The sequence below is a fragment of the Paenibacillus sp. P2(2022) genome (assembly GCF_029522175.1).
Classification (GTDB): Bacteria; Bacillota; Bacilli; order Paenibacillales; family Paenibacillaceae; genus Paenibacillus; species Paenibacillus polymyxa.
This window is the reverse complement of the sequence record NZ_JAKWFI010000001.1, coordinates 980414-1211099: the sequence shown is the minus strand read 5'-3', so window position 1 is coordinate 1211099 and position 230686 is coordinate 980414. Positions and strand designations below refer to the sequence as shown.

The window sequence follows — 230686 nt, the reverse complement described above, 5'->3', positions numbered from 1 at the left end:
CAACAAAAATTCGGGCGCTGAATGTCTCTTAATATTCGACATTATAAGACACTTATTTTCGACAAAAAAAGAGTCGCTATTTTGTAGCAACTCCAGTGAAGATTATTTTCGAATTAATAAAACCCATTTCTTCAACAACCTCGTCAAATCGATGGTAAGCAATTGGACACCTTTTTGATGTTTTTGTTACTTCATCTTCAAAGTAAGCATCTTTGAAGATACCATTAACAATCTTTACTTTTTCTACATTAAGAGTGTTACTTCTATCCACATTCAAAAAACGATATCCGTTACTATTCAAAAAATTCTCCCAATGTCTCAAGGTTCCTACCATATAGTATGTTCTATCAAATGTATGAACCAGTATCTGGTCTCGCTTTCTCCCCTTAGAGATGAAAAGGACTTTGTCTACTAAAACATTTTCTCCTCTTTCTATACCTCCAGGATCTGCCGATACGGTTAAACTTAGCATTTAACATTCCCCGCTTACTTTAACAATTCTTTCGGTGGTTCGGGACTGTGAATCCATGACAGACTTGCCGTGCTCACTGATGCAACTGCAAGTGTTGTCAACATTGCAGCAATATTGTAATACATACTAGCCTTCACTTTACTCGGTTTGGTTTTCTTCATTTCTCACACCTCCTTCTATTAGTGTTAAACTCTGAACAAGAAAACTGGCAGCTACTACCGGAAAAGCCAACCACAGATTTAGAATAACAATTGCAACACCGATAAACTTTAACAACGGATAATGCTGCTTTGATATACGCGTCTTCCCCTCTACCCTTGATGGCGCGTAAACCAAGATAAGCACAATACTTATTATCGACGTAATAACGATCCAATTGTAATTAAAACTCGCGAAAGATAAAGCAGTAAGTAGAACTGTAGATACAACAATACACATTATATTGCTCTTTAAATGTAGCCCTCCTACAATTTGGCGCAACATTGAAAAAGATATCATCACTAGCAAAGCTTCCTGCATCCTATCCGTAAAAAATGAGATACCGATAGTCAGTAAAATAATTGAAAATGTATTGATCGCAACGGCTATCCCATGTTTTAGAACATCTATAGATGAAGGATGATCAGGTACAACTGTTTTGATGTGAGTCGCAATATTAAGAGCGATGGAGTCAAGATTTTTTATAGTAATCACGCTCCGTTTTTAATGAATAATACAAAAACATGGCAGATGCTAAGGCAATAAATAGAATACTCAAAAAGAAATTATTGACGTAAAACATAAATGCACAAGCTGCCAATACTCCTACTATTAAGATAATAACGAGTATATACTCCCACTTAAAACGTAGATTTTCATAATCTGCTGTAAAGCCTATTTTGAATTTATACAGGAACCACGAAATAGCTAACACCCATGCACTGGTTACCGCTTGCGCTAACGATCCTTCTGCTGAGGTCTGCATCTCTGTTGTCAAGGTACCAAAAAGGATTAATATAATCGCCGCTTGGAATAACGTATACAAAAATGTACCTGTAATGGATATGATGGCTGCCCAAATAATCGGCATCCTAACAACAGTGGTTATCAATAACGTGAACAATATGATGTTTATGGTTGGAGCAAAGAAAGCCAAAGAAGTTTCTTCCCTTAAAATGAAACTTTGCAAATTCATTATCAATCCAATAAATAATGCAGGCCATACATAGTCTAAAGCCCTGACTCTAAAAATAGTTAACATTAAAACGAACGCTGCAAATGTTTCTACAGTCGAGAAAAGCAAGAACCTAATAGGCTCCCACATAACACATAACCCCTTCACATAATTGGTAACAAATATGCTTTAATTCTATATTTGTTACTTGTTAGAGGCAATCCAATTACCATGTTAAATGGAAGTATTTATGTATTATGTGAGGTAATTATTTTCAGCGTGCTGATATAATATCCTCAAGCTTAATCCAGCTAAAATCATCCTCACCGCGAAACAGTTTTACTTCTCTACGCGCTGTGTTAATTGACGTAACTACACCAGTCATTACCTCATCATCAAACGGGCTAAATACGGTCACAGTGACGGCATTGCGTGAGTTGTAAGAGTCTATTAGCGCCTGTTCGATCAATTGTACCTCTTGATCGTCTAGCTCTGGCTTTCCTCTCCGTTGTCGGTCCTTCATGAGCTTCAGATAAGCCTCTTTATGTTCTGGTATGATAATCCGGCTGCTTTCCCACAACCCGTTACCTTCTAATTTTTTAGACATGTTTGTAGCCTCCTGATGTATTATGTAGAAATTATATTACGAACATACGTTCTAGACAAGACTTTTTGCCTTCTGAATCTAGAACTTTTCTACTAGAAAAATATTCCTAGGTCTGATAGACTATACGAAAATACAAAATCAGGGGGATAATATGAAATTTGTAACAGGTATATTGGTGGCTGCCGCATTTATAACGCTTGCAGCTTGCTCACCTAAGCAATCTGCCACAACAAATGACACCAAACAAGCTGCTACTACGGCAACGACTTCTACTATACCAGCAGAACCAGTGGAACAAAAGCAAGAAGATACGGTTACACCTATTAAAAAGGGCGAGACAGTTACAATACAAGATTTCGCTGATATAACAGTAACGGGAAATAAGATTTCGAAAAAAATCGAACCCTCTAAACCGGGAGACTTCCACACACTATACGAATCCAAAGAAACAGACTCCACCTTCTTTGCTCTAATCATTAAAGCCAAAAATCTTGGGGCAGAAGGAATTAAGGCGGATAAAATAGCGGAAGTAAACCTAAAATTCGATAACAAATATGATTATGATACATTCAGCACTATTGAGGAACGTGGCGGTGAAGACTTTACTTACACCAACATAACCAGCGTTGACCCACTTAAAACGGGAACACTGTACTATCTTTCAGAGATACCCAATGAGGTGGCTAAAAGTGAGAAGCCATTAAAAGCAGAGATAAAGATTCAGGATAAAGTTTACGAATATACGATCAGATAAAAAAAAACAGCCCCGGGGCAATCCGGGGTTTTAATATTTCTATAACCATTATGACTTTTGTCAACAAAGGTAATTCCATTGCCTGTATAAAATGAATATGATAACATAAGAATAGAAAAAGGGAACGGCTACCACCGCTCCCCTGTACGACTTACCGCTATAAGAGCGGTCAGCAATTGAGGTTTGATCCAGAAATAGACCGTATCCTCGCCAGGGCGGTCTATTTCCATTTATGGAAAGAAAGTATCAGAATCACCAACGTTGCGAATTGAATCATCAACATCAGTGTGTCTTTAACTTCCATGGCGTCACCTCCCTTCCGGGAGATTAGCCGACCGTCCTTTATAGCCGTTTTGTCGCACAATCCAGATTATACCACAAAAAAGTCCTAGGTAGGTTCGGAGACTTGCTTTTATTTTTCCATTAATCTATTAAATATCTCTCTATCTTTGGAAGTGAAGTCGGTAATCCGTTTCTTTTGCTCGTACGTGTTGGTACTTGAATCCAATTTAATGAAGCCATTTTCACCAACCAAATATACGATATTTTTTTTTATCTTATAGGACACAATATTATCAACAGCTTTTTCCAGTGGATCAGCAAGATGATTATAAAGTATTAAAGGGTCATGCGGCCCTCCTCTAAAAATTTGAAAAGTCCCGTCACCAAAATATTCCACGGTATCTTTGCCTGATGGGTATTTATACTTCGTATTATCTCCAAAACTCACCAGGAAAATTAGAGTAGTAATTGTAACTAGTATAGCAATCAAGATAATGATGTATCTACGCTTCATCTGCAATACATACCTCACTTCCAAGCTTTTCTTATATCAGTTACTGTAACATAAGATGTATACTCATTGAGCGTTCCCCATGATTCCATTAAATTTGTTAGATTGGCCGCAGCCCAACCAAGTTTGTTATCCCCAGTAAACATTTGTTTAAAATTATATTCGAAATTATATACATCATAATATATTGCAGTAATTTTCCATTGCCCGTCAACGTAATCTCCATTTATTTTATAATACATGTTGTGAAAAGCATTATATAAATCTCTATCACTTTCTAGCCCCTCAGATCCATTATATGAAAAACTTTTAACTTTATTAGCGTTAGCTTTTTTGACTGCGGCATCAACTATTGCAATGTGCTCTTTAGATTTTTTAACTTGCTGCGCCTCATATGACCATTCGTTAAAGTTTAAATTTACTGGTTTGTAATCAAGTGAATGTTTAAGTAAATTTGCTGTGATGTCTCCGTACTTCTTTCGAGCTATAGGAACAGCTACTAATATAAATGCTTTACGATCAGGATAATGTATTACAGCATCTGTTGAATTCTTTACCTTCTCTACGCCTCGCACCCAAGTTTTTTCTAGTTCTACCATCGGATTTTCAAACGGAAAAGTATTATTTCCTGCATACACTAACATATTCTTACTATATGCACCTTCCAGTACTTTTTGCGAGACATCAGACTGATCATTTTCTCTTGTTTCCTTAGGTTCTAACTGAGGACTGTATTGAATTTTTCCCAATTTATCTTCTTTTTGTTTTAAAACAAGTTCAAACTCAAGGATCTCTTTGCTGGTATCAATCTGTTCTTGATACTTATCTACATAAGCGTGTGTTAACGTAATATCTCGGATAGTGTTTTCATTTCTAACGATTTGGATATTACATTTGCGATAGTAATCCTCACTATCAGGTTTATATTCTGTCTTTGCCCATGTATACAGCATGTTGGATTTATCCGCATTGTCTATAACTGAAGGAAGCGAATGAAGCGGAATTTTGCTTCGGATATGTAGCGAATGAGTTAAGTTTGGAGACTTAGCTGAAAGGTTTATGGAACTATTATTCTTATAAGTAAAGCCAATGACCTCACCTTTTACAAACTCGATTGGTTCACCACCGGATTTGCGTTCTATTCTTAATAAAATGCTCATTGTAATAATCTCCTCTGTTAATTCAATCTAGTTTTGCAGGAAATATTTGTGAAAAACTAATTTCCAAATATTAATATATACGAAAAATATTAAATAGTAAACATATTTTCAACATGGTAAAGGACGACAATAGAGTTTCGTAACCTCGGCAAATTATATGAAGAAGCTAAAACGAAATATAAACCAGCTAACACAGACCTGTTAAAAATGATAAAAGCTCTGCCGACCAATTAAGGTTAGCAGAGCTTTTCAATTTATTTAGAATATTCATTTACTTCAAACGTTAGGATACGATCATACAGCATGTAGTCCTTACGGCTGCTGAACGGCCCTTTATTGTTATCATGTTTATTGATTGCATATGAAGCCGATCCAGAACCAGCCTGCTTGCTTTCATACCAAGAGATGAAATCATTGACCTCTTTCATGCTTAGGTCGAATTCCTTTTCCAAACCAGTTGTCATGGTGACTACCAGAATAGCACGGTTACCTGAAGGTGATTGAGGATTAGTAGGCTCACCAGTCGATGGTTCATCAGGATTTGTTGTACCAGGTTCGCTTGGATTAGTCGGTTCTTCTGGAGATGGATTGTCAGGAGTTGTCGGCTCAGTCGTTGAAGGCCCCGTTGGTGTAACTGAAGCTTCATTGGAAATCGATGTCTCAACACCATTGAAAATAGCAACTATTTGAAAATAATAAGTTGTTCCATTTATCAAATTAGGAATCACATAGTTACCAGCCGCGTCTTTTTCTACAGAAATTGAATCTGTATATTTATTAGGTTGTGTACCGTAATTAATTTTATAATTAGTAGCATCCTTGATTGTATTCCAACTTAATTTAGCAGATGAGTTCTGTGGTTGCCCCTTAAGATCAATTGCTTCCACCATGCCAATGGTTATCTCGTTAAATGCTAACCATGACGAACCTCCGTTAGCATCAATTTTTATACCATCATAGGTTCCAAGCTTCACCTTATCGGGTTGTGACGTTGTATATTTAGCAGTTAAAGAATGAGTTATTTGCTCACTTATTGGTGCCCACTTTCCACCTTCTAATCCATAAATGGTGTATGAAATCTCTCTCGGTGGCGTAGCAGCAGTGGTAATATGAACGAAATTCATTTCGATTGGGCTAGGAAAAATTAATTCAATATCCCCTTTGAATGTACTGGCATTCCAATACGTTCCGATGTCTCCGTCTATTGAATTTCCCGCCACATAGTTGCTATAAATACTGCTGGCTTTTGCAGTAGTTCCTTCTGGAGGTGAGAATCCAAGCATTCCTTTTACTGTTTTATTTAGTGCAGCTGCATGTGTTACAGACGGTAGTAACATAATGCTTACTAGTAAAAAAGTTAAAATCGTAGCCATAAATTTCTTCGACATGATTATTAGCCCCCTATGAATATCTTCTATATCCATAAAGATAGGTTAACACTCTCATATTGTCTAAACATAAACTTGCTGATCTATAAATATAATCTAAATATTTGCATATTTATTTTTTATTGGGTATGAAAAAGGACTCTATCAGCCAATACCCTGTAGAGTCCCTCACACTTATTTCACTATAAATTTTACCTTTGTTCCATCAGCATACTTATCTAGCTGATGACTTACCCATGATCCTGCTCCCCTGTTATCACTAGGGGTTATGTATCGAATATCAGCACCTGCGCCACCTTCAGCACACATTGCCATTGGCCACTCGTCACGGTCATATCCTTTTTTAGTCGGATAACCCTTGAGTGACTCCTTCCTGTTTTCCTCGGCTCCATCTCTGTCAATCGTGCAAACGGAGGAATGTCCGGCTGCTATTGCATCTCTAATGTGCGCCCCGGTTTCAGGGTAACGTGAACTAGGGAACTCCAACGTATACCCAGCTGCTGCTTGTTGGTTGGTTGCTGCCAGTTCTGCATAGACACCTTGAACGGAAAAAATAGCAGCTAATAAAAATACGATTAATCCTCTTGCGATCCCTTTTATCATATGACACCTCCATAGTATTTAAATCTTCTCTATACTAATTGGAGAGCCATATCGAAGTATCGCATAACTTGTCGCAAAACAAAAAAAAGACATTTCAGTTATAGTGAACTAGAGAGAGTAAAAATTAAAACCTACCATTAAACTTTATTTTGAATATTTAGACATAATTGTTTAGACATTCCTTTTTGTTATTTGTATGCTTACTAAGCAAATAAACAAAAAGGGGATTTATACATGAAAAGAAAGCTCAATTTAATTTTATGCTTCACTTTACTTATTACCATTTTCCTCCCATTGTCATCAGTGAGTGCCTACACTGGTGGTTATGCCAACGGAAAAAGTGTTGATGCAATGATTCCTGATATATATTTTATAGGGAGATCCCATGCAAGCACAACGAGTACAACGCTTATTACAGATAACAATGAAGAAACAAGTTACTTACTTCCTAAAGATAAGATGATTATGATTGATTTAGGTACAGATAGAACTATTGATTCATATAAGCTTAAAGGCGATTTAAAGCCTATGAGAATAAACTTTTATAATCGAAGTACAGGTTATGAAGATGCATTTGAAGCCAATGTAGGTGATGGAAATCTCAAAACGCTTCCTAAGGAAAAAATAGTACGTAATGTAAGATTCATCACTTTATACACTATGAGTGGTGAAGACATAAATATAAGCGAACTCGACTTTTTTAACAGTAACGACATAGTACCAGCGCCCGAACCTTCTCCAACACCAGATCCTAAACCGACACCTGAACCAACGCCGACACCAAATCCAACACCAAGTCCTGAGCCTAATCCTTCTGACCCTACGGAGCCAACTGAACCATACGAACCATCACAACCTACTGGTGACCGTGCTATTCTGACAGTAACGATGGACAATGGATTTGATAAAGAATTCGATCTAAGTAAAAAAGAACTCAATGCATTCATCGCTTGGTATGACGCTAAAGATGCTGGCAGAGGCCCATCATTCTTTGCCATTGATAAGCACAATAATAACAAAGGTCCATTCAGTACCCGTAAGGACTATGTAATATTCAATAAAATCCTTACGTTTGAAGTAAGCGAGTATTCAACTAAATAAACTACAAAGGACTCCATACTGGTTACATACCAGCGGAGTCTTTTTTCACATCTACTCTAAATTCAAACTGATTACGAAAGAAATAAGTTCCGTTAATTTTAATCGACTCCGGTGTGTATTTTTCGACCGGTCCGCCGTAGTCCACGATATCTATCAAATCCTCATCCAACGACTGAACAACGTACACTCTTGCTAGACTTAATGCAGCTGCAAATAGTTCTATATCCGACTTTAACACTTTATATGTATAGTTCATGCTGATCACCTCAGATAGTTATTCTGTTGTATGTGTGGTAATTCCTGCACTAAAGAAAGCCCTACCAACTATAAGGTTGGCAGAGCTTAAGCTTTAAAATCCTCCAATGGTAACGTTAGGCTGAATACTATGGTGGTGGTTAAAGGCTTGATCCGCCCCAGTAAAAATAAACAAAAAGCTAACCGCGATGGTCAGAAGTACAATTTTTCTCAACATTGGTCATCCACTCCTCAAACAGGGTTCAGGCCCCACCAATTGGATCATAGTATGGAGTAACCTGATGGCTATTCGACTGAACAGGTACAGTAACAATAAACAAAAAACTAGCTGCAATGATTAGCAGTACCATTTTTTTTAACATTGTCTAACCACACCTTCTCAATGAATTTTGAGTATTTTTCCTTTGTTTCGGGAATTGCATGAGTGCGGAAATGCTCAAACATTCCTACACAGTTTAAATAATAAGTCTCATTATTCAATGTATGAAAATTTTCCAAAGAATACATCAAATATTTAAAACCATCTTCGTAAGAACCTTGATGTAAATAATAGTAAGCCAGCTCATAACCCAAACGCGCATACTGCTCTGGTATAACTTGTTTCGTATACATATCCGTTGATGGCTGTTGCACAAAAGAAGCAATAACCGTTTCAAACCGTTTAATTATATCATTAACGTCTAACTTATATTGGTTAGCTGCAAACATTACGTTCAAAAGCTTTACAATCATTTCCTTATCGACTTTATCACTTGATGCAATAATATATTGAACATAATCGTTTAGCACGCTTATATCTCCAGATAAAAGCTTATATACGTACGTGTTACCTTCTGCCCAGTTTTGGAACAAACCTATCCAGTGTTGGGTGTACTCGTCCTTCTCCAAAACCCAATCTAAACTAGCGTAGGCGTATGTATACTGGAGAGCTTGGTGGTAATCGCCTTTAGCTTCGCAAGAACCTGAACACAACAAATCAGCATAAGCAATGTACACAAACAGTGGACGACTTAGTTTCTTGGAAGACTCATCACACATTCGACTCTGGTGTTGATGTTTCATCGAATATTGGATTTCCGCCTTAGCTCTCATTTTTCGAGCTACTTCCTCAACCTTGTCCCATTTACGCAATGACCTGTACACGTTAGCTAAATCCTTCAGCGCGTCAAGCTGTTCCATTTCATCCAGACGTTCCACAAAGGGTTCAAGTAGCGTTGCTGCCTCGAGATTACGGCTTTGATCCTCTCCAACTTGAATTGTGAATATACGATATTGGCAGATTGCCAAACGTTCAGAATGTTGATATCTCTCTGTTTCAGCCACCCCCTCATAGAGCACCAATGCTGCCGCATTTTTTCCCTGCGCCAACAATCCTTCTGCAATTTCAAATAGCTTGGGTGAATACAGTAGATTGTCCATGATGGCTCCCACCACTCGACGGATTGCATCCAACCTGTCTAACTCCGCACAGCGAAACAAAAACGGCTCGATTCGCCTCATATTTGGAGGATGATCGATGATGTAGTTTTCTATAAACAGATCGTAAAACTCCCCTTCTGGTAAACCCATAGCCTCAGTGATTAAGTCAAGTTGGTTAACAGACATAGACTTATTCCCTGACACAATAGCACTTATTATTCCCCTATTCATGCCTGCAAGTTGTCCAAATTGCGCTAAGCTCAAACCCTTTTGTTCTAAATATCTGTCTAATTCTGCTCTAATCGTAGGTGTATGCTTCATATCATATCCACCTTCCACACAGAAATTCCAAAACTTTTTATTATTGCATTCTATTGTTGTCCATAATTTAACAGTTGTCAATAAGTTTTGAAATTTTTGTCATTCGATATTTGACTAAATTATATTTTTTGAATATTGTCGACTACTGTAAGACAAATAGTTCTATAGTGTCATTTTCCATTTAATTATTTAAAACACACAAATTATTCCTTATTTTGTGGTACACTGGATTGGTAGTTCAAAATAATACTATTTCGAGAGGACGGTTTTGGATGAAGTTAAAGAACACAGCAATCATTCTTTCAGGTGTATTGGCTCTTACAGCAGTTGCTCCAATTGCAGCATCTGCTGAATCATCCACAGAACAAATCACACAAAATTCAAGTTCAAGTGTAACTCAAAAGAGTGCAGTTGAGGCAGTAAAACCCTATGTACAAGTTAAGGATGGGGTATTATCCCTAAAAGACGTTCCTGAAAGTATTTATAACCAGTATAATTTATCGGATTTGCAAAAGCATTTTGATGAATTAAATGAGTTATCAAAATCAGGTAAAATTACTGTTAATAGCGATTTAAGCATAAAGGACAATACCATCTCGCTTAATGCAGAATACGGATCCTGGACCTACCATTGGTGGGGATATGATCGGAAATTCACTGACTCTCAAACTAAACAAGCGATAGATTACTATAATAGTGTGGCAGGTGGCGGCGCACTCGTTTCAGGGGCAACTGCTTGGTATCCTCCTGTTTCAGGTATTTCAGGATCAGTCGCAGGATACTTTGCATTGTTTGCAGCACGTATGAGCGCTAATAACAATGGTAACGGAGTTTATGTTTCTGTTTCATGGGCGGCAGTGTTTGATGTTGAACCTTTGTAATACGACACAGTAAGGAGACTCTATGACCAGTATTTTAGCTGTTTTAGTGATTATTTGGGGAATAAGTTATATGGCTGTCTACTACATTAAGAAGAAAAAAAATACACACGGACAACCTGGTTATAAAATATTCTTTATGGTTATTCTTGTTATTTTAGCAATCGCTTTGGTTAGTTCATATTTATAATCAAACAATTTTATGATTTTTATAGCCTTCCTTTAATGGAGGGCTTTTATATTACATACCAAATCTTTTGGTGTAAATCCCATATTAGTAATGACAAAAAGACTCCCCGCCGACCGATTAAGGTTAGCGGAGAGTTTCTATTTCACGATAAATTCAACTTTTGTCCCATCTGCGTAGTCATCCAGCTTGTGACCTACCCACGATCCAGCTCCACGATTATCCTTTGGACTTATGTACTTAATGTCTGCACCGTCTCCACCTTCGGAGCACATCGCCATAGGCCACTCGTCACGGTCTTTGCCTTTTTTAGTGGGTACACCTTTCAGAGATAGTTCACGGTTATGGTCTGCCCCTTCACGGTCAATGGTGCATACTGATGACTTTCCGGCTGCAATGGCCTCCTTGATGTGTTGTGCTGTTTCGGTGTAACGGTCTGACGGGAATTCCAGCTTGACCGTATCGGCAGATACCTGTGTTACAGCTACGGGTACCGATTCGTGTTTTGTTGTCTTCGTCTTAGCTGTCTCTTGTACACTGCATCCAGCTAATAGGATTGTTATTAACACGGTAAAAATCCATTTAAACATATGTATTCCCCCCCTATAAAACAGAAAAACACCCCACCGGCTTGAGCCAGCGGAGTGCTACCGATGCTTTCGGATTTATATAGAAAGTATATACCGCTTGGTTGATTCTGTAAATATCCTGATGACCTTACGCTACTACGCGTTCTACCCAGTCCCAAGTACCTTGGCTTGTTACTTTGATTTTATCCCCTACGACAAAAAGGCCGTATTTATCGTCCCTAACTATAATTTCTTTGCGCTCATTATTTTCGAACTCGCAGGTTATATAGAATGTTTTTGAAGACGATCCTTCGGTCCAATTAACTCGTTTATCAACCACTTCACCTATCCGTTCTATTTTCGGTTGTTTACGATTTTTTCTGGCTGTAATATCTGCACCTATGACCACTGAAAGAATAAGTCCCACTACCAAAGCTGAAAGAATCCAAAAGACCATCTATAATCCTCCTAAATATTCATTCGTTGGTAATTATGATATCGGCTTTTCAACTGTTTATTTTGATAGCCAATGAAAATCAATAAAAAAATACCCCACCAGCTATGCCAGCAGGGTATCACCGATGCTTTCGGATTGCACAACGGTGCTTCCGTATGTGTTGTTAACAGTATTGACAAAATTATTCAAACACTACATTGCTTTAATACATCATCACTAATTAAGCAGTGTTCTAAACATTTTTTTTCTAGTTCTTCTAAATCACTATCCCAGATTCCCTTATAGATCATATGTTTCTTGATATCGTAGTAATTTTCATCACTAAACAGGGCATAAGAGCATGTAGCACTATACTCTGATTCTGATTGGCAAGAATTTAATAGGTTATGCACCTTACATATCAATTCATTCTGATCTTCAATTGCCTGAGTTCCATTTGTCTTCTCAATCCATTTCACCAGTATATCCAAGGTTTCGGACACTTGATTACCTATTTTGAATCTAGGCAACATAAGACGTTCAGAATCATTTAACTGTAAAATCCGAACAGTTCTCTTTCCAATTTCGTCCTTGCTAAAAAAACGATAATTTTTGATAAATAAGTGCTGGCTTGGTTCATCGATTGTAGGATTTATGATTGGTTCGTGTTTCGTATCGTGATCTCTCTTTAAACCGTTACATCGTTTACATATTGGTAGAAGATTGAGCCAATCTACAACTTCATATGGGTATAAGGACTTGGGATGAAAATGTTCTACCTCAATATATTTACTTTCTTCGCCCAGTTTGCATTCACAAAAAATACACTTATCATGGCTCATTGCTAATAATGCTTTTTTAATATAATCTTGATTCCAAACATTTCTTTTAGTTTTCAAATATTCTTCGGTTAGTTCTTTTACTTTTTCATTAGTCATTTGATGTGGAGGAAAAGTTCTTGTAATTTTTATCATAATTCACCCTAAGGAACCCAATTGGAGTTCATATACCTTCCTCATTGGACTTCGTGGATGTAGCATTTTATTTAAAACATCGAATAACTCCCTTGCTTGTTCAATATCTTCATTATCTAGAGCATGTTCAAATTTATTTTTAATTTCCAAATATTTATTTGACCTTGTTTCCTTCAAACCCATAACATCTTCCAATATTTCTTCGACTGTCCAGCCTTTAAATCCATACTCAGATTTAAATAGATCCAGTTTAAATACCTCACCTTCTTCATCAATGCCAAGAGCAATAAGTTCTTCAGTATTTGCCTCCTGAATCATATGTGGACTATGAGTAGTAATAATAATTTGTGCATTTGTGAACGTATTTCTAAGTGCATCAACAAATGGTCCTTGCCAGTAAGGATGCAAATGGGCATCTGCTTCATCGATTAGAATGATACCATCGAAATCCGAAACTCTAACTTTGGGCGTCATATTGAATTCGATTTCTTTAATTAGACCCAATAAAATAAATAAGGTTGACTTAAAGCCAGAGGATAAATATTCAAAATAAACTTTACCTCTCGGTGTGTTTACTATGGTGTCTAGTGTTGAATGATCTATATGAGAGTATGTAACATTTTGATCAAGTAATGAAAAACATTTCTTAGCAGAAGATAAGTTAAATAATTCCGCTTCAGAAAGATGTCCTTGTGGCTCGAACAAAATTCTGTTACTTAACCAAGTCTTTATCGTCTCTCCCCGCATCCCATTTATGAAATTACGTTGGTAAATTCTTGAATCTCTTTCCTCATCTGAACGTATTCCATCCACTTTTTGATATTCGAGTTGTCTTTGGTCTTTTATATAGATCACTTTCAAAGCCTCTTCAAAAATTAAACTATAGACTATTTGCGACTCATTAGGCATAAATGACTCAGTATTGAAAACATTTTCTTCCCCATCAATTTTCACTTTCCATACACCTTTATCAACCCTAGAATTACGTTTCAATTTTCCAGAATTCCCAAAACTAAATGCATGGACAATACATTCCAAAATAGTACTCTTTCCTACCCCATTCATTCCACAAATAATATTTAATCTATCATTAAAAGAGACATCAAGTTCTTTTATACCACCTATATTTTTAATAGATACTGAATCAACCTTCATAATAGTTCCTCCCTTGTTTAAAAGGATTATACCACAAAATCCCACTCTGCTATCCCAAAACATAAGTTTCAAGCAGTTCATTCTTAGACATAATCTTACAGCGATTTATCCATCCTTCATCAGTATCTTTTTCCATTGGACCAATAAGTATTGTATCTCCGTTTGAACTAACTGCATACAAAATTTTTCTCTTTCCAGTTCTTTTATGCACCACAATGACATTTGGAACTGAGTAGGATACAATTAATTTTTCTAATTCATTCAAATTCATCGCCTCCATTAATAAAGTGTATTTTTTGGAGCATAAAAAATGACAAGCCCAAATACGAGTGGACTTGCCATTCTATAATTATAATTGGGATAAGCATATTTATTGTGGGTTTTCGGGATGATTTTAGAACGGACTCGGGATAGTTTAAGAAATCCCCTAACAATTCTAGTACCATTTAAACTTTAATCCCTTGGCCTATACCTAGCTTCAAAAACAGCATGCGTACCTTGCTAACAGCGCGGGCAGCCATCTATATCTCATATATAGCATCTCTATTAAGTGAGTACAGGCGTTTGAGCCACTATGTTTGGAACTTTTACTGGTTCAGTTGCCCCACTTGCCACGGTATCTCCTTCAGTAGCTTGAGAAAGAATAGCCGTAACTTGTGCAGCTAAAGAAGAGACAGCTTCCTTAGCTGCGGCCTGTGTCGCCTCTTCACTTGGCTGAGCTTCGGTAGTCAGCACTGTCTTTGTCTTAGCCTTATACTCCAGATATGCCTTCTCAATTGCAGACCTTAACTCTACTTGGGAAACTGTAATGCCCTGACTGGTAAGAGTAAGTGAAGCATACTGCAAAGCCTCCTGAAGCTTACGCTCTCCCCCTGCCTGCTTAAAAGCTGTCTGAGCAAAAGCAAATCCTTCCCCAGCGATCTTATGAATTACTTCCCTCTGTGCTGCCGTTGTACGCGCTTCTAGCCACACGTTAACTTTAGTCTTGAGTTTGTTCAGACCTCCTAAAACAAACGCTGTAAGCACACCCGCAGCGGCTGTGACAATGGTATTTACATAAGGCTGTACAGTTTCGATAATGGTTTGCATGATTATTTATCCCCTTTCGTTTTCAACGATGCGATTTTATTTTTTGAATCCCAGGACACTACAGCGCCGTATGCCTCCGCAACGGGTCTTAGCTGCACATATGCCACTCCTTCGACCAGTTGGATAAATTGCAGCTTGGCTCCATTTAAAAAAGCGACCTTGAGACTGGTGTCCCAATGACACGATAAGCCCAACACAGTAGCAAGCACACGCAGCGGAACATACGTCCTGCCACTAAAGAGCAACGTCTTCCCTACCTGTTTGCCATTTGCGATGAACGTACCGGACGTGACTGTCTCCGGCTGCTCAGGGCGCTTTGTGAAACGTTCACGCAGCTCGTCCGCCGTACCATCATACTCATTCATATCCACGTTCCCTTTTATCCCTGCTACCTTGCCGCTATCGCTATATTGCCAAATATCCCAACGTTTCCACGTCACTGTATCGCTTGGGACGCGAGTATCACTATACCGGGCTATCCATAGTGGGTAACCGCCCAATGAGGCGTTAAAATTAGCTGCGAATGCATTGCCTGTATAGATAATGGGCTTGCGTCCTGTAAGTCTCTCCAGCTCAAGCAGGAAGGCCAAAGCTACAGCACTAATAAGTGTTTTGGACAAGTTGCCGGGATTGTTTTCATAGTCCATCACCGGAGGAAGGTCCAACGCTTTAGCGCCTCCAACCTGGTCCAACACATCAGCAAAATGCTTTGCTTCTACTTTTGCTGCGTCAACGTTGGTTGCATCTAGGAAATGGTATGCTCCCAGCAATACACCTGCTTCCTTGGCCCTTTTGGCATTTGTAATGAATGTCGGATCAACATAACGTTGCCCCTGGCTGGCCTTGATGAAGGCAAATGAAACACCATCTGCCTTAACCGCCTTCCAATCAATCTTACCTTGATATCTGGATACGTCGATCCCTCTTGCATTACGGCTGTTTCGTCGTTGCATCTTCTTTCTCTCCTTCCTTACCACTCTTACTTTTCAAAACTTCTACGGCCTGTCGGATCACTGGCGGGATAGGTGCGCCGAGTCTGCCGCCATTCTCCAAAATGGACAAAAGCTCATTTGCCATATAAAAATAGGCGACCGCATCCCGGAATAGGTGCGAATCGCCTAAGACTCCATCAATTAGATGGGATACTGCTACCATCGTAAAAATAAATACCTTTCGAGCGATACCAATAAGACCGATCTTACTTTTTAAACCAGGTCCGGTACCCTTCTTACCTTCTGCGCCAGCCGCAAATAATCCGGTCACATAATCAATAACGACTAGAGCAAGTAACACCCCCAATACTCCCGACCACCCACCGTAAAAATACGTCACAGCGCTACTTCCTAAAGCAGTGCTGAACTTAAAAACCTCCCACTTATCCACCTTGCTTCCCCCGTCTCTTCGTTCAGGAAACTTTTCCTGAGCTATCATCGTCTGTTTTCTGTTCATTTTCTTCCTGGGCCTGCATCTCTGCTAATGCATTTCCTACTGCCATATCCAAACCTATAAGTATTTCTTTCCGTCGTGCTGGCTGTGAAGCAATTACAGCAGAAATGACCTCAGTCAAATCCTCAACAGGTCTGGTTAGATCCAGTTGTATATCCAATGTGGATTTTATCTTTGCCATGGGTTTTATCACCTCCCTCAGACACAAAAAAAGACACCTTTAGTTTGCAGATGCCTGTAATTGTTCCTTATTATAAATTCTCACAAGCCATTCACGGCCTAATTGAGTAAATCTACGGTGATAGATCACTTTTCCGTTATCAAGAACTTCTTGTTTGATTTCAACATATCCGCAATCCGCATATCGGCTATAAAGCAGCCAAGTGTCATTTTGTCTGAATTGAATCTTACGACTCCCTAAATCATTATTCAGAGCAATTGCCGACTTGAATCCAAGTTCCTTTGCAATCTCCGTAGCAGTATAGGTCTTGTTAACGTGCATCAGAATTGCATTTGTTCTTTCAGCCTCTACTCTGGCAGCGCGCTCCTCTTTGAGTTTAGTCAAGAGTTCAATTCCGAAGTCAGGATTGTTTAGTATTTTATCCATTACGTCATCCGTTGCATAAACACCATGTTTTTGGATCGAAGGAAGGATATCTTCATATAACCAATCTTGGAACGTCTCAGCCTTGGATTGACCAGATTGTCCAAGTACACGATTCAAAGCAAAACTTGTAATAAAAGCCTCTCCTGCATTATTCATTTTTCGGACATTCCGATTCAGAATGTCCGAATTCTTCACTCGATATATATGAGATTCTTTACAGAATTTCAATACATTATTAGTCGCTTTTTCTCCTCGGTACTCTAGGATTGTAGCAACGTCTTTTGCACTTATTAAAAAATCACCTTTGAATTCAATTCCTACATCCTCCCTTGTCAGTATTGTCACTTCATGCTGATTTTCAAAAACAGCTAAACCATTATTCATGCTTTATCACTCCTATAATTTATTTGAGACGCAAAATAAGCCCCTGAGTTATCAGAGGCTTTCATACTTATATCTTAAATTGGTTCTGCTGCTATAACGCTGCGGATTTTAGAAGGAATTATTGATCGGTAAATATAAAGTTGTAGACAGACAATGCGATTAGTTAATGGGCAGGATAGTTGAGTAATGAGTTAGTTAAATGATTTGAGTATACGAATGGTACAACTGTAAATGTGACCTTACTTTGGTAACCAACATTAAAAGGCTCTTGAAAGCCTTTTAATGTACAAAGGATTTTATTCTTTTCATAATATTATCACCATTAGTAGTAAACAAAATGTAAGTTTGAGAACTGGTTTTTATAACAACACGATCGGTGGTTCCGTAAGGAGTGCCTATTCTTATGGCGTTTCTTACCTCTCCCCCGTAAGTATTATCATTAGAAACGTCTTTAATATCAGATAGCGGAATTACCGTTTTAGATAACTGCCAAGTTATTACTAATTTTTCTTCTATTTCTTTTACATCAATTCCTAACATCGTTCAACCTCCCGATTTGAGATGATGTGCAAGTATGATTATATAATATATGGTTAATCCGTACAATATTACAAGTTAGTATTTACAGAACTAACGGGACACGATTATTAAATATCACACTCGTTGAGCAGGCACATAAGTCTGCTCTTTGAGGTAGTAGACGCTAATTTGATTATTTTTAAAATTGAGTTGTTTATCATTTTAAAGCATTATAAGATGATTTCAGACATCGATGTACTTTAAAAAGAAAGAGAAGAGAATATGAAGGCTGAAATTGAAAAAATACCGTCTTGTAAAATTTCATACATGAGACAGATTGGTCCTTATGGAATTGCCAATTCACAACTAATGGAGAAATTTAAATATTGGGTTAAATCGAATAATTTATTTAATAATACATCTATTATCCTTGGTATTGCCCAAGATAATCCTGCATTTGTGAAGCCGGAAAATTGTCGCTACGATGCATGTTTGGTTCTTCCTGATGGTTACTGTGTTAATACTGATGAAGTAAACTTGAGCAACATTAGTGGAGGAAGATACGCTGTTTTTAAAATAAATCATACAGCAGAAGCTATTCAGAAGGCTTGGACTGAAATATTCCTGGAGTTGGAAAATCAAAGGTTTAGCTTAGATGAAACCCGACCTATCTTGGAACGATATACAGTTGAACTTATTAATAATCATTATTGCGAAATTTGCGTTCCGATTTAATAAACGTATTAAGGCATAGGAGTGTTTCTATTATTAAAGGCAGTCTAATATCATTCTCTTATATAAGAGTAAAAGCCCTCTGTTTAAGAGGGCTTTTGTGTATACAGTATATAATTTGTTTGTTGCAGGATAACTACGGATATAATTTAAGGGAAGCTATAGCTTTATTTATTTCTTCTAGTTCAGTCTTATATTTAGCTATAGCGCTCTCAGTACTGTCTAATTCCTTCTTTGTTTTAGCCACATTCGATTCTCTAATGGCTAATGTTGAAGAACTTACTGATGTTTTCGACAATTTATCAGCAATCTCTAGTTCATGATTTAGTTTATCTTTACTGCTTTCAGATTCTGAAATGTATTTTTCTAAATCAGATTTCCTTTGTTCCAATTTCACTTTGCTCCAACCCGCATACTGTTCTTCTTTTTTTATCAACCCATCAGTTTCTGACAAGGAAGTTGCTTTTGTATCAGCAGAAGAATCTGTACTTATTTGAATTGTTTTTCCGTCCAATTTTAGATTCGCCCCTAATGAGTCGGTTACAGCTCGTAAAGGTACATGTGCTTTTCCGTCTACCACAATGGCACTTTCGGAAAGAGAATTTCCATTTACCTTGACTGAATATTCCCCCGCTACCTTTTCACCGACTAAAGATTTGATTTGATCTGCAAATGCACTACCAGCCGTAGCAACAACTGCTCCGATCAACACACCACTAAGTAAATAAGACCATTTTTTCATTATCCGTGCCTCCTACATAGTATATATGTCCTAATATTACCATCGGTAGGAGGTGCAGTAAACATTATGTTGTCGAACTAGTACCAGCAGGAATTTTAACAGTCGCAACTGTCCTTGTTCGACTAAACAGCTTCAAATTTCTTGATGATGGATCAAATGTAGCGTTCACGATCACATCATCGTACATATCACCTCTCAATGAAGCAGTATCGTTCCTCAATTCTCTAATTGTATCCCCAAGATTTTCAATATTTTCAACTCCAAGCTTAAGCCCGCTAACAGTAGCGTCAGTAAAATTAATCTCATTCTGAAAATAAACCATATCATCAGTAGACTTAATATATACCCCACCCATATTGCCTACATGAAATCCGTTCGAGTCTCCAAAAATACTTCCTCTTGGACTTCCATTATCCATAAACAGCAGCCCGCCACCATCATTATACTGTCCCAAAGAAATAGACTCCCCACCCCTTGAGTTATAAGCAGTCAAGCCATTGGAGTTTATCTCTATTCGTCTGCCTTCCTTGGCTGTACGAAACAAAGCCCCTGTAATAATACCGCCTTCTATTTCATTGCCGATCAGTTTACTACCACGTATTGTACTTGCATTAACTGTACTTGCCCTAATATCTGAAGCATTCATTTCTGAGTTATCAATTTGGCCCGTAAGCTTGATTGACCTGGCAACAACATTCCCCTGCATGTCTACCCGGAATGGCGCAATGGTATAGTCGTCATTCCCTGCACTAATTCCGTCGGTATTGATTTTAGTTACGTTATTGCCACTACCAATAACCAAGGATACAAAGTTTCCGAGCTGCCCGACAATCTGTTCAGCAACAACGCCACGTGCTGTAATTGCTGTTCTTGCTGTTTTACCTCCGTCCGTTGTTAAAACAACCCCGTTTGAAGTCATAATAACTTGGTTCTGAGCATTGGCCTTGTCCTGTAGGATTATGCCACGTTGATCGTACTTGATTTCCGTTTTGGAATTATCAATGTCGATCACGGCTTGCTTGGCAAAAGACTCAAATACTTCCGTTCGGATCTTCCCGTTACTGAACAGATTATTGATAATATTCTTGTTCCGCTCCAGGTCAGAAATGATATCTGCATAGTCCCGTAAATTGACATTTGATATGGTAGGCTCACTGTGTTTGTCACGGCTATATGGATACTCTGTAAGCTCTGTTATTCGGGCTTTGAGTTGGTTCATATCCATAGCCGGATCAATACACATTACCGTGTCACCTAAATGCGGTTCTGGTTCTGTATTGTCAATTTTAAATAGGTCAGCCGTTGATACGGTAACTTCTATTGTTACGTTCTCTTGCTCCCTGAGAGCCTTTCGAGTAGCCTTAAGCAAATCTTCAGGTTCTTCAATATCCTGCTCTATGATTTCACCATCATAAAATGGTACAGAAGCACTGGACCAATATTGAGCATAAGGAGAAATTAAGTAGTTAACTGCCAGCTTCCCGTTTACGATCGTTCCCGGCACACCGGAAAGTAAACTCTGCTCCTCGTCCGTCAGTTTAGATGCATCCATTCCAATAAAGGTTCGTCCATCCTTCATTTGCGAAAACATGCGGGTTACAAGGGATTCCCCTTTATCTTTGAAGGAGCTAGAAACGATATTCTTTTTGAGTCTGTATTGTAGCCCATTATCAGCCCCGATCTTTTTTCTCAAATTGATCACAAAATTATCTGGCTCCACTTCACATTCATACATTTGAACGATCTTGTTGAGAGCTTCCAAGCAGGTCCCACGCCCGAAGTCTTTGACATCATGCAAATCAAATGTGTCGTGAATAACGAACTTAAATCGCCCGCCTGTAGCAACTGTAATCAGGTCTGTGAGTTGATTGATATGAATACCGTAGGCTTCTGCAATGTATGAAGCATATGGAAACTTGTAATCATTAAGTTTGAACATGATGTGATTACAGTAGATATTTGCAGTCAGCTTTTTTCCCTCTCGTGATCGGCTACGAGACTGAATAACATAAAATTGGCCACGCTCATCCAGAACGTGGCCCTTGATTGCTATCTTCTCCCTATAGTCTTCGCTGGTCATTGGGACCATAAAGGTTAATTCGTAGTCACTGTTAATCCTGCGCCGCCGTTGAATGTCATAAGAGTCCACCAGCGTCCCAACGCGCCTCATGTTTTTATCAAACACTTGCATAGTTGGAGTAGGCATAGTCCACCTCTCTTAATATAAGAATTTATCTCGGTGTGTAATACGGAACAAAACTGTCCGGCCTGTCTCTGGATCTGTCCAGGTAAGATTGTTATTGCCGAGATTTAAGTCAAAGAAATCACCATTATACAAGTGAGAAACGTTCTGCCCATTGCGAGTGATCTTGAACTTACCTGAGTCAATCACAATAACTTCTCCCGGCCTGAACACATCTGTAAACTCAATGTAGTCGGTATGGAATTTTGACAGCTCCGCTGATATCCTTCCTTCCCCAGACATGGGTACTGCTTGCATCAGAATTTCTCGAACGTATTCTGCGTTAGTTATGCGTCCCTCGCCAGACATAGGAACGGCTTCCAAGGCATACTCACGGACAAAATCAGCCTGCGCCTGACCTTCACCGGACAACTCCGCAGCGGCAGTCATATCCAAAACAAATTCCAAAATGTATTCCGTTACGGTACCAGGTTCGTCCACATTAAAAGCCATAAGATTGAACGCATTATCGCTTTCGGTTCCAGCTGTCTCCACCTTCCGTGAGTACATTTGCCCGGAACCAGAAAGAGATGCAGAAAGGTCAATAATATTCCCTTCTACATCTCCTGTATTAAAACCAAGGCTATTAAATCCACCATTAAACATAGCTTCCTCCTATCAGGCAAGGAAAATTTTCCTTACTGGAAGTCCACGCCTGTAATGGTCTTGTATTCTTCCGGTGTGATTTCTCCGAAACGGTTTGTCTCCGTGATTACTGCGCCCTTCAATTGCTCTGCCGTTACCCAGTTCCACTTAAAAGCAAGAGTCCAAAATGTCATGATTGATTAGCCCCTTTCAGATTGATTAGTTCCAATTTTGTAGTTGCTAGTTCAGCGCCCATGCTGGCTAACAGTTGAGTTTGCTGCATGGTTTGAATCTTCATTTCTGCGAGTTGCTGTCCAAGAAGTTCATGTCTGGTCGGCTGTGCAGAACCCTTTACAACCAGACCGCCATCCGGTGCAACTTCAATTTCCTGTTCTTCGATAGTTGCCCCTTCAGGTAAAGGATTCATGGTCTGTTCTTCGTACACGGCTTCCTTCGTGATCATTCCCTCGTCGTTATACTCTGCTGGTGACTTCAGGACTTGCTGGCGCTTATAATCCCACGGTCCGATGTTTATTACCTCGTCATTTAACACTACACATTCTTTTATCATTTAACAGCCCTCCATCCCGTGTTTCCTGTTCCAGATTCTTTGATATACAGAGTCTCCCCTGCATATCCATCCAGCCTTCGATATAGCGATCCTACTGGAGCAGACACGGCTCCTTCAGGACTTCCGTTCCCACTGAAAAGATTTGCAGAGGAAGCTTTTAGACTGTTCAGGTCCCCGCCTTGCCAGCCTATATTACCCTCTTCTATCCATAACCCATTACCAAAATTCCAGTCAGTACCATCTATCGTGTTAGATGGAGATATATATACTCGGCCATTATCCGATTTGTGTAATGCCCATGATTTATACCCTGGACGATAGATAGCTAACGGAATGGCGTTCTTGCTATCTATCGTTCCCCACACAGAACCGCCGCGAGTCATGAAAATTTCCGTCCACTCTCTCCAGTCAGCACCAGCAAAAGCAATTCGTGTATAGACACGGCCTGGATTATCATGTGAAAAGTACATTTGAACAATAGCACCGCTGTCGTAATTCACCACAAGTTTGCCATAGGTATAGGCTCCAGGTGGATAGTTCGAAAAACCTGTCCATGCAGAAAGAGCCACATTGTAGTTACCTGATAAGGTTGCATCATTCCAGTTTGTTGGTACATTACCTCGATAGCGATATGCGCTATTTGCCAAGTCATACGCAGCCTTTACAGCAGACGCTGCAGCAACTTGGGTTGAGCTTGTGTTGTTTGTGGCTGTGCTGATAGGTAGTTGAGCGGCAGGCACCTTTGAATCCTTGTCCAGCGTAGCCACCCCGCTGGCCGCCCCTTTTTGTACTGCGGGGATGGCCGCAGCAGCCACAGCAGCAGCATCTGCAACTCCCTCGCCTAGCTCCTCAATGTTTCCTTTAAAAGCAACATGATCATAGGCTGTAAAGTTCCGGGCAACCCGTGTACCAACAGGCCAAGCACGTGCCACTCCTTCAAAACCGCGTATGCAGCCTTTAAGTACGTTTTCCTCCACAGATGTATATGTGATCGTTTCTGCAACATCTCCATTACCCAAAACGGCAATTCCTTCGCCTTGTAGTAGCACGGACGCATTAGCAACCGTAATTTCTGTTTGCGTGTCCGTGATCAGTTCCGCAAGCTCGGTTTTAGGACTGTTTACAACTGGTGGATACATTTTTTCCACACTTCACACCTACCCTTCGTCTACTTTTATTTGCCCGGCAAGAAACCGAAGTGTGTCATTCGTCTGGACCGTGCGCGGTGTTTTGACTGCACCGTGATAGACAAGATTGCCCCCGGTTGCTGCTGTCCGAATGCCTATGTGTGTTATCAATCCCCAATCTGCTCCAGCGATAGGAAAAGAGACATCCCCCACGCTGGACGTAACAGCTCTACGATCCGCTATAACTGGTTCTGAGAACGCCACAGCACGGCGCGTATAGCCTCCACCGCTTACTTCCTGCCCTGTATCCGCATCTGTAGGGCTGCTGGTGTATAGGGCAATGTAAAGCGCTTGAGGAGAAGCAAAGTTAATCCCCCGCAAGGCCGCATTAATACAGGCTGTTTTCCACCAGTTCGATTTACTAAGCAATATATCTGCCAATATAAAGACCTCCTATTCTACTTGATACTCATTTGCGATACGGAAATTCCGTATGTCGTTATTACCGATGTTAGTCAAGACGATAATAGGACTGGCTCTTTCATCTCCTGTAGAAATGACCGACACTGTTTGTGGCGATTGAGTAATGATAACTTCTTTGATATTCTCATCGCTTTCCGGGAACGGATGCTCCCCCATTTTGATTGGTATGGTAAGCTCCCCATCCCAAAGTATCTTTTCAATATCCAAAGTTCCTGCGTACCGTCCTATATACCTTCTTCCCGGCAAATCAGAAAATGTAAATACGATATCCCCTTTCTTGGCATTAAAAAGAGCCGCCACTTGGGCGACTCTCCTATGGTAATCAAGGGTTGTATCATCAGCCATTAGGACGCATTCGAGATTGATTGTTCGCGCTCCATAGGTGCTGCCAAAATCCAGTTCTCCATCCCTCTCAGCTATCTCAAGGCTGTGGTCTTTTGTCGGCGGTAACACAGGTATGTTGTGCTTTTTAAGCCCTAATCCAATGGATTTAAAAGACTTTCCATCTGCCGTTGCGTCGATCATTAAGACTTACCTCCCCTCGCTTGCAACCTCCGCACTAGGTTATCTCGTTCGCTCCAGAAAACCTTTGCTGCGGATTCATCTTCAATATAAGTATCGCCTGATTTTATTACGAACTGGTTGCTGATTTGCTGCGGATTTGAACCGCCCGAAGCCATTGGCATAGAGAAGTCTGGCATGGAGAAATTAAGTTTCGGCATCTTAAAATTGATAATTTTCCACAAGTTACTCTGTTGTTGACCATTCAAATACATTTCCCCTTCTCGGGCAATGACGGGTACCTCTGCTCCCTTCTGGCCTTGAACTATCCCACCAGAATGGAATTTTTGAAGTTTCCCTGTATCCTTCTTAATGCCATACTTATTCCGCAGAGCAGCATTTTCCTCGTGCAGTTTAGCCTTCTCGGCAGCGCCTGCTGAATACCATTTGTCAATATTAGAATTGTATCTCGCCAAATCGCTGTCCTTTTCTGATATTGAGGAACCTGTATCAAAGGATGCAGACAATGAGGTAGCATTGATTTCAGCCATTTTCATTTGATAGTCTAAGATGAATTGATCCAACTGACGCAAGATTTCTGCGTTTTTCTCAGATTCCTTTGAAATCTGAGTATTTTTCAAATCTTCAGCTTTAGATTCAACTCCGTCTGAGTACTCATCATATTTCTCGGCTAGCTGATCATAATGCTGTTTGGCAGCTTCAATCTGGTCATTGTAGTCCTTTTCCCGTTCAGTCTTCTCGTCTTGGAGTTTCTTCTTCTGATCCTCCAATCCACGCTTAGCAAGCGTCCGGTTATGTTCACGTTGCATATCTTCAATATCTTTTTCTGTCTGTTTCCGTTCGGCAATACCTTCGGGACCGACAGCAGATTGTAGTAGAGCAAGGCGCGCTTGTTTCTCCGCCATTGCACGTTCATAATCCTCGTCTTCGTTAGCTGTCTGCATTTTGGCAAGCAAGTCGTCTATGGCCTTAATTTTAGAGTCCTGAGCCTCGATAAAAGCATCCCGTTCCGCCTCAATCCGCTTTACTTCCTCATCCCGAGTCTTTTCAAGTGCTTCCTTTTCCTTCTTGGCAGCTTCGGTAGCAGCCTTCTTCTGATCCTCCAAAAGTTGCTTCTTCAAATCATGGACCTGTACATCAATTTCCATCCGTTGTTCTGATCCTTCTTTATAAAGAGCCTGCATTTTTGTCCATAAATTGAGCTGATCGGAAACAGATACGGCTTCCATACTCTTTTGGTAATTGATTCGTTTTTGGAAATCGGACAGGAACTCATCTTCCAGCGCTTTACGTTTCTCATAAATCTTCTGTTGCAACTCAAAACTTTGTTCGGCAGTACGATCCTTTGCCTTACTCATACGCATATAAGCGTCATATTCCATTTTGAGGATAGCAATTTGGGTTTGCCCTGCCATCTCCATTTTGGAAGTCTCTTTATCAATCCACTTCTCACTGTTTTGATAGCGAAGCTCATTGTATTTGACGGTTAAATCATAGATTTGTTTGGCAATCTCTCTACGGTTAGCAGGAAGCAGATAATTTTTACTTTGCTCCTTCTTATAGAAATCCAGACTGGTTTTTACCATCTCAATTTCTTGTTTGTTGGCCTGCCGCATACGCTCGGTTCTTCGCTCAAGATTCAACACGTCTTCCTGAAATCTTGAATCATTCAGTTTCTGAACATCGCGGCTCCATTGCTTCATTGCATCCTTATCTTCCGATAGGTACTGCTTATGTCGTTGAGCCAGTCGTTTGTATCCTGCAATCTGCTGGTTTATAGACCATTCATTTCGTTCAGCGATATACTTAAAGTTATCAAGATCGTCATCATAACTATCTTTTCGTGCCGCAGATGCGTCCTTGACTGCTTTTTCAGCTGCACGTTCCGCATCGCTCTTGCCTTTTTTGCCCCCGCTTCCCTTCGATTTTTTCGAACCAGAAGAACTCACACCAAATTTAGGATCGTTATATAGCTTGGTTAAAGCATTAATCTGAGTGTCATACTGCTTCATATCTTTCTCGTATCCGCTATATATTTCGCCTATATCTTTTTTGCTTTGCTCCATGTTTTTCTTGTCTTGGTTTAACTGGTTCTGAAAAGGAGCATTTAGGAAAGATTTCACTCCGGTCATGTTGTTTAGTTCTTTTTGTTTATTAAAAACTTCTAATGAACTTTGAGCCATAACTCCATTCAATCTAGCTTTTAACTCAGCAAGACTCTTAATCGCTCCAGCCTCTTTAATGTAGACTGCGATACGATCATCAGACTCAAGTTTTGTACTTAAACTGGACGCTTTTTCTGACTTTAGATCATCTATAGCCTTTTGTATTTTAGCTTTACGAACAACTTCGAGAGCATTCTTTTCGAAAGCCCATCCCTCAGATGTTTTGTAAATCTCCGAAGCTAATTGAGGGTATTTGAGAATTAATTCTGCCGCAGCTTCTGCGTTCATGGACTGTTTATTGGCAAGATCATTTAAAACAGTATTCATCTCAGAAATAGCCTTGCCGTTACCCTGAATCTGCTCTCTTAAATCGGCAAGAGCTTCCTCCTGTGATTTAACACTTTCGGTTGCTGTTCCAGCCGTCCCAGAAAATTGGTCAGCTTCTACAGTTGCTTGACCTAAAGCTACTCCTACTTCTGTTACAGATAAAGTGAGCTTGTTATTTTCTTGTTCTAACGTTTTGATTTTTTCTTCTAACTTCGCAGCATCTTCCTTAAATTCGCCTGTTCCTAAAAAATTTCCAATTGGATTAGCAATGATCTTTTTTACTCGTTCCAGTTCTTTTGTAGCTTCTGTGATTTCATTTATTTTTTGTTTTTGTTGTTCGATTAATTGCGCTTGCTGATCTTTCAATACATTTTTCCGGGCTTCATTCTGCTTCTCGATGAGTTTGTTCAACGCAGCAACTTGCACCTGCACAGCTTCATCGGTATAACCAGCAGCTTCAAGTTGCTTGGCCCCTTCTTTTCCAAGAGTGATGACCAGCGCTTTAGAAACCTCTTCGAGTTGTTTTTTTACTTTTGTTTCCTTTTCTACTGAACCACTGCTTTGTTTTAATGACTGTTCAAGAGAACGATGTGCATTAACCAATTTTGGCAACAATTCTATCTGTCGTTGGTACTGACTAACCATTTGTTGTGATGCTGAGTCTTGATCCTTTAAGTTTTGAATCCGATCCCTCGCAGCTTTTTCTTCCTTACCACTATTCATCGCTACAAGTGCTATTGCGCCAACAAGTAAGCTCAATCCTGCTGTAGCGGCTGCTGTTGTGACGGTTGCCGTTGCTTGGGCAACAGACAATGATTTCGTAGCAACTGTAGCCCCCTCGGTTGCTACGGTTAAAGCTCCTTGTGCTACTGTAGCTCCTTCGGTAGCGGCAACTCTCTGAACTGTTGAAAGAGTTGCCCCTTGTGAAGAAACGATATTAACATTATTAGCTACCGTATTAGCGCCAATAGCGGCAGTTTCCGCAGCCTTTGCAGTCGTCAATACTTTTACAGCAGCAATTACATTCATGATTGGACCGCTTAGAGCTTTATAGGCAAAAAGTAGCCCGCCGATAGCCGCCGTTCCTTCAAACACACCAGAAGGTACTTTTGTAAGCCCAATTAGCAATTGGTCAATAGCGTCCAGAACATCCTTGATCGTACGCCGCAGCCCATCATCTCCAGCATTATTGAATATTTCCAATAACGAAGCCTTCGTTTGAGCTGCCTTACGCTGAATCGTATCCATCTGGACTTTAAGATACTCCATTGTCGATCCGGTTGAACCGATAGAGGCCGCAGTACCCAACAAAATGCCCCCAGCATTCAGTGAAGCAGCTAATTTTGCGTATTGATATACGCCACGCGATATATCAGCGTAGGATTTCGTAAGGTCATAGTTTTTGTCGATTACTTTGGTCGATAATTCTAACAGGATGTCTTCTGCCTTTTTCCACTGCTCTGTACCATTTACAACTTCTTTTGTATGAACTCCTAATCTCTCAATCTCTGCAACAGCTTTATCTGTACGGATCGTACCCAAGACTGTTTTCCACATGTTACCCAGGTTTTCCCCACTCAGCGCCGTGTTACGTATACCGGCTGAAATCAAGCCATTCATAAAGTCAAATGAAACACCAGTTTCCGCCGCTATCTTACCTGTCCGTTCAAAGGCAGCTCCCAAGTCTCTAGCCGGGGCCATCGTATCATGGGCAACCTTGGACCAAGAATCCAGAACGCGTCCACCAAGCACCATAGCGTCATTACTGTCCTTGATTTGTACACCGTATTGAGCAAAGGTAGACTCCATAGACTTGGTCGCATCTTCCAAGGATACAAGGTCAACGGTACTGAGCATTGTTGACTTGCGTACCATCTCCTGAACAACGCCTGCATCCTTATACATCCGGCCCCATAAACGTGCTGATTCGGTAACGTCCATGATTTCAGAACCAAGATCATGAGCCGTCCTGATAAAATTGGTTGTCTCGTCGTGCAACTTCTCAGTGTTCATCACCATTTCCTTAGTACCCTCGTTGTACTCAAGGAAATAATGCTCATTCGTCTGGACATAGCCAGCCATATTAGATTCAATGCCGACTATGCCCTCTCTTAAGGCTTCCTGTACCTTGTGCATAGCGGCATATGCCGTGTGGAATACAGCGGCATGGGTAGCCATATCCCCAAGCTTGCCTATCCAACTTGGCGTAATGTTAAAGGTTTGCTTCATCTGCGTTTCGGTTTGACTTAATGAACGCCTGATTTTCTGTTCTTCCTGAAGGACCTTCTCTCGGACTTGTGCCTCCTTCTGCTCCCTGGTCCGTAAAGCATTAATCCAGAACTTCTCATAATCTTGAGCGTTTTTCCTTGCTTGCTGTGCTTCCTTATCAGCCATTTGCTGTAACTTCATACGGATAGCCTGTTCTTGCATGAGGACACGTTCTCGCGTCTTATCATCCGTTCCTGCCCCTGAAATTTTAGCAGCTCTCTGCCCGGTTGATGTCGCCTTATTTTGAAGGGCTTCCATCCGTTTTAGATGCTCTCGTTCCTGCTGTTCAATTGCATCCTCACGCTTTTTTACAATGGCCTGCTGTGCTTTTAGTTTCTCATCTGTAATTTTGTTAGCTTGGTCTAGTTGGTTCTTTCGTGCAGTATTTAATTCAGCCTGTGCAGTGCGTTGCTTAACAAGAGCTTCGGATTCAGCAAGGATCTTCTTTCTTCTATCCTCTGCTGAAAGAGCAAACTTGTCTGCACTGCTGGCAAGAGACTTGAAATTCTTCTCACTTAGCCCGAGTTCAGAATTTAGAACCTTAAAGGATTCAGCATTCGTCCTTGCTCCGTTGTCTATCAATTTGAAAGCGGGTAGTATCTTAGTTGTATCCAAGCTTATACGCGCACCTACTACATCTTTACTTAAATCCGCCACTTTGCTCACCTCTTCATAAGGTTCAGGAAACTTTTCCTGCCCTGAATACAGAAAAAGAGGCATCCTGCATGATTGCGGATGCCTCTTAATTTACTTGGCGAAGAAACCAAGATCAGATAGTGACTTGACCTTCTTCGGTTTTTTATTCTCTACATTGCCACCGTGAAGAATGATTTCAAATTCCCGGTTTCTGTTCTTGGCCTTCATGAGCGCTCTAATTTTTGGAATAGTCATATTAGGCCACTCCGAATCAGAAATACCATTGCTCACACATAAAGCCCAAAGTTCTAACCAGTCCGTTTCATGCTCATCCTCGACAGGGTTAGACTCCTCCTGTTCATCTTCCTCATCTGACTCTTCATCTAGAGGAAACGACTCAGAATAGAAATCGGTCTAACAAATCATCCAGTACTGCAATACCGTCCTGGTCAATCAGTTCGTACTCTTTTTCCGTTATTTCCTCAACCAGCACGAGATTAAACACCTTTTTGTACATTTCCTCCACTTTAGGCCAGTCAACTGCTTCCCGGTCTTCGGTAGCCTCCCATTTTTTCCGGCCTATCGAAAAGGAAAACTTGTGTACTACACCATCCATTTCTTCACGAACCTGACGGATCAATGCAATAGTCCCGATCTTCACATGCTTTTTGATGCCCTCTGCCAACCGAATTTCTGAACCTATATTAAGAGTTTTATCCAACTGTTTGTCTGTACTCATTAAATTTCCTCCTCAATGTATGTAACCCCCTATCGCTCAGGTAGGGGGTTGGGTTAGTAATTGATTAGATACCGAAAATGATTTCTACTGCATATCCATTAGGATTCTCTGGCGTGATATCCGGCTCCATAATCTCCAGCGCCAATGTATTGGTGGTTGGCTTTTTGCGCTCTTGGGACACGTCCAAAGTCCCGCCCCCGAGAGCCTTCCAAATAGTGAGCTGGCAAGGGACTTCTTTACCGTTCCGATCATCAGTTAATGAAAAGCGATGTACCAGTTTAAATGGCTTCGGACGGCGTTTACCACTTAAGCTACTTCTTGTAGCATTCTCTTTTGACCATTTGAACGTAACCGTGATTAATTTCCCTTCGTTTGCAACATCAGATGTGATTTTCCCATCAGCAGTAATTACGTACTGCTCTGCTGTTGGGGCAGATGCAACACGAGTCAACTCAGCTAGTTCACCTGTGTCAGTATCTTTTAAATAAACCCGGTCACTCTTATTTACAAAGGTTCCGTTATACTTCGTTGGAGCCTTTAACTTGTAGCCATCAGTTGCATTTAAAAACCCTTGTTCTACTTCATCGAATTGAACTGTTCCTTTTTCCGATTCAGCCCCTTGAGACAATTCGGCTAAAATATCAGAGTAGCGCGGAACCTCCATTGAAGCTTTATCCCCTAAGTCCTTAGCAGTGTAGTGGAATGCGTAGCCGCTATCGCCGCCCATTACTTTGTCCCAATCAAATTGCAATTGCAAAGTTACTTTAGTGATTTTATCATCAAGAAACTTGAGCCTTCCGCCTTCTTCATAGACTTGCGCTGACCCTACGCCATCAAATACTAAAGGTTGCATATAGTTTCATCCTCCTTATATGTGAACACAAAAAACTGGTCAGCTTATTTGACCAGTTCCCATAGACGCTTATCAATTTCTGCAATGCGACTGTAATCTTTTGTTAGCTTGTAACCCTGTTTTGGATTCCAGATCCCCATGATACCCAATCCTTTAGCAAGCGCGATTTTTTCAGCAATCAGCGTTTCCCACTCGGTAGGTTCTGGTTTAGGAGGATTAGGTTGAGTCCAATTCAATTCGGCTTCATAAGTTGTACCAGCAAGAGTAACAACATTAAATTTGTACTTCTTGGTTGCATTTGCTTCACTAAACCATAGAGTTTCCTGATCATCCGGTTCAATTTTAACCCCATCTTTTTCAATACTGGATACGTTGGTTTTAGCCAAAGAAACTCGCTTTTGTGCTGAATCCAGCAGCTCATATTCAACGTGGTTAACACCATTGTGATCACCGGATCTCCCGGTTGCTTTCCATACAGCTGCTTCTGCCATTCTGCTCACCTCAATTCATTCTCAAGTAATCAACATCGAAAATTGCTTTGTACCCCTTAACCCCTTGGATGCCAGTAGCAAAATCTGAGTCATAGGACAGCACACAAAGATAGGACATAAACCCCTGTGCAAACAACCTTTTTTCGTGCAAGGTTTTGAATGCTCTTTCAAATAGAAGCTTTGCTTCATATGCTGTCTTACCGTAAAAGTCGATACAGAACTTGCCTTCGAACACCAGTGGATTAGTGGCATATCGTCCCGGCATGACATATTGGCAGATATGTGGAACTGTATCCTTAGAAACCGTTATCTCAGGTTCCATACCTTTCGTAAATCGCTTTACCACATCAGCAGAGGATGATGAAGGAGTAAGCTTCAGCATGTTCATAAGTTCCGAATCTGCTTTTAAAACGCTCTGAACAGCATCAATAAGTTGTAGGCTCACTCCCGCACCTCCTTGAAGTATCTGTGATATGGAAACTCAGTTATTACACGGCTAATGCCATCCAGAATACGTTTCCGGTTAGACTGAATTGCAATACGCAAAAAGTAGGTTGGTGGTGTGGCCCTGAATGAAGGATCAATGTCACCGCGCTCCGCAAGCTCCTCCAAGTCCACCCCAGCATAGCCCCCACCTGATTCCTTCATGGTCCCGTCAATCGCCCGGTACTTTCCACGAGAACGACCTACAATAATACGATCACCTTTGGACCTCAGTCGGTTCCATGCTTCACTGTTCATATAAGTTATCAGTCCGGAGTTTTGGCTGCTGTCTGCCATCTTGGAGCCTTTACCGAATTGCTCAAGCCATGCTTGCCAGTAATCTGCTGTGATGTCGCCTGAAATCATCTGATTAGCAAGTACAAACATGTGCATTTCCAAGTGGTCCCGAACAGCCGGATAGTACCGTATTCCGCTTTTAGCTGTAAGCATAATCAGTTTTGTTAGTCCTGTAATTTCGACAGCCAATTTATTCTCCAGATCCTTTGCGGCCCGCGCTGCATCATAGCCAGTAATCATATCCGATCCTCAGAAATTTGAACATGCAGCAAATTAGGATACTTCACCCTATCAACTACATCTACCCGATATGTTTTTCCACTCATCACAATCCGGTCAGGAATAGCTGTATTCGTCTCCTCCGGCCGTTTAATATCAACATTAGTCTGTAACTGCAAAACAAAGACGGTACTTGGCAACAAGCCCGGCTCTTGCTGTCTCAATTGAGCGGTTACATACTGAGTGAAACAAACTACATCGACAGCTATTGGAACAAACTCAGGATCACCTATCGGGTTGTCGTTTGAGTCATAGGACTGCCGATAGCGCTGAACTTCAATTGAAGCATTGGTTTTAATCAGAGAGCAGTATTTGTCCTTTTCAGTTGTTGTACGTAGAGTCTGTACCAAGAACGATGATTCGTTCTGAACTATATCTCCTGGCTTTACAGGTGATTTCGAAGAAAACAAACCATTGTACATATATTCTTTGCCGATAATCGTTGTAGCTTTCGTTTCCCGAGACAGTATAACAACGTCTGGCTCACCGTTGACAGTACAAGGTGAGTGCCTATGAGCAAAGTCTTTAAACATCAGTAACGCCGCCTCTCTTTTGCACGGGTTGGCCCCGCTACACCGAACACCGGAACGGTTGTTTCTTGCTCCGCCGTCGATATCAAGTCAATGTACTGGTACGCCTCATCAACGAGCTGAACAGCGTATTTCTTCCAATCAACAACCTGATTTTCAAAGGAGAAGTCGAAGTCCTTTTTGGACTTCTTGATTCTTGCTGTCATGGACGGAGCTAGTATAGCAGCGACCATACAAACGGCTGCTGCATACACATAGGTCTGATCGTCACCAGTCAACACAGCATAATCAGGAACAGCCTTTACTATCCTTGATTCACCAATGGACAAAACAGAAAGAGCGTCTATGTCAGCATCGGATATTACATCCTCACCAACGCCTAGACGCCCTCTAATTTCCTCGTGATATGTTACTGTAGTAAGTATCTTATTAGTCGCCATCTGCTGCACTGATAGCCTGTTTCAATTCTTCAATACTCATTTTGGTGTATCCGGGTATTTTCAATTCCTTAGCTGAAGCTTTCAATTCTTTCAACTCACCATCGGACTGAAGAATATCAATTTGCTCAAGCAATTCTGTTTCTCGCGCTTTGGACTGTTCTAATTCGGCCTGAAGCTGCAACTCCCGTTCTGAAGGAGAACCATCCACAATTCCGTTACCATCCACAATCTCCGCAAGTAATTGTCCGGTTGCGGCATTACGAATTTCTTTCTTTGCGATATCTACAAGGCCATCTGGGGCATCTGTTACGATGTCCCCGGCATTGTATTGTCCAACAGCATCAACCAATACTTTTACAGTTGTCATAAATTCGGTCTCCTCCCTTACGCCACTGTTGCGAAGATATGCCAGTTAACGTATTTCAGACGCGGTAACACTGTTGCACCATTGATGGCTTGCCATTGATCGGGGTCTCCTTGGATCAACTTAGTCAGTGCAAACTTTCCTGTATGACCGGTGAAAATGTCTTCATAGTTATTCGGGCCGGTCACAAGATCCATAATTGAGCCTGTCATACCTTGGCCGATTATGATTACTGCATTATCTGGAATGAACGGATAGAATACGCCAGAGTCATCAATGTAACCACCATCGTAAACTTCATACTTAAGACCATTCAAATTTTGGCTGACAATTTCAGCAAGCGAACCGTCAGTGACAACATCTTTACCAAAAGTATACTTGATCAATTCACGGATTTTAGCATTCTGCTTCAAATAGATATCGACTTTCTTATTAACAATAATTTTAACAGGCCGAGCCCCACTTCCTCGGAATCGAAGTGACCAGCCATCCAAGTCAGCCAATGGATCTGCTGTTTCGGTATTACTCCACAATACGGATGCTGTTGGCTTGTTATTAGCTGGAACACCATAGTCAATCGTTCTGGCTGGTTTGGTGGATGTGGCTGGTACAATAAGTTTTCCTGTTAATGACTGCCATCTCATCCACTCAAACCGAGTTTCGAGGCGAAGGTTCAGACCAACCATTTTCTCAATCATGTATTCTTCGCCCCACTTTTGCTCAAGACTGTTGCCGGGCTTTCTCAAAGTAGCAATCTTTTCACGGTCGATAACAACCTTTTCTCTCCATTCTTGGTTCGTAAAGTTCATGTGTTTCACCACAGGTGGAGTATGAATAGGTGAAGGATCATTCAATCCTGTAGGTGGCGTCATACCCGTGTCGTCATAGGTGATATCGTATTCAATAGTGAGTCCAAGTTCCGGTTTGAAGTCAACTCCATTGGTTAGCAGTTGAGCCCCTCGAAAGCTGTTAATATCTGTTCGGATGTTCTGAACGACTTCCGTAAGGAAATATGGATCAAGTACGTTTGCCATGTGTGTTTATCCCCCTTATACAAAGTAGCAAAGCTTCAGCGCTGTTTTAGCTGCTGTATCTAAGCCAGTCAATTTGGATGAATCAAAAATACCTGCAATCCACGCAGATGCCCCAATATCAGAAAGTGTTGTGTCATGATCATTATCAAGGATACACAGTGCCACTTCGGAGCCGTTGGTTGCTGCGGAACTATAAGCTACCGCTTTATCCTTATCCGCTCCTGCTGCTGTGATCTTACCTATAATCGTCCCTTTTTTCAGGATTCCTTGCCCTTGTTTCAGCAAGACTCCTCCCGGTAGTTTAGCCTGAAGGTCAGTAGACGCTAGAACCTCCGTAAACTCTTGAGTAATAACCTGACCGGGACCAGGAGCGCCATTATACTGAGATTGCATCATAATTATTTATCCTCCTTCAGCAGATTACCTCTGCCTGTGTTCTTAAGTGCCGCCCGAGCTTCTTCACGAGCTAATGCTTTAAGTTGTTCTGGCGTTTTCTCGCCACCATCATTTTGTGAGTTAGTTGGCGGCGCTCCATTCAGAGCTCCTTCAGGAAGGTTTACATCTTCTCCTTGTGTATGGCGACCACCTCCGCCTAAGGCGGCTTGTGCCTGCGCCTCATACGTTGCACCGATCTTTTCAATTTCAGATACTGGCAAATGAGATAATGCCGTTTTCATAGCTTCTACATTAAAGGCCTCACCAAGAGCACGGACGCCAGCTCCGCATGCTTGTTCAGTGACCTTCACCTTGTACATTGCTCCATCAGTAGCTTGAACACTCAGCGCCGTAAGCTTCGCCGGGATTTCTGCGTCACTCTCAACGCCCAATGCAGCCCGTACTTGTCCAAGCACGCCATTAGCCGCTGCCAGTGCAGTTGCTTGGGTTTGCGCTGCTGCCAAAGCAGCTTTTTGTTCTTCATTCATAGTGTCATCTCCTTGGGCCAGTGTCTCAGCCTGTTCTTTTGTTTGATGCTGTTTAGGTACAAAAGCAGACATGCCGCCTTTGTTACTGAAAAAATAAAAGACGCGTCCATCGCCATCAAGCGACTTCGCATCTAATGGTAACGGTTCGTATTCAGTTTGTTTCGGCTGTTCATATTCACCATGTTGTTTCATTGAGAGAGATTCACGTGTAATTCCGGCGCCTTCGTAACCGCCATCAAACACGATAGAATTTTCCATGATGTATCCATCATCCGCGAGAACAAGACATTCTTTGTCATCGTACGTTTGTCCACGAATGTGCGAACATGCCGAGGAACCATAATAATCGCCGCCACAAATGCTACATGTATGCTTGGTAGTGACAAACCCTGCCGAGGTATCAAAGATAGTTCCTGAATCAATACCAGTAGCCAGTTGATCTGTTGAGATTCCATCAGCCTCTAGCCCTTTTGCCATGTAATGATCACCGTAGAGTTCCAGTTCCCCTCCCTCTTCGATAATTCGACTGTCAAAAGTTCTGCCATACGGGAAAGATAAGGCTTCCCACTTCTGCCACGGATGGTCAACCAGCAAGGCGACTCCCTCTTTAACCTGATCTGCCATTTTGCGTAGGAAGTTTGGGGTAATCTTCATTTTGTACTTATCAATACGCTTGGTTCCAATGATTCTCGCTTGAAACACATGAGTTTGTTCATCGGTTAAAGGGACCAATGCTTTTTGATTGATCTTCGCCAATTGTTCGGATGTAGGTTTAGCCATATTGTTTATTCACCTCCCTCCGGTGGAGTATTTTCTTCATTTAAATTAGATTCATGCTTTTGTACAAGCAAAGGAAGTAATTCAGCAGGAATTTTGGCATTAATACCAAGTGTCCAACGTATTTCCTCAGCAGCTTCCAACGGTGTGATGTAGAAATTCTTCTCCGCTGTGATATAGTTGTCGATCTTTGAACGTCGGTCACGTTCAATCTCATTTTCAGAACGTAAATCAATGGGGAGGTAGTCAGCTTCAACTTTTGTTTGAGTCCCCTTTACTCTTGCAGACAACGAAAAAGCCCGCTGCCAGAAACGTTTGGTTACGCTCCGCGCGGACTCTACATTTTTGATATATATTTGAGTGTCAATTGAACTGTACGTTTCTGTTGACCCTTGATGTCTAGAAAGGATAGTAAGCAGTGTCTTGAGTGAAGTAGCCATTTGGGTATCAATGATATCAATCAGCTTCTTAATATCAATCATCGGTCCAGAATTGCCGCCTTTGAGATATTCCACCTTTACACTATCCCAGTGGACAAGAGCATCATCTGGATTGAGTGAGTTGAAATGGTTTAGCATCTCATCCATTCGCTCTTTGAGCCATTTTTGTTGACCATCGGGATTACTCTTTAAGTTGTTTGGCATATTCTTCAGCATGATTTCTTCCAGCATCGAAATATCGAGCCTTGGATACCCCTGGTTATGAACTACTGCTTTTAGATCTGCCAACACCTGAAGATGAAAGAATACTACTTGCAGTACCGGAAGCATAGGCGTTCGTCCATAAGGATCATCAACCATAGGATCAAACTCTTCATAGATGAATGTTGGTGTGTCAATCTTTTTGTAATTGCCAAACCATTCTTCATTTGCGCCCCTTCTTGGGTTCTTTACATACTGCCACGGTGTAAGTCGATTAGTATCTGGCTCCCTACGGAACCAAATTAAAGCCGGATCAACTGGAACAATATCAATGACATCATTACACTGCTCATTCAGGACGATTTCCCCGGCACAAGCCCCACGGACCATAATCATCATCCGCTGAATTGTGTCTAGTTTATCTAATGAGCGTCCGTGCTGGTATCCCGGCGAAGGTAGCGGTGTATTAAGCATAGCTTTGAGTTCATCCAGTACCCGTTGTCCGCTCTTATCTGCATTCCCATTCGGCTTCTTAGCTGTAAACGTTAAATCGGTATCTCCCATACGCAAGTATGTGTATAAGGCATAGGATACGTCGGGATGAACGGATATCAGAAGTTCCAGTAATTCCTCAGCTGTATAGCTCTGTAACTTGGTAAGGTCAATATTGTGAGCCTGCTGATGTTTCTTGGGTAGCCAATTAAATATGCCCCACGGGTTAGCATTATTAGGTACTGTTGCTCTGCCTATACCCATCATCTGACGCTTTACCGCTGTTGGAAGAACAGCATTAGCAAATGAATATACAGCTCTATGATACCATTTCAAGATTTCACCGCCTTTCTTTGCAAACTTCTATAAATAAAGGATAACATCTTTTTTATTCGAATTTACTGCTGATTTTTGCCCAAAAAAAGTACTTCTTCCTCCATAAGATTCGATTTTTGAAGGCCTTCTGGAATCTGTAATAAAAAAAGAAGACAGGAAAACTTTCCTGACCTTCTGTATTTGTTCATACTTCTATGTTTAATTAATATCTTGGGTTATGTATACAATCCCTATCCCAAGTTTAATAAATCCAGTTATCAAATTTAATTTGTTTTTATGGAACGGTTGCGATACCTCGACACATACAATATGCTCAGAACACCAACTACATCTGTCAACTAAGATGGTCATCCAAAGACCATTATTACAATTTAATTACAAAGGTGGTTCAATATCATTAGTATTGTTTTGAGAATTCACAAGTTTCTCAATAAACGGCGGTATAGGCAATCCTGTCACCTTCATATTATCAACGGTTCCTTTAAGCTCGCCCCATACTAGCCATACCAATAGCAGAGAATAAAATGTGTTGTCTGGCAAGCCATCAAATGAAACGAATTTACTCAATACGTTACCTATAAATAACCAAAAGTATGGGAGAATGAATATTTGAACTGTCCGATTGAATTTTATATAGTCATTTGGCGTATGATATCTATTTGCCCATACACGAGAAATAAAATGGGCTACTGTTAAAGAAACAAAAACCCAGTTCAGAGTAGTAAACTGTCCAAATAGCAGCGTTATAACTGCACCGAGTAAAACAAAGAATAACTTAATGCTTGGGACAGCAACAAAGTCGGAGAAATATCTGCTTAATTCACTCATACCTACAAAAGGAAAGAAAGAGGCTATATTTCTCATTAATTTCTCACCCCTTACCATGGGATGCTTATAAATATGCTTTTCCTTTGTTTTTATTACTTTCTGTTCTTCAATAAGTTTATTTGTACTCTCAATAAAATTTGATGCAATCTTTAGCATTTCCTCATGCTCATACTTTATCTTGCTTTGATCACTAGCATTTAGTACTTGCCAATAGACAGAGCGTGTTTCATTCAATACATATTCTATCTTTTTTTCAATTCTTTTAAGTTCCTCGTTTGACTTATCATTTTCTCTGAAAGATTGTATTTCTAAGAAAATATTGCTTCTTTCTTGGTACAAATCATTCTTCATACGTATCGCCAGCCTTATGCGCCAAAAAGGACAAATTCCCCTTCGTTTGCAAAGATAAATACTTATTCATTTCAGATAATGATTGTATACATAGAGAATCAAGGTTACTGTATAAATCTTGAGAGTTTATCAATTTCTTATCTGTTTCAATTTCTGAAAAAACAATATTAGGCTGTTCATCTCTATTACTTTCATCGAATATTCTTATTCTTGTTGTAGTATCATTAGCATTTTTTACTGTAAATTGAACATCTACAGATAAAATATCCTCTTCTTCTAAACTTAAACCAAGCAGTTTTTTATTATCTTTTATCATAAACCCACCTATATGAACAACTTTTTTTATGACAAGTTTGTCAAAATCAATTTCTTTAACAAGCACATCTATAAATTCTTTAAATTTTTTTGTCCAATCCTTAACAATAGCAATTGTAATATCAATACTCTTTGATCTAAACTCACATTTCATTATAGGAAAACATTCGATAAGTTGTACATGATCCGGTGAAATCTCTACTTTTTTGAATTTGAAATTTTTTTTAATTATCTCCAACCATTTTAATTCAACCTCTTGAATATTTAGGTCCAAATAACTAAGTTCAAGTTCAACTACCATAGGTTTAAAAGTATCAGCTTCCTGTAAGTTAGATGAAAACACAAATTGTTCCTCCTACTATAAATAAAAAATCATTCTCTTATAGATTTAATATCTCATTATCACCAGAAAGTGTCAATATCGAATGGACAAATATAAACATTTTATGTATTAAACTTCAATCCATATAGGTCTTAATACCTGTTTTAATGAACTGAGCGCTTATTTAAAACCCGAAAAAAGAAACAGCGATAGGGTCTACTCCCGCAAGCGGGATGCAAAACGCTACGCTGTTGCATAAAAGCATTGTACTTAGTAACTAGAGAGGAAGAATAACACCATTTTACATATTGCTAAAAATGTCCGTCAAAGAACAAAAACCGGACAATACCGGAAAATGGGTAATTAAACCATTATAAGCTGGCTTTTGCTCACTTTCTCGATATTACTCGTCCTAAACGATTCTCTCACCCAGTTTATCCTCATCACCGGAAGCCATTACATTACATCCCAACTTGAATCACAAAAGAATGCGCCCATTGTTGTATGTTCGAGCTCGGGTTGGTCGACCTCTTCAATGCATACTTTATGATAAGATTATTGCAATTCTCCTTTAGCATTGGCTATGCGAACTGAAAGGCCGCCCTTCATAACACCGCCGGGTGAAGTAAGGTTTACATAGAAACTACCAACAGGCCAAGTACTTTCGTTGATTTCATCAAATACTTTACCTGGGGTTTATTTTTCCTTTCATCTTAACTGGACCACTAGCAGACTCCTGAGTTACTGTTATATTAATCGGGGCTTTCCCATCATTATACACATACACTCTAGCATATCCGTATCCCGGATCAATGTAGAAACGCTCTGACATGTCAGTATTCCCAAGAGACTTGTTGAGTACCTTTTTCGTGTCTTGAGGAGTAATAACATGATCCCCCAGTTTTGATGTATTCACCTCAATAGATTCATTTGCAGCTTGAACTACTGGCGCTGAGTCCACAGTAGCTGAATTTATACCACTGATAACTGAAGAAGTACAACTAGTTAACGATAATACAGCAGCTAAAGACAATACAGCAAAGAAAGGAGTCATTCCACTATTTTTCATATTATAAACCCACTTTTTTCAATTTAAAAGATTAATTTCTTATAATAATATTATAAGGTTTATTTTGTAATTCTCAAAGAAGGATTGGCGATCCCCTTAAATTCAATCTTCTTTTAGATGCCGTGGCCTCTCACCGGAAAGGCTTCCCCTCTAGAAGAGCACGCAGCGGAATTGAACCGCGCAAGGGTTCTGACCAGGCTGTTTCATGTTTCCGCTGGTTAACTGGTTCCTTGCCGCCTGCGCGTGCCATGAATAATGTAGGCGGGGGCCACTCTTCCCCCGTATGAAATGACTTACCGTTTAACCGCAATCTGCAAACTGTGTCGATCTACCGCTGTGCGTTACGGGTGCCAAGGATCTACCCTTGTTCGCGGCCACATAATCGGGCCTTCCCTTGCGCGCACTGGTCTATGCCGCTGAGCAGTATGTCCCTCTATCCCCTTGCAGGAGTCACTGAGGCTATTTAACTGTCATCTGCAGGTGTCATCCTACGTTGTAGCGTCTCTCTTCCGCCACCACATTCAAAAACTACAGGAGCTCTGCTGCGAGTTGCTTGAGCACCAACGGTGTTGGGATGAGTTGGCCATCTTTCTTGTTACCCTTAACATAAGCCTTGTCCTCACGAGCATAATAGACAACGCCTTGGCCCTCGACGATCGGAAATGCCGCTTTCATCATCCGTCAGGGATGTTTGTCGTGCTTACCATGTTGAGCAGCATGTTCTTCATCGTGTAAGTGTAAAATACCGTCAGAGCTGAGAAATGCAAAGCGTGGTTGTGTAGTAGACATGATCAAATGTCCTCCTAATATGTTTTGTAGAAAAACCAAAAAGGCTGGCACGTTGTCCGACCTGAGTCACCGAAGCTTGAAAGCTGCAGTTTCGTTCCTTATTTGATTTTCCATGATACAAATTTACGTCATTAAAAGTCCAACCGTGAAACATAAGAGGCCATTTCCCCAAAAAAAATACTATTCCCATTGGCCAATCGTGAAATTACTTCTCCAAGTCCACAAATCTCCTAATCCAGTACCAGTAATACTCACAGAGCCTAAAGATAAAGCAAAGGGCACCTCAGTGTATGAATGAGCATAACTATTAGCAAAGCTTCCTGTACCACCACCATGCGCTGCTGGTATTCTTACTTCAGTATATAAAGTTCCGTATTGTTCTTTGATAGGTATTAAACGGACCGAACCAATAGTTCCCGAAACTTGTGATTGGTCAATATTACTGAATTCACCATCATGCCAGTTTCCATTTGCTGTACGATAAAAGAAATCCGCTTTTGACCCAACGGCTGAAGTATGGGATTGGAAAGCATGCGCTACCCTATCAGATAAGGTAATCCAAGGGATGTTGCTCCAGTTAAAATGTGTTCGGTATGAGTACTTGTACTCTCTACCATTAGCCGTTTTCCCCATATAATGAATTGAAGAAGTGCCTGAAAAAGTACCGTCGTTAACAGATCCCATTGCAGATGTGCTAATTTTATCACCTTTTATTTTCTTTAAATCAGCTTCTTTGATTTTGTTAATTTCAGCTTCATTTTCTGGTGTAATTATATGCTCCTTACCACTAAGATCAAAGTATTTGTGGACCATTTCACTTTGGGTTACATTAACTTTTACTCCACCCTCAGTAATGAGGTAAACTTTTTCCGACTCAGAGAGTTCTTCACTTTCTTTTTCAGTATAGCCCATTTCGCTTAAGATCTCATTTTGTTGTTTCTCCGTCAAAGCCTTTGCATTCTCAATCGGCTCAATACGGCCATCAGAAAATTTTTTAACCGTTAGATTGTTGTCAATTTTCAGGGGAGTATAGTCCATTACTTTCATTTCTGCCGAACTAGACGCGCTAACTGAGCCTTGAGAAAACGCAAGGAGTCCAACTACCACAAGCGAGAGTAACCCTGTCTTCTTTTTCATTCTCTACCTCCAAAGTGGAATAATATTGTAATTCTATTACCAATATTATCATAGATATAGTATAATGATCAAATATTGGAGGTGTATTCAAATGTTAGTGACAAAAAACAAAAATGCAATATTTATTTTAAAAATTGCATTTTTGTTACTAATCATTGGCTGTATTTATTATTTTTCTGGATCTCATTCTAGTGAAAACGCTAAATTAATTGAAGTTAAAGATGATTACTTAGTCATCCAGAGCAATGCGTCTAACGGAGGCAAGATTAAAAAATTATATATTTCTTCAAAGTCCGTTATCCCTCCTCTTGTTGTGGGGAAGGAATATTACTTCGTGTCTGACCAAAGATATTTCCAACGTCCATATATCCGTTTTGTAGAAGACTAAAGTAGCAAAAGTCGAAGAAAATGAACTTCGACTTTTGTTTTATATACAATTTGGATGTTTATATATATATTTTTTAACATTAAGATTCAATATAATCCCCACTATGTTTATAGCTGCAATTTTTATCACAAAATGTGCTGTCACTAGTCCCTAGCTCACCACACCTGATATAATCGTGACTTCTCAGAACTCCCCCACGTTGCACATACTGGAAAACTTACTCATCGTCAGTTCCAACAAACTATCCTTTGCCTCAAGCTCTATCTCCTTATCAATATTATATTATGGAGCAATTTCCTCCCTCACTTTGCTGGCCTCATTAGTAGATTGATGCTCTCTAAATAAACAGTTCTGAGAAATCTCCACCTCATGCAATATATTATCTATTCTCACCGTAATTTATCTTTTTACAGTTACACTACCTATTGAAGGAAGCATAATATGTGTATCTGGTTCCATTAAATATTCCCCAAATGTCAAAACAAAAGCGTCAGCTCGGTCTGGCGACTTGAGCCCACGCTTTTTCATATCCTTCTTACTTTCAAGTAGCATTTTACCCTTACTGGTCATGTTCCATTTACGTGCTGTAAGTTGGGTTATAAGAACATCGTCATCGGGCAATTGCAGAACGCTCACATCTCCATTTATAAAATTGCTCATATTCTGTTCTAATTGTTTCTTAATGGATGCCCACATTTCAGTAACTAGATTTCCATAGTGTTCATCTAATGAAGAGGAGCCGTTGTTAATTGGAATGATTTCATATGGTAGCCCTTCTTCAGCTACGATTTCATTTAGTCGATCGGTTACTCCTCCACCTACACCACTATCATCAACTCTTATTCTGATTCGGTTTAAATATGGATGCTCTTCATTTAGTTCTTTAGCCAGGCTGATCACCCAACCAGCAGTAGCCATTGTGTCTTTCTTGAAATGATGGTGTTCCCCTACAATTCTTGGTCCTATACCAGCAAACATTGAGGTTTCATCATCACCAAATCGTGCAACGTCAACGCCTATGGTTAGCATATCTCCAGTAGGTTCCAGTTTCACTTCTTTAGCTGCAAATTCTGCTACTTCCAACGAGATAAAGGTATCCGATTCTCCACGGGGGAATTCACCTTCAACCCGGACTCTCCATACATCGCTACCTTCACCATACTTACGCTTGAGCATAGCGATATTATCCTTACTGGTTCTTGGGCTGTCTAAGCATGACACCTTGCGTGTTTTATAATCCGCTCTGTCCTTATTGTGTGAATCATAAAAAACACCCGACGTTTTTGTCGGGTTGCCGCACATCAATATTTTATTGAACTCACCCGACAACGTACCTAAAATGGCTTCCATGATTGGATCAGCAACACCTGAAGCTTCATCCACAATGAAAAGCATGTAGTCCTCATGGAAGCCCTGCATATTCTCAGGCTTGGTTGCTGTCCGAGCTGTAGCGAACCAGCGTTCCTCATAGTTCTTCATGTAGATTTTGGTTTTAGTCCATTTAAGGATTCTTTTCAGCACTGGGCTTTTGGACTGCCATTTATTTATCTCAGCCCATAACACGTCATGTAACTGCTGTCTTGTAGGAGCTGTACAAATCACTTTTGGATAAGGGAAACAGGATAGAAACCAAAGGGCTGTTGCAGCTTCTAGTCCGGTTTTTCCTACACCCTGACCTGAACGGACTGAAACACGAGGATCATTTGCTAAATCCATAAGAGTGCTTGCCTGCCAATCATCAGGATAGAATTTAAGCATCTCTTGGCAGAATAATGTAGGATTCTTACGATATTCAGGAATCCGTTTCTTGAATGCTTGAAGCCTCCGTTTCGTCTCCGGTGAGTCTTTCGTCTTCATTACCTACCACCGCCTCTACCCAATCATCAATTAGATCGTCTTCTGTATTGCCTTCACCCGTGACTTTTGCCCTTTCGAGCTCAAGTTTCTCACGCTGCATCTTAAGTTTCTCGTCTTCAACCATCCGTTTATGTTTGTCTGGAAGCAGATCCATGTATTTAGTTAGCACGTCTAATGCCTTGGTTTTGTCGTGTAGCTTTACACTCACTCCGTCCTTACCCTGCTTGACTTCTGAAACCAGAGTTCCATCAATTTCATCACTGTTTTTAAAAGAGACATAATTATATCTGTACTTCTTCGTTTCTCCAGTCTCAGAATCAAAGACAGGGTCTCCATCTAAACCAAGAACGTCCTCTTCCTTTTGACCAAATTCCACGTAATCCGTAATGTCTGCAAAAGCTATCTTCATGTACTCCATCAGTACGCGCTGAGCGTTCAATCCTATCTCATCAATCATAGATTCTTTGTGCTGCCGAATAATGTTTTGAATTTCAACTTTCTTCAACAGAGCGAATCCAATCTGATAGGCAGTTTTCTTACTGTATCCCGCCGCAATGGCTGACCTGGTAGCGTTGAAGTCTCGAAGGTATTCATAAGTGAATATCCTTTGCTTAGGCGTTAATCCATCCTCATCAGGAATTTCAGGTTCAGGTTCTTCAACAACCACTGGAGCGCTCTGTACTTTTTTAGAACGTTCCATATTACTGGAGCGTTCCGATACCTTTTTCGGAGCGCTCCGTATTTCTGGTATAGCAACTTTTAGCTCTTTAGCAAGTGCGTCAACTGTAAGCGGGGTAGCATATACCTCTCTTGGCTTATCATCTCTATATGTACCAATGAGTCTGCGCCGCTCCAGTTCATCAATCAGTCTGGCTGCTCTGCTATAGCCTATCCTCATCCTTCTCTGTAATAAAGAAACCGAGGCTTGTTTGGCCTCGGCTACAATTTGGACAGCTTTTAGAAAAAGCTCATCAGGATATGATGTTGGGTCTTCATCTTCATCTGGAGCTTCTTTATTATAAGGCGCTCCATTTTCATCAGAACGTTCCGTATCCTTCACTTCTCCAGCAATTAAACTCTCCCACTTATCTTTAGCCTTCCATCCTCTTACCGTACCTTCAGATACACTAAGTTGAGAGGCTATATCTGTGAGACGTATGTTGCCGGAACTGGTTTTGTATAAATCGAATGCTTCATCCCGTTTTGGATCTCTTTTTCGTCCCATAATCTTATTATTCCCCCTTTTCGATAATGTATCTGAAGCTAAGGGAAAGTTTCCTGTACAAAAATAAAAAGCTTCTAATTCAGTGACTCTTCATTCTAATACACGTTGTACTTTTTGCCTTATCAAATAGTACAATCAAATCTACACAATCTTAATAATATAGTAATTATAAAGGAGGTGTAAAATCAATGAATGCAAAATCGCCAGTTAACCAAAAGAAAATATTAAAGCCAAAAAAGAAACAAGTTGCTCGCAAATTTAAGCGTGTTGCCCTAAGACACAAAGATGCAAATGCCACTATTTTCCTGGCAAACAATTTTTATAGAGATGATTTCATAAGATTTATTCCGGCAAATACAAGATATACTTTCACCTTTATAGCTAATAACGTCAAAACAATAAGCGCTGGTTGGGATAATGATAGACACCTACCAGGTGTTGTTTTGAGCTATCCACAAGGTAACAACTGGGTAGTTGTTATTCAAACCCCTACCAACCAATCTTTCACTGCAACATTCTCTTTCGTATATACATCTTAATGTCTTAGTTGTTCAGCTGAGTAGCTTGTTGTCTACTCAGCTTTTTTTGAGATAATACGTACTAGTTCAGTAAACATATGATACTCAATATATAAGCTGTTCTATTATTAATACAAGCACGCTTGATACCACTTTTTTGGCAAGCTTTGCATAAATCAAATACTTCGTCCCGTTTCGGGTCTCTCTTTCGTCCCATGCCTTGTTATTCACCCCTTTTGATAATGTATCTGAAGCTAAGGAAAAGTTTCCTGACATACAAAAGAAGCCGCCTATTGGCGACCACGAAATTTTTCATTTTCAGGCGGCTTGGGCTTGAGCCATTCACCTTGTTCATTGATGAACGCATCTTTGTAGCGGCCTGATTCCAACTGTCTTATTATATCCTCTTCTTTAGCCACCAGTATTTTAGCAAGCTGAGCAACAGTATAGTAATCACTGCTTTTGTAGTCTAACTGTATTGGAACCGCCATGTCGTACAGCACGTCCAGAAATTCAGCAAACGTCAACTTGCCCATGTTACTTATCCCCGAATAATAAGACGGTTTATAGTTAGCAAACTCTAGAAATGATTTTCCTTGAAACTCTTTTGCTAGGGCGTTACTAAGCCGTACGCTCATTAGATTATCGAACCGTGTCTTGAAGTCCATTTCTTCTATTTTTGCGTATTTTGCTTTGAATGCGATTATTTTTACAAGAGGCAAGTCTTTGCGATTCCCTTCTTTCAAACGCATTCTAAATTGTTCACGATCCATTATCATCGGCTGTACCATCCTCTAAGGTGTGTTTAACGGACATTTTACAGCACGTTTCTTATAATCGTAAACATCTATTAAGACACACAGCGGAATCGAACCGCTGTTTTCCTGTATGTGTCTTATATCCCAGACTAAGCGGGGAAAAGTTTGCTACTGACGTGGCGGCCAGTTCCATTGTTCTGACCCATTTCCTTGACGAACGTTCAATGCGTTGAACTGCTTACCAAATTCATTCCACACGGCCAAGTTCACCATTCCGGTTGTATCAGGATTTACGTGAACCACTACCGCAGCAAGTGTCTTACCCTCCGTGTCCTTGTAGTGAACATTGCGTCCTACTGTTGGTTTCATTCGACAACCTCCCAATCCTCGGCCAGCATATCAGCTTGTGAAGCAAGCCAACCCGGTTGCCATTGTTTTGCAGCAGTCCACATGGCAATGTACGGTTGGGAATCCAGTGGTGTGTCTACGCCAATATGCTTCGCTGTGCGGTCGTTTACTTTCGGTCCAGGTTTCTGTGTGGAGTGTGGCGGTAACTGCAAGGATGGCAATAGCACAACCCACATACCTTTACCATTCCATCCAGCACGTGCTACCTTCTTCCCTTCCTTCAACGCTTCAATCGCTTGCCCGAAATTCAGCATTTATCTTCCTCCTCATCTCTATAAAACAAAAAGAGCAACGGTTACCCATTACCCTATCTGTACAGATATCATTTTTGATGTGGACAGGATTCGAACCTGCATTACGCCAGTCCTCCGCTTTGTGCCATTTGCGTCTGGCTTTGCCCTTTGACTTTCAGCGTCTCCCGCCATTATTGGCACTTTTCCGCCACCACATCATTATTGTTTGCGCCCTAACCCTCCGTCATGCGCTTGCCACTGCCGCTCCCCTTATACATGCGGTATGGTTCCCAACGGGAATTATTTCACAGCGATTACCGTCAATCGCTATAGTCCGCATTACGTGCGGAACAATCTGCCGCCCTTATTGATGGGGTATTATGACCCTCTTTACGGCTGTCTCGAATTAGTTGTAGTTAGTTTCGATGTGGGCGAGGCGTGTATCGGGCCTTGCGTCTATTCCGCCACCACATTTAAATCTTAATGATTACTGAAGTTGACTAGCTAGTGATTTAAGGCCACTTGGTACAGCAATTTGTTTTCCATCATGTTCATTTCCGTTTACATAAGCTGTGTCTTTGTCTACATAGTAGACTACACCTTCGCCGCCGATAACCGGAAAGCCGCTTTCGTCGTAATCCAGATTTGTACCTACATACTTGCCATGCTTGGCTGCTTCACTTTCCAAGGAATGAAGGTGTAAAATCCCCGTGTTGTCTAAAAATGCATAACTTTGTGCCATGTTTGTTGCCTCCTAGAATAGATTTAATTTGTTCCTGAATAAAGTGTAAATCCTTTCTACTACGCGCCTACTACGGATTTGTCTTACCCCACATAACAAATAAAGACCGCAAAGGCTTAAGCCCTTACGGTCTAATTTACTTCTGGCATCCTCAGTCCAATTTCTCCTTCTTGGTTTCGTCCCCGACCATAGTCGATGGTGACAAAATCCAATGTACGGTTTGTTTTTAGGCTGTTTGCTATGTTGACAATAACCCTACGCCGTTTATCTGCAAATGTAGTCGCTGAGATAGGAGGTATGTCCTTGCGATAACCTTTTTCCAAATATTGTTGAGCTTTGAGATATTTCATACCATCCAAAAATAACAGCTTTGCTATCAATCCCTCGTGCTTATCACGCATATTATTTATTGCAAACTTAATGTTATTCGTGAGAAATTGATAAAATTTATAATTTACATGTCGCTGGTCTTTGAGTAGCACGGCATTTGCTGTCACATCTGCTGTCAGTTCTTGCCCCGAGACTCGCTTAGCAACCGATCCCTCTGCCGAAAGCAAATCATATGCAGCCATGCCGTTTTCCAATTGTTGAAGTGAGTATTCATAGTTTTTGATTACATCAATTAAGTCAGTATATTTGTTTAGCAGCCATTTTGTTTTTCTTATATCTACTACATCTACATCGTCAAAGAAGTTTACTTGGATTATCTTCTGTGTATCAGTAGCATCCTCTTCTTTGTTACGTATAACTACAGAATGTCCGTTTACCATAAATGTTCACTCCTTGTATAGCTGAGTGTATCAGGCGTAATATGTCCAATAAGCATGAATCTATCTACTTGCACAATCCCCACATATAACAGTAATGCGCATAATATAGAGGTATAGGCTCTTATCATGGGGTGTCTCCTTTATCTTGCAGGAGAGCTTGAAAGTCAAATTCGTTCAGGATTTTTACCAAGCGCTCTACCTTTGGCGCTCTCCATGCTGTCATAGCATAGGTGTGAGCTTCATCCGTATAGTGGTAATGATTCATTTCAATGTGCTGTTTAGCTTCTGCCTTTGTTAAAAACATGGTATTTTCCCTTATAAAATGTTCTTTTTTCGTAGGTATAAGGTATGCCTCCTCATCCCGATATTTCTGTATCCACTCTATTGCAGAAATTTCGCAATCTATTTCATTGAACTCTGTTTGCTCATCGGCTTCGAATTCTTCATCCTCTTTGATATCCAGTAAATAACTATCAATTTCATAAGATTCGCCTGCACTTGGTAAATAAACATAATAACGCTCTGCATTGTCTTCAAGGCATTCGACCCATTTATAGTCACCAACTGTCCAAAAGCGCGGGGAAGCTTGGCAATCGTTCGCTTGACTGTTAAGTTCTTTCTGTAGTTCAATCAGGAATTTAATATCCTCTTGCCAGTTACGTTCCCCTACCTGTATATCTGGCTGCTGTGGTGGGTCTGGATCAAATAATCCTGATGATATTGCATCAGTTAAACTATTGAATGAGTTTACGCACGTTGATCCTTCCAAAAAACCGTCTGAGTCTGGAGAATGCGCAAACCACTTGATTAGCTTATCTGCATCTATTAAGCGTGGTTTATCTGTCATTTTTGTTCCTCCCCGATAACCTCAAATTCTTCATTGCGAATAAGGAAAAGTCCTGTTTCTCCGAATGCTACCATTACTCCTTGTTTATTTTTCTCTTTCACATCGAAGACTTCCCCAATCAGACGATTTATGTCACTTTCGTTTTTTCTTGGCTTGCTATCGACAACTCGTATTTTCACGACTATATATCCTCCCTTAGTGGGTGTAGGTCCTACACCCTGTAGCGTATTTTTAACTCTCCAAGCAAGTCCCACGACATTTACTCTTAGAAAGAGAGCATTTATAATGGGTTCACACCGCTTTCCTATGGAGTGGTGGTTCATATCTCTCCCTCCATATTTAACGTTCCTAGCGACAATATGGGGGGCCTCTATCTACACCCTGTATTGGTTTAACACTGACTGGATAATGTCATATAAGCAGCCTCTGCCCTCTGTCTCGGTGTGGCTGTTAACACTAATGTAGCTATCCAATATGGATCGTTTTCTGGCACTTCTATTTCAAAAGAGTCAGTCAAAATCTTTGTAAGACACATGGTGTATTCCTTGCCTGCCGTCATCAAAGCCTTTGCCTGTACCTCCAGAGAGGCGGCAGCATCATTGCAGTAGTTTGGTGTTAATTTATCAGCAGGAAAGCCTGTAAGCTCCGCTAAAGCTACGTTTATCTGCTGGTCTGTCATATCCAACATATCTATCATCCTTCCTTGTGTGGTTTAATCCTCAAGTGCATTTTGTTGAGCCTTAAAATAAGCTCTGTCTTTTCCTGTATCTCTTTCTAAATCCCGAATACAAGCAATAATGTGGCTTCTTTCGTGAGGTTGTTCAGTCATTTCGTCCAGAATCCTATATAAGTTTTCTAACGTTATTTCAGCTTCAACCATTCGACCTTGGTCATAGGCTTTTTTCTCTTTTGCATTCACATCTATCATCCTTCCAACGCTCCTACACTCTGACGGAGCGTATTGTATTGGTTTAATCCTCTGATTTCTCCGCCTTAATCGCCAACACTCTAAAATAATGAGCTAGATTTTTGAATTTTGCTCCATCAATCAATTTGTCTATTCTGTCCCACTCTTCTTGTGGCAGAGTTATGGACACCTTTCGAACAACTGGTTTTTCGCCTATAGGCTTCCTTCCTGCACCCTTGCGTTTACCGCCGCGACGACTTATCTCTTCTTTGATTTCTGGTTCATTTATCAAATGATTTTCTTTGGCTTTAGGTGATGGAAATAGTGTGTATAACTCTCTGTCGGGCCAAGTAGATATTTCAACTTCAAATGCATTTACAATTGTTTCGCCATCTGCAATAGCTTTTTCGCATCTCTTGATATAGTTTATATATTTCATACGCCCTTGCCCTTTTCGAAGGCGTACAATTTCATCCATTAGCTTATCCACTCGTTGTTTTTGGAAAAATTGTTTTGTCGCATTGGAAATCCTTGACATATACGAGTATGTCTTTAGTAATTTGGTGTTAAGTTCTTCCACAATCAATCGCCCCTTTGAATTATGCTCTATAATTCAATTATAACATTGGCAAATTGATTTATGCACCATTTTTCTATTGGCGTATTGTATTGGTGGTTACTCCCTACCTAATGCCTCTCGTGCTGCAACCCGGCAAAACACGCCTGACATGTCTTTTTTGCTGTCGGCTATTTCTTCCAGTGCCTTACGCAGCTTGCTGTTTTCATTGACTACTCTATGGGCTTCCTTATTCCAATGTTCAAAGGAAGTTTTGAACATATCGCGCTCAGCAATTGCTTTAGCGGATATCCCAACCTCGTCGGTAATTTGCTTTGTGAGCAGGTCTATTGTCCGGTCCCTCTCTGCAACCTCCTTGCTCAACAACGAGCGGTTGTGTTCTACGTCTTTAAGAGTGTGATCTTTTAATTCTAGTCGCTGCTGGAGTGAGTCTGCCAGGGCAAGCAGGTCTTCTACCTCTCTAACTGGTAACAGGATATTTTTCTTTGCTTCATTCTTTGCTGACTGCAAATCTGTACGGATTAAATCTACTGTCCGTTCACTCATGACTGTTCTTCCTCCCCTAATCGTTTGCCGCATTTACCACAATACTCATAATCAAGAAGGGCTGATTCATTGATGTATAAGTATTTTTGTTCAGTCGTATCTTTTGGGTGCGGACACTGTTTTTGCAATTCATACAGGTTCTGTCGTTCACTCACCTTTACCGCCTCCATCCTCGTCCTCAAAATACCAGGTGAATTGTTCGCCTATCTCCTGCCATACCCAGTCTGTATAGGCTTCGGTTATGTCCGCCTCTGTTGCATCATCATCAAAGTTCACAACTTCCTTATACGGCTGACTGCCGGGGCCGGGGTTGCGGTAAAATACTACTCGTTTCATTTTTGACTACCTCCTTGGGGCTGTAGCAACTCCGGGTTATATAGCTCCGTCATCACATGCGGTATGCCTCGTGCCTTGTTTTTAACAAATCGGTCACCCGTATCTAAATTGATAATCCGGTACGGTCTGTGCATGTCTACGTACCACCACAGGACGTATGAGACGTGTTCCAACGTGCCCCATACCGTAGCTTTATCTGTGCTGTCTACGTCTTCATAAGGATGGTCTAAGTCGCTTCCATTGTGCTGTAGATATTTATTATTCTGAACGTCCTGAATAACGAATCTTCCTGGCGTTTCTTGTTTAGGTAACATATATATTCACTCTCCTTATAAGGAAACTCCCCGATTAATATGGCTCAATCCATCTGCGGCGACCTACTGGACATTCACGTACAAGTTTCTCAGCAGTCCGCTTGCTGACGTTTTTACGAATGGTCCAACGCCAGCGAAAAAATTCTTCCCATACGGTGTACATGCTTATCGCTCCTTATATATAGGGGTTCAAAAAAATCTAATATTATACTCAGACTCACGAATCCTCTTTATTTGCCGATTACCATTTCGATCAGCGGTCACCAAAGTAACAATTCCCTGTCCGTGTTGTAAAACTGTACCGGATACAACTTTGATTTTTCCGTTCTTGAGCTGTTTCGTGCATGCAGCATTCATCGTTCTTCGCTCCTTATATAGGGGTATAGGGTAAGAGGCTGTTATGCCTCTCCCGGTAGATTTATTAATACCCAATGAGTTATGCTCTCGTTATCCAATGGACTTAAGTCTGACGGATACCATTTGCACTCATAGTCTTCGATATCATCGTTATAGGTAAGCATGTAATCAGCCACATCTACGTTGTTGCCATCGGACACAAGGTACTTTCCTTCCTCTTCTGGTTTCTTTACGGTAAATTCGATCCATTCAATCATGTGTTATCTCTCCTTTGGTATAGGTAGTAGGGGGTGTATCCCCCTTAAAATAGGGTTAATTGACGGTTGTCAAAGTTCATAAGCAGCATTTCCTCAGTGTCGATATCCGCACCAGAGCCGCCTACCACCTGTTTATGTGCGTCAAATGGATCTCGAGTGAAGTCGGGGTAAAGCTCTTTTATAAGCGGATCGTCGTAGTAAGAAAGAACAACTTTCCCCTGTACTCTATGAAGCAAGTCCGCCAGGTCGCGATGGTCACGCTCTGTGAAACTGCCGGCATAATATTTCTCCCTGCCCACGTAAGGCGGATCCACGTAGAACAGGGTATGAGGATCATCGTATTTCTCAATAATCGTCCGAAAGTCTGTATGCTCGATCATTACGCCTTTCATCCGCTCTGCGAAGTCCGGCAGCAGCTTACAGGCGCTAAGGTATCCGTTCGCCGGGCTTTGGCCAGAAACTGTACTGTGCCGCCAGCCTGTTTGCGGAACCTCTTCCGCATTCCCCTTGCCTATGGCTGACCGATTTAGATAAAAGAAACGTACAGCTCTTTCAAATTCATCCTCCGGCATCGCTTCACGTTTCCACCGTTCATAGAGTTGCCGACTATACGGAAGTGACTCACAAGCTTGCCGAAGCCGTTCAGGATCCGTTCTGTTAACCAATAGAAAGTTAACAACCAGTCCGTCAATATCGTTGTATACCTCGTGCGTTATGCGCGGTTTCTGAGCAATTACATGAGCTGCGCCACCAAACGGCTCTACATACTTCCGATGAGCTGGGAAACGGCTTATGATATGCTGCGCGTATTTGCTCTTACCGCCGAACCAGATTAATGGGCTTCGTACTCCTTGCATGGTGTATCCCCCTTAAAGACTGTCATTTATGGCTTTTATAGCTGCCAACACCGGGTAAACCTGATGTGGATTAACTGCATTGCCCAGCGCCTTAAGCCGACCCACACGGTCTTTAATTCCAGTGGCTACCCGTGGCGGCTCCCAATTGTACTGCTCCTGCCCTAATGCTGCCGGCCATCTATGTTCGTCCAGTTTTCTGGAAAGCCCATTAAGCATTCCACCCAGTCCGGATTGAGCTGCCCACTCTGCTCCGATACGGTCATGGACAGGTTCACTTGTTTTCCCTGCTCCACTCTCCGTTTGATTGCTGGGTTCGATAAATTCCCTCGATCCCGATTGTCCGATGCTTGAGGGGTAGGCCACATTTTCACTGCGGCGTGCAAATCTGGTGTTCTCCGCTGCCGCTCCGATGGACAATCTCCTCGAAGACTCGCCTTTGGTGTAGGCCAAAGCCCTTTCTTCCAGTTGGATATATCCGTTCGTAGCGACTTGCTTTGACCTCCCCCGTGGCTGCCCACTGCATCCGCTGCGCTCGGTGTCCCCCACATCGTCTGTACAAGAGGCGATAAATACTCTGTCTCTCCTATGCGGGGCGCCGACGGCACAAGCCGGAATAACAAACGTTTGCGTGGTGTAGCCGAACCTTTCCAAGTCAGAAAGCACAGTGTCGAGCCCCATGCTGATGTGTCCAGCAACATTCTCGCCAAGGAACCAACGGGGTCGGACTTCCTGTAAAACTCTAGCAACTTCTGGCCAGAGCCAACGGTCATCTTCCGTGCCTCTTCGCTTCCCGGCAAGACTTTCAGGCTGGCATGGGTATCCAGCGGAAACAAGGTCAATTGCTCTACCTGGTCCAATTACTCCATCCTCCTTTAGCCGATCGGCTGTTAATGTACATACATCGTCATATATGGGCACGTCAGGCCAGTGCTTACGTAACACAGCCTGCGGAAACGGCTCACGTTCGCAAAATGCTACCGTCTCCATGCCTGCCCAATGAGCTGCTAAATCAATTCCGCCGATCCCAGAGAACAGGCTTAATTTACGCATATGTCTATCCCCCTTATGGAGGGCTGTTCCCTCCTTATTCACATAGTCCGTACTGGCTGGAGCAAACAGGTACATCATCGAATGCCAGAGTCTTGAACAAATCTATTTGCTTCCCCCCGTGAACCGTCTTCGACCATTCGACCTTATCCCAAATTTGTTCCCCATCCGAACTTGCGAAGAATGATGCACCATGTCGCTTGGAAGCCAGCTTTACGATTTCCTCCCACTGGGCGATCCGCTCCACTTCTTCCGGGAAGCGACGGGCTATTTCAAACAGCTCCATTTTGCCTGCGTTTATACATGGCATACACCCCACACGACCCATTCCCAGCTTGTACAACGGGTTTGGCTCAATGTTGTGTTTGGCGTGCATTGCAAATACGTCTTCGACTGTCCAATTTATAAGCGGACGGTATATCTCATATCCTTCCGGTGTTTCCTCCCGTTCTGGCATTTGGGATCGCGCAAGACTTTCCTGTGCTCGTATACCTTGCCAGCTCACAATGCGCTTTCCTTGCTCCAGGAGAGGCAAATATACTTGGTCGAAGAAAGGTCTTACCTTCAACTCCACAGTGCAGAAACGTGCTTTTGTGCTGGGGAACCTTCCTTTCCAAATGCACATATCCAAGAACGGATTGCCTGTTGGATGCAGTACAGACAAAGCCTGCTCAATGATTGTTTCGGATATCCCCTCTTCACGCCATTTCGTCTGCACCCATTCTCGCTTACGGGTTATTTGCGCGCTGAAATTTGCCTTGATGCGGCGGATCGGGCCAATCTCTCTTTCCAGATAATCAATATATTCATAGGTTTGTTGATGCTCATTGCCAGTATCTGCGAAGACTGCAATATGCGGTTCAAGTCTTTGGCAAGCAAGCAACCATAGCGCCGTGCTGTCTTTGCCTCCTGACAGAGAAATTATGTTAACTGGATCTTCCAATGTGCTGTTCCCTCCTTCTTATCCCCAAAGGTGTGTTATGTCCTCTCTGCCCTTGGGGGCTATACTTTCCATCGTTATTTTTTGGTATAATTTATTAAAGGAGTTGATAAAATGCTTGGTTTCGTACTTATACTTTTTGCAATTATTTTTTTCGCGCTTGGTATTTTAAGTAAACGAAATCCCACTTGGGGATGGCGTGCAAACGAAGCCTGGAAGATCAAAGGTGACTCAGAACCAAGTGATGCATACATTAATGACATGAAATTTAGAGGCTCTGTATCTATTCTCTTTGGTTCCTTCTTTTTAGTGTGTGGACTTTTGGTTATATTCCTGTAAGATCCAATACCCTTTATTAATCATCAAAATACCCATATCCAAATGGCACTTGCTGTTTAGCTGAAGCCCCTAAAATATCGTTTATCATGTTTTCGAAAACAGAAATCTGTTTTTCATCCATAGCTTCCAGCAAGTGTACTTCCTTAACCTTCAAAGATCGGCCTGCCGCTGTAGTAAGTAGTTCCATAACTGGTTTTATAGATTCCAGATGTTCCTTTTTCTCGGCTTCTACGCGCTTACTCGCCGCCTGTTTGCGGTTGCACTCTTCCCAATCCTGTTCATCGAACCAAAAGTAATCACCGTATTTATCACGGAATGCAGATATCCAAAATTGAAGAAGTTCTTCATTTATTTGTATTCGATCATGGCAAGGCCAGCAGAGCCGCAGACCGTTTGTCTTGACTCCTCGTCCTTTTCTCCCGCGCGGATAAACGTGATGAGTAGTCGTGGCTTCGGCGGCTTTGCAACATTCACAGATTCCGTTTGAATCAGCAATCAGTTCCGCAATTACATCTTTCGGGAATTCTCCACGCTCCTTGGTATTAGGCCGTGACCGGTGATGAGAGAGAATATCTTTCTTCCATTCAGGAACAGGTTTTTTATCCTTTTTCCGTTGTCCAAGGCTTCTATACGATTTCTTCTCTTTGACTTTTTTCTCCGGTTTCCAGAATGTTTGATGAGACATTCTCCCTCGCCACCTTTCCAACAGATTGATTCGTATTTCCTGTGCTTATGCTTATATTTTGAGCCTAAACCGCTATGGCTCCACTACGGATTTTAGGGGTTCAAGCAAGCCAGCTTCCTCTAAAATGGAATAATATTTATACCTTTCTTTCGTTGTTATGCGCACTTTATTTATTGTATGTGATGCGTAGAAGGCCACGGCCTGCTGTACTTCAATAGGTTCTTCATCAAGCTTGTTCAAGTCGAGCTTTTTCACGAACTACTCTCCCTTGCAAGGCGATTATATTTTTCTTCAAAATTATGTTTTATCTCAGGTGGTAAGGTATCAATAGCCTCATTCCATATGTTTAATAATTCACTGTTACACGAAGCGAACTTTTGTATATCCACGTAACGTTCTACCAATGCTGTAGTGAACTCATCCATTTCTTGTTCTGTCATACACCATGCCTCCATTACGTTTTTGGTTCCAGTACAATGTTGCTCTTTTGGGTACAGTGTTGCGTAATCGAATCATTCAGCGTAGGAAAAGTTTCCTGAACTGATCTTGGCTTGTGCCAACCTCACCGGATAATCCCGGCGAACGCTCTGAGCTTAATGACCTGTTTATACTCGCTCAGACGAGTTTTTAAGTCTTTGATCCAAATTGTAAGTAGGACGAAACTCCATTCGAATTCCCAAAAACCATCTTGCCAGAACACCCATTGCTTGTATGTCTTTCTCATAAAAATATACCTCCGTAAATTCGATATCGTATTTCGAATATTTATTGATTGTCCTAATAATATACGATATCGAATATTAAGTCAACATGCCTTGCTAAAAATTATTCGCTATCGTATAATTCGGCTGAGAGGTGAAGTACATTGTTTAAAGTGAAACCGAATCTGACACCCTTGTTAAAAAAGAAAGGTATCATTCAAACGGAATTGTCTGAAATGACTGGAATTCCACAAGGTTCAATTAGTAGATTTGATAAAAACAGCCGCCATGAAGCCTGGCATTTATTCGCTATCGCTAAAGCGCTAGATGTTGCGATTGAAGATTTGTTTATTACTGAGGAGCAAGAGGATTAATTAAGAACCCTCTATGCTCCTTTTGTTTTGCCTAGATCGGATTAAGAAGTCTTTCAAGCCGTATAACCTCTTTCTGGAGGTACTGAATTAAATCAGCTGCCTCCTCCAGCGCCATGAGCTTCCAGTCATAGGCCATATCTGATACCTGGTCTATTGTGGTTCCATACTTCTTTAGACCTTTCTCGTTCTGCTTATCCAACAGTTCTATAATTCGTCTGGTTACCTCTGGCCGATCCACGTTACCTCTGAGCCGAAAAATTTCGAGCGCCCTTTCCTCTGCTTCCGTCAAACCATCAAATTTCCGATCAGTCGCTCTAATATTGTTTGTTTGCTCCATCTTAAATGTCACCCTCCGTTTCTGGCAGCAGCAATGTATCTCCTTTAAACTGCATTTCAGCCTGATTAGGATCGCTGACTGATCCCCAATGGTTATTAGCTTGCATGATGCGCACAATATCAGCCGCATATGTTTCGTCGGTGTTAACTACCAGATAGGTATTTAAAGCTGGCTTCCCATTCAGATGCCTAAACTCTTGGATTTTCCATAGAATGCGGGATAACTCACTTTTATCCCGATCATCAAGATAATTCTCAGCATCCTCATTTTTGATTACGGTGAATTTGACTTTCATTCCGGCCAATTCTGACATTTTTAATCTCTCCTTCGGCTCGTTTTACTAATTTATTGATTGCTCGTTTTCGATCTGCCCGTTCTTTCTTGGCCTGCCGTGTAGGGATAAATTCGCCACGCCGTTTACGAGTATTTCAATTTGTAAAGTCGGGTATTTTCGTTGGAAAAGCTTCAGTTTAACTCTAAAGGTAGCAGTTTCAACTCCCTTTATGTCAATTACTCGCTGGCTCCCATCAAGATCAGTAACAAGGAAATCTGCAATGTAGGTCACCTTCGGGCTTTCCTGTAAGATGTATTTGGGCTGACAGACAAAATCCTTTATTTCCCCTAGCTGCTTTAGCAAGAGCAATTCCTGATAGTACTCTCCTTCCATTTTGCTATCGAAGCGAATACCAGTTACATCAAGGTTATATTTCTTTACCAACCATTCCTCGAATAATGTTCCATCGGCTGTAACAATCACTTTTTTGGCATTGTATTTACTCATTTCCGATTTCTCAACATATCAACTATTTTCTTATCTTCCTTTGATGTATCCCTGACCGGAAGAAGAATTAAATCTCCGTTAGCAAAATAAACGGGTACGGTAGCAATGTTTTTTTCAACCTTCGGGTTTTTATCCTTAGTCATTTTCATATATTTTTCATTAATATACGATTCATGACCAGGGAATTTAATCACCCTCAATAGAAGTTTTTCATCAAATTCCTTAAGGTACTTCGTAACTTCACCTTCGATTGATTGTTGTTCTGGTTTGTAGATTGAAGCCACATTAAGAGGCGTTCCTTTTTCATCTACCTCTCCATAAACCGACTGTAATGTCTGTCCTACCTCGGGTAACTTAAAGAATATAGAGAATAAGGATACTAAAACATCCTTAGGTAATTCATCAAAACGAATCAGGAAGTGCCTATTGGACACAAAGTGTTGATTAGTTTCGCGTGACCAGATAATGCATCCGTTATTTCCAGATGACTTAATTTGCTTGCAAATTTCTTTCGTATTGAGTTCCTTATTCAATGCTAACCCTCCGTCCTATATGGCAATACAATGAATACGCTGTTTGCATCGTCAATTCCAGTAATAAATATCGGCTGCGATTTCCCTGTGAAAATTAAAGTAACATGCTCTGAGTTCAGAGATTTTAGAGCGTCCAATGCATATCTAGCATTAAGAGAAATTTTAAATTCTTCTCCTTCAAAGCCAGTCGGTTCAATGCTCTCATTGGCCTTGCCCGTTTCCTTCCCTCTACCTCGTATATTGAGTTCTCGCTTGGTTGCCGTGAATTGGATCGCGTTATTCTTCTCCTCTTTAGCGAGAGTGTAGATCAGCTCAATGGATTCAATGAGTTCCTTTTTTGAAACTGTTATCCTTGTGACTTCATTAAAAATTTTCGTCATTCTCTCCGTATCTGGATAAATTCCTTCTAATACGCGAGAGTAAAATACGAATCTTTCGGTCCGCGCAAAAGCATAAATGACAGCTCCGTTATTGGATTTAGAAAAACCGAATTCAACTTCATCCTTATCCAAAATGATCTTCTGCAATTCGATAAGACCTCTAGCCTCGATTACAGCGCTCCCAATCTCTGATGCTTCTATTTCTTTTTCAATCTGCGAGAGCCTATGACGATTTGTTGCTACCATTTCAATTTTCTGATTTTTCAAAGACACGTTTACCCCCGTGATAATTGGCATCGACTTACCGTCAATATCTGCTGCAAAGACCACTTTTTTTATCAATTCTTTTAAATCTTTTCCAACGATTTGTATAAATTCATTTTGATTTATTTCTGGAGGAGAAGGGTACTCATCGGGGTCAATGCCGGACATTTCGATTTCTTTATTGCGCGATCTAATAACTGCCTGGCATCCATCTCTGACCTCAATGCGAATTTCTCCATTTATCTTTTTAATAATTTCCAATAGAACTTTCGGTAGTACAACACTGCCTTGCTCTTTTACCTGTATATTTTCCTCAATGAAGGATTGGATAGTGGCTCTGTCATCCGTACCAGTTACAATAAGCCTGTCCTCAGTTGCCTCGATAAAAAAGCAACTCATTATAGGTATTATCGCTTTTGCTGAAATCGCCTTACTTGCGTCCTCTAAAGCTTCAGCTAGTAATGCGCTGTCTACTACTATATTCATAAGGTTTGACCTCCATTTCGCTATCCTTTCTGGCATTTGGGTTGCATTCCGGGCATGGTCCCGTCATCAACATTGAGCCACGAAACTGGTACGCCACCTTGCCACCTCCGCATGTTCTGCACATATGCTTACCCCCTACGTCTATTCCGTCCGCCTACTGGCAGTATTTTTACAAAAGGCTCAATCCGTTCAATAATCCGCTCCGCCTTCTTCTCATGCTGCTTCCTGTCCATCTCCTTGGCATCCTTTACATTCGACAAGTGCTGTTTTAACTCAACCATGGTTAGGTTTGACGTATAAATCGTCGGCAACCTCTCCATGCGCCGCTGGAGTATAGGCCCCAACACCTCATCCCTCGTCCAGGTGGTAAGCGTTTCAGCTCCAATGTCGTCAAGTATGAGTACAGGCGCTGTTCTGAGAGCATCCAGTTTGCTCTCCACCGTTTCCGTCTTGGAACCGATAGCTTCCTTGACTTCCAACAAAAAGTCGGGCACGTAGACCATGAGTACATCTACATCACATTTTGCAAGCTCTTGAGCAATTGCTCCGGCAATCCTGCTCTTGCCCACACCCATTTGCCCATAAAGATATAATCCTTCAACCGTTTCATCTGGAACGAACGTACTACAGAATATTACTGCTGCCGTGATCGCAACCAGCCTCTGCGGATCTGGCTCTATGTCATCAAAGGTAGCTTCCAGAATGTGTGATGGTATATAGTGGCTCTTGATCCTCTGTCCAATGCCCTGCTGCTTCTCATACTGCTTCAGCAAATCACATTTCCGAAACCGAAATACCAACTCGTCCGATTGGGTTGGACTTGGTTCCTCAACGCTCATGTGCCCTTTTTGTTCGTTTTGGCATGCTTTTAAACCGGGGCAAGCGTCGCATGCATCGCAGTATGAAAGATGCTGTGATACATCCCTGTAGTGCCTTGGACTTGTTAAATCTGCTGTCCTATCAGGGTATTTCTGTTTTAGTCGTTGGATCTCAGGGTGGTTCTCTATGCGCTGAATGGCAGCAGCCTGGCGTTCGTAAAATTGTGAAGGCACTAAAGCCTTTAATTCTTCTTGGAAGCTCCCCACATTGTCAACCTCCCTGCTTTGCTCTTAACTCAGCCAGCATTTTTTGTAAATTATCCGTGTTGTATTGCTCGTCCGATTGAAGCACGGAATCACTTTCCTGTTCGCGCTCCACTGTAACAGCATTTTGATCAGCAGTTTGGCGAGATGCATGCAGTGAATAAATGACCGTTGCACAGTAGCTTACACTTCTAATCTCATCACGCTTGTGCCTCGGTTTGAAATTGTCAAAAGCCTGGTCAATGCCATCTAAAACAGTTTGAAGTGGTACACCTTCCTTGATTAGCTCGTCTATCGCTTGATCATCAGCAATCGTTATTTCTAGGCCCTTCCCACGACGACGAAGATATTTATCAGCTACAGCATGCCGATAATCAATATCTGAAGATGATATTTCATTCTGTTCAGAGTCAGTATCTGTTTCAGAAGTGGCAGGAACGGTACCTTGCCGGGAAGACGGTATCCCCTCATCTTTGGAATTGATTTCATTCTCAGCCGTTAAACAACAACTACTGTCTTTAATATTGTCTTTAAACATGTCTTTAGGAGTGCCTTCGTCCTTACTCCCACAAGGGTTTTCATCCTCTTTGACTTCCACTTTTCGTAAGTCGCCACTTACACTTTTCGTAACTCCTGACTTACACTTTTCGTAACTTTCCACTTTATCACCCGCCTGTTTACTTACACTTTTCGTAACTTTATATACGGCAAGATTTATTGAAATAAGTTCCTTGAATTTTTTCTCGTTCCATTCTTTAACGAGACTTACACGCCATTCATCATAATTCTTATTTAAGGAATAAATTTGCTTGCCGTCCCACTCTATTACTTTGCACTGCTTCAGATAGGTAATTTCCTTCTTAGCGTCCTGTATACGTACACCACACAGTTCAAAATTAGTCAGTAGAGGGATTGTTGCACTTTTCTTCTGGCATCCGTAGGAAAGCCGCAAAATGAGTTTTAATATCTTTTGCTGCCTCTCAGTAAACTTACGGCTTATGATCTCATCCCAAATGCTGTTGGCTATTCCTATGAACCCGTCTTTTAATTGGGGACTTACCACTCACCTCACCCCGGTACTTTCTGAATACTATCTAGTTCCGCTGGCGTTGTTTCCAAACTCCGCTAGCAGAACCTTGAGGCTATATTTTAAAGAGTTTATTACCTGGTCATTACTTTCTACAGCATTACTCCAGCGGACCTTATCAGCTTCAGCATCTGCTTCTTGGTTGCGAAGTTCAATTACCGCTAATTCCGCTCGCTGCTCCCTCAGGTTTTCTGCCGCTATATATGCTTCGGCATAAACGCGTTTCCTCTTGGCATAGATCCGCTTATATTCCCTTACGGCCTCAGCTGCCTTACGCCCCAGGAGAATCTGGACTTCGGTCAGCAATTCAATCTTACGTGCCAGTGTAGCAGGGTAATCATGGCTGCATTGATCCGCAAGACTATAAAGCTCTCCGAGCGTATATTGTTTTTGTAGAGACAATGCAGCCACTCCTTTTTTATACATGCGCTCCTATATGGAGTAATCGTTCTCGAACCTCAGGCCAAAGGTAGGCTTGTCCACCTTCTCCGTTTCCATCCCGGCAGAACCATTTTGAGATAGTTGGCTTACCACCTGTAACATAATCCCTTAAGCCTTTAACCCAGGACGATTCTGTACCAGACATAGCCAATGAACGAGTGTAGAGAGGCATAATTCGAGGCGGATCATACTTTTTCTCACCCAGTCTGTGGCCCAAGAAATATGGGTTCCCTTCGGTTTCCATCAGACCAAGTCGGCCATTATCTTTTTTTAAGAACTGGAATTTACGAGAGGTCCAGTTGATTTCATATAAGTAATCCAGCACACTATTCGCTAGCTTAATCCTTCCGTCTTTTCCGGCTTTTTTAGCCGCTGTACTCCACTCCTTTAAATTAGCCTCACTAGGAATGAATCTGGATTTTGGGTTGTGATGACCTGATCTCTTCGTCAGTTTTCTAAGTCTGTTTTCGGGTTTTGTAGCAAGGTCAAACAATTCGAAACTTGCCAAGTTGGTATAGTAATCTTTATTAACTATGACCCACCACATATTATTGATATTGTGGTAGACGGTCCCGCGCATCAACGTTCCCTTTCTACCTCTGAAATATTTCACTTCGCCGTTATTTATCCGTATCCCATCTTTATCGAGAGCGTTATAATCAGGAAGATTTTCTGAACTCCAGTGTCTGCTTGGCGAATTAAGCTTATGAAATACCTTATCGTATGACGTTTTTAGTACTGGTTCAGAGTCACAAGTAAATCCTTCCTTCAGTAAAAATTGTTCCATATACCTGACTTCAACTAGAAACCGCTTTTGGAGTAGATAAGGCATCTTTTCAAATTTGTTAAAGTCATATCTACCGCCGTTTGGGTTCTCTACATTAATTTCTTGATAGAATTCAAGTTTTGCACCACAATTATATTTTTCACCAACAAACAGAAGCTCTCCCTTGTTGCCAGCAAAACGGTCCTTCGAAAGGATAGGATAGTCACGGTCTATTCGTGGATCAGATCCAATGACAAAACCTCTATTCCTCATCATGTCTAACATCCGTAAAAAGGTAGGATGGGATATTTCTTTATCGCCTCTTACAGCTATGCTTGTATTCCAAATGCTAAAATCCTTGTCTCCTCTCACAAGACAGGCCTCCTGTTTTCATTTTCAAAATCTTGTGTTATACTTCCGTTGAATTGTTTCTTAAATGATCGTGTTGGTAGCACGATTGTTTTTCTGGACTTTTCTGTCTTTTCTTTTGCGGTATAACTTACGGCAATAGTAATTACAGAAAAGTCCTTCTTCTTTTGGATTGGGAATTTTTTGTCCTTCAAAGACTTCTTTTTCACAATGCTTGCAGCATCCTATTTTTTTACCAGATATCTTGTATCCTGATGACTTAGGAGCCTCTAGCCCTTCATATTCTTCATTTTTAAATTCCTCAAGTTCACTTAATTCAGCAGTAAGCAAATCTATTTGAGCATGAATTTCGTCAGTCGGTAATCCGAATTTGACAGCGTCAATGCTGTCCTCATATAATTCACGTAATTGCGCTCTAAGCACCCTAGATTGTTTATGATCGTCCAACTCTCTCAGCTCCATATCTCCGCCTCAAGTTCGGATATTTTAGCCTTCAATTGCCTTTCTTGTTCCTTCAAAGGTTTCATCTTCTGAATACATACGTGATTAGGCCATGGACTATCTGTAATAGCATATTGAGTTTTATAAATGGCCTGAAGCTTTTGTTCAGTAAGTTCTTTTTCCTTTTGAAGAGAAAGCTTTTTCTTATCCTGCTCTGTCAGCTGTAGCATCTCAATATCTACCGAATGTTGACAATTCAACCAACAATGCATGAGTAATACAGCGGCTATAAGCGAGTCTGCTGGTTGATCCAATGTAAATTTGAAGCCTTCATCATCCACAATAGGAATAGAGTAAATGGTTTGCATTTTGCTACTCATTTTGACTTGCTCTTGCGTTGTATATTACGAACGATAATGGCATGCTGTAATTCGTTTTCGAACCAGATACGAGCCAATTCCGGTAGAGTCATAATCATTCACCCCTTAGATATAGTCTTCTGGACGAAAGTCTTTAACGAAGTAAATGGAATCATCAAAATCAATGCGCCGGATGTGACTGTACTTCGCGACTGAGAACAAAACTTTCAACTTACTCCAAATTATGCGGCGATATTTTCCGACCGTTTCGTTAAATTTTCCATCTGTCTCCTTGTAACGATCTTTTGTGAGAGTAATGGACCTAATTCTTACTGCATCCTGTAACTGATAGCATTCAGCATCCGTCAGCGTTACACTGTCTCGAACCTCTTGAACCATCATCTGAACTTCTTCCACTTTTTCAGTTACATCCAAATGCATTTGCTTAATACCGTCTATAAGACCGCGAATCGCCATGCCTTGAGCCTCTGTTAGTTGCATTTGCTTTTCAACTACAGACAAGAAATCTGGCTGCTGATTAGGATTCATTAGTGTCATTTTTCTACCACCTTTCTGCTGTTTACAGCTGGACGAATCTGTTCAATAAAGGCTTCCAACATGTCCAAACTTTCAGACAACCGTTTCTTTTCAGAACTACTTGCACTGCCTATTGCCCCCAACATGAACGAAGTAATTCCAACCTTTTGCAGAAACTGTTTCACATGGATACTTACCTGGATCGTGTTGCTGTCCGCTTCAAAGCGAAGCTTCTTCATTTGAGCAGCGGCCTCATGTTCGTTGAAGTCATCTGGCTGCTGGAGTTTGATAGTCTCCAGTTCTTCTTTAGCTCTTTGGTAGCCACTCTTCAATTGTTCAACTTTTAAACGTTCTTTTTCCAAATCATCATTGAGTTTGTTTTTCCAATATTCATCGCGTTGTTTGAGCTGCGCTTCCGCCTCTTTTTCCTTTTGGCGAATGAAAATGCCTGTTTCTTCCTCATGACGCTCTACAGCCGCAGATACAGCATCCTCAAGTTGATCCGCAGGAATGGCATCTTTGTACTGTCTCTGTAACTCAAGCTTGTCCCGCTCTGCCTGCTCTGCTCTTTCCTCTGCCTCACGGACAGCCTCTTCGAGCCGAGCTTTGGTTTCTACAAATGCCTTGTGAGTGCTGATCAAGCCTTCATCAAGCTGCTGAATGATTTCGGGAGTAGCATTTTCCGCAATAAACTTCGCTTTGTCGTACTGCCTGCCAGAGCCAAAGCCTGCCTGATCCGCTACAATATCCCGAACTTGTCCGGTAGGTTGGTCAGGAAAATTTTCCGTACCTCCAGCCATGCGCTCTTTTGCCTTCAAGCGTTCGACCTCTTCAAGTCGCCGTGCCCATTCTACTCGCTCGGAAAAAGTGAACTCCTTACGATGTTCATTCTCGGAAATCTCAAGCTGAAGTTGATGCTCAAAATCCTTGATTTCCATAACTCTTACCGTCACTTCTGAGCGTCCAAGGAACTGGTGCGCTCTCAAGCGCCGCTCTCCAGCAATTAACTGATAATCTGGTGTTACTACAATAGGGTTAATAAGTCCGTTTTGTTCTATATCCTGTGCCAGTTCTTCGATGCCACCGAAGTCCTTACGGATACGATCACTGACTTTGATTTTGCTGATACCAATTTGCAAGTTGATTCTCCTTTCTTTACATCCCCTCTGTGATAAAATGTAAGTTGTTGTAGCTTTATCAATTCATCAAAGAAAAGAGATGCTATCTTGTAAAGATACTCTCGCTATTTTTTAATAGAGTAGAATGCTTACATTCTTTAAATCATGCAGTCAGTTATCCAGTTGTTCTATATTGGGTGTAGTCATTTAGTTTTGTTCTCCTTTCTTTAATAAGATTGTTCCAATAACCAATTTTCCAAGAACTCACGCGTTTCTCTCGCAGGAAAATACCATTTGCTCCCTACTTTCCGTTTCGGAAATCCTGGATGATAGAAAAATTGTTCTTGTATAAAGTTCCAACTCATACATGTACGACGCTTTAATTCAGCCGCATCCCAAAATACGTACTCCACATCAGCTTCTTTTAAAACCTCCGCTATCTTCGATTTGACCAGTTGAAAGGCTTCCTTTTCGTCAACGCTGACTGACAACATGTTTATCCCTCCTTAATTGTTGTTTTCTTTTAATTTCTTAGGAACCAGCTTGATCTCTAATCCCAAAGCATCGCAGGCTTTTCTAAGCGTGGTTTCGTTCCACCGACGACTTCCATTTAGCAAATTGTGCATGTACTGCGGGGAACACCCAACTAAATGAGCTAAATCAGAAGGATTTAATCCTTTTTCATTTATAAGTGGCCTCATTTGTTCAGAAACCTTCATTTCATCACCTCCGTTGAAATAATATTAATCTATTTGATTAATTAAATCAAACGTAAAATTAATCAAATAGATTCAAATAAAAGCATTTTAGATTATTATCCATATAGTTTAATATATATGCTCAATTTTTCGCCTATTTGCTTCTTTTTAATCTATTTGCTGTTTGTATTTTAATCTATTTGTTGATATCATTAATTCATCAATTAGTTTAAAAGGAGCGGTCACAGGACATGTCTAGTTATCCTAACCGGATAAGAGAGATTAGAAAATCACAAAAGAAATCAGGAGTACAAGTAGCTGAATTTTTAGGAATTACCCCTCAATTTCTATACAATATCGAAAAAGGAAGCCGAACTTTAAATACTGAGGTGGCTTCAAAATTAGCCGAGTATTTTGATGTAACCGTAGATTACCTTCTTGGCCGTACAGAAGCCGAAAAAGATGATCGCCAATATCCAGAGTGGGCCACGTCAAAGGACATTCGGGATTTTAAAACAATACTTGAAGAAGATGCGCCGGTAATGTTCGATGGCGTACCAATCTCAGAAGACGACAAAGAAAAAATTAAACGGGTCATGGAAGCTATGTTCTGGGATGCTAAAAAGAACAAAAAAGATTAATTGTTTTGAATGAAATAGCTTTCCTAAATATTCACTTTGCGCTTTCACCGCTGCGAGGCGGTTTCACATACACAAAAAACGGAACATTTGTTCTATTGGAGGAATAATCATGGCAAACTTTAAAAGATTAAAGAGTGGTTGGCGGTATCGGTTAAAGTACACCGATCCGTTTACACAGCAACAAAAGGAGAAGTCAGAACGGGGATTCCGTACAAAACCGGAAGCAGAGTTAGCTGCAGCAGAATTTTTAAAGAGAATAAAACAAGGTTACGAACAGATTGACATGCCTCTCGTCGATTATATAGAAAGTTGGATCATCAACTATAAAAAAGGAGATGTTAGAAAAAACACACTTAAACAACATATGAACAATCTAAAAACACACATTAAGCCTTATTTTAAACAATTAATGATAAAAGATTTAAAACCAGATATGTACCAAAAATTTTTAGATGCTTGTTTAGAAAAAGGCTTAAGCCGAAGAACAGTCGAAATAATTAACTCAACAGTTTACAGTGCTTTAGAACTCGCAGTAATTCAAGGAAAGTTAGAACGTAATCCTTGCATAGGATCAATTATTAAGGGAGAGAGGAAACAAAAAACTATTGATTTCATTGATTCTGAGGATATTCCTCGTTTTCTTTATACAGCAAGAGGATATGGTTATATATACTGGATATTTTTCAAGGTGCTGTTGGAGACTGGCATGCGTAAAGGTGAAGCCGCTGCTTTAAAGTGGTCTGATATTAATTTTAAGGAGAAAAAAATTCACATTAATGAAACTTTGGATTTCCAACCTGATAACGAGGACGAGCTATTCGGGGAAACAAAAACCTTCAAATCAAAACGAACAATCAGTGTAAGTACATCTCTAATCAACGATCTAAAGTATCATGCTAGTTGGCAGAACCAGAATAAAATTAATCTCGGAGAAACAATGTACCGACATGATTTAAATCTCGTTCTATGTAGAAATGACGGACGTCCTATGCCGAAGTCAACACTATTTAACGCATTTAAGCGTATCTTGAAGCGCGCTAGTCTCGATGGAGTTTTGCGTATCCATTCTCTTCGTCACACTTACGCAGTGCTCATGCTTGAAGCTGGAGCCGATATAAAGTTTGTCCAGGAGCAGCTTGGTCATGGTAGTGTGCAGATTACATCTGATGTATACGCACACATTTCTAAAAAGTTAGAGAAACGTAACATAGACAGATATGAGGAATACACAAGCAAAATTCTCGGCTCAAACAATTTTAAGTCGGGGGACGTTTGGGGGACACCCCAGAAGAATTAATAAACTCCTCTGAAACGTCCCCCATTACAACTCCCAAAAAAACCGCATACTCACAGGTTTTTATCTATTAATAAAGCGTCAGATATTGATCACGTTCCCATTGATGTACTTGGGTGCGATACATATCCCATTCAATTTCCTTAAGCTCATAGAAGTAAGCCAGAGCATGATCACCCAGTGCATCAGAGATAACTTCGCTCCGAATAAGCTCAGACAAAGCTTCTTTCAGGTCTGCAGGCAGACTTGGAATGCCTTCTTCAATTCGCTCTTCCTCGGACATCACGTAGATGTTGCGATCAATTGGGGCTGGCAGAGCCATCTGACGTTTAATACCATCCAAACCTGCTCTCAGCATTACGGCCAGGGCTAGATAAGGATTCGCTGCCGGGTCAGGGTTCCGAACTTCAACGCGAGTGCTCAGGCCACGAGATGCGGGGATCCGAATCATCGGACTCCGATTGCTTGCAGACCAAGCGACATAACAAGGCGCTTCATAACCTGGTACGAGACGTTTGTAGGAATTTACTGTTGGATTCGTGATCGCTGCCATTGCACGTGCATGTTTAAGAATACCTGCCATATAGTGGCGAGCTGTCTGGCTTAATCCGAGTTCATCCGTCTCATCATAAAATACGTTTTCATTGTCCTTAAACAACGATTGGTTGCAGTGCATACCGGAACCATTCACGCCGAACAAAGGTTTTGGCATAAAGGTTGCATGCAAACCATGCTGACGAGCAATTGTCTTAACAACAAGCTTGAATGTTTGAATTTGATCGGCAGCCTTAACTGCATCTGCATATTTAAAGTCAATCTCATGCTGACCAGGTGCAACTTCATGGTGGGATGCTTCAATTTCGAAGCCCATCTCTTCAAGCTTAAGAACAATTTCACGACGACAGTTCTCACCCAGATCCATTGGAGCCAAGTCAAAATATCCGCCTTGGTCATTCAGTTCTGTGGTTGGATCGCCTTTTTCATCGGTTTTGAACAAGAAAAATTCAGGCTCTGGTCCAACATTCATCGAAGTGTATCCCAGTTCTTCGGCTTCCTTAAGTACACGTTTCAAGATCCCCCGCGGGTCACCTGCAAATGGAGAGCCGTCTGGCTTGTAAATATCGCAGATCAAACGAGCTACACGATCCGAGGTTACCCAAGGAAATACAACCCAAGTGTCCAAATCTGGATATAAGTACATGTCAGATTCTTCGATACGTACATAGCCTTCTATGGAAGAACCGTCAAACATCATTTTGTTATCCAATGCTTTTTCCAACTGGCTAACCGGAATTTCAACGTTCTTAATGGTACCCAGCAAATCTGTGAACTGCAAACGAATAAAACGAACATTTTCTTCTTCCGCAATCCTAATGATATCTTCTCTGGTATAACTCACACTAACCTCTCCCTTTCTGTAACGACTATATGCAAATCGGCTGTATCATAAATGACATAAAAGACTTAAATGATGAGACCGTTTTTTAAGTAAAATAACCTTATGCCAAAAGGTAAGTCCAAGCATTATCTATTGTTGAAAAATCGTGATAATTCGCCTTGGATCAAAGATACCTGTCCTGGTCTTTTGCCTGCAACAAGTTGTTGTTTCAATAAACGATGAAGCTGAGTATCGGACATTTCACGGCGTTTGACTTCCGTATCTGCAGTAATAACTGTAGCTTCCTCCGATTCCTTGGTAACCGGATTCATGACTTGTTTAATTCCTGCAATGTTAACACCCTTTTCGATCAACGCCTTAATTTCAAGCAGACGCTCTACGTCATTGAATGAAAAAAGACGTTGGTTACCTGATGTACGGGCAGGAACTATCAAATTATGCTGCTCATAATAACGAATCTGACGTGCTGACAAGTCCGTTAGCTTCATGACAATACCTATTGGAAATAAGGCCATATTTCTGCGAATTTCGTCGCCCATTTGTCATCAACCTTCCAGTGATCTATTATTCACCTTATTGTACATTTAGCTGATGCAAAGTGTCAATGATATGTTAGAAAAACTCACAATAATTTACGTTCTTTCATCGTTTGCAGAGCCATAAGTACTCCATATTTGACATGAGAGTAGGTTAAGCCCCCTTGCATGTAACCAATATAAGGCTCCCGAATCGGAGCATCTGCGGATAGTTCCAAGCTTCCACCTTGTATAAACGTACCTGCGGCCATAATAACCGGATGCTCATAACCCGGCATATCCCACGGCTCTGGCACCACATGGCTATCCACGGCGGCTGCGCGCTGAATGCCCTGTACAAAAGCAATTAGATGTTCTGGTCCGCTAAAAGAAATGGCCTGAATCAAATCCGTACGCTCTTCATGCCAAGCAGGTTTGGTCTCAAACCCCATTTCTTCAAAGACTGCAGCAGCGAATATGCTTCCTTTAACCGCTTGCCCCACCAATGTAGGAGCAAGGAATAGCCCCTGGTATATGCCCCGTGTAGTGCCTAGCATGGCTCCTACTTCTCCACCAATACCAGGTGCTGTTAATCGGTAGGATGCCAGCTCTACATATTGATGTTTACCGCAGATATATCCACCCGTTTCTGCAATACCTCCACCAGGATTTTTAATCAACGAACCTGCCATCAAATCGACACCGACCTGGGTAGGTTCCAGCTTCTCAGTAAATTCCCCGTAGCAATTGTCCACAAAGACAATAACATCAGGCTTTATCTTCTTCACTCGTGCCGTCATTTCTTCAATATCTGCCACACTAAAGGAAGCTCTCCAATCATAGCCGCGTGAGCGCTGGATACCGATCACTTTGGTGTTCGCATGGATTGCGGACTCCACCGCTTTCCAGTCCACCTTACCTTCTGCTGTCAGCGCTGTCTCTCCATAAGTAACACCAAAGTCCTGCAATGATCCTGTTCCATCGCCAGGCTTACCAATCACTTTGTGTAAGGTATCATAAGGTCGCCCTGTAATGTATAACAACTCATCCCCTGGACGCAGCAGACCAAATAAAGCCGTAGCGATGGTATGCGTTCCCGAGGCAAAATGCGGACGCACCAACGCTGCCTCCGCACCGAACACATCTGCATAGACCTCTTCCAGCACTTCACGCCCCCGGTCATTGTAAGCATATCCCGTTGAACCTGCAAAATGAAAATCGCTCACTTGCTTGCGCTGGAAGGCCTGAATGACCTTCCACTGATTTGCATCCACAATATGATCTATGTGCTGGATACGTTCTTGTATTTTAAGTTCTACTAATTCCTGAATTTGCTGAATTTCCGGACTAAAAACTACCATTTACCTTCTTGACCCTCTCTCTTCCGCAGCCTTAGGCTAATCATGTTATATTGTTATTCAATTCGAACGATGAGCATTATCATCTTATGGACCCAAAAACATCATTAGATGTTAACTTTCTGTGAACTCACTAAGCGCATGACCATACTTTTCGTATTCTCCTCTTTGAATTTCTACCTCATAAATGACATCATTGCCATCATACTCTGTCAGCAGTACATCTCCAATTCGATAAAGCACCGATGTTAAATCCCCACGTTCCGCAGGAATACGAAATCTCAGTGTGTCACCGCTCAGATGCTCCTGAACCAGTTCGCGAATGCGTAGCAAATCTGCTTCATCAAAAGCACTGATTTTCAAATAGCCTTCCCCAGAAGGGAGCATTTCCAATTGCTCAGGGGTGCAAGCATCTTTTTTGTTAAACAATACGATCTGAGGCTTGTCCGCAGCCCCAAGCTGTTGCAGGATTGACTCTACAACTTTCATTTGTTCGTCACGCATGTCTGAGGAGGCGTCCACGACATGTAAAATGAGATGAGCCTCATTGGCCTCCTCCAAAGTGGCCCGGAAAGAGGCAACCAAATCATGAGGCAGATTTTGAATAAATCCTACTGTATCTGTGAGAATAACTTCTTTGCCACTCGGCAGTTCCATTGTTCTAGAGGTAGGATCAAGCGTCGCAAATAGTTGGTTCTCAATATATACATCGGCAGCTGTCAGTTGCTTCAACAGTGTTGATTTGCCGGCATTTGTATAGCCAACGAGTGCCACCTGGACGATGCCGGCCTTTTGTCTACGCTCCCTGTGTAAATACCGATGACGCGTCACTTCCTCAAGTTGGCGTTTCAGATCACTGATTCGGTCACGAATGTGACGACGGTCCGTCTCTAGCTTGCTTTCACCAGGACCACGTGTTCCGATTCCGCCACCGAGCCGCGAAAGATTTTTACCATGTCCAGACAGTCGAGGGAGTAAGTATGACAACTGCGCCAGTTCAACCTGGATAATACCTTCCCGTGTCTTTGCACGCTGAGCAAAAATATCCAGAATTAACTGTGTCCGGTCAATTATTTTGAGATCCAGGCTCTCTTCAAGATTTCGTACTTGAGCTCCCGAGAGCTCCTGGTCAAAAATAGCTGTATTCGCTCCCAATTCTTCAGCAACTGCACGCAATTCATCTACTTTTCCTTTGCCAATAAACCATTTTGAGTCCTTGGATTCCCTATTTTGTGTGAGGACGCTCAGCACTTCAACTCCCGCTGTTTCAGCCAGCTTCACCAGTTCTTCCAACGAATATTCCGTATTGATGCCAGATCGTTTGACTTCATCTGTAATTAGACTGACCAGTACCGCCTTATCCTGCATTTCGGTTTGTGTATCATGAGTGGAGTTCGCCATATTGTTTGCTCCTTTATTTTCATGTCAACTCTCGAACAGAAACCGACCTGATGTCAGGCCGGCCCTCGTTCGATGTCATACAATTCGATATGATTCAGATTCCTATTATCGCCTATCTTTTGTCCATTTTCAAATCCTCTGGTCGCAACGTCATCAATTCCTGCTTGCCGGGTTGCCCGCTCCTGTACTGATTAAGCAGCCTGACGGCTTGGTGCCGAATCGCTTTTTCGATCACATTACGAACATAACGTGCATTACTAAATGCATGGAGACTGTCATTCCGCTCATTTAGCAAATGCTCCTTCATTTTGAGTATAGACTGAGGCATGAGAATATAATCCCGTTCCTTAGCCATCATCTCCGAAATTTGAATGAGTTGATCCACAGTGTAGTCAGGAAAATCCAATTGAATTGGAAAACGAGAAGGAAGACCAGGATTTGTCCGTAAAAAAAAGTCCATTTCTCCCGAATACCCTGCGAGGATCAAAATAAATTGATTTTTTTGGTCTTCCATGGCCTTCACCAAGGTATCAATCGCTTCTTTTCCGAAATCCTTTTCCCCTCCACGTGCTAAACTGTAAGCCTCATCAATGAACAACACGCCGCCAAGAGACTTCTTTACCAGGTCCCGCGTTTTTTGTGCGGTGTGGCCGATATACTCACCTACCAGATCAGCTCTCTCCACCTCAATCAGATGGCCCTTGCTCAGTACCCCCATTTTTTGCAACATTTTAGCGATAATGCGGGCTACTGTCGTTTTCCCCGTACCTGGATTTCCTTTAAAAATCATGTGATATACGTGTGCGTTGCTCAACAGACCCGCATCAGTGCGCATATGAGCGATTTGCAAAAAGGCATATACCTCAAATACCAGTTCTTTGATGTTATCCAAGCCGACGAGATGATCGAGTTCTTTCTGAATTTCCTGATAAAGACTGAGATACTGCGGTAGCGCCTGCGACTTGGTCGAAGCCACTGCTTCCGTCTCGTCCACAGTCACCGAAGCGATCGGCTCCGGGCTACGCAGCACGACATTGATTTGTCTGGAAGGTCTCTCCTCCGACCGCTTGCCCGCGGCGATTCCCCGTCCGTTCATGCATCCATCACCTCAACATTTCTTCAGGCACAGCTTACCCTATTAATGTATTCGGTCCAGCATGTCCTTATTAGCATAAAAGCAACGAGAACGCGTACAAAGCCTTCCCTCAATTCAGGCAATCCAAATTTGAGCACTGATCCACCACCGTTGTAGCGTCCATTTTGCGTAAGCCAATACTTCTCTTGATTGATGAATTGGCATATTCAGCACTTTGGATTCGGTCAGAGCCAGCTGGGGATGATCGAAACTCAAAAATTGAGCAATCTCCAACGCGCGAGGACCGTGATAGCTATGTGTGATGATTACGGTGGAGTTCCAGCCATATTCCTTCATGATACGCTGGCTGTAGAGCAAATTTTCGTAAGTACTGGTTGCCTGGTTTTCTAACACAATATGCTGCACAGGGACTCCTTTATCTACCAAGTAGCGTTGCATCCCCTCGGCCTCCGTATACGGAAAATCAGGTTGATCCAGTCCTCCACTTACAATTAGTCGCTGCACCATCCCGTTACGATATAACCGCAAGGCTTCTTCTAATCTTTCTTTTAAACCAGGACTGGGCTCAGCTCCCCACATAGAGGCACCTAGTACGATACCAATTTGTGCATGCTGAAGCGGAGTGGTAGAGGCAGCTGTATTCATATTCCATACTCGGATACCTGCCCATACCAATCCGACCAAAATGAAAATCATCAAACCAATTATGAGACGCTTTGATACCATAAATATTTTCCCATTGCGACTTTGCCTGCTTTTTGGCTCATGGCGTTGGGGCCTAGTGCTTTTAATCCACTGCAAAAATTTCACCGTTCTCTCTTGAAATCACCGTTATGAAACCATTCTGCCCGGTGTTTCAGCGACATTTTAAAATAGGGGAACATGTGAGCATCGATCTGATGTAGCAGGTCAGCCGCTGTTCGGTTAGCCAATTCTGCTTCTTGCGTAGAAATATGCCCCCGTTGTAGCGCCTCCTCCAGTTCATCCTCATCCACCAGAAAGATTTCACCGTTTTTAAGCACGACCACATCCAAATACAAATCATCAAACCAAGGAACTCCTTGATCGGTTACTCCTTGATTTCGGCAGGTATCAATGTACCATTCGACGATTTGCTCTCGATTGTCAAACATAGCAGTCACCACATAATGCTTACCTTTGGGATAATATTGCAACCAGGAATAACCTTTATCGGCTATGCAAAACGTATGACCACCATAACTTTTCCATAATGGCTCCTTGAGACTCAAAATAGTATACAGGGTCACATATCCTGTAAACGCATCACTTTCTACATACCGGCAAGCAAACTTGCGATTGGTGATTCTTCGCCAGTTGGCCCGGTCTCCGAATTTGCGCTTCATAAATGATGTTCCTCTCCAACATTGGTAAAACCAGCTTACCATATTTAAACTATACACTCAAAAATAACCCTTGTATTACAGCAAAAAAGGTATTTTCAGACTGTCAAAACAGTCCGAAAATACCTTTGATTTAAAACCAATATCATCTTACATAAAACATATTTGCTAATCCCGGTTGTGACGTCCACGATTGGAGTTGGAATGACCGTTGGATTTGCCTTCCTGATTTCCATCCACTATAGCACCTGTGGTAGATGCATCTGTATTTTCTGGATTGGTCATAGTATTTTCATCAGTTATACCTGAATCCGGTGTAGTCGTCTGACCATTCCCCTGATTTGTATCGTTTCCGTTACCAAAATTGTCGTTACTGTTTCCTGTACCTCCAGTACCATTTCCATTGTTAACTCCAGGAGACGTTGGAACTTGTTCAGAACCAGTACCGTTATCGGTGCCTCCAGGAAGTGTATTCCCCTGGTCCGTGCCATTCTGACCGTCTATATTCTCGCCATTATCCGGTACGGTTCCATCCTGATTAGGATCGTTTCCTGGCTGCGGATCTATCGGAGTAGTTTCTGCTGGAATTTCTACGCTAATCGTGTTGGAAGCTGCGGATTCTTTACCATCCGCTCCATAAGCTACGACATAGTATTGATACGTCTTTCCAGCTACAGGAGACGTATCTTCACCACTCGTGCCTCTCATCGCCTCCATAATCGTCCGGAAGCTTCCTTCGGAAGACTCTTTACGATAAACACGGTATTGTACATTGTCTCCCTCTGCCGCATTCCAAGACAACGATACAATTTGGGTATCCTGACTATACGACCCGCTCAGTCCGCTTGGAGCGGTGGCCTGAACCGGCTCTTCTGGCTTCTCCTCAACCGGTGGTTCATATCCCTTCGGCTCGCTAAATTGCGTCACTGGGTGTCCCTTGAGTGCTTCACCCATAACCCTTCCGAAGAAGGCTGCCGACTGTCCGCTAGAGTTTCTCAACATATGCTTGCTATCTGGCTTGTCATACCCCATCCATACCGCTCCGGTATATTCCGGCGTATAACCGACAAACCAGATGTCCCGGTTACCACTGTTGCCGCTGATTCCACTTTGGGTCGTACCCGTTTTACCAGCTACAGGCCAGTCGATACGTGCTTTACGACCTGTACCGCTATTGACCACATTTTGCATCATTTTTGTCATTTCATAAGCCGTTTTCTCACTCATAACAGATTTGGATTCCTCATTATGAGTATAAACCACTTGATCATCGCTATTGTTAATTTGCTTAATGGAGTAAGCTTTTTGGAATTGTCCTTTATTGGCAAAAGCGCTATAAGCCTGCGCCATTTCAAGAGTATTTGTTCCTTTGCTTAATCCCCCCAATGCGATAGCAAGCGAGTGATCATTTTTGTCCATCGGTATGCCTACGCTCTCGGCGAATTGAACGCCTTTTTCCACACCGATTTGGTTCAACAACCATACAGGTGGTATATTTTCAGACTTCGTAATGGCATCCATCATGCTGATGGTGGAAGAGTAACCATGTAAGTTTTTCGGACTGTATCCGTTAAAACTCTGCCGTTCGTTACTCAAAGGAGTATCTATCGTAAATTTACCGGATTCAAGAGCTGGCGCATAGGCTACAATCGGCTTAAAGGCCGATCCTGGCTGTCTGCGGCTCTGCGTCGCACGATTAAAGGTTCCCTTTTTATAATCCCGTCCGGGTGCCATCGCGGCAATACCACCTGTCTGGTTATTGATAATAACCATTGAGGCTTGGACAGGCTGATCGTCGGGACTTTTTTCGAACATATCATCATCCGCCATCGCTTGATCCAACGCATTTTGAGCCTGAGCATCCATTGTCGTATGAATTTTATAACCGCCAATAATCAGATCATTGCCGCTGACTCCTGGCAAGGCATCCTCTGCCTCATCCATGACATATTCCATAAAATTTTGATATTTTTGTACTTTTTCCGGTTGTTTGTAATCGTAATTTATAGCTTTGGCTTCTTCCATTTCCTGCTTTCCAATCATTCCCTGCTCAAACATCAGCTGGAGAACCACAGCACGCCGGGCCTTTGAGTTTTCCGGGTTACTGATCGGGTTATACTTGGAGGGTCCTTTCGGAATAGCCGCCAGTGTAGCGACTTGCCACAACTTTAATTTATTTAAGTCTGACTCTCCAAAATAGCCTTCCGACGCTGCCTTTATTCCAGAATATGAGCGTCCAAACCATATCCGATTCAGATATAGCGTAATAATTTCATCTTTAGTCAAATTCCGCTCCAGCGCCATTGCGATGGATACCTCTGTTGCTTTACGGAAAAAGGTTTTGTCACGTGTCAAAAACAAGTTTTTGGCCAACTGCTGAGTCAGCGTACTGCCGCCCTCCACTGCAGAACGAGCAACGATATCCTTCACTGCCGCCCGACCGATAGACCAAATATCAACTCCTTGATGCTCCATAAAACGCTTATCCTCGGTTGCGATAAAAGCTTTTTTGAGCAACGGCGGAATTTCTTCACTTTTCACAGGATCACTTTTTTGCACAGACAGCTCACCCATGAGCACACCGTTGCGGTCATAAACCTTTGATGTCTCGTTCACAGTAATTTTGTCCTTGTTGGCTTTGTAGATTTTTTCGCCATTAACCATGACAAATAAATAACCACCAAGTGCGCAAAATATGGCTAATGCTGCTGTAATAAACAGCGTCCACCCAACTCGCTTACCTGTTATTTTCTTTTTCTTGCCCTTCGGCTTCTCTTTAGATGTGTTTCTATTGCGATTGCCGGATCTGGACAATGAATCGTTTGGCATTCCCCTGACTCCCTTTCGCGAATAATCATAATGTCGCCGAGCGTAAGCTTAAAGCTAGCTGTCGGCAGCATGAAAGTAAACGGAATGAAAAGAACAACCCTGATCAGGTTGCTCCCGGTCACATTCCTATACAGTTAGACGAGACGGACGCCTGAAAAGTTTCATTACCCGGGCGGCCGTCCAGCCGTAATCAGTTATCGCTAGCGTTATCTTGTTGTACAAGCGATACGTTGCGTTGCGGTGTGAAGGTGGAGATGGCATGCTTGTAGATCAGCTGTTGCTTCCCATCCGAATCAATAACGATTGTAAAATTGTCAAATGCTTTAATCGTTCCTCGCACCTGAAATCCATTGATGAGGTATACCGTCACAGGTATAGAATCCTTGCGCAATTGGTTCAGAAACGTATCTTGGATATTAATAGACTTGTTCATTTTAGCCGTACCCCCAATAATCATTTGGATTGTTTTGAAGTATATTCAAGGTCTGTCCGGAACTTTCCTGCTATAATTTCGTGTATTCGGGCTGCATGAGCAGAAAAATTTTCGAAATCAGTGACATCTACCCACTGGATATCCTTCATATGGCGAAACCACGAGAGCTGTCGCTTCGCAAAATGACGCGTATCCCGTTTTAGCCAAGTCACCGCCTCCTCCAAAGACACCTCTCCCCGCAGGTAGGAGGATATCTCTTTATAGCCTAGACCTTGCATGGAGATGGCATCGCTTCGCACTCCCCGTTCCATTAAGGAGGTTACCTCAGCAACAAGCCCTTGATCGAGCATCCCGTCAATTCGGTCTTCAATACGTTTATATAGCATTTGCCTATCCATTGTCAAACCTACGATGCAGAGTTGGTAGGGAGATTCCTTTTTTTGACTGGCAAGTTGAGAGCTAAGTGTTGTTCCGCTAACATGGTAAATTTCCAGCGCTCTCACGACTCGACGACGATCATTTGGGTGCAGACGAAGTGCACTTTCGGGATCAACTGCCTGTAGTCGCGCATGAAGCGCGTCGGCTCCATACTGATCGGCATAGTCAAGCTGTTCCTGACGAAAAGCTTCATCTGCCCCTACCTCAGAAAACTGGTATTCATAGCAAACCGATTCTACATACAAACCTGTCCCGCCTACGATGAAAGGTAGCTTTCCTCTAGATTGAATATCAGGTATGAGACGACGACAGTCTTCCTGAAATTGGGCTACTGAATATGGGTATTCAGGCTCATGAATATCGATTAAATGGTGCTTGATTCCTTTCATTTCCTGTTCGGAAATTTTGGCAGTTCCAATGTCCATATGACGGTATACCTGCATGGAATCCCCGGAAATAATTTCCGCGTCAAATTGTCGAGCCATTTCGATGCTTAGTTTCGTCTTGCCAACCGCAGTCGGGCCAACAAGAACAAGTAGTTTAGGCTTAGATGCCACTGTCAATATCAATCACTCCGTACACTGTTTTCGTTGTGCCCCGTTGCTCCACACGGAAGCCGAGGCGGGCAAACTCTCCGCTACCCCTTTTTTCTTTCAATACAATTGTTTTTCTTGCAACCCTTTTCGCATGAGCAATACTTTCTTCATTCAATGCATCTGGATTGGCCAATCCTCTCAATGGACCGATTGCACTGGAATCAAGCAACGGATCACGGAACATCGGGTCAAAATAAATAATATCTACACTGCGGTTCGGCAAGCTACGCAAATAGTCCAGATGATGACCAAAACGAACGTCAATGTCGGAAAAGGCTCTATCTACTGCAGCATTACCGGAACGGTAATGTCTCATCCCATCCTTGATTAATGCATAGACAGGGAAGGAACTCTCCACAGCTGTGACTTGTCCAGAACTTCCCGTTCCAATGGAAAATAAAAGTGAATCCGTACCTAGCCCGGCCGTGCAATCCAGCACGGTATCACCCGGGGTAAGTCGGGCAGCCGTCAACATCGGATCAGCCTCGCCCTTTAATACCCTTTTGGCTCGAATGAATCCCATACTTGGATGAAAAACCATCGGTGGTTGTTCCGGACTAATCAGCCTCACCCCGCCCTGCACCAGCACCAGAGCCTGACGGACTCTGTGAGCAGCGATTAGCTTAGCTACTGATATGCCACGACGTGGGGCGTACAGCACCCCAAGCTCGGCTGCAAGCAGCTTCGCACGCTCCACAACCTCGTCCGAGGGAGAATCTCCTGTCGTGACCAGTAATTCAGCTTGTTTCTCACGAAGCATCATCTGCTTTTCTTCTTCACGTTTTTCCCAATCCTGCAACATATTTATACTCCCTTACATTACTCTTTTAAACAGCTTCTCCAAATCATATGTGGAAAAGGAAACAACGATGGGGCGCCCATGGGGGCAGGTATAGGGTTGTTTGCAGGCTGCCAAACGTTCTAACAGCACGACGGCCTGTCGGTCAGTCAGCTTCTGATTTGCTTTAATCGAAGCCCGGCAGGAGCACATGATTGAGGCTGCCTCCCGCAGTTTAGCTAGATCAATGGCTTTTTCCTCCAGCACCCATCCAGCCATTTCCTCAATGACATCCGCTTCTTCTCCTTTGGGGAGCCAGTACGGATATGAGCTGACACGGAAGGTTTGCCCGCCAAAATGTTCCAAATACACCCCCGCCTGTTCAAACCAATGCAACCTTGTTTTCAATTTTTCCGTTTCGGAAGGCGTAAATTCCAATGTAATTGGCAGTAACAACTCCTGTGATACTGATTCAGGATTGCCAAATTTTTCGTAATAAAATTCGTAATTGACCCGTTCATGGGCGGCATGCTGATCAATTAAATACAAGCCCTGGTCGTTCTGTGCAATCAGATAGGTTCCATGGTGCTGACCGATTAAATTCAGCTCAGGAAAAGTAGGCACCTCAGGAGCTGCCCCCGACAACGCTGCCAATTGCTCTGTCTTCAGACGTTCCTGGTGCGTCTTCTGATCCGTGAATTTAGTAGTGTTGTCTGCAAGGGGGGAAACAGAAGAACGGTAAGCGGCAGAAGCAGCCGTTTCCTGTATCCCTTCGCTGTACGAGGAAGAGACATCTGTTTCGGCATGATCTCCTGTGGATATCCGTGTAGTCATCCCATCAGGAAGTGACACGCTCCCTCTATCATCACTCCCGTTGTTTTCTTCCACAAAATCTGCATCCAGTTCGTCATCACTGATACTTTGACGAGCGAGAGTGTTTGCCTGTCCATTGACTGAATGGCTCCTCTCCCTACTCGGATGTTGCTCACGCTCCTGGCTAATCTTCTTCTTCTCTTCATTACTGGTCAAGTGATTGGATTGTGTCGATTCCTGGACCTGCGGCGAAGCCATAGAAAGAGGTAGCGTTCGATTATGACCATTATCCGAAGAAGCATCTACTTCTGCACCATTTCCTTTCGAGAAATGAAACTGCTCCTGCACAAACGAGCCACTATCCTTACCGCCAATTTCGCGTTTAACTGCCTTCGGAATCAGCACTTGCTGCCCTAAAACAGCTTTTACCGAATCTTCAACCAACTGAAACAGTTCAGCTTCTTTACTGAACCTCACCTCCAGCTTGGCTGGATGGACGTTAACATCCACCAAAGAAGGATGCATGTCCAGTTGGATCACAGCCAGCGGATAACGATTGATCGGCAACAAAGTATGATACGCCTTGAGCAGTGCCTGATTGAGCCCATAGCTTCGCACAAATCGTCCATTCACTACTGTCGAAATTGCATTGCGATTCGATCGGGTCCACTCCGGGCGACTGACATAGCCGCTAATTCGGTAATCAAGGCTCTCTCCTTCCACCATCAACATTGATTTTGCCGCAGAAGTTCCGTAAATAGCAGCTATCACTTGGAGCAAATCGCCATTTCCCAGCGTTTGCAGCAATGTATTGCCGTTATGCCGCAATGTGAAGGCCACTTCCGGGTGCGAAAGCGCCATTCGGTACAATACATCCGAAATGTGCCCCAACTCCGTCTGGATTGTTTTCATATATTTTAGCCGTGCAGGTGTATTATAAAACAGATCGCGTACGGTAAAATCCGTCCCCTGCCTACCAGCAGCATCCTCGTGAAGTACCAGTTTACCGCCCTCAATCACCAGTTTACGGGCACGGCCGTCATCTCCTGCTGCTGTGAGCAGCTCTACTTTCGATACAGCCGCTATACTGGGCAATGCCTCTCCCCGGAAGCCGAGACTTGTGATTTGGAATAGGTCGCGGCCATGTCCGATTTTGCTTGTCGCGTGCCGATAAAATGCCGTTTCCACGTCTTCAGGCTCTATCCCACTGCCATTATCCGTCACCCGAATACTTTGCAGGCCGCCCTCTTCTACCCATACGTCTACTCGTGTACCGTCCGCATCAATCGCATTTTCCACCAGTTCCTTCACGACGGAGGCTGGACGTTCCACGACCTCACCGGCAGCAATCTGGTTCGCAATATGCTCATCTAGCACTCGAATTTTAGACATCCTTTTAACCTCCTCCTGACTTCAAAGTGTGATGAAAAATAAGCAAAATAATAATGCCTAATATTTTTAATTACAGACCATTGGCTTTATTTTTTAATTCATTTAACAATTGCATTGCCTGTAAGGGTGTCATGTTCATGACATCAGCATTTTTCACCTTCCGCAAAATTTGGCGCACGATCGGATTAGCTTCTACCGTCTCTGGGTGTGGCTTGGAGGGAGCAAGATCCTGCTCTCCGAAAATGGACAGCTGTACCACGTCAGAAGCTGATCGCTCCAACTCACCTGAATCTTCCACAATCTGTAAAGTATCTTCTTTTACCAGGGTGGCTTGCTGTGATCCAGACTGGACTTGTGGTGCTGTATCTCCGTTCGCTGACAATGTCTGGCCTACATATTTTGCGGACATTGGAGAAATCTCTTCTGTCCCTGACGCTGTACGAAGATCAGTCCCTTCCTTCGCTCCCCCTACTGCCTCCGTGCCCGCCGTTACTTGAGCTGCCGCCTGTTCAAAACCATATAGCAGACCATTCGCTCGCTCAATAATGTTATTAGGCAAACCTGCAAGCCGGGCACAATAAATACCATAGCTACTACTCGCCGCGCCTGGTATGAGCTTGCGCAGGAAATTCACCTTATCGCCGCTTTCCTGCACAGCCATGGAGTAATTTCGCAGCGAAGACAGACCTTGCTCCAAATGGGCCAGCTCATGGAAATGCGTAGATACCAGCGCCTTACAACCAATCGTATCATGCACAAATTCGATGACCGCTTGTGCAATTGCCATCCCTTCGCTGGTGGACGTCCCTCGTCCCAGTTCATCAATAATAATCAAGCTTCGCGGAGTTGCCTTGTCCGTCATGACTTGAATATCCGCCATTTCGACCATAAACGTACTCTGCCCGCCGATGAGATCATCCGCAGCACCGATCCGTGTGAAAATGCGATCCAGCATCGGCACTTTAGCACGTGCAGCCGGGACAAAGCAGCCAATTTGAGCCATAATCGCAATGAGGGCAACCTGACGCATATACGTACTTTTCCCAGCCATATTCGGACCGGTGATGAGTAGAATATGCGCATCGGCTTCTTCCAACACTGTGTTGTTGGCGATAAAGCCACCATCTTTCATTACGGCCTCCACTACGGGGTGCCGTCCCTGTTCCACTACAAAATCATATCCTGTTGTCAGCTCAGGTTTCACGAATCCACGTTCCGCGCTAACCGTTGCCAGCGACTGATACACGTCGATTTCAGCAACTTGCTCTGCCAGCTTTTGCAAACGGGGAATTTCAGCGTTCAGTTTACCGCGAAGCTCGGAGAAAAGCGTGTACTCCAGATCCACCATTTTATCCTCAGCTTCCAGAATCAGCGATTCCTTTTCCTTCAATTCCGGTGTGATATACCGTTCTGCATTCGCCAACGTCTGTTTGCGTTCATATCGACCTTCCGGTAATGAAGCCAAATTGGATTTGGTCACCTCGATGTAATAACCAAACACTTTGTTGTATCCGATTTTGAGCGACCGAATGCCGGTTGCTACACGTTCCTTGGCCTCCAGCTCAGCGATCCAACGCTTACCGTTCACACTCGCTTCACGCAGTTCGTCCAGACGCTGATGGTAACCTTCCTTTATAAGCCCTCCATCTCTTACGGAAATCGGGGGTTCATCGGCCACTGCTTCCTCAATCAGCGTACACAGGTCTGTACAGCTGTCCAATGTTTGTGCAATCCGTCTCAGCGTATTCGATGGAGATTCAGCGCACAGCTCGCGTAAAGACGGAATTTGAGCCAGAGACAGCTTGAGAGCGATCAAATCTCGTGCATTAGCACTACCAAAAGCGATCCGTCCTACCAAACGCTCCAGGTCGTAAATCTCTTTAAGCTGAGCACGTACATCCTCGCGGAAAATAAACTGGTGATATAGCTTGTCTACCGCTTCTAACCGTTCCTCAATTAAATTGCTGCTCAATAACGGCTTGTCGATCCAGCGACGCAACAAACGTGCGCCCATGGATGTCTCTGTCCGATCCAACAGCCACAGCAGCGAGCCTTTCTTGGAGCGTTCACGCACCGTCTCCACCAGTTCCAGATTCCGGCGGGTAAATGGATCGAGAATCATAAAATGATTGGGCTCATAGACCGAGATTTGAGTCAGTTGACCTAACGATCTTTTTTGCGTTTCATTTAAGTAGGCAATCAGGCGCGATACGCAACGTCTGCGTTCCTCCGTAAGCCTTGCCCATGTGGCTTCACCGAATTGATCCCGTACCAGATCATCTTTAGATTTGTCCCAGGCCGTATACACAACACGCCGTCCAACAGGGGACATACGAGAGGTCACGAAATCGAGCAAATGACCATCCCCCAACATTTCGGACGGCTCATAAATGTTAATTTCATCTAATAGCCATTCTTTCGAATCAGGTACGGAAGTCACATAGAGTTCACCTGTCGACAAGTCGCATGCCGCCAGCGCCAGCATCCCGTCCGTCTCTGTGACACATACCATGTAGTTGTTGGATTTATCACCCAGCACTTTGCCCTCCATGACCGTACCCGGGGTCACCACACGGACGATATCCCGCCGCACCATTCCCTTCGTAGCTGAGGCTTCCTCCATTTGCTCACAGATGGCCACCTTATAACCCTTCTCAATAAGGCGTTGTATGTAATTTTCTGCTGAATGATAAGGCACGCCGCACATTGGAATTTTCTCCGCGACGCCACCCTCACGACCAGTCAGTGTAATTTCCAGCTCCTTGGATGCAAGAATCGCATCATCAAAAAACATCTCGTAAAAATCCCCTAGGCGGAAAAACAAAAATGCATCTTTAGCCTGCTCTTTTATAGATAAATATTGCTCGATCATCGGTGTATATTTAGACATACCGTTACCTAACCCCCACACTTTGTTCCGTTAATCTTATAATTATCTTTCATTATATCAAAAATGACAGTCGATAACATGAAACCCTCTCGGGTGTTGACACCTGATTTTACGAAAGCTTCCAGTACGGGCGCAAATCCCGTGTTTCATCCCATTGTTTTCCTTGGCGAAGGCTATCCAGCAGCGGCGCTATATAAGCTTCATATTGAGAATAGATCTCTAGTGAAACCATATCTAAAATAACTGGCTCCATATACTCTCTAAGTACAACCTGGTTTCCTTCATAAAAAGCTCTGTGAGCCTCTTCTTCTCCCAGCGGCCTACGCTGCAAACGTGAATATTGGGAAGCGATCAGAAACGCCATCCCAATCACACCTTTCGCCAGCTGTGGCGAGATTAGAAAACTAGGCAGTGTACGATATTCAAAGCCTCCGTAAGACTGACGGCGAAAATCGCCCAAATTGCCATAATGCGGTCTGCGCCGAGCTGAGCGCTTATCTTCTAGCAGCGCCAGAGGCAACGCCAAATAGTTATCTAGTGCCCTAAGTAGGGCACCATTTAGCGGAACACCGCTGAAATGCAGGTGTCCGCCCAGGGGAAAACCTGGCTGCGGCATTCCGCCCGCCTGCCAGATAAGCGTGCGGTCGTCAATACGTCGAGCTGCTGTTGCAAAAGCTTGGCGCAGATGCCTCAGCAGACGAGCCGGATCTTCGCTCGGGGCAGGACGAAGCTCAGCGACCGGATACAGCGTTCGCCCTCGGCGGGTAACGGCATCGCAGCCAGCTATGCCTAGTCGACCCAAAAATCTAGAAGCCGGAACAACCCTCCCCTCTGGCATACGAACCAGCACAAATTCGGGGTCCATTCCGATTAATAGTCGCGCGCTCCCTCGTTCTGCTGAAAGTTCTTCTCCCGGAGCATCCTCTTCACGAGCAGCAACTTCGTATAGCGTGGCCAAACGTCTATCGTTCAGCCAGGGCTGTGCCAAGACTTGGCGAATCTGACAATTACGCTCTCCCAGCGGCGTCAGCACTACCTCACCACTGTCCAAACCGAGTGTATACAACGCACGTACAGCCAGCCGCTCCATCCGGACATAGAGCGGGGATTGAGAATCTAGTTCAGACAAATCATATGTGCTAACTTTGGTAGAACCTTCGAGGGCGCGTCTACGAATTTCCAGTCCCCGCAGTTGATGGATTTGCACCGCATAGCCGATCGCAAAATCTGCTGTACTCTCATCCAGCCAACGAACCGATATACCTGAACGCTCCAGTCTGCGCATTTTTTCATCATCCGTCATCTCTCTGAAGCGTTTGAGCGCCTGTCCCGGTTGCCGCATCATACTCCCCCTTACCGTTCTACGTACGGAATTTAACGATCCAAAACGACAAAAAAGGAGGGCCTTTGCCCCCTGCGCAATATCAGCCGGCGCAAAGAGTAAAGTGGCCCTCTTTTTGGTCACTCCTGTCAGAGCTCGTCGTCAATGAGGTCGGGGTCGAGCTCCTCATAGTCCCCCTCTTCCGCTCCAAAATCAAAGTCCTTGTCAAAATCGTCACTGCTGCCATACGGGAATACTTCTACAACAATCTTCGTTTCCGCCACCAGCTCCACCGCAAATTCCCGCTCGACCCGGATCATTACGCTGCCACCTCCAGAAGACACACTGGCCTCAACGCAACTTGGCTCCTGTGTAGCTTCGGCGGATACTTCCACTGTAGACGCCCGGTGCTTCGGATCAAGATACGAGAGCGGCACATTTTCTACGTACGACACCGTTTCCTTAGCCACATCGGTCTGCGAGTTTTTATCGTATGAGTACCAAATATTGATATCATACGTCCCGATGACCTCAATGCCGTCTCCAGCCGCCACAGCTTCATACTGGTGGTTGATAATCCATGCCCCCAAAATACTGGTCGGATTATTCGGCGGAGTTACGGTATGGGTTACGGTAGAGAATCTGCGACCTTTACCACAGATCGCTTTGGTAATAATCTCTCTACGATTTTTATGACTTAATGCCATTCTTGAACCTCCTCCATACAATCAATCATTCCATACATATGTATGCAGGTTGTGGGCGAATGTTGAGTGAATAGGCGAAAAGGAAAAAATATTATTTGTATAAGCATATGCCGCCATGGCTTGAACTCATGCACGCCAATGTGTTACATGCTGCTCAACGATCTGTAAAAATTCGCTGAGAGCTGGCGATTTCCACTTTTTCGTGTGATAAGCGACCTGAGTAGCCACCTGCTGTTCACTGTCATCCCAGGCTAGACGCGCCATTTTCCCTTCTCGCAACTCATTTTGTACCGTGACTAGCGGAAGCAGCGCAATACCCAGTCCAGCCATGACGCATTGCTTGATGGCTTCAATGCTCCAAAATTCTAGACTAGGGTCTGCAAAAATACCGTGTTTGTTCAAATACTGCTCAAAAAGGATTCGGTACGTACATCCAGCCTCCGTATGCAAAATAGTTTCGTCCTTCAAGTCGGCAGGCTCTACCTGTGCACAGGCAACCAGTGAATGCTTCAGTGGCGCAACCAGCGCCATCGGCTCATGAATAAGCGTGGTGATATTCAGTTCTCTATCCTCCGTCTCAGGTTGAAGCAAAAAAGCCAAATCCAGTTCACCGGAACGGATCAAATCACGTAATTCCCAGCATTCGCCGGGCTTAAGTACAATTTTGACCTTTGGGTACCGCTCTCTGTACTCACGGATCAAACTCGGCAAACGAAAAGCAGCCAGAGACTCTGGTGCTCCTATTTTTAGCGTCCCTGTTAATTCTGTTTCTGAACGAAGCGCATCCTTAGCCATAGCATGCATCTTGGAAATTTCCTGCGCATAGGGCAGCAGGCGTCGCCCGGCATCGGTCAGCATGATTTTCTTGCCAATGCGATCAAACAGCGGCGTACCCAATTCCGTCTCCAGTGTTTGAATTTGAGCAGTAATACTTGACTGCGCATAATCCAGTATACGCGCTGCTCGCGTAAAACTGCCTGCCTCCACCACATTTAAAAAAGTAAACAAATGCCGCGATTCCATAATTCGCTCCTTCAATCGATTTTTCCGATGCAAGCAATCGTAATATTCCGTTTTTCCGATAGATTGATTATCTGATAAGCTGGAGAAAATAACAAGAGAAAGAAGGCTTTTCTGCATGACGAATGAAAATAAACTTCAATCCACTATTGGTCTTCCACAGGCCATTGCGCTCTATATCGGAGCTGTGCTAGGTTCGGGGGTATTGATTGTGCCTGGCCTTGCCGCCCAAATGGCGGGCCCAGCATCGTTGCTGGCATGGGGATTCATGACCCTGCTTATTCTCCCAATGGCGCTTTCCATGGGGCTTCTATCTGCGAAATTTCCAAATGCCGGAGGGGTATCGCATTTTGTGACGTTGGCCTTTTCCCCACGTGCCGGTGCTTATATCGGGTGGTTTTTTCTCATGTCGGTTCCAATTGGGGCGCCTGTTGCCGCACTTACCGGAGCCGGCTATATGACCACAGCTATGGGCTGGGGAGAGGAAAGCCGCATACTGTTGGCCGCTGCTATGCTGGCGGTGGGCCTGACTATCAACTGGATCGGTATGAAGGTTGCCGGACGTATTCAGATTGCCGTCGTTATAGCCATCGTTGCCGTCCTGATATTCGCTATTGCCGCAGCACTCCCTCAGATGAAAACTGTTCACTTTACGCCGTTTGTTCCACATGGCTGGCTTTCTGTCGGCCAAGCAGCTGCGATTCTGTTCTGGTGCTTTATCGGCTGGGAGGCCGTGTCTCATATGTCAGAGGAATTTACCAATCCCGAGCGGTCTGCCGTTAAAGGTGTGACCATTGCAGCTGTCATTGTTGGTTTGCTTTATTTCCTTACTGCGCTTGCTACAGTGGGCACACAAAGTTACCTTGCAGGGGATTCGGATGCTTCGCTCGTATGGGTGATTAGTCGGGCTATCGGTCCATGGGGTGCGATCATTGCGGGCTTGACGGGTATCTTTATTTGTACCGCTACTATTATTGCTTACGTGGGTGCCGCTTCACGAGTCGCTTATGCTTTATCCCGGCAAGGACAGGCCTTTCGCTGGATGGGCATGTTATCCCAACGTTTTCATACCCCCATCGGAGGCATTGCTTTTCTTAGTGCCTGCTTCGTGATCATTATGGTGTTGTACGGTAGTGGTGCTGTTTCACTCACCAACCTGATCCAATTCCCGAACGCTACCTTCATTCTGACCTATCTAGGGGGTTGTGCAGCAGGAATAAAGCTTCTACGCGGAAGTCGTTGGGGAGTTTCCATTAGTTGGATTTCCTTCATCTCCACGGCAGTTGTTTTCCCCTTTGTTGGGTGGGCTATGCTTTACCCTTGCCTGATCACCGCTGTCTTATGGATCACAGATCGAATTCGGCATAAACGAACTTTCACTCACCCAGGTTCTGCCATTACCGATCAAGAAAAGGCTACTGTCCGTCATGGATAGTAGCCGCTCAGGTCCTTACTCTAATTTTTCACTGGAGTAGGGGCCTTGTCCTTTTTAGCGATTTTCAAATACTGATGAAGCTCATGTGTAAGCTGCAATAATGCCGAACGAATCTCAAATTCCTCCCGAGTTGCGGGAAGCTCCATGGCTTTAAATTCTTCACGAACCTGCTCCAACAGCTTCTCGGTCTGCCCCGTATAATGTCCAGCCAAAACGTCGTTGCTAAGCTGGTCGAACAGCTCGGCCAGAAGCTTGGCCTGCGGCATGTGCTGATACATTTGTGCGATCAACTGCATCATGTTTTGAATCGAATCCAGCTGTTCTTTGCGCATATAAAAATACACATTCCAGCCCTCTTGGGGACGAAGCATTTGATTCTCCAATGAACGCCCCGCCTCAGTGACCCCTTTGGTGATCACGCTGTCCGCTTCAATAACTTCCTTGCCATCCCATATGTATGCCGGACTACGCAGCGTGTTGGCCATATTTCTGAAAATAACAGAAAATGTCCGATCCACCTCCTGCCGGATTTGTTGCATTGTATTATCAGAACGCGGCATATAAGCTAAATTGACAACCATCGCAGAACCCAGTCCAATCACCAGCAGAGCCAGCTGGGTCAGCAGCACCTCCATATCAATCACACCGCCGCTGAATACTCGGAAAACTACGACTGAACCCGTGACAATGCCTTCCTTAAAGCCTACCCGTACAATGACCGGAAACGCCGTTAAAATATATAATGCAAGTACCCAATCATGGAATCCGAATACCACAAACAAAACACAAGCAAAAAGAAGTCCCACGACGGATGCAAAAAATCTAGCCGAAATGGTACGGAGACTTCTCTTGCGTGTGACATCCACCCCCAAAATTGCTAAAAGCCCTGCCGAGGTGGCTCCGTGAATGCCTACTCCCTCTGCAATAAGTACGGCCATTAATGCGGCAATAGCCGTTTTAATCGTACGAAAGCCCATGAAAAAATTCTGTCCTCTCTAGATGAAATCTGTTTTCTCATTTTCATAAATATTAAGTATTTCATTTTCATGGTACTTTATTTTCACGTTTTACACAAATATTCAGAAATTTAATAATTACCGATGAGGGCGACCCGAAAGCAGGCGGTGCTCCACATACACGACTGCCTGATACATCAGTGTAGCTACGACAGCAATGATCAACAAACTGGACATGACCAGCGTGAAATTGAATACCTGAAAACCATAAATAATCAAATAGCCTAAGCCATTTTTAGCCACCAAAAATTCACCCACAATCACGCCAACCCACGCCATGCCGACATTCACTTTTAGCGTAGAGACAATTGCGGGAAAGGATGCGGGCAAAATTACCTTTTGAAACGTATCACGACGTGATCCCCCAAACGTGCGAACCACTTTGATCAAATTCGAATCGACTTCCTGAAAGCTGTTGTACACCACAAGTGTCGTAATGATAACCGTAATGGAGAGGGTCGTCATCAGAATCGCGGTAAAACCTGCCCCAAACATGACGATAAAAATCGGGCCCAGCGCTACCTTGGGCATACTGTTAAACACGACCATATACGGGTCAAGCACCCTCGACAAAAACGGCGACCACCAAATAAGTACCGCCAGCAGTGTACCGAGCAGTGTGCCAAGCAAAAAACCTGCCATTGTTTCTCCAACAGTGACACCTACATGCCCCCATAATTCACCGCTGACCGCATCCTTGCCAATCTGTGTGAGAATTTTGCTAGGGTAGCTAAACAACAGTACATCAATCCACTTCAAACGACCTGCAATTTCCCACAATACAAATAAAAGCAGCAAAATAGCTGTCTGCACACCTGTTACTAACCACTTTTGCAAACGCCTGTTACGCAAATACGTCTGATGCAGTCCTTGAATCCATCGTTGCTCAAGCTGATCAGCTTCGTTCTTCATACGTTAACTCACTCCTTTGCTCCCGAAGCCTCCAGTTCCCCCCATATTTCATGAAAAAGCTCATTAAAGCCCGGCTGCTCGCGTGCATAAAAAGGCTGGGCTTCCCGGATGGAATCCGGAATTTCAAAGGTACGCCGAATATGACCAGGATTTCGCCCCATCACTATAACCCGGTCGCTGACTGCAATCGCCTCGGCCAAATCGTGCGTGACTAAAATCGCCGTTTTCTCTCGCTCCCGCAAGGTTTGCACAACAAGGTCCTCCAGCTGTAGCTTGGTTTGATAATCCAGCGCGGAGAACGGCTCATCCAGCAGCAGCAGTCCCGGATTAGTCGCCAGCGTCCGTACCAGCGCCACACGCTGGCGCATTCCTCCAGACAACTGGGATGGATGCAAATGCTCCTTTCCTCCCAGACCCATGCCTTCCAGCAATAACCGTGTCCGCTCACGCGCAGCTTCATCTACTCTGTTGCTTAGTTCCAGACCTAACAATGCGTTATCCATGATCGTCCGCCACGGGAAGAGATAATCCTGCTGCAACATGTAACCGACCTCAGGGCTCGGGCCACTTACCGGCTGACCTTGCAGCATAACTTGACCTGCCGCTGGACGCAGCAGCCCGGCGATCATAGACAGGATCGTCGTTTTGCCACAGCCGCTTGGACCGACTAAACTGACAAACTCCCCTGTATTTACGGAAAAATCGATATTCTCAACCGCAAGTGAAGCTTCCCGATCTGTTACATACACATGGGTCACTTGCTCCATTCTCACCATCGGGATCGTCACATCCGCAGTGAGACCACTCTGTTCTTCCATCATGGTGAACCTCCAGCATCGACAGCTGTATCCGTAGCTTCAGTTGCGCTCTTTTTCACATCTGTCTCAGTATTCCCGATAGAGTTGGAGGAGATCGCCTGTTTTGCAAAGCTTGAGTTGACCAGCTTATCTAGTGCAACAGGGCTTTTCAGCTCACCTGCCGAGGCCATGACATCCTGTAAATTCTTCCATTCCTTTTCCTCAATCATCGGGTTCATAGCATAGGTACTCTGTTCCTTGTAGCGCTTGATACTACTCGTCAAAACAGCTAATTCTGTATCTTTAAAATAAGGCGTAATTGCTTCGGCGATCTGTTCAGGTGAATGCGCAGCAATCCACTGTTGTGCCCGATATATGGCATTTGTAAATTTCTGAGCGGCCTCGCTATTGGTGCTTAGATAGCTTTGCTTCGCCATATATACCGTATATGGCAACTCGCCACTCTCTACGCCGATGGAGGCAACCACCCTCCCCCGACCTTCCTTTTCAAAAATAGATGCCTGTGGCTCAAACAGCTGTACGTAATCCCCTGTACCTGAGCCAAAAGCAGAGGCGACATTGGCAAAATCAATATTTTGAATCAGCTTCAGATCCTTATGAGGATCAATGCCGTGTTTGCGAAGCGTAAATTCAAGTGACATTTGTGGCATTCCGCCCTTGCGTTGTCCCAAAAAATTTTGTTGTTTCAGCTTTTCCCAGTCAAAGCTATCCTGCGTCTGCCGTGCAAACAAAAAGGTTCCGTCCTTCTGTGTCAGCTGGGCGAAATTAATGATAGGGTCCTCTGCTCCTTGCTGATACACATAAATAGATGTTTCTGCGCCGATCAGCGCGATATCTGCCTGATTGGACAACAACGCCGTCATCGCCTTGTCTCCCCCAGGGATCGTAGCCAGCTGAACATCCAGTCCCTCCTGAGCAAACATCCCCTGGCTCAAGGCTACATACTGCGGCGCATAAAAGACCGTACGGGCTACCTCGCCAAGTCTGATCTCAATCGTTTGTTCCCCTTTGGGGGCACACCCACTGAGCAACAGTAATCCGAGTAGTGCCGCAGCCACCACTGCTTTGAAACGAGTGCCGTTTTTCATCCTTGTTCCCTCCCCACCTTTTTGCATCGTTGACTTCATATATTGTTATGCGGCTGTCGATATAATGGTTAATCGCACACAAAAACCCCGCATTTGCCTAAGAACGCGGGGTTTTTGTGTGTGATTATATAACAACTTCTAAATCACAGCTTGTATATGGATGTATATTTCTCTTCCAGATAGTCGGCGAGATAATCGGGATTCAGATCCTCACCTGTAATGGCTACAATCAACTCAGACGGCGTCCGACTCTTGCCGTAACGGTAAATCCGTTCAGTCAGCCATTGCTTAATCGGCTCCAGCTCACCAGCAGCAATCAGCTCATCCAGGTTCGGCAGCTCTTTGCGCAGAGTCGCCAAAATTTGCGCTGCATACATATTGCCAAGCGAGTACGAAGCAAAATAGCCAAAGTCACCACCGGACCAGTGAACGTCTTGAAGTACGCCCAGCCCATCGCTCGGGGGAAGAAGTCCCAGGTATTCTTTATATTTTGCATTCCATACCTCAGGGAGACGCTTTACATCCAGCTTTTCATTAAACAGCATTTTCTCAATTTCATAGCGGACAATAATATGTAAATTATATGTCAGCTCATCTGCTTCAATACGAATCAATGAATTTTCCACGCGGTTGACTGCCCGGTAAAATTGCTCAGCCGTGACCTTCGCCAAACGATCAGGAAAATGCTTTTGCAGATCATCGTAATACCGATCCCAGAAAGCACGACTGCGTCCGATTTTATTTTCCCACAAGCGGGACTGGGATTCATGTATCCCCATAGAGGTTCCTCCGGACAGTAGTGATCCTGCTAGCTCAGGGGCAATATTTTGTTCGTACAGTGCATGCCCTCCTTCATGCAGGGAGCTGAAAATAGCACTGGTTACATCATCTTGCAAATAATGTGTTGTTATACGCACATCACCTGGATTTAACCCTGTCGCAAATGGATGCACACTCTCATCCAAACGACCTGCGTCAAAGTCATAACCCATCTGACCTAAAATGAACAGACTGAACTTTTCCTGCTGCTTTACATCAAATACACCGTCTAAAAAGCTTTTATCCGGCTGATTGGGTGAAGCCTGAATTTTAGACAATAGGGGTACAAGGCGCTTTTTGAGACGATCAAAGACCGCATCCAGCTTTTCAACCGTCATCCCTGGCTCATATTGATCCAAAAGTGTGTCGTACTCTGTATCCTTAACCCCCCAGTAACCGATAAACTCGCGCTTCATGTCTACGATTTTAGACAAGTACGGTTCGAATCCGGCAAAGTCGCTATGTTCCTTTGCTTCCTCCCACTTGCTTTCCGCCTGAGCCGCTAAAATGCTATACTCCCGGTAGCGGTCTGCCGGAACCGAACGATTTAGGTCATAATTTTTGCGACATTCCTCTACCAGTCTGCGATCATTGTCTTCCAGTTGCTCCAGCTTGTCTTTTGCGGCAAAAAATTGCAGCAACTGCCCCATTTCATCCGAGATCATCAGCTTGAACATTTCCGTGGACAGCATGCCCAACGTCTCCGACCGGATGTCAACGCCCTTACGTGGAGCGCCTGTCCGTAAATCCCAGTGCAGCAAGCCGACTGCTTCGCCGTAACCACTGATTTTGTGTGCAATTTCCTTTAAAGCCGTCCATTGATCCAATGTTTGTTGCTCCATAATTAGAGACACCTCTTTAACTTAAAATGGTTAAAATTTTTAGATACCTATACTTGATGATAATTATATTAAAAAGTATAATCAACACACAACATGTACGACCAGCTCCTAATACCTGGATCAAACGTTGGGCGGTACATATTAAACTTTATTAGAATCTGGAGGGAACAATCGTGGATCACATCCAAGAAATTTTAGAGTACAATCGTGTTTTCGTAGAAAACAAAGAATACGAGGCCTATAGAACAGGCAAGTTCCCTAATAAAAAAATGGTTATCATAACCTGTATGGATACGCGGCTAACGGAGTTGCTCCCCAAAGCCATGAACCTGCGTAACGGTGATGTCAAAATCATCAAAAATGCGGGTGCAATTATTTCACAGCCTTTTGGAAGCGTAATGCGCAGTGTGCTAGTCGCTCTATACGAGCTGGGAGCAGACGAAGTGCTCGTTGTAGGTCATTATGAATGCGGCATGGCTGCATTAAACGCTGATCACATGGTTAATGAAATGCTTGATCGCGGAATTTCGCAGGAAGTGCTGAGTACATTGGAGAATTCAGGTATTAAGCTGAATAAATGGTTAAAAGGTTTTGACAACATTGAAGAAGGGGTACAGACTACAGTGAAGCTTATTAAAAACCATCCCCTTCTCCCTCCGAATACGCCCGTTCATGGCATGGTAATACATCCAGATACAGGAGCGTTAACACTTGTTGTTGATGGGAATAACCAGTAAACACTATATCTAGTTACCGGGGTAGTTCAGGCGCGTACATACGTGCTTAAACTACCCTGTTTCTATGAAAAAAAGCACATATACATACAGAATGCCCCCAGCTAATTTTGGCTAACCTGTGAACGACCAGTGTGAAAGTTGTCAAACCATACAGTTTCAGTGTACACTTTTTATGAAGCCGCAGATGATCTGCCGCAGAGCTGTTACAACCGTCACTAAGATGGATGAAGGAGATAAGATATATGAATTTACTATCGTATGGTCTGTTGGGGCTACTCGCCAGAGAGGAATCCTCCGGCTATGATCTGATGCTGCGTATACAGCCTTTTTGGCAGGCCAAGCACAGTCAGATCTATCCGCTACTGGCCCGTATGGAGAGCAAGGAACTGCTAGCCTCCCGATGGATTCAGCAATCCGACAAGCCTGATAAAAAAATGTATACCATTACCGACAAGGGAATCCATATGCTTCAGCAATGGTCTCAGGAAACGTTAGCTGCTCCGGTTACACGGGACGAATTAAGCCTTCGATTATTCTGTCTCTGGTTGACGGACAAGACGAGTGCCAATCGTATGCTGGAAGAACGTAAACGTTATTTTATTCAGAAAATCCAGCATCTAGAGGATATACTGAACGACATTCCCGCAGAAAATTTACACTTTGGCAGTAAGAATTTCGGTGACTATATTTTAGTGCAAAAAGGGCTTTTAAATGCTAGAGCAGGCCTGGAATGGTGCCAAATGGTGCTGCGCATGCTGCTTGCCGGTGATGTCAGAGCAGACACGAATCCGTTTTTACTTAAACCCTAAAGCTGAACGTTTTTATCAATCCGTGTATGGGATTTATGTACGTTATCGTTTAATTTTTTAAAAATTAAAATTCTTTGAAACCCTTTTCCATGCTATATCGTATTACGGGTAAGCGGTTGTTTGACCTATAACACAAATTACTAAGGGGGATTATATTTACATGAAAAAGACATTCACTTTGAAAAATATGATGATGCTGATGATGGCTTTCACCCTACTCATTGCTATGATCGCACCATCTACAGCTGATGCAAGGCGTGGTGGCGGATTTAAATCCGGACCAAAATCATACCAATCTACACCAAGCAAAGCGAATGACAGCAGCGGCATCAATAAGTCTGATAGTGGAACTAAATCTAGTGCTACTACGGGCAACACAAGCAGAACCGGTGGGTTCCTTGGTGGCGGTGGTGGGTTCCTCAAAGGTATGATGCTGGGCGGCTTGGCAGGTATGCTCTTTGGCGGATTGTTCGGCAACATGGGTGCATTGGGTAGCTTGCTTGGTCTGGTCGTTAACGTTCTAGCTATTTATGTTCTGATTATGGTTGGTGTAGGTATCTACCGAGCTATCAAAAATCGCCGTAGACCAGATGATTCTCGTGGAGGACGTTACTAAGTTATGATTTTAAGCATGGATGAGATTGTCAATGCCATTTGCCTGCATATGGCTGAACGCAAGGGCGTACAACCAACCGATGTGGTTGTGGAGCTAAGCTGGGATGAAGATACAGGCTATACAGCCGAAGTTCATGTCCAGGGACGCAGTCAATATCTAGTGGAAGCTAATATGATAGAAGCGATTCTGAGATATCTTCATTCCGAATACAATATTCGTGCCTATCGCGAGCAGGTCAGATTGGATCTGGATGAAGAAATTACTGCTATTGTCCAAATTTAATTAAATTGCATAGGCAATCGTACAAACTTATTTCCAAACAGAAGAACCGCTCTTTGCCTGATGGCAAGGGCGGTTCTTTTTTTTCTCTTTTTTGTCTAATGGATCATCATGGTTGTATGCGGCACCCTTTCGAGCAAGCCGTTACCGTACATTTCCCGAAATGGCTGCTCTTCCATATGGATATAACCGATATAACAACCGCATTCTTTCATCCGGCACGGACGCTGGGCGCTCAGCCCCTCCAGACCGTCTCTGTACAGGTGTCCAATCACACGGCGATCCTGATAGCAGTGTTTTACTCGTCCGTCACCTTGGACGTAAAATACATCTTCTCCCGCGCGACATGCTCGCCCCTGGCTACTATAATCCTTTAAATTCCATTGGAAATAGGGATCTATCGCAGTTAATTCGGCAACCTCAGCATCCGTATAATAATGGGGGCGGTCCTTGTAGGCGTTGACCCACATATATACTTCTTTTGGAAGTTGCGCCCGCAAAGAACGAATAGCCGGGAACGCCTGTCTCAATCCAACTGTACCGACACTATAGGAAATGCCAAGTTCATATAGCTTCATAGCCTGCGATATAAAAGCTTGCTCTTTGGTTTCTCCAGGATGATATGTAGCCCACAGCGCAGCTGTCTCTGGATTTAGTTCTTTTGTCCAATCCAGCTTAGCCGAAAGGTTCGTCTGTACGGCCACTTTTTCCACATGCGCCATATGGGAGAACTCAATCATGGTCTTACGATACCAGTAATGAATCAAGGCTTCTCCATATGGATTAAAAAAAATGGAGAGCTGGTGCCCCAAAGCGCCCTGCTCTCGTACCCAATCAGCAAAACGTTCCAACTGCGCCCGATCCTTGTTCAACGTTTCCCGACTATCGACGTTTTTACTGAATGGGCAGTAAGGGCAAGCATAGTTGCATGAGGTCAGCGAACCACGATAATATAAGGTCGCTCTCATGCGCCTACATATCCTTCCATACGCTCACGTACTGATGTGGAAATCATCCAGTCCCCAATCGCATCGGAATAGGCCATTCCTTCCTCCGTAAGTCGAAGCGTGCCCTCCTCGACCACAGCCATACCCGATTCTAGCAGCAGTGACATTCCTGTAAAATCGTCTTCCAGGGATACACCGAAGCGCTCTGCATAGGCGCATAGTTCCAATCCTTCCCGATGAAGAAGTGCCTTCAGGATAAAGCGCCGCTTACGCTCATCCGCATTTAAAATAAAGCCGTAGTCAGCCAGATCATGACGCTCCGCCGCCACATAATCCGCGATAATACTACGTGTGGCTGCTGTACTGACACCATACCGGCTGGCATAGTGTACATCGCGTGTATAAGAGCGTGCTCCGCACCCCAATCCAGCCATGCCCTCCTCCTGGCAACTGTAGGGCAAAAGCTCTTTGCTGGATGTACCCTCATTTTTAGCAAAACGGCGCATGGAATATTGTACATATCCTGCCTGTTTGAGCCGTTCACGCGCTACTTCATACAAGCTAAGGCGAATATCGTGATCCAGTCCGGTATAGCCGGGCTTTAAAATCGTATTTTCACGAATATATAACGGGTAAAGAAAGATCTCTCCTGGCGAATAAGACAGAGCTTCCTCCAGAGAATACAGCCAGGTTTCCACCGTTTGACCAGGCAGACCATAGATCAGATCCACGTTGAGCAAAGGAAAATTGTATTCTACCAGCCGCTCAAGTGCTTCTCTAACAAGCTTTGGCTTCTGAGGTCGGTATATGGCGGCACTTTCTGATTCCACAAAGCTCTGGATTCCCATGCTGACACGATCTGTACCGCGGCGCTTGAGCACTTCCAGCCTATCCTCAGTTACAGTGTCTGGAGAGGTTTCAACTGAAATAGAAGCTCGCTTGGGGTCCAATCCCATAATATTTTCCGCAATGTCAAATAAACGCCCCACCAAAGGAGCCTCCAATAAGGTCGGTGTACCACCGCCAATCGCAAAACGCGAAAAAGGCCGACCCCCCATAATTGGAGCCCATTGCCGAGCTTGTCTTTCTAGCGCATCCACATACTCCTTATGCACATCCTGACGCTTGTCTGGCAAAGTGAACAGGTTACAAAATCCACAGCGAGCTGCGCAAAACGGTATATGCATATACAAAAAATAGCTTTCCAACTCTTCTTTCTCCCACAATTCCTGCAATGGGAGCGGTGTATCGAACGAACGATAGGCCGTTTTATGCGGGTAAGAATACAGATAGGAGCGATAGGGAGCTTCTCGGATCGTACGTGCCCATTCTACAGGAGTATCCGGCCACTGAAATCTAGACGTTACTAAATTAGTGTCCATTCCCGGAGAAGTCTGGGTTGCTGGGCCCATTGGATGCAGGTGATTCAGATTCATGGCTTTCATTTCTGCTCCTTCCTCGCGCTGGATTGGATTGTTGATCATTTACCAGTGCAAACTACGTTTCTTTTTGTCCTACAGTATAAATTCGCGGTAAGGCACATTCCACACTACCTCATGCGCCAGGCGATGCCCTTCGTAGCCGTCTTCCCCATAAGCTGTACCATGATCGGAAAAAGCCATGCAAAACGTCTTGCCACGCTTCCGCAAAGCATCAAACAAGCGTCCAAGTTCACCATCCACATACCGCAAAGCTGCTCGTTGAGACTCTACTGAATCTTTTGAAGAGCCCTTTACAAAATAATGATTAGGCCCATGGATGGCTGATACATTCATAAACAAAAACAAGCGCTGTGCAGGGTCTGCCTTTTCCAACAGCTTCAAGGCATGATTCACCTGATGCTCTGTTGAACGAGGGTTGGTAACGCCAAAGTTCATGCGCCAGTAGCTCTCTTGAAAATATCCGGGCAGTACCTTGGCCAGCTTGTTCTTCTTCGTAAAAAATATAACGCCGCCGATACAGATGGTCCGATAGCCCTCGTTCTCCAGCCCGGACACAATGTCCGGAGCATCGAACAGCCAGGTATGTGGATGCGTACGCAGTCCCGTATCTTTTGTGTGAAACAGCCTGACATGTGAAGCCTTATCCGTATTGGCCGGAGTCGGTAAAAATCCGCCAAAAAAAGCATGGTGTGCAGCATATGTAAAGCTCCCTGGTGTATGGCGCTTTTCCCACGACCCGGAGCCGCATAAATTCGGACAGTTTTCTTCCTCCAGCTTGGCTACATCATAACGCAGGGTATCCAGCGTAATCATGACAATATCATGAGAGCCAACAATTTGATTCATATCAGTCATTATCTGTCTTTCCTTTCCAAAACTACGCTCCTATTAGCAAGGTGCAACATTTCCCATTCATATGGATTCCAACCCTGATGTTCAACCCGGTACAGTAAATCACCGAACGGATTAACATCCAATACGTAGGGACGACCACCGTGAGCCGGAACAAGCACATCCAGTCCAGCAACCATGGACGCCGGAAAGACCCTCATGGCGGCTTTTGCAGTATGCTGAACCGATTCCACCGTACTTTGTGGTAGTTCGGCTTCCTCCAGCAAGAGCCGCTCATTACGCAAATGTAGATTTGTGATGGGGCTGTGGCTCAAACGTAAAACCGCATGACAAGCTTCTGATTCACACACGAGTTGACGCACATCATAAACACGTCCGTTCAAGGTCGCTTTGGGAATCCAGCGTTCCACATGTACCCCTTCCGAACATAGCCAGTTAAGGATGGCATGAATATCCTGCTTGTCTGTATAACGACGCAATCGTCCGGCATTATAATACACACGCTGTCCGTGTATGATCTCTGTTCCAATCGTAGTTACCGCCAGTTCTGCATGCGTTTTGGGATGTACTTGATAAGCCATGACACCAGAAGCGCCTGACCCGCAAAATATTTTCACAAATACGCGGTGAAACCCACTCTCTTTCATAGCTGCATGCAGATCAACAGCATCACGAAAAGCACCGCCTGAAGCTGTAAGCACAGGCGGGACCCTGATGTCTGCCTGGTCTAATACGGCGCTACAACGCCGTTTGTCAAACATGACGGCTACTTCCGCAGGATCGTTCATCCAGCGCGACGAAGGCCAGAGCCGATCTACTTCATGCCGCAGCCAAGCCAGCAGACGGCAATAGCCCCGGAACCATTGTGCCGGGTGCCAAATGCGACCACGCTGTTCCTGCAAACGGCGCGCTTCTGCCGCTAGTATACCTGTGCCATGTGCCCATTCCGGCCATGGCAACAGAGAATCGTCTCCCTCGGCATCCGGGGCGCCCAGAGCAATCAACTCCCGCTCTACCTCAAAGTTTTCGCCCGGTGCATCCAGACGTAGCAGCGGGCCTCTGTCCACCCGACCTTTCAGTAATTGATCAATGCTCTCTTGCAATTGGACACTGCCATTCACGCTATCTTGCGCAGCTTGTGCAGCTATCCTGACCATCAGTTCGTTCAGACTGTGTTTCTCTCGAATGGCCCCCAACACATCTGTATAGGAGACCTCCAGAGCTGACGGAAGCATTAATCTGCTTCGTGCTTCCTGCAGCCCCGTAGTTCGACGATTCCCCGAATTACCGAACAAGATAAACGGCTCGTTGACATTACTATCCCACATCTTCATCATAGAGCCGCCTCACTTTTATTCTTTTTAATTTTAAAGTCAATCCGTTTTAGAAATCCATTGGAGCAAATTACTCTGTCAGTGATGGATAGCGCCAATCATCTTCTTCATCTGCTTCTTGTTGATCTTCTACGTTCACAGATAAACCAGAGTTCTTCCAGCGCCCCATCATTTCACTAGACATATAATGATAGCTCAAATCCAGATGTTTCAGTCCTTTTATACTTTCACTAGCCAGCAACGCTTCTGCACCTTGATCAGACAAAGTACCTTGTGAGAGATCCAGTACTTCCAGTTGTCCAATCACAGGGGCATTAGCAGCAGCAATGGCAATTTCATCCTGTATCTCACTATCTTTGAGTCCCAAGTATGTAAGTTTGGGAAAAGGATTGCTGTCCAAAAACGGTAAAATATCTTCCAGTTTACCGTCAAAACCATAATCCTCGACACCCAAATACAGCTCCAGCTTGCGCAGTTCAGGCAGTTCGGCATTACGGATTTGTCGAAGGACGCTCACAGGTAGACCGCCACAAATAATAACCAATTCTTGAAGATGATTATGGCGAAGGGGTTCCAAGCTCAGATCCTGGCTTCCTTTAATATGTAAGGATTCAAGCTTTGGAAACGCTTCTAACAGCGGGGACAGATTCGTTTGGTTAATCCATGATACCTCACACTCATCATATTCCATATCACCAATAAACAGCTTGCGCACCTTAGGAAATTGATCTTTTAGCTTCACTAACACGGGTATAAAATCATCTGGTGAATTTTCATAGGCTCCGCCCCAATCTCCAATGATCAGATCCGTAACTTGGGCACTCTCCGGCTTGGCTGCCAGTTCCTCAATAGATTTAGCCATCGTTTGGCCATTCTCATAAGCTTCATAATCTACAACCAATTTCACTTCCATCTCACAATTCCTCCGATCGCTTGTCTGAGATCTCGTAAACTATCTATTTCCAATTTAGTCTATCCTATTCTACCAATGTTCGTCAAAAAAAGTCCCAGATCGACATTAACCCTATGTAAAATGTGCAAATGAAATAAAAACAAGACAGCCCAATTGCGGGCTGCCTTGGAATGTATCCATAATAAATTTCTACTATTATAAAGAACGCAAGTTTAGAACCAAGTTATTGGGTAATTGTAATCGGTGAGTTATCGGACAGCAATGCCAGATTATTCACAATCACATTCTCTTCCTTGCTCAAGCCACTGGTAATGAGTGTTTGTGAGCCTGTCGTTTGAACAGTTTTCACTTCCTTGCGTTTCGCATGGTCGCCGCTTACTACATATACATATTCTTTACCTTGATCCTTTTGAACTGCCGCAGTAGGAACAACAATGCCTTCTTGCGCATTGGCAGCGACAAAGCTGATATCAGCCAACATGCCGGATTTCAGTTTCATGTCTGGATTGGCTACTGAGATTTTTACAGGATAACCTTTTCCGCTTGCATCCAACGGGCTTACATTTTTTACTGTACCTGTTGTTACAATGTTGGAGGCTGCAACACGAACCTGTACCTTGTCACCTGCTTTTACATTGTTGATCTGTTCCGCAGGGACATAAATCAATGTATTGACCGTACTCAGGTTAGCAATGACTAGCGCAGGAGACTGAGCGGATACCATTTCGCCCACTTCTGCATTTTTCGTACCCACAATACCATTGATCGGTGATGTAACAACGGTGTCATCCAATGCATCCTGAGCAATGTTTACATTCAGTTGTGCCTGCTTAAGAGATTGTTGGCTAGACTCGATGCCAGCCGTATTTTGAGATACTTTAAGCTGATTCTGCGCATTGCTGTAGCCGCTGTTAGCATTACTGTAGCTATTTTTTGCTGTATCATAGCTGTTACGGGCTGTAGTTAGAGCCTTTTGAGCAGCTATCAATTGGTCTTTTGCATTAGCCTGCGCATTTTGTGCATTATTATAAGCCGCTTCCGCATTCACAACTGCGGTTTTTGCTTGTTCTAATTGTGCTTGGGTGCTCGCACCAGCATCAAACAGACTTTGTGTACGTGTTACATTCTTTTGTGCATCTGCCAAAGCTTGCTGTGTTTGTTTCACCGTATTGGCTGCCGAGGAAACACCATGTGTCGCTTGTTCTACGGCTGTAGTTGCTTGATTAATAGCCCCCTGAGCCTGATTGATTGCGCTTTGGGATTGAATCACACCGCTCTTGGACTGCACTAAGCCCGAAGTTGCTTGAACCATCGTTGATTCATGGGATGCTTGAGCGGTACTTACGCCAGCTGCTGCGGCTGCTGCTGCGGCGCGAGCTTTTGCAACATTGTTACGCATATCCTTATCGTCAAGCTTGAAGAGGACTTGGCCCTTTTTAACCTCAGAACCAATATCCACAGGCAGCTCAACCACTTTACCGCCTACTTTAGGCACAATATTGACGGTTTCCGAAGGTGTTACCGTACCTGTATAAATATTTCCCTGTCCGATAATCCCCTGCTGTGCTTGACTAATTTTAACTGGAACGACCATGTCCTGAGCCGCTCCACTATTACTGGAGCAGCCTGCCAGCACTGCGCCGCCGAGGACTAAAGCCGCTAATGTACTTTCTACTCTCAATATTTTCATGATAATTCCCTTTCTTTCTGTCCGTGGAAATAATGTAAGCCATCCAGTCGATATTTTTGTATTTCTCTTTATTAAGCTTCCGGCTGTGTCTTTGCTTTCTTCCTCTGAATAAACAAAAAGATGAGTGGAATCGTGCAAAACAGCGGTATAGATGAAATGAGGAACGTATCCCCAATTCCTCTCGATGTAGCATCCAGTGTGATTAAACTACTTATGGATGACATCCATGAGCTACCCAATGTCGCCTGTAGCGTATGAGCTGAGTCCTGTGTAATGGACTCCGAAATTTGCTGGGCATGAGCAGCTGAACGGCTTTGCATAATGGCGGTCAGTACCGCAATCGCCATAGATGCAGCCACAGTACGTACAAGATTGGACGCTGTAGACGCATTGGCTACCTTGCTCGGATGAACAGCATTCATGCCGACCGTGGACAATGGCATCATGCAAATACCAATTCCCAGACCTCGTAATGCCATTACGGTTTCCAACCAGGCATGCGAAGTATCTGGCGTAAGCTGATGAAGATGATAGGTCATAAAGCTGGTTAGTGTCAGGCCTACAAGTCCCAAAGGCACAATGCCGAACTTATCAAACAGCTTCCCGGCGATAGGCATCATGGCCGCCATGGCAATGGCCTGTGGAATGAGGATAATACCAGTATCAATCGGTGACACGCGCTGAATATTTTGCAAAAACAACGGTGTAAGGAACGTTCCTCCATACATCCCCATCATGACCAGACTGGAGGCGATAACACTAATCGTATATTTTGAATTTTTGAATAATGAAATTTCAATTACAGCATTATCCTTGCCGCTTTCTACATAGATGAGAAAGACAAGTGCCCAGAAAGAAATAAACAGCAGAGATACAATCCCAAAAGAAGTCCAGCCATCACGCTGGCCGTTTGTCAGTGCGTACAAGAGTGTTCCTGCACAGGTTGCCGCTAGTAAAAATCCTGGCAGATCAAACGGTTTCGGCGTAACCTTAGGCGGCTCCTTGATGAGAAGGATGACCATTAAAATGGCAAATAAAGCAACCGGCAGACTGACAATAAACAAGAAACGCCAGTTAAACCATTCAATTAAGTAGCCACTCAGCGTAGGCCCTACAGCTGGTGCGGCCATTGCGGCGATCCCCCATATACCAAGGGACATCCCGATTTGTTCACGCGGCATGATTTTGTAAATAATCGTCATACTCAGCGGCATAATGACACCGCCGCCCAGACCAGCCAGTACACGCGCTGCAATCAGGGAAGAATCACTCCATGCAAAAATACATATTCCTGTTCCCAACGAGAACACGCTGAGCGCAAGAATCAAAAACTTTTTGTACCCGATACGCTGCTCCATATATCCGGTAATCGGGACGATTACGCCGGATGCAAGCGTGTAACCTGTAATAACCCACTGAATACGTGTCGTCGTTGACCCTAAATCTGTCGTCAATCGTGGAATGGCGACGTTGATCAGACTGTTGTTCAGAATGGCGACAAAGGCGCCTAAAACGATAGCAAAAAAGGCAAGCCAGCGTTCTTTGGAAGAATCTGTCGAAGGAGCAGCAGCAGTTTCATTGGCAGCCACATGGACCCCTCCTTTTTAAGATGTATGAATTTTTACTTCCACGTTCGTCCCAGGGATAAGCTTCATGTCCTTCGGCTTGTTCACAGCAATTTCTACAGGTACACGTTGAGTCACCTTATTAAAGTTACCACTTGTGTTCACAGCAGGAACGAGCGAAAACACTGCATTGGAAGCTTCGCCCACTTTACGAACCTTACCCTGAATGACCTGATCGCCTGCTGCATCAAGCGTAATGTCAACAAGCTGTCCTGGTTTAATACGGTTAATATCGGTTTCTTCAATATTCGTGGATACATACAGGTTGTTCATATCAACCATAGTCGCTACAGCACTACCCGGTGTTCCAATTTCATGCTCTTTCGAATAAATCTTAATAACAGTTCCGTTAATCGGCGCACGCAGTACAGACTTGCTGATCATGCTTGCATCCAGTCCTGATACATCTTGCTCGGCAATCGGTTCATTGCGTTGCAGCACATCGCCTTCTTCAACATCAATGTGGCTAATCTCACCGGAGATTTGCGGCATTACCTTATACTGATCGGCTTGAATGCGCGCATCGTCACTTTTAACAAAGTGTGTTGCCTGATACCAATAATAGTAGCCAATAGCTCCACCACTCAGAATGAGCAGCACGATGAGAATCGGCAATACAGTTTTCTTACTCACTTGTTCCACCCCTGTTGTCCAAAAAATTTTTATTATTCAACGCTAATATTTTAAAATTGAAATATTAGGCCATTAAACCAAATGTAGAGCATAAATAAACACATGGCAGCGAGCCATGCACAAGACAGGACTTGTTTATGTACGTAAGACAAGTTGATCCATAGTCCACAAACCGTCTTCATTATATTTAAATATTTTCATATAACTATTGTACATTGAAATATTATAGATATATTTATCTATTCAGGCAATATAAATTTTCAGTTTTTTCAGAATTTTTTTTCACAAAAAAGAACCTTGTTTCCAAGGTTCTTTCATGAAAAGGGATAGTTTACATTTAAAGGTTCACACAATAATCCTAAGAGAAAAGCGTAGGTCCAACTGACCGATCCCTACAGTTTTTCGCCTCCCGCTCTTCCTTCTTGTCCTTATTCGCTCTGTTCTGCTGAGAAGCTTGCTGCCCCATACATCCCCTGCAGCGACAGCGTTCTGCCGTACCATGCATATCCTCTCTGGAGTCTTTTAGTAGTCGTACGTAATCCAAAGATTGCTGTAAAGAAGCCAAACCAGGAAGAAAACGAACCTTCTTCCCTTCTAGCAGACAGTAAACTTCGATAAGCTGAGGAAGAGCTCCAAATGCATAATAACAAAATACATTTGTTAAATGATGAAATGTACTAATAACGTTAGGGTTGTAGTCCACCATATACTTTTGAATCAGCAATGAATCCGCTTGTTCTGATTGTTGCCAGGCTGCCTGAACAATCAGCGAAATATCGACCTCCAACTCAGGTACCACTGTACAAAATTGTTCATACAACATCACAGGCACCAATAAGTCATTATTTAAGGCACATATTTTTGACAACTCGCCTGACACTTTATTTTTGACATCCCAGTAATGGAACAAAGATTCAAAACTGTTCGACTGCTTAGGCCACCACTTCTCCAACACATACTGAACAGGGACTTCTCGCCGTACCTCTACTTCCATTCCAAAGTATTCGTTCAGCGCATGCCCTATCGCATATTGAACCCTTTGCCGCCAATTCCAACCCTCACGCCCTCGTTTTCTCTGTGATTGATGGATTGACTGCGGAGTTCTCCACATCTCTTCAAGCTGATAGTCGTGCAGAAGAGGAAAGCCGCTTAAGCTATCGCTATTGCGCATACCTATCCCTCACTCTCTTCTCAGGACACTCCAATGCCAGCCTGCGCAAATTGTCTTCCGTAAGCTCGGCAATTCTCCTTCTCATCATCGAGTGGATTGAATTCAATCTTCAAACTCTCCTGAATGACTGATGCGCCGCGTTCTTTGACTTTTTCCTCTACCAAGTCCACTGCGCCACAGAATTGTGTATAAGATGTATCTCCACTGCCAAATACAGCAGTCTTTTTACCAGACAGATCAAGCTCGTCTAGTTCCTCGTAAAAATCTAAAAATTCATCAGGAAGCTCACCATCTCCCCATGTATATACACCCAACAGGAATCCGTCATATGCGAGCAATTCTTGCGCGCTGCAATCATACGAAGCCTTCAACTCTGCCTCATGCCCTGCCTGACGAACACCCTCGGCGATCAATTCCGCGATTTCCTCTGTATTACCGGTCATGCTAGCATAAGCAATCATGATTTTACCCAAGTTCATCCCTCACCTTTATTTGAAATATGGGATGCTTTCACTCCCTATTAATCAAATAATATTTGATAATGATTCTCATTGTCAAATAAAAATTTTAAGCATGAAATGTATTTTGTTAAACATATACGTAAAAAAGTCGCATTATATGCGACTGTTCACTATTAAAAAATTATGGATTGTTGTAAAATATTATGTACGTACAACCAATTCTTCTTTTCATAAATAGAATGAAAATCGGGAGAGTTGTACGTACAAGTGGGATTGATTTCATTTTAATATGGAAGCGCTCTAATTACAAGTGTATTCGAAAAAATATTTTTGCTCCTTCTAACTACTTACTTATTCATGGAATCATTCGATTGTTGCTAAGGTTTGTTGTACAATAGACTCCATGTGGGGATTTGCGCAGCTTGCTGCCTAAATCCCGAATTGACTGCTGAAGGATGGATTGTACATGTATGTAGCACAAGAGTGGAAAGACTATGAAGTAATGGATACAGGCGGTGGTGAAAAGCTGGAACGTTGGGGTAATATTGTCCTGCGTCGTCCCGATCCGCAAATCATATGGCCTTTGACCCAGGAAACAGCCGAATGGCGTAATGTTCATGGGCATTATCACCGCAGCTCTTCCGGGGGCGGCCAATGGGATATGAAAAAGCCTATCCCCGAGCGTTGGACGATTAGCTATGGACCGCTTAAATTCCACATTAAACCGACCAGCTTTAAGCATACTGGTCTTTTCCCAGAGCAAGCCGCCAACTGGAGCTGGATGATGGATAAAATTAAAGGCGCAGGTAGACCCATTTCCGTATTGAACCTGTTTGCATACACGGGAGGAGCCACTACTGCCGCAGCGTATGCCGGAGCCAGTGTAGTTCACGTGGATGCAGCCAAAGGTATGGTGCAGTGGGCAAAGGAAAACGTTCAATTGTCCGGTCTGGCTGACCGACCGGTACGCTTCATTACAGACGACGTGTTCAAGTTCGTGCAACGGGAACAACGTCGGGGCAACCGTTATGATGCCATTATTATGGACCCTCCTTCTTATGGACGCGGACCTAACGGAGAAACCTGGAAGCTGGAAGAAAGCTTGTATCCGTTTCTCGAATCCTGCATGAGCATCATTTCGGACCAACCCTTGTTCATGCTGATCAACTCCTACACGACAGGTATTTCACCTACTGTATTGCGTAACATGCTGAGCATGACGATGCAACAAAAGTATGGCGGACAAATTAGCGCCGGTGAAATCGGATTGCCGATCACACGCTCTGGATTGAATTTGCCTTGTGGTATTCTCGGACGCTGGGAGGCTTAATTCCTCTTATGAATCAAGATGAACTTACTCGGCAAGAGCATGCACAGCCGAATATTCCCGTCCTATATGAGGACAATCATGTCCTGGCGGTTGTAAAGCCTGTCAATGTTCCGACACAGGAGGATGCCAGCGGCGATCCCGATCTGCTGTCTTTACTCAAGGAAGATCTGAAAATCAGACACAATAAGCCTGGTAACGTCTTTTTGGGTTTAGTGCACAGGCTGGATCGACCTGTAGGTGGAGCCATGATTTTTGCTAAAACGTCCAAAGCAGCTTCTCGTTTGTCAGAATCGGTTCGAAGCCGTCATTTTTACAAGCTGTATACAGCTGTTCTGAATGGCGTTCCTGAGGCTCTCCAAGGCCGTCTAACCCATTACCTGCTTAAGGACAGCCGTACCAACACGGTCAAAACGGTTCGACCCGGCACGGCTGGTGCCAAGGAAGCCATTTTGGAATACCAGGTTGTCGGGCAAACTGCTGGACTCAGTCTTGTGAAAATTAAGCTGCACACCGGACGCTCGCACCAAATTCGTGTACAGATGCAGGCAATCGGCTGTCCCCTCTATGGGGACCAAAAATATGGCGGTAATCTGAGCCGCCCCGGTCAACAACTGGCCCTCTGGTCCTTGCTCGCTGGAGCACCGCATCCGGTCAGCAAGGAAGCAATGAGCTTCCACTCACTGCCTCCTGTCCAATTTCCTTGGAGTGAGTGGCCCTTGTCGCTTTATGATACAATGATTACTTCGGATAATTGAGTAGACTTACCACTAAGAACCCGCACTGCATGTAAACAAACATGCAATGCGGGTTCTCTTTTTGCACAGAAATCAAATGAAAATGTATCCATGCTTATGATGAGGAAGCCATGGTCTTCCCCTTCTCGCTGTTCACCAGCTGTTGACGGGCACGAGCGTTTTGTGCATTCGTATTTTTGATAAAAAACGCCAATACCAAAGCTGTCACGCTCAATAGTGTTGCAATGATAAATGCCGAGTTAATACCGTAGATCGTAGCTTGATTGCTAGCAGCCAGCATTCCCGCTTTGTCCGTAACGTTCAGTCCCTCGGATGCAACCATCGTGGTCAAACGATTGCTGGTTTGAGTAGACATCACCGTCACTAGAATTGCTGTCCCAATCGAGCCCGAAATCATACGTAGCGTATTGCCCATCGCCGTACCATGGGCATTTAATCGTTGTGGAAGCTGATTCAGTCCGGCCGTTTGGATCGGCATCATCAGCAATGACATCCCGAACATTCGTACCGTATAATTGATTAACAGTGTCATATAGGTGGTTGATTCGGTTAAACGTGTAAATTCCCAAGTCGTTACAGTCATGATCAACAACCCAATTACAGACAGCCAGCGCGCTCCAATTCGGTCAAAAATAGCCCCCGTCACAGGAGACATGACCCCCATCAGAATCGCTCCTGGTAACATTAGCATACCAGACTGGAGCGGTGTAAATCCGCGAATATTTTGCAAATAAATTGGAAGCAATATCATACCGGCGTACAGAGCCATCGTCACAATAACATTAATGATTGTCGTCAAGCTGTACACATCGTATTTAAAGATACGAAACTCCAGCATAGGCTCATCTACCTTCAGTTGTCGGACAATAAATAAAATAAGCGCAATCGTCCCGACGATGAGTGTAGACAGGACTGGAATACTCCCCCAACCCGATGTTCCAGCATCACTAAAGCCGTATAACAGCCCACCAAAACCGAGTGTAGACAAAATAACACTGAGAATGTCCAGCTTAGGCTTGGACTGCTCGGTTACATTTTTCAGAAAAATAAATCCGATCACAATCGAAATCACGGAAATCGGCAAGATGATCCAGAACAATACTCGCCAGTCATAGTGCTGGACTATATAACCAGATAAGGTTGGTCCAATGGCTGGAGCAAACCCCATCGCAAGTCCCAGCGTTCCCATTGCACGGCCACGACGCTCTATTGGGTAGATGTTCAAGATAACGACCATCATTAATGGCATCATAATCCCTGCACCCGCAGCCTGAATAAGCCGACCGATCAGCAATATACTAAAACTCGGCGCTATTGCACATAACAGCGTGCCGATTGAAAAAATAGTCATTGCACTAATAAACAATTTACGAGTAGAGAAACGGGCAATCAGGAATGCGGTCACCGGGATCAATACCCCGTTCACGAGCATAAAGCCTGTGCTAAGCCACTGAGCTATATTGGCATCTACATTCAGATCACTCATCATTTTCGGTAAAGCCACACTTATCAATGTCTGGTTTAAAATTGCAACAATTGCGCCAATCAACAGAGCGGCCACAATGGGTGCTCTGCGGACATTACCTGGTAGTGTCATTTGAGGACTGCTCAAGTTGATTCATTCCCTTCGGTGTTAATTTCATGATCATTTGTTTATGAACATCCAAGAGCAACTCTAGCTGCTCCTTCGGGATATCCAGAATTGGCAAGACGCGCTCCATCCACATGGAGTCTACCTTTTGCATTATATCTTTTCCTTCTGGCGTAAGCGTCAGTACTAAAGATCTGCGATCATGCTCATGCCGTCCGCGAGCGATATATCCCGCCTTGGTCAAGCGGTCAACCACCCCGCTCATAGAGCTGCTTCCCACATGAGCTATCTCTGCCAGCTCGGATAACCCAATATTGGGGCGTTTATTCAGAATGGCCAAAGCCATGTGCTGAATGGCCGTTAGATCCAAATGCTGCTCCTCGTTCCAGAAAGCATAAAATATCGTCTTGTTAACCTCCCTTACCGATTGAATAATCCGATACACCTCTAGTCTGTCTTCCTCTCTGTCGCTCACTAGAACCATCCTTCTTCCCCATACATATTCATTACCCATATACATAAACTAGTAACTATTTGTATACGAATTGTTATTTATTTATAACTATTATTTTATCATCTCTTATGTAAATGTCAACATTCCCCCAAACACTACCTATACTTGGGACACAAAAAAGCGCGGAAATGATACCAGGATCGGCATCTATCCGCGCATTTCTATTCCCTTAGAAAGCTAATCTGCTGTGTACAGCTACATTCCATGTATCCACTAATTAGCTATTCTGCTCGCTCTATTTGTTCCTTTATTCCCTCATCTTCACTGGCTGATACAGCCGCTTTCGTCTTCGTTGTAATTTTCCCCAACAAATAAACCAGCAAATTCTGATTGTGCTGAGATATTCGGTTAAGCGCAGAACCCAGAAAATCGTCGCGAATTTGCAATCCGCGCTCCACTTCTTCTCTGCCTTGATCTGAAATAACAATCCATACAATTCTACGGTCCTTTACGTCTCTGAACCGGGTGACCAGTCGATTCCGCTCCATCCGGTCCAATAGCATCGTAACTGCCGCAGGTGTGGTGGCGAGATATGGGATTAGTTGAGACGGCTTCATGCGTCCGTATTCGTTCAGAACCTCCAGCACCGTGAGTTGAGCCTCCGTTAGTGATGGAGCTAGTTGCTGCTCCATATGAACCTTGTAATCCTTAGCCATTCTGGACCAGATTTTTGCAAATTCGGTCGTTTGCATTTTGCCTCACTCCTTTGAATAACAGGGTCAGTAAAAGCATCAAAGTTACCATATGGGCCACCGTCCGGATTGTATTTCATCACATTAAATTTTCGCCATTTCCCCTCAGTTTCCTGCCGTTTTTGGAGCATCAAATGAAAAGGGGAAGGAAGTCTCACTTCGGATTTGGAGACAGGTCAAGGTTCGACAGCATGACGGCAAAAAGGTCCTCATTCGTGCTGGAATGGCACGTGAGGACCCCTCTTTTTCGAGCTAAAAAACGCTTGACTTTACAATTATTCTACTGTCTGCGAACTCTGAGGCTCACTACGCGGCAGCACATTTACAATTTCGTCCTTCTTCTCCACCGGAGCCAGCAGTTTGCCTGTATCCTTGCGATCGGTTAAAGGAGCTTTTTCCGAAAGGAAGGACATCGTCTGTCCTTCTGATGTGATGACAAATAATTGAACAGCTTCACGACAGTAGAAGGCAGCCACAATTCGAGTTCCGTTCGAACGCACCCGCTTGCCTTCCTTGAATTCGAAGGTGCTGATTCCTTTACCGCCTCTTCCCTGAGAAGGATAATCCAGCAGAAGCGTACGCTTACCATAACCGGATTCGGTTAGTACCAGCACCTCTCCTTCGTCTTCTTCTACCCATAGTGCTGCAACAATTTCATCGCCTTCCGCCAGTTGTATACCTTTGACCCCCGCTGAAACGCGGCCCATGGCATTAACCTCTTGCTCCTTGAAGCGTATGCTCATCCCCGCACGGGTAATCAACATAATATCTTTGCTATTGTCGCTTAATGTTACTGATAATATCTCATCGTCGCCAGCCACCTTGCAGGCTGCTACAGCACTGGAACGCTTTGTGGCATATTCTGTAAGTTCCGTTCGTTTGACTTGCCCTTTCTTTGTTACAAACACCAGGCTTTTGCCGATTTCCTCTATATTTTTGATCGGAATAACACTTACGATACGATCTTCCTTCGATAGCGAAATGACATTGACGATTGGAGTGCCCGGCTCTTTCCACTTATACTCCGGTATCTGATGCACAGGCAGCAAAAAGTATTGTCCACGCTGGGTGAAGACGAGCAGCACATCGAGTGTATTCACGTCAAGGAACTGAGTAATGTAGTCCCCTTCTTTAACTCCGGAATTTGAACGATCCCCGCCAGAACGAGTGAACGACAGCATACTCGTACGTTTCACATAGCCATCTTTCGAGAGAGTTAGCAATACATCCTCTGCCGCAACCATGACCTCCAGATTTACCTTAATCTCTTCTACTTCACCCTGTATTTCCGAACGACGGTCAATGCCGTACTTTTCACGAATTTCCAGCAACTCTTTGCGGATCAGACTGATCAGCTTGCGGTCACTTTCCAGAATAGAACGGTATTGAGTAATTTTCTTCTGAATGTCAGCAAGTTCTTTTTCGAGGGTGGTAATTTCAAGATTCGTAAGACGGTACAATTGCAGAGTCAAAATGGAATCCGCCTGCCGTTCACTAAAGCCAAACATCCATTGCAAATTATTTTGTGCATCCTGACGATTTTTGGAAGCTTTAATAGCCGCGATGACTTCATCCAGAATGTTCAGCGCCTTGACCAAACCTTCCAGTACATGTGCGCGGTCCTCCGCCTTTTCCAGCTCAAACTTAATGCGATTTGTGACAACTTCACGCTGGTGAGCAATATACGCTTCTAAAATGGATTTTAGTCCAAGCTGGTGCGGCGCTTTGTTTACGATGGCTACCATATTGAAGTTATAAGCCACCTGGAGATCGGTTTTTTTCAGCAGATATGCCAAAATACCTTCCGCATCCGCTTCCTTCTTCAGCTCGACAACAATACGCAGGCCATTTCGTCCACTCTCGTCACGAACTTCGGCAATCCCTTCTACCTTTTTCTCCAGACGGATGTTCTCCATAGCGGTTACGAGCCTGGATTTAACAACCTGGTATGGAATCTCTGTAATAACCAGTTGCTGCTTGCCTCCACGCAAAGACTGAATTTCCGTTTTGGAACGGATATAAATGCGTCCTTTGCCTGTTCTGTATGCATCCTTGATGCCTTCGCCACCCATAATGAGTCCGCCAGTCGGAAAATCTGGGCCTTTTATAAAGGTCATAATCTCTTCCAGTTCGATCTGCGGCTTTTCCATCACTGCGATGGTGGCGTCAATCACCTCACGCAAGCTATGAGTTGGAATTTCCGTTGCAAACCCCGCTGAAATCCCGCTAGATCCGTTTACCAACAGATTAGGATAACGGGAGGGCAGCACGACGGGTTCCTTTGCCGAGTTATCAAAGTTATCCTTGAACAAAACCGTACGTTTTTCGATATCACGTAGCATTTCCATTGCAATCGGAGACAAACGTGCCTCCGTGTAACGCATAGCTGCCGCAGGATCGTCGTCCTGAGAACCCCAGTTGCCGTGGCCATCCACCAGTACGTGGCTCATTTTCCAAGGCTGCGCCATCCGTACCATCCCATCGTAAATAGATGAATCACCGTGAGGATGGTAATTACCCATAACGTCCCCAACGGTTTTGGCGGATTTACGATACGCTTTTTCCGGGGTATTACCCGAATCGTACATCGCGTACAGAATCCGGCGTTGTACGGGCTTTAATCCATCCCGTACATCAGGTATTGCCCGATCCTGAATTATATATTTGGAATATCGGCCAAAGCGGTCACCGACCATTTCCTCCAGATAAGCTGGCAAAAATTGCTCCGATAAGCTCATGTCTACACCTCATTTAATAGCACTACTCTACGTATTCCGTGAAATCCACGTTTTCCACGATCCAGCGCTTACGCGGATCCACCTTATCACCCATCAATGTGGACACACGGCGTTCAGCTTTGGCAGCATCCTCAATCTGAACGCGCAACAGGGTGCGTGACTCGGGATTCATTGTCGTTTCCCATAACTGATCAGGGTTCATCTCCCCGAGTCCTTTATAACGTTGAAGCTCGAAATTCCGTCCAAACTCTTTTAAGTAATTATCAAGCTGCTCGTCAGTCCAGGCATAACGAACTGTTTCGAGCTTACCCGACTTGCGGGTTATTTTATACAATGGCGGCTGAGCAATAAATATGCGTCCTGCATCAATGAGTTCTTTCATATACCGATAAAAGAACGTCAACAACAGTACTTGAATGTGCGCGCCATCCGTATCTGCATCGGTCATAATGATGATTTTGGAATAATTGCTGTCTTCCAGCGTGAACTCTGTTCCTACCCCCGCGCCAATCGCTGCCGTAATAGCACGGTACTCATCATTTTTCATAATATCCGCCAACTTTGATTTTTCCGGATTCATCGGCTTGCCCTTTAGTGGCAAAATCGCCTGAATTTTGGAATCCCGTCCCTGTTTGGCCGATCCTCCAGCCGAATCGCCTTCCACGATAAATAACTCATTACGTGTAAAATCTTTAGACTGCGCAGGCGACAGTTTGCCATTCAAATTAGAACTTTCACTACGTTTCTTGCCAGAACGCATTTCGTCCCGAGCCTTACGTGCAGCTTCACGCGCTTTGGACGCTTGAACTGCCTTTCTGATCAAGGTTTGCGCTATCTGTGGATTTTCCTCCAAAAAGCGCTGCATTTGTTCAGACACGATGGCATCCACTGTACTCCGCGCCGAAGCACTACCCAGCTGATCTTTTGTCTGACCGACAAATTCAACCTCGGCCATCTTGACACTGATTACAGCCATCATACCTTCACGTAGATCGTTGCCCTCCAGGTTTTTATCCTTTTCCTTCAACATCGCTGTTTTGCGTGCATAGTCGTTCATGATACGAGTGTAAGCGGTTTTGAAGCCTGTTTCATGCGTACCCCCGCCACGTGTCGGAATGGAGTTAACGAACGAAGCAATCGTCTCTGTGTAGCCGGCATTGTATTGGATGGCAATCTCCACTTCAATGTCTTCTTTCTCGGCATTAAAATGAATGACATCATGCAGTACATCCTTGCCCTCATTCAAAAAAGAAACAAACTGACTTGCTCCACCCTCATAAAAATATTCATCTGACTTTCCGCTGCGTTCGTCTTTAAGCTGAATACGAAGGCCGGAATTCAGAAAAGCAATTTCCTGAAGACGCTCAGCCAGCGTATCATAGTTAAAATGAATTCCTGACTGAAAAACGCGAATATCCGGTTTAAATGTAATTTTCGAACCCGTCTTGTTAGTATTGCCCAGCACTTCAAGGCCTGTGGTCGGTTCACCGACATGCTCCACGCCCTTCTTGTCCTGCCAATATTCAAACCGCTGACGGTGAATCTTGCCGTCCCGGTAGATTTCCACTTCAAGCCATTCCGAAAGAGCGTTCGTTACAGACGCACCTACCCCATGCAGACCCCCGGACTTTTTATATCCCGAACCGCCAAACTTACCTCCGGCGTGCAAAATGGTGAATACAACTTGAGGCGTAGGGATTCCCATTTTGTGCATTCCCGTAGGAATACCGCGCCCGTTGTCTGATACTGTTACAGAACCGTCCTTATGCATTGTGATATCAATGCGAGAGCAAAACTTGGCAAGATGTTCATCCACCGCGTTGTCTACAATTTCCCATACCAAATGATGCAGTCCCGAAGAACTGGTGCTCCCGATGTACATGCCCGGCCGTTTGCGAACTGCCACAAGCCCTTCGAGCACTTGAATGTCGTCCGCGCCATATTCTGAAGCTCCGTTCTGTGTACCGGAAGCTCCCGCAGACAAGTCGATTTTGTCGACCATTCATGCTCCCCCTTTGTCTAATCATAACCGTGTTTTGCCTTATTCTTGATGGTTTTCACCAAAAATGCAAACAGATGTTTTCTTTTACCTTGTCCATTTTAATTCAATATATCCCGTTTCGTAAAGACGGCGAATGAAACAATCAACGCCGCAGCCCCCCAAATGCCCAGTACAACTAAAGAAAATGGCAGGGTCATTCCCTCAATCGGGGCAGGGCTTCCAGATAAATAATCGGTTAATCCGAGGTTAACCATAAATAAATATTTGGCGCTTTGCCATGATGAAGCCATGTTGGTCAGTATAGTGCCCGAAATGAGCGCAGCCATCATGACCACAATACTTGCTGCTGTACTACGTACCAGAACAGATACCATAAAGGCTAATGAAGCAACCACAAGACTGACAAACCAAATCAATCCGGCTTGCAGCATCAGGTAATGCCATTGTGGAATGGCATGTACAGCAGACAAATCCACCGTCGATCCAACAATTTGAAAGCCGGTAAATACCGGAACATTAAAACCACGAAAACCAAAAAACAAGCCTGATATGAGATAACTTATGACAAATACGGCCAAAATGATGAGCGAAACGAACATATACAGTGTCAGCAGCTTGCTCAGCAGTATTTTCCACCGCCTGACCGGCCGAGTTAGCAACATTTTTATCGTGCCTGTTGTCCGTTCTCCTGAAACCAGGTCCGAAGCAATAGCCATGATCAACAACGGAACGAACAGATTTATGGAATTATCCATAAACTCTCTGGTAAAAGTGACGCCACTCGGCTCATTAGGATTCACGTCATTTTCCAGATAATATTGCATCTGTTGCACAAAGACCCGGCGGTAGGTCTTCCATTCCTCGGGAACCCTATCGCTGCCGAGCGAGTTTTGGTTATCAGTAATGGCCTGACGCAGTTCCAGACGCCAATCGTTACCGAATTTTTCGCGATTGTTTTCTGCCACTTTCATCTGAGCGTACGTAAAAATCGGCACAAGCACAAGCAAAACAAGTAAAATGACATGAAATCGTTTCTTCTTGATAATTTTCAGGGTTTCATTTTGTACGAGCGGTAAAATATTATTCAAGTATCTCACCTTCCGTCATTTTCAGGAATAGTTGCTCCAGTGTAGGATTGATTTTGGTTACACCTTTAACGGAAATACCGGAAGCTGTCATGTGTGCGACCAGCTCCGCAATATGCTCTTCGTCCATTTCTGTAAAAATAGCATCGACTCCGCTACCTGCAACAATGCTGTCATCAATTAATTCATCGGCGTTCGTAATGATTTGCACATACGGAGAATTTTGCAATAGGGCAAGGCCCTGATCGCGGGGCTCCAGCTGCCAGACAGCCATGTGCGAGTGAGTTTCAACCAGTTCCCGTACCCCACCAACAGCTAGCACCTTGCCCCGACTTATAATTGCCACACGATCACATAGCAGCTGGATCTCGCTAAGCAAATGGCTGGAAACAAATACAGCCATGCCTTCGGCCGCTAACAAACGGATAAAAGCTCTCATCTCTTTGATTCCCTTGGGGTCTAGTCCGTTCGTCGGCTCATCCAAAATGAGTAGCTTCGGTCTGCCGAGCAAGGCTTGAGCTATGCCAAGACGCTGACGCATCCCCAGTGAATATGTACTTACCTTATCATGGATGCGACGATCGAGCCGAACCAACTCAACCACCTCGCGAATGCGCTGTTCATCTACACCAGGCTGCATCCGGGCAAAATGCTCTAAATTTTCCCATCCTGTCAGGTAGCTGTACACCTCTGGATTTTCCACAATAGAACCAACATGCCGTAAAGCCTGCTCAGGGTCACGATTTACATTATGACCGCATACGGTTATTGTCCCTTCAGTAGGCTTAATTAAATCGACCAGCATACGAATAGTCGTCGTTTTTCCAGCTCCATTGGGGCCGAGAAATCCGAAAATTTCACCTGCGCGAACGTCGAATGTTACATCATGAATGATCATTTTGCGTTTAATACGTTTCTTAACATGCTGAACAGAGAGCACGATTTCATTATTGCTGCTGTCTCTGTCTGCGCTACCAACCTGATTGGAGGAGTGAAGACTGGACACTGCATCTGTGGATGTCGAATCTTGGGTCACGCCAGCCTCGGTCTTGTCAGCAGATTGGATGCTCATTACTTGTTCCCTCCCTTTTTCGCTTCTGCAGGTTGGCTATTTGTAGACTGTTGTTTAGGATTTACATGATCGGTATCCTTCGTCGCGGTAACAGCAAACCCTTGTGCGATACGTTCAGCGATGGCCTGATAGCCCTGTCCGTTGGGATGAAAATGATCGGATGATAAATAGACGGGCAAATTTTGCTCGAATAAATCGAAAGTTGGAACCAGCGTCATGTTACTGTTTTGGTTGGTAATTGCCATGGCCGCCATATTCCATTCGGTTACCACAAGATTACCGGGAATTTTCATTTCCTGCAGATCACTGAATGGATTATACAATCCAACATAGACAATTTTAGCATTCGGATTGATTTTTCCTACCTTTGTCAGCACCTTTTGCAAACGTTTGGCTGCATCAGGCAGAGCTTTGCGCAAACCACTGAGTGTAGGTGGCTCTTTGCCGGTTTGAGCCGCCTGCGCGCCCTGAAATAAATCATTACCGCCAATCGAAACTATAATCACATTAGCCTTCTTCAGTACATAAGACACACCAGGCTCATCCAGCTTGGTTAATAGTCCTTGAGTCGTCAGTCCATTAATCCCCAGATTATTTATGAGCTGAGCTTTATGTCCTTCCTGATTATTTAACAAAGTCACCGACCGGCGCACAAAACCACTTCCGGAGTCATCCCCCGTTCCTTTGGCTAGCGAATCGCCAATGGCAGCTACGCGCAACTCTCCCGTTTGAGCAGTAGCCGATGGTGCAGTTTGTGTCTGCGATGAACCGGATTGTACAGGTTGAGTACTTACCAATGGCTCTGGAGCCGTGATACTTCGTACTGCTGCAATAAATCCGTACAATAATAGCAGTGTGGCGGCAATGGAAACGGAACCGACAGACCGCCAAATCCATTTTGATGAATTCACTCGTGTTCCCTCCTGATAGCTTAGTGAAATAAACATAAAGCTTCTCCTGTCATTTTGCAAATAAACCGTTCTGGTTCAGGTGAAAATCGAGGTTTAGTATCCCTTATAAATTTCCATAAACATACTAAAAAAGGATGGAAAACTCCCATCCTTTTATCATACTTTTTGTGCGAATAGCCCTTCTTATCATCAGCAGTCAGACGAAAGAAACTATTTGCTATCAGGGATGAAACTTCTAATCCATTGTCCAAAACTACCCGGATTTCGGCTTTGAATCAGTACCGTTCCTTCACCGCGAAAACGACATACAAGAGCTTCCCCACTCGTTACGCTGGACAACCAGCCTTTAGATGCCTTTTCAATTCTATAATCCATATAATCCGGCCATGCCACTAGATGAGCATTATCAATAATACGCTCCTCTCCTGGCGCGATATAAATGGGGTGAATGGCTCCATACGAGGATAGGAATACTGTGCCGCGGCCACTGATTTCTACAATAAAAAAACCTTCACCGGAGAATAAACCTTTCATCAGGTTTTGCATTTTGGTACTAACCTCAATCCCTTCCGTACAGGCCAAAAAACCGTCCTTTTGGACCAACAGCCTGTACGTGCCATCCAGTTCCACTGCTTGTACATCACCTATGCTTGCAGGGGCTAGCAGTACTTCAGCGGGTCCCCGAGCTGCTCTCAGCTCTTGAAAAAAGAATTTTTCTCCGCTCAGCATTCTGCCTAAGCCACGTAACAGCCCACCGTCTACCGTCCCCTTTATATCTACACTGGAAGACATGGAAACCATCGCTCCCATTTCTGCTTTAATGGTTTCTCCGGGGTTCAACTGCACCTTAAGCATAGCAAAAGCACCTTCATGCACGATTTCGTAGCTCATTTGTTCACCTAGCTTTCCAAAAGTAGTCTGTTATCCATTCAGCTTACTGTCATCATACTATAAGCACGTCCCTTATGTCTTTTCTGGTATAGAGCAATGGTTTATGCCTGAAGTGACATGAGCGACATAAAAAGACCCGCTGAACGTTGTCAGCGGGTCTTTACATTACGTACGTCACTATCTTTTTATAAACAGAAATGACGTTTAGAACGTTTTCTCTATCAACTTAGTTACGTGTGAACTCTTGTACCCAATATCCATTGTAGTAAGCCACACCGATTTGTGTATATTCTGCCTTCAAGATATTTTCACGATGTCCCTGGCTATTCATCCAGGCCTTCATCACTTCTTGTGGTGTTTTTTGTCCCATTGCAATATTCTCACCCGCATACGTATAAGTTACACCGAATTTTTTCATCATATCAAAGGGTGAACCGTAAGTCGGAGATGTATGGGAAAAGTAATTGTTCGTGCTCATGTCCTTCGCCTTCGCTAAGGCTACTTCTGTAAGCTTCGCATTAGATGTGAGGGGCTTCAGACCTTTTTGACTGCGCTCATTGTTTACAAGCTTTACAACCTCAGCTGCAAATTGAGACTTGCTGAGTTGTGCATTAGAATCTGTAGACTGACCTGCACCTGAATTGGTGTTTTGTGTTTGGGTCTGTTGCTTGTTAACAGACTTTGAAGCCTTTTGGTTACCCTGATTCGTCGTTTGCTTGCCAGAAGAAGGATTTGCTGTTTTTGTTTTAGCCTTGTCCTTTTCAGAATAATCCTTAATGACCGTCTTTGTTATTGTCGTCGTCCCGTTGGACATATTGACTGTGTATCCGTTATTTTGAAACCACTGTTGTAATTGAGCAGATAAATCGTCAGCTGGTGAAGCTGATGCCGGAACGATGAATCCTGCGGATAAAATGGCGCTTAGGCTTCCCATCACCAGTGTTTTTTTCAACATATTCTTCATTTCGTCATCTCCTTGTTGTATAAGTGCCTTGGTGTGAACGTCTCAGGTTACAACTTTGTAATCTTTACTCTAGCAGTATATCATGTTTTATAGCATCATCAATGGTATAAAAGTTGGAAAAAAAATAGTCCTGCTCGGCAATGGCGAACAGGACGAAGTTAAAAATAGTGAGGCTTTAAGTATTAGATTGTTTGTTGCAAGCTGATTATCTAAGCTTTTTGCTGAAACGGTAGCCTTGCTTCTCAAAGCCGATTCGGTTGTAGAAAGCACGGGCCTCTACTTGTTTGATGCGGTTATTCGCTCCAGTAATGAATAAATGATAGCATCCTTGCGCACGCCCCCACTCCTCACCACAAGCAACCAACCGCTTGCCAATGCCTTCGCCGCGATACTCCCCGCTCACGACCAGCATGGTGATTTGTACAGCAGGATCAGGATAGGCCAGGCTTTGAGCCGTATGCATGCCGATTACTCCGACTACACGACCATCCATTTCTGCAACCATCATATTCGCTTGACTGTCCTCCTGCGCTGTTCCCATAACTTCTTTCATAACACCACAAGTCATCGGGTATCCGACTTCTCTGAGTAGTCCAGTTACGGCTTCACAATCGCCAAGCTCTACGGAACGAATTGTCAGTACTGGAATCATCACACTGTTAGACATGATTTACCTCCACTTTCAGCATATTGGCAGCTTCTTTGGCTGTCTTCCGTGCTGTTTCCACATCTTCTGCAGCGCTAAGCGCTACAGCCATCCGGCGTCCCGGCTTGGTTTCAGGCTTCCCGAACACTCGCACCTGTGTCCGGGGTAGCAATAGTGCATCATGCAGACCGCTTATTGCGAAATCGCGCGTAGCCACTTCTGCCTTTAAGGTAGCTGAAGCTCCTGGTGTAAGCAGCGTGACGGATGGCACCGGGAATCCGAGAATTGCCCGTACATGAAGCGCAAATTCAGACAAATCCTGCGTAATCATGGTCACCATACCTGTATCATGCGGACGCGGGGATACTTCACTGAATATGACGCTATCAGCCGTTAAAAACAGCTCTACGCCAAACAATCCGTAACCACCCAGTTCATCCGTAATCGTACGGGCAATGTCCTGCGCCTCCGAAAGCTGCTTGTCCGTCATACCATGAGGCTGCCAGGATTCGACATAATCCCCATCTTTTTGAATGTGGCCAATCGGTGGGCAAAAAGTCGTGCCTGATTCCGATCTGACGGTCAATAAGGTAATTTCGCTCTCAAACGGGACAAAAGCTTCAACAATGACACGTGTCGTTTTGGCACGTGCGCCTTCCAGCGCCGTATTCCAGCAGGATTCTGCGTCTTCGAGTGTCCGGCATACAGACTGCCCTTTACCCGACGAACTCATTAAGGGTTTGACCACGCATGGCGTGCCCAGCTCTTGAACCGCCGACCGTAACTGCTCAAAATGATCTGCAAAACGGTAGGCAGCAGTCGGAAGCTGTAATTTCTCGGCAGCCAACCTGCGGATACCCTCACGGTCCATCGTAAGACGAGCGGCCCGTGCCGTTGGTACTACGTGAAATCCCTCTTGCTCTAATTCTTCCAAAGCACCCGTAGCAATAGCTTCGATTTCAGGTACAATTATGTCGGGCTGTTCCTTGCGAATTAGTGCCTTCAACGCCTCAGCATCCTGCATATCCAGACAGTGAGAGCGATGGGCCACCTGCATTGCTGGAGCCAGCTCATAGCGATCTACAGCAATACATTCCACGCCAAGCCGCTGAGCTTCAATAATGACTTCTTTTCCCAATTCGCCGCTACCCAGCAGTAGCATCTTCTTAGCCTTGGCAGAAAAAGGAGCACCCCACATCTTGAACTCTTCCCCCTCTGACGATATTGCTCTGATCTCTTTTCATCTTTATTTTCAGGGTTTAGCTCCAAGAATGCAATAGTGCTCGGCATTTTAATTTACAAAAAACGCGATTTTTTGATCTTTTTTTTACAAAAATCTGAACTGTGCTTCCACCAGCCCCCGATATATTCCATGTTTTTTCATCAATTGTTCATGATTACCACTTTCTTGGATCTCCCCATGGTCCAGTACAACGATATGATCAGCATTCCGGATGGTGGACAAACGGTGAGCGACCATAAAAGAAGTTCTGCCTTCCAATAGAACCTGAAGGGCCTCCTGAATTTTCAACTCCGTTTCTGTATCAATGCTGGCTGTGGCCTCATCCAGAATAAGAATTCGCGGATTAGCCAGTAAGGCACGGGCAAAGGATAAGAGCTGGCGCTGACCCATGGACAGCATCCCCCCACGCTCCTCTACCTCTGTTTCATAGCCATCTGGCAAATGAACAATAAATTCATGAGCATTGACCGCCTTCGCAGCCGCTTCAATCTCCTCATCCGTTGCATCCAAACGGCCAAATCGGATATTATCACGTATCGTTCCCGAAAAAATAAATGTATCCTGAAGCACGATGCTAATCTGGCTGCGTAAGCTCTCCACTGTGACATCTCGCACATCATAACCGTCAATAGTAAGTCGCCCTGACGTAATGTCATAAAAACGGCTGAGCAAATTAATAATTGTACTTTTACCTGATCCAGTATGACCTACAAGCGCTATAGATTGACCTGCCTTGACAGAAAGATTAATACCTTTAAGCGCCTGACGTCCCTTTTCATATTCAAAAATGACTTTATCAAATTGAATATCACCCCGAATAGGCGGCAAGGCTTTTGCTCCTGGTTTGTTTGCAATATTCGGCTGTTCATCCATGAATTCAAAAATTCTTTCTGACGAAGCCATCGCAACCAGGAGCTGATTATACATTTGACCTAGCCGATTAATCGGCTCCCAAAAGTTCCCTACATAGTTGGCAAATGCAACCAGCAAACCCACCGTCAGCTGATCTGTCTGAATTAAATGCGCTCCAAACCAGAACAGCACAAGCGTACCTAATCCTCCGGTAATATCAATAAGTGGGCCAAAGACCTGATTCATGGCAGAAGCCTTATCCCACGATTTTTTACTGGAGCTGTTCATATCGTCGAAATAAGCCATGTTTTCCTGCTCCTGCGTATACGCTTGTGTCACACGAATTCCCTGAATAGATTCATTCAAATGAGAATTGATACGCGAGTTCTTCATGCGTACTTCTTGCCAGGCGCGACGGATGCGTACTCGTAGCTTGGTCGAAATCAAAAACATGATCGGAACAGTCACAATCACTGCCAAACCGAGCTTCCAGTTAATAAGCAGCAAAATGACAATAATTCCGAAAAGCTGTACGCAGTCAATCAGGACGTTCACTGCACCATTCGTAAATAAATCCTGTAGCGAGTTAATGTCATTCGTTACACGTACTAATACAGAACCCGCTGGTCTTTTATCAAAAAAGTTGAAGGAAAGCTTCTGAATATGCTTGAACAAATCTTCACGCAAATCGTAAATAACCCGCTGACCAATAATATTGGTGAATTTAATACGGTACGTGCTGGCTGCCCATTGGATTAAATATAACAAGAGCACGGCACCCGTGATGAGCAACAATAACTTTAAGCTAGGTAGTGCAGGCGATGCAGGAGCAATGGCCTTGTCAATAGCCAGACTGATCAAATATGGAACCGTCAGCTTAGTAATCGTGCCTAGAATCATCATGACCAGAAGAATCGGCAGAATCTGACGGGCATAAGGTTTCATGTATGCTAGCAAACGTTTGAATTCCGCCCAGTTAAACGGTTTATCAATAACCTCATCATCTTGATAGACAAAGCGCTCATTGGTCGGCTTCTTTAACGGTTTGGCTTTTTCTACTGGAATATTCATGGTCTCACCTGCCCTTCGGATACACCGTCTGGAGCCTCCGCTATGTAATCGGCGTATTGAATATGATACACATCTTGGTATGGACCTGGAGTAGCAATGAGCTGTTCATGTGTTCCACGTTGGACGATTCGTCCTTCCTCAAGCACCACAATTTCATTGGCATGACGAAGCGAGGAGATTCGGTGAGCTATAATAAACGTTGTGCGTCCACGCATGACCTCTTGAAAACCGGACTGAATTTCATGCTCCGTCTCCATGTCGACCGCACTGGTAGCATCATCCAGAACCAGAATTTTTGGATTTTTGAGTAGTGCGCGTGCGATGGCAATCCGTTGTTTCTGCCCTCCGGACAGTCCCAATCCACGTTCACCGACGACAGTGTCGTAGCCAAGCGGTAATTCAGTGATGAATTCATGCGCCTGAGCCAGCTTGGAAACGCGTATGATGTCATCCATACTGACATGACTTAATCCATATGCAATATTGTTGCGTATGGAGGACGAGAACAGAAACGTCTCCTGAAACACGGAAGAAATTTGAGCACGTAAATCACGAATTTTCAAATGACGTATATCCGTCCCATCCAGCTTGATGCTGCCTGCATTCACATTGTAGGCTCGCATGAGTAGTTGAATAATAGTTGATTTCCCGGACCCTGTTCCTCCTAAAATCCCAATGACCGATCCCGGTGGCGCATCCAGATTGATGTCAACAACAGCAGGTAGTTTATTTCCGTAAGCAAAGGTAACATGTTCAAACGTCACATGTCCCTTCACCTGATCGGCGTTGAGTGTAAGTGCATTAGCTTCATCAGTTACATCTACAGACTGGTTTAGCAACTCCAAAACCCTTTCACCGGAAGCTTTGGACTGCGTATAGTTATTGATATGAAAGCCAATGCTCCAGATGGGACCGATAATATACCAAATTAAGCTAAAGAAGGCGACGAGTTGCCCCAAGGTCATTGACTTCTGTATAACCAGATATCCACCCATCCCCAGGAGAAGAACCACACTGACCGAGGCAATCAGTTCCATCGCGGGGAAAAATCGACTCCATAAGGAAGCAGCCTGAATCTGGTTGCTCTTGTACTGCTCATTACGTACGGCAAATTTTTCAACTTCATAGGATTCGCGAGCAAAAGATTTAACGGTTCGCACACCTGTAATATTTTCTTGTACCGCTGTTGTCAGGGCGCTGAGAGCAATTCGCATTTCCTGAAAGGTGGGATGAATCCGTGATTCAAATTTGAATGTGACGAAGAGTAGCAATGGCATGCTGATCATCGTAAAGAGGGTGAGCTGCCAATTAATATACAGCATCATGATAGAGCCGAATACGACCATCAGTAGCACATTGAGGAGCTGGGCAAAACCAAACCCGATAAAGTTGCGGATCGCCTCCAAATCCCCCGTCAGACGGGACATAAGATCCCCCGTTTTGGCAGTGTCATAATATCTGAAGGACAAAAATTGCAGCTTTTCGTAACAGGCATTGCGAAGTCGATACGCCAAGTAGTTACCTAGCCGTCCACCAAAAAAACCATGTAAAAATTGCATAAACCCTTTGATGATCACGACTCCCAGTACAGTCAGAGCCAGAACCGGAACTTTCTCGAAGTCACCGGGAATGATAGCGTTATCAATGAGCCGTTGGAGCAGGTTCGGATACACCAGTCCAAGGGCCGTCGCTATCGCAAGGCATAGAATGGAAAGAAATAGATAATGTCTCCTCTCTCGAAAAAAAACTTGCAGTTGCCTGAGCACTTCCATGTCAAGTCCCTCCATTAGTTGCACGACGTTGTTATATGGCTTAGTGAAGTTTACCATCCGTGTTCCAAGGCGGCAAAGAGGATAACGGGCCGTTTTCAGGCAGGTTCGCAATTGGTAGGTGATTAGACAAATTAAATCGCTTTCTTATCATTGAATATGGCTATTTCCTCAGTTTTCCTTTCTTTTTGAAGTATGCTTAAAACACCGGATTGTCCCGCAACCCGGTGTCCTGACCTTAAAGCAACCGTGAACATATTTATATGGACTCTAAATTCGCAAGCTGATCAGCAAGCTCTTCCCAAACTTGTGGCTTCTCACCGCCCTTAAGTGCGTGCTCCATGCCACGAATTGTCTCCAGCATTTGCTCTCGTAGCTGTGCTTTCTGCCACGTTTGTTCCTCTTGCATCATAGCAACGTAAAAAGAAGACAATCGTTCTCGCTGCTGATCCACAGCTTCCCCGATTAGCTGGCGTAATATGGGCTCCAGTCTAGTTTGTAAATTCGCACGCCCCGTCCCTTCAAAAAATAGCTTTGGATTTTTAAAGCTATTCCAATAATCCTTCCACTGAATGGACTCCTGCAAGGAAATATCCATCAGTTCGGGAACAGCCCATTCTCTGAATTCAGGAACTGTACAATCTAATCCATTCAACTGATGGTTCATGTGATCTACGCACTGTTGGATAGCCTTACGCACTAAAGCTTGCCCGGTTTTTTCCAGTCTGAGTGTGGTTGCTAGCAATTCCTGAGACAGCTCCAGTTCGATCAATCGCAGCAGTTCACGACCACAAGATGCAAAAGCCGAACGAAGATCACCTACTCCTTCACGCAGAACAGATGGATGAAACGCTTCTGCCATAAATTCACCCGTTCGGTAGGCTAACCTTTGACGTACATGATACAGCAGTTCATCGGTTTCGTCCGACAACACAGATCCACCATTGCTACCAGTCGAACCAAGGAGCACCTCCTCCAGCTCCCTACGGATTCGATTTAATTGCTCTATTCGGATCTCTCGCTCTTCAGCGCTGTACCGAGCATCAGCAGCATGTTGTTCTATTCGGTTCCGCAGCCGTCCCAGCTCCTGCATAGCAGCTGCAATGGACAAACCTGCCAGCTCTTCGGCTGCAAATGCCGAAAAATCATCTTCAAACGCATCAAACCGTGAAACTGAACGCAGCGAAACCTCTCCCCGCTCGGCTGCTTCCAACGCCAGCATGCTGGAAAGCGGATAAATACGCGGCTTGCGGATTCCGTTCGCTTGAAGTTGTTCCTGTACATGCTGAGTCACAGAATGTAATTCTTCTTCAGAAGAAGCCAAATCAGATGCGTTGACAATAAAAAATGTCTGATCCAGCGCCAATGTCTCTTTGACTCGGCCCAATTGATTCAAGAACTGTCGGTCCCCTTGTGTAAACGCATGATTATAATATGTCACAAATACAAGGGCGTCTGCATGCTTCATATAATTGAAGGTCACGCCCGTGTGCCGCGCATTCACAGAATCGGCACCTGGCGTATCTACTAGCACGATGCCTTGACGAGTCAAAGCGCAATCATAGTAAAGGTCTATATGCTCTACGAAGCATGATTTACGCTCGGATGCGACAAAATCCCGATACTGTTCTAAATTCACCTGAAGCTGTTGTCCTAGCAAGCTTTCAGCTTCTTCCCATCCAGCTGCTGCAGCCTTCAAAAAGCTGTAATGAGGCCTTCCCGCAGGATGAATGCCTTCCGGTGATAACGCATTTACGGCTTCTTGCCAGCCCACGGACGCTGGCTCTCCCAATCCTAATAACCGAAAAGAGTATTTAAGATCTTCCCGTAATGCGTCCACTGATTTCATGTGGACGTCAGCCGTGGCATGGCGCTCATGACTTGTAGGCGCCATAATGCGGTTAATCGCTGCTGTCGTCGGATGCGGCGATACGGGCAACACCGCTTCGCCCAACAAAGCGTTGGCAAAGCTGGACTTCCCGGCGCTGAACGCTCCGAATAGCGCCAATGTAAAGCGCCCGTCCTCCAGTGCGGCGGCACGCGCATGTAAATCCCGAACAGCCGCTTGCATGGCAGGGTACGGGCTTATTAATGCAGCGGCGGCCTTCAATCGTGTCGCTGCTGCATCCAGTCGAGTACGGCGGCCCCCGGCGGCAGACCGCGCTGTCGTCGTGCTTGCTTGTGACTGCACCGATCCGTTGCGCGAGCCAGCAATGTCTGGACGCACGGCACCAGTTGATGCCGTACCTGTCGGGGCAGCAGCGGCGGTCTCAGCCGCAGGAGCAGGCGTGCCCACCCGGGGCAACCCGCCAGGCGCGGAAGCCTGCGGCAGCAAGCTACGCAGCAGGTTGGCGTGCGAAGCTGAGGCTTGCACGCGAGTGCTGTAGCGGCTCGCCGCGTCCGCCTGCGCCAGCAACGCTGTGCGCGCATCCGCGAGAGCCTCACGGTGGGAGTTGACCCGAACCGCAAGCTGGGCCAGCAGGCGGTCTACCAGCGCCAACGCCTTACGGCGGCAATCAGCGGTCACAGCAGCGCGTAGGTCCTTGCAATAGTTCAACGTGTACTCAGGAGACAAAGCATTTTCCTTTACTGTCTGCTCTACCAGTTGCCGATCCATTACAGGGCGGATGTCATCCAGCTCCTGCTCCATCGCGGCGGTCCACAAACCTTGACCTTCTCCCCATGACCTCAGTAACTCACGCACATGTGGCAACAGCTGTCCCTCCACCTGATCAGCCAGCATCTCTGCCAGCCGATCCAAACGGCGCTCCTTTTCTCGCTCTGTCTTGCCTCCGGCAAACCATAACCCTGTTTTAAAGCCCGGCTTACGGCTCTCTAAATATTCGCCAGCCGCTTCACGTAGCTCCGCAGGCGTGAGATGAGCATGTTCCAGTAGATGATCCAGCTCTTGACGAAGCCGTTTATGCTCCTGCTCTGGAAGCATCCTCCAGTGTTCATCCTCTTGCTGTAAGGCCTTCTGCTCTATGTCCAGGCGCAAAATGGCCTCTTCTCCACCTGCTTCTTTGAGCAGTGCGTTCAGTTCCTCTTCTTCAGCGGCCTGCACCGTCTCCACATGCTGCTCTACCAAATGGTGCATAGAAGACACTAAACTATAAGCCAAAAGCTCTGCTTTGCGCTCCAGCAAATTCGGAATCAAGCACGTCAACTGCTCCCACTGATTCCAGGGGTGATTCTGTTCCTTCAAGGAAGTAAACAGAATGTCCGTGTAATGTACCTGCCAGGCATGAAAGCTGCTTTCCACCTCATTACGATAACGTGTAAAGGATAGCTCCCTCTCTCGGTGCTTATCAATTTGATTGATGATCAAATATAATGGCTTGCCCCAATCCGACAAACTTTTGGCAAAAGACAAATTATTTTCAGATTGGACATGATTGTAGTCCATCACATAAAAAACAATATCAGCCCAATGTAAAGCTGAATGTGTCGCCATCGCGTGTCCGTGGTCTGTGGAATCTACGCCGGGTGTATCCAGCAGCACTCCTCCACCAGATAATATCGGTATATCCTCCCATACTTCAACTGATTCATAGGCTCCACCATTTTTACAATACTCAGCAAGCTCGGACATGGAAGCTTCCACGATTTCCGGCTCCGGGTTTTCTACCGATCGGGCTGGATGAATAAGCGCTCTCGAACGTCCATGACGGATGGACACTACATTAGCACTCGTAGGTACCGGTCCAGATGGCAGCACGGTTTTACCGCACAGACTGTTAATCAAGCTCGATTTACCTGCTGAAAAATGTCCACAAAAGGCAATGGTTAGCTCTTGCGCATGCGCTTTTTCCATTAAATCCACTAGCGCCCTCGCTCCCGCTTCATCCCCTGCTTTACGCAAGTTATCCTGTATCTGTTCTATCGTATTCAACCACTTTTCCGCATCTCCTGTAATCGTTTGCATCATAAGCTACGGTTTCACTCCTTGTTTCTTATCTGCACCAAATAGCTATATTGTAGCATTCCTAAGCCACTGTGAGAATCATCACATTAAAAAAACTAAAAAAAGCGCTCCCTGCCTGTACCTGGCTTTCGGGAACGCGTTCTTGTAAATGGCAAACCATAAGTTTATTTTATAATGTCCAAAACAGATCATTACAGTAATGCTTCAATATATTCTTCCATATCCAGAGGGTCTGTCGTTGCTTCAAATCGTTTGACCACTTTCCCGTTCCGATCAATCAGGAATTTTGTAAAATTCCATTTGATCGAATCTCCTGGTAAGTACTCAGGATGACGCTCATGAATTAAAGGAATAAGTATTTTGGCAACCGAATGTGTTTCATCAAGGCCCTCAAAGGGCAACGACGAAGCAAGATATGTAAACAACGGGTGAGCCTGCTCATCACGTACATTCACCTTTTGGAACATGGGGAATGCGACCCCATAATTCAGAGTACAAAATGTTTGCACACTTTCATTGGAATCCGGCTCTTGATCGGCAAATTGATTGCATGGGAACCCGAGAATCACCAAGCCTCTATCCTTATATTGATCATATAGACGCTGCAAATCCTGATATTGAAATGTAAAACCGCACTGGCTGGCCGTATTTACAATCAACACTACCTTATCTTTATAATCACTAAGGGTGATCTCCTTGCCGTTCATCGCAATGGCTGAATAATCATAAATGCTCATTTAAGAAACTCCTCTGAAAATGTAATTGAAGATTTCATATTTAAATATGTGAAATCATCCATATCCAGCGTTTTATGACAGTCTTCAAGGTTCGTGTAAATATGCGCCTGCGGGCTGGTTAGACCAGCCGAGCCGCCTATACCGGAACATGCAACGCATGTCGTCCGCTAATTACACTTAATTAGCTGCAGTCTCAAGTACTGGCAGCAAAATTTCAAATACTTGACCATGCTGTAAGATCGTAATTCCACGGGATTTATCCTTCATTACGACCACTTCTGGTTTTTGTGACATACGCTCCAGGTAATGCTCAGGTACATCACCAGAATGACTAACTGTGATTCCCTCTAGCTCGCGCTCTTCGTTTTCAGCAAACTCTGTTGTTACAATTTGCTCAAAAATATCGGAGAACGCCTCAAAATTATCTGTATATACCGAAATGCACTTCATTACTCTTCATCCTTTTCTACACATAAATGGTTAAACCCTCTATTACCTTTATAGGTCTTTCGGGTCTTTAAGCTCTACGTTTCTTATCTTTTCTGATAAGAGACGTTTTCATACGTTTCTTGCCTTCCCTGCACACATCCAGCAATGGACATACCTGACATTGAGGGTTTTGAGCTTTGCAATGGTAACGCCCGAAAAAAATGAGCCGGTGATGGGTCACAGACCATTCATCCCTAGGTACCCTTTTCATCAGCTTTTTTTCCACCTCAAGCACTGAATCATCCCACCCGGCAAATCCGAGCCGTTTGGAAACGCGCTCTACATGCGTATCTACCGCAATAGCTGGTACATCAAAGGCAGTAGATACTACGACATTAGCCGTCTTGCGGCCAACACCGGGTAGCTTGACCAGTTGATCATGCTCCGAAGGTATCTCTCCCCCGTACTGGTCTATTAAAATCCGGCAGAGGTTATGAATATGCTTGGCCTTGTTTCGGTACAAGCCGATTCTACGAATATCCTGCTCCAGTTCCTCAAGAGGAACAGCCAAATAATCCTCAGGTGACTTGTATTTATGAAACAGGTCTGCCGTTACTTTATTGACCATCTGATCGGAGCATTGAGCAGACAATAACACGGCAATCGTTAATTCAAAAGCATTGTCATGGTTCAGCTCACAATGGGCATCCGGAAACATCGTACCGATGGTGTCCAATATATGACGTGCGGTTGCTGCATTCACGGAAATCCTACCTCCTAGCAAAAAAAACGTCTTGATACGGGATAGCCCGCATCAAGACGGTCACTCTAAATAATCATCCGGAAAGAAACGAATACTATTTGTGCATGACTGCCTGCATAGGCGAGAAATACACTCCTATATTATCATTATCTGTCACAGATTGCACGTGAAAAGTGTGTAAATTCTCAAGAAATTTTCATACAGTCTGATCGATTAGCGGCTCATTGGATGCTCCAAATCTACATGTCCCATTAAGGACTCCAGAGATTGACCATCTACGAGCAAATCCAGCGTTTTGACTTCCTTGAATTGGAACATCGTTTTCTTCAAAGCATCGATAGCCAATTCCTCGCCGCCAGCTCCCAATCGAGCCTCATCCGGCAGGGAAATATCAAAGGTTAATGCACCGTTATCCAATTTGATCTTATGCACGGTAATTTTCTCGGACCACAACGGAATCAGAGCAGAATCACCGCTCTTTTGTAGAGCTTCAAACGCTTTTTGGAATTTTTCCAGCTCGCTTGGATAGGTAATTTCCTTTTTCTGTTCTTTTAAGCCGTTCTCTTGTGTATCCGTGTAGTACACCGTGATCTGCTGTGTTTGACGATCTCCTGACTTTTCCGTGTCTGTCTTGGTCTTTGTAGGCTCCGTCGACGGAGATGCAGGTGTTTGACTCGCTCCATTATTTTCAGCAGACTGAGCTGATGGATCAGGGGTCGTCTGTTCGGGTGTACTATTTTGTGCAGCTGAAGTTTGTGTTTCCTGAGATGGAGTCGCAGGAGCCGATGTTTGCTTAGAGGCACACCCTGCACCTGCAATGGCAAACAGTGCCAGCAGACCTGCAATTACGATTTTTTTGTTCATATGTCTGTCCCCCTCCTTACTTGACGTTGACAAGCGATTTGTTGAAGATTTATTTTACGTCGAGATACTCTGTGATTCCATCTGCAATCCCTTGAGCTACCCGGTTTTGAAAATCTTCATCAAACAGTGTTGCTTCCTCTTTTGCATTACTCAGATATCCTACTTCAAGCAAAACAGCTGGCATCGTCGTTTCCCGAATTACATGGAAATTCCCATAACGAATGCCTCGGTCTGTCAGACCCGTCGCAGGAGCAAAGTACTTATGCATAACGTTGGCGAACGCTTTGCTTGCACTACGCTGGTAATACGTCTCTGTGCCGTTGGAAGCTGAGCTACCGCTACTGTTAGCATGAATGGACACAAACACGTTGGCTTTAAGATTTTCAGCCACTTTTACGCGCTGTTTAAGCTCCAAAAATGTATCATCGCTACGTGTTAACACAACCTCAAGTTTGGGGTTTTGTTTTAATATGCTTTCTACTTTCAGGGCCATCGCCAGGTTGAAGGTCTTTTCATAATTTTTTCTCGAAATACCAACTGCCCCGGAATCTTTTGCTCCATGTCCAGCATCAATAACAACGACCTTTTTACCATTGCTGTTAACCGGGGATGTCTGTGTGTCATCAGGCTGTGACCCATCCGGTAACGTTGCATCTGGCGTTGTATTCACTGAATCCTTGGAAGCCAGATCGACGATAACACGAGTCGATCCATCATTATATGCGGTATAATTCATGGCATGTTTCAAATCAATAACAACGCGCACCGTTGATGGTTCCTTTTGGAATAAAGCATATCGGATACCGGACACATCCGCTTCATTCTCAATGTCCAACGAACCATTTAAGTTGCTATCCAGCTTCTGCTGATCTCCGAAATTGTCTGCAAACGCAGTCGCTGGCAAATCTACCACTACCCGATCGGGGCCTGTCATCGTAAACGCTTTCGGCTTGACGGCACTCGCTGTTGTGATCGTTAAGCGGTTTTGGCTGAAACTGACTCCCTGCACCTGTGTCACACCTGAACTCGCATTATTGGTTGGCGCAGTTACACTTCCTGTACCTGTACTGTTATTTCCGGACTTGGGAGGTGTAAATTCCCCGTTTCCAGACCCACTACTGCGGGTATATAATTTTACGGACTTGGAGCTGCTGTCCCATTTTACGTCCAGTCCCATTTGCTCGCCGATAAAACGAAGCGGTACAAGGGCATAATTGGAACGCAGCAGAGGCGAAGCATCCAGACTAATGTCGCTTCCATTGACAGTCGCCGTCTTACTTCCGATTATCATTCGGATCGAGGTACTGTCCTTCTCAATCGTTATGGTTCGCGCCTGCTGCTTCCATGTCACGTCATATCCCAAATTTTCAGAAATTACGCGCAGCGGAACCATCGTACTTCCGCCAATTACTTGTGCCTTAGCACCACTAGGGACACTTAACTGTTGATCGTCGAGATAGATTTGTGTTCCACTCGAAGCCGCATGTCCATAACCCGGAACCGCCCACATGAAGACAAATAATAACAACAAAAAACCAAATTTCTTCATTCGTCACCCTTCCATTCATAATTTTTTTGCCACATGCTCCGGTGCGGCGACCTGATATACGCGCTTATGTAATATCAGACAACCTTATAGACGTTATCTCACACCAAAAGTTGCGAATATATTCCATCATAACAGAAATATACGTGCCAAAGAACTATTTTTGTCGAATTTTGACTAAAAATATGGACCATTCGCTTCCCGTCAAAAGTCACGGTCCGTAAAATTAAAAAAGCTACTTTTCACCCTCATGAATTTCCATCAAAAGGTAAAAATAGCTTATATCACAAGCCTTCTTTAGTTGAATGTTTCAGTTATTCCTGTGCCTGTTCCAAGGTACTCCTTAAGGCCATCGACAATACCTTCGGCAATCTTCTGCTGTGTTTCTTCTGTGAACATGGCCGCTTCATTAGACGGATTACTAAGGTAGCCACATTCCAACAGTACAGCAGGCATTTGTGATTTTCTTGTCACCACATGGTTTGCCACCTTAATGCCATTATCCTTAAACTCAGTTGCTGCTACAAGATGCTTATGCATGATCGTGGCCAGGCTTAAACTTTCCTGACGTGCATAATAGGTTTCAGACCCATTAGCTTTTCCGTTATTGGAGGTCGGCATACTGTTACCATGAATGGAAACAAACACGCTGGCCTGTTGATTATTAGCGAGCTGTGGCCGTTCATCCAGTGTAGGATACGTATCTCCATTGCGAGTCAATACAATTTGAATGTCAGGATCATTTTGGGCAAGCTGCTGGACCTTTAACGCTACAGCCAATGTAAATTCCTTCTCATGTCGTCCAGTCACACTGCCTGCTCCAGGGTCCTTACCACCATGTCCTGGATCAATTACGACGATTCGCCGTCCTTCGACATACGTTGGTGCTACTATCTCTGGATTCACACTACGTTCACGCAACTGAAGGGTGATATCGCCTACGCCATTAGTCGAAAGATCGTAATCACGTGTCTGATTCAAAGCAATGACAATACGTGCTCCTCCTTTTGTTCCATCTGCAGGAGCAAATCTGATTTCCTGTACATCCTCACTGTCACTAATTGTCAACGCCCGCGTGCCATCCTTGCGAACCGGGAACGACTGGAGAAGATCTGCCGACAGTGAAGCCTCCGGTAAATCTACAACTATACGGTCAGGTCCCGTCATTTTGGATACTTTAGGAGTTAGATCTTTGTTCAGAGAAATCTTTAGCGTTTCACTCTCAAAAGAAATGTTTTGTACAAGCACCGCATTTGCAGTGGTCTGTTCTACATTTTGCTCCTTGGATGATGTTGACGGTACGACTTCCGTATGCTTGTCTGCTTCAACTGGATTTATTGTCGTCGCTGTGGCTGTAGACGTTTTATTTGTGCTTTTTGGACTCTGTGTTGACGTTTGCGACGGTTGTTGGGATTGAGCCTGTTTATTCGCTTGTTGAGTTGCAGTCTTCTGACTGAGATTTACGGATTTATTTTCATTATTCCAATCCACCTTTAACCCCATTTGCTCCCCAACAAAACGCAATGGAACCATGGTCGAGCTGCCTCGCAGCACAGGTGGTGCATCCAAACTAACTGTTTTTCCGTTCACATCAGCCGATGTACGGCCTACATACATAGACATATCGGTACTGTTTTTTTGTATTGAAATTTTATAGGCTTGAGGTTCCCACTTAAACTGATATCCAAGCTGCTCCCCAACCACCCTGAGCGGTACCATGACTTTACCATTGACCATTTCAGGCTTGGCATCTGCAGGCGCTTCCACCCTTTTGCCATCCAAAAACAATTCTGCTCCAGCCGCATTCACATGAGGGGAGGACGGCCACAACCAAATCAAAATAGCCGCTAATATCACCCAACCATATTTCTTCATCCTCATTCCCCTAACTTATATATGTATTTTTTGTGCTACTTACAGACATAGTCCTTCAACCATTTTACATTTACAATACCATGATGAGTCGAACCGTCAACCCCTTATTTACCAATTTATTTTCTAAACATGATAAAAGCCCGCAGGCAAAAGAGTTGCCAGTACGGGCTGTTTGTCTATCAAATAAATCAACTATATTTCTTCATAATGAAGCTGGACTGGAGATGAACATTATGCTCCTTGTTTCGCAGCACGTTTTTGCTCATAAGCCAGAATTTCAGACTCATGCTGGAGGGTCAAGCCAATATCATCCAAGCCTTGCAGCAGGAATTGACGGCGATGTTCATCCAGATCAAATTCAATACGCAGACCGTAATCGTCAGTGATCGTTTTTTCATTCAGATCTACGTTTAATTGGTAATTATCATGCTTCGCCGTACGCTGGAACAAATCCTCTACTTGCTCTTCAGACAGCTTGATCGGCAAAATACCGTTTTTAAAACAGTTATTATAGAAGATATCCGCAAAAGACGGTGCGATTACACAACGGAACCCATAGTCCATGATTGCCCACGGCGCATGCTCACGGGAGGAGCCGCAACCAAAGTTGGCGCGAGAGATCAGAACAGATGCCCCTGCATAACGAGGCTTGTTCGGTTCAAATTCAGGATTAATATTGCCCGCTTCATCAAACCGCCACTCGTAGAACAAAAACTGCCCAAAGCCTGTGCGCTCGATTCGTTTCAAAAATTGCTTAGGAATAATAGCATCCGTATCCACGTTCACCCGATCCACAGGCGCTACAATTCCTTTTAAAGTTGTGAAAGCTTCCATCGTTAATTCCTCCTCCGTATCCTAGCGGACAACTTCTTCCTGCTTGAATTTCCAATCCCGTACATCGACAAAATGTCCATGAATCGCCGCAGCGGCTGCCATTGCTGGAGATACAAGGTGAGTACGTCCTCCGCGTCCCTGACGACCTTCAAAGTTGCGATTAGAAGTTGACGCACAACGCTGTCCCGGTTGAAGCACATCTGGATTCATCGCAAGACACATGCTGCAACCCGCTTCGCGCCATTCAAATCCTGCTTCTTGAAAAATGACGTCCAGTCCTTCTTCTTCAGCCTGAATCTTCACACGACCCGAACCTGGTACGACGATTGCCGTGACTTTGTCAGAAACCTTGTAGCCTTTGGCTACCTCGGCCGCAGCGCGCAAATCTTCAATCCGACCGTTGGTACAGGAGCCGATAAACACGTAGTCAATCGCAATATCCGTGATCGGTGTGCCTGGCTTCAAATCCATATATTCAAGCGCTTTTTCAGCTGCTTTACGTTCGTTTTCTGTCGGCAATTCTGCCGGAATCGGTACGGTTGAGGAAATATCTGTCCCCATACCCGGACTGGTGCCCCAGGTTACTTGTGGTATCAAAGCATCGACGTCAAACTCCAGTACGACATCAAACTCGGCGCCTTCATCGGTGACAAGTGCTTTCCACTCAGCAACTGCTTGCTCAAAAGCAGCTCCTTGCGGCACATGCTCGCGTCCACGCAAGTAGTTGAAGGTCGTTTCGTCCGGTGCAATCATACCTGCTCTGGCTCCGCCTTCAATGGACATGTTGCACACTGTCATGCGCTCTTCCATGCTCAACTCGCGGATGGACTCACCTGTGTACTCAATAACATAGCCTGTAGCGAAATCTGTACCGTATTTGGCGATGACACCCAAAATCATGTCCTTTGCCGTCACACCAGGTTTGCGACGCCCTACGAAACGAACTTCCATCGTTTTTGCTTTTGCTTGCTGGAGACATTGCGTTGCCAATACGTGCTCTACCTCACTGGTTCCGATACCAAAAGCGAGCGCTCCGAACGCCCCGTGTGTGGAGGTATGGCTATCACCACAAACAATCGTTTTTCCCGGATGAGTCAGACCCAGTTCAGGCCCCATAACGTGAACGACACCTTGATCCACCGTATCCAGATCATATAGTGTGACACCGAAATCGCGGCAATTTTGAGTTAATGTATCAATCTGCTGCTTGGAAATCGGGTCCGTAATGTTGTAACGATCTTTTGTCGGTACATTATGATCCATTGTGGCAAACGTGAGCTCTGGACGACGCACCTTGCGCCCGCTAAGACGTAGTCCTTCAAACGCCTGCGGCGAAGTTACCTCATGTACGAGGTGAAGATCAATGTACAAAATACTCGGCTTGCCCGCTTCCTGATAGATGACATGGTTATCCCAAATTTTCTCGAACATGGTCTTTTTACTCATCAATATTCACCCCTGTGTTTTTCGAACCTAGTGGAGAGAAGCTGTACGGCTCTCTCTTGGATGTCAACAATATACCACGACGTGTCTGATTGGTCTAAGATATGATATCTATAGAAGTGATAGTCTTGACCTATAAGCGTGCTGGAGAAAATATTGAGGCAGGGAGTGAAGTTGGTAGGATAGAAAAATATATCCCCCTAGTTTTCTAACCAACATTTGCCCCGAGAGCTATGTATCTTGGAAGATTAACACACCAAAGGCCGAAGGTTATTTTTCCTTTCGACCTTTGGTATGACTCTATTTTTATATCATTATAGTTTTCTGTTAAACCTTGAGATTCAGTGTTTCTCCATATCGTACAACGTCAACTTCCGCTGACAGTTTACTTCAAATAGGTTCCCGTTTCTCCAATTCCACCACTGCCATTCAATACATATACCCTTGCATTTCCTTTACCGGAGCAAGTTAAGGTGATTTTGCCATCCGTAACGGTTTTGGAATCACCGGTCACTGCATCCACATAGGTTCCGTTCGGAATCCCGGAAAATGTTGCATTTCCTGAAATGGTGACCAACGCAAAACTGTCAATGCCTTTGGCGCTGTCGGTATATCTTCTTTTAAACGCAAGATTGCCCGTTACATTCTCTGTAGAATACTGGCCTTTTTGCAAGGCAGGAACAGCTCTTCTAATTAAATTTAGCTGTCTGATATGTTTCGCCAGAGGATGGTTGAGTGATTCCGCAAGCGTGCCAGTAGCGTTTGTGTATTTGCCATAATCTTGTACCATAACACTGCCTTCTATGTGATCCCCGTAATAAGCCCGTCCCGTTTTGCTTAACGGTGCGTTTGGACCCGGATCAATGACTGCCCCCTTTTGAAATTCAATTTCGGAGCCATAGAAGATGGCGGGTATTCCGCGGAAGGTGAACATCAGGTCAAGATTCTCGGCCCAAGTATCTTGTGTGCCCGCAAATCTTTGATTTTCCGGAGCCTGATCAGGCGCATAGTCATGCGAGTCGACATAGGTTACATTCCACGTAGCATCATTATAGTATTGGTCGCCACTTCTCATATTAAAGGCTTCATGCGCGGTCTTGAATGCCCAATGCATCGGGAAATCAATCACATCCATGCCCGATTTCCTCGAATAGTCAGGTGTATGATAGGTATTGCCGATTAAGAAAGCATTGTTCGAGGTTGGCTGTCCTGCTGTAGTAGAGTTATCCGCCCACTCTTGTTCAACCGACATTTTATTAGAGGCATAGTCATTTTTCCCATCGCCCGGATACGATTTTGAAGCCTTCCAAGTATAGAATGGTGTTGAGATCGCTGGAATTCCGCTGTTCCAAACATCTCTGTACCGGGTGGCTACTTCTCCAAAAACATAGAAATCCGAGCCTCCTCTTGTCTTCCAGGCAGGAATATAGTATTTATTGAAAATATACCGGCTCACATGCTTCACTGTATCGACACGGAAAGCGTCCACACCCATGTCTATATAGTGATTGTAAGTATCAATTAAATATTTGTTAACTGCAGGGTTTTCTGTATTCAAATCCACGCAATCTCCCGCTATCTGACCAGTCTGAACAGTATAGGATTCCCAGGAAAGACTTTTCTCTGTATGGTAAATGTTATTGTTCGTTTCCGTATTCTTCATTAGAGCGAGCCTTGCCTGATACTGCTGATCGGGTGTCATGGAATCATAGTTTGGCGGCAGCTTATCCGTAGTTTTCACCAAGTTGTTACCGGTATCCGGTTTAGCCGGATCTTTCTTAAACATGGGGTACAGATTCTCTTCACCAAAATTGCCGGTATGATTGACGACGATGTCCTGAATGACCTTCAGCCCTTTGGCATGGGCTGCATTGATCAAATCCTGATAAGAAGCTCCCGCCGATTCATACCTTGGGTCTACTTTGGCAAAATTTATAGCATGGTAACCATGATAATCATAACCGCTGGCATTCTGCACAACAGGTGTAATCCAGATGGCACTAAATCCGAGGGCTTTGATATAATCGAGTTTCTGAATCAGCCCCTTAAAATCTCCTCTCCAAGCAGGGTCTGAATCTGGATTACGCGCCTTGGCATCATCCCATGCGTGCACATTGTTGCTTGGATCACCGTCATAGAACCGGGAAGTAATCACGAAGTAAATAGTGTCTTCCCGAAAATCACCTTTGTCTCCAATATTATAAACAAAGCTCTGTTTGGTTTGATTTCCAGCACCGTCTATAACAAGAAATTTTAATGTCGTGGTCTTGGAGATAAGGATGGATGGCCCGGTCAATCCGGCCAATGCGTTACCGAGGATGTAGACTTTTGAGCTTGTGGTCGGTTCCGTACCATCCTCCGTGTAGTATGCCTTGGTCGTTGCCGCCTTGTTATCTTTCAGGTTGAAGGATACAGTCACAGAGGAACCGGAATGCCCGGCAGGCAAATTCGCTGTGATTGTCGGAGCTTGCAGATCGGCATTCAGGTCAATTACATAATCGAAAGAGGATGCATTTCCGGTTTGACCGATTGAATTGACGGCGATGGCCTTGATAGTCAAAGAGGAAGCAACCTGAATTGGAGTGGTATACAAGGTCGAGGAGGTCGTAGGTGTCGAACCGTCTACCGTATAATAAATCTTGTCGCTACTGTTAGTGCTGGAAAGCGTTACCGTTTGAGCCGAATCGTATGTTTTCGGCACGGGAGAGATGGAAACCGCCGGAATTTTTGGAGTTTCCGGGTTGGCATCATACCATACATTATCCGTGTAATACCAACCCTCTTTCACACTGCGAGACAAGTCGGCCGTCTGTTTGCCACTACTGTCATTAAAAATGAGACTTGAGCCTGTCGCCTCGGCAATAGTATAGCTATACCAGTCGTTTCCGTCCGACTTCATCAGAATTCCTGGCCACGCCCCACTAATCGGAACGGTTGACGGATTCAAATTCCAGTAATGGATTCGAATTGTTGAATTCCAGTTTGAAGGCTTCTTAAAGTGAACCGTTAATCCGTTTTGAGTTGCTGTAGGTGTTGCTAAAGGTGCATATGTTGCACTAACGGTAGAAGTAGCAGCCGATGCGGTTGGCAATGGAAGAGCATTCACTGTGGAATTCATATAGGTTGCTGTATAATCTGTATTACTGGCCGAAGCACCACTAGGTAAACCGAAGAAGTTCAAGCAAAGCGACAATATAATCAACCAAGAAATAAAACTCCCTGTTTTTTTTCTTAGCAAGTTAACACCCTCCTGATAAAATTTAGTGGGTAAATCGTGCAACCGGTTGCATAAAAACAAAAAAAAAAGAAAGACACTTATTTGGATAAAATGAATCTATTGATCGCCTCCTCCGTGTTATGTAGGGAAAATAATCATTGTACGCGCTTACAAAACTAGCACTTAGAAAAGCCCATTTAAATACGGCTCAATAATACCCAATGATTTTTCCTTTTTTGATTATATCATCCATACTTTTCCTCGGTCAATGTATTTGCTAGTATGTAGATTTCCTCGCTCGCTAAATTCCCAGCACACCTATCTCCAATCTAAACTATGTAAAATTTTGGTTAGGTGTAATGAATTTCACATCTTTCCGGGTCAACCTGTTCTACCATAGAAGAGTGATACGCCGTGCTGGGCAGACCATTTTGGTTGGGACGTCTACTTCCTTTTCTAAATTAGCTACAGAGGCTGTCTGGCATGTGCGGCAAGTACGCCTTTATTTTGATTCGAAGCGGAGTGTCCAGATGTTGAATACCGAATTGGAATACCGTGAGCGCATCAGGAAGCTGGCCGTATGTATTGTCAAGCATTACCGAGGAAAAGGACCGGACAACGTTAAGGTTTCTCTCAACTCACCACTCCGAGTTACAGTAGAGATCCAGGGTACTTTGTCTAATCTGTCCGAAATTCTCGTTCATGAAGGCGCTGTGGAAAAGGTCAGTGATTACTGGAACGTCCTTCGTCCTTATCTGGAAAAGGAGTTTATGAGGGAAGCCGAAAAAACACTTGGCAGTCCCTTCACTTACACTTGGGAGGTCTGCCCCTCCGTCCATGGAGACGGACATATTATCATTACTCTTGAACTACAACACATACCCCGGTTGGATTAGCGGGAAGGAGATTATCTCCTCGCTCGCGGATAAGCCAGTACAGGATGCAGCGTGAAGCGGCATTTTTGTATTGGCTTTTTTTCATGTTACGAGTTTCATCTATTTCATATAAAAAGAGGTGCTGCACTCATGGCAGACAAGGTATTAACAGTATGTCCCTACTGCGGAAGCGGTTGTCAGCTTCATTTGCTAGTGGACAAAGGACAGGTAATTGGCGCAGAGCCGGCTAATGGTCGTACAAATGAAGGAACATTGTGTTTGAAAGGACATTATGGGTGGGATTTTCTGAATGATCCACAGATTCTGACTGCACGCTTGCGCAAGCCCATGATTCGCAAAAATGGAGTCATGGAGGAAGTGGAGTGGAATGAAGCCATTCAGTATACTGCCGAACGACTGTCAGCAATTAAGGAAAAGTATGGTCCTGACTCTATCATGGGGACGGGCTCCGCACGCGGTCCGGGAAATGAAGCCAATTATGTTATGCAAAAATTCATGCGGGCAGTCATTGGCACCAACAATATTGATCATTGCGCTCGTGTATGCCACGGCCCTTCTGTAGCAGGTTTGACTTACTCGCTCGGGGACGGGGCTATGTCCAACTCTATTCCTGAAATTGAACACTCTGATCTCATATTCGTATTTGGATACAACGCGCCCGAAACGCATCCAATCGTCGCAAGACGCATCGTAGCAGCCAAGCAACGAGGTGCCAAAATTATTGTATGTGATCCACGCATGACTGAAACTGGACGCATTTCAGATATGTGGCTACCTCTAAAAGGCGGCTCGAACATGGCTTTGGTGAACGCTTTTGGTCATGTGCTAGTGCATGAAGGGCTGTACGACAAAAGATATGTGGAAGCAAACACAGAAGGCTTTGCCGAATACGTAGATAGCATTAAAAAATATACGCCCGAATATGCAGAAGGCATCACAGGTGTCAAGGCGGCTGACATTCGGGCGGCTATGAGGGAATATGCCAAGGCTCCTACCGCTACAATTCTGTACGGAATGGGTGTATGTCAATTTTCACAGGCTGTTGATGTGGTAAAAGGGCTTGCTTCCCTTGCCCTACTGACCGGAAATCTGGGCAAGCCAAATGTAGGTATTGGACCTGTACGTGGACAAAACAATGTTCAGGGCTCCTGCGACATGGGTGCATTACCTAATGTGTATCCTGGTTACCAGGATGTCATTGACACCGCAGTTCGCAAAAAGTTTGAAAAAGCATGGGGTGTTGAGCTACCGCGTAAAAAAGGATATTCACTTACAGAAGTACCGCATCTCATCCTGAAAGAGAACAAGCTGAAGGCTTATTATATTTTCGGCGAAGACCCTGTACAGAGTGATCCGAACGCTGCCGAGCTGCGTGAAGCGCTAGAACAATTGGAATTTGTCGTGGTGCAGGATATTTTCATGAACAAAACGGCGCTGCACGCGGATGTCATCCTCCCTTCTACCTCTTGGGGCGAGCATGACGGGGTGTATTCTTCGGCAGATCGGGGCTTTCAGCGTATCCGTAAGGCCGTCGAGCCGCAAGGTGATGTAAAGCCTGACTGGGCCATCATTAGTGAGGTTGCTACCGCCATGGGCTACCCTATGTCCTATGCGAACACAGAGGAAATTTGGGATGAAATGCGAAGCCTCAGTCCTTTATTCGCTGGTGCCAGCTACCAGAAAATGGAGGAACAAGGCGGCGTGCAATGGCCCTGCCCTACAGAGGATCATCCAGGTACACCGTATTTGTACAAAGGCAATCAATTTTCCACACCTAGTGGTAAAGGACGATTATTCGCCTGCGAATGGCGCCCGCCGCAAGAACAGCCGGATGCGCAATTCCCGCTTGTCTTATCTACAGTCCGTGAGGTAGGTCATTACTCGGTGCGTACGATGACTGGGAATTGCCGTGCATTACGCCAGTTGTCTGATGAGCCTGGATTTATTCAGATTAGCCCAGAAGACGGAGCAGATCTGAATATTCTGGATGGCGAAATTGTTGCCATCTCCTCCCGTCGGGGACGCATCATGGCGCGGGCACAAATCAGTGACCGTGTGCAACAAGGTGCGACCTACATGACCTATCACTGGTGGGTCGGAGCATGTAACGAGTTAACCGCCGATTTTCTCGATCCGGTATCCAAAACCCCAGAATTGAAATACTGCGCCATCCGGTTGGAACGGATTGCCGACCAAGCGCAGGCTGAACGTGATGTACATGAATCGTACCAAAAGATTCGCAGACAGATGAACGTTCAGGAAGCCGTTCTAGCTGACAAGGTGACAAGATGAGCGGCGTACGAAACACGCTGAACCGTTCGACGAGCAGAATGGGTTCAGCCAATAGAACAAGTGCTGTTGCCTCCTCTTTCGTCGTTGCGGATGGCGGGCAATGTATTGGCTGCAAAGCCTGCGAACTGGCTTGCTTTGCCGTTCACGGTCAGGCGAGCGGCATAGGCGCTTCGATCGGAACCGTCAGCGTGCCTGTGGTGCCCAAGGTGTATGTAGTGCGAGCTGGGGATACGTATGTGCCGGTGCAATGCCGGCATTGTGAGAATGCCCCCTGTGCACATGCCTGTCCGGTGCAGGCCATTCGTCAGGAGGACGGCGTAGTCATGATTGATGAGGAACGATGCATCGGCTGCACCTCCTGTGTTTTGGCCTGCCCCTTCGGGGCAATCGAGGTGTCTCCGGTCTATCGAGCCGGGCACGTTATCACGCAGTCCGGCCTGACTCACCGTGCAAATCGAACCGCGCTTCCCCGCACTGCGGCAAGCAAATGCGATCTGTGCGCGGAAACAGAGAACGGACAGCCTGCTTGTGTAGAAGCCTGTCCAAATCATGTGCTACGGCTGGCCAATGGTATATCCGACTCGCCTCCAGAGCCTCGGCGGGAAGTCTTTTTCCCACGCCTGTAAGGTCAAAATCAGCCGCAGAAAGGTAGAAAAACATGTCAACAACAGACAAGATCTCTTCGCCTCCTTGTATGAGGACGTCTGATTCTACAGACCCCGTCATTCATATTGACCCAACGCTCTGCACTGGATGCAGACGCTGTGCGGGTGTTTGTCCGGTAGATGCCATAGAGGGACTGCCTGGAGAACCTCAAACCGTGAACGCAGACCGCTGTGTTATTTGTGGTCAATGTGTGCAAATATGCAGCGTGTACGCCTCAGATTGGGCAGATTCATCTCCACAGGTAGCCGCCATCAGACGACAGGAACGTATACGTGAACGCGATATGCCTGCCGACATCGGCGAACCGCTATTTGCTGCCTATTATAGCTATAACCTGAATAAGGTAGCTGACATGATGAAGAAGCCAGGACAGCTTCGAATCGTGCAGTGCGCCCCAGCCATTCGCGTGTCACTCGCAGAGGAATTTGGTATGCCGTTTGGTACCCTGACGCCCGGCAAAATGGCCGCTGCCCTTCGTCGCCTCGGTTTTGATCGAGTATATGATACGAATTTCGGTGCTGATGTAACCATCATGGAAGAAGGCACTGAGCTGATTCGCCGCGTAACCCAAGGTGGACCGTTGCCGATGTTCACATCCTGCTGTCCAGCTTGGGTCCGTTTTGCCGAGATTGAATACCCCGATCTGCTAGACCATCTATCCAGCTGCAAATCGCCAATGCAAATGGTGGGAGCGCTGATCAAGACCTATGGTGCACAGCTGGATGAGGTGGAACCTGCGAATATTTATAGTGTCGCGATCATGCCATGTACCTGTAAACAATTTGAATGCGATCGTCCCGAAATGGAATCCGACGGTTATCGTGATGTGGATGAGGTGCTGACCACGCGTGAGCTGGCATACTGGATCAAGCAGCGCGGCATTGATTTTATGAACCTGCCTGATGAAGAATTTGATGCACCGCTAGGTCAATATTCAGGAGCAGGTACTATTTTTGGGGTAACTGGAGGAGTTATGGAAGCTGCCATCCGCACAGGGTATGAGCTGCTGACGAATGAGAAGCTGCCCAAGCTCCAGCTGGATTTTGTCCGTGGCGAGGAAGGCATTCGAGTAGCAGAGGTACAGGTGGGCGAGCTGCAGCTCAAGGTGGCAGTCGTTGCTGGACTCCAACATGCCTACCAACTCCTGGATCGTGTGCAGGCGGGTGAATGTGATTATCATTTTATTGAGGTCATGGGCTGTCCAGCCGGCTGTATCAGCGGAGGAGGGCAACCCAAGCTCATGTTGGAAAAACAAAAAATCGAGGCTTATCGTGCGCGTAAATCGTCCATCTACGGACATGATGCTGCATCTCAGGTGCGCAAATCGCATGAGAATCCTTTTATCATCAAGCTGTACGATGAATTTCTGGGTGAGCCGCTAGGTCATGTATCGCACCATCTGCTGCACACGACCTTCCAAAAGCGTGGACCCGGCAAGCAGAGCCGTAGCAATGATATGCCCGTCAAAGGGCATAACGATTATTCCATTCATTAGTACGCTCAACACATAAGTATGATCATTAGAAATTATATTTTGCTGTTAGTTAGAGAGGAGTCGAGTTGTATGAATCGCTTTGTTTTAGCTGATCCCGATCAGTGTATCGGCTGTCGCACCTGTGAAATCGCCTGTGTTATCGCACATTCGCCGGAGAACCCCTTTATCTCGCCAGATGACGAGTTTCATTTTCACCCTCGCCTTCAGGTGATCAAATCATTCGGAGTCACTGCACCTGTTCAGTGTCGTCACTGTGAGGATGCTCCATGTGCTAATGCCTGTCCGAACGGCTCCATTACGAACGCAGACGGCTGCATTCTTATTAATAGCGAAAGCTGCATTGGCTGTAAAACCTGTATGATCGCCTGCCCTTACGGTGCGATTACCATGGTGCCTCAATACAGAGACGGGCAGCCGGTCGTGCAAGACGGACTGTACACCAATGTGTCGGGTCGTTTGCAACCTAAAGAACGCATGATTGCCAGCAAATGTGATTTGTGCGAAGGTGTGGACGGCGGACCGGCCTGTATTGGAAAATGTCCAACTCAAGCCCTCAAGCTGGTCGAGCCAGATCTGGTTCATGCCCGGGTTGAGGAAAAACGAGCTGCAAGTGCACGTCAGCTGCTGCATATGACACGCATTCCGGCGACGGGTCTATAACATGACTCCGTCTTCTCCTCTGGTCAAAGTTATGCGGACCGAACGGGATGCACTAGGAGACATGAAAATTCCTATGGATGCCTTGTACGGTATTCATACCGCACGTGCGATGAACAATTTTGCAGTCAGCGGCAGGCCCGTGAACAGAAATCTGATTCACGCTCTTGTGTTGGTAAAAAAAACCGCCGCTCAAGTGAATGGTGAGCAGACCCGGTTGTCTGCCCACCGGGTCTCTGCCATTGTAAATGCCTGCGATGAATTACTCGCAGGACGGCATCAAGATATGTTTACCGTGGATGCCATGCAAGGCGGCGCAGGCACCAGTACCCATATGAACGTAAATGAGGTCATTGCTAATTTGGCCATCGTACAGCTGGGGGGGCAGCCAGGACAATATGAGCTTGTACATCCGCTGGATGATGTGAACTGCTGCCAATCTACGAATGATGTATATCCGACGGCGCTACGAATTGCAGCGATACGCCTGCTGCGCCCTTTGTGTGACACGATGTCTTCGTTACAAAATGCTTTACAGCAAAAAGAAATAGAATATGCCGACCTGCTCAAGCTAGGTCGCACACAGCTAATGGATGCCCTGCCTTTGATGGCCGGGCAAGGCTTTGGCGCCTACGCAAAAGCTATAGGGCGTGACCGTTGGCGCCTCTATAAAGCCGAAGAGCGGCTACGAGAAATCCCTATTGGAGGCACGGCGATTGGCACAGGGATGAATGCGCCTCGGGCTTACAGCTACCGGATGGTCGAAAAGCTGGCGGACGAGACTGGATTAGGGCTATGCCGTAGCGACCACCCCATGGACCCGATTCAAAATATGGATGTCTTCGTCGAGGTGTCAGGTCTACTTAAATCCGCCGCGGTAAATCTGCTCAAAATATCTAGCGATTTTCGTCTGCTAGCCTCTGGTCCTTTCGGTGGTATCGGTGAATACATGCTACCTCCGGTCCAAGCTGGTTCCTCTATTATGCCTGGCAAGGTCAATCCGGTAATGGCTGAAATGGCCGGATTGACAGCGATGCGTGTGATGGCCGAAGATGCGGCTATCACGATGGCTGCTGCCTCTGGACAGCTGGAGCTGAACGCGTTCCTGCCGTTGATTGCCGAATCGCTGCTGGAATCGCTGCATATTCTCACCAATGCCGTTCAACTGTTCGAGGAACGGTGTGTGCGCGGTCTGATCGTACAGGAGGAACGCTGCTCTGCTAATCTGCACAGCTCAGCTGTGATGGCCTCCGCGCTGGTCGCTGAGCTTGGCTATGATGAAGCTGCTTCCATTGCATCAGCAGCCATTGCACAGGGTCGCACACCAGAGGATATTGCAGAGGATCGCGGTCAGCTGACCCGTGCGCGGATTGACCAATTGTGCCATCCCTATACCGTAACCAAGCCCGGAATTCCGGGGCAGGAAGAAGGAACTCACCATGGGAATGAATGATACCCCAAGAAGTAACCGACCACATATCGTTCTGCTTGGTCGCCGAAATGCAGGCAAATCCAGCATTCTGAACGCCTTGACCGGCCAGCCCGCCGCTGTGGTATCACCTATAGGAGGAACGACTACTGACCCTGTTTTCAAGCCGATGGAGCTACTTCCTGCGGGTCCCATTGTTCTGGTGGATACCGCCGGACTGGACGATGAGGGTGAGATCGGGGAGCTGCGCCGCAACAAAACGCTAGAAATACTTAATAGTACAGACTTGGCTCTGCTGGTCATCGACGCCACTGTTGGAGTCGGACCATTCGAGTACGAGCTGCTCGAAAAGCTACGTACCAAAAAGATTCCTGTCATTGGTGTACTGAATAAAATAGATACCCTTGCTGAATCAGATTCAATGGCTGCAACGCTGGAGACCGAATTGAATCTCGCACTGATTCCTTTCAGTGCATCTGTGCTCCGAGGGGACGCAGAACTGAAAAAGGCCATCACAAATACACTCCCCCAAAACGAAGATCGCTTTCGTATCGTAGGTGACCTGTTGTCACCCGGCGATCTGGTCGTGCTGGTGGTTCCCATCGATAAAGCGGCACCAAAGGGACGATTGATTCTGCCGCAACAGCAAACGATCCGTGATACGCTAGAGAGCGATGCCATCGCTGTCGTGACCAAAGAGCATGAGCTACGTTTGACGCTGGAGCGACTGGGACGCAAGCCCAGCCTGGTCATTACCGATTCACAGGTCTTTATGAAAGTTGCGGCCGACACGCCCAAGGATATACCACTTACCTCTTTCTCCATTCTGTTCGCCCGTCACAAAGGCGATCTGGACGAACTGGTGCGAGGAGCAAGAGCCATTGAACGCCTCAAGGATGGAGACCGTGTGCTCATTGCGGAAGCCTGCACTCACCAATGTCAATCTGACGATATTGGTCGAGTAAAAATCCCTCGTTGGCTGCGTCAAACGATAGGTAAACGCCTCATTATTGAGCATGCATCCGGCTCCAGCTTTCCTGATAATTTGAGTGAATATGCATTGGTTATTCATTGCGGTGCCTGTATGCTCAATCGGCGTACAATGCTTCACCGAATGTCTAAAACGAAAGCGGCCGGCGTGCCGATTGTGAACTATGGTGTGTTTATCGCTTATGTCCAGGGGGTCTTCCCCCGGGCTATTGAATGCTTTCCATCTGCTATGCTGGCCTGGGAGCAAGCCGCTAAAGCAGGAAGTTATTCTTAAAATCTCGTCATTAATATTCTTTTCTCTAGACATACAAAAGCAGCCGCGCTGATTCCAACGCGACTGCTTTTTATTTTCAAATGCTATTATTATCAATTGCTAAAAATACAAATCGCGCTCGCCTGCTTCTAATCGTTCAAGTCTGTCAAGCGTCAAACGGCGCGTTGATTCACGTGGTATACGCTCCAGATTTTCACGCAGAGCAGCAGCTCCCAATTCACGTGCTTCCTCATCCCCATAATCCAGCAGATATTCTTGGAAGGTCAGCAGCGAATTCGGCTGGCACACATTGTGAATTTGTCCGGATTTGGCAAGTTCCATGAAGCGATCTCCGGTTCGTCCCTCACGGTAGCAAGCTGTACAGTAGCTTGGCATATATCCGCCACGGCACAAACTTTTAATAATTTCCGATGGAGAGCGATGGTCTCCCACCTCAAATTGAGGCTTATCTTCCGTCTCCTGTTTTGCATAGGCGCCTACGCCTGTAGCTGATCCAGCACTAATCTGTGACACGCCTAAACCAATGACACGGTCTCTATATTCCGGCTCCTCGCGCGTAGACAGGATCATCCCAGCATAAGGGACAGCCAGTCGAAGAACGGATACAATTTTCATAAAATCATCATCGTTGACCAGGTACGGATACCGCTCCAGGTCTACATTTTCAGCCGGACGCAATCGTGGAACCGAGACCGTGTGAGGCCCGCAGCCAAAGGTTTCTTCCAAGTGTTCGGCATGTTTCAGCATGGCTACAGTTTCATAGCGGAAATCATACAAGCCATACAACACACCGATCCCCACATCATCTATACCCGCACGCATAGCCCGGTCCATTGCGGTGGTGTGCCAATCATAATCCCGTTTGGGTCCCTGCAGATGAAATTTGCGATAGCTCTCCCGATGATACGTTTCCTGAAATAAAATATACGTACCAATACCCACCTCTGCCAGCTTCCGATAGTCCTCCTCGGTTGTGGATGCAATATTCACATTAATCCGCCGAATGCTGCCGTTATCTACCTTGACCTCATAGATCTGGCGCAGACAATCGACGATATAATCAATGGGACAATGGACTGGATCTTCCCCCGCTTCTAATACAAGTCGCTTGTGTCCCAATTCTTGAAGTACTTTTACCTCCTCCACCAATTCCTCCGGTGTCAGGCGGCTACGCGTAAAGCTATCATTGGTATGCTTATACCCACAATATTCGCAGTTATTAACGCAGTGGTTGCTTACATATAAAGGAGCGAACAGCACAATCCGGTTGCCATAAATCTGCTCTTTGACGGCCCGCGAAGATTTGAACATCTCTTTCAATAATTCAGGATCATCTACATGCAAAAGAGCCGCCGCTTCACTTGCATTCAGCCCGCGGCAGGCTCTACCCTTTTCTAAAATTTCCAAAATGCGTTGTCGATTTGTTGCCTCTTGTTTCCCCTGCTCCACTGCGGCCATAATCTCTGCTTCATTAATAAAATCTGCCGACACTTTCTCCCGTACTCCACTCACGTATACCCATCTCCTTATTTATGGTTACTGCAATGTTTCCGTCACGTTCTCACACGGTACCCTGTCTCATAAGCTGTCGTTGCACTCTCAAACTATCGCCGCGCCCCATATCGACTTCAAATCCCGCTCCACGGATTCGCAGCTCCAAGCAATGTCTACATTGGGCAGACTCATCGCCCAAACATATTTTATTCTCATAAATCGCATACTTGGGCCTCACCGCCAGTGGCGACAAATTAGGCATCACCACATTCGCTCCCGCCTGAAGCGCCTTCTCCCTTCCCTGGGGATGAATCGTTCCCATGGCCGTGGATGCCGGAATAAGCGCATCTGGAACGACCAATCGGGATAATGAAATGATATCAAGTGCCTTTTCCATGCTCCCCTGGCTGGCCTCACGAAGCGGCGTGTTACTATGTGGTAAAAAGGGGCCAATCCCGATCATATCTGGCGACAGGCTATGCAAATAGACCAAATCGTCTGCTAATTCACTGTTCGTTTGTCCCGGCAATCCCACCATACATCCAGCCCCGATCTGAAAGCCGATCCGTTGCAAAGCCAGCAGCCGGCTACGCCTGCTTTCGATCGTCATCGTCGGATGCAGCTTGGCGTACAAACTGGGTGAAGCTGTCTCATGCCGGAGCAAAAAACGGTCCGCGCCCGCCTCGTATAGTTGCTCATAAGTTTCGTCATCCCGTTCACCGATGGACAATGTAACCGCCACATCTGCAAAACGGCTTTTAATTTCCCGAATTAGTTTCGTCAGCCGGGCAACCGTAAACCAGTAATCTTCCCCACTTTGCAAAACAAAGGTCCGATAACCCAGTTCATACCCCTCCGCGCAGCAGGCCAGAATTTCTTCCGGTTGCAAACGGTAACGGTCTGCCTGTTTATTCGAAGCACGCAGCCCACAGTACATGCAATCCTGACGACATATACTTGAGAATTCAATTAATCCTCGTAAAAAAACACCTTTGCCATAACGCTCCAATTTGGTGCGAGCTGCCAGTTGGCGCAGTTGTGCTCGTAGCGTCGGCTCACTATCCAGACGTGTCAGCAGCTCCGTCATTTCCGTATGCGTCCATTCCTTGCCATCAGCCAGACGCAGTAATAATTCGTCCGTGACTCATCCCTTCTTCCCTCGTCCATCCGGACTTTACATCATCAGTGGCTTATATCGTACATGTATTATTCTAGCAACATCAGAGAGAATATAACGTGACTAGTTTCACAAAAAATCCCATTTTCTGAAACCCAATTTCATTCTCACCTTAAAAACTACATATTCATCTCTACACACAAAAAAAGCTGTTCCTCCGTTATGGAAGAAACAGCTTCTCTCGATAGGTCTATTTATCACTGAATCAAATCAATCGCCTGCTGGGGTACAAAATAATCAACGCCGTTAAATACGACTACACCGTTGAGCGTAGAATTTTTACCATTCAGTGTAGCAATATTTTTGTATACTGGAAGCTCCAGCTTGTTACTGCCTTTGGTCACCGTAATGACTTTCGTGTCCGCAGTAAACTTGGCTCCTTTAGCTTCAAAAGCGGCTTTTGCAGGAACAAACAGTTGCTTGCTGACTGTATCCAAATCCAGTCCAAGTACACGTGTCATATACTTATTTACATCTGTATTGTCGATGACACCGGATGGACGGTCACCGTTCGGCGCGTACGTGTACAACACGACATCACCCCCTGTGTGTCCACCTGTAGTCCAGCCAATATTGGCGCGTTTGCTAATAATTGGTCCGACGGCATAGTTCATGCTGCCTTCTTTGGCATCTTTAATTGTTTTTACTTCTTCGTCTGACAAATCGGTGATGCCAAAATACGTGGAAAGCACCTCTTTAATATTGCTGCGATCTGCATTCAGCTTGGATTCCAAGCCTTCACCCGTCAGCTTCGCTTTTTTCAATGGATCTATAAAAGAAGCTAAAGGCGTTTTGTCATAATTGCTAGTTGTATCACTGCTACCAATCGTCAATCCACCGTTTCCGTGGTCTGTCACTGCTACGACGACAGTATTTTGGTTTTGCTTGGCGTAATCAAGAGCAACCTTCACTGCATCGTCAAATGAAAGCACGTCACTAATAATTCCCGTTGGATCATTAGCATGTGCAGCCCAATCCACTTTACTGCCCTCTACCATTAAGAAAAAGCCTTTATCATTTTTGGATAACACATCAATGGCTTTCGTTGTCATTTCTGCCAAGCTAGGTTCCTTCGATGCATCGCGATCCAGGTCATATGCAAGAGCTTCAGGAGAAAAGCTGCCCCAGAGCTTGCTGGAGGTCGAATTTTTCAGCCCTTCAGGTGTTGTGACAAAATCATAGCCCTGGTCTTTAATTTGAGCAATTAAATCTTGGCCGTCCTTACGCCCTGCTGGCTCCAAAAACTTGCCGCCTCCACCTAACACAACGTCAACTCCGTTGTAGGCTTGTTGCATGCTGAGTGCATCATAATTTTTGCGGTCAGGATAATGTGCGGTAAAATCAGCTGGTGTCGCATGCATAATCTCCGAAGTAGCAATAATTCCGGTTGATTTCCCTGCTAGCTTGGAAGCCTCCAGAATGGAAGCTACAGGCTTTTTGGCGTCACCTGCTGCGATCGGTTGCTGTCCGGGCATCGTTGCTTCATCTGGAAGAACGCCTACATACCCAGTATGTGATTTATGTCCTGTGGCAAAAGCTGTACCCGCCGGAGCAGAATCGGCAATCGGTGCATCCGCAGAATGTGTACGCACCATCCCGCTTGCCATGCTGTCTAACGTTAAGGATGATCCTTTGTACCATCTAGCCAATGCAGTAGCGTCATTAGCCATGCCGTCTGGAATCAGAATAATTACATTTTTAATTGTCGTGTCCTTCTCGACTGCCATCGCTGTCCCGCCGCTTACGGTTAGCATCATCGTCGCTAGGAGTGCAGCTACCGATTTTTTCGTATGTATCCCCCAACATTTTAGCATTCATTTTCCTCCCAGACCTTTTTTTTGTACAACCAGAACTAAGATTAATTATGTTTTATCAGGAGAATGTTAAGGGAATTAATTATCTATATTAAAAGACTCTATTTGTGAATAAACGCTTCATCTTATATAAAACTTGTGACACATGAGATTCGTTAGGATTGGGCATTTAATTTTATTATTGTATAATCAGTCTATGATGTAATAGGAAAAGCTTATAAGATAAGGAGCATAAAATTCGATGGAATTCAGACAGCTTCAGTACACCCTGCAAATTGCAGCGGAAAAAAACTTCTCACGCGCAGCAGAAAAACTGCACATTGCTCAGCCTTCGTTGAGCCAGCAATTGTCCAAACTGGAAAAAGAGCTTGGGGTACTGTTATTTCAACGCAACACCAGCACGGTGGAATTAACACATGCCGGAGCAAGCTTTGTGGAAAAGGCAAAAAAAATAGTCGACGCGGTGGAACAGCTCCGGCAGGAAATGGACGATATCTCTCAGTTGAGAAAAGGGAAGGTCGTCGTTGGCAGTATGCCTATCACGGGCTCCCATTTGCTGCCACATGTGCTGCCTGTATTCAAGAGGGCTCATCCAGACATTGAAATCGTGTTAGTCGAAGATTCATCCATGAATTTGGAGAAAAAAACGGCAAGTGGCGATACCGATCTCAGCCTGCTCTCTCTTCCCCTAGTAGAACCTACACTTTCTTATGTACCCATCGGTGAAGAGTGGATTGATCTCGCTGTTCCTCCAGGTCATCTCCTAGCCCTGCGTAAAAACGGTAATCAGCCGCAGCCAGTGCACATGGAAGAACTTAAAGACGAGCCTTTTGTCGTCCTGAAAAAAGGGCAAGGCTTCCGCAAGCTGACGATGGATCTGTGTCATCAGGCAGGCTTTGAACCTAATGTGGTGTTTGAAAGCACCAATATGGAGACACTCCAATCGCTCGTAGCGACAGGTATGGGAGTGACGCTCGTTCCCCGTTTTATCGCCCGCGCCGCCAGCAGCGAGTTTGTTCCAGCATTGCTGCCACTAGCCGAACCTACCCCCAGCCGTACCCTGGCGATTGCTTACCGGAACGGACGTTATTTGTCTAAAGCTGCCGAAGCTTTTATTGATACCTTCCGAGAAACGGTCAAGCAACTTTCTCAAAAGTAGCATCGAACGTGAAAAGGACCGTCTTCCTCCCCAGCCCAAGCCAGAGAGGAAGACGGTCCTGGGGCTTCGCCCCTATACTTTCAATACGGCATTTAGATCACGGGTTCGATTACACTGTTGCGATTGCTTCCCTCTGTCTTCAACGAACCACATTTCATGTTCATTTGAAATCCATGTCAGCCTCGCCTGATTACTCTACACTTGCTCGGAAACTCCACTTTATCCATCCCGCATCACTTCTTTCCTTAAGGTCTCTAGTCTTGGTATCCAAGAATGTCCTACCTCAGTTCCAATGTGCTGTGTGATCCCAAAGTGCCTGTCCTCGCCTTGTTGTGATCAGGGTCTCCCTACATGGGGTGGACTTTTATCCTGATCATAGCCCATTTCAAAGTTGTTTCCGACAACCTGTCTATTTAAGCCTCTCGGCCGTGACAGGCCATCCCTATTCGCCAGTTCGGATCTACTTTGGTTATCCATCGTTATCAACCTCCTGGTGTCGGGATACTATTATAATACACCTATGGGCTGTATCTGAAACAGATTCAACAATTTTTTTATCGGGATGAACCAAATGCTTGCTGCACGTCGGATTCACTCACTTGTGTTTTAATAACCAGTTTCGAAGGATCTTGAGGCGAATATATCACCTCTATAATACTTCCCTGCTGCAGTTTGGATAGTTGGGAAGAAAAAACTTCCTTCTGCGTGGTTACATTAAATGTCTCGCCGTTGCTTTTCGTTATTGTCAGTGTAAACTGAAGCTTGATTTTATTAGGTCCCGCTTCCCCCATGGGTGTAACATCCAGTATCTTCGCGTAAGCCTGCTCACCGGTTTTGGCGATTTCCATCAGCTCAGGCGAGACGCCCTGCTTGACCATCTGCTCATTCATTAACGCTTGCAAATCCATTTGCGACACCTGGCCTTTCAGATCAAGACCTACCTTCATTTTGTCTTTCTCAGATACGATCAACGGAATGATCGAGCCTGGCTGAAATTGAGCCATGGAGGTCAAAGGAATAATCGTCGTCAAGGCAGTATCATATTTATCTTCACCCTGTTTGGTTACGGTCAACCCGAGCTTTACCTGTGGCTGATTGTTTACATAAGTCCCTGTTTGTTGAACACTTGTAATGATTCCAACCCCCGGAACACCCTTCTTGACTTTACCGCCACCAAAAAACAAACCTAAAATACCCGGTAGAAATATAAGTGCAAAGCCTGTATAAATTAACGGCCGATACCACGGAGCATCCATAATCAAAAATGGATCATCCCATAAATATTCAGCCAGAAAAGGCGAAAACCCTACGCCAAACACCAGAAGTACCCCGATCAAACTCAAAAATCCTTTCATTCTCCAAAACCCCTTTTTCAATCATTTATTTAAAAAATGTGCTCGCAAGAATGGTGAAACGCCCGCCAATCATTTACGCTGTCACCAGCCCCATATAAATCAGCTCTGATGGATTTGCCGGATTGCTACCCAGACCCACCACATCTCCAGGTCGCGGAATTTGCAGCTTAGATACGAGCGTTTCCAGCGTTTTTTGGTATCGATTGCCGCTAACTTCCGTCACATCTAGTACAAGCACCACAATCGGATCAAAATTCACGAGCTTCCCGGTATCTGTTACCGAAATCACAACCGCAGTTGCTGCCATCGCCAAGCCTCCGTTAGCCGCCGTTTGAGCTTGTCTTGCCGAGTTTAAGCTCTGGTTGATCTGTTCCCGATGCTCTTTGGGGACCAGACCTTTCATAAATAATCCGGACAAGCCCTTATTCATCAGTTGATCTGCATGTTCTATCGCATCCTGCTGTTTTTTCTTCTTACCGAAAAAGTTCATCATGTGGTTGCACCTCATATTTTGTATTGTTGTACCTTATGAATTCAGTATAGAAGACGGTATCCAACACCACAATACGTTTTGACGCATACAAAAAAACCGAAAAAACAGCAGCTTTAAACTGTTTTTTGTCGGTTTAGTTTTGAGCTTTGGGGCGGTTTGCACAAAATTTTGCGCACTTCAGAGCATTCTTTTGCACGATCATCTGAATGTTTTGTGAAAAACGAGTGCATTCAGCCTATTTTTTACGCAAAAGATAGACCAGTTTACGATAATACGCTGATGATTCTTTATAGCGACGACTGTCCTCCGATACTACAGCCAGCGTTTCATATAGTTGCTCAAGCCGCGCTGGATGCTGGAGAGTTTCAAAATAAGGCAAACATTGCAGAGCATGCGTCCAAAAAGCATCCTGTTTTCCCTGGGCAAGCGCAAGCTGGCTTTCATAAAAATCAAGCCCCATTTGCTGATCCGTTGTCAGATTAGTTTTACGTAGCTGATCCAGATGCTGTGAGAGCAGTCCCCAGTTTTTTCGGGCAAATGCAATCTCACAACGGTATATCAGCGTAACGGGCAGCATCATTTGTTGCATTTCCTCTCGCTCCCGACTCACCAATGCTTCAAAACGCACTACTTCCTCCAAGGCCTTATCCAGCTCGCCAATCGATGTCAGCATAATAATCCGATTGTTCAGGATCGTCGTAAGCATATCTGCCGCATTTTCCAAATAGACCAAATTCGCCTCCGCCATAGACAACGTTAACAGTGCTTCCTGTACAGAACCCATAGCAAAGCAATATCCGCTATAAGTCACGTACAGGCCCGTCAGACGGTGAAAGAGCCGATCATCATATACCCTGCGCATTGTTTGCTCAAACACCTGTTTGGCCTGATCAAATTGCTTGACCTGAATGCAGGCCTCCATCATAATGTTTTGCGCATTCAGCCAGTTTTCGGTTCCCTCATCCACCAGGCGGATGAGCTGCGTAACGTTATTTAGTACATCATAATAATGATTTTTAGAGCGGAAATATTGAATTTTATAAAATAAAATTGCTTTTTTTAGTGGTGCGGGCAACTCCACCTCATCCGAGCGACCAAACCTCTCCAAATAAAAATTCAAATAGGTTTGATGCAAATATTCATAGGCTGTTGGGTCATTTAGCTGCTGGAAATAAACAGCCTTCATCAAATAAGTCGTCATTTCCACCACGAGCGAATCGTTGCGATCCTCCAACTGATCCACATAGCTTTCCGTAGCGGGATTAGCCAGCTTGGACAGCTCTGTGAAAATCGTATCCGCTGTAGCCAGCGTCTCCTCATCCTCTGCCGATGCACGTAATAGGTAGGAAGATTGTACACCTAGACGTTCAGCAATTTGCTCAGCTAAATCCTCAGCCAGCGGGTAACGGTCAGCCAATATATTCGCAAAATGTGCAGGTGTAACTAATCCGTCTACTAACTCTTTACGGGATAGGTTTTTCTTTTTACACAAAAATTCAATGCGTTCCTTAAGCATGGATTATCCTTTCTATACTGACTATCGGTCATACAGCAGGGGACGCCGATCTTCAAACACTGGAATACGCCCACGCACGTCCTGAACCAAGGCAGACTCAATTGAGCCTGTGAGAATCTCCTCCTGCTCTCCGCCTTCGGCAATCATTTCTCCCCATGGATCAATGATGAGCGAATGCCCGAAGAAATCGGTATCTCCACTACGACCTACCCGGTTACAAGCAATGACATACATCTGATTTTCAATAGCCCGTGCGGTCAGCAGGGTACGCCAGTGGTGAAGCCGGGGATGAGGCCATTCTGCAGGTACGATCAGCAAATTTGCGCCAGACAGGGCCAGACTGCGAGCCAGCTCAGGAAAACGGATATCGTAACAAATTGACGCCCCAGCCTGTATTCCGCCATCCAGTGCGAATACAACTTTCTCCTCGCCAGGCTGTAAATATTTCTCTTCATCCATAAGTCGGAACAGATGAATTTTAGAATACGACGCTACCTCTTTGCCTGTACGGTCAAAAACGAGCATCGTATTGTATACATGACCGTCGCTTTTTTTCTCTGCGATCGACCCTGCTACTACATTCACTTGATAAGTGGCGGCAAATGCCGCTATCCATGCCCGAGTCTCCGTCCCCTCTTCGTCCGCCAGCTCATGAATGCGATCCAAGGCATAACCTGTATTCCACATTTCCGGTAGAACAATCAGATCTGGCTTTTGTTCGGCCTTTACCGCTTGTTCCATTAAAGAACGGATATGATTGTGGTTTTCGGGAGGATTTCCTATCTCTATATGAGCTTGTATAAGTGCCACACCGAATGGCTGAGCTTCCTGATACGTCAAAGTTCTTCATCCTCTCTATGAGCCGGAACTTTTCCCGTGTCCCATTGTCCGGTATTTTCTCCCATCATAGCCCGATTAGTCTGGGTTACGCAACCATACAAGCTCAATTCCCCCTATACAACTCGGTAAAATCGTGATAGATTGTTTCTTAAACTATTCCAAAAGGTCGTGTACATTGATGACTCATTTTTCTATTCCCTCGGCTGACGTCATGAAACAGTTACCCACTCAATTTTTTGCCACACTTGTACAAAATGTAAACCGTGAAATTGCAGCAGGGCATGATGTCATTAATCTCGGACAGGGAAACCCGGACACTCCTACTCCATCTCATATTGTAAAAGATTTACAGGAATCAGCGGATAACCCGCTGTATCATAAATATTCTCCTTTCCGCGGCTACAGCTTTCTCAAAGAAGCCATCGTCCAGCGCTATCAGGAGGATTACGGTGTAACGCTTGACCCGGAAAGCGAGGTCGCCATCCTGTTTGGCGGAAAAACAGGCTTGGTTCAGCTACCGCAAGTTTTGCTCAATCCCGGCGATGTGTGTCTCGTCCCTGATCCCGGCTACCCGGATTACTGGTCTGGCGTAGCCTTGGCTAAAGCGGAAATGTCATTTCTCCCCTTAAAGGAAGAGAACCGTTTTCTGCCTGATTATGAAGCCATTTCCGAAGAAGATCGCCGCCGCGCCAAATTAATGTTCCTTAATTATCCGAATAATCCCACTGCGGCAACTGCCCCACTCTCCTTTTACGAGGATACGGTTGAATTTTCGCTACGTAACGGTATTGTGGTTGCCAGCGATTTTGCCTATGGCGCTATTGGATTCGATGGCAAGCGGCCTGTAAGCTTCCTACAGGCCGAGGGGGCTAAGGATGTGGGGATTGAGTTCTATACCTTGTCCAAAACATACAACATGGCCGGCTGGCGTGTTGGTTTCGCACTCGGTAATGCCAAGATCATCTCGCTGATTAATTTGCTACAGGACCATATTTATGTAAGCCTGTTTGGAGGTATTCAGGCAGCAGCGGCGACAGCTCTGACGTCCTCACAGGAATGCGTAACCGAGCTGGTTGCTCGCTATGAATCACGCCGCAACGCTTTTTATGATGCCCTTGGTCAAATAGGCTGGAAGGCGACGCGTCCAAGCGGCTCCTTCTTCAGCTGGTTGCCTGTGCCGCAGGGCTATACTTCGGCTTCTTTTGCCGATCTGCTACTGCGTGAAGTCAAGGTAGCTGTCGCTCCAGGGATTGGGTTCGGTAGCGGCGGCGAAGGATATGTGCGAGCAGGGCTTCTGAGCTCAGAAGCTCGACTGGCCGAGGCGGCTGATCGAATTGGCAAGCTAAACCTGTTTGGTTAAGCCGTATTTTCCAGCTACAACTTCTTTGCCAAACCTAGTCTTTTCGTGGTATTCTGTATCCAATATCATTTAGCGCGTTGAAGGGACTACTAAGAGAGGCTCAGTCCTGTTCAGAGAGTAAATTCCGATAGGCTGCAAGAATTTACCTGGACTCTCTCCCAACTCCTATCCCCGAGCGCCCTGCGCAATCAGGCGGTTCCTGCCGTTAACAGGTTTTAAGTGGGATGATCATGAATCATCAATGAAGGTGGTACCGCGGAAGCACAAACTTTCGTCCTTTGCATACAAAGGATGGAAGTTTTTTTGCATTAAAAAGAGTAAAATTAAGGAAGTGGACGTCTTGTCAACACGTATCGTCATTAAAATCGGTAGCAGCTCCCTGACTGGAGTGGAAGGTGGTCTTAATCGGGAAGCCATCGCTTATTTTGCTAGGGAAATCAGCTTGCTTCGTGCAAAAGGCCATGAAGTGCTGCTGGTTACATCAGGCGCTGTAGCCGCCGGATTCCGGGAGATTGGGTATCCCTTTCGGCCCAAACTGCTGCATGAAAAGCAAGCGGCAGCTGCCGTTGGCCAAGCTCTTCTCATGCAAGCCTATGAGCAGGCTTTTAAAAATTTTGACCTCGTAATCGCGCAGGTTCTGCTGACCCGTAGTGACTTTCTGAGCCGCAAACGGATGAACAATGCCGGAATGACTGTAGAAGAATTGCTGCGCCAGCAGGTTATCCCGATTTTTAACGAAAATGACACCGTATCGATTGACGAATTGAAATTCGGCGATAATGATATGCTGTCTGCACTGGTTGCCAATCTGGTCAAAGCCCAGCATTTGATTATCATTACGGATACCGATGGCGTATATACGGCTGACCCGCGCAAGCATCCAAACGCTGTACGTTTTGAACGTATCGAGGAAATTACAGAGGAGATTTATGCATTAGCCGGAGGTTCTGGATCAGCAGTAGGAACTGGCGGCATGCGATCCAAAATCGAGGCTGCCAAAGTGGCTACACGCGGCGGTGTGCCTGTATATGTGGGACGGGTAAGCGAAAATGGTGATCTGGACGCAGCCGTCGAAGGACACGGACCGGGCACTTATTTTGATACTCACCTCTCCTCACTGCCGATGAAAAAACAATGGCTTGGCTTTATGTCCACCCCTCTGGGCTCGGTGCATGTAGACCAAGGGGCCGAAGAAGCGTTAGTACACGGAGGACATAGTCTGCTTCCGGTTGGCGTACGACGTGTCGAAGGCAGCTTTCATGCTGGAGATGTCGTTGAGGTACTGGGACCGGAAAATAAGGTATTAGGACGCGGCATCGTCAATTATGATGATGAACAGCTTAAAATGGTACAAGGTTTACCTAGCGGTGAGGTTGTGGGCAAAATTGGTCCCATCCATCGGCTTGAGGTGATCCACAGGGATGAATGGATTACATTATGTATGTAGGGAGGCCATAATATGAGTGATTTAACGACAAACACAGCAATAACAGAGGATAACCAGTTCAGCGAAGTACGAACCAAAGCAAGTCTCGCGAAAAAAAGTGCCGGGGTTATGAACCGACTGACTACAGCACAAAAAAACGAAGCATTGCTTGCTATGGCTGAAGCTCTAGTAAACCATGCAGAAGAGCTGATTGCAGCGAATCATATGGACTTAAAACGTGGTCGGGAGTTGGGAACGTCGGAATCGCTGCTCGACCGCCTCAAGCTGACCGAGGAACGAATTGGAGCTATTGCTGAAGGATTGCGGCAAATTGCGGCACTACCTGATCCGGTCGGCGACACGCTTGAGCAAATTGAACGTCCAAATGGTCTGCGGATTGAGAAAATACGTGTACCGCTGGGTGTCATCGGAATCATATATGAAGCGCGTCCAAATGTGACTGTGGATGCAGCGGGTCTGTGCTTGAAAACAGGCAATCCGGTTGTGCTGCGCGGGGGTTCGGCTGCTCTCTCCTCCAACCGCAAGATCATTGAAGTGCTTCAGCAGGCGCTAGACGCAACAGCCGTGCCACGCGAGGCGCTTCAACTCATTGAAGATTCAGACCGTGCCTCCGTCAGCGAAATGCTCACCTTGAACGGCTTGCTGGATGTGATTATTCCACGCGGCGGGCGTTCACTCATTCAAAATGTTGTTCAGAATGCTACCGTGCCTGTCATCGAAACCGGGGCTGGCGTATGCCATACGTTCTTGGACGCTACAGCGAATGTAGAAATGGCCGAAGCGATTACACTCAATGCGAAGGTACAAAGACCGTCCGTGTGCAACTCAATGGAAACACTGCTCGTACACTCGGATTATGCCCAAGCACATTTAACAGGATTGGCTGAACGTTTTCGTGATGCTGGGGTTGAGCTGCGCGGATGTGCACGGACACGAGAACTAGCTCCTTGGGCTGTCTCTGCGACGGAAGAGGATTATGGCACTGAGTACAATGATTACATTTTGAATGTAAAAGTCGTAAACAATTTGGACGAAGTACTGGAGCATATTGCCCGGTATGGCACGATGCATTCAGAGTGTATTGTTACTGAGAATAAAGCTCATGCTGAGCGTTTTCTGCAAGAAGTGGACGCGGCAGCCGTGTACCACAATGCATCCACCCGCTTCACGGATGGCTTCGAGTTTGGATTTGGTGCCGAGATCGGAATCAGCACACAAAAATTACATGCCCGCGGCCCTATGGGGTTGCCTGCCTTGACTTCAACCAAATACCGCGTGTACGGTACTGGACAAATCAGGGAATAATATCATAAATCAATCCGTATCTTTGGAGGTATGAATCCATGTGTGAATCACAAACAAAGGTGTTAATTAACGAGCAAATTACGTTCTTCGGTGCAGGTTCAATGGCTGAGGCTATTATTCGTGGGATGACGAATCGTTCTGTCGTTAAACGTGGCGGTATTACCGTCATCAACCGCAGTAATCAGGCTCGTCTAGAAGAACTCCAACAGCAATACGGAGTATTGTTCCAAACTGAGGATGCAGCCAAAACGGAACTGCTGCGTCATTCTCCAGTGATCGTGCTTGCCATGAAGCCTAAAGATGCTGCCGGGGCACTTGGACAGCTCGGTCCCCTTCTGTCAGATGAACAGCTGATCATTTCGGTCATCGCCGGGTTGTCTATTCGTACCATGCAAACGTTGCTTGGTCGCAAACAGCCAATCGCACGAACGATGCCCAACACATCCAGTTCGATTGGACTGGGAGCCACAGGCATCAGTTTTTCCAAGGAGATCAGCGAAACTCAACGTAAAAACGTGCTTACGATGTTCGAATCCGTAGGTACAGTAACGGTTATAGAGGAAGAGAAAATGGATGTACTGACCGGCATTTCCGGAAGCGGCCCTGCCTATGTCTACTACTTAATGGAGGCGATGATTGCCGGGGGAATCCGCGGTGGCTTGACTCCTGAACAAGCGCATGAACTAACAGTGCAAACTGCGCTTGGCGCAGCACGCATGGTCCAGCAAACCGGAGAGGAGCCTTCTGCCCTTCGTCATAAAATCATGTCTCCTAATGGCTCCACGGTAGCTGCATTGGAAACACTGGACAAAGGTGACTTCTACGAAACGGTGATTGCGGCGGTGCAGCGCTGCGCTGAACGATCCCGCGAGATGGGAGCTGTACTTAAGGAGGGAATTGAGTGAGCTATTGCCTGGCGACCTACCGAATATACGATGACAAAGCTGATTTTAAGCAAAAGGCCCAATCTATTGCCATCGGCATGACGGTGGGCAGCTGGACTGAGCTCCCGCAGGCCAAGCGGGATGCGATGCAAAAGCATCTCGGCTCTGTTCAATCTGTGGATATTCACGATGGAGGTCCCGGTGAGCGGTACGCCGACTTAACGATCGCTTACCCGGATGTCAATTTCAGCCGTGATATTCCCGCATTGTTGGTTACGGTCTTCGGCAAAATTTCGATGGATGGCCGAATTAAGCTGACGAAGCTGGGTTTCTCGGAAGCATTCCTCTCTGCTTTTTCAGGTCCGAAATTCGGTATCAGCGGCTTGCGTGAGCAGCTTGGCGTGTATGACCGGCCTCTGCTCATGAGCATTTTCAAATCCATAATTGGGCTCAATTTGGACGAACTGCGTGAACAGTTTACCCGTCAGGCTCTCGGCGGCGTTGATCTGATCAAAGATGACGAGATCTTGTTTGAAAATGGGCTGACGCCGATTGAAAAACGTGTCGAAGCCTGTATCCGGGCTGCCGAAGCGGCTGAACGTGAAACTGGTAAAAAGCTGCTGTATGCCGCTAATTTAACCGGTCCAACCTCGCAGCTCAAGACGCAAGCCCTCAAGGCTATTGACGCAGGCGCGAACGCGTTACTGTTTAACGTGCTGGCCTATGGTTATGATGTGCTGCATGAGCTTAGCAGCGATCCCGCCGTTTCGGTACCGATTGCAGCCCATCCTTCATTAGCAGGTGCTGCATACCCATCACCTCATTATGGTATATCGGCGTCCGTCCTGCTTGGTCAGCTTATGCGGCTAGCTGGTGCTGATCTCGTTCTCTTCCCTTCCCCCTATGGCTCAGTGACAATGCCGCGTAAGGAAAACATGGCGATTCGCGACGAGCTGATCACCCCTGCTCTACCGCTGAAGACCAGCATGCCTGTCCCTTCCGCAGGGATACACCCAGGTCTGGTGCCACTCATTGTACGCGACTTTGGTACTGATGTGGTGGTTAACGCCGGGGGCGGTATTCACGGACATCCACTGGGTACGGAAGCTGGTGGGCGCGCTTTTGTGCAGGCGATTGAGGCGGTGCAGCAGAATGTCCCGCTGGCCCAATACGCCCGCACTCATCCTGAGTTGCAATCTGCGCTCGACACGTGGGGAGGCGAACGATGAGCACAGCCAAGAAGCCTGTCATTTTTTGTGATTTTGACGGGACCATTACGAACAGTGATAATATTGTCGCTATTATGAAGCATTTTAAGCCTGTGGGCTATGAGCCCATCATGCATCAAATCGTGAACGGGCATATGTCCATTCGTGAAGGCGTAGGTGCGATGTTCGCCTTGATGCCTTCGAAGCTTAAGGAAGACGTTATCTCATATGTACTTGGACAAGCGGGTATACGTCAGGGCTTTGCACGCTTTTTGGACTTTGTACGAGAGCAGCAGATTGAATTTTTCGTTACTAGCGGCGGCATTGATTTTTTTATTGATCCATTGCTAGAACCGTTCGGCATCCCGCAGGATCACATTTTTTGCAACGGAGCGGATTTTTCCGGGGCTCACATCCAGATCACGTGGCCGCATCGGTGTGAGGAGCCATGTAAGAATGACTGTGGCATGTGCAAAACGACCGTCATTCGTCAATACCCTCCCGAGCAATACGAACGGATTTTGATTGGCGACAGCCTGACAGATTTTGAAGGAGCCAAAATTGCCGACCTTGTGTACTCCCGCTCACATCTGACATTAAAGTGTCAAGAGCTTGGCGTACCGCATGTACCCTTTGAGACATTTGACGATATTATCGAGGATTTAAAGCAAAAACAGGAGCAGGGGGTACTGTAATGAGTTTTAACTTGGCAGACATTTCGTTTGAGGAAAAACGCCGTTCACTGGAAGAACTCGCTGATGTCAAGGAGCTATTCGCCTCTCGCAACTGGTTCCCAGGTACAAGCGGTAATCTGTCGATCCGAATCGGTAATTTTCACCCAGAACAATTTTATTTTGCAGTCACCGCTAGCGGCAAGGATAAGACCAAACGTACTCCTGAGGATTTTCTGTTCGTAGACCAATACGGAAAAGCGGCAGAAGCCACAAACCTCAAGCCAAGTGCAGAGACGCTCATCCATTGCGAAATTTACCGCCTGACAGGCTGTGGAGCAGTTTTTCATGTGCATACCGTGTTTAACAACCTGATTTCCGAATATTACGGTGAGCAGGGCTTTGTACCTGTGCAAGGCATCGAGCTCATTAAGGCTTTTAACATTTGGGAGGAAAATGCCGCCATTCAGATTCCCGTACTGCCAAATTATGCTGACATCGCCTCAATTGCCAAGCTGGTACCAGACGTGCTGAATGATCAGGTTCCAGGCATTTTATTGCGTAATCATGGCATTTATGCATGGGGTCGTGATGTGTTTGAAGCTAAAAAGCATCTGGAGGCGTTTGAATTTCTGTTTGAAACGACCTATCGCTCCTTGCTACTGAAAACTTCAAAATGAATAAATTATAAATATTAAAGATGCGTATCATTGAATGGTAAAAGTGGTCATTGAATGAATATTGAGAACGGTACCTAGCGAAAGCACGGAACGTTCTCTTTTTTATTTTAAAAAAAGCAACCTATTCTACTGGCTACCTAAAAACTAACCTGTTTTTCTCAAATGGACTTTTTTAATCCCATGAAGGTATCACTGCAAATTAAAAGGCAACTGGGGTGATAAGTTGAGTAAAGAATTAAAAGATATAATATTAAGTTTAGAAAAGCAGTTAATGCATGCTCGAAGAGAGGATTTTGAAAAACTATTAGCTCATGACTATATTGAGTATGGTTCGTCGGGTAGAAAGTACGACAAGTCAATGCAATTAACCTTTTTAAAGAGTAGGTCTCCATTGAACCATATACCATTTATAATTACTGACTTTAACATAAGGTTGTTATCTTCAGAAATTATACATGCAACATACTGTACTGAGTCAAATGATACCGGAATTAAATCATTAAGAAGTTCAATTTGGAAATTAAATGAAGGGCAATGGCAATTTTCAATATAGTAAAAAAACAACGTCCCCTATTGGGGACGCTCCAGCGTGAATTGCTCACCTAGCTTTGCATAGTTGTTTCCAGCCAACCGACTCACCGGACGCAACTCCTTGGCAATCACATATGTATTTTGGTACGCTTCCTCTGATAAATGATACTGCACTACGCGCCCAATTAATAGGTCACAGGCAGGTGTGTCCTCCTTGCCTCCCAGCGGTATCACCTTCTCCAAAATACATTCCATACGTATTTTCGCTTCAGTCACACCGGGAACTGCAATTTTTGTACTCTTTATTGGGGTGAGACCTGCCAGTGTAACCTCACTCTCCTCCGGCGACAGACGAGAAGCTGTCACATTCACTGCCCCCACATTGTCTTCGTCTGTAATATGTACGACAAAAGCATTGTGCTCCATCGCATTACGCGCTGTATCTTTAGAAACTCCATCGACACGCTGTACGGATACAGACAGCAGTGGCGGCTCGGCAGCAACGATGGAAAAATAACTGAACGGAGCACCATTCAGCACCCCTTCGCTGCTCAAAGTCGTTACAAACGCTACCGGCCTTGGGATAATACTCCCGGTCAACAGCTTATAATTTTCACGCTCTGTAAGTGTGTCAGGATTTAAAGAAATCATTTTTTCCCTCTTTTCCGACTACATTCGCTTCGAATGTATATCATCAAGTTACGCCTGGTAAGCAACTACATCTTATAACCAGTCACATGGTGCAACTCAGGCTTCCCTAACAAGTATCGCGTGAATGATACAAAATGTAAAGCTGAAGCTAGAAGCCCTCTCTATTTTTCAATCACATTCCCCTGACTGTCACGCACAGTAACCGCTATTCCCTCAGGGACAGCAATGGTAACGTCAAGCTGATGATGTGTCTGCATAAAACGTGTGGGAACCTGGCTGAGAAGTACATATAGTGTGTCTCCAATTTGCTTTGTCTGATACAGCTCCGTTCCTTTGAAATCATCCTCATTGCCTGTATATATATAATTCCCGAACACATGCACCTCCGGTGAGGTGGTTGCGTCAATTTTGACCGCATAGGGATCTTCTCCCTGTACAATCACCTTGGTCACTCCGGCAGGGAGTTTTTCATGCCAGTCTGGGAGAGTCCTTGTTTTCTGAACCGAACTCATCATTTCTCTGACTTGCGGAGTGATGCCCAATGAGCTGACTAAGGCAAATCCGATACAACAAAAAACCAATATCGCCGTAATAAACATACTGAACAGATCATAGCGAATGCGCTCACGTGTCCCTTTCCAAGCGGTATACATTAAAATCTCCAGTCCCAGCAAAACAAACACGACAGGCCACCACGTCAACGCTTGATCCAGTATGCCCGCTCCCCAAAACTTAGACGCAAACGTTACGCCGCCCAGCAGTACCAGAAAAAGCCCCATGGACAGCCTTCCAACTTTCCACACACCTGTTGGAGCGTTTGAGCTCTTGGAGGTGCCATTCTTATGGGATGAAGTACCCAATAAACCTATTGCCCCAGTCACGTCGCTCTGAGAGTGATGGGCTCCCTTAAAGGAAGCCTCACTCTTTGAAAATTCAGTATCCATTCTATCGTTTCTCCTTTGCTCGCTTCAATTTGGAATTACCGATCATCATCCAAACACCGCCGCCAATTAATAGAAGGGAGACAATAATGGTTCTTAAATACATATCAACTAAATTGTAAATTTGTCCATCCGGGAACAGACGGTCCAGTGTCGGAACAAGTACGTTAATCAGGATGTAGTATGCACCTAGCAGAAGCAGTCCCAAGCCTACCCAGCGATGATATTGAGCAAACATACCGATCACAGGCTTGTCGATCAGCTGCTCCTGCCCATAACGGCTTACCTGCTGCAATGCATCAAAAAAACTGTAAAACCAGACCACCGGGATTAGAAACAAAAAGAGTGAAAGATGCAGCACGTCCAGTATATAGATAAATCCTAAAAACAGTAGCATGAGCTGTAGTCCACGTTTTTGCAACCCAATATACATATGTCCGGCACCGGGAAATACCGATAAAATGGTAGCCAGCATTTTACTACGACGTCCCTCAACTCTTCCATGCTCCAGTTCCTCAAACAAAGTCCGGTCCTGAAGAATGTCTCCAGCTTGTTTACGATGTACATGCTGCACCGCATCAAACATGCAATACAGCCAAATAATCGGCAACACGCCTGCAAACGCCAAAAATCCGGATTCGTTCGTTATGCTAGTAATAAAGATGAGGATCGCGCCAAAGCCAAAGAAGGATAACAGAAAAGACAAGCCACGCTGCATCAGCCCCAAATGAAGGTGCCCCAAACCCGGAATGAATGACAGCAAAATCGTAAAAAATCGTTCATTATCCGATCCTTTTTGAAAAGCAGGTGATCCTGCCATACCATAGTATCCTTGTTGATAATACCCGGGACCAGATCCCATACCTCCCCCCGTGGTATTGGTGCCTGTGTCTGTTGCCCCCTCCGGTATCTCTCCTGATAACCCAGTCTGTCCATAAGACCCATTTGGAGAGTAGAAGCCATATGGATTAGAACCTGCATGAGGAGGATATGGAGCAGCGACAGCACGAGGATCATAACGTAACAAGCTAATCACGATATGCAGCATGCTAAGTCCCCATAAAAGGGCAGCAACAAATATACTAGCAAAAAAAGGCGTTCCGTCACTTGCTATCACTGACAAAAATATTCCTCCTGCCAGACATCCGAAAAACAAAATCGTATAGACAAACGCATTGGCTTTTCTGGTCCAGTAATAGTGTCCTACACCCGGAATGATGTTCAATAGAAATGCCAATAGCTTGCTTCGTTCCGTATAAGGCATCGCTACACTTCCTTTCTATTTATGGAATCTTGGTAAAATTCCCAACTGAAGGTTGATTTTAAACTTGTTCATCTTACCCTTAACTTATTTAGGGCTTTAATTTATCGAGCCAGGTTGTCGTAGCTTGCATGACTTCTTCACTGTAAGAGACGCGTTCTTTTGAAGGAACCGGCTTATTGCCTGTTTGCGGCATCATTTTGTCAAAGGCTCCACTGGATAGCAAGATCAACGTCAGACTTGCGGCAATAACATAGTGGAACACAGGTTTTTCAAACCAACGACGTTTTTTGAATATAATTTGACTCGGTTCAGCTTCTATATTAGGAAGAACGGCCATTACCTGATCTGTGAAGCGCTCCGTATCCATCCAGGCAGAGTGTTCTTCCAATGTCGGCTCTAATTGCTCCAGTGCGACAAGATATAGCATCAGCGCTTGTTCATCTTCCAACAAGAGCTTTTCCAGTCGGGTAGATTCCTCTATCGAACAAGTTCCTGTAATGTATGCATGCCAGTCATTCGTTTGCCCTTCCATCCACGGTCTATCCTGTTGGTCAGTCATTGCCATTCCTCCTCCTTCCAGTGATTCCGAATCCATAGTCGTGCCCGATAGAGTCTGGACTCTACCGTTTTTAAAGCTACCTGCGTCTCTTCTGCTATTTGATCGTAGGTTTTGCCCTGCATATAGTAAGCTTGAATAATATCTCGATGCTGCTGGGGCAACTGGGCGATTTTTTGTGATAGTTCTACCGTTTGCTCTTCACGGATGAGACGGGCCAGTACATCTTCATCCGGGGAAGGGAGCTGCACAAGGGATTGTGCCACGTCTATGAGCTCTGCGGGCCGCCTGTCTTGTTTGCGCTTGATATCCAGCGCTTTATGAAGCGCAATTCGGCTCAGCCACGTTTTAAACCCTTCGTTCCGGTACTGGGGGAGAGACTTGTACACCTGAACGAACGCCTCCTGCGCGGCATCCTCTGCTTCCTTGCTGTCATGCAGTACCGAATAGGCCACATGAAATACATGCTTGCTGTACAGCTCTACGATCTCACGGAACGCCTGCCGATCACCGGACCGGATTCGTTCAATGATTCTCTCTATATCAATGACGCTCTCCCCCTTCCCAATACTATAGACGCCAGGAATTTTTCTTCCCCTGCATATTTCTAAAAAAAATTTAAAAAGGACACACCCTCCAAATCGGAAGGGTGTGTCCTCTATCATTAAAGTCTACTTGCTCACTTTAAATTTCTGCCCTACATTACATGTTGCACAGGCGATACTCCGCGTTGTCCATGTATCGCCATTTCAATGTGACAGCCATAGCGCATCAATTTACTACCTAAAAGGCTCAGTTTGCTACTTTAATTGCGACCGCCACCACGGAATCGCTGGGCATATTCTTTCGCATCCTGTGCATTACGAACCCGGTTTCGGCTCCACTCTAGCAGAATACGATCTATATACCGGAAATGTACCTTCCCAGCAAACACCGCTTCCTTCAGGGCCAGCAAAATAAGCTCCTCCGGATACCGATCCTGATCTACCCAACTGCTGATCGTCTCATATTCCATCGGTGATAATGGTCGGCCGAATTCTTTCTCAAAAATTGTGAATAAATTTCGTTCTTCTGTAAGTGGAGATTCCGATACTCCATTCAGTAAATCCGGCTTCCCGGCAAACAAAATGTCATCTTCATCGTGCTGCTCCGAACGCTCGGCGATCATACATTCAGCCAGCTTGCGATACAGACCCGCTAAGTTATAACGTTCAAATTGGACGGATGAACTGCGGTCTTCCACGGAATCTATTCGCAAAAACCCTTCTTTCATGAGCTTACTGAAATAAAGCGCGATTTCGTTTGCAGTGCACCCAATTCGAGCCTGCAATTGCTCCCATGTCGGAAATTCATTACGTTCCGCTTGTTTAAATGCAAGTAACTGCATCAGTAGCAGCATTTCACCATCCGTCAGCCGAAGCGTCCGATAATGCTTGAGCAAAGCGTAGGGAATTTGAACTATTCCGGTTTCCATAGCATAGGCTACTCCCTCCGCCCAATCTGCCGCTGATGTCTTATCAAATGATCCTGTCATTGATTATGGATACAAACGATACAGCATACGTGGGAACGGAATCGTTTCACGTACATGATCGAGTCCACAAATCCATGCTACTGTACGCTCCAGTCCCAATCCAAAGCCAGAATGCGGAACGGTACCATAGGTGCGCAGATCCATATACCATTGGTAGGCTTCACGTGCCAGGTTATGCTCGTTAAAACGTTCTTCCATCAATGCTGGATCGTCAATTCGTTGGGAACCCCCGATAATTTCGCCATAACCTTCTGGAGCGATCATATCGGCACACAGAACAACCTCTGGGCGGGATGGGTCAGGTTTCATATAGAATGCTTTAATGTGAGTCGGCCAATGCGTAATGAACACAGGCTTGTTATATCTTTCGGCAATAGCTGTTTCATGAGGAGCACCAAAGTCTTCTCCCCACGGGATGTCGAATCCTTCACCTTGAAGGAAGGCAATCGCCTCATCGTACGTAATCCGTGGGAACTCGCCTTGAATTTGCTCCAGCTTCGAAACATCGCGTCCGATAGCTTCAAGCTCCTTCGCGCAATTTTTCAGAACAGACTGCACGATATGGCTTACAAACTGCTCCTGAACGCGCAAGGATTCTTCGTGATCCACAAAAGCCATTTCAGGCTCGATCATCCAGAACTCAATCAGGTGACGACGTGTTTTGGATTTTTCTGCACGGAAGGTTGGACCAAAGGAATATACTTTACCCAGCGCCATTGCCGCAGCTTCCATGTACAGCTGTCCGCTTTGTGTCAAATAAGCATCCTCGTCAAAATATTTGATGTGGAACAACTCAGTTGTACCTTCCGCAGAAGAAGGAGTCAAAATAGGCGGGTCTACCTTCGTAAAACCGTTGCCGTTGAAAAATTCCTGTACAGCACGGATAATTTCCGCCCGGATAATCAGTACTGCACGTTGCTTGGCGGAACGCAGCCACAAATGGCGATGATCCATCAGGAAATCTACACCGTGCTCTTTTGGGGTAATCGGGTAGTTTTCGGTCAAATGAATGATTTCAATACCTGTAACCGTTAATTCATAGCCCGATTGACTGCGCGGCTCCTCTCGCACGATTCCAGTTACATAAAGGGAGCTTTCTTGTGTCAGGGATTTGGCGTCATTCCAAATGTCCTCAGACACTTCGCTTTTTACGATAACCCCTTGAATATACCCGCTACCATCACGTAGTTGCAGGAACTGAATTTTACCGCTAGACCGCTTATTGTTTACCCAAGCGCCAATTGTAACCGTTTCCCCTACATGGCGACCCACTTGGGCAATCGTACTTTTATTTGTCATGACCGTCTCTCTCCTTGAACCGAAAATCAAACAGCCCTCCCCCTTGGGTTAGGCTGTTTGCTCTCGCTGTTTGGTGCATGCGGTACTTAAACCATAGTTCCACATGTATAAAGTTTACACTTACGGACCGAACTACTGAACCAGACGGAACGTGTCACGGGCAATTACCAGTTCTTCGTTTGTTGGAATGATCAGTACTTCTACCTTTGAATTTGCAGTTGTAATCCGGCGAATCTCGCCAGAACGAATAGCGTTCAATGATTCATCCAGCTCGATACCGAGGAATGTCAGTTGTTCCAACACTCTCTTACGCAGAACGATGGAGTTCTCGCCTACGCCTGCTGTAAATACAATTACGTCTACTCCGTTCATTGCGGCAGCATACGAACCAATATACTTGCGCAGACGGTATTCATACATTTCAAATGCCAATGTAGAATTAGCTTCGCCTTTTTCCATACCTTCAGTGATTTCACGCATATCACTGCTGATACCAGAAATAGCTAGAAGTCCACTATGCTTGTTCAGCATGGAATTGACTTCATTGACAGTCAATTCTTCTTTGTTCATGACATAAGGCACGATTGCTGGGTCCAAATCACCACTACGAGTACCCATCATAAGTCCTTCCAGTGGAGTCATACCCATGGAAGTATCTACAGACAAACCGCCTTGAACTGCTGTTACACTACCACCATTACCGATATGGCAAGTGATGATCTTCAAGTCTTCCAAAGGACGGCCGACAAATTTGGCAGCTTCCTTACTTACAAAGTCATGGGAAGTGCCGTGTGCACCGTAACGACGAACCTTATACTTATTGTACAACACTCTCGGTATGGCGTACATATAAGCTTTTTCTGGCATGGTTTGATGGAACGAAGTATCAAATACCACAACTTGCGGTACTTCTGGCATATTCAATTCAGCCGCTTTAATCCCCATCATGGATGCTGGGTTATGCAGTGGAGCCAGGTCGAACAAGCGACGGATTTCACTCTTCGCTTCAGGAGTTACGAGCGCTGACTGTTTGAAAATTTCGCCTCCATGAACCACACGATGGCCCACAGCCTGAATTTCGCTAATGCTGGAGATAACACCATGCTCTGCATCTGTGAGTGCATTCAGTACTTTACGGATGGCAGTAGTATGCTCCAAAATTTCGCTAACTTCAGTGTATTCTTCCTTATTGGTTGGTTTATGCGTCAGAATCGAAGAGTCCATACCGATGCGCTCTACCAATCCTTTTGCCAAAACGGACTCGTCCGTCATATCATACAATTGGTATTTCAGGGAAGAACTCCCTGCGTTGATTACGAGGATTTTCATATCCGGTCACCATCCTTGTCATACTTAAAGAAGCCTTCGCCCGATTTCACGCCCAGATTACCTGCACGTACCATTTTCTTCAGGACGATGGACGGACGGTATTTCAGTTCGCCAAATTCACGGAACATCCGCTCCAGAGCCGCCAAAACAGAATCCAGACCAAAGCGGTCAGCCATTTCCAAAGGACCGTTTTGGAAGTTGTAGCCGATACGCATAGCATCGTCGATATCTTCGGCAGAAGCTACGCCCTCTTGAAGTACATGAGCTGCTTCGTTAATCAGCAGACAGATAATCCGGCTAGTTACAAAGCCAGGAGATTCATAAATCATGACTCCTTTTTTCTCCACGATTTCTTCCACGAACATTTTCGTGTTTTCAAAGGTATCATCTGAAGTTTTCAAACCACGAATAATTTCTACAAGATCAATACGGGATACTGGATAAATAAAGTGCATACCAATAACACGCTCTGGATACTTGGTCGAGCTGGCAAGCTCGGTCAGGCTCAGCGTGGATGTATTACTTGCAAGGATGATGTTGCTTGGACATACATGATCCAGCTCTTGGAAAACAACTTTCTTCTCATCCAGATTCTCTGTAATGGTTTCAATGACCATATCACAGCTAGCGAGCTCCGCCAGATGGGATACTTTTTCAATGCGAGATAAAATCAGTTTTTTCTCTGCTTGGGTAATTGCCCACTTTTCCAGTTGCTTATCTAGACTTGTTTCAATCATATTATAAGCGTAGTCTAGTTTCTCTGGTGTCTGCTCTACTAGCAGCACATCGATTCCTTTGGACGCAAGCATTTCAGAAATACCTTGTCCCATGGTGCCGCCGCCAATGACGCCGATTTTTTTAAATTGCATGGTTCTTAACTCCACCCTTTCCTGGTCACTCTCATATATTGTATCCTTCTTTGTCGAAAAATACATGTTTATGTCCCAATAGATAATAATATCTTAGCACGGACTAAAAGTAAAAAAAAATAACCAGCATAAAAAATTATGCTGGTAATAAAGCATTTTCACTAAATTGACATCTAAATTGATCTCCGGATAGCGTTTCTTCCTTCATCAAGATGTCAAGAGAATTGTCGAACACAGGACGATGCTTTTCCAACAACTCCAAAGTGCGGTTATGCAGGTCATTCATAATCTCGCCATTTTCCCGCATGAGTTCCTCTTTTGTAACCATTTCCATGTTAATAATCCCAAGAGAAGTTAAACCGGAAGTCATCATCGTATGAACGATGTTCAGTGCCTGCTCAAAATCATTACTTGAACCAGTACTTCGACCGCCGTAGTACATTTCTTCTGCTGTAGCACCTGCAAGCGAGATCATAATTTGCTCCTCCAGGTACTGCTTGGTATATAAATAATGCTCTTGCTGTGGGTTGTGACGCACGTAACCGAGCGCTTTCCCACGCGGGCTGAGCGCCACTTGACTTACACTACCAGGACGGACGATTTCAGCCATAATAGCATGTCCCAGCTCGTGAATCGCTACACGTTTTTTCTCTTCGAATGTCGATTCTCGGTCTGTTTTCTCACCCATCATCACCTTGTCAATTGCCATGGACAGATGACTTTGCGCAATCATTTGCTGATCCTGTCTCATTGCATAGATGGCTGCTTCATTCATGACGCTCTCCAACTGTGCACCGGAAAAACCGTAAGACTCCTCTGCAATTTTGTCCAAATTAGCATCTTCCTGGATCGGTTTGTTTTTGGCATGAATTTTAAGGATATGAAGACGGCCCTTCTTATCAGGCAAGTCTACTTGAATATGACGGTCAAAACGTCCTGGACGCGTTAAGGCGCTGTCCAGCATTTCTTTACGGTTTGTTGCCGCAATGAGCAATATCCGTGGCGTATCTGCCGAATAAATGCCATCCATTTCTGTCAGCAACTGATTCAAAGTCTGATCATATTCTCGTTGCTGTCCACCCTCACGCTTACCGCCAATAACATCAATCTCGTCAATAAAAATGATTGCATTTTCTTTCTTTTCCTTGGCTGCACGAGTGCGAGCCTCCCGAAACAACTCACGGACACGACCTGCACCAACACCTACGTACATTTCAACAAATTCACTGCCTGAAGCTGCAACAAACACTGAATTGGTATAGTGTGCAGCTGCTTTCGCCATCAGCGTTTTCCCTGTTCCCGGAGGGCCTGTAAGCAAAACGCCTTTCAATGGACGAATGCCAAACTTGGAAATTTCATCATGACGATTCAAAAAATCCAAGGCTTCACGCAATTCCTGTTTAGCGCTTTCTTGTCCACCAATTTCCTCAAAAGTCAGCTTGTCCGGACCATTTTTTTTACGTTTGCGCTCTTGCCCGGCACCTACGGCCAAGCCGCCACGAGCATGCATGAGCATTAACAAGCCACTGAGCATCACGCCCGCAACAAGAAGAGGGATAATATTCACCCCAATAAAAACGAGAAATATAATGGCCACCGGCACAATACCGATTAATATTTCCTTGATCCATCTAGGCATTAGGCCATACCCCCATTTGCTGAGATTGACGTGGCAAAACGATAAACTTCGTCGCATTGCCTTCGCTGAGTCGGATATAGACATTGTTCGAATCCATATCGGTATCAGCCTTGATACCTGTCTTTTTCTTTTTCATCTGCTCAACTGTAGATGAAATTTGAGTATACTTTTTATTTTCCATCGCTTCGGCTACAGGAAACATAGCCTCAGACCACCATTGATTCAGTGCTGAATTGGAACGATCTGCGATATCCAGCTTAATGGTGCGGCTGCCAATGATGGATTGCCCTTTTTGCTTAACCACATCGACTAATCCGGCCACATCCGCCTGCGGTTTGAGATCTAGTTTCAATACCACCTGATCCTGTTTAATATCTATTTGAGCGCTTGTCACGCCTGGATATTGAGATACCAGTTTTTCCAGAGGACTTTGCATTGTAACCTGCCGGTAAATGAACCATCCTCCAAACATTAACAAGGCTGCCAAAACGGCCGCCACCACAATAGGAACTGCACGCAATTTCAAACAACATCCTCCTCTCAAAATGTAAAACCCAGAAGAAACGGGACGAATGTCAACAAACAACCAAATTGCATGATCTTATAATGATCAGCAACTCATTTATCTATCATTTTTGTCTATCACTTATAAAATATAGTATATCATAACGTAAATCTAATATCGAAGGCAATGTGTGGAGGAGTTGTGATAAGGCAAAAAGATGCTTCTGGCTTTTAGTCCAGCTTTGCGGAGCATTAAGTAAAAAGACGCAAATACGAATTAAATCGTATTTGCGTCTTTTTCTAATACTTTCAATCATTCCAAGCTATATAGACTGAGTATAAAAGTTATTTGGAGTGGCCCCATAGCTGTCAGCCAGCGGAGTGGAACACTTGAATCTGCAGAAGCGAAGCGATCGTAAGATCAAATGGACTACGCAGCGCTCCTAACGCTTCTTGGGTACTCCCAAGCCACCGATCCACACTCTTAACATCGCGCTAGTAATTAGGCAAAGTATACTTTATCCCCGTCGATGCTCCATCTGAGAAACGGTAAAAGGTATAGTTGTGATGGCTTTCATCATCGTAAAACAGTTGCCATACATATTCGCCATTGAACACACTCGGTTGGAGCCTTACAATTTTTGCATTTGGAAGTTGCTGCTGAATTATCGCTGTCATTTTTTGCTCGTCGACTCCGTTTTTCATCAGCTCGGTATGAACACCGCTTGGATCTGCCGCAGGTATGTTAGGTTTCCCCTCCATTTTTTGAAAAGGAACCCATACCATTATATTTTCATTCTGTGCGTTTTTTCCTTGAACTACCCAATATATCTGATCCCACACAGACTTCCATGTCTGAGTCGTGCTAACCAGACCACCTGATTGCTTGGCCTTCATGATAGCGGCATTTTTCTCAGCCACCTGGTCTTGAGTAACATACGAATAATACCAGAAAATGCTGACCAGGATCAGTATTACGGCCAAAATGGCGACCGCTATCCATTTCTTCTTATTTTTCAAACCTGTGCTTCCTCTCTAAGGGGATGTGACACCTAAATTAGCGCGACAGCAGCCCTTCAAAGGCGGCTTGTGCCTCATGTTTGATACGTTCCTCGTCCATCGTCAGGCATTCGCCATTTTTCACAACCTGACGACCGTCTACCCACACATGAGCCACGTCTTTGGCACTTGCAGAGTATACGGCATGAGAAATAAGATCTGTACGCGGCAAGAAATGGGCCTGATCCAGATCTAGCGCGATAAAGTCAGCCTTATTGCCTGCTGCCAGCGCTCCTACCTCTTTTAAACCAATCGACTTTGCACCATACTCTGTTGCCAGACGTAGTGCTTCATTTGCAGGAACTGCCGTTGGGTCGCCAGATACTCCCTTGTGAATGAGTGCCGCCAGACGCATTTCCTCGAACATATCCAGGTTATTATTGCTGGCAGGACCATCTGTTCCGAGTGAAACAGTAACTCCTGCACGCAGCAATTCAGGCACTCTAGCTACACCACTTGCCAGCTTCAAGTTGCTGCCTGGATTATGCGATACCGCCACACCTCGTTCCGCTAACAAAGCTATTTCTTCGTCGTTCAAGTGAACGCCGTGGGCAACAAGTGAAGGACGGGAGAAAAAGCCAAGCTTATCTAAGTGTGCAACTGGACGCAAGCCGTAGTCGCGTACGTTTTGTTCAACTTCGGCGATCGTCTCGGACATGTGCGTATGCAATGGTAAATCGAGATCATGTGCTGCTTGAACAAATTTCTCAATAAACGCAGGCGGGCATGTGTATGGGGCATGAGGAGACATCATTGTTGTGATACGTCCGTCTGCTTTTCCATGCCAGTTACGCGCAAAAGTCACGGCCTCAGCTAGCTTGATCCGCTGTTCTTCTTCTGAACAGAGTCCAATGGCTCCACGCATCAAGCTTGCACGAATGCCCGACTCTTCAGCTACACGAGCCACCTCATCCATATGATCGTACATATCCAGGAAAGTCGTGGTTCCACCTTTCAGCATTTCCAGCACTGACAAAGAAGTTCCCCAGTACACATCCGTAGATGTAAACTTGGCTTCCATAGGCCACATTTTTTCCTGAAGCCACACTTGAAGTGCCAAATCATCTCCATACCCTCGCAGCAGAGACATCGCCGCATGACCATGAGTATTGATCAGACCAGGTAAAAACAATAACCCCTTGCCGTCGATTGCTTCTGTCTCTTCCTCACCCGCAGGCAAAGTCTCGCCAATGTAAGTAATACGGCTATCCTCCACAATCATAAAACCATGGATTACCCCAGCCTCGGGTCCATTCACGGCAAACGAGCCGTTTTTAATCATCCATTTATTCACTGTCATATTGTGCTTCTTCCTTTCCGTCCTCCAGATAATAAGCGAGGCTAAGCAAATCAGTTGTAAAGTCTGTGGCATGTATCCGAATGTTAGCCGGTGCCTTGAGAATGATAGGTGCAAAGTTCAAAATCGCTCCAATTCCACTCTCAATCAGCCTATCAGCTACGTGCTGTGCCTCAAAATCAGGTACAGTAATAATCCCGATTCGTATATTTTTTTCTTTCACAGTCGCTTCCAGTTCATCCATCGGCTGTACGACCAAAGTATTGATTCTGGTCCCAACCTTATCCGGGAACGCATCAAAAACCGCCACAATCTTCATATTGTCTTTTAAATAAGCATTATAGTTCGATAGGGCTTGACCCAGATTACCTGCTCCGACCAATACTACATTAATTTGCTGGTCGATTTTCAGGATATGGCGTATTTTCTCAATTAGATAAGAAACATCGTAACCGATGCCCTTCCGACCAAAATCGCCAAAATAGGCAAGATCTTTACGAATTTGGGCCGGATTCAAATCTAACCTCTGTCCCAGCTCTTGAGAAGAGACCGTAGCCACCTCCCGTTTGTGCAGTGCATTCAGATAACGTAAATATACGGGTAATCTCCGTACGACAGCCTCTGAAATTTTATCTGATTTCATACTTGCTCCCCCTAATTGTAACGGACTTTAAGTGTCCGTCCGTTGTGCCTCTGTCTCCGGGGCGGATTGGAGCCATTCGGCGATGCGGGGCACCATTTGCTCCGATGGCATATGCTCCATTTTTGGTCCCGGTAACGAGTACAAAAAGTGCTTTCCATAATAGGATTCGATCACACGCGTATCGTAAACGATGACGACTCCGTGGTCGCTCGCTGTACGTACCAATCGCCCAAAACCCTGTTTGAAGCGAATAACTGCTTGTGGTACAGACAGCTTCATAAATGGATTCTTCTTCTGCTGCTGGAGCAACTCGCTTTTGGCCTCCAGTAACGGGTGGTTAGGCGGTTGAAACGGCAAGCGAACGATAGCCAGACAAGTCAAAGCTTTCCCTGGAATATCGACGCCTTCCCAGAAGCTACTGGTTCCCAGCAATACAGAAGCTTTCGCTTCCTGAAAACGGCGGGTTAGCTTGCTGCGACTCCCACTGTCCACACCTTGTCCTAACACGGTAATATCGCTGGACGCTAACGCCTCTTTGAGCGGCTCATACACTTGCCGGAGCATCCGATAGGAAGTAAACAGAACGAGCATTCTCCCCCGCGTCGCCTGGGCAGTCGCTCCTAGAGAGCTAACGAGCATCTCTACAAAATGTGCATCTCCTACACTGCCCTTCACACTCGGAAAATCTCGCGGAATGACCAGCAACACCTGATCCCTGTAATTAAAGGGTGATGGGAGCTGTGACGTCATTAATCGTCCTTGATCTGCGGCCTCCTGCAAGCCGAGTTGATCGGTCATGTACTGAAACGATTTATCTACCGATAAAGTAGCAGATGTCAGAATAATACTTCTTTTTTTGTCAAAAAACATTTCTTTCAACTGGCGGCTCACATCGACGGGCACCGCATAAAATTGCAATGATTTACTACGGAATTGTCCACTCGCTTCAAGCCAATATACGGTTGTTTCATCATCGAGTCGTATAAAGAAGCGCAAATTTTCCCTAATCCCCGCCAAATCCTTAAGCAGACCCGTGATATCTGTAATGAGACTATCCGCCGCATAATCGTCATGTTCTTCCTTGACATCCAGCATCAGCTTGTCGCCCTTGCGCAAAATTTCGCTCAATGTTACATAAAGCTGATTTTCCAATGCCGCCGCCTGATCCCACTTTGCAGGCTTGGCTGACGGTTTGAGACGCGAAGAAAATTGCCCCGTTTCACCTGGTGTGGCATCAGTTCGCTCTGGTAACATGCCAAACAGCTTATCGCTTAGTAGGTCCCAAGTTTCCTTAACCTCTAACACAAGTGGGTACAACTGATCAATGACCGAGGCCCATTCCGTCGACTTCTCATGCCCCGACTTTGCCAACTGCTGACGTAACGAAGGCAATTGCCCATTCTTGCTGTCCTTGAACAATCGAGTCAGCGTATGCACGAGTGTGAAATATTTCATATGCATGCCCAGGTGCTTACCAGCTACTTCCTCTAGATGATGTGCCTCATCAATCACCAAGTGTTCATAGCTAGGCAGCAACTGATGACTTGCTTTGACGTCGGTGAACAGCTTGGAGTGATTCGTTATAACCACATCCGCTGTTCCAGCTTCATGACGTGCACGATGATAGTAGCATTTGCGGAACCATGGACAAGAACGACCAAGACAGGACTCGGAATCACTAGCAACCGTTTCCCAAAAATCCCCTCCACGGTTGCTCAGGTTTAGTTCCTCATCATCACCGGTTTCTGTCAGAGTCAGCCAGACAATCATTTGAGCAGCTGTAATCAAGTCTTCCTTTGGTGTCGCGAAGTCTCTTCTGTTTATTTTATGTTCAAACTTACGCAGACACAAATAATGCCCCCGTCCCTTAAAGATGGCAGCCCGGAACGGGAACGGAATCACTTTGGTCAGCATCGGAATATCACGCTCTCGCAATTGCTCCTGCAGATTAATGGTATGCGTGCTTACGGTGACCCTCTGCCCATATTTTACACTGTGATACAGTGACGGAAGCAAATAGCCCAGGGACTTCCCTGTTCCTGTACCCGCCTCAATCAACAAATGCTTATCTTGACTCAGGGCTTGATTTACACCCTCAATCATTTGTATCTGCGCCTCGCGCTCCTCATATTGGCTCAAGGATGAACGCAAATTGTCCCGTACATCATCCATATACTGCTCAAAGGAAACGCCTGACAGTGGATTCGGATCATCTTCTCTGCGTGGAGCAGCCAGTTCAGTCCAATCTTCCACTTTAAGCGCAAGCTGACGAAAAAACTGATGTTTCTCCAAATCCTGAATAGGATCTAGCTCTTTCTCTTCTCGTATGCCGTCAAGAAACCAACCCAGGTCGCTGTCTTCCTCTGCGAACAAATCGCTAAGCCGCTGTATCGTTATCAGAGGCAGTGCTTGAAGCTCACCCAGACACTTTAAAAACACCTCAGCCGTAGCCAACGCGTCGCTGTCTGCTTGATGAGGGCGGTCATGCGCCAGCCCAAACTCTGAGGAAACAAAACCTAACTGATAAGAAGTTAACGATGGAAACATAATTTTCAGAAAATCCATCGTATCCAAAATCCTACCGCTAAAAGGTAAATATCCACACCGGTCCAAAGCGCTTTGCAAAAAATTAAAATCAAACGCCACGTTATGACCGACGAGTACGACATCGTCCAGCATAGGCACGAGCTCCATCATCATTTCTTCGAGTGCAGGTGCATCCTTGACGTCATCGTCTGTAATTCCGGTCAATCCGGTGATAAAAGGTGGAATAGATCTGCCAGGGTTTACATAAGAGCCGTAAACACGGGAAATGCTGTTATCATGATCTATAATTGCAAGTCCGACTTGAATGATGTCATCCGCGGACTGGGTGCCTGTCGTTTCAAAATCCAATACCGCAAATTTCATTCGAGCTTAATCCTTTCTTATGACACATACAATAATAATAACTCTGTATAATAGCATAGCAGAAGATTGCCTGTTTGGAAATTAAGACAGCCAAAAAAGACGATGCACACGCCGCCTAAGGAGGTGGGCATGCATCGTCTTACTCGGTGTCTGACAACTACATCCAGGTCAACATGGAGCTGTCGTAGCGAAGCTTTTCGACACCGGACAAACAGGCTTGCATATTGTGCAGTGGCTCGGGCAACGTTGGATCGAACTGATGCGCGAGAGCAAAATATTTTTGCGCCTCTTTTACGTCAGCCTGCTTTGCCATCAAACAACCCAGCGCATTATAGATGACCGCTTTTAGCCCTGGCTGTTCAGTCAGGTGCAGCACCTTTTGAAACTGGCTTATAGCCTCTGCTGGATCATCCAGTTGAAAATGAGCCATTCCCATATACATGTGACTCTGCCAGCTGTTCGGAAAATGCTGTAGCACCTGCTCAAATTGCTGGATTGCCTCCGGGTACATAAGTAAGCGATAATACCCCTGCCCCCTGTTAAATGCCGGTAGCTCCTTTTCAGGCAGCTCAGCGTCAGACATGTCGGCCTCTGCAGAAAATCCTGCTGCACGCAGGTAAACCATTTTTTCCTCAAAGGCCAGCCACTCATCCATAATTCCGTCACTCATTCTCCGCAGCAGACTCCAGTGCTGTAGCAGCTCCTGTCTGCGGGGGCCCTGGGCTGATGGGTAATGCTTCACGATATCATCTAACATGCTGTTCATTTCTGCGAATACATGCTGGAACATGTGCATCCCGCCCTTACGAAAGATGGATTAATACACTCACATTTTTCGCTTAAAAGACGGGTTTCATCCGCATTCCCATTCATTACATGATCGTTGCATGTACTTCCTTGTTCATCGTTTGGGCTGGTTTATTATGTTCATCCACAAATACCACAGTTGGTTTGTATGTTTTGGCCTCTTCATTTGACATGGAAGCATAGGAAATAATAATGACTGTATCACCGGGCTGGACCAGACGGGCTGCCGCACCGTTGAGACAAATCACGCCGCTCCCACGCGGTCCGGGGATCACATAGGTTTCCAGTCGAGCTCCATTATTATTGTTTACAATTTGAACCTTTTCATTCTCCAGTAGATCCGATGTCTCCATTAAATCCTCATCTATGGTAATACTTCCCACGTAGTTCAGGTTAGCTTCGGTAACCGTCGCGCGGTGAATTTTTGATTTCATCATAGTTCTAAACATGGGAAAGTACCTCCACTTTCTGTATTCTTATATTATCAATCAGTCGGGTATTCCCAAATTTTACAGCCAGCGCAACAATGACGTCTTCTTGCACATCACATAGGCGCTGCTCAGGGCGAAGGGGCTCCAGGCCAGGAAATGTTAATATTTCAATATAGTCAATATCTGCCAAAGGAGATGAGGTAATGGTCGACTTCACCATTTGATGCAACTGCTCAATCGTAATGGTGTTCTGTACAATATCTTCGCTCACTTCTTGCACCTTGCGCAGTGACTGGGACAGCACTAACGCCTGCTCTCGCTGTTCCGCACTTAAATAGACATTACGGGAGCTAAGGGCCAAACCATCGGCCTCTCTAACGATAGGACAAGGTATGAGGGTCACATTCATATTAAGATCAGTCACCATTTGTTGAAGCACAGCAACCTGTTGCGCATCCTTCATGCCAAAGAAGGCCAAATCAGGACCTACCATGTTAAACAGCTTGGCTACCACTGTAGTCACACCATCAAAATGGCCAGGACGGGAAGCGCCGCACAAGCGGTCTGTCAAAGCGGATACGCGAATTTTGGTTTGAGTTGGCTGTGGATACATTTCTGCTACAGTCGGCAAAAAGACAATATCCACGCCTTCGCGCCGTGCTACTTCCAGATCACGAGCTTCATCGCGAGGATAGCTGTCCAAATCCTCGGTAGGTCCAAATTGAATTGGATTAACGAAAATACTAAGCACGACCGTATCTGCCATTTCACGCGCCTTTTGCATCAAGCTCGCGTGCCCTTCGTGCAGGTATCCCATTGTTGGTACAAAGCCGACTTTATGTTGTTGTACAGAGGCAGAATCGTGTAGCATTTTTGCTCCATTGGCCCCAAGCTGCCGACGCTCGGCAATAACCTTACGCAGTTGAGCCACTTCTCTTACGATGATCATGACTGTGATTCCACCTTTTCCTTAGCTTGTTCCTGCGCTTGTCCTTTTGCCTGACCGTACAAGGACTCCAGGGACTCCACAACGCGATCATCCGCGCTGAACACATGCTCTGCGGCCGGGAATGCCCGCCCTTTCACATCGCTCACATACTGCTCAATGCTGCTGCGGATCAAGCCGCCTACATCGGCATAGGTTTTAACAAAACGTTTACTGAAATATGGCGATGCATATTGAATTAGATCGTGATAAACAAGTACCTGACCGTCACATCCACGTCCTGCACCGATTCCAATGGTTGGAATGGAAAGTTCTTTAGAGATCGCCGTTGCCACTTCCTCAGTCACCAATTCCAGTACAATACCAAAGGCACCCGCCTGCTCTAACGCCTTGGCATCAGCCATTAAGCGGCGTGCGTCTGCTTCGTCCTTACCTTGAATGCGATAACCGCCAATCTGATTAACCGATTGCGGAGTAAGTCCGATATGTCCTAGCACAGGTACACCTGCCTGAACAGTCGCTTTTACGACATCGGCAATTTCAGCTCCGCCCTCCAATTTAACAGCATGCGCATGTCCTTCCTGCATCAGACGACGGATGCCTTGAAGACTTTCAGATATGCTGCCGTGATATGTCATAAAAGGCATGTCCGCTACGATGAACGTATGCTCGGCGCCTCTTGCCACTGTCCGGGAATGGTACACCATATCATCCAGGGTCACTGGGATGGTCGAATCGTAACCAAGAACTACGTTACCCAGCGAATCACCCACGAGAATGATATCAATTCCCGCCTCCTCGGCTATTTTTGCCGATGGATAATCATAGGCGGTCAGCATACTGAGCGGAATGCCCTCTTGCTTCATTTTTTTCATTTTTACAATATTCAGTGCTTGTTTTCCTGCCATTGTGAATGGCTCCCTTCCATCTTTTTTTGGCACAAAAAATAACCTTTTATGAACGCCTGTACATCTGCGTCATCAAAAGGTCCGAACAGCCAAAAAAGACACTCATTTTGAGATCGTCCCTTCTGTCTCGGTCCTGTTCGGCTCAGAGCAGAATCCAACGTAACCTTCAAATGAAGTTATGATGGTCTTACAAACTTACTAAAGTAGAGCATGTGCCCTTGGAGTGCAGCTCGGACCGTCCGATGCCGCCTCCTGCACAGTATAACAAAAAATATCAGCTTTTTCACGTGAAGTTTTACACAGGAAACAGAAAGATTGTGGTCGTATGCTCAGCTAGGGTCGCTTCTACAAATGTATATCCCCTGATATGACCTGGATTCGCTCACCGTGGTCCGTTTCAATTACAAGTGCTCCTGAAGGGTCCAAGCCAACCGCTGTACCTTCTACCGCCATCCCTTGTCCCGTATGTGCCCGTACGCTGCGGTTCATCGTCACGGATAACGCCTCCCACAGCATGGCTATAGGCTGGAACCCCTGATCGGCATATAGCTTGCTTAGCTGCTCCATTTCTTCCAAAACAGCAGCAATCAGCGCAGTACGGTCAATTTCAAGCCCTGCCTCTATTTTCAAAGATGTCCCTACATGGGATAACTCTTCCGGGTAATCTTCTACATTCAAATTAACGTCAATGCCAATCCCTGCAATGCAGTACCGAACCCGTTGATCCTCTGTTGCAGATTCCAGCAGAATACCGGATACCTTGCGACCATGAATCAGCAGATCGTTGGGCCATTTGATGCCTGCCTCTACACCCGTCAGTCGGCGAATAGCCCTACACACCGCCACGCCTGTTAACAGCGTTAGCTGGGGGGTAAAGGCCAAGGGCTGGGTGGGGCGCAATACAATGCTCATCCAGATACCTTTGCCGCGAGGGGAATACCATTTCCGCCCCAGACGTCCCCGACCTGCCGTTTGTTCCTCCGCAAGCACTAACGTTCCCTCCAGCGCACCCTCTTCTGCCAAACGCATTGCATCCTGCTGAGTGGATACTGTTGAGTCCAGAATAACGATACGCTGACCAAACGATTGAGTGGTTAACATACCTGCCAATTTGGAGACTTCCAGCCGGTCTGGCTGAGAGATCAGCCGATAGCCCCGACGTGAGGAGGCATCGATATTATAACCCAGCTCACGCAGTTTGTTGATCTGCTTCCATACCGCTGTACGACTAACCGACAGTCGTCGGCTAATCTCCTCCCCGGATACGTAATCGGATGAACCTTCCTCCAGTATGCCTAACAATCTTTCATGATTATTCACTACTCATCACCCGTTTCACTTCCTGAAGCAATGTTTCTGTTTCATTCGGGATATCTCCGCAAGCGACCGCTTGTAAAAGCCGTTCCATCATCTGTCCCAGCCAAGGTCCACCTGGTCGATTCATTGCCTGAACCAGTTCATTTCCAGTAATATTTAAATCCTTGATCCGAACGACTCCTGCCTGCTGAGTCCACGAGTTTGCCAGTTCGGCAATTTTCTTCACATGCTTTTCTACCCATGGCGGTAATCCACGGAACGAAGAAGGCAGTGTCTTGTGAAGCTCCAGCCAGTCTGAAGCTGTGTCCTTTCCCAGCTTAATTAACAATCGAATCCAGCTACGACGTAATTCCTCATCGTTGATACGGTCAGGATCCCTCGAAACTGAGTTGCCAGCTAGGGCAACAGCATGACTGATGAGCTCAGTCTCCCATTCCAATAAATGAACCAAACGTAGACGTACAGCGTTGGAGAAAGTCCAAGCTCTTAAAAGCTCGTCCGCTGCCTCTGAGCTAAGTCTACAAGACATAAGGAGCAAACCCCACCGCAGCTCTGCTGGCAGCTGCACGATCTCCTGGAGCGCCTGTGCGTCACATTGTTCCCAGGGAACCGGAACCTTCGTACAGCCCAGCAATCCACTACGACCCAGCATCTCCAGCCCACGTAATGGATCAGGTCCCGCTAGCATCTTTTCTAACTCGACTCGCACCCGTTCCATGGCTATGTATCTAAGTCCCTCTCTGCGACGAGTCATACCTTTCCAAGTATTGTAGGCCACTCGGAACCGAAATACAGAGGCAAAACGGATGCAGCGCAGCATTCGCAGCCCGTCCTCCTCAAAACGTTCCTCAGCTCGTCCCACACAACGAACGAGAGAGGCTCGCAAATCTGCTTCCCCTCCAAACGGGTCCACTCGCTCCCCATGTTCAGCCATCGCGATTGCGTTCATCGTAAAATCGCGCCGCATCAGATCCTCACGGATGTCCTTCACAAAGGATACTTCCGTCGGACGGCGGTGATCGGTATAACCGCTTTCCGTACGAAAAGTGGTCACCTCGAACGCATGACCATCCTGCATGACCGTTACCGTCCCATGCTGGATTCCTGTCGGAATAACATGAGGGAATAGCGCTAAGACCTCTTCAGGTTCAGCCGAGGTGGTCAGATCCATATCATGAATAGCACGTCCTAATAGCTCATCCCGCACACAGCCACCGACCCAATAAGCTTCGTGGCCTGCTGTGGTTAGTGTATGTATGACCTCTCTGCCGTGAAGAGCCATCTCTGGGTCAGCATGTTGCCAAGTATTTGTATTCACAGGGTTTCCCCCTTTGCAAGTATTCAATAAAAAAACGGACGCGAGTCCGCCCCCTTAAACGCTGATCGGTTTAAGATCCGGCACCTCGCGTCCCAACACACGGTAATAAATCTCTTCATATTGACGAGTAATCAGCTTATCACAGAATACGGTACGTGCGCGTGTCAGGCACGCTTCACGGAAACGTTCCGCCATTGCTTCATCGGACAACAGTTCTACAGCATATTCTGCCATCGCCTCTGTATTACCGATTTCAGCCAGATACCCCGTACTTCCATGTACAACGAGTTCAGGTACTCCTCCTGCCTGAGAACCGATTGTTGGCACTCCACAAGCCATGGCTTCCAGCGCAACTAGACCAAAACTTTCTTTCTCCGACGGAAGCAACAGCACATCTGCCATAGAAATCACTTCTGCGATTTGATCCTGCTTACCTAAAAAGAAGACTTTGTCCTGTAAGCCTAAACTTTCGATTTTACAACGAATTTTCGGAAGATCCGGTCCTTCTCCCACCAACAGTAGCTTCGCAGGTACCTTTTGTTGCACTCTGTCGAATATATCCAGCACATCTCCCACCCTTTTGACAGGACGGAAATTGGAAATATGCATCATAATTTTTTCGTGCGGTTGGGCAAAATCTCTCCTAAGCGCAGCAGCATCTCGTGGATAATATACTCGTTTATCTACAAAGTTGTAAGTCAAATCAATAGGTCGTGTTATTTCCAACGCATCAATCGTCTCCCGAATCAAATCTTTGGAGACGGCTGTCACAGCGTCACTTTTGTTAATAGCCAGTCGAATCAGATCCTTTAATGATTCATCCTGTGCCAACACTGTAATATCTGTACCGTGCAGGGTGGTAACCACTTTCAAATGATCGCCCACCATTTCCTTCGCCAAATATGCGCATACTGCATGCGGAACAGCATAATGGACATGGAGTACATCCAAATTCTTCATTTGAGCCACCTGGGCCATTTTTGTCGCTAGCGACAAATCATATGGCGGATATCTAAACACGTAATAATCGTTAACCTCAACTTCATGATAAAAAATATTCTTCTGGAACGCCCCGCCTAATCTGAACGGAATGCTATTGGCAATAAAATGAACCTCATGCCCTTTTTCTGCCAGCAACTTGCCCAGCTCTGTAGCCACAACGCCAGAGCCACCCAGCGACGGATAACAGGTAATCCCAATTTTCAGTTTGTCATTCAAGCTAAGCTGCCTCCTTCCGTCCATCCATAATCACTCGTATGCCCATGTATTTCAGCATTCTACAACATGCGTAAGTATATAGTCCTTATTTGAATAGCTTAACCAGATATGGCGTTTTGGACGCAAATCCTTCTGCATATGAAATCAGTTTACGTTGACCCAACAACGAGTCCCGAGCTTTTACACGTTCCACATACCCCTGATTCAGTGGTGTGGATACCGTATCCTTCCCAGGCGCTGCCTGAAATTGCGAAACATAACTCAACAACGACTGTTCCTTGGCTTCATAATGCTCGGTAATGTCCACGATCAAGTCCGTTCTGCCGATATCATTAATAAAGTAAAAATGTAATTGCTCTACCTGTACCGCAGGACTTTCTGGCATAAAGCGTCTCAACTTGGCGTTAAACACAGCTTCCTCTACTAGCTTGCTGCACATGACATGATCCGGATGCCGATCCTCCCAATAAGGAGCAAATACAATTTTTGGTGCATGGCGTCTGATTTCTGCTGTAACTGCAGCTACATGTTCAGGAGTTACATATAACCCACGATCAGGCAGACCCAAATTCGTCCGCACAGCCAGCCCGAGCACTTTTGAAGCGTGTTCAGCTTCTGCCATACGAGTATCCACATCACCATTAGATGACATTTCAGCCCGTGTCAAATCGCACACCCCCACCTTTAACCCAGCGGCTGTATGCTTGGCAATCGTGCCTCCCATTCCTATTTCTGCATCGTCGGCATGGGCTCCGAAAATCAGGATGTCCAGCGTCATTTTACATCACCCTGCTGGTCAATGCCCGGTTTATATTTATGTACCAGCTCACGCCAAGCAAAATCGCCACGATCCAACGCTTTAACCAGTATTTCAGCAGTTGCAACGTTGGTTGCCAAAGGAATCCCCTGTACATCACACAGACGTAATAATGCGCTAATGTCCGGCTCATGCGGCTGTGCCATGAGTGGATCACGCAAAAATATAATCAAGTCCATGTCATTTTGCGCAACCATAGCCCCGATTTGCTGATCTCCACCAAGCGGCCCAGACATGAAGCGGTGAATTTGAAGCTTGGTTTGCTCCATAATGCGCTGACCTGTTGTACCTGTTGAATATAATTGGTGATCTGTAAAAACATGCTCATATGCCGTAATAAAATTAACCATTTCATCCTTTTTGCGATCATGCGCTATAAATGCAATCTTTAACATTCGAAATTCCTCCTGCCTCATTCTATAATTCCATTCATCAATTCATTCGTATATTCTTAATCAATGTAATGTTCAAAACCATATACAAGCCCCGGCTGCTCCATTACCTTCTGGATACCGATTTTAACACCAGGCATGTATCCAGCCCGTTCATATGAATCCTGACGAATTTTCAGAGATTGTCCAAATCCTCCAAATATGACTTCTTGCTGTGCGAACACACCGGGAAGACGGACACTGTGAATGCGGAAGCCTTGATAATAACCGCCACGCGATCCTTCTAGCGTTTCTTCCTCTTCCGGGTTGCCTTGTCGTAGCTCCTGACGCTGCTCGGCGATCAGTTCAGCAGTCTTAATGGCTGTACCTGAGGGCGCGTCCAATTTTTGGTCACCATGATATTCGATGATTTCCAGATGTGGGAAATACTTCGCTGCCTGAGCCGCAAACCGCATCATCAAAATGACGCCGATCGAAAAGTTGGGCGCAATCAGACCACCAATTTGTTGCTCACGACACTGCTTGTCCAGTTCATCAATTTGTTCAGGAGTAAACCCTGTCGTACCGATAACTGGACGAACTCCATGCTTAATAGCAAGCGCTGTATGTGCGTACGCAAAACGCGGCCCCGTAAAGTCAACCATGACATCGGCTCGACTCTCCAGTAAAGCCTGCTCTACATCCTCCATAATAGCGATACCAGCTTCCGGTAGTCCGACGAGAAGGCCGGCATCACTGCCGGCGTGTGTTCTGTTCACTGCGGCTACAAGCTGTAGTTCCTCATCCTGAAGAACCAATTTGACCACCTCACGGCCCATACGTCCTGCTGCTCCAACGACAGCCACTTTTATTGGTTCTGACATATCCCTACAACTCCTTATGCATCCATTTGTGCTAGATTTGTTCATTCATCTGCTGGCATAATTTCTTCATGAGGTTGGCAAGCTGCACATTATGAGGAAACAGCGCTGCAGCCTCACGAGCAGCCTGCACAGCCAGCTTATATTCATTCAATTCGTCATAAATCAAAGCGAGCAGTAAAAATGCGTCACCACATAACGGATCAAGGGAAATTGCCCGTTCGAGCAGCAAAATCGCATCCTGGCGCATCTGTGGCGTAGCTCTGTCGACCTCCAGCATTTTTCTGGCTTTTTCTGTATACTGCCTGGCTTCCTGCGCATGCAGATGGAGAACATATTCATCCTGCTGTGGAGCGAGACGGACCGCATGCTCTGCATATGCCAGGGCCTGCTCCAATCGTCCACTGCGAGCATAGGTAACCGAGCAACGGAAATAATGCTCCGCATGATCAGGCTGGGCTGAAATCGCTTTTTCAAACCATTCCACCGCCTGCTCAAAATCGTTCTGCAAAATGCACTGATAAGCTTTCTGAACGTATTCCTCCGCCTTCATGACACTGCACCTCCGGGTAACCGGTTTGGTACAGCATATGTACAAAACGCCTAATCGGTGTCCTTTTTGGTCCAGCGATTCGCGTCACGCGTGTTAAATTTATGCATAACCTTATCATGTGCCTCAGTCAAATTGATACCCAGTGAGTTCGCAAAGCAAACAGTGATGAACAAAATATCCCCCAGTTCCAGCTCAATGGAATTGTCCGCCTCATCCGTTTTTTTCGGCTTCTCACCAAAGGAGTGATTGACCTCCCTTGCCAGTTCACCGACTTCCTCGGACATCCGGGCCAACATGGCCAAAGGACTGAAATACCCTTCCTTAAATTGAGAGATATACTGGTCTACCTCACGTTGAATTTCATCTAACGATTTTTCCATGAAACACGCAATCCCCCCATGTGCAGGTTTATTCATATGTTATCGTAAAGCACATTTTAAAACAAATTTTTTTTAATTGTGAACTAACGAACCCAATTTGCAGTCATCTGTCTTTTAAAGCTGTCGCAAAAAGGTATACTAAACATAAGGGGCTGCGATTTAGCAAAAATTGCATGTAGTCGCCATCCTTAAACTGCTACTGTGAGGGATCATATGAAAATATCCAAGTCTATGGAACAGCTTAAATTGATTTTGCCCATCGTATTTGGCACCGCCATCTATGCATTCGGTCTGCTTTATTTTATTATACCCAGTAAACTGATGGAAGGCGGTATTACAGGGATCACCCTGCTGCTAAATTATGCTTTTTCGATTTCACCTTCTCTCTCCACTTTGTTACTGAACATTCCATTATTTTTGATTGGATGGAAAATGCTTGGGGGCAAGCAGATTATATACACGGGGGTTGGTATCGGGTCGCTCACATTCTTTTTGTGGTTGTTTGAAAAAATGATTCATCTCGGATGGATGGGGACCTTTCAGACTGAACACGATTTTATACTTTCTTCATTATATGCGGGGGTTACGCTTGGGGCCGGGTTAGGTATTGTGTTCCGCTTTGGCGGCACTACTGGAGGCTCTGATATTATCGCTCGTATTTTAAACCGGAAGTTTGGCTGGAGTATGGGAAGGATTCTGCTGGTCATTGATATTGTCATTATCGGTGCTTCACTACTTTACATACCCAAAGAAAAAATTCTATATACATTAGTGGCTGTGTTCATCGCGTCCAAGATTATTGATTTTATACAAGAAGGGGCGTACTCTGCCAGAGCCTTTATGATTATCAGCGACCACACGATGGATATCGCAGATATTATTACCAGGGACATGGATCGCGGAGTTACCATTATTCCGGCTGTAGGTGCATTTTCCAAACAGGCCAAGCATGTTGCCTATTGTGTCGTGTCCCGTCAGGAAATAAGACGACTGCATCAAATTGTTAAATCAGTTGATCCACGGGCGTTTATCATCATTCAGGATGTGCATGATGTACATGGCGAGGGGTTCAAAGAGGAATAGCCCGGTAATCCGGGCAATGGGCTGACATCTATGAATGGCTCCACAGCCAGCGATGCGAATGTTCAAACTTTCATCATTACCCAGTGAAACCAGCCCGATATTTACGATAACCTGCATAGGCCAGCGCCAACAGCACAATCATGCCGATAGCCAATTCAGCCCGGCGCTCACTCTCACGCGGGATAAATGGTGCCAGTGCGGTAGCGTCTTTTTCACGTCCAAACAAGGCATTCAACGTCGGGTTGCCCTGGTCCAGTGCTCCTCTAATCGCTGAGGCATCTGCATTTTGCTGATCCCCCAATCCTTTGACGTAGGAAATCCAGGAATCAGTCCGCACGACCTCGGTTGTTCTGCCATGGATCAATGCTGCTGTACGAATCGTTTCATAGTGGTCTTCCAGCACTTCGGTACCAGCTTTGAATCCCTTCATGTTCCCTTTTGCAAACTGGTTATTCAAACCGCTAACATCTTCTCTTAAAATCTTATAATACTGCTGCCATAAGGGCTGGCGTGGGTGTGCAATCGCATCTGTCGCAAGCCGTAAATTGGCCGCTGCCTTCACCCACTCATCCGGGGATGCTTGAACCGACTGTGTAGCTTGCTGCACCTCCAGGATGCTACCGGATAGAGCATGAATGGCCTCTACAGATAGCGCTGCCTGCACCTGTCCAGTGCTGAACCATCTGCTCACCTCGGCTACATCCGCGCGCGCTTTTTCAATATTCCCGTCCATTACGTCACGGTACAGTGTCGCAGCTGCATGATCCAGTTCTTCAATTTCCTTGCTATTACCTTCGGGTTTTGACTGATCGCGCGCTTCTGCCATACCTGGAGGGACGCAGACGGACAACAGCAGGACCATGGATAACACAATACTCGAAACCAAGCGTAACGTAATACGAACCCCCCGACCCCTAATCATGGGACATCCCTCCTCACCTTACTGTATGGCAAGGTTAACGGGACTAGAACTGGCTTTAGGTGAATCATTCGAAACCGGCTATGCTCTGGACAAAACAGGAAACATAAGTGGATTTTCATTACATCTGTTTGGGTGCTTAGTCATATAAAACAGTGTAGTATAAGGAATGTCGCCCGCTCCAAAAATATCGTAACAGTTCATCGTATCTCCTTCGAAACCTGCAACAACAATCGTATCGTATTGAGGTATGTGCCAAAACTTGTCTTTAAAAAATAACGTACTATAAAATAAAACTAACCACTCATTGTTTTCCGCAGAAAAAAGTGAATACGGATTGAAGTCAGCACTCTTCATTTTCAACAACTGCAAATCCGGCATTTCTTCCATATTTAATTGATCAATCTTTATGTTTAGGTTGCTGGTAGGTGCCTTCCGACTACATTGATACTCAGGTGCCGAAGCGAAGCCGAATCTAGGATAAAAATCCTTCACACTATCATTTCCAAACAGATAGATACCATCACAATTGCCATGCCAATCTTTCAGCGCTTGCTCTACTAAAAACCGACTCAAACCTTGATTCCTGTAGTTTGCAATCCCCCAATTGAAACCAGGTTTCAAAATCAAAACCAAAACTCTGTTTTGCTAAATAATTAAAACTTGCTTTTATTTTGTGATCATCACGGATGCCTTTTTGGAATACATATTCCTTCTGATTTATAACGATATGCATCTCTATTTCTCCATTCAAAAGATTCAAGCTAGTTCACGATAAGACGATACCTTTCGATTGCGTGCTAGCATGGCAAGCCATGCCGCTACAATACTAACAAGGGTCAGCATGTAGGTAAAAGTACGCACTTGCGTCACATCATCCGTTAGCGTCCTGGGAAGATAAGGGTATATGCCATAGGTATAATCCATCGTATCATTTAACAATGTCCAAAGTGCGGCTAAGCATAAAGCAATCCATTTGCAGCTAAAAAACCGTATAAACAGTAACGCTTCGACCGCCATTGCTGTGTGAGATGCTATCAGCATCCAATCCTGCCACACCATAGGCCCCCCCTGCGCAACTCCCCACAAAATAATAGCCGAAGCCCAAATGCCATACTTTACACTTGTAACGATAGCCAACGATTCCATGATCTGACGAATGACCTTCAAGCTTTTGAGATGCGGAGGATAGAGCAAAAACGCAATAGAAATCGTAAAAAATAGGCTGGCCGTCGGACTATCAGGCACAAATACAATCTGCCACGCCGGGTGATAATTCAGTGTATATTCCAGCTGTCCGCCATACCATATGTACCCATACACCGTTCCAACTAAATTACACCAGAACAGCAGCCACAAAAAGGGCCGGCTCGTCAAGAACGACCGGCTCCACAAATAAGATAACGACACGTCCTTCATCCTCCGTTCATACGACAGTTGCCTTGTACAGGCACTATCCTACAATGACTATATCATATCCAAGCGTATCAAAAAAACCTGACCGCCGTTACAGTCAGGTTTGATGATATAATCTCGAACTGGCGCTTGGTCAAAATGACCACCTTAAGCTTACCAAAAGCGTTCTAACTCATTGCTTTCAGCTCATCCGTAAGATGACGAAAAGCTACTTCATCTCCGGAGGCTAACGCCTCATCAATATCCTTGTAGAGTTTTTCACTCCGGTGTTTACGTAATGCCTCGTCCAAAACCATCTCAGCAGACAGGCCCAACATTACCTCATAAGTAACCTTCATTTTATCCATAGGATGCACCTCCAACATGAGTTTAAGAGATCCTATATTCTTTTCCTTTCGCCACATAGCTGAGTGTCGTTCGTGACATCCGCTGTAAATCTGCATCTGTCAATTCGCGCACCACTTTGGCAGGTGTACCGATAGAAAGAGTATAGGGTGGTATTTTGGTATTTTCCGTAACGACCGACCCTGCTCCTATTAAAGCATATTCACCAAGCTCCGCTCCGTTGAGTACAATGGCCCCCATACCAATTAAAGTGCCTTTGCCTATCGTACAACCGTGGATAATGGCAGCATGTCCTACCGAAATATCATCCGCCAGCAACAAGGGTTGATTCGTGTTCACATGTCCCACGACACCGTCCTGAATATTGCAGCGTTCACCGATAATGATAGGCGCCATATCCCCGCGCAGTACGGCATTAAACCATACGGAGGAATCTTGGCCGATCGTTACTTTTCCGACAATTTTTGCTCCTTCTGCCACATAGACAGATGAATGGAGTTGTGGCAAGTTTCCGTTGTAGTGAATTAGCATCAACTTCACCCTCTCATATTTTGGGTGAAATTCTATCAACATGTGTACTGCTTGTCAATGGAGCTGTACACCCGAGTCGTTTCGCCCAAGACGGCACTCTCCCGCCAACATCTGCCCCCAGGCCGTCATTTGTACAGAGGGTCCTGTCGGATGCTCACCTTGTCGAAGCATACCCAAGTGAAGCATCATTCGTATAATCCTCTGATCAAAGACCGAACGGGAGGTATCATAGTAAAACGGTCGGATCAGTGGGCCGATATGCACAAAAAGCGACTCTGAGGAAGTCCATGGCCTGGCACATTCTCCAATCCAGTAGACTAGTGAAAGCAGATTGGGTACGGCTCCTTTATACAATCTTAACCAAAACCTGAATAGCTGTATCATTTCATCCTCAATTGCGAGTTCCTGTTGTGCCTCCCCTTTTGCGGTCAGCTCAACCCTGTCTCCCTTCTCCTCAATATACTTGGAGTGCCGGGCGTAATCATACAGTAATGCCATTCGATCCGGATAAAACTTAAAAGAGGAACCATAGCCAAAACGCCATCCTCCTTTACCCAATAACGGCTCCGCAATGTGCAAATGCTCCATTAGCTGCTGCTGATTGCGACGGTACCAAGCTCCCTCAGGATTAAGCAGAACCTCATGCTGCCTCATATATTGAAGGAAAAGCCGTAAATCCTCCGCCAGTAGATGCCCTTCATCCCGGTACGACGACGGTTCGCTTACCCGGATCATTCCGTTTTGAAAGTCATGTACCATAACACGCCGAAAGCGCTCCTTCATATCCGAAGGAATTTGGTACAAATATCTCGTATTGTGCGTTGAACCATTGAACAACCAGCCGCTAGAACGTAGACGGGTCACAATATCTCGTGGTCGCTCACCAACATCTCCGTCCTGCTCGACAGACTGTTTGGCAATCGCAATCAATTCCTCCATACTGAAATAAGGTCGGTCATCGAACAATAGCGCATTCAAAAACCTTACCTCTGACAACCTCAGCTCCTTGACCTGCGTCTCAAAAAAACTACTACTGCCGAGCTTTGTCAAAATCCCTTGGATCAACTCATGCTTGGAATTAGGTTTGCAGTCACAATCGTAATACACTGCGATTCTGTTCAAATGCACAATATCCGCAAATGTCAGCATATCCGCCAGATTCATTGTTCCATCGCCTCGTCACTGGACTGTCATCCGGAAATGATTCTTACCTGTTGTACCCACAGCTTTGACGGAATCTTCAGACTCTAAACCTCTTTTTTTGCAAAGGTATAATTAAAAAACAAAAAGACCACGACTCTACGATGAGTAGAAGCCGTGGTCTTTCACAAAGTATTGGAGTTGCAGTCACTTTTTCTCTTGCAAATGCTTCGTGCAATTATATAAAAGCGGTTCCCAGTCCGCATCCTCACGCTGGAGTACACTTAGTGACAAATTGCCAATTCGTTCTGTAAATTTTTCCTGATACAGAGCCTTATACAAATTAGCCAAAAAACCGCCGTGGGAAACGATCAACAGATTCTTGTCCCGATTTTCCGTCCAAAGAGCCTCCATAAAAGCTATCGCACGAAGCTGAAGATCTGCATCGCTTTCCTGCCCTAAATCCAGCAGATGCCAGTCAACTCCCCACTTCTCTTCACGTTCGGCCTGTGTCATCCCCTCGACCTGACCATAAGCACGTTCTCTTAGTCGATCATCAGGTTCCAGCAATGGCAAATGCAGGGCAGAGGCAATAATATCCCCCGTCTCTTTCGCTCTGGAGAGACTACTGGTAATAAGCCCGTTCCATTGATAAGGCTCTTCCTTCAATCGTTCTGCCAGCAAGCGTGCCTGCCGACGCCCTTCCTCATTCAACGGAATATCACTGTGCCCCTGGATTTTACCTACCGCATTCCAATCCGTCAATCCATGTCTGATCAAGCCAATAAGCATTGTGTCAGTCCTCCGCTGTTGTGTTATTCAGGCATATAATGAATTTTATATGGAGCCCATCTGCCAGCTAATTTCTAACTCTTCTCGTCCGATGGATCCAGCCCAGAGAAAATAAAGCAAGCGCAAGTGCCAATACAGACAACAACATCCAGTATTGCGGGTAAGTAGGAACAATGCTTGCAACCAGCGGATCCATAATGCCACTATTCACATCTTTAATGTGGTATTGATACTGTGGAGATGTACTTGTAGTTTCCAGCAGGCCTGTCGGTAAAATACCCGTGTCCATGACAGGAGCCGCTTGGGGGGGATTTTCCTGAGAGGAGCTTCCATTCCAGTTCAAAAACAAAAAGCTGCACAAAAATACGGCCAAGAAGCCGGCGATCCATACAGACATATACTTACGGGCTGCTGGGTTCACACGCGCACGTCGATGCTCGCCCGGAACAAGCCACGGTGATTCTTCATAAATTCGATCCATGACTCTACGATTCATTGCCTCTAGCTTATCATCTGTTATTTCAAAGGAAATATCACGAATAGCCGATCGACTTTCTTTTGACAAATTCCAATCATTCTCTTCCGAACCATGCTCCCACCCGGCAGACGAGCTTTTGGCCCGTCTGCGCTCCGAGTCTTGTTTCGATACATTTTTGCCTGTAGCGAACAAATCCTCAGCGTCCCTGGATTTCATTGGCTGCTCATCCCTTCGTTTTCCTCATAGAGAGGCTCAAAAAAATAAGGCTCCAACTGCGTCTTCACACTGGTTCTTGCCCGGAAAAGCAATGACTTCACCGCACTGACCGTCTGTCCTAAAATAGTCGCAATCTCCTGATAATCTAATTGCTCATATTCACGCAAAATCAGCGCAGATCGCTGCTTCTCAGGCAATCTGTTGATTGCTTCACGAACCATCTCTACCTTCTCACCGCGAAGAACAGCCTGCTCCGGGATTACATCCGATGGAGCTACCGGTACATAACCGCTCTCTTCCAATGGAACCTGACCACTACGGTGCTTACGAAGCTCACTTAGCACCGTATTGCGTGCAATTGTATATAGCCAAGTGGAGAACGATGCATCTACCTCGCGAAAAGAATGCAGGCTCCGATACGCTTTATAAAACGTCTCCGAGCATAAGTCCTCAGCAATCATTTCCAGGTTCGAACTTTTCAGCATATGATAAACAAAAGCTAAAATTTTACGTTGGTGCCGCCTCATTAATTCTGAATAAACCTCAACATTACCTTGTTTGATTTCCTGAATCATCTGGGAATCTGTCATCATCCGAGTGAGACCCTCCTCGCCCATACATGTGCTGTTTTCCCGTCCGATTCTGTCTATATATACCGAACAGGCCAAAAAAAGTTGCGCCCTCTGCGCAAATGGATGAAACAGCATCATGGAACATTTGTTATTTTCTTACCCTATGTAGTGCCAACATTAACGGTGCTATCCCCAACAATATTCAATATCCAAAATGGACTTACCCATTGTACCACAAAATGGCCGCCAGTAAAAAAGTCCAAAATCCCCACGATTTCCATCAAAGGCTCCCTAACGCTGGCAGCTAATTCATTTAAACCGCTTTTCAATGGATTTTAAGTTTATTCAAGATAAATGACAAATCCAATTAAAGTGTTTCATTTAGAGCACCAATAAGGATAATTAAACAAAAAGAAAACGCTTTAAAAAAATATTGACAAAATGAAAACGTATACATATAATAAAAGTACAGTATGGTTTCTCTCCACTCCTATCCTACTCAGCTACTTTACTGAAAGTAGCTACCACCCGGGGCTTTACCCGGGTGGTCTTTTTTTTCTTTATTAATAAGTAGTAAAGGACCATTCCATCGACTCTTCAAATAACAAAAAAGCGGGAAGAGAACCTTCGCCCGCTTTAAATCTTTTCTTACTACTTCACTCCAGAAAGTATGATGCTTTTAAGGCGTCCGTAGCGGAGCGATTCATTTGAATCTGGAGAAGCGTAGCGCTCGCCTTTGCAGGGGGATTCTTTCCTTTAAAGATTTCAAATCGTCCAAAGAATCCCCCTGCAACAGCGATCGTAAGATCAAATGAATCGCGGAGCGGAGTATCTCCTTAACAAACACACATACTTTCTTCACCCTTTATACCACCACTTTATAGCCCATCGAATCCAGTAAGGTTTTGGCACGCTCCCAGTCCTGCTCTTGACGGAAGGAAAGCCTCATGATGCCAGGAACATCCTCCCGACTTTCAATGATTCGCATATTACTCAGATTAATGCTGTGATTTCCTAGTTCCATTGCAATTCTTCCGATAATCCCTGGGGTATCCGGTACATCAATATACAGATCAAACGTAGAGACAATAACTCCTTTACGACGCTCTGGCAGTTCACTACGGAAATGCCCTGCTGTCAAAAATTCGTCAGCAATTCCCTCTCCGTCTTGTGTTCTCAGCAAGTGAGTAAAACGCTCAATCTGCCCATTCCATTCTTCTAACAGGCCCAGTAAAACATCACGATTACTCAGCAAAATGTCCCGCCACACAACCGGATCACTAGAGGCTATCCGTGTAATATCACGAAACCCACCAGCAGCCAATGTACGGTACAACGGATTTTCATCATTGTGCTTTCGTACCTGATTCACCAGCGCTGCTGCAATAATATGTGGAAGATGGCTAATCGCACCGACAATATCGTCATGCATATCAGGTTGGACACGCACAACATGAGCACCGGTATATTTCAACAAGCGCTCCAGCGAGCTGTAAGCTTCCTCAGGCACACCCTCTGCAGGGGAAAGCACATAATATGCATTTTCAAACAACAACGCAGAAGCGGCCTTGACACCGGAACGCTCCGAGCCAGCCATCGGATGACCCCCGATAAAGTAAGCATTGTGCAAAGATATTTCTGATGCCTTTTTGGCAATCGCCGATTTCGTGCTACCTACGTCGGTAATAATACACCCCGCTTTAAGCGGTAACTTGCTTAACAATTCGAGATAATGCTCCAGTAAACCAACCGGAACGCATAAAAAAATAAAATCGGCATCCTTGACCGCCTCTTCAACCGAAAGAGTCGCGGTGTCCACGACACCACGGCTTAGCATCGGTTCTATCAGTTCAGGAAGATGAGCATGACCGACCACAGTAATATCCGGCTTCCCTCTAAAACAAAGTGCGAGGGACCCGCCAATCAGTCCCACGCCGAAAATGGCAATCTTCATCTATTATCAAATCCCATCTGCGGAAATTATAGGCGTACTTTCGCCGCTTCCGCCCCCAGGACCTGTTCCAGCGCACGAATAAACAACTCATTTTGCGGCTGTGATCCAACCGACACCCTAATATATGTCGGATATTTGTGATGACCTGCGCGAATAATCACACCTTTACGAAGCAACTCCTGAAATACCTCACCGGATGGACGACGTACGTCCAGCATAATAAAATTACCATGTGCCGGGAAAGACTCCAGCCCCAAACGCTTCAGCTCATTTTGCAAATAAGCTCTACCCTCTGCATTACGATCCCGACATTCCTGAACAAATTCCTGATCTTCCAAGGCAGCAATGGCCGCAGCCTGTGCTACCCGTGAAGTATTAAATGGCTCACGAACCTGATTGATCAAGCGAATGGTTGCCTCGGCTCCCATACCATATCCGATACGTAGCGAAGCCAGACCATAGATTTTGGAGAAGGTACGCAGTACAACCAAATTTTCATAAGCTGACAACAAGCGAATGCCGTCTGGATACGAACGATCTATTACAAACTCAGCGTAGGCTTCATCCAGCACCACCATGATATGCTTTGGCACTTGGTTCAGAAACGCAATCAGCTCAGCTTCGGGTACAATCGTTCCCGTCGGATTATTTGGATTACAGATCCAAATAATTTTTGTACGGTCATTGATATGAGACAGCATGGCATCCAAATCATGTACACCGTCACGCAAAGGCACCTCAACTGCAACTGCTCCCTCAATTTCCACGTTACTTTTATAGACGGAAAATGTCTGATCAGCCATGATGCTTTCTTCCCCTGGAAGGAGGAATGCACGCGTAATCAACGCAATAATTTCGTCAGAGCCACAGCCATAGATAAATTGTTCTTCTTTTAATCCCGTCCGTTTAGCTAGTGCCTGTGTCAGAGCAACTGCACTTCCATCAGGATATACACTGATGTTAGCAAACTCCTGCTGAATGGCCTGCAACACTTTGGGAGAGCTGCCATACGGATTCTCGTTTGAGGCGAGCTTGATTACTTCATCGAGTCCCAGCTCACGTTTCACATCCTCAATCGGTTTACCGGGCTGATATACTGGCAAATGTACAATATGCGGTTTAGGTTGCATGCCCCTTCCTCCTCTATCCAATCAGAACTAAATTAAATATTTTATATTTGACACCCATTACTGCTTTAATTGTGCCACAAAATCGCGAATTTGCAAAAGTCCTTCTTCTCTGCGTGCAGAATCCTCCAGCAATGGAATGGCTTCCTCCACCTGTCGCACAATGGCACTGCCAACCACAACTCCATCGCAAATGTCTGAAAACCGGACAACCTGCTCACGATTTGAAATACCAAAGCCTATCGCCACCGGAACATCCGTATGCCGTTTGACCTGCGCGATAAAGCCCTCTATACCTTCAAAAAAAGAAGCTCTTTCTCCGGTTACACCCAGCGAAGATACACAGTACACAAATCCTCGGGCCTGACGGGCAATTCGTTCGATCCGTTGTTCAGACGTTGGGGCTACCAGCGGAATCAGATGCACACCTACCTCTGCTGCCCGTCCTCCCAGCTCCTCTGCTTCTTCAAGCGGAAGATCCGGAATAATCAGACCACTGATACCGTACTCCTGCAAGCCTGCAAAGAAAGCATCCATCCCCATCTGCAATACAGGATTATAATATGTGAACAGAATAAAAGGCAGGCTTGAACCTGCCGCCCTAGCCAGAGACGCTGTCTCCATACAGGTGCGGATTGAAATTTGCCGTTTCAGTGCACGTTCAGACGCACGCTGAATCACAGGGCCGTCAGCCAACGGGTCCGAATAAGGTACGCCTAGTTCCAATATATCGGCTCCGGCTGACTCTAACTGCCGAATGATCTCTATCGTGGTATCCACATCCGGGTCGCCTACCGTCAGAAAAGGAATTAATGCCGTTTTGCCTTCATGTTTAAGGCGTTCAAACGCCTGATCAATTAAATTCATGACGGATTTCCCCCTAAATACTTGATAATGGAGTCCACATCTTTATCCCCACGCCCAGACAAACAAATAACGATAATATCATCTGAAGTCAACGTAGGTGCCAGCTTGGCGACCTGTGCAACGGCATGTGCCGACTCTAATGCAGGCAGTATTCCTTCGGTACGGCAAAGGAGCTGAAGTGCACCCAGCGCTTCCTGATCAGTAATCGGGACATATTGGGCCCGCTCAATATCTTTTAGGTATGAATGCTCCGGTCCAACACCTGGATAATCCAGTCCAGCCGAGATGGAATGCGCAGGTTGCACTTGTCCGTACTCATCCTGAAGCAGATAACTCATAGAGCCTTGGAAGACTCCTTGCGTCCCCTTGCTCATGGTAGCTGCATGGAATTCCGTCTCGACGCCTTTTCCAGCAGCCTCCACGCCAATCAAAGCAACACCTTGATCCTCTATGAAAGGATAAAACATACCGATAGCATTGCTTCCGCCACCGATCGCTGCCACAACAACATCCGGAAGTCTGCCTTCCTTCTCCAAGATCTGACGGCGTGTTTCATCGCCTATCACACGCTGGAAATCCCGCACCATCATCGGATACGGATGCGGACCGACAGCCGAACCCAAAATATAGAACGTGTCATGAACATGGCTCACCCAATAACGTAAAGCTTCATTCCCGGCATCCTTAAGTGTACGTGTACCCGATGTCACCGGAATCACTTCCGCACCCAAAAGCTGCATCCGAAATACGTTCAACTGCTGGCGAACCGTATCCTCTTCGCCCATAAACACTTTGCATTCCAATCCGAGCAATGCAGCTACGGTAGCCGTTGCGACACCATGCTGTCCTGCACCTGTTTCGGCAATGACCTTCTGTTTACCCATACGCTTTGCCAGCAATCCCTGGGCCAATGCATTATTAATTTTGTGGGCGCCAGTATGGTTTAAATCTTCGCGCTTCAAGTAAATTTTTGCCCCGCCCAGATGTTGGCTCAGACGCTCCGCATGATAAAGCGGAGTTTCCCGACCCGAATAGTCTTTTAGAAGTCCGTTCAACTCTGCTTTAAATTCAGGATCATCCGCGTATTTTCGGTAGGATTCCTCCAATTCAATCAGTGCGTTCATCAACGTTTCCGGTACAAAACGTCCGCCAAATGTTCCAAAACGTCCGTTGTTATCAGGTAATTGTGTCATGCCTGCTTCACCCTTTCTACGAATGCTGTGATTTTTGCAATGTCCTTGACTCCGTTCGTCTCTACACCGCTGGAAACATCCAGCCCGTCGGGATGATACTCGCTAATCAGCTTTTCTGCGTTATCGGCAGTCAGCCCCCCAGCTACAAACAGAGGGATTCCGTGTTGATGAGTCCAAGCCTGATAGGCGGGAATTCGATCCCACGCAAACGTTTTTCCAGAACCGCCACCATACAGGGGATCATAGGTATCCAGCAGTAAAGCATCAATCGTCCCAACGTAGGCCTCCAGTTCGTCCGCCCGGCGTTCTGCCTGGCCCTTCACCGTCTGCTCTTGATTGTGCACAGACCAAGCCTTGAATACCTGTATGCCGAAATGTTCCTTAAGCTCCCGGCAACGCTGCGGACTCTCCTGTCCATGCAACTGAATGACATCCAATGGTGCTTTCTCCATCACATCGTTTAACAGTGCATCGTCAGGGTTCACAAATACGCCCACGCTGCGCGGTCTGCTGCCCGAGGCCCATTTATCCAATACGCGAAGCAACTCTCCAGCATGTGCGCCGTCAATCCGGCGCTTGCTGTCAGCAAACACAAAACCTATATAATCGACCGGTAAGTTTACCATAGATTTTAGCACTTCAACGCTTTGAAGTCCACAAATTTTTACGCCCGTTTTGTTCATGCTTTAACCCCGTCCATCAATTCGACTACAGCCTGTCCTACATCTTCCTTACGCATCAGATGCTCCCCTACAAGAATGCCGTGCGCACCTACCGAATGCAGATACTTAACATCTTCCGGTCCTGCAATGCCGCTTTCGCTGATGAATGTAACCCCTTTTGGGATCAGTGAGATCAGCTCCTCTGTCGTCTGGAGACGGGTCTCAAATGTCCGAAGATTGCGATTGTTCACACCAACTAAGGTCGCTGTACCCAGATCCAGCACTGCTTTAAGTTCCTCACTGTCATGCACCTCTACCAACGCATCCAGCCCAAGATCCTTGGCGATTTGCAAGAATGACCCTAAAACATGGGGTTCCAATATCGCGGCAATCAATAGTACCGCATCCGCTCCCAATAGACGAGCTTCATAGATTTGCCGTTCATCAATGATAAAATCTTTTCGCAGCAGCGGAATTTTCACTTGATCGCGAATTTGCTGTAAATATTCAGGACTCCCCTGAAAATACGTAACATCTGTCAGTACAGAAATGCAATCGGCTCCTGCTCCCTCATATGCACGCGCAATATCCACCGGATGGAAATTGGGTCGAATCAACCCTTTGGACGGAGAAGCCTTCTTTACTTCAGCAATCAGCCCGAGCGGACGGTTGCGTCCGCTAGCGATCGCATTTTCAAATCCTCTCGTCACAGGTAAATCTGCAATTAAGCGTTCGGCTTTATTAATCTCAAAATGCTGCTTAAGCTGCTCCACTTCTTGTCGCTTCGTCACCACAATTTTATCAAGATACATATTGATATTCCCCCGTTGCCTGTATTAATTGATCCAGCTTGGAAAGAGCCAATCCAGAGTCGATGGCTTCTGCCGCTCGCGCTACTCCGTCTGTTAAGGTAGCTGCTGCGCCTGAGACATAAATACACGCTCCTGCATTCGCTAGCACAACATCACGATAAGCTCCATGCTCTCCGTTCAAAATTCGCCGTATGATCTCTGCGTTAACCTGTGCATCGCCGCCCAACACCTGATCGAGAGAATGTGTCTGCAAGCCCAGATCGGACGGATGAAGCTCGAACGTGTGAACCTTGCCGTCCTTGAGCTCGGATACTCGTGTGGCGGCCGAAATACTAATTTCATCTAGCCCATCCAAACTGCTGACGACCATGGCTCGTTTGGAGCCAAGCTGGTTCAATACCTCGGCAATCACTTCCGTTTTGCCAACATCATAAATACCCAGCAACTGCCGATCCGCACCAGCCGGATTCGTCAATGGACCGAGCATATTGAATACCGTCCGCACACCTAGCTCGCGGCGCGGTGCTGCGGCATGCTTCATAGACGGATGATACAGCTGTGCGAATAAAAAGCAGATCCCGATGCGGTCCAGACACGAGCGAGCCTGATCACTTGTCAAATGAATGTTGACTCCGAGTGCCTCCAGGACATCAGCGCTCCCGGCACGGCCACTTGCAGAGCGGTTGCCGTGCTTGGCTACCCGTACAGAAACCGAAGCCGCGATAATAGCGGAAATGGTGGAAATATTAAACTTGTGAATACCCGAACCCCCGGTGCCGCATGTATCCAGTAGACGACTGTTCCCCTCCCCAGCTTGCACTGGACTAGCGTAATTGCGCATTGCTTCGGCAAAACCGGTGATTTCATCTACCGTCTCTCCCTTGAGGCGAAGAGCCGTCAGGAGCCCGCCGATTTGCGCCTGTGTAGCACTCCCACTCATAATCTGTTCCATCACGCTACGGGCCTCCGTACGCGAAAGATGCTGTCCTTCAATGATCCGGCTTAACCCTACTTGTATCATGTCATGTCGTTCCATTGTCGTCTCCTCCTCAGAATCAGATTTTTGTGTTACGGAGTGTACAAATAATCTTGGTTGATGACGCTGTTGTAAGGCTGTGTCGTTGCTGGAAACATCGCTTCCGCCGTGCGGATTGCTTTGAGCAGTGCCTTTGCTTTGTTCACCGTCTCCTGATACTCGCTTTCCGGTACCGAGTCCCACACAATTCCAGCCCCTGCCTGGACATAGGCCCGGTTCTTTTTAAACACAATTGTGCGAATCGTAATGCAAGCATCCATATTGCCTGAGAAGCCCAAATATCCAATTGCTCCTGCATAGGTTCCGCGTGCTTCCCGCTCCAGCTCAGCAATAATCTCCATCGCCCGTAGCTTTGGAGCTCCGGATACGGTGCCGGCCGGCAGGCAAGACAGAAAAGCATCGAAGAAATCTTTGTCCTCACGCAGTTCGCCCGACACATTCGATACAATGTGCATCACGTGGGAATAGCGTTCAATCTCCATAAATGTATCGCATTTTACGGTGCCAAACTGGGATACACGTCCCAGATCATTTCTTCCCAGATCTACCAACATCAGATGCTCTGCACGTTCTTTTTCATCCTTCAACAATTCTTCAGCAAGCGCCGCATCTTCGGTTTCCGTTACGCCACGCGGTCTCGTTCCTGCAATCGGTCGGGTCTCTACACGGCCGTTTTCCACCTTGACGAGTGCCTCCGGCGAAGTGCCTACGATGATCTCGTCATCCATTTTCAGATAATACATATATGGCGACGGGTTCATCGTGCGCAGCACGCGGTATACCTGTAGTGGAGAGGCCTCTGTATCGATGTGAAAACGCTGGGACAGTACAACCTGAAAAATATCACCGGAGCGGATATACTCCTTTGCCTGCTCCACGTTTGATATAAACTGTTCCTTTGTCACATTGGATTGGATCTCACCCAGTTCCACATCATCAGGAATGGAGGCAGAGCCTAATCGCTCCGGTGGGGACTGCTTGCGCAGATACTGCGCCGTGTTCTCCAACTTGCGTTCCACATCTGCATAAGCAGCACGAATGTCCTCCTCGCGGAACCCTTCACCTATATGAACATTGCCAACCAGCAAAATTTGCTGTTTCACATGATCAAAGACAATGACTTGATCGCAAAACATAAAACGAATATCATCCATATTCAAATCATCTACCGAGTGCTCTGGCAGCTTTTCGTAGTATTGAAGCAGGTCATATCCAAAAAATCCGATAGCCCCGCCTGTAAATGGAGGCATGTCTTTCAGTTTCGGACTACGGTATTTACGAAGTAATGCTTTGAGCGCTTCAATCGGCTTGTCGCTTAATATTTGCCGTTTACCGTGTTGTTCCAAAATCAATCGACCTTTTTTACCTGAGACCATCAGAAATGGGTCTGTTCCGATGAAGGAATGTCGCGCCCACTGCTCGCCTCCCTCTACACTCTCCAGCAGAAAGGCACGGTCCCGCTCAGCATACCGACGGAAAATCCGAATCGGCGTCTCCATATCAGCCAGCACTTTTTTGTACACAGGAATCAGGTTAAATTCATTCGCCATCGCTATCACTTGCTCCACATGCGGCGTTAACATGAGATCACTTCCTTTCCAAATTGGCGCAGAACCCAATGGAGAGAATAAAAAAGCCTCTACCCGTAAGGTAGAGGCTGTCAGTTATTGAAATTATAAGAATGCTCCATATGTAAAATGATCACAGCAAATAGAAAAGCATACACTTATCCCTTTTGCATAACCGCGCAGGTTACCTCAAATAAGCTTCTCTATAGAAGAAGGTCTCTTCACGGACAAAAGCTTACCCGCTACCGCTGGTCTCTGTAATCTCATATGGAATTGGCTAGACTACACTCTTCTCATCTCAACTCTGCTCTGGCTAACTCTACTCTACTCAACTCTGCTACACACACTATATCTCATGGAATGTTACTTTGGCAACCATCAACTTAAAAAATGGACGATTATTTCCCTTGGGAAGCCAGATCCGGTCTTAGCATCTGTGCTCCGTTCAAATATACATGTTTCATTTCACGCTGAGATTTATCGGTATTCACCTGTACCATCAAACGGATGCACTTGGGCAAGCTACCAGCTACAGGAATTTCTAATGCACACATGAGCGGAACCATGTCCCAGCCGTCAAGCTGACGGATGGCCATGGCTGGAAAGGCAGCATCCAGGTCATGGGTCACCGTTATCCATACATTACTAATATCCTCCGGCTGAATTTCATTATAGGATACAATTTCCTCCAGTAGTTGGCTTGTTGCTTCCAAAATTTCGTTTGCTTCATTATTCGTCACGGTCGTCGCGCCACGAATTCCACGATTGTACATCGTTACGCCTCCTCTTTTAACTGTTCAATGACTTCCCGGATGTAAGAGACGGAAATATCCTTCACAACCTCCACACGCCCAATACTGCGTGGGACAACGAAAGTAATGCTGCCTTCTTTGAATTTTTTGTCATGCATCATCGCTTCGAGCAGTCGATCTGTATCGAGATGTGACGGAAGAGAAGTCGGTAAGCGCAGCGATGACAGCATTTCCTTCGTTTCGTTTACCAAAGAAGGATCTGCCCCCAGCTTCACACCCAGTAGTGCCGAGCCAACCATACCAATAGAAATGGCTTCCCCGTGTAAAAACTCACCATATCCCGCAATCGCTTCAATCGCATGCCCAATCGTATGGCCTAAGTTTAAAATAGCGCGCAAATCATTTTCTCGTTCATCGCGCGATACAACTTCGGCTTTAATGGAGCATCCCTTCTCCAGCCCGTACTCCAGTGCCGTCGCATCCAGTCCGAGCAAATCCGTCGAATGTTCACGGCACCACTGAGCAAAATCAGCATCCCAGATCAAGCCATGCTTGATCATTTCAGCAAGCCCCGCAGATACCTCGCGAGGAGGTAATGTTGACAACGTATCTACGTCATACAGTACGAGTTCCGGTTGATGAAAGGCTCCTATCATATTTTTCGCCAAAGGATGATTGATGCCGACCTTACCACCCACGCTGCTGTCATGGGCAAGGATAGTAGTTGGAACCTGTACGAACTTGATGCCTCTCATAAAAGATGCCGCCACAAATCCAGCCAAATCACCCACCACACCACCACCAAGAGCGATAACAGCTGAATTGCGATCCAAACCGCCCTCAATGGCTGCTGTTATACCTCGCTCAAATACAGCAAGCGACTTGGATGTTTCACCTGGCTTAACGACAAATGATACCGTTTTGTACCCCGCCTCTTGAAGATTGCTTTCCAATGTTGCCAAGTAGAATCCCGCTACATTTTCGTCTGAAACAATCAATAATGGGCTTTTTTGTGCAATTCCTCGTTCCTTCAACGACTCTCCGGCTTGATGCAGCAACCCACGTCCGATAAGAATAGGATAAGAACGTTCGCCAAGCTGTACCGTCAGCGTACTCATCTTAGTATTGCTCCAGTTGTTGTTCATAGGATGCAATATTCGCACGGATTTCTTCAATTGAATCCCCGCCGAATTTCTCTAGTAAAGCTTTGGCTATCTCCCAAGCTACCACATGCTCCATGACTACGCTTGCCGCTGGTACCGCACATGCATCCGAACGCTCAACCTGTGCAGTGAACGCTTCTTTCGTATCAATGTCAACGCTTTGCAGCGGCTTATAAAGTGTGGGAATTGGCTTCATAACGCCACGAACCACCACTGGCATTCCGTTGGTCATGCCACCCTCAAAACCACCCAAACGATTCGTACGACGGTGATATCCACGTTCCTCATCATATAAAATCTCGTCATGCACCTGTGAACCGCGCAATTCTCCTGCTTCAAACCCAATGCCGATTTCCACACCTTTAAATGCATTGATCGACATGACGCCTTGTGCGATACGTGCATCCAACTTCCGATCATACTGTACATGACTGCCCAGACCAATCGGAACACCTTCCACGATACATTCCACTACACCACCGACGGAGTCACCTTCTTGCTTGATCAGGTCAATGTAGGCTTCCATTTTCTTCTCCGTTTCTGGATCGGTTACTCTTACCGAAGAAGCTTCTGTTACGGCAATCAGTTCATCAATCGGCAAATCGCGATAAGGAGCTTCGATTTCACCAATGCGGATGACCTGACCTGCCACCTTGATCCCGAACTCAGCCAGCAATTGACGAGCCAACCCGCCACATGCCACACGAATTGCTGTTTCCCGTGCACTAGAGCGTTCCAACACGTTACGAAGATCCTTCAGGTTGTATTTCATTCCGCCATTCAAATCCGCATGACCCGGACGCGGCCGATGAACCCGACGCTTTTCTTCATCACTGCCTTCAATAGGCTCAATATTCATAATATTCTGCCAGTGCTTCCAATCGTTATTTTCCACAACTAGTGCAATTGGTGCACCTGTGGTATATCCGTGACGTACGCCACCAGCAATCTTCGCCGTATCTTTTTCAATCTGCATACGCCGCCCCCGTCCATATCCTTTCTGACGACGGTGCAATTGAAAATTCAATTCTTCAAAATCCAATTTCAAATTACTCGGCATACCCTCTACAATGGCAGTTAGCTGGGGACCATGCGTTTCCCCCGCGGTTAAATAACGTAAACTCATGACGCGTTCCCCCTTTAAACTGTTAAACTGTGCATCGCTAAAATCTTTAACTGTGCTTCATTATAGTATACGCACCTTTCTTTGACAAGAAAAGCCACGTCTGAGGCAGATAAACAAAAAAACACGTCCCTCAGCCAGAAGAGCTAAAGGACGTGCGCTGTTGATAAGCCAGCCATCCATTACTTAAGAATAGAAATAAGTTCCTACGAAACGATGGATGATATGTACAGGCTTATGCTTTTTTGCGATAAAAAAAGGTTTCAGTCGATTCCAGCCCATATTGGTTAGGAGAAAAGATTTGCTCGGTACTGCCGACAAATAAAACACCGCCGGGACGAAGGCTGGCAGCAAACTTTTGATACAACGCATGTTTGGCCTCTTCTGTAAAATAAATCATAACATTTCGACAGATAATGAGATCATACCCATCCTCAAACCGATCCAGCAGCAAGTTTTGCTTTTGAAATTTCACAGCCTGTTTTAGACGGTCATCAATCCGATACATGGCACCGTCTGGTTTAAAATATTTGCTAGCTACCTGCTCAGGCACATCCTTGAGCGAACGCTCCAAATATTTACCTTCCTTGGCTTTAGCCAATGCACCATCATCAATGTCGGAAGCTGTAATAGAGCAATTCCCTAAAATCCCTTTACCGTCGAGAACCATAGCCAAGCTATAGGGCTCTTCACCAGTCGAGCAGGCCGCACTCCACAGCTTAAGCTTCTGCTTTCCCACAAGCAGCTGTGGCAAAATGATATCCCGCAGCACTTCCCACCGATTGGGGTTTCGCCAAAACTCGGAAACATTGATCGTCATACGATCCAGAAATTCATAGAATAGAGGTTTTTCCTTCATCATGGCATCATAAAAAGAAACAAAACTGGGAAACCCGTTTTTGTTGCGAAGCGTCGTTAACCGCCTTTTCATCTGTGCTTCTTTGTATTGTGCAAGATCAATACCTGTGCTGTCCTTGATTTTGCGGATAAACGCTGTGTAATCGGGGTCCGTCTGACCCAGTTCCAGATCTGTCATGCTACCATCCTTCTTCATACGTAATTAAACTTACACCCAGGTCGCTACAGTTTTTTCATACCGAACCAATTCTTCCGGTGTGAAAAAATTTGCAATCTCGCGCTCTGCGCTCTCCGGTGAATCTGAACCATGAATGAGGTTAAACGGTGTATGTGCAGCAAAGTCTCCACGAATGGTGCCCGGAAGAGCCTCTGTTACTTGTGTTTTACCAATCAGCAAGCGGGAAAGCGTAACAATGTTATCCCCTTCCCAAACCATGGCAAATACAGGTCCTGATGTGATAAAGCCTACAAGCTCTTCAAAAAAAGGCTTGCCCACATGCTCCGCATAATGCCGCTCTGCTTGTTCTCTAGATACCTGCACAAGCTTGCCAGCCGCCATTTTGAAGCCCTTGTCTTCCAAACGACTGACAATACGTCCAATCAGTCCGCGTTGTACACCATCCGGTTTAACCATCAAAAACGTACGATCCATCGGCTCACTCCCAATCCAATCTAATGTATTTATACAGTACTAATCTGTATTGTAACAGAAAGATTGGAAACGGTTAAAGTATTTTGTCACAGCAAACCTAAAATACAACTTTAGTAGGAGCGGCGTGTTACAAAATGAGCAATGTCGCGCAGCGTCTTTTTTGTTTTGACATCTGGTAGTAAGTCCAGCGCGTTCAGCGCTTTATTAATATATCGGTCAGCGAGAATTTCAGCTTTAGCGATTCCTTCACTTTTTTTGATCATATCCACCGCTTTACGGGCGTCTCCTTGCCCGTCCCCATCCTGAATTCGCCGAATTTCAGCCAGTAGATCATCCCGCAGTTCGGGTTGTTCAAGCGCATAAATGACCGGAAGTGTAATATTGCCCTGTCTCATATCACTGCCTGGCGGCTTGCCGATCTTTTTTTCTGTTCCACACAGATCAAGTAAATCATCCTGAATTTGAAAAGCCATACCTACGTTATAGCCATAGCTGTACAACAGTGAGTTGACTCTTTCCCGTGCTCCTGCAGCCATAGCTCCCAACTGGCAGCTGACCGCAATCAACAATGCTGTTTTGCGCCGTATGCGAAGCAAGTAATTGCGTACACTCTGATCCACATTAAAAAAATCACGTATTTGTTCCATTTCACCAATCGACATCTGCACCAACGCCTTAGACAGCACTCGGTGAATATCGGGATTCGGCAGCCCAGCAGCAATAGATAGTGCGCGTGCATATATGTAGTCTCCGGTGTACATAGCCACCCGATTGTCCCATTTGGACTTCACGGTGGGTTGGCCGCGTCTCATTTCCGCATCGTCAATCACATCGTCATGAACGAGAGAGGCAGAATGAATCAGTTCCAGAGGTACCGCTATGCGCTTGAGCTTGTCCAGATCATATTCTCCAAACTTGCCCCCCAGCAATACAAATACGGGACGCAAACGCTTGCCCCCTGCTTTAAGCAGATGAAGCGACGTATCATTAATCAACGGCTCCCTACTGTCAATGCTGCGGTACAGCTCTTCTTCTATGAAGTTCATATCCTTTTTTAATAAACCGAACAAATCCAATCGTTTCATTCTTTCACCCGTGTCAGCGTATTGTCACTCCAGAGAAGCGGCTTCACTCGTCGGTCAAGCAGCCCCAGTTCATATGCATACTTAAAATAAAGCTCTAAACCTTGTTGTTGCTTCTCTCCAAAATCATAACACAGATTCGTAAAGTAGCGCTCCCAATAATCTTCTGAACCTCCAATTTCCTTGCAAGCTTCAGAAATAACAGGTGTCAGGTCAGACAGACTACGCTGTTTGCTTACGCGGAACGCACTCGCAATTTCAGCCACTGCAGCGGGATTCTGAGCAGCAACAGCACGTCGAACTGCCCATACAGCAAAGGTCATACTATAGCCCGTCCAGCGTTTCCACTCTTCCCCGAGGTCGGTTACGTACAGGCCCTCACTTCGCCAGGAAGCCTTGATCGCGTGATCTCCAATCAGCAGCCCTGCATCTGCCTGTTCCAGCATCAAATCAAGATCCGGTTCACAATCAAAGTAAGTAGGCTGACCTTCCCATGCCTTTTGCATCAAAATTTTCAACAAGTTCACCGATGTGGCTGAAGTATTCGTCAGTGCAATGGTGCCGTTAATGATTTCATTTAGCGGCTTACGTGAAAATAGTAAAATGGATTGGACTGGACCGTCTGCACTAACGGATAAATCGGGCAACAGCAGCATTTCCTCAGCACCTGATGCATACGCAAAGGAGGACATCGCACTCATATCCAAACTCCCTTTCAGCATGCCTCGATTCAATTCAGCCGGAACTTTGGAAACCATCTCCGCCGAATGGAGAAGCTCTGAAGGATTAAAGTAATGAAAAATAGGCCAGGCGTTTGTATATTTAATTTTTCCGATTGTGATTGTCTTGGTGTCCGGTATCGGCATCGGAATCCCCCCATCTCGTAAACAGTTGATGTTCTATACGCAAGCTGTCTAATACTTTGCCTACGAGGAACAGTACAATATCATCCAGCGTCTTTGGATGAAAATAAAAAGCTGGCATGGCCGGAATCATTTTGACGCCGAGTCTCGCAAGCTTAAGCATATTCTCCAAATGAATAGCATGTAGCGGTGTCTCACGAGGCACAAGGATTAGCGGACGACCTTCCTTCATCATCACATCTGCTGCACGTGCCATGAGATTATCAGACGAACCGTGCGCTACCGCTGACAACGTCCCCATCGAGCACGGCATGATAATCATGGCATCTACTAAATAAGAGCCACTCGCTATTGAAGCTCCAATATCTGTGAACGGATGGTATACAAGAGAACCGGGACGGCCTCCGAATTGTTCATTCAAAGCTCCTTCCCGGTCGGTCACATTCCAGCCCAGCTCCTCTTTCAGTACCCGCCAGCCAGCATTAGAAACAATCAGGTGAACTGTATACTGCAAGTCCAGCAGTGTCTCTACTAGTCGTACACCATAAATACTTCCGCTCGCACCTGTAATGCCAATAACGATTCGTTTGCCTTGATGGTTGCTCACCTGATTATTCATTAGTATTGACGCACCACCAAATCAATCAGTGTAAAAGCAAATACGACAATGCTAAGTACACCGTTCATAGTAAAGAATGCTGTCTGCAAACGACTCAAATCTTTTGGAGATACGATATAGTGCTCATAAAATAAAATAATGTATGAAATAATCATGCCCGCCAGATACCACCAGCTTAAATCTGCGATAAAGAACAGCACAATAAATCCGATCGCCGTAATGACATGGAACACACGGGCGATGTTCAGAGCACCTGCTACACCAAAACGGGCAGGAATAGAATAAACCCCTTCGCTCTGGTCAAAATCAATATCCTGACAAGCATAAATAACATCAAAGCCAGCGGTCCAAAATGCAATCGTGAGATAAAGTACGATAGCAGTTAAATCCATTTGTCCCGTCACTGCAACCCACGCGCCTAGCGGCGCCAAACCAATGGTCAAACCAAGTACAAAGTGGCAAAGCCAAGTAAAACGCTTGGTGTAAGAGTAAAAAACAAGCATAAAAAAGGCCAGCGGGAACAGCTTGAACGCCAGCGGACTTAACTTGAATGAGGCCCAAAATAACAACAACAAGCTAACGATGATGAAAATCACCACTTCGCTCGATTTGAGCAGCCCTGCCGGAATAGCGCGTCCTGCTGTACGCGGATTTTTCCCGTCAATCACACGGTCAATCATACGATTGAAGCCGAAGGCTGCGCTACGTGCGCCAACCATAGCCAGCAAGATCCAACCGATCTGCGGCCATGAGGGAAGGTTATCCGTCACGACAACTGACCCCAATACAGCCCCCATAAATGCAAATGGGAGCGCAAATAAAGTATGTTCAATTTTAATCATTTCCAAAAAAATAGCAATTTTCTTAAACATGCTGACTCTCCTTGATTCCAATATGCAATGCCGCAATGCCTCCGGTGAGAGAATGAGCCTGAACATCCTTTAATCCGACTTCACGAAAGATGTCAGCCAGTTCATCCCTTCCTGGAAAAAGCGCCAACGAATCAGGGAGCCATTTGTACTGCTCATAACGTTTGGCGAACAATTTGCCGAGCATGGGCAAGATGTGTTGAAAATATGCGTAGTAAATTCCCTTGAACGGCTGCCAAGTAGGTTTGGACAACTCCAAACATACGACCTGCCCACCAGGCTTGACGACACGTTGCATTTCCTGCAACACGCGGCGCAAATCAGGTACGTTGCGAAGACCGAAACCAATCGTCGCATAATCAAATGAATTGTCTTCAAAAGGTAGATCCATCGCGTTGCCTCGTACAAGCTTGATTTGCTTTTCGCGGGATTCTGATGTAATCTTGCGCTCGCCAACATTTAGCATGTTCTGGCTAAAATCCAATCCTACGATGTGACCACTTTCACTTGCACGCGCCATCGCAAGCGTCCAGTCACATGTCCCACAACAAAGGTCGATTGCCGTATCGCCGTGATGCATGTTCATTTTTTTCATTGTAAATTTCCGCCAAGCCTTATGTCTACGAAAGCTCAGTATATCGTTCATCAAATCGTATTTACCGGCTATACTTTCAAACACGCCATGAACGAATTGCTCTTTCGGCTTGGTGTCGCTTGATCCCATGACGTTCACCTAACCTTCCCTCACAACCGGGTGCGAACTGTTTAGCAGCTTCAGGAAAGGCTCAAGCATGCATTCAAATTCCTCAATCCCCGTGTTTTGTTCATCTGACAGGGTCTGCCGGATGTGTGTAGCAGCCGTGCGAAGCTTGTCCAGTATCGCATCCTCGGCTTTGTATTTCAGCACAAGCTTACGCCAAACTGCTGTTTCAGTACCACCCTCTGAAAGCAGTGCCTGCTCATGCTGGTCTCCGTTACCGTAAATATGCCAGAACATATATCCGAAACGGGACTTGTCTGGTTCTGCCCGTTTCTCCCATTCCTCCACCAGCGTGTCACAGACAGCGAATTCATTAAGAAGCTGCTTCCAGACTTCCTGATCCTGTTCTGCAATAAGTGAAGTCAATGATAAAAAAAGCTCCTGTTTGAAGCAAACCATCTGAGATAAATACTGAGCGGCATTCAATCGATAATGCTTCATCTCCCAGTATAAGCTCATTTTCCCTGCGTTCACTTCACATACAGCATCACTCAGCTTCGAAATGGCCTCGATTCGGCCTGCCAGTGCAAGTAGCTGATAAAAACGGCTGCTGAAGTAGTCACCGGCTAACACTTTCAGCTGTCTGGAACGCATCTCTTCCGGACTTCGTATACCGGATAAAGTATCAATCATATCATGCGTATCCAGTCCCATCTGCACAAGTGATGTAACCAAAGCGTACAGTTCATCCTCACTGGCATGCAGCCCTTGCGCATTCCGGTTCAAAAACTCAAACAGCAAACGGGTACGGCTGTCAGGAAAAGCCGGCATTTCCGTATGTTGTTGAATCATGTCGTATTCCACATATTTCCTTGCTAATTGAGGTACGCGATACGGTTTCATCCTAAGCCTCCGAGCCATGACTTTCTGGTATACTCAAATAATTGCAATGCCTTATATTATATCACAATTTAAAATGATTCGCGACTAAAGTACTGTAGGTCCAGCGGTAGAAACATCTAGTTTGTATATACACCGCTAAACCTGTTTTGCCACATAGGCGTTACTGTAATGCGGAAACGAGATTTCAAATCTTCTGGCAGTTCAGCGCCTTCCCGATTTCTAAGTTGTTCCAATGCCTCGTTCGTCCACTCGTTCCGGCGTATATCGGATGCCAGCAGCAAATGGCGTTCTCCTGACCATTCGTCCTGCGTCACCACCCGCAACAGCAATTGCCGTACATTCGTCGTTCCGTAAAAGCTAAAGGCGGCAAGCTCCGCCATGTTTTGATAAATCTCCAGTGGTGTGGTTTCTTCCTTGGACAGCTTAACATCGATGGTCAGGACTGAATGTTCCCAGCTTACACTTGTAATCGGTGTGGTTAATGGAAGCTCATTCAGTGTGTCTACCAGATTGTCATCCGTCAGCAGTACTCGTTGCTGGGGCGAAATTGTCGCCTGTGTTTCACGAACTGCTGCGGTACCCGAGTCCAGCATCTGTAAGGACGGCAGCAATATTGCTGCTGCGGTGGTTATGAGAATGGAACCACCGAGTACAATCCAAGGTTTCATCAGAGCCTCCCCTGACCCCTACCCCATAATGTGGGTTTGCTACGGTAAAGGTCCTCACTCTCATTGTACAACAAAAAAAAGCAGGCTATGCCTGCATTTTACTCCTCCGTATCTACAACACCGTGCTTGGTCATCACCACGGCCTTGCCGCGAATTTTGATGGCAGAAGTATGATCCGTAAATTGAACGATCATCACCTCGCCCTTGTCCAATTTTTCTGAGTGATGCAGGCGTGTATCCTGACCTCTCGTCAGACCAAAAACCTGGCATCCATTGCTTTTTGCTTTAATTACGACGTACTCACTGCTGCCCGTCACATTATCTTCCATGTCCTTTTCCTCCCTGAGAGCCGAAGCTATATTTTTATGATGGAGATTTAAGCTTGTTTTGTCAACTACCTGCTTCCCACGCTGCCTGCAACAATTAGTGCTTCCTGTGCCATACTATCTGTGCAGTCCCATCTATTAACGAAAGGAACGGATCGGATGGAAAACTATCGTCCCGCCAATCTCAGTCCTGCTCAGATAGAGCAGCTTCAACGGCTGGAACATGAATTTGCCGAGCTGACAGGTAAACCCCTGGTGCTGATTGCTTATGCCTCGCGAAACGGCAAGACACCTTCCTCTTCTTCAGTCCATAGCACCTCTACCACAAAGTAAATAGGACAAAAAGAAAAGGCCGTGAATCAAATTCACGGTCCTTTCAGCGCATTGGGAATATGTAAGAAATCTTATTTAATTCCGTCTTTGAGCGCTTTACCCGGTTTGAATGCCGGAATTTTGCTCGCAGGGATTTCGATTTCTTCTCCTGTTTGCGGGTTACGTCCTTTACGTGCGGAACGTTCACGAACCTCAAAGTTCCCGAAACCTACCAGTTGTACCTTGTCTCCGTTTTGCAGTGCTCCAGCGATCGCTTCAAATACTGCATCGATTGCTTTGGTTACGTCCTTTTTGGACAATTCAGTGCTCTCAGAAACCTGATTGATCAAATCCGTTTTATTCAACATATTCACCTCCCAATTCAAGTGTAGTCCAGCATTAAGGTTATCGGTGTGCTCCACCGATAATGAAGTCGCCTGTATAAAATAACCCGGGCGGCATACTGCCTTCCATAATGTTATCATCTGTTTCCGTTTCGTCGTTAAATATACATAGAATATACCTAACCACCGCCATATAGGCCGAAACTGGCGTTTTATGGCACCCTTCTTGCGTGGAACAAGGTTTATAGTAATACAGTCGACAGACAATTTCAAGTACGACGACGGTTCAGTACGTAAAAAGTAACAGCCAGCGCAAGCACCAGCACTACTCCTTTGACAATGTCATGGGCAAAATATTGCACATTCATCATGGTCAGTCCATTAACTAATACGCCGATTAACACTGCACCAATAAATGTACCAATAACATTGGGTTTACCCGCACCAAACACTGAAAAACCGACGAATACTGCAGCTACCGCCTCCATAAGTAAGGGAGAGCCAGCGTCAATTTGACCCGAGCCTACACGCGAGGCATATAAAATACCGGCAATTGCCGCAAATATGCCTGAAGCAATATAGGCCAGTGTACGGACCTTTTTTACCCGTATACCTGACAGACGAGCAGCCTCCTCATTCCCGCCAGTTACATACATTTGACGCCCGTGCTTTGTGTAGGTCAAGAAAACATGCACCGCTGCCACAGCTAGCAACAGTAAAATAACCGAAATCGGGATACCCAACCATTTACCCTGCCCCAGTAAAAGAAATGCTGGAGATATCTCGCCTGGCGCCTTGCTGCCATCAGGAAACTGCATATGATTGTAGATGGTATAGCCTTGTGCGTATGTTTGGTGAATCCCGCTAACGATATACATAATGGCTAGAGTTGCGAGCAAATCGGGGATACGCAGTTTAATAATCAAAAGTGAATTCAACAGCCCAACCAAAGCTCCAACAATCAGAGATACAATAATAACCACTGCAACAGGCTGTTCATACCAGACCATCAACGAGGCTGAGACGACCGTCGTCAAGGATACCGTTGCACCAACCGACAGGTCAAAACCGTCTACAATAAGTGATAAAGTCACACCAATGGCCACGAAAGTCACAATCGCAATGGAGCCAAGAATATCCATCAAATTATCATACGTCCAGAAATAAGGTAATGTGGCTGAGAAAAACGCCAACACACCTATAATGACAACTACAGCACCGTAACGAAACGAGACATTTAACCATTTTTCCTTCATGAATGCACCTCTTCACCACCGCTGGCGTACAACAGAAGCTGTTCCTGTTCGACTTCGCCTCGCGCAAATTCCCTTATTATTTTACCGTCATACATGACTGCTATCCGA

The 230686-nt window shown here is 45.0% G+C and carries 249 protein-coding genes (1 of these 249 only partly in view); 36 read left to right on the top strand and 213 right to left on the bottom strand.

What is annotated here, in order from left to right:
• Window positions 1–76 precede the first annotated feature (76 nt).
• From MMB75_RS05455 to MMB75_RS05435, 5 genes are all read right to left on the bottom strand, one after another.
• A complete protein-coding gene (locus MMB75_RS05455) occupies window positions 77–472 on the bottom strand; it encodes a LytTR family transcriptional regulator DNA-binding domain-containing protein (RefSeq protein ID WP_016821993.1) in 396 nt (131 codons plus the stop codon).
• Window positions 473–486: 14 nt separating this feature from the next.
• Window positions 487–633 carry a cyclic lactone autoinducer peptide gene (locus MMB75_RS05450; RefSeq protein WP_016821994.1) on the bottom strand — a complete coding sequence of 49 codons (147 nt, stop codon included), beginning with the start codon at window positions 631–633 and terminating at the stop codon, window positions 487–489.
• Entirely contained in the window at window positions 611–1165 is a 555-nt protein-coding gene (locus MMB75_RS05445; RefSeq protein ID WP_016821995.1) for an accessory gene regulator ArgB-like protein, read from the bottom strand. The genes MMB75_RS05450 and MMB75_RS05445 overlap by 23 nt, the downstream gene beginning before the upstream one ends.
• Entirely contained in the window at window positions 1143–1775 is a 633-nt protein-coding gene (locus MMB75_RS05440; RefSeq protein ID WP_029514439.1) for a hypothetical protein, read from the bottom strand. Before MMB75_RS05440 ends, MMB75_RS05445 begins: the two co-directional genes overlap by 23 nt.
• A gap of 124 nt (window positions 1776–1899) precedes the next feature.
• On the bottom strand, window positions 1900–2232 hold the full coding sequence (locus MMB75_RS05435) for a YolD-like family protein (protein ID WP_016821997.1): 333 nt from the start codon (window positions 2230–2232) through the stop codon (window positions 1900–1902).
• 151 nt (window positions 2233–2383) lie between these two features.
• Between MMB75_RS05435 and MMB75_RS05430 the strand changes: the two genes are divergently transcribed.
• Window positions 2384–2986, top strand: a complete 603-nt coding sequence (locus MMB75_RS05430) for a hypothetical protein (protein ID WP_016821998.1) — start codon at window positions 2384–2386, stop codon at window positions 2984–2986.
• Window positions 2987–3206: 220 nt separating this feature from the next.
• On the opposite strand, the gene MMB75_RS26185 is transcribed toward MMB75_RS05430, so the two are convergent.
• The 5 genes from MMB75_RS26185 to MMB75_RS05410 form a co-directional block, all read right to left on the bottom strand.
• Window positions 3207–3290 carry a putative holin-like toxin gene (locus MMB75_RS26185; protein ID WP_420186494.1) on the bottom strand — a complete coding sequence of 28 codons (84 nt, stop codon included), beginning with the start codon at window positions 3288–3290 and terminating at the stop codon, window positions 3207–3209.
• A 108-nt stretch (window positions 3291–3398) separates the two neighbouring features.
• Complete coding sequence (locus MMB75_RS05425; protein ID WP_029514440.1) at window positions 3399–3782, bottom strand: hypothetical protein; 384 nt, start codon at window positions 3780–3782, stop codon at window positions 3399–3401.
• 14 nt (window positions 3783–3796) lie between these two features.
• Window positions 3797–4939 (bottom strand): hypothetical protein, encoded by a 1143-nt coding sequence (locus MMB75_RS05420; RefSeq protein WP_016822000.1) that lies wholly within the window; start codon window positions 4937–4939, stop codon window positions 3797–3799.
• A gap of 254 nt (window positions 4940–5193) precedes the next feature.
• Entirely contained in the window at window positions 5194–6327 is a 1134-nt protein-coding gene (locus MMB75_RS05415; protein ID WP_016822001.1) for a fibronectin type III domain-containing protein, read from the bottom strand.
• Between the two features lie 174 nt (window positions 6328–6501).
• Entirely contained in the window at window positions 6502–6930 is a 429-nt protein-coding gene (locus tag MMB75_RS05410) for a NucA/NucB deoxyribonuclease domain-containing protein (protein ID WP_016822002.1), read from the bottom strand.
• A 234-nt stretch (window positions 6931–7164) separates the two neighbouring features.
• Between MMB75_RS05410 and MMB75_RS05405 the strand changes: the two genes are divergently transcribed.
• Window positions 7165–8031: a hypothetical protein gene (locus MMB75_RS05405; protein WP_016822004.1), complete on the top strand. Its 867-nt coding sequence runs from the start codon at window positions 7165–7167 to the stop codon at window positions 8029–8031.
• 22 nt (window positions 8032–8053) lie between these two features.
• On the opposite strand, the gene MMB75_RS05400 is transcribed toward MMB75_RS05405, so the two are convergent.
• The 3 genes from MMB75_RS05400 to MMB75_RS05390 form a co-directional block, all read right to left on the bottom strand.
• A complete protein-coding gene (locus MMB75_RS05400) occupies window positions 8054–8287 on the bottom strand; it encodes a hypothetical protein (RefSeq protein WP_016822005.1) in 234 nt (77 codons plus the stop codon).
• A 93-nt stretch (window positions 8288–8380) separates the two neighbouring features.
• Window positions 8381–8503, bottom strand: a complete 123-nt coding sequence (locus tag MMB75_RS05395; protein WP_016822006.1) for a hypothetical protein — start codon at window positions 8501–8503, stop codon at window positions 8381–8383.
• Between the two features lie 107 nt (window positions 8504–8610).
• Window positions 8611–10026, bottom strand: coding sequence for a helix-turn-helix domain-containing protein (locus tag MMB75_RS05390; RefSeq protein WP_016822007.1), 1416 nt, complete (start codon window positions 10024–10026; stop codon window positions 8611–8613).
• 272 nt (window positions 10027–10298) lie between these two features.
• Between MMB75_RS05390 and MMB75_RS05385 the strand changes: the two genes are divergently transcribed.
• On the top strand, window positions 10299–10907 hold the full coding sequence (locus tag MMB75_RS05385; protein WP_016822008.1) for a hypothetical protein: 609 nt from the start codon (window positions 10299–10301) through the stop codon (window positions 10905–10907).
• 22 nt (window positions 10908–10929) lie between these two features.
• The gene (locus MMB75_RS05380; protein WP_016822009.1) at window positions 10930–11094 is read left to right on the top strand and encodes a hypothetical protein; all 165 of its coding nucleotides are present in this window, start codon (window positions 10930–10932) and stop codon (window positions 11092–11094) included.
• Between the two features lie 137 nt (window positions 11095–11231).
• Here MMB75_RS05380 and MMB75_RS05375 read toward each other — a convergent pair whose 3' ends face one another.
• The 11 genes from MMB75_RS05375 to MMB75_RS05325 form a co-directional block, all read right to left on the bottom strand.
• Window positions 11232–11681, bottom strand: a complete 450-nt coding sequence (locus tag MMB75_RS05375; RefSeq protein WP_016822010.1) for a NucA/NucB deoxyribonuclease domain-containing protein — start codon at window positions 11679–11681, stop codon at window positions 11232–11234.
• A gap of 127 nt (window positions 11682–11808) precedes the next feature.
• Window positions 11809–12117 (bottom strand): DUF2500 family protein, encoded by a 309-nt coding sequence (locus MMB75_RS05370; RefSeq protein WP_016822011.1) that lies wholly within the window; start codon window positions 12115–12117, stop codon window positions 11809–11811.
• Between the two features lie 185 nt (window positions 12118–12302).
• Window positions 12303–13070 carry an HNH endonuclease family protein gene (locus MMB75_RS05365; RefSeq protein WP_016822012.1) on the bottom strand — a complete coding sequence of 256 codons (768 nt, stop codon included), beginning with the start codon at window positions 13068–13070 and terminating at the stop codon, window positions 12303–12305.
• 3 nt (window positions 13071–13073) lie between these two features.
• Window positions 13074–14225: an AAA family ATPase gene (locus tag MMB75_RS05360; protein WP_016822013.1), complete on the bottom strand. Its 1152-nt coding sequence runs from the start codon at window positions 14223–14225 to the stop codon at window positions 13074–13076.
• Window positions 14226–14274: 49 nt separating this feature from the next.
• Window positions 14275–14490: a hypothetical protein gene (locus tag MMB75_RS05355; RefSeq protein ID WP_016822014.1), complete on the bottom strand. Its 216-nt coding sequence runs from the start codon at window positions 14488–14490 to the stop codon at window positions 14275–14277.
• Window positions 14491–14771: 281 nt separating this feature from the next.
• On the bottom strand, window positions 14772–15314 hold the full coding sequence (locus MMB75_RS05350; RefSeq protein WP_016822016.1) for a phage holin, LLH family: 543 nt from the start codon (window positions 15312–15314) through the stop codon (window positions 14772–14774).
• Between the two features lie 2 nt (window positions 15315–15316).
• Entirely contained in the window at window positions 15317–16267 is a 951-nt protein-coding gene (locus tag MMB75_RS05345; RefSeq protein WP_016822017.1) for a GH25 family lysozyme, read from the bottom strand.
• Window positions 16245–16745, bottom strand: coding sequence for a phage holin family protein (locus MMB75_RS05340; protein WP_016822018.1), 501 nt, complete (start codon window positions 16743–16745; stop codon window positions 16245–16247). The genes MMB75_RS05345 and MMB75_RS05340 overlap by 23 nt, the downstream gene beginning before the upstream one ends.
• Window positions 16720–16941: a hypothetical protein gene (locus MMB75_RS05335; RefSeq protein ID WP_016822019.1), complete on the bottom strand. Its 222-nt coding sequence runs from the start codon at window positions 16939–16941 to the stop codon at window positions 16720–16722. Before MMB75_RS05335 ends, MMB75_RS05340 begins: the two co-directional genes overlap by 26 nt.
• Before the next feature lie 39 nt (window positions 16942–16980).
• Complete coding sequence (locus tag MMB75_RS05330; RefSeq protein WP_016822020.1) at window positions 16981–17751, bottom strand: phage antirepressor KilAC domain-containing protein; 771 nt, start codon at window positions 17749–17751, stop codon at window positions 16981–16983.
• A gap of 279 nt (window positions 17752–18030) precedes the next feature.
• Window positions 18031–18291, bottom strand: a complete 261-nt coding sequence (locus tag MMB75_RS05325) for a SunI/YnzG family protein (protein ID WP_016822021.1) — start codon at window positions 18289–18291, stop codon at window positions 18031–18033.
• A gap of 261 nt (window positions 18292–18552) precedes the next feature.
• Here MMB75_RS05325 and MMB75_RS05320 point away from each other — a divergent pair, with 261 nt between their 5' ends.
• Window positions 18553–19005: an AraC family transcriptional regulator gene (locus tag MMB75_RS05320; protein WP_016822022.1), complete on the top strand. Its 453-nt coding sequence runs from the start codon at window positions 18553–18555 to the stop codon at window positions 19003–19005.
• 133 nt (window positions 19006–19138) lie between these two features.
• On the opposite strand, the gene MMB75_RS05315 is transcribed toward MMB75_RS05320, so the two are convergent.
• The 26 genes from MMB75_RS05315 to MMB75_RS05190 all read right to left on the bottom strand — a co-directional run bounded on the left by MMB75_RS05315 (window position 19139) and on the right by MMB75_RS05190 (window position 44160).
• Window positions 19139–19744 carry a hypothetical protein gene (locus MMB75_RS05315; RefSeq protein WP_016822023.1) on the bottom strand — a complete coding sequence of 202 codons (606 nt, stop codon included), beginning with the start codon at window positions 19742–19744 and terminating at the stop codon, window positions 19139–19141.
• Window positions 19745–19808: 64 nt separating this feature from the next.
• Window positions 19809–21950: a phage tail protein gene (locus tag MMB75_RS05310; protein ID WP_016822024.1), complete on the bottom strand. Its 2142-nt coding sequence runs from the start codon at window positions 21948–21950 to the stop codon at window positions 19809–19811.
• 12 nt (window positions 21951–21962) lie between these two features.
• A complete protein-coding gene (locus MMB75_RS05305) occupies window positions 21963–22592 on the bottom strand; it encodes a phage distal tail protein (RefSeq protein ID WP_016822025.1) in 630 nt (209 codons plus the stop codon).
• 32 nt (window positions 22593–22624) lie between these two features.
• Entirely contained in the window at window positions 22625–22765 is a 141-nt protein-coding gene (locus MMB75_RS05300) for an XkdX family protein (protein WP_016822026.1), read from the bottom strand.
• On the bottom strand, window positions 22762–23142 hold the full coding sequence (locus MMB75_RS05295) for a hypothetical protein (protein WP_016822027.1): 381 nt from the start codon (window positions 23140–23142) through the stop codon (window positions 22762–22764). Before MMB75_RS05295 ends, MMB75_RS05300 begins: the two co-directional genes overlap by 4 nt.
• Window positions 23139–24290, bottom strand: coding sequence for a pyocin knob domain-containing protein (locus MMB75_RS05290; RefSeq protein ID WP_016822028.1), 1152 nt, complete (start codon window positions 24288–24290; stop codon window positions 23139–23141). The genes MMB75_RS05295 and MMB75_RS05290 overlap by 4 nt, the downstream gene beginning before the upstream one ends.
• 9 nt (window positions 24291–24299) lie before the next feature.
• Window positions 24300–24710 (bottom strand): phage tail fiber protein, encoded by a 411-nt coding sequence (locus MMB75_RS05285; RefSeq protein ID WP_016822029.1) that lies wholly within the window; start codon window positions 24708–24710, stop codon window positions 24300–24302.
• A gap of 12 nt (window positions 24711–24722) precedes the next feature.
• Window positions 24723–25277: a phage tail domain-containing protein gene (locus tag MMB75_RS05280; protein WP_016822030.1), complete on the bottom strand. Its 555-nt coding sequence runs from the start codon at window positions 25275–25277 to the stop codon at window positions 24723–24725.
• Window positions 25277–30691 carry a phage tail tape measure protein gene (locus MMB75_RS05275; protein WP_277507148.1) on the bottom strand — a complete coding sequence of 1805 codons (5415 nt, stop codon included), beginning with the start codon at window positions 30689–30691 and terminating at the stop codon, window positions 25277–25279. The genes MMB75_RS05280 and MMB75_RS05275 overlap by 1 nt, the downstream gene beginning before the upstream one ends.
• A 90-nt stretch (window positions 30692–30781) precedes the next feature.
• Window positions 30782–30925 (bottom strand): hypothetical protein, encoded by a 144-nt coding sequence (locus MMB75_RS05270; protein ID WP_016822032.1) that lies wholly within the window; start codon window positions 30923–30925, stop codon window positions 30782–30784.
• Window positions 30926–31067: 142 nt separating this feature from the next.
• Window positions 31068–31409, bottom strand: coding sequence for a hypothetical protein (locus MMB75_RS05265; RefSeq protein WP_014599920.1), 342 nt, complete (start codon window positions 31407–31409; stop codon window positions 31068–31070).
• Between the two features lie 64 nt (window positions 31410–31473).
• Window positions 31474–32262 carry a hypothetical protein gene (locus tag MMB75_RS05260; protein WP_016822033.1) on the bottom strand — a complete coding sequence of 263 codons (789 nt, stop codon included), beginning with the start codon at window positions 32260–32262 and terminating at the stop codon, window positions 31474–31476.
• 44 nt (window positions 32263–32306) lie between these two features.
• A complete protein-coding gene (locus MMB75_RS05255) occupies window positions 32307–32753 on the bottom strand; it encodes a hypothetical protein (protein ID WP_016822034.1) in 447 nt (148 codons plus the stop codon).
• A 10-nt stretch (window positions 32754–32763) separates the two neighbouring features.
• On the bottom strand, window positions 32764–33198 hold the full coding sequence (locus MMB75_RS05250; protein WP_016822035.1) for a hypothetical protein: 435 nt from the start codon (window positions 33196–33198) through the stop codon (window positions 32764–32766).
• Complete coding sequence (locus tag MMB75_RS05245) at window positions 33195–33773, bottom strand: hypothetical protein (RefSeq protein WP_016822036.1); 579 nt, start codon at window positions 33771–33773, stop codon at window positions 33195–33197. The genes MMB75_RS05250 and MMB75_RS05245 overlap by 4 nt, the downstream gene beginning before the upstream one ends.
• Entirely contained in the window at window positions 33770–34345 is a 576-nt protein-coding gene (locus tag MMB75_RS05240; protein WP_016822037.1) for a hypothetical protein, read from the bottom strand. Before MMB75_RS05240 ends, MMB75_RS05245 begins: the two co-directional genes overlap by 4 nt.
• Entirely contained in the window at window positions 34345–34782 is a 438-nt protein-coding gene (locus tag MMB75_RS05235; protein WP_016822038.1) for a hypothetical protein, read from the bottom strand. The genes MMB75_RS05240 and MMB75_RS05235 overlap by 1 nt, the downstream gene beginning before the upstream one ends.
• Window positions 34772–35149, bottom strand: a complete 378-nt coding sequence (locus MMB75_RS05230) for a hypothetical protein (protein ID WP_016822039.1) — start codon at window positions 35147–35149, stop codon at window positions 34772–34774. The genes MMB75_RS05235 and MMB75_RS05230 overlap by 11 nt, the downstream gene beginning before the upstream one ends.
• 17 nt (window positions 35150–35166) lie before the next feature.
• The gene (locus MMB75_RS05225) at window positions 35167–36180 is read right to left on the bottom strand and encodes a major capsid protein (RefSeq protein ID WP_016822040.1); all 1014 of its coding nucleotides are present in this window, start codon (window positions 36178–36180) and stop codon (window positions 35167–35169) included.
• 15 nt (window positions 36181–36195) lie between these two features.
• Window positions 36196–36576, bottom strand: coding sequence for a head decoration protein (locus MMB75_RS05220; RefSeq protein WP_016822041.1), 381 nt, complete (start codon window positions 36574–36576; stop codon window positions 36196–36198).
• A 2-nt stretch (window positions 36577–36578) separates the two neighbouring features.
• Window positions 36579–37883: a hypothetical protein gene (locus MMB75_RS05215; protein WP_016822042.1), complete on the bottom strand. Its 1305-nt coding sequence runs from the start codon at window positions 37881–37883 to the stop codon at window positions 36579–36581.
• A 5-nt stretch (window positions 37884–37888) separates the two neighbouring features.
• Entirely contained in the window at window positions 37889–39349 is a 1461-nt protein-coding gene (locus MMB75_RS05210; RefSeq protein WP_016822043.1) for a hypothetical protein, read from the bottom strand.
• A gap of 375 nt (window positions 39350–39724) precedes the next feature.
• Complete coding sequence (locus tag MMB75_RS05205) at window positions 39725–40528, bottom strand: phage holin family protein (RefSeq protein ID WP_016822044.1); 804 nt, start codon at window positions 40526–40528, stop codon at window positions 39725–39727.
• Complete coding sequence (locus tag MMB75_RS05200; protein WP_016822045.1) at window positions 40518–41186, bottom strand: hypothetical protein; 669 nt, start codon at window positions 41184–41186, stop codon at window positions 40518–40520. Before MMB75_RS05200 ends, MMB75_RS05205 begins: the two co-directional genes overlap by 11 nt.
• A 664-nt stretch (window positions 41187–41850) precedes the next feature.
• Complete coding sequence (locus MMB75_RS05195) at window positions 41851–42234, bottom strand: hypothetical protein (RefSeq protein ID WP_016822046.1); 384 nt, start codon at window positions 42232–42234, stop codon at window positions 41851–41853.
• Window positions 42235–43203: 969 nt separating this feature from the next.
• Complete coding sequence (locus MMB75_RS05190) at window positions 43204–44160, bottom strand: hypothetical protein (RefSeq protein ID WP_016822049.1); 957 nt, start codon at window positions 44158–44160, stop codon at window positions 43204–43206.
• 91 nt (window positions 44161–44251) lie between these two features.
• Here MMB75_RS05190 and MMB75_RS05185 point away from each other — a divergent pair, with 91 nt between their 5' ends.
• A complete protein-coding gene (locus tag MMB75_RS05185) occupies window positions 44252–44548 on the top strand; it encodes a hypothetical protein (RefSeq protein WP_016822050.1) in 297 nt (98 codons plus the stop codon).
• 399 nt (window positions 44549–44947) lie between these two features.
• Here the strand turns inward: MMB75_RS05185 and MMB75_RS05180 are convergent, their stop codons facing one another.
• Both MMB75_RS05180 and MMB75_RS05175 read right to left on the bottom strand, forming a co-directional pair.
• Window positions 44948–46405, bottom strand: coding sequence for a DEAD/DEAH box helicase family protein (locus MMB75_RS05180; RefSeq protein WP_016822051.1), 1458 nt, complete (start codon window positions 46403–46405; stop codon window positions 44948–44950).
• A complete protein-coding gene (locus MMB75_RS05175) occupies window positions 46341–47630 on the bottom strand; it encodes a terminase small subunit (protein ID WP_016822052.1) in 1290 nt (429 codons plus the stop codon). Before MMB75_RS05175 ends, MMB75_RS05180 begins: the two co-directional genes overlap by 65 nt.
• A gap of 188 nt (window positions 47631–47818) precedes the next feature.
• On the opposite strand from MMB75_RS05175, the gene MMB75_RS05170 reads away from it, so the two are divergent.
• Window positions 47819–48169 (top strand): hypothetical protein, encoded by a 351-nt coding sequence (locus MMB75_RS05170; protein WP_016822053.1) that lies wholly within the window; start codon window positions 47819–47821, stop codon window positions 48167–48169.
• 269 nt (window positions 48170–48438) lie between these two features.
• Here the strand turns inward: MMB75_RS05170 and MMB75_RS05165 are convergent, their stop codons facing one another.
• From MMB75_RS05165 to MMB75_RS05075, 19 genes are all read right to left on the bottom strand, one after another.
• A complete protein-coding gene (locus tag MMB75_RS05165) occupies window positions 48439–48927 on the bottom strand; it encodes a hypothetical protein (RefSeq protein WP_277507144.1) in 489 nt (162 codons plus the stop codon).
• 147 nt (window positions 48928–49074) lie between these two features.
• The gene (locus tag MMB75_RS05160; protein ID WP_277507143.1) at window positions 49075–49275 is read right to left on the bottom strand and encodes a hypothetical protein; all 201 of its coding nucleotides are present in this window, start codon (window positions 49273–49275) and stop codon (window positions 49075–49077) included.
• Window positions 49272–49565 carry a DUF2829 domain-containing protein gene (locus MMB75_RS05155; RefSeq protein ID WP_126665827.1) on the bottom strand — a complete coding sequence of 98 codons (294 nt, stop codon included), beginning with the start codon at window positions 49563–49565 and terminating at the stop codon, window positions 49272–49274. The genes MMB75_RS05160 and MMB75_RS05155 overlap by 4 nt, the downstream gene beginning before the upstream one ends.
• Window positions 49566–50034: 469 nt before the next feature.
• On the bottom strand, window positions 50035–50289 hold the full coding sequence (locus MMB75_RS05150; protein ID WP_277507142.1) for a hypothetical protein: 255 nt from the start codon (window positions 50287–50289) through the stop codon (window positions 50035–50037).
• 131 nt (window positions 50290–50420) lie between these two features.
• The gene (locus MMB75_RS05145; protein WP_277507141.1) at window positions 50421–51059 is read right to left on the bottom strand and encodes a hypothetical protein; all 639 of its coding nucleotides are present in this window, start codon (window positions 51057–51059) and stop codon (window positions 50421–50423) included.
• Window positions 51060–51183: 124 nt separating this feature from the next.
• Window positions 51184–51906, bottom strand: coding sequence for a hypothetical protein (locus MMB75_RS05140; protein WP_277507140.1), 723 nt, complete (start codon window positions 51904–51906; stop codon window positions 51184–51186).
• A complete protein-coding gene (locus tag MMB75_RS05135) occupies window positions 51903–52229 on the bottom strand; it encodes a hypothetical protein (RefSeq protein WP_277507139.1) in 327 nt (108 codons plus the stop codon). The genes MMB75_RS05140 and MMB75_RS05135 overlap by 4 nt, the downstream gene beginning before the upstream one ends.
• A 68-nt stretch (window positions 52230–52297) precedes the next feature.
• On the bottom strand, window positions 52298–52594 hold the full coding sequence (locus MMB75_RS05130; RefSeq protein ID WP_277507138.1) for a hypothetical protein: 297 nt from the start codon (window positions 52592–52594) through the stop codon (window positions 52298–52300).
• Between the two features lie 24 nt (window positions 52595–52618).
• A complete protein-coding gene (locus MMB75_RS05125) occupies window positions 52619–52834 on the bottom strand; it encodes a hypothetical protein (protein WP_277507137.1) in 216 nt (71 codons plus the stop codon).
• 43 nt (window positions 52835–52877) lie between these two features.
• Window positions 52878–53393, bottom strand: coding sequence for a hypothetical protein (locus MMB75_RS05120; protein ID WP_277507135.1), 516 nt, complete (start codon window positions 53391–53393; stop codon window positions 52878–52880).
• A gap of 96 nt (window positions 53394–53489) precedes the next feature.
• Window positions 53490–53936 carry a hypothetical protein gene (locus MMB75_RS05115; protein ID WP_277507134.1) on the bottom strand — a complete coding sequence of 149 codons (447 nt, stop codon included), beginning with the start codon at window positions 53934–53936 and terminating at the stop codon, window positions 53490–53492.
• Window positions 53933–54091, bottom strand: coding sequence for a hypothetical protein (locus MMB75_RS05110; RefSeq protein ID WP_277507133.1), 159 nt, complete (start codon window positions 54089–54091; stop codon window positions 53933–53935). Before MMB75_RS05110 ends, MMB75_RS05115 begins: the two co-directional genes overlap by 4 nt.
• Entirely contained in the window at window positions 54084–54272 is a 189-nt protein-coding gene (locus tag MMB75_RS05105; RefSeq protein WP_277507132.1) for a hypothetical protein, read from the bottom strand. The genes MMB75_RS05110 and MMB75_RS05105 overlap by 8 nt, the downstream gene beginning before the upstream one ends.
• On the bottom strand, window positions 54269–54586 hold the full coding sequence (locus tag MMB75_RS05100) for a hypothetical protein (RefSeq protein WP_277507131.1): 318 nt from the start codon (window positions 54584–54586) through the stop codon (window positions 54269–54271). Before MMB75_RS05100 ends, MMB75_RS05105 begins: the two co-directional genes overlap by 4 nt.
• 34 nt (window positions 54587–54620) lie before the next feature.
• The gene (locus MMB75_RS05095; protein ID WP_277507129.1) at window positions 54621–54749 is read right to left on the bottom strand and encodes a hypothetical protein; all 129 of its coding nucleotides are present in this window, start codon (window positions 54747–54749) and stop codon (window positions 54621–54623) included.
• A gap of 235 nt (window positions 54750–54984) precedes the next feature.
• Window positions 54985–55200 carry a hypothetical protein gene (locus MMB75_RS05090; protein ID WP_064964040.1) on the bottom strand — a complete coding sequence of 72 codons (216 nt, stop codon included), beginning with the start codon at window positions 55198–55200 and terminating at the stop codon, window positions 54985–54987.
• A gap of 44 nt (window positions 55201–55244) precedes the next feature.
• Window positions 55245–56057, bottom strand: coding sequence for a DNA adenine methylase (locus MMB75_RS05085; protein ID WP_277507128.1), 813 nt, complete (start codon window positions 56055–56057; stop codon window positions 55245–55247).
• 12 nt (window positions 56058–56069) lie between these two features.
• Window positions 56070–57107, bottom strand: a complete 1038-nt coding sequence (locus tag MMB75_RS05080) for a DNA cytosine methyltransferase (RefSeq protein ID WP_277507127.1) — start codon at window positions 57105–57107, stop codon at window positions 56070–56072.
• Window positions 57108–57141: 34 nt separating this feature from the next.
• On the bottom strand, window positions 57142–58047 hold the full coding sequence (locus MMB75_RS05075; RefSeq protein WP_126665803.1) for a phosphoadenosine phosphosulfate reductase domain-containing protein: 906 nt from the start codon (window positions 58045–58047) through the stop codon (window positions 57142–57144).
• Between the two features lie 111 nt (window positions 58048–58158).
• Here MMB75_RS05075 and MMB75_RS05070 point away from each other — a divergent pair, with 111 nt between their 5' ends.
• Window positions 58159–58383, top strand: a complete 225-nt coding sequence (locus MMB75_RS05070; protein ID WP_017427631.1) for a DUF6199 family natural product biosynthesis protein — start codon at window positions 58159–58161, stop codon at window positions 58381–58383.
• 16 nt (window positions 58384–58399) lie between these two features.
• Here the strand turns inward: MMB75_RS05070 and MMB75_RS05065 are convergent, their stop codons facing one another.
• From MMB75_RS05065 to MMB75_RS05050, 4 genes are all read right to left on the bottom strand, one after another.
• Window positions 58400–59068 carry an HNH endonuclease gene (locus MMB75_RS05065; RefSeq protein WP_277507123.1) on the bottom strand — a complete coding sequence of 223 codons (669 nt, stop codon included), beginning with the start codon at window positions 59066–59068 and terminating at the stop codon, window positions 58400–58402.
• 72 nt (window positions 59069–59140) lie between these two features.
• Complete coding sequence (locus MMB75_RS05060; RefSeq protein WP_222821818.1) at window positions 59141–59323, bottom strand: hypothetical protein; 183 nt, start codon at window positions 59321–59323, stop codon at window positions 59141–59143.
• Entirely contained in the window at window positions 59320–59508 is a 189-nt protein-coding gene (locus MMB75_RS05055) for a hypothetical protein (RefSeq protein WP_222821819.1), read from the bottom strand. The genes MMB75_RS05060 and MMB75_RS05055 overlap by 4 nt, the downstream gene beginning before the upstream one ends.
• 122 nt (window positions 59509–59630) lie before the next feature.
• Entirely contained in the window at window positions 59631–59792 is a 162-nt protein-coding gene (locus MMB75_RS05050; RefSeq protein ID WP_277507122.1) for a hypothetical protein, read from the bottom strand.
• 141 nt (window positions 59793–59933) lie between these two features.
• On the opposite strand from MMB75_RS05050, the gene MMB75_RS05045 reads away from it, so the two are divergent.
• Window positions 59934–60143: a helix-turn-helix domain-containing protein gene (locus MMB75_RS05045; RefSeq protein WP_142611996.1), complete on the top strand. Its 210-nt coding sequence runs from the start codon at window positions 59934–59936 to the stop codon at window positions 60141–60143.
• A gap of 31 nt (window positions 60144–60174) precedes the next feature.
• On the opposite strand, the gene MMB75_RS05040 is transcribed toward MMB75_RS05045, so the two are convergent.
• The 15 genes from MMB75_RS05040 to MMB75_RS04970 all read right to left on the bottom strand — a co-directional run bounded on the left by MMB75_RS05040 (window position 60175) and on the right by MMB75_RS04970 (window position 69843).
• Complete coding sequence (locus MMB75_RS05040) at window positions 60175–60480, bottom strand: hypothetical protein (protein ID WP_277507119.1); 306 nt, start codon at window positions 60478–60480, stop codon at window positions 60175–60177.
• A gap of 1 nt (window position 60481) precedes the next feature.
• A complete protein-coding gene (locus tag MMB75_RS05035) occupies window positions 60482–60793 on the bottom strand; it encodes a hypothetical protein (protein ID WP_277507118.1) in 312 nt (103 codons plus the stop codon).
• 27 nt (window positions 60794–60820) lie between these two features.
• Complete coding sequence (locus tag MMB75_RS05030) at window positions 60821–61261, bottom strand: DUF1064 domain-containing protein (protein ID WP_277507117.1); 441 nt, start codon at window positions 61259–61261, stop codon at window positions 60821–60823.
• Entirely contained in the window at window positions 61258–61794 is a 537-nt protein-coding gene (locus MMB75_RS05025; protein ID WP_277507116.1) for a hypothetical protein, read from the bottom strand. Before MMB75_RS05025 ends, MMB75_RS05030 begins: the two co-directional genes overlap by 4 nt.
• 2 nt (window positions 61795–61796) lie before the next feature.
• A complete protein-coding gene (gene dnaN, locus MMB75_RS05020) occupies window positions 61797–62924 on the bottom strand; it encodes a DNA polymerase III subunit beta (RefSeq protein WP_277507115.1) in 1128 nt (375 codons plus the stop codon).
• Between the two features lie 128 nt (window positions 62925–63052).
• Complete coding sequence (dnaI, locus tag MMB75_RS05015; protein WP_277507114.1) at window positions 63053–64009, bottom strand: primosomal protein DnaI; 957 nt, start codon at window positions 64007–64009, stop codon at window positions 63053–63055.
• Window positions 64010–64013: 4 nt separating this feature from the next.
• Window positions 64014–65069 carry a replication protein gene (locus tag MMB75_RS05010; protein ID WP_277507113.1) on the bottom strand — a complete coding sequence of 352 codons (1056 nt, stop codon included), beginning with the start codon at window positions 65067–65069 and terminating at the stop codon, window positions 64014–64016.
• A 27-nt stretch (window positions 65070–65096) separates the two neighbouring features.
• Window positions 65097–65504, bottom strand: coding sequence for a hypothetical protein (locus MMB75_RS05005; RefSeq protein ID WP_277507304.1), 408 nt, complete (start codon window positions 65502–65504; stop codon window positions 65097–65099).
• A gap of 7 nt (window positions 65505–65511) precedes the next feature.
• Window positions 65512–66672, bottom strand: a complete 1161-nt coding sequence (locus MMB75_RS05000) for a hypothetical protein (protein ID WP_016822083.1) — start codon at window positions 66670–66672, stop codon at window positions 65512–65514.
• A gap of 60 nt (window positions 66673–66732) precedes the next feature.
• Entirely contained in the window at window positions 66733–67131 is a 399-nt protein-coding gene (locus MMB75_RS04995; protein ID WP_016822084.1) for a hypothetical protein, read from the bottom strand.
• Window positions 67122–67490, bottom strand: a complete 369-nt coding sequence (locus tag MMB75_RS04990; protein WP_016822085.1) for a hypothetical protein — start codon at window positions 67488–67490, stop codon at window positions 67122–67124. Before MMB75_RS04990 ends, MMB75_RS04995 begins: the two co-directional genes overlap by 10 nt.
• A 105-nt stretch (window positions 67491–67595) precedes the next feature.
• The gene (locus tag MMB75_RS04985; RefSeq protein WP_016822087.1) at window positions 67596–68027 is read right to left on the bottom strand and encodes an ORF6C domain-containing protein; all 432 of its coding nucleotides are present in this window, start codon (window positions 68025–68027) and stop codon (window positions 67596–67598) included.
• The gene (locus MMB75_RS04980; RefSeq protein WP_016822088.1) at window positions 68024–69145 is read right to left on the bottom strand and encodes a ParB N-terminal domain-containing protein; all 1122 of its coding nucleotides are present in this window, start codon (window positions 69143–69145) and stop codon (window positions 68024–68026) included. Before MMB75_RS04980 ends, MMB75_RS04985 begins: the two co-directional genes overlap by 4 nt.
• 206 nt (window positions 69146–69351) lie before the next feature.
• Window positions 69352–69618 (bottom strand): hypothetical protein, encoded by a 267-nt coding sequence (locus tag MMB75_RS04975; RefSeq protein ID WP_014599961.1) that lies wholly within the window; start codon window positions 69616–69618, stop codon window positions 69352–69354.
• Window positions 69619–69630: 12 nt separating this feature from the next.
• The gene (locus tag MMB75_RS04970; RefSeq protein WP_017427617.1) at window positions 69631–69843 is read right to left on the bottom strand and encodes a helix-turn-helix domain-containing protein; all 213 of its coding nucleotides are present in this window, start codon (window positions 69841–69843) and stop codon (window positions 69631–69633) included.
• A 230-nt stretch (window positions 69844–70073) separates the two neighbouring features.
• On the opposite strand from MMB75_RS04970, the gene MMB75_RS04965 reads away from it, so the two are divergent.
• Both MMB75_RS04965 and MMB75_RS04960 read left to right on the top strand, forming a co-directional pair.
• Window positions 70074–70463 carry a helix-turn-helix domain-containing protein gene (locus MMB75_RS04965; RefSeq protein WP_014599962.1) on the top strand — a complete coding sequence of 130 codons (390 nt, stop codon included), beginning with the start codon at window positions 70074–70076 and terminating at the stop codon, window positions 70461–70463.
• Window positions 70464–70572: 109 nt separating this feature from the next.
• Complete coding sequence (locus MMB75_RS04960; protein ID WP_016822090.1) at window positions 70573–71760, top strand: site-specific integrase; 1188 nt, start codon at window positions 70573–70575, stop codon at window positions 71758–71760.
• A gap of 67 nt (window positions 71761–71827) precedes the next feature.
• On the opposite strand, the gene glnA is transcribed toward MMB75_RS04960, so the two are convergent.
• The 16 genes from glnA to MMB75_RS04880 all read right to left on the bottom strand — a co-directional run bounded on the left by glnA (window position 71828) and on the right by MMB75_RS04880 (window position 92107).
• On the bottom strand, window positions 71828–73156 hold the full coding sequence (gene glnA, locus MMB75_RS04955; RefSeq protein WP_016822091.1) for a type I glutamate--ammonia ligase: 1329 nt from the start codon (window positions 73154–73156) through the stop codon (window positions 71828–71830).
• A 125-nt stretch (window positions 73157–73281) separates the two neighbouring features.
• Window positions 73282–73695 (bottom strand): MerR family transcriptional regulator, encoded by a 414-nt coding sequence (locus MMB75_RS04950; RefSeq protein ID WP_016822092.1) that lies wholly within the window; start codon window positions 73693–73695, stop codon window positions 73282–73284.
• Window positions 73696–73778: 83 nt separating this feature from the next.
• Window positions 73779–75032 (bottom strand): methionine gamma-lyase family protein, encoded by a 1254-nt coding sequence (locus tag MMB75_RS04945; protein ID WP_016822093.1) that lies wholly within the window; start codon window positions 75030–75032, stop codon window positions 73779–73781.
• 111 nt (window positions 75033–75143) lie between these two features.
• The gene (gene hflX / locus MMB75_RS04940) at window positions 75144–76430 is read right to left on the bottom strand and encodes a GTPase HflX (protein ID WP_013371541.1); all 1287 of its coding nucleotides are present in this window, start codon (window positions 76428–76430) and stop codon (window positions 75144–75146) included.
• Between the two features lie 112 nt (window positions 76431–76542).
• On the bottom strand, window positions 76543–77526 hold the full coding sequence (locus tag MMB75_RS04935) for an AAA family ATPase (RefSeq protein ID WP_016822094.1): 984 nt from the start codon (window positions 77524–77526) through the stop codon (window positions 76543–76545).
• Between the two features lie 114 nt (window positions 77527–77640).
• Window positions 77641–78336 carry a YdcF family protein gene (locus MMB75_RS04930; RefSeq protein ID WP_016822095.1) on the bottom strand — a complete coding sequence of 232 codons (696 nt, stop codon included), beginning with the start codon at window positions 78334–78336 and terminating at the stop codon, window positions 77641–77643.
• Window positions 78333–78890: a ribonuclease FAU-1 family protein gene (locus tag MMB75_RS04925; protein WP_013371544.1), complete on the bottom strand. Its 558-nt coding sequence runs from the start codon at window positions 78888–78890 to the stop codon at window positions 78333–78335. The genes MMB75_RS04930 and MMB75_RS04925 overlap by 4 nt, the downstream gene beginning before the upstream one ends.
• A 165-nt stretch (window positions 78891–79055) precedes the next feature.
• A complete protein-coding gene (locus MMB75_RS04920; protein ID WP_016822096.1) occupies window positions 79056–81716 on the bottom strand; it encodes a PBP1A family penicillin-binding protein in 2661 nt (886 codons plus the stop codon).
• 190 nt (window positions 81717–81906) lie between these two features.
• Window positions 81907–82149, bottom strand: coding sequence for an RNA chaperone Hfq (gene hfq / locus MMB75_RS04915; protein ID WP_013371546.1), 243 nt, complete (start codon window positions 82147–82149; stop codon window positions 81907–81909).
• 20 nt (window positions 82150–82169) lie between these two features.
• On the bottom strand, window positions 82170–83150 hold the full coding sequence (gene miaA, locus MMB75_RS04910) for a tRNA (adenosine(37)-N6)-dimethylallyltransferase MiaA (RefSeq protein ID WP_016822097.1): 981 nt from the start codon (window positions 83148–83150) through the stop codon (window positions 82170–82172).
• Window positions 83134–83985 (bottom strand): class I SAM-dependent methyltransferase, encoded by an 852-nt coding sequence (locus MMB75_RS04905; protein WP_019687796.1) that lies wholly within the window; start codon window positions 83983–83985, stop codon window positions 83134–83136. The genes miaA and MMB75_RS04905 overlap by 17 nt, the downstream gene beginning before the upstream one ends.
• Before the next feature lie 12 nt (window positions 83986–83997).
• Entirely contained in the window at window positions 83998–86166 is a 2169-nt protein-coding gene (gene mutL, locus MMB75_RS04900; RefSeq protein WP_016822099.1) for a DNA mismatch repair endonuclease MutL, read from the bottom strand.
• A gap of 70 nt (window positions 86167–86236) precedes the next feature.
• Window positions 86237–89056, bottom strand: coding sequence for a DNA mismatch repair protein MutS (gene mutS / locus MMB75_RS04895; RefSeq protein WP_029514444.1), 2820 nt, complete (start codon window positions 89054–89056; stop codon window positions 86237–86239).
• A 109-nt stretch (window positions 89057–89165) separates the two neighbouring features.
• The gene (locus tag MMB75_RS04890) at window positions 89166–90401 is read right to left on the bottom strand and encodes a putative amidoligase domain-containing protein (protein WP_016822100.1); all 1236 of its coding nucleotides are present in this window, start codon (window positions 90399–90401) and stop codon (window positions 89166–89168) included.
• Window positions 90402–90526: 125 nt separating this feature from the next.
• On the bottom strand, window positions 90527–91084 hold the full coding sequence (locus tag MMB75_RS04885) for an outer spore coat protein CotE (RefSeq protein WP_013371552.1): 558 nt from the start codon (window positions 91082–91084) through the stop codon (window positions 90527–90529).
• A 126-nt stretch (window positions 91085–91210) separates the two neighbouring features.
• Window positions 91211–92107, bottom strand: a complete 897-nt coding sequence (locus MMB75_RS04880; RefSeq protein WP_029514445.1) for a LysR family transcriptional regulator — start codon at window positions 92105–92107, stop codon at window positions 91211–91213.
• Between the two features lie 115 nt (window positions 92108–92222).
• Between MMB75_RS04880 and MMB75_RS04875 the strand changes: the two genes are divergently transcribed.
• On the top strand, window positions 92223–93539 hold the full coding sequence (locus MMB75_RS04875) for an amino acid permease (RefSeq protein WP_025365076.1): 1317 nt from the start codon (window positions 92223–92225) through the stop codon (window positions 93537–93539).
• A gap of 20 nt (window positions 93540–93559) precedes the next feature.
• On the opposite strand, the gene MMB75_RS04870 is transcribed toward MMB75_RS04875, so the two are convergent.
• The 5 genes from MMB75_RS04870 to MMB75_RS04850 form a co-directional block, all read right to left on the bottom strand.
• A complete protein-coding gene (locus MMB75_RS04870) occupies window positions 93560–94516 on the bottom strand; it encodes an aromatic acid exporter family protein (RefSeq protein WP_013371555.1) in 957 nt (318 codons plus the stop codon).
• Window positions 94517–94633: 117 nt separating this feature from the next.
• Window positions 94634–95467 carry an ABC transporter permease gene (locus MMB75_RS04865; RefSeq protein ID WP_016822103.1) on the bottom strand — a complete coding sequence of 278 codons (834 nt, stop codon included), beginning with the start codon at window positions 95465–95467 and terminating at the stop codon, window positions 94634–94636.
• 8 nt (window positions 95468–95475) lie between these two features.
• The gene (locus tag MMB75_RS04860; protein WP_016822104.1) at window positions 95476–96288 is read right to left on the bottom strand and encodes an ABC transporter ATP-binding protein; all 813 of its coding nucleotides are present in this window, start codon (window positions 96286–96288) and stop codon (window positions 95476–95478) included.
• Complete coding sequence (locus MMB75_RS04855) at window positions 96285–97373, bottom strand: ABC transporter substrate-binding protein (RefSeq protein ID WP_017427607.1); 1089 nt, start codon at window positions 97371–97373, stop codon at window positions 96285–96287. The genes MMB75_RS04860 and MMB75_RS04855 overlap by 4 nt, the downstream gene beginning before the upstream one ends.
• Before the next feature lie 143 nt (window positions 97374–97516).
• On the bottom strand, window positions 97517–99034 hold the full coding sequence (locus MMB75_RS04850; RefSeq protein WP_017427606.1) for a carboxypeptidase M32: 1518 nt from the start codon (window positions 99032–99034) through the stop codon (window positions 97517–97519).
• 173 nt (window positions 99035–99207) lie between these two features.
• Between MMB75_RS04850 and MMB75_RS04845 the strand changes: the two genes are divergently transcribed.
• The 4 genes from MMB75_RS04845 (at window position 99208) to MMB75_RS04830 (ending at window position 101478) form a co-directional block, all read left to right on the top strand.
• Window positions 99208–99771, top strand: a complete 564-nt coding sequence (locus tag MMB75_RS04845) for a beta-class carbonic anhydrase (protein WP_016822107.1) — start codon at window positions 99208–99210, stop codon at window positions 99769–99771.
• 242 nt (window positions 99772–100013) lie between these two features.
• Window positions 100014–100580, top strand: a complete 567-nt coding sequence (locus MMB75_RS04840) for a PadR family transcriptional regulator (protein WP_016822108.1) — start codon at window positions 100014–100016, stop codon at window positions 100578–100580.
• Window positions 100581–100740: 160 nt separating this feature from the next.
• Window positions 100741–101196 (top strand): hypothetical protein, encoded by a 456-nt coding sequence (locus MMB75_RS04835; protein ID WP_016822109.1) that lies wholly within the window; start codon window positions 100741–100743, stop codon window positions 101194–101196.
• A 3-nt stretch (window positions 101197–101199) separates the two neighbouring features.
• Window positions 101200–101478, top strand: a complete 279-nt coding sequence (locus MMB75_RS04830) for a YxcD family protein (protein ID WP_016822110.1) — start codon at window positions 101200–101202, stop codon at window positions 101476–101478.
• Between the two features lie 95 nt (window positions 101479–101573).
• On the opposite strand, the gene MMB75_RS04825 is transcribed toward MMB75_RS04830, so the two are convergent.
• The 10 genes from MMB75_RS04825 to MMB75_RS04780 all read right to left on the bottom strand — a co-directional run bounded on the left by MMB75_RS04825 (window position 101574) and on the right by MMB75_RS04780 (window position 112561).
• Window positions 101574–102443 carry an STM4011 family radical SAM protein gene (locus tag MMB75_RS04825; RefSeq protein ID WP_016822111.1) on the bottom strand — a complete coding sequence of 290 codons (870 nt, stop codon included), beginning with the start codon at window positions 102441–102443 and terminating at the stop codon, window positions 101574–101576.
• Window positions 102440–103867, bottom strand: coding sequence for an STM4012 family radical SAM protein (locus MMB75_RS04820; RefSeq protein ID WP_016822112.1), 1428 nt, complete (start codon window positions 103865–103867; stop codon window positions 102440–102442). Before MMB75_RS04820 ends, MMB75_RS04825 begins: the two co-directional genes overlap by 4 nt.
• 69 nt (window positions 103868–103936) lie before the next feature.
• Window positions 103937–104719: an STM4013/SEN3800 family hydrolase gene (locus MMB75_RS04815; RefSeq protein ID WP_017427603.1), complete on the bottom strand. Its 783-nt coding sequence runs from the start codon at window positions 104717–104719 to the stop codon at window positions 103937–103939.
• The gene (locus MMB75_RS04810; protein WP_016822114.1) at window positions 104719–106053 is read right to left on the bottom strand and encodes an STM4014 family protein; all 1335 of its coding nucleotides are present in this window, start codon (window positions 106051–106053) and stop codon (window positions 104719–104721) included. The genes MMB75_RS04815 and MMB75_RS04810 overlap by 1 nt, the downstream gene beginning before the upstream one ends.
• A gap of 67 nt (window positions 106054–106120) precedes the next feature.
• Window positions 106121–106963: an STM4015 family protein gene (locus tag MMB75_RS04805; RefSeq protein WP_016822115.1), complete on the bottom strand. Its 843-nt coding sequence runs from the start codon at window positions 106961–106963 to the stop codon at window positions 106121–106123.
• A gap of 223 nt (window positions 106964–107186) precedes the next feature.
• Window positions 107187–108653, bottom strand: coding sequence for an efflux RND transporter periplasmic adaptor subunit (locus MMB75_RS04800; RefSeq protein WP_016822116.1), 1467 nt, complete (start codon window positions 108651–108653; stop codon window positions 107187–107189).
• A gap of 71 nt (window positions 108654–108724) precedes the next feature.
• Entirely contained in the window at window positions 108725–110242 is a 1518-nt protein-coding gene (locus MMB75_RS04795) for a DHA2 family efflux MFS transporter permease subunit (RefSeq protein WP_016822117.1), read from the bottom strand.
• 15 nt (window positions 110243–110257) lie between these two features.
• Entirely contained in the window at window positions 110258–110911 is a 654-nt protein-coding gene (locus MMB75_RS04790) for an HlyD family secretion protein (protein ID WP_013371571.1), read from the bottom strand.
• A gap of 358 nt (window positions 110912–111269) precedes the next feature.
• A complete protein-coding gene (locus MMB75_RS04785) occupies window positions 111270–112082 on the bottom strand; it encodes a hypothetical protein (protein ID WP_016822118.1) in 813 nt (270 codons plus the stop codon).
• A gap of 20 nt (window positions 112083–112102) precedes the next feature.
• Window positions 112103–112561 carry a flavodoxin gene (locus tag MMB75_RS04780; protein WP_016822119.1) on the bottom strand — a complete coding sequence of 153 codons (459 nt, stop codon included), beginning with the start codon at window positions 112559–112561 and terminating at the stop codon, window positions 112103–112105.
• Window positions 112562–113009: 448 nt separating this feature from the next.
• Here MMB75_RS04780 and MMB75_RS04775 point away from each other — a divergent pair, with 448 nt between their 5' ends.
• Window positions 113010–113873 carry a class I SAM-dependent methyltransferase gene (locus MMB75_RS04775; RefSeq protein ID WP_013371574.1) on the top strand — a complete coding sequence of 288 codons (864 nt, stop codon included), beginning with the start codon at window positions 113010–113012 and terminating at the stop codon, window positions 113871–113873.
• 8 nt (window positions 113874–113881) lie between these two features.
• Window positions 113882–114628, top strand: coding sequence for an RluA family pseudouridine synthase (locus tag MMB75_RS04770; protein WP_016822120.1), 747 nt, complete (start codon window positions 113882–113884; stop codon window positions 114626–114628).
• Window positions 114629–114722: 94 nt separating this feature from the next.
• On the opposite strand, the gene MMB75_RS04765 is transcribed toward MMB75_RS04770, so the two are convergent.
• The 24 genes from MMB75_RS04765 to MMB75_RS04650 form a co-directional block, all read right to left on the bottom strand.
• Complete coding sequence (locus tag MMB75_RS04765) at window positions 114723–116225, bottom strand: DHA2 family efflux MFS transporter permease subunit (RefSeq protein WP_016822121.1); 1503 nt, start codon at window positions 116223–116225, stop codon at window positions 114723–114725.
• Complete coding sequence (locus MMB75_RS04760) at window positions 116209–116694, bottom strand: MarR family winged helix-turn-helix transcriptional regulator (protein WP_016822122.1); 486 nt, start codon at window positions 116692–116694, stop codon at window positions 116209–116211. The genes MMB75_RS04765 and MMB75_RS04760 overlap by 17 nt, the downstream gene beginning before the upstream one ends.
• 260 nt (window positions 116695–116954) lie before the next feature.
• Entirely contained in the window at window positions 116955–117425 is a 471-nt protein-coding gene (locus MMB75_RS04755) for a MarR family winged helix-turn-helix transcriptional regulator (protein ID WP_016822123.1), read from the bottom strand.
• 275 nt (window positions 117426–117700) lie between these two features.
• Complete coding sequence (gene gyrA / locus MMB75_RS04750; protein WP_017427593.1) at window positions 117701–120163, bottom strand: DNA gyrase subunit A; 2463 nt, start codon at window positions 120161–120163, stop codon at window positions 117701–117703.
• A gap of 22 nt (window positions 120164–120185) precedes the next feature.
• A complete protein-coding gene (parE, locus tag MMB75_RS04745; RefSeq protein ID WP_013371580.1) occupies window positions 120186–122165 on the bottom strand; it encodes a DNA topoisomerase IV subunit B in 1980 nt (659 codons plus the stop codon).
• A 98-nt stretch (window positions 122166–122263) separates the two neighbouring features.
• Complete coding sequence (locus MMB75_RS04740; RefSeq protein WP_045244470.1) at window positions 122264–123253, bottom strand: ABC transporter permease; 990 nt, start codon at window positions 123251–123253, stop codon at window positions 122264–122266.
• Complete coding sequence (locus MMB75_RS04735; protein ID WP_016822126.1) at window positions 123246–124322, bottom strand: ABC transporter ATP-binding protein; 1077 nt, start codon at window positions 124320–124322, stop codon at window positions 123246–123248. The genes MMB75_RS04740 and MMB75_RS04735 overlap by 8 nt, the downstream gene beginning before the upstream one ends.
• Window positions 124322–125269 carry a GDSL-type esterase/lipase family protein gene (locus MMB75_RS04730; protein ID WP_016822127.1) on the bottom strand — a complete coding sequence of 316 codons (948 nt, stop codon included), beginning with the start codon at window positions 125267–125269 and terminating at the stop codon, window positions 124322–124324. The genes MMB75_RS04735 and MMB75_RS04730 overlap by 1 nt, the downstream gene beginning before the upstream one ends.
• 174 nt (window positions 125270–125443) lie before the next feature.
• A complete protein-coding gene (locus MMB75_RS04725; RefSeq protein ID WP_016822128.1) occupies window positions 125444–126124 on the bottom strand; it encodes a TIGR00266 family protein in 681 nt (226 codons plus the stop codon).
• A 226-nt stretch (window positions 126125–126350) separates the two neighbouring features.
• Window positions 126351–127088: a CAP domain-containing protein gene (locus tag MMB75_RS04720; RefSeq protein WP_016822129.1), complete on the bottom strand. Its 738-nt coding sequence runs from the start codon at window positions 127086–127088 to the stop codon at window positions 126351–126353.
• A gap of 205 nt (window positions 127089–127293) precedes the next feature.
• Window positions 127294–127755 carry a GNAT family N-acetyltransferase gene (locus MMB75_RS04715; RefSeq protein ID WP_016822130.1) on the bottom strand — a complete coding sequence of 154 codons (462 nt, stop codon included), beginning with the start codon at window positions 127753–127755 and terminating at the stop codon, window positions 127294–127296.
• On the bottom strand, window positions 127748–128932 hold the full coding sequence (purT, locus tag MMB75_RS04710) for a formate-dependent phosphoribosylglycinamide formyltransferase (RefSeq protein WP_019687815.1): 1185 nt from the start codon (window positions 128930–128932) through the stop codon (window positions 127748–127750). Before purT ends, MMB75_RS04715 begins: the two co-directional genes overlap by 8 nt.
• Before the next feature lie 129 nt (window positions 128933–129061).
• On the bottom strand, window positions 129062–130900 hold the full coding sequence (locus MMB75_RS04705) for an ABC transporter ATP-binding protein (protein ID WP_045244469.1): 1839 nt from the start codon (window positions 130898–130900) through the stop codon (window positions 129062–129064).
• Complete coding sequence (locus tag MMB75_RS04700) at window positions 130897–132672, bottom strand: ABC transporter ATP-binding protein (protein ID WP_016822133.1); 1776 nt, start codon at window positions 132670–132672, stop codon at window positions 130897–130899. The genes MMB75_RS04705 and MMB75_RS04700 overlap by 4 nt, the downstream gene beginning before the upstream one ends.
• Before the next feature lie 256 nt (window positions 132673–132928).
• The gene (locus tag MMB75_RS04695) at window positions 132929–136597 is read right to left on the bottom strand and encodes a dynamin family protein (RefSeq protein WP_277507075.1); all 3669 of its coding nucleotides are present in this window, start codon (window positions 136595–136597) and stop codon (window positions 132929–132931) included.
• A 188-nt stretch (window positions 136598–136785) separates the two neighbouring features.
• Window positions 136786–137331 (bottom strand): glutathione peroxidase, encoded by a 546-nt coding sequence (locus MMB75_RS04690; protein ID WP_016822135.1) that lies wholly within the window; start codon window positions 137329–137331, stop codon window positions 136786–136788.
• Between the two features lie 177 nt (window positions 137332–137508).
• A complete protein-coding gene (locus tag MMB75_RS04685) occupies window positions 137509–137781 on the bottom strand; it encodes a hypothetical protein (protein ID WP_013310628.1) in 273 nt (90 codons plus the stop codon).
• A gap of 67 nt (window positions 137782–137848) precedes the next feature.
• On the bottom strand, window positions 137849–138523 hold the full coding sequence (gene nth, locus MMB75_RS04680) for an endonuclease III (RefSeq protein ID WP_016822136.1): 675 nt from the start codon (window positions 138521–138523) through the stop codon (window positions 137849–137851).
• A 213-nt stretch (window positions 138524–138736) separates the two neighbouring features.
• Window positions 138737–139387: a GerMN domain-containing protein gene (locus MMB75_RS04675; protein ID WP_016822137.1), complete on the bottom strand. Its 651-nt coding sequence runs from the start codon at window positions 139385–139387 to the stop codon at window positions 138737–138739.
• Window positions 139388–139436: 49 nt separating this feature from the next.
• Complete coding sequence (locus MMB75_RS04670) at window positions 139437–140936, bottom strand: N-acetylmuramoyl-L-alanine amidase family protein (protein WP_016822138.1); 1500 nt, start codon at window positions 140934–140936, stop codon at window positions 139437–139439.
• A 294-nt stretch (window positions 140937–141230) separates the two neighbouring features.
• Window positions 141231–142808, bottom strand: coding sequence for an N-acetylmuramoyl-L-alanine amidase (locus MMB75_RS04665; protein ID WP_017427584.1), 1578 nt, complete (start codon window positions 142806–142808; stop codon window positions 141231–141233).
• A 231-nt stretch (window positions 142809–143039) separates the two neighbouring features.
• Window positions 143040–143642, bottom strand: a complete 603-nt coding sequence (leuD, locus tag MMB75_RS04660) for a 3-isopropylmalate dehydratase small subunit (protein WP_017427583.1) — start codon at window positions 143640–143642, stop codon at window positions 143040–143042.
• Window positions 143643–143663: 21 nt separating this feature from the next.
• Window positions 143664–145088 carry a 3-isopropylmalate dehydratase large subunit gene (leuC, locus tag MMB75_RS04655; protein WP_017427582.1) on the bottom strand — a complete coding sequence of 475 codons (1425 nt, stop codon included), beginning with the start codon at window positions 145086–145088 and terminating at the stop codon, window positions 143664–143666.
• A gap of 382 nt (window positions 145089–145470) precedes the next feature.
• Window positions 145471–148323, bottom strand: coding sequence for an alpha-amylase family glycosyl hydrolase (locus tag MMB75_RS04650; protein WP_017427581.1), 2853 nt, complete (start codon window positions 148321–148323; stop codon window positions 145471–145473).
• A 338-nt stretch (window positions 148324–148661) separates the two neighbouring features.
• On the opposite strand from MMB75_RS04650, the gene MMB75_RS04645 reads away from it, so the two are divergent.
• The 7 genes from MMB75_RS04645 to hydF all read left to right on the top strand — a co-directional run bounded on the left by MMB75_RS04645 (window position 148662) and on the right by hydF (window position 157001).
• Complete coding sequence (locus MMB75_RS04645; protein WP_225164765.1) at window positions 148662–149198, top strand: hypothetical protein; 537 nt, start codon at window positions 148662–148664, stop codon at window positions 149196–149198.
• A 129-nt stretch (window positions 149199–149327) separates the two neighbouring features.
• Complete coding sequence (gene fdhF / locus MMB75_RS04640; protein ID WP_045244468.1) at window positions 149328–151490, top strand: formate dehydrogenase subunit alpha; 2163 nt, start codon at window positions 149328–149330, stop codon at window positions 151488–151490.
• Between the two features lie 206 nt (window positions 151491–151696).
• Window positions 151697–152116 carry a 4Fe-4S dicluster domain-containing protein gene (locus MMB75_RS04635; protein WP_275791495.1) on the top strand — a complete coding sequence of 140 codons (420 nt, stop codon included), beginning with the start codon at window positions 151697–151699 and terminating at the stop codon, window positions 152114–152116.
• Window positions 152117–152148: 32 nt separating this feature from the next.
• Complete coding sequence (locus tag MMB75_RS04630; RefSeq protein WP_230681879.1) at window positions 152149–153651, top strand: [FeFe] hydrogenase, group A; 1503 nt, start codon at window positions 152149–152151, stop codon at window positions 153649–153651.
• A gap of 69 nt (window positions 153652–153720) precedes the next feature.
• A complete protein-coding gene (locus tag MMB75_RS04625; RefSeq protein WP_016822146.1) occupies window positions 153721–154311 on the top strand; it encodes a 4Fe-4S dicluster domain-containing protein in 591 nt (196 codons plus the stop codon).
• 1 nt (window position 154312) lies between these two features.
• Window positions 154313–155761: an aspartate ammonia-lyase gene (locus tag MMB75_RS04620; protein WP_080942675.1), complete on the top strand. Its 1449-nt coding sequence runs from the start codon at window positions 154313–154315 to the stop codon at window positions 155759–155761.
• Entirely contained in the window at window positions 155748–157001 is a 1254-nt protein-coding gene (gene hydF / locus MMB75_RS04615; RefSeq protein WP_045244465.1) for a [FeFe] hydrogenase H-cluster maturation GTPase HydF, read from the top strand. Before MMB75_RS04620 ends, hydF begins: the two co-directional genes overlap by 14 nt.
• 99 nt (window positions 157002–157100) lie before the next feature.
• Here hydF and hydG read toward each other — a convergent pair whose 3' ends face one another.
• From hydG to MMB75_RS04600, 3 genes are all read right to left on the bottom strand, one after another.
• Window positions 157101–158513, bottom strand: a complete 1413-nt coding sequence (hydG, locus tag MMB75_RS04610; RefSeq protein WP_045244464.1) for a [FeFe] hydrogenase H-cluster radical SAM maturase HydG — start codon at window positions 158511–158513, stop codon at window positions 157101–157103.
• Between the two features lie 49 nt (window positions 158514–158562).
• Window positions 158563–159615, bottom strand: coding sequence for a [FeFe] hydrogenase H-cluster radical SAM maturase HydE (gene hydE / locus MMB75_RS04605; protein WP_268989458.1), 1053 nt, complete (start codon window positions 159613–159615; stop codon window positions 158563–158565).
• 254 nt (window positions 159616–159869) lie between these two features.
• Window positions 159870–161486, bottom strand: a complete 1617-nt coding sequence (locus MMB75_RS04600; RefSeq protein WP_019687829.1) for an alkaline phosphatase — start codon at window positions 161484–161486, stop codon at window positions 159870–159872.
• A gap of 241 nt (window positions 161487–161727) precedes the next feature.
• Between MMB75_RS04600 and MMB75_RS04595 the strand changes: the two genes are divergently transcribed.
• On the top strand, window positions 161728–162645 hold the full coding sequence (locus MMB75_RS04595) for a LysR family transcriptional regulator (RefSeq protein ID WP_016822152.1): 918 nt from the start codon (window positions 161728–161730) through the stop codon (window positions 162643–162645).
• Between the two features lie 336 nt (window positions 162646–162981).
• Here the strand turns inward: MMB75_RS04595 and MMB75_RS04590 are convergent, their stop codons facing one another.
• The 5 genes from MMB75_RS04590 to MMB75_RS04570 form a co-directional block, all read right to left on the bottom strand.
• Window positions 162982–163122: a hypothetical protein gene (locus MMB75_RS04590; protein ID WP_016822153.1), complete on the bottom strand. Its 141-nt coding sequence runs from the start codon at window positions 163120–163122 to the stop codon at window positions 162982–162984.
• 77 nt (window positions 163123–163199) lie between these two features.
• Window positions 163200–164000 (bottom strand): DUF3592 domain-containing protein, encoded by an 801-nt coding sequence (locus MMB75_RS04585; RefSeq protein ID WP_016822154.1) that lies wholly within the window; start codon window positions 163998–164000, stop codon window positions 163200–163202.
• Between the two features lie 73 nt (window positions 164001–164073).
• Window positions 164074–164493, bottom strand: coding sequence for a hypothetical protein (locus MMB75_RS04580; RefSeq protein WP_016822155.1), 420 nt, complete (start codon window positions 164491–164493; stop codon window positions 164074–164076).
• A gap of 235 nt (window positions 164494–164728) precedes the next feature.
• Window positions 164729–166009 (bottom strand): helix-turn-helix domain-containing protein, encoded by a 1281-nt coding sequence (locus tag MMB75_RS04575; protein ID WP_016822156.1) that lies wholly within the window; start codon window positions 166007–166009, stop codon window positions 164729–164731.
• 21 nt (window positions 166010–166030) lie between these two features.
• Complete coding sequence (locus tag MMB75_RS04570) at window positions 166031–166849, bottom strand: carbon-nitrogen family hydrolase (RefSeq protein WP_016822157.1); 819 nt, start codon at window positions 166847–166849, stop codon at window positions 166031–166033.
• Between the two features lie 178 nt (window positions 166850–167027).
• On the opposite strand from MMB75_RS04570, the gene MMB75_RS04565 reads away from it, so the two are divergent.
• The 8 genes from MMB75_RS04565 (at window position 167028) to MMB75_RS04530 (ending at window position 174957) form a co-directional block, all read left to right on the top strand.
• Complete coding sequence (locus tag MMB75_RS04565; RefSeq protein WP_016822159.1) at window positions 167028–168209, top strand: pyridoxal phosphate-dependent aminotransferase; 1182 nt, start codon at window positions 167028–167030, stop codon at window positions 168207–168209.
• Between the two features lie 241 nt (window positions 168210–168450).
• A complete protein-coding gene (gene proB / locus MMB75_RS04560) occupies window positions 168451–169656 on the top strand; it encodes a glutamate 5-kinase (RefSeq protein WP_016822160.1) in 1206 nt (401 codons plus the stop codon).
• 12 nt (window positions 169657–169668) lie between these two features.
• Window positions 169669–170961, top strand: a complete 1293-nt coding sequence (locus MMB75_RS04555) for a glutamate-5-semialdehyde dehydrogenase (protein WP_045244463.1) — start codon at window positions 169669–169671, stop codon at window positions 170959–170961.
• A 38-nt stretch (window positions 170962–170999) separates the two neighbouring features.
• Window positions 171000–171866 carry a pyrroline-5-carboxylate reductase gene (gene proC, locus MMB75_RS04550; protein WP_016822162.1) on the top strand — a complete coding sequence of 289 codons (867 nt, stop codon included), beginning with the start codon at window positions 171000–171002 and terminating at the stop codon, window positions 171864–171866.
• Window positions 171863–173074 (top strand): 2,3-diketo-5-methylthiopentyl-1-phosphate enolase, encoded by a 1212-nt coding sequence (locus MMB75_RS04545; RefSeq protein WP_016822163.1) that lies wholly within the window; start codon window positions 171863–171865, stop codon window positions 173072–173074. Before proC ends, MMB75_RS04545 begins: the two co-directional genes overlap by 4 nt.
• The gene (locus MMB75_RS04540) at window positions 173071–173748 is read left to right on the top strand and encodes a 2-hydroxy-3-keto-5-methylthiopentenyl-1-phosphate phosphatase (RefSeq protein WP_016822164.1); all 678 of its coding nucleotides are present in this window, start codon (window positions 173071–173073) and stop codon (window positions 173746–173748) included. Before MMB75_RS04545 ends, MMB75_RS04540 begins: the two co-directional genes overlap by 4 nt.
• The gene (locus tag MMB75_RS04535) at window positions 173748–174404 is read left to right on the top strand and encodes a methylthioribulose 1-phosphate dehydratase (RefSeq protein ID WP_016822165.1); all 657 of its coding nucleotides are present in this window, start codon (window positions 173748–173750) and stop codon (window positions 174402–174404) included. The genes MMB75_RS04540 and MMB75_RS04535 overlap by 1 nt, the downstream gene beginning before the upstream one ends.
• Window positions 174405–174627: 223 nt before the next feature.
• Complete coding sequence (locus MMB75_RS04530; RefSeq protein ID WP_080942674.1) at window positions 174628–174957, top strand: nuclear transport factor 2 family protein; 330 nt, start codon at window positions 174628–174630, stop codon at window positions 174955–174957.
• A gap of 17 nt (window positions 174958–174974) precedes the next feature.
• Here the strand turns inward: MMB75_RS04530 and MMB75_RS04525 are convergent, their stop codons facing one another.
• From MMB75_RS04525 to MMB75_RS04395, 27 genes are all read right to left on the bottom strand, one after another.
• Entirely contained in the window at window positions 174975–175586 is a 612-nt protein-coding gene (locus tag MMB75_RS04525) for a flavin reductase family protein (RefSeq protein ID WP_025365106.1), read from the bottom strand.
• 161 nt (window positions 175587–175747) lie between these two features.
• A complete protein-coding gene (locus MMB75_RS04520; RefSeq protein WP_045244462.1) occupies window positions 175748–176530 on the bottom strand; it encodes a hypothetical protein in 783 nt (260 codons plus the stop codon).
• 1 nt (window position 176531) lies between these two features.
• Window positions 176532–177791, bottom strand: coding sequence for a hypothetical protein (locus MMB75_RS04515; protein ID WP_016822169.1), 1260 nt, complete (start codon window positions 177789–177791; stop codon window positions 176532–176534).
• A gap of 88 nt (window positions 177792–177879) precedes the next feature.
• The gene (locus MMB75_RS04510) at window positions 177880–178350 is read right to left on the bottom strand and encodes a hypothetical protein (RefSeq protein ID WP_016822170.1); all 471 of its coding nucleotides are present in this window, start codon (window positions 178348–178350) and stop codon (window positions 177880–177882) included.
• Window positions 178347–179012, bottom strand: a complete 666-nt coding sequence (locus tag MMB75_RS04505; RefSeq protein WP_016822171.1) for an RNA polymerase sigma factor — start codon at window positions 179010–179012, stop codon at window positions 178347–178349. Before MMB75_RS04505 ends, MMB75_RS04510 begins: the two co-directional genes overlap by 4 nt.
• A gap of 140 nt (window positions 179013–179152) precedes the next feature.
• The gene (locus tag MMB75_RS04500) at window positions 179153–179881 is read right to left on the bottom strand and encodes a DnaD domain-containing protein (RefSeq protein WP_045244461.1); all 729 of its coding nucleotides are present in this window, start codon (window positions 179879–179881) and stop codon (window positions 179153–179155) included.
• A 3-nt stretch (window positions 179882–179884) separates the two neighbouring features.
• Window positions 179885–181180: an asparagine--tRNA ligase gene (gene asnS / locus MMB75_RS04495; protein WP_016822173.1), complete on the bottom strand. Its 1296-nt coding sequence runs from the start codon at window positions 181178–181180 to the stop codon at window positions 179885–179887.
• Between the two features lie 132 nt (window positions 181181–181312).
• On the bottom strand, window positions 181313–182509 hold the full coding sequence (locus MMB75_RS04490; RefSeq protein WP_013371630.1) for an acetate/propionate family kinase: 1197 nt from the start codon (window positions 182507–182509) through the stop codon (window positions 181313–181315).
• The gene (locus MMB75_RS04485) at window positions 182506–183378 is read right to left on the bottom strand and encodes a 3-hydroxyacyl-CoA dehydrogenase family protein (RefSeq protein ID WP_013371631.1); all 873 of its coding nucleotides are present in this window, start codon (window positions 183376–183378) and stop codon (window positions 182506–182508) included. Before MMB75_RS04485 ends, MMB75_RS04490 begins: the two co-directional genes overlap by 4 nt.
• Before the next feature lie 136 nt (window positions 183379–183514).
• Window positions 183515–185017, bottom strand: coding sequence for an AAA family ATPase (locus tag MMB75_RS04480; RefSeq protein WP_031461654.1), 1503 nt, complete (start codon window positions 185015–185017; stop codon window positions 183515–183517).
• On the bottom strand, window positions 185010–185543 hold the full coding sequence (locus tag MMB75_RS04475) for a hypothetical protein (RefSeq protein WP_016822175.1): 534 nt from the start codon (window positions 185541–185543) through the stop codon (window positions 185010–185012). The genes MMB75_RS04480 and MMB75_RS04475 overlap by 8 nt, the downstream gene beginning before the upstream one ends.
• Window positions 185544–186016: 473 nt before the next feature.
• Window positions 186017–186541, bottom strand: coding sequence for a cell wall elongation regulator TseB-like domain-containing protein (locus tag MMB75_RS04470; protein ID WP_019687843.1), 525 nt, complete (start codon window positions 186539–186541; stop codon window positions 186017–186019).
• Window positions 186542–186578: 37 nt separating this feature from the next.
• Entirely contained in the window at window positions 186579–187880 is a 1302-nt protein-coding gene (locus tag MMB75_RS04465) for an amidohydrolase (RefSeq protein WP_016822177.1), read from the bottom strand.
• Window positions 187867–188520, bottom strand: coding sequence for a redox-sensing transcriptional repressor Rex (locus tag MMB75_RS04460; RefSeq protein WP_016822178.1), 654 nt, complete (start codon window positions 188518–188520; stop codon window positions 187867–187869). Before MMB75_RS04460 ends, MMB75_RS04465 begins: the two co-directional genes overlap by 14 nt.
• A gap of 27 nt (window positions 188521–188547) precedes the next feature.
• A complete protein-coding gene (gene dinG / locus MMB75_RS04455; protein WP_031461657.1) occupies window positions 188548–191430 on the bottom strand; it encodes an ATP-dependent DNA helicase DinG in 2883 nt (960 codons plus the stop codon).
• A 157-nt stretch (window positions 191431–191587) separates the two neighbouring features.
• Entirely contained in the window at window positions 191588–192220 is a 633-nt protein-coding gene (locus MMB75_RS04450; protein ID WP_016822180.1) for a tetratricopeptide repeat protein, read from the bottom strand.
• Window positions 192221–192302: 82 nt separating this feature from the next.
• A complete protein-coding gene (gene panD, locus MMB75_RS04445) occupies window positions 192303–192686 on the bottom strand; it encodes an aspartate 1-decarboxylase (RefSeq protein ID WP_013371641.1) in 384 nt (127 codons plus the stop codon).
• Window positions 192679–193617 (bottom strand): pantoate--beta-alanine ligase, encoded by a 939-nt coding sequence (gene panC / locus MMB75_RS04440; RefSeq protein WP_031461658.1) that lies wholly within the window; start codon window positions 193615–193617, stop codon window positions 192679–192681. Before panC ends, panD begins: the two co-directional genes overlap by 8 nt.
• A complete protein-coding gene (gene panB, locus MMB75_RS04435) occupies window positions 193614–194522 on the bottom strand; it encodes a 3-methyl-2-oxobutanoate hydroxymethyltransferase (protein ID WP_016822182.1) in 909 nt (302 codons plus the stop codon). The genes panC and panB overlap by 4 nt, the downstream gene beginning before the upstream one ends.
• A 345-nt stretch (window positions 194523–194867) precedes the next feature.
• Window positions 194868–195842 (bottom strand): biotin--[acetyl-CoA-carboxylase] ligase, encoded by a 975-nt coding sequence (locus MMB75_RS04430; RefSeq protein WP_016822183.1) that lies wholly within the window; start codon window positions 195840–195842, stop codon window positions 194868–194870.
• Window positions 195835–197157: a CCA tRNA nucleotidyltransferase gene (locus tag MMB75_RS04425; protein WP_016822184.1), complete on the bottom strand. Its 1323-nt coding sequence runs from the start codon at window positions 197155–197157 to the stop codon at window positions 195835–195837. Before MMB75_RS04425 ends, MMB75_RS04430 begins: the two co-directional genes overlap by 8 nt.
• A gap of 54 nt (window positions 197158–197211) precedes the next feature.
• Entirely contained in the window at window positions 197212–198375 is a 1164-nt protein-coding gene (bshA, locus tag MMB75_RS04420) for an N-acetyl-alpha-D-glucosaminyl L-malate synthase BshA (RefSeq protein ID WP_016822185.1), read from the bottom strand.
• A gap of 85 nt (window positions 198376–198460) precedes the next feature.
• Window positions 198461–199153 (bottom strand): bacillithiol biosynthesis deacetylase BshB1, encoded by a 693-nt coding sequence (bshB1, locus tag MMB75_RS04415; protein ID WP_045244460.1) that lies wholly within the window; start codon window positions 199151–199153, stop codon window positions 198461–198463.
• On the bottom strand, window positions 199150–199587 hold the full coding sequence (mgsA, locus tag MMB75_RS04410) for a methylglyoxal synthase (protein WP_013371648.1): 438 nt from the start codon (window positions 199585–199587) through the stop codon (window positions 199150–199152). Before mgsA ends, bshB1 begins: the two co-directional genes overlap by 4 nt.
• A gap of 56 nt (window positions 199588–199643) precedes the next feature.
• Window positions 199644–200447, bottom strand: coding sequence for a 4-hydroxy-tetrahydrodipicolinate reductase (dapB, locus tag MMB75_RS04405; RefSeq protein ID WP_016822187.1), 804 nt, complete (start codon window positions 200445–200447; stop codon window positions 199644–199646).
• A gap of 31 nt (window positions 200448–200478) precedes the next feature.
• Window positions 200479–200997 (bottom strand): tetratricopeptide repeat protein, encoded by a 519-nt coding sequence (locus MMB75_RS04400; protein ID WP_016822188.1) that lies wholly within the window; start codon window positions 200995–200997, stop codon window positions 200479–200481.
• Window positions 200998–201047: 50 nt separating this feature from the next.
• Window positions 201048–201377: a nucleotide pyrophosphohydrolase gene (locus MMB75_RS04395; RefSeq protein ID WP_007430805.1), complete on the bottom strand. Its 330-nt coding sequence runs from the start codon at window positions 201375–201377 to the stop codon at window positions 201048–201050.
• A 213-nt stretch (window positions 201378–201590) separates the two neighbouring features.
• Between MMB75_RS04395 and MMB75_RS04390 the strand changes: the two genes are divergently transcribed.
• Window positions 201591–202460, top strand: coding sequence for a YitT family protein (locus MMB75_RS04390; RefSeq protein WP_016822189.1), 870 nt, complete (start codon window positions 201591–201593; stop codon window positions 202458–202460).
• A gap of 76 nt (window positions 202461–202536) precedes the next feature.
• Here MMB75_RS04390 and MMB75_RS04385 read toward each other — a convergent pair whose 3' ends face one another.
• From MMB75_RS04385 to mtrB, 30 genes are all read right to left on the bottom strand, one after another.
• Complete coding sequence (locus MMB75_RS04385) at window positions 202537–203382, bottom strand: sporulation protein YpjB (protein ID WP_031461659.1); 846 nt, start codon at window positions 203380–203382, stop codon at window positions 202537–202539.
• Window positions 203383–203460: 78 nt separating this feature from the next.
• Window positions 203461–204009, bottom strand: a complete 549-nt coding sequence (locus MMB75_RS04380) for a GNAT family N-acetyltransferase (RefSeq protein ID WP_230681877.1) — start codon at window positions 204007–204009, stop codon at window positions 203461–203463.
• A gap of 129 nt (window positions 204010–204138) precedes the next feature.
• Entirely contained in the window at window positions 204139–204789 is a 651-nt protein-coding gene (locus MMB75_RS04375) for a DUF1405 domain-containing protein (protein ID WP_031461661.1), read from the bottom strand.
• Between the two features lie 173 nt (window positions 204790–204962).
• Complete coding sequence (locus MMB75_RS04370; protein WP_013371655.1) at window positions 204963–205142, bottom strand: IDEAL domain-containing protein; 180 nt, start codon at window positions 205140–205142, stop codon at window positions 204963–204965.
• A gap of 22 nt (window positions 205143–205164) precedes the next feature.
• Entirely contained in the window at window positions 205165–205671 is a 507-nt protein-coding gene (locus MMB75_RS04365) for a gamma carbonic anhydrase family protein (protein WP_016822194.1), read from the bottom strand.
• 54 nt (window positions 205672–205725) lie between these two features.
• Window positions 205726–206835: a hypothetical protein gene (locus tag MMB75_RS04360; RefSeq protein WP_031461662.1), complete on the bottom strand. Its 1110-nt coding sequence runs from the start codon at window positions 206833–206835 to the stop codon at window positions 205726–205728.
• Window positions 206836–207018: 183 nt separating this feature from the next.
• A complete protein-coding gene (locus MMB75_RS04355) occupies window positions 207019–207603 on the bottom strand; it encodes a histidine phosphatase family protein (protein WP_031461663.1) in 585 nt (194 codons plus the stop codon).
• Between the two features lie 67 nt (window positions 207604–207670).
• Window positions 207671–208297 (bottom strand): hypothetical protein, encoded by a 627-nt coding sequence (locus tag MMB75_RS04350; protein ID WP_013371659.1) that lies wholly within the window; start codon window positions 208295–208297, stop codon window positions 207671–207673.
• Entirely contained in the window at window positions 208294–208890 is a 597-nt protein-coding gene (locus MMB75_RS04345) for an RNA polymerase sigma factor (RefSeq protein WP_013310707.1), read from the bottom strand. Before MMB75_RS04345 ends, MMB75_RS04350 begins: the two co-directional genes overlap by 4 nt.
• An 844-nt stretch (window positions 208891–209734) precedes the next feature.
• Window positions 209735–210823, bottom strand: coding sequence for a prephenate dehydrogenase (locus tag MMB75_RS04340; protein WP_019687857.1), 1089 nt, complete (start codon window positions 210821–210823; stop codon window positions 209735–209737).
• Between the two features lie 26 nt (window positions 210824–210849).
• Window positions 210850–211953: a histidinol-phosphate transaminase gene (hisC, locus tag MMB75_RS04335; RefSeq protein ID WP_017427553.1), complete on the bottom strand. Its 1104-nt coding sequence runs from the start codon at window positions 211951–211953 to the stop codon at window positions 210850–210852.
• Between the two features lie 57 nt (window positions 211954–212010).
• On the bottom strand, window positions 212011–212817 hold the full coding sequence (gene trpA, locus MMB75_RS04330) for a tryptophan synthase subunit alpha (RefSeq protein ID WP_025365127.1): 807 nt from the start codon (window positions 212815–212817) through the stop codon (window positions 212011–212013).
• On the bottom strand, window positions 212814–214010 hold the full coding sequence (gene trpB, locus MMB75_RS04325; RefSeq protein WP_031461664.1) for a tryptophan synthase subunit beta: 1197 nt from the start codon (window positions 214008–214010) through the stop codon (window positions 212814–212816). The genes trpA and trpB overlap by 4 nt, the downstream gene beginning before the upstream one ends.
• On the bottom strand, window positions 214007–214693 hold the full coding sequence (locus tag MMB75_RS04320; RefSeq protein ID WP_031461665.1) for a phosphoribosylanthranilate isomerase: 687 nt from the start codon (window positions 214691–214693) through the stop codon (window positions 214007–214009). Before MMB75_RS04320 ends, trpB begins: the two co-directional genes overlap by 4 nt.
• On the bottom strand, window positions 214690–215484 hold the full coding sequence (gene trpC / locus MMB75_RS04315; RefSeq protein WP_016822202.1) for an indole-3-glycerol phosphate synthase TrpC: 795 nt from the start codon (window positions 215482–215484) through the stop codon (window positions 214690–214692). The genes MMB75_RS04320 and trpC overlap by 4 nt, the downstream gene beginning before the upstream one ends.
• Entirely contained in the window at window positions 215474–216520 is a 1047-nt protein-coding gene (trpD, locus tag MMB75_RS04310) for an anthranilate phosphoribosyltransferase (RefSeq protein ID WP_016822203.1), read from the bottom strand. Before trpD ends, trpC begins: the two co-directional genes overlap by 11 nt.
• A 32-nt stretch (window positions 216521–216552) precedes the next feature.
• Window positions 216553–218103, bottom strand: a complete 1551-nt coding sequence (trpE, locus tag MMB75_RS04305; RefSeq protein WP_016822204.1) for an anthranilate synthase component I — start codon at window positions 218101–218103, stop codon at window positions 216553–216555.
• A 383-nt stretch (window positions 218104–218486) separates the two neighbouring features.
• Window positions 218487–218861: a chorismate mutase gene (gene aroH, locus MMB75_RS04300; protein ID WP_016822205.1), complete on the bottom strand. Its 375-nt coding sequence runs from the start codon at window positions 218859–218861 to the stop codon at window positions 218487–218489.
• Window positions 218862–218863: 2 nt separating this feature from the next.
• A complete protein-coding gene (aroB, locus tag MMB75_RS04295; RefSeq protein WP_016822206.1) occupies window positions 218864–219958 on the bottom strand; it encodes a 3-dehydroquinate synthase in 1095 nt (364 codons plus the stop codon).
• A gap of 1 nt (window position 219959) precedes the next feature.
• Window positions 219960–221129, bottom strand: coding sequence for a chorismate synthase (aroC, locus tag MMB75_RS04290; RefSeq protein ID WP_019687864.1), 1170 nt, complete (start codon window positions 221127–221129; stop codon window positions 219960–219962).
• Between the two features lie 232 nt (window positions 221130–221361).
• Complete coding sequence (locus tag MMB75_RS04285) at window positions 221362–222162, bottom strand: CheR family methyltransferase (protein WP_013371673.1); 801 nt, start codon at window positions 222160–222162, stop codon at window positions 221362–221364.
• Window positions 222163–222192: 30 nt separating this feature from the next.
• Complete coding sequence (gene ndk / locus MMB75_RS04280; protein WP_013371674.1) at window positions 222193–222636, bottom strand: nucleoside-diphosphate kinase; 444 nt, start codon at window positions 222634–222636, stop codon at window positions 222193–222195.
• 110 nt (window positions 222637–222746) lie between these two features.
• Window positions 222747–223721 (bottom strand): polyprenyl synthetase family protein, encoded by a 975-nt coding sequence (locus MMB75_RS04275; protein WP_016822208.1) that lies wholly within the window; start codon window positions 223719–223721, stop codon window positions 222747–222749.
• Window positions 223718–224584, bottom strand: a complete 867-nt coding sequence (locus tag MMB75_RS04270) for a menaquinone biosynthetic enzyme MqnA/MqnD family protein (protein WP_016822209.1) — start codon at window positions 224582–224584, stop codon at window positions 223718–223720. Before MMB75_RS04270 ends, MMB75_RS04275 begins: the two co-directional genes overlap by 4 nt.
• On the bottom strand, window positions 224541–225200 hold the full coding sequence (locus MMB75_RS04265; RefSeq protein ID WP_016822210.1) for a UbiX family flavin prenyltransferase: 660 nt from the start codon (window positions 225198–225200) through the stop codon (window positions 224541–224543). The genes MMB75_RS04270 and MMB75_RS04265 overlap by 44 nt, the downstream gene beginning before the upstream one ends.
• A complete protein-coding gene (locus MMB75_RS04260; protein WP_016822211.1) occupies window positions 225200–226072 on the bottom strand; it encodes a UbiA-like polyprenyltransferase in 873 nt (290 codons plus the stop codon). Before MMB75_RS04260 ends, MMB75_RS04265 begins: the two co-directional genes overlap by 1 nt.
• Window positions 226065–226793, bottom strand: coding sequence for a demethylmenaquinone methyltransferase (locus MMB75_RS04255; RefSeq protein WP_017427546.1), 729 nt, complete (start codon window positions 226791–226793; stop codon window positions 226065–226067). The genes MMB75_RS04260 and MMB75_RS04255 overlap by 8 nt, the downstream gene beginning before the upstream one ends.
• Before the next feature lie 9 nt (window positions 226794–226802).
• A complete protein-coding gene (locus MMB75_RS04250; protein WP_016822213.1) occupies window positions 226803–227672 on the bottom strand; it encodes a heptaprenyl diphosphate synthase component 1 in 870 nt (289 codons plus the stop codon).
• A gap of 116 nt (window positions 227673–227788) precedes the next feature.
• On the bottom strand, window positions 227789–228340 hold the full coding sequence (locus tag MMB75_RS04245; protein ID WP_016822214.1) for a hypothetical protein: 552 nt from the start codon (window positions 228338–228340) through the stop codon (window positions 227789–227791).
• 98 nt (window positions 228341–228438) lie between these two features.
• The gene (mtrB, locus tag MMB75_RS04240) at window positions 228439–228669 is read right to left on the bottom strand and encodes a trp RNA-binding attenuation protein MtrB (RefSeq protein WP_013371682.1); all 231 of its coding nucleotides are present in this window, start codon (window positions 228667–228669) and stop codon (window positions 228439–228441) included.
• 156 nt (window positions 228670–228825) lie between these two features.
• Here mtrB and MMB75_RS04235 point away from each other — a divergent pair, with 156 nt between their 5' ends.
• Window positions 228826–228999: a hypothetical protein gene (locus tag MMB75_RS04235; RefSeq protein ID WP_186290444.1), complete on the top strand. Its 174-nt coding sequence runs from the start codon at window positions 228826–228828 to the stop codon at window positions 228997–228999.
• 71 nt (window positions 229000–229070) lie between these two features.
• Here MMB75_RS04235 and MMB75_RS04230 read toward each other — a convergent pair whose 3' ends face one another.
• The 3 genes from MMB75_RS04230 to MMB75_RS04220 form a co-directional block, all read right to left on the bottom strand.
• On the bottom strand, window positions 229071–229343 hold the full coding sequence (locus MMB75_RS04230) for an HU family DNA-binding protein (protein WP_014599981.1): 273 nt from the start codon (window positions 229341–229343) through the stop codon (window positions 229071–229073).
• A gap of 248 nt (window positions 229344–229591) precedes the next feature.
• Window positions 229592–230578 (bottom strand): ABC transporter permease, encoded by a 987-nt coding sequence (locus MMB75_RS04225; RefSeq protein ID WP_044785209.1) that lies wholly within the window; start codon window positions 230576–230578, stop codon window positions 229592–229594.
• A protein-coding gene (locus tag MMB75_RS04220; protein WP_016822217.1) for a sugar ABC transporter ATP-binding protein crosses the window boundary here: on the bottom strand, window positions 230575–230686 show its 3' portion. 1406 nt of this gene lie beyond the right edge of the window; 112 of the gene's 1518 nt are visible here — the last part of the coding sequence; its start codon lies beyond the right edge, outside the window — the gene reads right to left on this strand; it ends in the stop codon at window positions 230575–230577. Before MMB75_RS04220 ends, MMB75_RS04225 begins: the two co-directional genes overlap by 4 nt.

Coding starts and splice junctions, on each gene's coding strand:
- MMB75_RS04235 (WP_186290444.1), top strand. CDS start 228,826: ATGGAAAACTATCGTCCCGCCAATCTCAGTCCTGCTCAGATAGAGCAG.
- panD (WP_013371641.1), bottom strand. CDS start 192,686: ATGTTTAGAACTATGATGAAATCAAAAATTCACCGCGCGACGGTTACC.
- MMB75_RS04465 (WP_016822177.1), bottom strand. CDS start 187,880: ATGACAGTGAATAAATGGATGATTAAAAACGGCTCGTTTGCCGTGAAT.
- MMB75_RS04510 (WP_016822170.1), bottom strand. CDS start 178,350: ATGACTGACCAACAGGATAGACCGTGGATGGAAGGGCAAACGAATGAC.
- MMB75_RS04870 (WP_013371555.1), bottom strand. CDS start 94,516: ATGGGCTTTCGTACGATTAAAACGGCTATTGCCGCATTAATGGCCGTA.
- MMB75_RS04260 (WP_016822211.1), bottom strand. CDS start 226,072: ATGTTTAAGAAAATTGCTATTTTTTTGGAAATGATTAAAATTGAACAT.
- MMB75_RS04820 (WP_016822112.1), bottom strand. CDS start 103,867: ATGAAAGCCATGAATCTGAATCACCTGCATCCAATGGGCCCAGCAACC.
- MMB75_RS04385 (WP_031461659.1), bottom strand. CDS start 203,382: ATGATTAGGGGTCGGGGGGTTCGTATTACGTTACGCTTGGTTTCGAGT.
- MMB75_RS04885 (WP_013371552.1), bottom strand. CDS start 91,084: ATGGCATTAAGTCATAAAAATCGTAGAGAGATTATTACCAAAGCGATC.
- MMB75_RS05330 (WP_016822020.1), bottom strand. CDS start 17,751: ATGAATAATGGTTTAGCTGTTTTTGAAAATCAGCATGAAGTGACAATA.
- proC (WP_016822162.1), top strand. CDS start 171,000: ATGTGTGAATCACAAACAAAGGTGTTAATTAACGAGCAAATTACGTTC.
- MMB75_RS04920 (WP_016822096.1), bottom strand. CDS start 81,716: ATGCCAAACGATTCATTGTCCAGATCCGGCAATCGCAATAGAAACACA.
- MMB75_RS04585 (WP_016822154.1), bottom strand. CDS start 164,000: ATGAAAGGATTTTTGAGTTTGATCGGGGTACTTCTGGTGTTTGGCGTA.
- bshB1 (WP_045244460.1), bottom strand. CDS start 199,153: ATGACGCTGGACATCCTGATTTTCGGAGCCCATGCCGACGATGCAGAA.
- MMB75_RS04860 (WP_016822104.1), bottom strand. CDS start 96,288: ATGATGGAAGAACAGAGTGGTCTCACTGCGGATGTGACGATCCCGATG.
- MMB75_RS05230 (WP_016822039.1), bottom strand. CDS start 35,149: ATGACAACTGTAAAAGTATTGGTTGATGCTGTTGGACAATACAATGCC.
- MMB75_RS04695 (WP_277507075.1), bottom strand. CDS start 136,597: ATGATGCAAACGATTACAGGAGATGCGGAAAAGTGGTTGAATACGATA.
- MMB75_RS04270 (WP_016822209.1), bottom strand. CDS start 224,584: ATGCCGATACCGGACACCAAGACAATCACAATCGGAAAAATTAAATAT.
- MMB75_RS05050 (WP_277507122.1), bottom strand. CDS start 59,792: ATGAGAAAGACATACAAGCAATGGGTGTTCTGGCAAGATGGTTTTTGG.
- dapB (WP_016822187.1), bottom strand. CDS start 200,447: ATGTCAGAACCAATAAAAGTGGCTGTCGTTGGAGCAGCAGGACGTATG.
- trpE (WP_016822204.1), bottom strand. CDS start 218,103: ATGTTAACGCCGCATGTGGAGCAAGTGATAGCGATGGCGAATGAATTT.
- MMB75_RS04595 (WP_016822152.1), top strand. CDS start 161,728: ATGGAATTCAGACAGCTTCAGTACACCCTGCAAATTGCAGCGGAAAAA.
- MMB75_RS05430 (WP_016821998.1), top strand. CDS start 2,384: ATGAAATTTGTAACAGGTATATTGGTGGCTGCCGCATTTATAACGCTT.
- leuD (WP_017427583.1), bottom strand. CDS start 143,642: ATGGAAGCTTTCACAACTTTAAAAGGAATTGTAGCGCCTGTGGATCGG.
- MMB75_RS04780 (WP_016822119.1), bottom strand. CDS start 112,561: ATGAACTTGGGTAAAATCATGATTGCTTATGCTAGCATGACCGGTAAT.
- MMB75_RS05070 (WP_017427631.1), top strand. CDS start 58,159: ATGCTTGGTTTCGTACTTATACTTTTTGCAATTATTTTTTTCGCGCTT.
- MMB75_RS05370 (WP_016822011.1), bottom strand. CDS start 12,117: ATGGTCTTTTGGATTCTTTCAGCTTTGGTAGTGGGACTTATTCTTTCA.
- MMB75_RS05395 (WP_016822006.1), bottom strand. CDS start 8,503: ATGTTGAGAAAAATTGTACTTCTGACCATCGCGGTTAGCTTTTTGTTT.
- MMB75_RS05185 (WP_016822050.1), top strand. CDS start 44,252: ATGTTAGTGACAAAAAACAAAAATGCAATATTTATTTTAAAAATTGCA.
- ndk (WP_013371674.1), bottom strand. CDS start 222,636: ATGGATCGTACGTTTTTGATGGTTAAACCGGATGGTGTACAACGCGGA.
- MMB75_RS04675 (WP_016822137.1), bottom strand. CDS start 139,387: ATGAACAAAAAAATCGTAATTGCAGGTCTGCTGGCACTGTTTGCCATT.
- MMB75_RS04370 (WP_013371655.1), bottom strand. CDS start 205,142: ATGGATAAAATGAAGGTTACTTATGAGGTAATGTTGGGCCTGTCTGCT.
- MMB75_RS05340 (WP_016822018.1), bottom strand. CDS start 16,745: ATGATAGCTCAGGAAAAGTTTCCTGAACGAAGAGACGGGGGAAGCAAG.
- MMB75_RS05180 (WP_016822051.1), bottom strand. CDS start 46,405: ATGAAGACGAAAGACTCACCGGAGACGAAACGGAGGCTTCAAGCATTC.
- MMB75_RS04890 (WP_016822100.1), bottom strand. CDS start 90,401: ATGATGCGGCAACCGGGACAGGCGCTCAAACGCTTCAGAGAGATGACG.
- MMB75_RS05245 (WP_016822036.1), bottom strand. CDS start 33,773: ATGATTACTGGCTATGATGCAGCGCGGGCCGCAAAGGATCTGGAGAAT.
- MMB75_RS05265 (WP_014599920.1), bottom strand. CDS start 31,409: ATGAGTACAGACAAACAGTTGGATAAAACTCTTAATATAGGTTCAGAA.
- MMB75_RS05410 (WP_016822002.1), bottom strand. CDS start 6,930: ATGATAAAAGGGATCGCAAGAGGATTAATCGTATTTTTATTAGCTGCT.
- dnaN (WP_277507115.1), bottom strand. CDS start 62,924: ATGAATATAGTAGTAGACAGCGCATTACTAGCTGAAGCTTTAGAGGAC.
- MMB75_RS04800 (WP_016822116.1), bottom strand. CDS start 108,653: ATGAAAATATTGAGAGTAGAAAGTACATTAGCGGCTTTAGTCCTCGGC.
- MMB75_RS04255 (WP_017427546.1), bottom strand. CDS start 226,793: ATGGGATCAAGCGACACCAAGCCGAAAGAGCAATTCGTTCATGGCGTG.
- MMB75_RS04880 (WP_029514445.1), bottom strand. CDS start 92,107: ATGGAATCGCGGCATTTGTTTACTTTTTTAAATGTGGTGGAGGCAGGC.
- MMB75_RS04450 (WP_016822180.1), bottom strand. CDS start 192,220: ATGTTCCAGCATGTATTCGCAGAAATGAACAGCATGTTAGATGATATC.
- MMB75_RS05220 (WP_016822041.1), bottom strand. CDS start 36,576: ATGATGCAATCTCAGTATAATGGCGCTCCTGGTCCCGGTCAGGTTATT.
- MMB75_RS04840 (WP_016822108.1), top strand. CDS start 100,014: ATGAATTTACTATCGTATGGTCTGTTGGGGCTACTCGCCAGAGAGGAA.
- MMB75_RS04395 (WP_007430805.1), bottom strand. CDS start 201,377: ATGGAAAAATCGTTAGATGAAATTCAACGTGAGGTAGACCAGTATATC.
- asnS (WP_016822173.1), bottom strand. CDS start 181,180: ATGACAAATAAAAGTACGATTGCCCAAGTGGGTCGCCATGTAGGGGAA.
- MMB75_RS05405 (WP_016822004.1), top strand. CDS start 7,165: ATGAAAAGAAAGCTCAATTTAATTTTATGCTTCACTTTACTTATTACC.
- MMB75_RS05195 (WP_016822046.1), bottom strand. CDS start 42,234: ATGAAAAATAGTGGAATGACTCCTTTCTTTGCTGTATTGTCTTTAGCT.
- MMB75_RS05305 (WP_016822025.1), bottom strand. CDS start 22,592: ATGTTTAATGGTGGATTTAATAGCCTTGGTTTTAATACAGGAGATGTA.
- mutL (WP_016822099.1), bottom strand. CDS start 86,166: ATGTCTAAAATTCGAGTGCTAGATGAGCATATTGCGAACCAGATTGCT.
- MMB75_RS05235 (WP_016822038.1), bottom strand. CDS start 34,782: ATGGCGACTAATAAGATACTTACTACAGTAACATATCACGAGGAAATT.
- MMB75_RS04830 (WP_016822110.1), top strand. CDS start 101,200: ATGATTTTAAGCATGGATGAGATTGTCAATGCCATTTGCCTGCATATG.
- MMB75_RS04755 (WP_016822123.1), bottom strand. CDS start 117,425: ATGCAAACGACCGAATTTGCAAAAATCTGGTCCAGAATGGCTAAGGAT.
- MMB75_RS04645 (WP_225164765.1), top strand. CDS start 148,662: ATGAATTTCACATCTTTCCGGGTCAACCTGTTCTACCATAGAAGAGTG.
- dinG (WP_031461657.1), bottom strand. CDS start 191,430: ATGAAATTTGCGGTATTGGATTTTGAAACGACAGGCACCCAGTCCGCG.
- MMB75_RS05400 (WP_016822005.1), bottom strand. CDS start 8,287: ATGAACTATACATATAAAGTGTTAAAGTCGGATATAGAACTATTTGCA.
- MMB75_RS04625 (WP_016822146.1), top strand. CDS start 153,721: ATGAATCGCTTTGTTTTAGCTGATCCCGATCAGTGTATCGGCTGTCGC.
- MMB75_RS04735 (WP_016822126.1), bottom strand. CDS start 124,322: ATGAGCATCCAATCTGCTGACAAGACCGAGGCTGGCGTGACCCAAGAT.
- MMB75_RS04835 (WP_016822109.1), top strand. CDS start 100,741: ATGAAAAAGACATTCACTTTGAAAAATATGATGATGCTGATGATGGCT.
- MMB75_RS04515 (WP_016822169.1), bottom strand. CDS start 177,791: ATGCCTTATACGGAACGAAGCAAGCTATTGGCATTTCTATTGAACATC.
- MMB75_RS05215 (WP_016822042.1), bottom strand. CDS start 37,883: ATGGCTAAACCTACATCCGAACAATTGGCGAAGATCAATCAAAAAGCA.
- MMB75_RS05255 (WP_016822034.1), bottom strand. CDS start 32,753: ATGGCAGAAGCAGCTGTATGGAAAGCAACCGGGAGATCCGGTGATCAC.
- MMB75_RS05160 (WP_277507143.1), bottom strand. CDS start 49,275: ATGAAACCAACAGTAGGACGCAATGTTCACTACAAGGACACGGAGGGT.
- trpB (WP_031461664.1), bottom strand. CDS start 214,010: ATGACACAATTACCTGATAACAACGGACGTTTTGGAACATTTGGCGGA.
- trpA (WP_025365127.1), bottom strand. CDS start 212,817: ATGAATTTAATTGATCAGGCGTTTGAACGCCTTAAACATGAAGGCAAA.
- MMB75_RS05105 (WP_277507132.1), bottom strand. CDS start 54,272: ATGAAACGAGTAGTATTTTACCGCAACCCCGGCCCCGGCAGTCAGCCG.
- MMB75_RS04590 (WP_016822153.1), bottom strand. CDS start 163,122: ATGGATAACCAAAGTAGATCCGAACTGGCGAATAGGGATGGCCTGTCA.
- MMB75_RS04460 (WP_016822178.1), bottom strand. CDS start 188,520: ATGAAATCAGATAAAATTTCAGAGGCTGTCGTACGGAGATTACCCGTA.
- mutS (WP_029514444.1), bottom strand. CDS start 89,056: ATGTCTAAATATACACCGATGATCGAGCAATATTTATCTATAAAAGAG.
- MMB75_RS04265 (WP_016822210.1), bottom strand. CDS start 225,200: ATGAATAATCAGGTGAGCAACCATCAAGGCAAACGAATCGTTATTGGC.
- MMB75_RS04995 (WP_016822084.1), bottom strand. CDS start 67,131: ATGGAGCTGAGAGAGTTGGACGATCATAAACAATCTAGGGTGCTTAGA.
- MMB75_RS04815 (WP_017427603.1), bottom strand. CDS start 104,719: ATGACTGATATGAATCAAATTGTTGGCTCTCATGATATTGTCATGATT.
- MMB75_RS04720 (WP_016822129.1), bottom strand. CDS start 127,088: ATGAAGAATATGTTGAAAAAAACACTGGTGATGGGAAGCCTAAGCGCC.
- purT (WP_019687815.1), bottom strand. CDS start 128,932: ATGTGGGGTGCTCCTTTTTCTGCCAAGGCTAAGAAGATGCTACTGCTG.
- MMB75_RS04225 (WP_044785209.1), bottom strand. CDS start 230,578: ATGAAGGAAAAATGGTTAAATGTCTCGTTTCGTTACGGTGCTGTAGTT.
- MMB75_RS04785 (WP_016822118.1), bottom strand. CDS start 112,082: ATGCGCAATAGCGATAGCTTAAGCGGCTTTCCTCTTCTGCACGACTAT.
- MMB75_RS05380 (WP_016822009.1), top strand. CDS start 10,930: ATGACCAGTATTTTAGCTGTTTTAGTGATTATTTGGGGAATAAGTTAT.
- MMB75_RS04700 (WP_016822133.1), bottom strand. CDS start 132,672: ATGGAAGTGCTCAGGCAACTGCAAGTTTTTTTTCGAGAGAGGAGACAT.
- MMB75_RS05135 (WP_277507139.1), bottom strand. CDS start 52,229: ATGAACCACCACTCCATAGGAAAGCGGTGTGAACCCATTATAAATGCT.
- MMB75_RS04400 (WP_016822188.1), bottom strand. CDS start 200,997: ATGAAGGCGGAGGAATACGTTCAGAAAGCTTATCAGTGCATTTTGCAG.
- MMB75_RS04525 (WP_025365106.1), bottom strand. CDS start 175,586: ATGATTTCTTTAAATCCTGACACACTTACAGAGCGTGAAAATTATAAG.
- MMB75_RS04340 (WP_019687857.1), bottom strand. CDS start 210,823: ATGAAGATTGCCATTTTCGGCGTGGGACTGATTGGCGGGTCCCTCGCA.
- MMB75_RS04630 (WP_230681879.1), top strand. CDS start 152,149: ATGTCAACAACAGACAAGATCTCTTCGCCTCCTTGTATGAGGACGTCT.
- MMB75_RS04670 (WP_016822138.1), bottom strand. CDS start 140,936: ATGAAGAAATTTGGTTTTTTGTTGTTATTATTTGTCTTCATGTGGGCG.
- MMB75_RS05345 (WP_016822017.1), bottom strand. CDS start 16,267: ATGCAACGACGAAACAGCCGTAATGCAAGAGGGATCGACGTATCCAGA.
- MMB75_RS04850 (WP_017427606.1), bottom strand. CDS start 99,034: ATGGAGCAACAAACATTGGATCAATGGACGGCTTTAAAGGAAATTGCA.
- MMB75_RS04810 (WP_016822114.1), bottom strand. CDS start 106,053: ATGATGAAGATGTGGGATAGTAATGTCAACGAGCCGTTTATCTTGTTC.
- MMB75_RS04275 (WP_016822208.1), bottom strand. CDS start 223,721: ATGAAACGATTGGATTTGTTCGGTTTATTAAAAAAGGATATGAACTTC.
- MMB75_RS04620 (WP_080942675.1), top strand. CDS start 154,313: ATGACTCCGTCTTCTCCTCTGGTCAAAGTTATGCGGACCGAACGGGAT.
- MMB75_RS04715 (WP_016822130.1), bottom strand. CDS start 127,755: ATGTCTAACAGTGTGATGATTCCAGTACTGACAATTCGTTCCGTAGAG.
- MMB75_RS04500 (WP_045244461.1), bottom strand. CDS start 179,881: ATGACAGGATCATTTGATAAGACATCAGCGGCAGATTGGGCGGAGGGA.
- MMB75_RS05115 (WP_277507134.1), bottom strand. CDS start 53,936: ATGAGTGAACGGACAGTAGATTTAATCCGTACAGATTTGCAGTCAGCA.
- MMB75_RS05270 (WP_016822032.1), bottom strand. CDS start 30,925: ATGACTATTCCAAAAATTAGAGCGCTCATGAAGGCCAAGAACAGAAAC.
- MMB75_RS04505 (WP_016822171.1), bottom strand. CDS start 179,012: ATGATAGAGGACACACCCTTCCGATTTGGAGGGTGTGTCCTTTTTAAA.
- MMB75_RS05240 (WP_016822037.1), bottom strand. CDS start 34,345: ATGTTTAAAGACTTTGCTCATAGGCACTCACCTTGTACTGTCAACGGT.
- MMB75_RS05315 (WP_016822023.1), bottom strand. CDS start 19,744: ATGAAAAAATGGTCTTATTTACTTAGTGGTGTGTTGATCGGAGCAGTT.
- MMB75_RS05140 (WP_277507140.1), bottom strand. CDS start 51,906: ATGACAGATAAACCACGCTTAATAGATGCAGATAAGCTAATCAAGTGG.
- mtrB (WP_013371682.1), bottom strand. CDS start 228,669: ATGGAAGATAATGTGACGGGCAGCAGTGAGTACGTCGTAATTAAAGCA.
- panB (WP_016822182.1), bottom strand. CDS start 194,522: ATGGCAGGAAAACAAGCACTGAATATTGTAAAAATGAAAAAAATGAAG.
- hisC (WP_017427553.1), bottom strand. CDS start 211,953: ATGCAACCTAAACCGCATATTGTACATTTGCCAGTATATCAGCCCGGT.
- MMB75_RS05175 (WP_016822052.1), bottom strand. CDS start 47,630: ATGGGACGAAAAAGAGATCCAAAACGGGATGAAGCATTCGATTTATAC.
- MMB75_RS04250 (WP_016822213.1), bottom strand. CDS start 227,672: ATGAAACCGTATCGCGTACCTCAATTAGCAAGGAAATATGTGGAATAC.
- MMB75_RS04865 (WP_016822103.1), bottom strand. CDS start 95,467: ATGAAGAACGAAGCTGATCAGCTTGAGCAACGATGGATTCAAGGACTG.
- MMB75_RS04685 (WP_013310628.1), bottom strand. CDS start 137,781: ATGAAGTGCATTTCGGTATATACAGATAATTTTGAGGCGTTCTCCGAT.
- proB (WP_016822160.1), top strand. CDS start 168,451: ATGAAGGTGGTACCGCGGAAGCACAAACTTTCGTCCTTTGCATACAAA.
- MMB75_RS04690 (WP_016822135.1), bottom strand. CDS start 137,331: ATGAGCATTTATGATTATTCAGCCATTGCGATGAACGGCAAGGAGATC.
- MMB75_RS05300 (WP_016822026.1), bottom strand. CDS start 22,765: ATGACATTTTGGACTCTTGCTTTTAAGTGGAACTGGGTAACGGCAGAG.
- MMB75_RS05280 (WP_016822030.1), bottom strand. CDS start 25,277: ATGATCGACGCAACGGCAGATGGAAAGTCTTTTAAATCCATTGGATTA.
- MMB75_RS04905 (WP_019687796.1), bottom strand. CDS start 83,985: ATGTTGCAGGATTGGGAAAAACGTGAAGAAGAAAAGCAGATGATGCTT.
- MMB75_RS04935 (WP_016822094.1), bottom strand. CDS start 77,526: ATGAACGGACGGGGAATCGCCGCGGGCAAGCGGTCGGAGGAGAGACCT.
- MMB75_RS05310 (WP_016822024.1), bottom strand. CDS start 21,950: ATGCCTACTCCAACTATGCAAGTGTTTGATAAAAACATGAGGCGCGTT.
- MMB75_RS05205 (WP_016822044.1), bottom strand. CDS start 40,528: ATGAAGAATGATTTGTACCAAGAAAGAAGCAATATTTTCTTAGAAATA.
- MMB75_RS05065 (WP_277507123.1), bottom strand. CDS start 59,068: ATGTCTCATCAAACATTCTGGAAACCGGAGAAAAAAGTCAAAGAGAAG.
- MMB75_RS04520 (WP_045244462.1), bottom strand. CDS start 176,530: ATGGATACTGAATTTTCAAAGAGTGAGGCTTCCTTTAAGGGAGCCCAT.
- MMB75_RS05320 (WP_016822022.1), top strand. CDS start 18,553: ATGAAGGCTGAAATTGAAAAAATACCGTCTTGTAAAATTTCATACATG.
- MMB75_RS05360 (WP_016822013.1), bottom strand. CDS start 14,225: ATGAAGGTTGATTCAGTATCTATTAAAAATATAGGTGGTATAAAAGAA.
- MMB75_RS04350 (WP_013371659.1), bottom strand. CDS start 208,297: ATGAAATCCAGGGACGCTGAGGATTTGTTCGCTACAGGCAAAAATGTA.
- MMB75_RS04945 (WP_016822093.1), bottom strand. CDS start 75,032: ATGGTAGTTTTTAGTCCGGAAATTCAGCAAATTCAGGAATTAGTAGAA.
- MMB75_RS04990 (WP_016822085.1), bottom strand. CDS start 67,490: ATGAGTAGCAAAATGCAAACCATTTACTCTATTCCTATTGTGGATGAT.
- MMB75_RS04245 (WP_016822214.1), bottom strand. CDS start 228,340: ATGAAACCTTGGATTGTACTCGGTGGTTCCATTCTCATAACCACCGCA.
- MMB75_RS05145 (WP_277507141.1), bottom strand. CDS start 51,059: ATGGTAAACGGACATTCTGTAGTTATACGTAACAAAGAAGAGGATGCT.
- hydF (WP_045244465.1), top strand. CDS start 155,748: ATGGGAATGAATGATACCCCAAGAAGTAACCGACCACATATCGTTCTG.
- MMB75_RS04805 (WP_016822115.1), bottom strand. CDS start 106,963: ATGGAAGTGAAATTGGTTGTAGATTATGAAGCTTATGAGAATGGCCAA.
- MMB75_RS05170 (WP_016822053.1), top strand. CDS start 47,819: ATGAATGCAAAATCGCCAGTTAACCAAAAGAAAATATTAAAGCCAAAA.
- MMB75_RS05420 (WP_016822000.1), bottom strand. CDS start 4,939: ATGAGCATTTTATTAAGAATAGAACGCAAATCCGGTGGTGAACCAATC.
- hfq (WP_013371546.1), bottom strand. CDS start 82,149: ATGAACAAGTCTATTAATATCCAAGATACGTTTCTGAACCAATTGCGC.
- MMB75_RS05165 (WP_277507144.1), bottom strand. CDS start 48,927: ATGATAATGGATCGTGAACAATTTAGAATGCGTTTGAAAGAAGGGAAT.
- MMB75_RS04535 (WP_016822165.1), top strand. CDS start 173,748: ATGAGTTTTAACTTGGCAGACATTTCGTTTGAGGAAAAACGCCGTTCA.
- MMB75_RS26185 (WP_420186494.1), bottom strand. CDS start 3,290: ATGGAAGTTAAAGACACACTGATGTTGATGATTCAATTCGCAACGTTG.
- MMB75_RS05035 (WP_277507118.1), bottom strand. CDS start 60,793: ATGTCAGAATTGGCCGGAATGAAAGTCAAATTCACCGTAATCAAAAAT.
- aroH (WP_016822205.1), bottom strand. CDS start 218,861: ATGTACAATCGTGGAATTCGTGGCGCGACGACCGTGACGAATAATGAA.
- MMB75_RS05085 (WP_277507128.1), bottom strand. CDS start 56,057: ATGCAAGGAGTACGAAGCCCATTAATCTGGTTCGGCGGTAAGAGCAAA.
- MMB75_RS04565 (WP_016822159.1), top strand. CDS start 167,028: ATGACTCATTTTTCTATTCCCTCGGCTGACGTCATGAAACAGTTACCC.
- fdhF (WP_045244468.1), top strand. CDS start 149,328: ATGGCAGACAAGGTATTAACAGTATGTCCCTACTGCGGAAGCGGTTGT.
- MMB75_RS05225 (WP_016822040.1), bottom strand. CDS start 36,180: ATGGCAAACGTACTTGATCCATATTTCCTTACGGAAGTCGTTCAGAAC.
- MMB75_RS05100 (WP_277507131.1), bottom strand. CDS start 54,586: ATGTTACCTAAACAAGAAACGCCAGGAAGATTCGTTATTCAGGACGTT.
- MMB75_RS05455 (WP_016821993.1), bottom strand. CDS start 472: ATGCTAAGTTTAACCGTATCGGCAGATCCTGGAGGTATAGAAAGAGGA.
- MMB75_RS04285 (WP_013371673.1), bottom strand. CDS start 222,162: ATGACAGATCTGGAACTGGGTCAGACGGACCCCGATTACACAGCGTTT.
- MMB75_RS05365 (WP_016822012.1), bottom strand. CDS start 13,070: ATGATAAAAATTACAAGAACTTTTCCTCCACATCAAATGACTAATGAA.
- parE (WP_013371580.1), bottom strand. CDS start 122,165: ATGGTCGACAAAATCGACTTGTCTGCGGGAGCTTCCGGTACACAGAAC.
- leuC (WP_017427582.1), bottom strand. CDS start 145,088: ATGAGTAAAAAGACCATGTTCGAGAAAATTTGGGATAACCATGTCATC.
- MMB75_RS04775 (WP_013371574.1), top strand. CDS start 113,010: ATGTATGTAGCACAAGAGTGGAAAGACTATGAAGTAATGGATACAGGC.
- MMB75_RS05090 (WP_064964040.1), bottom strand. CDS start 55,200: ATGATTGAATGGATCGAATTTACCGTAAAGAAACCAGAAGAGGAAGGA.
- MMB75_RS04925 (WP_013371544.1), bottom strand. CDS start 78,890: ATGAAGCGCAAATTCGGAGACCGGGCCAACTGGCGAAGAATCACCAAT.
- MMB75_RS05375 (WP_016822010.1), bottom strand. CDS start 11,681: ATGTTTAAATGGATTTTTACCGTGTTAATAACAATCCTATTAGCTGGA.
- MMB75_RS05030 (WP_277507117.1), bottom strand. CDS start 61,261: ATGAGTAAATACAATGCCAAAAAAGTGATTGTTACAGCCGATGGAACA.
- aroC (WP_019687864.1), bottom strand. CDS start 221,129: ATGAGTTTACGTTATTTAACCGCGGGGGAAACGCATGGTCCCCAGCTA.
- MMB75_RS04365 (WP_016822194.1), bottom strand. CDS start 205,671: ATGCTAATTCACTACAACGGAAACTTGCCACAACTCCATTCATCTGTC.
- MMB75_RS04490 (WP_013371630.1), bottom strand. CDS start 182,509: ATGAAAATCCTCGTAATCAACGCAGGGAGTTCTTCCCTGAAATACCAA.
- MMB75_RS04965 (WP_014599962.1), top strand. CDS start 70,074: ATGTCTAGTTATCCTAACCGGATAAGAGAGATTAGAAAATCACAAAAG.
- MMB75_RS04970 (WP_017427617.1), bottom strand. CDS start 69,843: ATGAAGGTTTCTGAACAAATGAGGCCACTTATAAATGAAAAAGGATTA.
- MMB75_RS05125 (WP_277507137.1), bottom strand. CDS start 52,834: ATGATAGATGTGAATGCAAAAGAGAAAAAAGCCTATGACCAAGGTCGA.
- MMB75_RS04390 (WP_016822189.1), top strand. CDS start 201,591: ATGAAAATATCCAAGTCTATGGAACAGCTTAAATTGATTTTGCCCATC.
- MMB75_RS04485 (WP_013371631.1), bottom strand. CDS start 183,378: ATGCAATTTAAAAAAATCGGCGTCATTGGCGGCGGCACCATGGGACAA.
- MMB75_RS04355 (WP_031461663.1), bottom strand. CDS start 207,603: ATGCTTATTGGCTTGATCAGACATGGATTGACGGATTGGAATGCGGTA.
- MMB75_RS04975 (WP_014599961.1), bottom strand. CDS start 69,618: ATGTTGTCAGTCAGCGTTGACGAAAAGGAAGCCTTTCAACTGGTCAAA.
- MMB75_RS05095 (WP_277507129.1), bottom strand. CDS start 54,749: ATGTACACCGTATGGGAAGAATTTTTTCGCTGGCGTTGGACCATTCGT.
- MMB75_RS04575 (WP_016822156.1), bottom strand. CDS start 166,009: ATGCTTAAGGAACGCATTGAATTTTTGTGTAAAAAGAAAAACCTATCC.
- MMB75_RS05080 (WP_277507127.1), bottom strand. CDS start 57,107: ATGCGTAAATTAAGCCTGTTCTCTGGGATCGGCGGAATTGATTTAGCA.
- MMB75_RS04825 (WP_016822111.1), bottom strand. CDS start 102,443: ATGAGAGCGACCTTATATTATCGTGGTTCGCTGACCTCATGCAACTAT.
- MMB75_RS04665 (WP_017427584.1), bottom strand. CDS start 142,808: ATGAAGAAATATGGTTGGGTGATATTAGCGGCTATTTTGATTTGGTTG.
- MMB75_RS05435 (WP_016821997.1), bottom strand. CDS start 2,232: ATGTCTAAAAAATTAGAAGGTAACGGGTTGTGGGAAAGCAGCCGGATT.
- MMB75_RS04985 (WP_016822087.1), bottom strand. CDS start 68,027: ATGACACTAATGAATCCTAATCAGCAGCCAGATTTCTTGTCTGTAGTT.
- MMB75_RS04555 (WP_045244463.1), top strand. CDS start 169,669: ATGAGTGATTTAACGACAAACACAGCAATAACAGAGGATAACCAGTTC.
- MMB75_RS05190 (WP_016822049.1), bottom strand. CDS start 44,160: ATGAAAAAGAAGACAGGGTTACTCTCGCTTGTGGTAGTTGGACTCCTT.
- MMB75_RS05295 (WP_016822027.1), bottom strand. CDS start 23,142: ATGATAAAAGAATGTGTAGTGTTAAATGACGAGGTAATAAACATCGGA.
- MMB75_RS05150 (WP_277507142.1), bottom strand. CDS start 50,289: ATGGCACAAAGTTATGCATTTTTAGACAACACGGGGATTTTACACCTT.
- panC (WP_031461658.1), bottom strand. CDS start 193,617: ATGATCATCGTAAGAGAAGTGGCTCAACTGCGTAAGGTTATTGCCGAG.
- MMB75_RS04855 (WP_017427607.1), bottom strand. CDS start 97,373: ATGAAAAACGGCACTCGTTTCAAAGCAGTGGTGGCTGCGGCACTACTC.
- MMB75_RS05440 (WP_029514439.1), bottom strand. CDS start 1,775: ATGTGGGAGCCTATTAGGTTCTTGCTTTTCTCGACTGTAGAAACATTT.
- aroB (WP_016822206.1), bottom strand. CDS start 219,958: ATGAGTACGCTGACGGTACAGCTTGGCGAACGTTCTTATCCTATTCTT.
- MMB75_RS04580 (WP_016822155.1), bottom strand. CDS start 164,493: ATGATGAACTTTTTCGGTAAGAAGAAAAAACAGCAGGATGCGATAGAA.
- MMB75_RS05325 (WP_016822021.1), bottom strand. CDS start 18,291: ATGTTAGGAATTGATGTAAAAGAAATAGAAGAAAAATTAGTAATAACT.
- hflX (WP_013371541.1), bottom strand. CDS start 76,430: ATGGCGAACTCCACTCATGATACACAAACCGAAATGCAGGATAAGGCG.
- MMB75_RS04950 (WP_016822092.1), bottom strand. CDS start 73,695: ATGGGCGACGAAATTCGCAGAAATATGGCCTTATTTCCAATAGGTATT.
- gyrA (WP_017427593.1), bottom strand. CDS start 120,163: ATGAGCTTATCGGAGCAATTTTTGCCAGCTTATCTGGAGGAAATGGTC.
- MMB75_RS04960 (WP_016822090.1), top strand. CDS start 70,573: ATGGCAAACTTTAAAAGATTAAAGAGTGGTTGGCGGTATCGGTTAAAG.
- MMB75_RS04875 (WP_025365076.1), top strand. CDS start 92,223: ATGACGAATGAAAATAAACTTCAATCCACTATTGGTCTTCCACAGGCC.
- MMB75_RS05040 (WP_277507119.1), bottom strand. CDS start 60,480: ATGGAGCAAACAAACAATATTAGAGCGACTGATCGGAAATTTGATGGT.
- MMB75_RS04540 (WP_016822164.1), top strand. CDS start 173,071: ATGAGCACAGCCAAGAAGCCTGTCATTTTTTGTGATTTTGACGGGACC.
- MMB75_RS04725 (WP_016822128.1), bottom strand. CDS start 126,124: ATGAGCTACGAAATCGTGCATGAAGGTGCTTTTGCTATGCTTAAGGTG.
- MMB75_RS05425 (WP_029514440.1), bottom strand. CDS start 3,782: ATGAAGCGTAGATACATCATTATCTTGATTGCTATACTAGTTACAATT.
- MMB75_RS04480 (WP_031461654.1), bottom strand. CDS start 185,017: ATGCCTAGATGGATCAAGGAAATATTAATCGGTATTGTGCCGGTGGCC.
- MMB75_RS05350 (WP_016822016.1), bottom strand. CDS start 15,314: ATGCAAACCATTATCGAAACTGTACAGCCTTATGTAAATACCATTGTC.
- MMB75_RS05335 (WP_016822019.1), bottom strand. CDS start 16,941: ATGGCAAAGATAAAATCCACATTGGATATACAACTGGATCTAACCAGA.
- MMB75_RS05055 (WP_222821819.1), bottom strand. CDS start 59,508: ATGACAGAACAAGAAATGGATGAGTTCACTACAGCATTGGTAGAACGT.
- MMB75_RS04770 (WP_016822120.1), top strand. CDS start 113,882: ATGAATCAAGATGAACTTACTCGGCAAGAGCATGCACAGCCGAATATT.
- MMB75_RS05390 (WP_016822007.1), bottom strand. CDS start 10,026: ATGAAGCATACACCTACGATTAGAGCAGAATTAGACAGATATTTAGAA.
- MMB75_RS05450 (WP_016821994.1), bottom strand. CDS start 633: ATGAAGAAAACCAAACCGAGTAAAGTGAAGGCTAGTATGTATTACAAT.
- MMB75_RS04345 (WP_013310707.1), bottom strand. CDS start 208,890: ATGATGACAGATTCCCAGATGATTCAGGAAATCAAACAAGGTAATGTT.
- MMB75_RS05130 (WP_277507138.1), bottom strand. CDS start 52,594: ATGTTGGATATGACAGACCAGCAGATAAACGTAGCTTTAGCGGAGCTT.
- MMB75_RS04765 (WP_016822121.1), bottom strand. CDS start 116,225: ATGACACTACCAGGTAATGTCCGCAGAGCACCCATTGTGGCCGCTCTG.
- MMB75_RS04705 (WP_045244469.1), bottom strand. CDS start 130,900: ATGAATATTCCAGTAGAAAAAGCCAAACCGTTAAAGAAGCCGACCAAT.
- MMB75_RS04600 (WP_019687829.1), bottom strand. CDS start 161,486: ATGCTAAAATGTTGGGGGATACATACGAAAAAATCGGTAGCTGCACTC.
- mgsA (WP_013371648.1), bottom strand. CDS start 199,587: ATGTTAAAGATTGCATTTATAGCGCATGATCGCAAAAAGGATGAAATG.
- MMB75_RS05415 (WP_016822001.1), bottom strand. CDS start 6,327: ATGTCGAAGAAATTTATGGCTACGATTTTAACTTTTTTACTAGTAAGC.
- MMB75_RS04730 (WP_016822127.1), bottom strand. CDS start 125,269: ATGTTTATTTCACTAAGCTATCAGGAGGGAACACGAGTGAATTCATCA.
- MMB75_RS04360 (WP_031461662.1), bottom strand. CDS start 206,835: ATGAATCTGGCGGATATGCTGACATTTGCGGATATTGTGCATTTGAAC.
- MMB75_RS04320 (WP_031461665.1), bottom strand. CDS start 214,693: ATGAACAAAACGGGCGTAAAAATTTGTGGACTTCAAAGCGTTGAAGTG.
- MMB75_RS05385 (WP_016822008.1), top strand. CDS start 10,299: ATGAAGTTAAAGAACACAGCAATCATTCTTTCAGGTGTATTGGCTCTT.
- trpD (WP_016822203.1), bottom strand. CDS start 216,520: ATGGAACGACATGACATGATACAAGTAGGGTTAAGCCGGATCATTGAA.
- MMB75_RS05260 (WP_016822033.1), bottom strand. CDS start 32,262: ATGCAACCTTTAGTATTTGATGGCGTAGGGTCAGCGCAAGTCTATGAA.
- trpC (WP_016822202.1), bottom strand. CDS start 215,484: ATGTATCTTGATAAAATTGTGGTGACGAAGCGACAAGAAGTGGAGCAG.